Origin of the sequence: Leclercia sp. TB492, from assembly GCF_049974505.2 — a bacterium.
Classification (GTDB): Bacteria; Pseudomonadota; Gammaproteobacteria; order Enterobacterales; family Enterobacteriaceae; genus Enterobacter; species Enterobacter adecarboxylatus_C.
Map to the genome: position 1 here is coordinate 2163565 of NZ_CM127572.1, position 229424 is coordinate 2392988.

General features: G+C 57.5%; 208 protein-coding genes and 4 pseudogenes (2 of these 212 only partly in view). 115 read left to right on the top strand and 97 right to left on the bottom strand.

Translation table 11 applies throughout. The annotated features are described in order from the left end of the window. The 5 genes from ACP4QI_RS10280 to pgaD form a co-directional block, all read left to right on the top strand. Positions 1-18: the 3' end of a surface lipoprotein assembly modifier gene (locus ACP4QI_RS10280; protein ID WP_426494704.1), read on the top strand. The gene continues 1398 nt to the left of window position 1, outside the view; 18 of the gene's 1416 nt are visible here — the last part of the coding sequence; its start codon lies off the left edge, out of view; it ends in the stop codon at positions 16-18. Between the two features lie 324 nt (positions 19-342). Continuing rightward, complete coding sequence (gene pgaA / locus ACP4QI_RS10285) at positions 343-2808, top strand: poly-beta-1,6 N-acetyl-D-glucosamine export porin PgaA (protein ID WP_426494703.1); 2466 nt, start codon at positions 343-345, stop codon at positions 2806-2808. A 9-nt stretch (positions 2809-2817) separates the two neighbouring features. Continuing rightward, a complete protein-coding gene (gene pgaB / locus ACP4QI_RS10290) occupies positions 2818-4833 on the top strand; it encodes a poly-beta-1,6-N-acetyl-D-glucosamine N-deacetylase PgaB (RefSeq protein ID WP_142489370.1) in 2016 nt (671 codons plus the stop codon). Next, the gene (gene pgaC, locus ACP4QI_RS10295; protein ID WP_426494702.1) at positions 4830-6164 is read left to right on the top strand and encodes a poly-beta-1,6-N-acetyl-D-glucosamine synthase; all 1335 of its coding nucleotides are present in this window, start codon (positions 4830-4832) and stop codon (positions 6162-6164) included. Before pgaB ends, pgaC begins: the two co-directional genes overlap by 4 nt. Continuing rightward, complete coding sequence (pgaD, locus tag ACP4QI_RS10300) at positions 6161-6598, top strand: poly-beta-1,6-N-acetyl-D-glucosamine biosynthesis protein PgaD (RefSeq protein ID WP_156263705.1); 438 nt, start codon at positions 6161-6163, stop codon at positions 6596-6598. Before pgaC ends, pgaD begins: the two co-directional genes overlap by 4 nt. 1688 nt (positions 6599-8286) lie before the next feature. On the opposite strand, the gene ACP4QI_RS10305 is transcribed toward pgaD, so the two are convergent. Continuing rightward, positions 8287-8484, bottom strand: a complete 198-nt coding sequence (locus ACP4QI_RS10305) for a hypothetical protein (protein WP_156263707.1) — start codon at positions 8482-8484, stop codon at positions 8287-8289. 225 nt (positions 8485-8709) lie between these two features. On the opposite strand from ACP4QI_RS10305, the gene ACP4QI_RS10310 reads away from it, so the two are divergent. From ACP4QI_RS10310 to zinT, 8 genes are all read left to right on the top strand, one after another. Then, positions 8710-9036, top strand: coding sequence for a hypothetical protein (locus tag ACP4QI_RS10310; protein ID WP_231312333.1), 327 nt, complete (start codon positions 8710-8712; stop codon positions 9034-9036). Positions 9037-9334: 298 nt separating this feature from the next. Further along, positions 9335-10438, top strand: a complete 1104-nt coding sequence (locus ACP4QI_RS10315; RefSeq protein WP_142489377.1) for a cobalamin-independent methionine synthase II family protein — start codon at positions 9335-9337, stop codon at positions 10436-10438. Between the two features lie 204 nt (positions 10439-10642). Continuing rightward, the gene (urtA, locus tag ACP4QI_RS10320; protein ID WP_142489378.1) at positions 10643-11914 is read left to right on the top strand and encodes an urea ABC transporter substrate-binding protein; all 1272 of its coding nucleotides are present in this window, start codon (positions 10643-10645) and stop codon (positions 11912-11914) included. A 25-nt stretch (positions 11915-11939) separates the two neighbouring features. Further along, a complete protein-coding gene (urtB, locus tag ACP4QI_RS10325; RefSeq protein ID WP_426494701.1) occupies positions 11940-13514 on the top strand; it encodes an urea ABC transporter permease subunit UrtB in 1575 nt (524 codons plus the stop codon). Then, the gene (urtC, locus tag ACP4QI_RS10330) at positions 13514-14587 is read left to right on the top strand and encodes an urea ABC transporter permease subunit UrtC (protein WP_426494700.1); all 1074 of its coding nucleotides are present in this window, start codon (positions 13514-13516) and stop codon (positions 14585-14587) included. Before urtB ends, urtC begins: the two co-directional genes overlap by 1 nt. Next, positions 14587-15378 carry an urea ABC transporter ATP-binding protein UrtD gene (urtD, locus tag ACP4QI_RS10335; RefSeq protein WP_142489381.1) on the top strand — a complete coding sequence of 264 codons (792 nt, stop codon included), beginning with the start codon at positions 14587-14589 and terminating at the stop codon, positions 15376-15378. The genes urtC and urtD overlap by 1 nt, the downstream gene beginning before the upstream one ends. A gap of 9 nt (positions 15379-15387) precedes the next feature. Next, entirely contained in the window at positions 15388-16086 is a 699-nt protein-coding gene (urtE, locus tag ACP4QI_RS10340; protein WP_142489382.1) for an urea ABC transporter ATP-binding subunit UrtE, read from the top strand. Between the two features lie 68 nt (positions 16087-16154). Beyond that, positions 16155-16796 carry a metal-binding protein ZinT gene (gene zinT, locus ACP4QI_RS10345; RefSeq protein WP_285127676.1) on the top strand — a complete coding sequence of 214 codons (642 nt, stop codon included), beginning with the start codon at positions 16155-16157 and terminating at the stop codon, positions 16794-16796. A gap of 81 nt (positions 16797-16877) precedes the next feature. Here the strand turns inward: zinT and ydeE are convergent, their stop codons facing one another. After that, positions 16878-18077 (bottom strand): efflux MFS transporter YdeE, encoded by a 1200-nt coding sequence (ydeE, locus tag ACP4QI_RS10350; protein ID WP_426494699.1) that lies wholly within the window; start codon positions 18075-18077, stop codon positions 16878-16880. A 193-nt stretch (positions 18078-18270) separates the two neighbouring features. On the opposite strand from ydeE, the gene eamA reads away from it, so the two are divergent. Continuing rightward, positions 18271-19170: an O-acetylserine/cysteine exporter gene (gene eamA, locus ACP4QI_RS10355; RefSeq protein WP_426494698.1), complete on the top strand. Its 900-nt coding sequence runs from the start codon at positions 18271-18273 to the stop codon at positions 19168-19170. A gap of 31 nt (positions 19171-19201) precedes the next feature. Here eamA and marB read toward each other — a convergent pair whose 3' ends face one another. Genes marB through marR form a run of 3 tightly spaced genes read right to left on the bottom strand, consistent with a single transcriptional unit; the run spans position 19202 to position 20307 of the window. Next, positions 19202-19417, bottom strand: a complete 216-nt coding sequence (gene marB, locus ACP4QI_RS10360) for a multiple antibiotic resistance protein MarB (protein ID WP_426494697.1) — start codon at positions 19415-19417, stop codon at positions 19202-19204. Positions 19418-19470: 53 nt separating this feature from the next. Next, positions 19471-19854, bottom strand: coding sequence for an MDR efflux pump AcrAB transcriptional activator MarA (marA, locus tag ACP4QI_RS10365; protein WP_138369239.1), 384 nt, complete (start codon positions 19852-19854; stop codon positions 19471-19473). A gap of 18 nt (positions 19855-19872) precedes the next feature. Next, positions 19873-20307, bottom strand: a complete 435-nt coding sequence (marR, locus tag ACP4QI_RS10370; RefSeq protein WP_106993851.1) for a multiple antibiotic resistance transcriptional regulator MarR — start codon at positions 20305-20307, stop codon at positions 19873-19875. 257 nt (positions 20308-20564) lie between these two features. Between marR and ACP4QI_RS10375 the strand changes: the two genes are divergently transcribed. Continuing rightward, positions 20565-21230, top strand: coding sequence for a MarC family NAAT transporter (locus ACP4QI_RS10375; RefSeq protein WP_142489388.1), 666 nt, complete (start codon positions 20565-20567; stop codon positions 21228-21230). Positions 21231-21268: 38 nt separating this feature from the next. On the opposite strand, the gene ACP4QI_RS10380 is transcribed toward ACP4QI_RS10375, so the two are convergent. Then, positions 21269-22465, bottom strand: a complete 1197-nt coding sequence (locus tag ACP4QI_RS10380; RefSeq protein WP_285112250.1) for a sugar transporter — start codon at positions 22463-22465, stop codon at positions 21269-21271. A 175-nt stretch (positions 22466-22640) separates the two neighbouring features. On the opposite strand from ACP4QI_RS10380, the gene ACP4QI_RS10385 reads away from it, so the two are divergent. Both ACP4QI_RS10385 and ACP4QI_RS10390 read left to right on the top strand, forming a co-directional pair. Next, positions 22641-23429, top strand: coding sequence for a PhzF family phenazine biosynthesis protein (locus ACP4QI_RS10385; RefSeq protein ID WP_426494937.1), 789 nt, complete (start codon positions 22641-22643; stop codon positions 23427-23429). Positions 23430-23446: 17 nt separating this feature from the next. After that, complete coding sequence (locus ACP4QI_RS10390) at positions 23447-24244, top strand: PhzF family phenazine biosynthesis protein (protein WP_142489390.1); 798 nt, start codon at positions 23447-23449, stop codon at positions 24242-24244. Here ACP4QI_RS10390 and ACP4QI_RS10395 read toward each other — a convergent pair. From ACP4QI_RS10395 to ACP4QI_RS10430, 8 genes are all read right to left on the bottom strand, one after another. After that, positions 24241-25074: a DUF924 family protein gene (locus ACP4QI_RS10395; RefSeq protein WP_445730314.1), complete on the bottom strand. Its 834-nt coding sequence runs from the start codon at positions 25072-25074 to the stop codon at positions 24241-24243. The genes ACP4QI_RS10390 and ACP4QI_RS10395 overlap by 4 nt on opposite strands. A 149-nt stretch (positions 25075-25223) precedes the next feature. After that, positions 25224-25526 (bottom strand): hypothetical protein, encoded by a 303-nt coding sequence (locus ACP4QI_RS10400; protein WP_445730315.1) that lies wholly within the window; start codon positions 25524-25526, stop codon positions 25224-25226. Next, a complete protein-coding gene (locus ACP4QI_RS10405) occupies positions 25507-26184 on the bottom strand; it encodes an SDR family NAD(P)-dependent oxidoreductase (RefSeq protein ID WP_285128813.1) in 678 nt (225 codons plus the stop codon). Before ACP4QI_RS10405 ends, ACP4QI_RS10400 begins: the two co-directional genes overlap by 20 nt. Position 26185: 1 nt before the next feature. Further along, positions 26186-26656 carry a YhcH/YjgK/YiaL family protein gene (locus ACP4QI_RS10410; RefSeq protein ID WP_231312343.1) on the bottom strand — a complete coding sequence of 157 codons (471 nt, stop codon included), beginning with the start codon at positions 26654-26656 and terminating at the stop codon, positions 26186-26188. Beyond that, positions 26653-27822 (bottom strand): sialidase family protein, encoded by a 1170-nt coding sequence (locus ACP4QI_RS10415; protein ID WP_285112242.1) that lies wholly within the window; start codon positions 27820-27822, stop codon positions 26653-26655. Before ACP4QI_RS10415 ends, ACP4QI_RS10410 begins: the two co-directional genes overlap by 4 nt. Position 27823: 1 nt before the next feature. Then, positions 27824-29236, bottom strand: coding sequence for a sodium:solute symporter family protein (locus ACP4QI_RS10420; protein WP_142489395.1), 1413 nt, complete (start codon positions 29234-29236; stop codon positions 27824-27826). Between the two features lie 77 nt (positions 29237-29313). Further along, complete coding sequence (locus ACP4QI_RS10425) at positions 29314-30198, bottom strand: dihydrodipicolinate synthase family protein (RefSeq protein ID WP_285128809.1); 885 nt, start codon at positions 30196-30198, stop codon at positions 29314-29316. 17 nt (positions 30199-30215) lie between these two features. After that, positions 30216-31361, bottom strand: a complete 1146-nt coding sequence (locus ACP4QI_RS10430) for an iron-containing alcohol dehydrogenase (protein ID WP_285128808.1) — start codon at positions 31359-31361, stop codon at positions 30216-30218. A gap of 174 nt (positions 31362-31535) precedes the next feature. Between ACP4QI_RS10430 and dtnK the strand changes: the two genes are divergently transcribed. Genes dtnK through ACP4QI_RS10445 form a run of 3 tightly spaced genes read left to right on the top strand, consistent with a single transcriptional unit; the run spans position 31536 to position 34492 of the window. After that, the gene (gene dtnK / locus ACP4QI_RS10435) at positions 31536-32750 is read left to right on the top strand and encodes a D-threonate kinase (RefSeq protein ID WP_285128807.1); all 1215 of its coding nucleotides are present in this window, start codon (positions 31536-31538) and stop codon (positions 32748-32750) included. Next, a complete protein-coding gene (locus tag ACP4QI_RS10440) occupies positions 32743-33729 on the top strand; it encodes a D-threonate 4-phosphate dehydrogenase (protein WP_426494694.1) in 987 nt (328 codons plus the stop codon). Before dtnK ends, ACP4QI_RS10440 begins: the two co-directional genes overlap by 8 nt. A gap of 1 nt (position 33730) precedes the next feature. Beyond that, positions 33731-34492 carry a DeoR/GlpR family DNA-binding transcription regulator gene (locus tag ACP4QI_RS10445; protein ID WP_142489400.1) on the top strand — a complete coding sequence of 254 codons (762 nt, stop codon included), beginning with the start codon at positions 33731-33733 and terminating at the stop codon, positions 34490-34492. A gap of 4 nt (positions 34493-34496) precedes the next feature. Here the strand turns inward: ACP4QI_RS10445 and ACP4QI_RS10450 are convergent, their stop codons facing one another. Next, positions 34497-35441 carry an L-lactate dehydrogenase gene (locus tag ACP4QI_RS10450; RefSeq protein ID WP_285112238.1) on the bottom strand — a complete coding sequence of 315 codons (945 nt, stop codon included), beginning with the start codon at positions 35439-35441 and terminating at the stop codon, positions 34497-34499. A gap of 151 nt (positions 35442-35592) precedes the next feature. Here ACP4QI_RS10450 and ACP4QI_RS10455 point away from each other — a divergent pair, with 151 nt between their 5' ends. Beyond that, positions 35593-36075 (top strand): GNAT family N-acetyltransferase, encoded by a 483-nt coding sequence (locus ACP4QI_RS10455; protein ID WP_285112237.1) that lies wholly within the window; start codon positions 35593-35595, stop codon positions 36073-36075. Here the strand turns inward: ACP4QI_RS10455 and ptrR are convergent. Next, entirely contained in the window at positions 36029-36907 is an 879-nt protein-coding gene (gene ptrR, locus ACP4QI_RS10460) for a putrescine utilization regulator PtrR (protein WP_231312351.1), read from the bottom strand. The genes ACP4QI_RS10455 and ptrR overlap by 47 nt on opposite strands. Before the next feature lie 99 nt (positions 36908-37006). Between ptrR and sad the strand changes: the two genes are divergently transcribed. The 14 genes from sad (at position 37007) to ACP4QI_RS10530 (ending at position 54179) form a co-directional block, all read left to right on the top strand. Beyond that, the gene (gene sad / locus ACP4QI_RS10465) at positions 37007-38389 is read left to right on the top strand and encodes a succinate-semialdehyde dehydrogenase (RefSeq protein ID WP_426494693.1); all 1383 of its coding nucleotides are present in this window, start codon (positions 37007-37009) and stop codon (positions 38387-38389) included. 214 nt (positions 38390-38603) lie between these two features. Continuing rightward, complete coding sequence (gene fic, locus ACP4QI_RS10470) at positions 38604-39680, top strand: protein adenylyltransferase Fic (RefSeq protein ID WP_426494692.1); 1077 nt, start codon at positions 38604-38606, stop codon at positions 39678-39680. Between the two features lie 120 nt (positions 39681-39800). Beyond that, entirely contained in the window at positions 39801-41378 is a 1578-nt protein-coding gene (locus ACP4QI_RS10475) for a methyl-accepting chemotaxis protein (RefSeq protein ID WP_426494936.1), read from the top strand. A gap of 63 nt (positions 41379-41441) precedes the next feature. Further along, entirely contained in the window at positions 41442-42368 is a 927-nt protein-coding gene (glsB, locus tag ACP4QI_RS10480) for a glutaminase B (protein ID WP_426494691.1), read from the top strand. A gap of 162 nt (positions 42369-42530) precedes the next feature. Further along, complete coding sequence (locus ACP4QI_RS10485; RefSeq protein ID WP_426494690.1) at positions 42531-43982, top strand: GGDEF domain-containing protein; 1452 nt, start codon at positions 42531-42533, stop codon at positions 43980-43982. A 181-nt stretch (positions 43983-44163) separates the two neighbouring features. Continuing rightward, positions 44164-45156: a sensor domain-containing diguanylate cyclase gene (locus ACP4QI_RS10490; RefSeq protein WP_285112233.1), complete on the top strand. Its 993-nt coding sequence runs from the start codon at positions 44164-44166 to the stop codon at positions 45154-45156. Between the two features lie 52 nt (positions 45157-45208). Further along, positions 45209-46174 (top strand): sensor domain-containing diguanylate cyclase, encoded by a 966-nt coding sequence (locus ACP4QI_RS10495; protein WP_426494689.1) that lies wholly within the window; start codon positions 45209-45211, stop codon positions 46172-46174. A gap of 81 nt (positions 46175-46255) precedes the next feature. After that, positions 46256-46783: a GNAT family N-acetyltransferase gene (locus tag ACP4QI_RS10500; RefSeq protein WP_285128800.1), complete on the top strand. Its 528-nt coding sequence runs from the start codon at positions 46256-46258 to the stop codon at positions 46781-46783. Between the two features lie 118 nt (positions 46784-46901). Then, positions 46902-48353 (top strand): tagaturonate reductase, encoded by a 1452-nt coding sequence (locus ACP4QI_RS10505; RefSeq protein WP_426494688.1) that lies wholly within the window; start codon positions 46902-46904, stop codon positions 48351-48353. 230 nt (positions 48354-48583) lie between these two features. Beyond that, positions 48584-49498, top strand: coding sequence for a bestrophin family protein (locus ACP4QI_RS10510; protein ID WP_231312358.1), 915 nt, complete (start codon positions 48584-48586; stop codon positions 49496-49498). A 159-nt stretch (positions 49499-49657) separates the two neighbouring features. Further along, positions 49658-50653: an alpha/beta fold hydrolase gene (locus ACP4QI_RS10515; protein ID WP_426494687.1), complete on the top strand. Its 996-nt coding sequence runs from the start codon at positions 49658-49660 to the stop codon at positions 50651-50653. 47 nt (positions 50654-50700) lie between these two features. Then, positions 50701-51441, top strand: coding sequence for a response regulator (locus ACP4QI_RS10520; protein ID WP_231312360.1), 741 nt, complete (start codon positions 50701-50703; stop codon positions 51439-51441). Continuing rightward, on the top strand, positions 51438-52739 hold the full coding sequence (locus ACP4QI_RS10525) for an ATP-binding protein (protein ID WP_426494686.1): 1302 nt from the start codon (positions 51438-51440) through the stop codon (positions 52737-52739). The genes ACP4QI_RS10520 and ACP4QI_RS10525 overlap by 4 nt, the downstream gene beginning before the upstream one ends. 249 nt (positions 52740-52988) lie before the next feature. Further along, positions 52989-54179 carry a cytochrome c biogenesis protein/redoxin gene (locus ACP4QI_RS10530; RefSeq protein WP_426494685.1) on the top strand — a complete coding sequence of 397 codons (1191 nt, stop codon included), beginning with the start codon at positions 52989-52991 and terminating at the stop codon, positions 54177-54179. Here ACP4QI_RS10530 and tam read toward each other — a convergent pair whose 3' ends face one another. Beyond that, positions 54180-54938 (bottom strand): trans-aconitate 2-methyltransferase, encoded by a 759-nt coding sequence (gene tam, locus ACP4QI_RS10535; protein WP_156263738.1) that lies wholly within the window; start codon positions 54936-54938, stop codon positions 54180-54182. An 87-nt stretch (positions 54939-55025) separates the two neighbouring features. Further along, positions 55026-55610, bottom strand: coding sequence for an NUDIX domain-containing protein (locus ACP4QI_RS10540; protein ID WP_231312364.1), 585 nt, complete (start codon positions 55608-55610; stop codon positions 55026-55028). A gap of 87 nt (positions 55611-55697) precedes the next feature. Here ACP4QI_RS10540 and ACP4QI_RS10545 point away from each other — a divergent pair, with 87 nt between their 5' ends. The 12 genes and pseudogenes from ACP4QI_RS10545 to ACP4QI_RS10600 all read left to right on the top strand — a co-directional run bounded on the left by ACP4QI_RS10545 (position 55698) and on the right by ACP4QI_RS10600 (position 65870). After that, positions 55698-56453, top strand: a complete 756-nt coding sequence (locus tag ACP4QI_RS10545; protein WP_156263740.1) for a DeoR/GlpR family DNA-binding transcription regulator — start codon at positions 55698-55700, stop codon at positions 56451-56453. Positions 56454-56600: 147 nt separating this feature from the next. Continuing rightward, positions 56601-56915: a helix-turn-helix domain-containing protein gene (locus ACP4QI_RS10550; RefSeq protein ID WP_197090584.1), complete on the top strand. Its 315-nt coding sequence runs from the start codon at positions 56601-56603 to the stop codon at positions 56913-56915. Beyond that, positions 56908-57550: pseudogene (locus tag ACP4QI_RS10555) on the top strand (HipA domain-containing protein). Before ACP4QI_RS10550 ends, ACP4QI_RS10555 begins: the two are co-directional and overlap by 8 nt. A 67-nt stretch (positions 57551-57617) precedes the next feature. After that, on the top strand, positions 57618-57953 hold the full coding sequence (locus ACP4QI_RS10560; RefSeq protein ID WP_426494684.1) for a hypothetical protein: 336 nt from the start codon (positions 57618-57620) through the stop codon (positions 57951-57953). Positions 57954-58312: 359 nt separating this feature from the next. Continuing rightward, on the top strand, positions 58313-60874 hold the full coding sequence (locus tag ACP4QI_RS10565) for an autotransporter outer membrane beta-barrel domain-containing protein (RefSeq protein WP_285112220.1): 2562 nt from the start codon (positions 58313-58315) through the stop codon (positions 60872-60874). A 123-nt stretch (positions 60875-60997) separates the two neighbouring features. Continuing rightward, entirely contained in the window at positions 60998-61336 is a 339-nt protein-coding gene (locus ACP4QI_RS10570) for an ArsR/SmtB family transcription factor (RefSeq protein WP_142489423.1), read from the top strand. Continuing rightward, the gene (locus tag ACP4QI_RS10575) at positions 61326-61757 is read left to right on the top strand and encodes a YeeE/YedE family protein (RefSeq protein WP_426494683.1); all 432 of its coding nucleotides are present in this window, start codon (positions 61326-61328) and stop codon (positions 61755-61757) included. Before ACP4QI_RS10570 ends, ACP4QI_RS10575 begins: the two co-directional genes overlap by 11 nt. An 8-nt stretch (positions 61758-61765) precedes the next feature. Next, a complete protein-coding gene (locus tag ACP4QI_RS10580) occupies positions 61766-62176 on the top strand; it encodes a DUF6691 family protein (RefSeq protein WP_426494935.1) in 411 nt (136 codons plus the stop codon). A 128-nt stretch (positions 62177-62304) separates the two neighbouring features. Continuing rightward, positions 62305-62940, top strand: coding sequence for a glutaredoxin 2 (gene grxB, locus ACP4QI_RS10585; RefSeq protein ID WP_426494682.1), 636 nt, complete (start codon positions 62305-62307; stop codon positions 62938-62940). A gap of 139 nt (positions 62941-63079) precedes the next feature. Next, positions 63080-63940, top strand: coding sequence for a diaminopimelate epimerase (dapF, locus tag ACP4QI_RS10590; protein ID WP_426494681.1), 861 nt, complete (start codon positions 63080-63082; stop codon positions 63938-63940). Positions 63941-64188: 248 nt separating this feature from the next. Then, complete coding sequence (locus ACP4QI_RS10595; protein WP_426494680.1) at positions 64189-65442, top strand: MFS transporter; 1254 nt, start codon at positions 64189-64191, stop codon at positions 65440-65442. 110 nt (positions 65443-65552) lie between these two features. Then, complete coding sequence (locus ACP4QI_RS10600; protein ID WP_142489437.1) at positions 65553-65870, top strand: YebG family protein; 318 nt, start codon at positions 65553-65555, stop codon at positions 65868-65870. Positions 65871-65959: 89 nt separating this feature from the next. Here ACP4QI_RS10600 and ACP4QI_RS10605 read toward each other — a convergent pair whose 3' ends face one another. The 3 genes from ACP4QI_RS10605 to ACP4QI_RS10615 all read right to left on the bottom strand — a co-directional run bounded on the left by ACP4QI_RS10605 (position 65960) and on the right by ACP4QI_RS10615 (position 69148). Then, positions 65960-67183: an MFS transporter gene (locus ACP4QI_RS10605; RefSeq protein WP_426494679.1), complete on the bottom strand. Its 1224-nt coding sequence runs from the start codon at positions 67181-67183 to the stop codon at positions 65960-65962. A 426-nt stretch (positions 67184-67609) separates the two neighbouring features. Then, a complete protein-coding gene (locus ACP4QI_RS10610; protein WP_426494678.1) occupies positions 67610-68230 on the bottom strand; it encodes a histidine phosphatase family protein in 621 nt (206 codons plus the stop codon). 21 nt (positions 68231-68251) lie between these two features. Then, positions 68252-69148 (bottom strand): LysR family transcriptional regulator, encoded by an 897-nt coding sequence (locus ACP4QI_RS10615; protein ID WP_426494677.1) that lies wholly within the window; start codon positions 69146-69148, stop codon positions 68252-68254. Between the two features lie 150 nt (positions 69149-69298). Here ACP4QI_RS10615 and ACP4QI_RS10620 point away from each other — a divergent pair, with 150 nt between their 5' ends. After that, entirely contained in the window at positions 69299-70276 is a 978-nt protein-coding gene (locus ACP4QI_RS10620; RefSeq protein WP_285125663.1) for an NAD(P)H-dependent flavin oxidoreductase, read from the top strand. A gap of 44 nt (positions 70277-70320) precedes the next feature. On the opposite strand, the gene ACP4QI_RS10625 is transcribed toward ACP4QI_RS10620, so the two are convergent. Beyond that, positions 70321-71229: a LysR family transcriptional regulator gene (locus ACP4QI_RS10625; RefSeq protein WP_285128785.1), complete on the bottom strand. Its 909-nt coding sequence runs from the start codon at positions 71227-71229 to the stop codon at positions 70321-70323. A gap of 126 nt (positions 71230-71355) precedes the next feature. Here ACP4QI_RS10625 and ACP4QI_RS10630 point away from each other — a divergent pair, with 126 nt between their 5' ends. Both ACP4QI_RS10630 and ACP4QI_RS10635 read left to right on the top strand, forming a co-directional pair. Then, positions 71356-72771, top strand: coding sequence for an MFS transporter (locus ACP4QI_RS10630; protein ID WP_285128784.1), 1416 nt, complete (start codon positions 71356-71358; stop codon positions 72769-72771). 91 nt (positions 72772-72862) lie between these two features. Next, positions 72863-73699 carry an alpha/beta fold hydrolase gene (locus ACP4QI_RS10635; protein WP_285128783.1) on the top strand — a complete coding sequence of 279 codons (837 nt, stop codon included), beginning with the start codon at positions 72863-72865 and terminating at the stop codon, positions 73697-73699. Positions 73700-73739: 40 nt separating this feature from the next. Here ACP4QI_RS10635 and ACP4QI_RS10640 read toward each other — a convergent pair whose 3' ends face one another. The 5 genes from ACP4QI_RS10640 to ACP4QI_RS10660 form a co-directional block, all read right to left on the bottom strand. Further along, positions 73740-74921 (bottom strand): aminotransferase-like domain-containing protein, encoded by a 1182-nt coding sequence (locus ACP4QI_RS10640; RefSeq protein WP_156263756.1) that lies wholly within the window; start codon positions 74919-74921, stop codon positions 73740-73742. A gap of 98 nt (positions 74922-75019) precedes the next feature. Continuing rightward, complete coding sequence (locus ACP4QI_RS10645) at positions 75020-77014, bottom strand: TonB-dependent receptor domain-containing protein (protein ID WP_285129709.1); 1995 nt, start codon at positions 77012-77014, stop codon at positions 75020-75022. A gap of 10 nt (positions 77015-77024) precedes the next feature. Continuing rightward, entirely contained in the window at positions 77025-78086 is a 1062-nt protein-coding gene (gene yncE / locus ACP4QI_RS10650; RefSeq protein WP_142489446.1) for a 7-bladed beta-propeller protein YncE, read from the bottom strand. Positions 78087-78213: 127 nt separating this feature from the next. Continuing rightward, positions 78214-79533: a type II toxin-antitoxin system HipA family toxin gene (locus ACP4QI_RS10655; RefSeq protein WP_285112187.1), complete on the bottom strand. Its 1320-nt coding sequence runs from the start codon at positions 79531-79533 to the stop codon at positions 78214-78216. 3 nt (positions 79534-79536) lie between these two features. Beyond that, positions 79537-79788: a helix-turn-helix domain-containing protein gene (locus tag ACP4QI_RS10660; protein ID WP_142489448.1), complete on the bottom strand. Its 252-nt coding sequence runs from the start codon at positions 79786-79788 to the stop codon at positions 79537-79539. Between the two features lie 805 nt (positions 79789-80593). On the opposite strand from ACP4QI_RS10660, the gene ACP4QI_RS10665 reads away from it, so the two are divergent. The 3 genes from ACP4QI_RS10665 (at position 80594) to iaaH (ending at position 86844) form a co-directional block, all read left to right on the top strand. Further along, complete coding sequence (locus tag ACP4QI_RS10665; RefSeq protein WP_426494676.1) at positions 80594-84394, top strand: NAD(P)-binding protein; 3801 nt, start codon at positions 80594-80596, stop codon at positions 84392-84394. Between the two features lie 225 nt (positions 84395-84619). After that, on the top strand, positions 84620-85324 hold the full coding sequence (locus ACP4QI_RS10670; RefSeq protein WP_142489450.1) for a response regulator transcription factor: 705 nt from the start codon (positions 84620-84622) through the stop codon (positions 85322-85324). A gap of 80 nt (positions 85325-85404) precedes the next feature. Next, positions 85405-86844 (top strand): indoleacetamide hydrolase, encoded by a 1440-nt coding sequence (iaaH, locus tag ACP4QI_RS10675; protein WP_426494675.1) that lies wholly within the window; start codon positions 85405-85407, stop codon positions 86842-86844. 3 nt (positions 86845-86847) lie between these two features. Here the strand turns inward: iaaH and ACP4QI_RS10680 are convergent, their stop codons facing one another. Further along, entirely contained in the window at positions 86848-87831 is a 984-nt protein-coding gene (locus tag ACP4QI_RS10680; protein ID WP_426494674.1) for a cytochrome d ubiquinol oxidase subunit II, read from the bottom strand. Beyond that, a complete protein-coding gene (locus ACP4QI_RS10685; protein WP_426494673.1) occupies positions 87824-89209 on the bottom strand; it encodes a cytochrome ubiquinol oxidase subunit I in 1386 nt (461 codons plus the stop codon). Before ACP4QI_RS10685 ends, ACP4QI_RS10680 begins: the two co-directional genes overlap by 8 nt. A gap of 215 nt (positions 89210-89424) precedes the next feature. Here ACP4QI_RS10685 and ACP4QI_RS10690 point away from each other — a divergent pair, with 215 nt between their 5' ends. Then, complete coding sequence (locus tag ACP4QI_RS10690; protein ID WP_426494672.1) at positions 89425-90765, top strand: glycoside hydrolase family 10 protein; 1341 nt, start codon at positions 89425-89427, stop codon at positions 90763-90765. Between the two features lie 61 nt (positions 90766-90826). Here ACP4QI_RS10690 and ACP4QI_RS10695 read toward each other — a convergent pair whose 3' ends face one another. Both ACP4QI_RS10695 and ACP4QI_RS10700 read right to left on the bottom strand, forming a co-directional pair. Further along, a complete protein-coding gene (locus ACP4QI_RS10695; protein WP_445730316.1) occupies positions 90827-91537 on the bottom strand; it encodes an alpha/beta hydrolase in 711 nt (236 codons plus the stop codon). A gap of 67 nt (positions 91538-91604) precedes the next feature. Next, positions 91605-92861, bottom strand: a complete 1257-nt coding sequence (locus tag ACP4QI_RS10700; RefSeq protein ID WP_426494934.1) for an MFS transporter — start codon at positions 92859-92861, stop codon at positions 91605-91607. Positions 92862-93123: 262 nt separating this feature from the next. Here ACP4QI_RS10700 and ACP4QI_RS10705 point away from each other — a divergent pair, with 262 nt between their 5' ends. Further along, on the top strand, positions 93124-93408 hold the full coding sequence (locus ACP4QI_RS10705; protein WP_142489456.1) for a VF530 family protein: 285 nt from the start codon (positions 93124-93126) through the stop codon (positions 93406-93408). A 9-nt stretch (positions 93409-93417) separates the two neighbouring features. Here ACP4QI_RS10705 and glgX read toward each other — a convergent pair whose 3' ends face one another. From glgX to ACP4QI_RS10730, 5 genes are all read right to left on the bottom strand, one after another. Further along, positions 93418-95493 (bottom strand): glycogen debranching protein GlgX, encoded by a 2076-nt coding sequence (glgX, locus tag ACP4QI_RS10710; RefSeq protein WP_156263765.1) that lies wholly within the window; start codon positions 95491-95493, stop codon positions 93418-93420. 29 nt (positions 95494-95522) lie between these two features. Beyond that, positions 95523-98039, bottom strand: coding sequence for a malto-oligosyltrehalose synthase (gene treY / locus ACP4QI_RS10715; RefSeq protein WP_426494670.1), 2517 nt, complete (start codon positions 98037-98039; stop codon positions 95523-95525). Next, positions 98039-99811: a malto-oligosyltrehalose trehalohydrolase gene (gene treZ, locus ACP4QI_RS10720; protein WP_426494669.1), complete on the bottom strand. Its 1773-nt coding sequence runs from the start codon at positions 99809-99811 to the stop codon at positions 98039-98041. Before treZ ends, treY begins: the two co-directional genes overlap by 1 nt. 304 nt (positions 99812-100115) lie before the next feature. After that, on the bottom strand, positions 100116-101666 hold the full coding sequence (locus tag ACP4QI_RS10725; RefSeq protein ID WP_231312392.1) for a methyl-accepting chemotaxis protein: 1551 nt from the start codon (positions 101664-101666) through the stop codon (positions 100116-100118). A 202-nt stretch (positions 101667-101868) separates the two neighbouring features. Then, positions 101869-103101, bottom strand: coding sequence for a diguanylate phosphodiesterase (locus ACP4QI_RS10730; RefSeq protein ID WP_426494668.1), 1233 nt, complete (start codon positions 103099-103101; stop codon positions 101869-101871). Positions 103102-103254: 153 nt separating this feature from the next. Here ACP4QI_RS10730 and ACP4QI_RS10735 point away from each other — a divergent pair, with 153 nt between their 5' ends. Continuing rightward, positions 103255-104235 (top strand): mannuronate-specific alginate lyase, encoded by a 981-nt coding sequence (locus ACP4QI_RS10735; RefSeq protein ID WP_426494667.1) that lies wholly within the window; start codon positions 103255-103257, stop codon positions 104233-104235. Here the strand turns inward: ACP4QI_RS10735 and ACP4QI_RS10740 are convergent. Further along, the gene (locus ACP4QI_RS10740; RefSeq protein WP_142489462.1) at positions 104232-104981 is read right to left on the bottom strand and encodes a glucose 1-dehydrogenase; all 750 of its coding nucleotides are present in this window, start codon (positions 104979-104981) and stop codon (positions 104232-104234) included. The genes ACP4QI_RS10735 and ACP4QI_RS10740 overlap by 4 nt on opposite strands. 127 nt (positions 104982-105108) lie before the next feature. Here ACP4QI_RS10740 and ACP4QI_RS10745 point away from each other — a divergent pair, with 127 nt between their 5' ends. Beyond that, the gene (locus ACP4QI_RS10745; RefSeq protein WP_426494666.1) at positions 105109-106014 is read left to right on the top strand and encodes a LysR family transcriptional regulator; all 906 of its coding nucleotides are present in this window, start codon (positions 105109-105111) and stop codon (positions 106012-106014) included. A gap of 25 nt (positions 106015-106039) precedes the next feature. On the opposite strand, the gene ACP4QI_RS10750 is transcribed toward ACP4QI_RS10745, so the two are convergent. Beyond that, complete coding sequence (locus ACP4QI_RS10750) at positions 106040-106468, bottom strand: OsmC family protein (RefSeq protein ID WP_426494665.1); 429 nt, start codon at positions 106466-106468, stop codon at positions 106040-106042. Positions 106469-106613: 145 nt separating this feature from the next. On the opposite strand from ACP4QI_RS10750, the gene ACP4QI_RS10755 reads away from it, so the two are divergent. The 4 genes from ACP4QI_RS10755 to ACP4QI_RS10770 all read left to right on the top strand — a co-directional run bounded on the left by ACP4QI_RS10755 (position 106614) and on the right by ACP4QI_RS10770 (position 109584). Next, the gene (locus tag ACP4QI_RS10755; protein ID WP_426494664.1) at positions 106614-107135 is read left to right on the top strand and encodes a VOC family protein; all 522 of its coding nucleotides are present in this window, start codon (positions 106614-106616) and stop codon (positions 107133-107135) included. Between the two features lie 142 nt (positions 107136-107277). Further along, positions 107278-107493, top strand: coding sequence for a biofilm-dependent modulation protein (gene bdm, locus ACP4QI_RS10760; RefSeq protein ID WP_106992870.1), 216 nt, complete (start codon positions 107278-107280; stop codon positions 107491-107493). A gap of 80 nt (positions 107494-107573) precedes the next feature. Next, positions 107574-107711 carry a stationary-phase-induced ribosome-associated protein gene (sra, locus tag ACP4QI_RS10765; RefSeq protein WP_032618124.1) on the top strand — a complete coding sequence of 46 codons (138 nt, stop codon included), beginning with the start codon at positions 107574-107576 and terminating at the stop codon, positions 107709-107711. A gap of 175 nt (positions 107712-107886) precedes the next feature. Continuing rightward, positions 107887-109584: an NAD-dependent malic enzyme gene (locus tag ACP4QI_RS10770; RefSeq protein WP_156263773.1), complete on the top strand. Its 1698-nt coding sequence runs from the start codon at positions 107887-107889 to the stop codon at positions 109582-109584. A gap of 46 nt (positions 109585-109630) precedes the next feature. Here the strand turns inward: ACP4QI_RS10770 and yajD are convergent, their stop codons facing one another. Continuing rightward, positions 109631-109978: an HNH nuclease YajD gene (yajD, locus tag ACP4QI_RS10775; RefSeq protein WP_106992874.1), complete on the bottom strand. Its 348-nt coding sequence runs from the start codon at positions 109976-109978 to the stop codon at positions 109631-109633. Between the two features lie 53 nt (positions 109979-110031). Then, positions 110032-111222: an MFS transporter gene (locus ACP4QI_RS10780; protein ID WP_426494663.1), complete on the bottom strand. Its 1191-nt coding sequence runs from the start codon at positions 111220-111222 to the stop codon at positions 110032-110034. 641 nt (positions 111223-111863) lie between these two features. On the opposite strand from ACP4QI_RS10780, the gene ACP4QI_RS10785 reads away from it, so the two are divergent. The 6 genes from ACP4QI_RS10785 to ACP4QI_RS10810 all read left to right on the top strand — a co-directional run bounded on the left by ACP4QI_RS10785 (position 111864) and on the right by ACP4QI_RS10810 (position 117555). Then, a complete protein-coding gene (locus tag ACP4QI_RS10785) occupies positions 111864-112181 on the top strand; it encodes a hypothetical protein (protein ID WP_142489468.1) in 318 nt (105 codons plus the stop codon). Between the two features lie 46 nt (positions 112182-112227). Continuing rightward, a complete protein-coding gene (hxsD, locus tag ACP4QI_RS10790; protein WP_426494662.1) occupies positions 112228-112611 on the top strand; it encodes a His-Xaa-Ser system protein HxsD in 384 nt (127 codons plus the stop codon). Between the two features lie 4 nt (positions 112612-112615). Continuing rightward, entirely contained in the window at positions 112616-112840 is a 225-nt protein-coding gene (locus ACP4QI_RS10795) for a hypothetical protein (RefSeq protein ID WP_142489470.1), read from the top strand. After that, positions 112830-114287 carry a His-Xaa-Ser system radical SAM maturase HxsB gene (hxsB, locus tag ACP4QI_RS10800; protein WP_285125688.1) on the top strand — a complete coding sequence of 486 codons (1458 nt, stop codon included), beginning with the start codon at positions 112830-112832 and terminating at the stop codon, positions 114285-114287. The genes ACP4QI_RS10795 and hxsB overlap by 11 nt, the downstream gene beginning before the upstream one ends. Continuing rightward, the gene (gene hxsC, locus ACP4QI_RS10805) at positions 114284-115489 is read left to right on the top strand and encodes a His-Xaa-Ser system radical SAM maturase HxsC (protein ID WP_426494661.1); all 1206 of its coding nucleotides are present in this window, start codon (positions 114284-114286) and stop codon (positions 115487-115489) included. The genes hxsB and hxsC overlap by 4 nt, the downstream gene beginning before the upstream one ends. 359 nt (positions 115490-115848) lie before the next feature. Beyond that, complete coding sequence (locus tag ACP4QI_RS10810) at positions 115849-117555, top strand: ABC-F family ATP-binding cassette domain-containing protein (protein ID WP_426494660.1); 1707 nt, start codon at positions 115849-115851, stop codon at positions 117553-117555. A 39-nt stretch (positions 117556-117594) separates the two neighbouring features. Here the strand turns inward: ACP4QI_RS10810 and ACP4QI_RS10815 are convergent, their stop codons facing one another. The 4 genes from ACP4QI_RS10815 to tssD all read right to left on the bottom strand — a co-directional run bounded on the left by ACP4QI_RS10815 (position 117595) and on the right by tssD (position 119666). After that, complete coding sequence (locus ACP4QI_RS10815) at positions 117595-118194, bottom strand: inorganic diphosphatase (RefSeq protein WP_426494659.1); 600 nt, start codon at positions 118192-118194, stop codon at positions 117595-117597. Between the two features lie 158 nt (positions 118195-118352). After that, positions 118353-118802, bottom strand: coding sequence for a Shiga toxin A subunit (locus ACP4QI_RS10820; RefSeq protein ID WP_426494658.1), 450 nt, complete (start codon positions 118800-118802; stop codon positions 118353-118355). 7 nt (positions 118803-118809) lie between these two features. After that, a complete protein-coding gene (locus ACP4QI_RS10825) occupies positions 118810-119175 on the bottom strand; it encodes a tlde1 domain-containing protein (protein WP_307762838.1) in 366 nt (121 codons plus the stop codon). Then, positions 119175-119666, bottom strand: a complete 492-nt coding sequence (gene tssD, locus ACP4QI_RS10830; RefSeq protein WP_426494657.1) for a type VI secretion system tube protein TssD — start codon at positions 119664-119666, stop codon at positions 119175-119177. The genes ACP4QI_RS10825 and tssD overlap by 1 nt, the downstream gene beginning before the upstream one ends. Positions 119667-120071: 405 nt before the next feature. On the opposite strand from tssD, the gene adhP reads away from it, so the two are divergent. Continuing rightward, the gene (gene adhP / locus ACP4QI_RS10835) at positions 120072-121082 is read left to right on the top strand and encodes an alcohol dehydrogenase AdhP (protein WP_156263778.1); all 1011 of its coding nucleotides are present in this window, start codon (positions 120072-120074) and stop codon (positions 121080-121082) included. Positions 121083-121181: 99 nt separating this feature from the next. Here adhP and ACP4QI_RS10840 read toward each other — a convergent pair whose 3' ends face one another. Further along, positions 121182-121688, bottom strand: coding sequence for an RrF2 family transcriptional regulator (locus ACP4QI_RS10840; protein ID WP_156263779.1), 507 nt, complete (start codon positions 121686-121688; stop codon positions 121182-121184). A 199-nt stretch (positions 121689-121887) separates the two neighbouring features. Here ACP4QI_RS10840 and ACP4QI_RS10845 point away from each other — a divergent pair, with 199 nt between their 5' ends. From ACP4QI_RS10845 to ACP4QI_RS10875, 7 genes are all read left to right on the top strand, one after another. Beyond that, positions 121888-123090 carry an NAD(P)/FAD-dependent oxidoreductase gene (locus ACP4QI_RS10845; protein ID WP_426494656.1) on the top strand — a complete coding sequence of 401 codons (1203 nt, stop codon included), beginning with the start codon at positions 121888-121890 and terminating at the stop codon, positions 123088-123090. A gap of 142 nt (positions 123091-123232) precedes the next feature. Beyond that, positions 123233-124852 (top strand): TIGR04028 family ABC transporter substrate-binding protein, encoded by a 1620-nt coding sequence (locus tag ACP4QI_RS10850; protein ID WP_426494655.1) that lies wholly within the window; start codon positions 123233-123235, stop codon positions 124850-124852. A 10-nt stretch (positions 124853-124862) separates the two neighbouring features. Further along, complete coding sequence (locus ACP4QI_RS10855; RefSeq protein ID WP_156263782.1) at positions 124863-125807, top strand: ABC transporter permease; 945 nt, start codon at positions 124863-124865, stop codon at positions 125805-125807. After that, positions 125804-126655, top strand: a complete 852-nt coding sequence (locus tag ACP4QI_RS10860; protein WP_142489479.1) for an ABC transporter permease — start codon at positions 125804-125806, stop codon at positions 126653-126655. The genes ACP4QI_RS10855 and ACP4QI_RS10860 overlap by 4 nt, the downstream gene beginning before the upstream one ends. Beyond that, complete coding sequence (locus ACP4QI_RS10865) at positions 126652-128253, top strand: dipeptide ABC transporter ATP-binding protein (RefSeq protein ID WP_142489480.1); 1602 nt, start codon at positions 126652-126654, stop codon at positions 128251-128253. The genes ACP4QI_RS10860 and ACP4QI_RS10865 overlap by 4 nt, the downstream gene beginning before the upstream one ends. Further along, positions 128250-129239, top strand: coding sequence for a putative FMN-dependent luciferase-like monooxygenase (locus ACP4QI_RS10870; RefSeq protein WP_426494654.1), 990 nt, complete (start codon positions 128250-128252; stop codon positions 129237-129239). The genes ACP4QI_RS10865 and ACP4QI_RS10870 overlap by 4 nt, the downstream gene beginning before the upstream one ends. A 9-nt stretch (positions 129240-129248) precedes the next feature. Next, positions 129249-130340: an alkylhydroperoxidase domain protein gene (locus tag ACP4QI_RS10875; RefSeq protein WP_426494653.1), complete on the top strand. Its 1092-nt coding sequence runs from the start codon at positions 129249-129251 to the stop codon at positions 130338-130340. Positions 130341-130450: 110 nt separating this feature from the next. Here ACP4QI_RS10875 and araJ read toward each other — a convergent pair whose 3' ends face one another. After that, a complete protein-coding gene (gene araJ / locus ACP4QI_RS10880; protein ID WP_142489483.1) occupies positions 130451-131626 on the bottom strand; it encodes an MFS transporter AraJ in 1176 nt (391 codons plus the stop codon). A 201-nt stretch (positions 131627-131827) separates the two neighbouring features. Here araJ and ppk2 point away from each other — a divergent pair, with 201 nt between their 5' ends. The 3 genes from ppk2 to ACP4QI_RS10895 all read left to right on the top strand — a co-directional run bounded on the left by ppk2 (position 131828) and on the right by ACP4QI_RS10895 (position 133340). Next, positions 131828-132652: a polyphosphate kinase 2 gene (gene ppk2 / locus ACP4QI_RS10885; RefSeq protein WP_426494652.1), complete on the top strand. Its 825-nt coding sequence runs from the start codon at positions 131828-131830 to the stop codon at positions 132650-132652. Positions 132653-132828: 176 nt separating this feature from the next. After that, positions 132829-133017 (top strand): hypothetical protein, encoded by a 189-nt coding sequence (locus tag ACP4QI_RS10890; RefSeq protein ID WP_156263785.1) that lies wholly within the window; start codon positions 132829-132831, stop codon positions 133015-133017. Further along, entirely contained in the window at positions 133017-133340 is a 324-nt protein-coding gene (locus ACP4QI_RS10895) for a CcdB family protein (protein ID WP_156263786.1), read from the top strand. Before ACP4QI_RS10890 ends, ACP4QI_RS10895 begins: the two co-directional genes overlap by 1 nt. A 46-nt stretch (positions 133341-133386) precedes the next feature. On the opposite strand, the gene fdnI is transcribed toward ACP4QI_RS10895, so the two are convergent. The 3 genes from fdnI to fdnG are packed head-to-tail and all read right to left on the bottom strand — an operon-like array spanning position 133387 to position 137979. After that, positions 133387-134043, bottom strand: coding sequence for a formate dehydrogenase-N subunit gamma (gene fdnI / locus ACP4QI_RS10900; RefSeq protein WP_142489487.1), 657 nt, complete (start codon positions 134041-134043; stop codon positions 133387-133389). Next, positions 134036-134920 (bottom strand): formate dehydrogenase subunit beta, encoded by an 885-nt coding sequence (fdxH, locus tag ACP4QI_RS10905; RefSeq protein ID WP_142489488.1) that lies wholly within the window; start codon positions 134918-134920, stop codon positions 134036-134038. Before fdxH ends, fdnI begins: the two co-directional genes overlap by 8 nt. Positions 134921-134931: 11 nt before the next feature. Further along, entirely contained in the window at positions 134932-137979 is a 3048-nt protein-coding gene (gene fdnG, locus ACP4QI_RS10910; protein ID WP_426494651.1) for a formate dehydrogenase-N subunit alpha, read from the bottom strand. 222 nt (positions 137980-138201) lie between these two features. Here fdnG and yddG point away from each other — a divergent pair, with 222 nt between their 5' ends. Continuing rightward, entirely contained in the window at positions 138202-139089 is an 888-nt protein-coding gene (gene yddG, locus ACP4QI_RS10915; RefSeq protein WP_426494650.1) for an aromatic amino acid DMT transporter YddG, read from the top strand. Between the two features lie 83 nt (positions 139090-139172). Here the strand turns inward: yddG and ACP4QI_RS10920 are convergent, their stop codons facing one another. Further along, complete coding sequence (locus tag ACP4QI_RS10920) at positions 139173-140135, bottom strand: LysR substrate-binding domain-containing protein (RefSeq protein ID WP_285128751.1); 963 nt, start codon at positions 140133-140135, stop codon at positions 139173-139175. Positions 140136-140305: 170 nt separating this feature from the next. On the opposite strand from ACP4QI_RS10920, the gene ACP4QI_RS10925 reads away from it, so the two are divergent. From ACP4QI_RS10925 to ACP4QI_RS10965, 9 genes are all read left to right on the top strand, one after another. Next, positions 140306-141256, top strand: coding sequence for a branched-chain amino acid ABC transporter permease (locus tag ACP4QI_RS10925; protein WP_285128750.1), 951 nt, complete (start codon positions 140306-140308; stop codon positions 141254-141256). 9 nt (positions 141257-141265) lie between these two features. Continuing rightward, positions 141266-142372 carry a branched-chain amino acid ABC transporter permease gene (locus ACP4QI_RS10930; protein ID WP_142489493.1) on the top strand — a complete coding sequence of 369 codons (1107 nt, stop codon included), beginning with the start codon at positions 141266-141268 and terminating at the stop codon, positions 142370-142372. Next, positions 142369-143136, top strand: coding sequence for an ABC transporter ATP-binding protein (locus tag ACP4QI_RS10935; protein WP_426494649.1), 768 nt, complete (start codon positions 142369-142371; stop codon positions 143134-143136). The genes ACP4QI_RS10930 and ACP4QI_RS10935 overlap by 4 nt, the downstream gene beginning before the upstream one ends. Beyond that, positions 143129-143848 carry an ABC transporter ATP-binding protein gene (locus ACP4QI_RS10940; RefSeq protein ID WP_285128748.1) on the top strand — a complete coding sequence of 240 codons (720 nt, stop codon included), beginning with the start codon at positions 143129-143131 and terminating at the stop codon, positions 143846-143848. The genes ACP4QI_RS10935 and ACP4QI_RS10940 overlap by 8 nt, the downstream gene beginning before the upstream one ends. Positions 143849-143876: 28 nt before the next feature. Then, positions 143877-145034, top strand: coding sequence for a branched-chain amino acid ABC transporter substrate-binding protein (locus ACP4QI_RS10945; protein ID WP_285128747.1), 1158 nt, complete (start codon positions 143877-143879; stop codon positions 145032-145034). A 17-nt stretch (positions 145035-145051) separates the two neighbouring features. Then, positions 145052-145534: an L-2-amino-thiazoline-4-carboxylic acid hydrolase gene (locus ACP4QI_RS10950; protein ID WP_142489497.1), complete on the top strand. Its 483-nt coding sequence runs from the start codon at positions 145052-145054 to the stop codon at positions 145532-145534. Continuing rightward, positions 145531-146757 carry a Zn-dependent hydrolase gene (locus ACP4QI_RS10955; RefSeq protein ID WP_285128745.1) on the top strand — a complete coding sequence of 409 codons (1227 nt, stop codon included), beginning with the start codon at positions 145531-145533 and terminating at the stop codon, positions 146755-146757. The genes ACP4QI_RS10950 and ACP4QI_RS10955 overlap by 4 nt, the downstream gene beginning before the upstream one ends. 175 nt (positions 146758-146932) lie before the next feature. Then, the gene (locus ACP4QI_RS10960) at positions 146933-147322 is read left to right on the top strand and encodes a type II toxin-antitoxin system RelE/ParE family toxin (RefSeq protein WP_426494648.1); all 390 of its coding nucleotides are present in this window, start codon (positions 146933-146935) and stop codon (positions 147320-147322) included. After that, positions 147315-147632 carry a helix-turn-helix domain-containing protein gene (locus ACP4QI_RS10965; protein ID WP_404528373.1) on the top strand — a complete coding sequence of 106 codons (318 nt, stop codon included), beginning with the start codon at positions 147315-147317 and terminating at the stop codon, positions 147630-147632. Before ACP4QI_RS10960 ends, ACP4QI_RS10965 begins: the two co-directional genes overlap by 8 nt. 91 nt (positions 147633-147723) lie before the next feature. Here ACP4QI_RS10965 and ACP4QI_RS10970 read toward each other — a convergent pair whose 3' ends face one another. After that, positions 147724-149211 (bottom strand): MFS transporter, encoded by a 1488-nt coding sequence (locus tag ACP4QI_RS10970; protein WP_426494647.1) that lies wholly within the window; start codon positions 149209-149211, stop codon positions 147724-147726. A gap of 115 nt (positions 149212-149326) precedes the next feature. Here ACP4QI_RS10970 and ACP4QI_RS10975 point away from each other — a divergent pair, with 115 nt between their 5' ends. From ACP4QI_RS10975 to ACP4QI_RS11005, 7 genes are all read left to right on the top strand, one after another. After that, positions 149327-149902 carry a TetR family transcriptional regulator gene (locus ACP4QI_RS10975; RefSeq protein ID WP_142489506.1) on the top strand — a complete coding sequence of 192 codons (576 nt, stop codon included), beginning with the start codon at positions 149327-149329 and terminating at the stop codon, positions 149900-149902. 198 nt (positions 149903-150100) lie between these two features. After that, on the top strand, positions 150101-151492 hold the full coding sequence (locus ACP4QI_RS10980) for a NarK family nitrate/nitrite MFS transporter (RefSeq protein WP_426494646.1): 1392 nt from the start codon (positions 150101-150103) through the stop codon (positions 151490-151492). A 68-nt stretch (positions 151493-151560) separates the two neighbouring features. Further along, positions 151561-155301 (top strand): nitrate reductase subunit alpha, encoded by a 3741-nt coding sequence (locus ACP4QI_RS10985; protein ID WP_426494645.1) that lies wholly within the window; start codon positions 151561-151563, stop codon positions 155299-155301. Beyond that, complete coding sequence (narH, locus tag ACP4QI_RS10990; protein ID WP_426494644.1) at positions 155298-156842, top strand: nitrate reductase subunit beta; 1545 nt, start codon at positions 155298-155300, stop codon at positions 156840-156842. Before ACP4QI_RS10985 ends, narH begins: the two co-directional genes overlap by 4 nt. Next, positions 156842-157537, top strand: a complete 696-nt coding sequence (gene narW, locus ACP4QI_RS10995; RefSeq protein WP_426494643.1) for a nitrate reductase molybdenum cofactor assembly chaperone — start codon at positions 156842-156844, stop codon at positions 157535-157537. The genes narH and narW overlap by 1 nt, the downstream gene beginning before the upstream one ends. Further along, positions 157534-158214, top strand: coding sequence for a respiratory nitrate reductase subunit gamma (gene narI, locus ACP4QI_RS11000; RefSeq protein ID WP_426494642.1), 681 nt, complete (start codon positions 157534-157536; stop codon positions 158212-158214). Before narW ends, narI begins: the two co-directional genes overlap by 4 nt. 941 nt (positions 158215-159155) lie before the next feature. Beyond that, positions 159156-159362 carry a hypothetical protein gene (locus ACP4QI_RS11005; protein WP_426494641.1) on the top strand — a complete coding sequence of 69 codons (207 nt, stop codon included), beginning with the start codon at positions 159156-159158 and terminating at the stop codon, positions 159360-159362. A 56-nt stretch (positions 159363-159418) separates the two neighbouring features. Here the strand turns inward: ACP4QI_RS11005 and nhoA are convergent, their stop codons facing one another. From nhoA to ACP4QI_RS11025, 4 genes are all read right to left on the bottom strand, one after another. Then, the gene (nhoA, locus tag ACP4QI_RS11010; protein WP_285128738.1) at positions 159419-160264 is read right to left on the bottom strand and encodes an N-hydroxyarylamine O-acetyltransferase; all 846 of its coding nucleotides are present in this window, start codon (positions 160262-160264) and stop codon (positions 159419-159421) included. Between the two features lie 71 nt (positions 160265-160335). Next, on the bottom strand, positions 160336-161991 hold the full coding sequence (locus ACP4QI_RS11015) for an ABC transporter permease (protein ID WP_426494640.1): 1656 nt from the start codon (positions 161989-161991) through the stop codon (positions 160336-160338). 38 nt (positions 161992-162029) lie between these two features. Then, complete coding sequence (locus tag ACP4QI_RS11020; RefSeq protein WP_426494639.1) at positions 162030-162998, bottom strand: ABC transporter substrate-binding protein; 969 nt, start codon at positions 162996-162998, stop codon at positions 162030-162032. Continuing rightward, complete coding sequence (locus ACP4QI_RS11025; protein ID WP_426494638.1) at positions 162995-163687, bottom strand: ABC transporter ATP-binding protein; 693 nt, start codon at positions 163685-163687, stop codon at positions 162995-162997. The genes ACP4QI_RS11020 and ACP4QI_RS11025 overlap by 4 nt, the downstream gene beginning before the upstream one ends. Positions 163688-163823: 136 nt before the next feature. Here ACP4QI_RS11025 and ACP4QI_RS11030 point away from each other — a divergent pair, with 136 nt between their 5' ends. Beyond that, positions 163824-164399, top strand: coding sequence for a flavin reductase family protein (locus ACP4QI_RS11030; protein ID WP_142489517.1), 576 nt, complete (start codon positions 163824-163826; stop codon positions 164397-164399). Here the strand turns inward: ACP4QI_RS11030 and ACP4QI_RS11035 are convergent. The 4 genes and pseudogenes from ACP4QI_RS11035 to ACP4QI_RS11050 all read right to left on the bottom strand — a co-directional run. Beyond that, complete coding sequence (locus ACP4QI_RS11035; protein WP_426494637.1) at positions 164393-165010, bottom strand: hypothetical protein; 618 nt, start codon at positions 165008-165010, stop codon at positions 164393-164395. The two genes, ACP4QI_RS11030 and ACP4QI_RS11035, sit on opposite strands and share 7 nt — an antisense overlap. Positions 165011-165026: 16 nt before the next feature. Continuing rightward, positions 165027-167129: an elongation factor G gene (fusA, locus tag ACP4QI_RS11040; RefSeq protein ID WP_307762804.1), complete on the bottom strand. Its 2103-nt coding sequence runs from the start codon at positions 167127-167129 to the stop codon at positions 165027-165029. A gap of 158 nt (positions 167130-167287) precedes the next feature. Next, positions 167288-167710 carry a hypothetical protein gene (locus ACP4QI_RS11045; protein WP_426494636.1) on the bottom strand — a complete coding sequence of 141 codons (423 nt, stop codon included), beginning with the start codon at positions 167708-167710 and terminating at the stop codon, positions 167288-167290. Positions 167711-167712: 2 nt separating this feature from the next. Next, positions 167713-167790: pseudogene (locus ACP4QI_RS11050) on the bottom strand (arsenical resistance protein ArsH); the annotation flags it as partial. 98 nt (positions 167791-167888) lie between these two features. Here ACP4QI_RS11050 and ACP4QI_RS11055 point away from each other — a divergent pair. The 3 genes from ACP4QI_RS11055 to arsC are packed head-to-tail and all read left to right on the top strand — an operon-like array spanning position 167889 to position 169980. Further along, positions 167889-168209: a transcriptional regulator gene (locus tag ACP4QI_RS11055; protein ID WP_156263811.1), complete on the top strand. Its 321-nt coding sequence runs from the start codon at positions 167889-167891 to the stop codon at positions 168207-168209. Between the two features lie 43 nt (positions 168210-168252). After that, a complete protein-coding gene (locus tag ACP4QI_RS11060) occupies positions 168253-169542 on the top strand; it encodes an arsenic transporter (RefSeq protein WP_426494635.1) in 1290 nt (429 codons plus the stop codon). 12 nt (positions 169543-169554) lie between these two features. Further along, complete coding sequence (gene arsC, locus ACP4QI_RS11065; protein ID WP_426494634.1) at positions 169555-169980, top strand: glutaredoxin-dependent arsenate reductase; 426 nt, start codon at positions 169555-169557, stop codon at positions 169978-169980. Between the two features lie 97 nt (positions 169981-170077). Here arsC and ACP4QI_RS11070 read toward each other — a convergent pair whose 3' ends face one another. The 3 genes from ACP4QI_RS11070 to ACP4QI_RS11080 are packed head-to-tail and all read right to left on the bottom strand — an operon-like array spanning position 170078 to position 173733. Then, entirely contained in the window at positions 170078-171340 is a 1263-nt protein-coding gene (locus ACP4QI_RS11070) for a glycerate kinase type-2 family protein (RefSeq protein WP_426494633.1), read from the bottom strand. A 3-nt stretch (positions 171341-171343) separates the two neighbouring features. Next, positions 171344-172411, bottom strand: coding sequence for a tartrate dehydrogenase (locus ACP4QI_RS11075; protein ID WP_156263815.1), 1068 nt, complete (start codon positions 172409-172411; stop codon positions 171344-171346). Between the two features lie 14 nt (positions 172412-172425). Then, entirely contained in the window at positions 172426-173733 is a 1308-nt protein-coding gene (locus tag ACP4QI_RS11080; RefSeq protein WP_285128729.1) for an MFS transporter, read from the bottom strand. Positions 173734-173862: 129 nt separating this feature from the next. Between ACP4QI_RS11080 and ACP4QI_RS11085 the strand changes: the two genes are divergently transcribed. Then, a complete protein-coding gene (locus tag ACP4QI_RS11085) occupies positions 173863-174759 on the top strand; it encodes a LysR family transcriptional regulator (protein WP_426494632.1) in 897 nt (298 codons plus the stop codon). A gap of 257 nt (positions 174760-175016) precedes the next feature. Here the strand turns inward: ACP4QI_RS11085 and ACP4QI_RS11090 are convergent, their stop codons facing one another. Together ACP4QI_RS11090 and ACP4QI_RS11095 are read right to left on the bottom strand one after the other, a co-directional pair. After that, positions 175017-176201: a hypothetical protein gene (locus ACP4QI_RS11090; RefSeq protein ID WP_426494631.1), complete on the bottom strand. Its 1185-nt coding sequence runs from the start codon at positions 176199-176201 to the stop codon at positions 175017-175019. 374 nt (positions 176202-176575) lie between these two features. Then, the gene (locus ACP4QI_RS11095; RefSeq protein ID WP_426494630.1) at positions 176576-177157 is read right to left on the bottom strand and encodes a TetR/AcrR family transcriptional regulator; all 582 of its coding nucleotides are present in this window, start codon (positions 177155-177157) and stop codon (positions 176576-176578) included. 92 nt (positions 177158-177249) lie between these two features. Here ACP4QI_RS11095 and ACP4QI_RS11100 point away from each other — a divergent pair, with 92 nt between their 5' ends. Further along, the gene (locus ACP4QI_RS11100) at positions 177250-178143 is read left to right on the top strand and encodes an ABC transporter six-transmembrane domain-containing protein (RefSeq protein ID WP_426494629.1); all 894 of its coding nucleotides are present in this window, start codon (positions 177250-177252) and stop codon (positions 178141-178143) included. A 31-nt stretch (positions 178144-178174) separates the two neighbouring features. On the opposite strand, the gene ACP4QI_RS11105 is transcribed toward ACP4QI_RS11100, so the two are convergent. From ACP4QI_RS11105 to ACP4QI_RS11180, 16 genes and pseudogenes are all read right to left on the bottom strand, one after another. Continuing rightward, on the bottom strand, positions 178175-179557 hold the full coding sequence (locus ACP4QI_RS11105) for a hypothetical protein (RefSeq protein WP_307762796.1): 1383 nt from the start codon (positions 179555-179557) through the stop codon (positions 178175-178177). Beyond that, positions 179557-179841 carry a PAAR domain-containing protein gene (locus ACP4QI_RS11110; protein WP_445730317.1) on the bottom strand — a complete coding sequence of 95 codons (285 nt, stop codon included), beginning with the start codon at positions 179839-179841 and terminating at the stop codon, positions 179557-179559. Before ACP4QI_RS11110 ends, ACP4QI_RS11105 begins: the two co-directional genes overlap by 1 nt. Continuing rightward, positions 179828-180535: a T6SS immunity protein Tli3 family protein gene (locus ACP4QI_RS11115; protein WP_426494933.1), complete on the bottom strand. Its 708-nt coding sequence runs from the start codon at positions 180533-180535 to the stop codon at positions 179828-179830. The genes ACP4QI_RS11110 and ACP4QI_RS11115 overlap by 14 nt, the downstream gene beginning before the upstream one ends. A 3-nt stretch (positions 180536-180538) precedes the next feature. Beyond that, positions 180539-181234, bottom strand: a complete 696-nt coding sequence (locus tag ACP4QI_RS11120) for a T6SS immunity protein Tli3 family protein (protein WP_426494628.1) — start codon at positions 181232-181234, stop codon at positions 180539-180541. 9 nt (positions 181235-181243) lie between these two features. Beyond that, positions 181244-183379, bottom strand: a complete 2136-nt coding sequence (locus tag ACP4QI_RS11125) for a T6SS effector phospholipase Tle3 domain-containing protein (RefSeq protein WP_426494627.1) — start codon at positions 183377-183379, stop codon at positions 181244-181246. Beyond that, positions 183376-185889 carry a DUF2345 domain-containing protein gene (locus ACP4QI_RS11130; protein WP_426494626.1) on the bottom strand — a complete coding sequence of 838 codons (2514 nt, stop codon included), beginning with the start codon at positions 185887-185889 and terminating at the stop codon, positions 183376-183378. Before ACP4QI_RS11130 ends, ACP4QI_RS11125 begins: the two co-directional genes overlap by 4 nt. Before the next feature lie 295 nt (positions 185890-186184). Beyond that, entirely contained in the window at positions 186185-186415 is a 231-nt protein-coding gene (pptA, locus tag ACP4QI_RS11135; protein WP_142489529.1) for a tautomerase PptA, read from the bottom strand. A 32-nt stretch (positions 186416-186447) separates the two neighbouring features. After that, positions 186448-187068 carry a glutathione S-transferase family protein gene (locus ACP4QI_RS11140; protein ID WP_426494625.1) on the bottom strand — a complete coding sequence of 207 codons (621 nt, stop codon included), beginning with the start codon at positions 187066-187068 and terminating at the stop codon, positions 186448-186450. Positions 187069-187107: 39 nt separating this feature from the next. Then, entirely contained in the window at positions 187108-187995 is an 888-nt protein-coding gene (locus ACP4QI_RS11145) for a transporter substrate-binding domain-containing protein (protein WP_426494624.1), read from the bottom strand. 9 nt (positions 187996-188004) lie between these two features. Then, positions 188005-188778 (bottom strand): amino acid ABC transporter ATP-binding protein, encoded by a 774-nt coding sequence (locus tag ACP4QI_RS11150; RefSeq protein ID WP_142489532.1) that lies wholly within the window; start codon positions 188776-188778, stop codon positions 188005-188007. Continuing rightward, entirely contained in the window at positions 188762-189685 is a 924-nt protein-coding gene (locus ACP4QI_RS11155; protein WP_426494623.1) for an amino acid ABC transporter permease, read from the bottom strand. Before ACP4QI_RS11155 ends, ACP4QI_RS11150 begins: the two co-directional genes overlap by 17 nt. A gap of 9 nt (positions 189686-189694) precedes the next feature. Further along, on the bottom strand, positions 189695-190204 hold the full coding sequence (locus ACP4QI_RS11160) for a GNAT family N-acetyltransferase (RefSeq protein WP_142489534.1): 510 nt from the start codon (positions 190202-190204) through the stop codon (positions 189695-189697). A gap of 9 nt (positions 190205-190213) precedes the next feature. Beyond that, positions 190214-192489: pseudogene (locus ACP4QI_RS11165) on the bottom strand (NtaA/DmoA family FMN-dependent monooxygenase). A 15-nt stretch (positions 192490-192504) separates the two neighbouring features. Continuing rightward, positions 192505-193626: an amidohydrolase gene (locus ACP4QI_RS11170; RefSeq protein ID WP_426494622.1), complete on the bottom strand. Its 1122-nt coding sequence runs from the start codon at positions 193624-193626 to the stop codon at positions 192505-192507. Beyond that, the gene (locus tag ACP4QI_RS11175) at positions 193623-194618 is read right to left on the bottom strand and encodes an LLM class flavin-dependent oxidoreductase (RefSeq protein WP_426494621.1); all 996 of its coding nucleotides are present in this window, start codon (positions 194616-194618) and stop codon (positions 193623-193625) included. Before ACP4QI_RS11175 ends, ACP4QI_RS11170 begins: the two co-directional genes overlap by 4 nt. Before the next feature lie 110 nt (positions 194619-194728). After that, positions 194729-195268, bottom strand: coding sequence for a (d)CMP kinase (locus ACP4QI_RS11180; protein WP_285128722.1), 540 nt, complete (start codon positions 195266-195268; stop codon positions 194729-194731). 348 nt (positions 195269-195616) lie between these two features. On the opposite strand from ACP4QI_RS11180, the gene ACP4QI_RS11185 reads away from it, so the two are divergent. Continuing rightward, a complete protein-coding gene (locus ACP4QI_RS11185) occupies positions 195617-197152 on the top strand; it encodes a methyl-accepting chemotaxis protein (RefSeq protein ID WP_426494620.1) in 1536 nt (511 codons plus the stop codon). Positions 197153-197409: 257 nt separating this feature from the next. Here the strand turns inward: ACP4QI_RS11185 and ACP4QI_RS11190 are convergent. Continuing rightward, positions 197410-197815, bottom strand: a pseudogene (locus tag ACP4QI_RS11190) (Fic family protein). A gap of 165 nt (positions 197816-197980) precedes the next feature. Here ACP4QI_RS11190 and ACP4QI_RS11195 point away from each other — a divergent pair. Both ACP4QI_RS11195 and ACP4QI_RS11200 read left to right on the top strand, forming a co-directional pair. Then, complete coding sequence (locus tag ACP4QI_RS11195; protein WP_426494619.1) at positions 197981-199228, top strand: MASE1 domain-containing protein; 1248 nt, start codon at positions 197981-197983, stop codon at positions 199226-199228. Between the two features lie 2 nt (positions 199229-199230). Further along, a complete protein-coding gene (locus ACP4QI_RS11200) occupies positions 199231-200538 on the top strand; it encodes an HdeD family acid-resistance protein (protein ID WP_426494618.1) in 1308 nt (435 codons plus the stop codon). Here the strand turns inward: ACP4QI_RS11200 and ACP4QI_RS11205 are convergent. Further along, positions 200510-200908, bottom strand: a complete 399-nt coding sequence (locus tag ACP4QI_RS11205; protein WP_285128717.1) for a (R)-mandelonitrile lyase — start codon at positions 200906-200908, stop codon at positions 200510-200512. The two genes, ACP4QI_RS11200 and ACP4QI_RS11205, sit on opposite strands and share 29 nt — an antisense overlap. A gap of 111 nt (positions 200909-201019) precedes the next feature. Here ACP4QI_RS11205 and ACP4QI_RS11210 point away from each other — a divergent pair, with 111 nt between their 5' ends. Continuing rightward, on the top strand, positions 201020-201910 hold the full coding sequence (locus ACP4QI_RS11210; protein ID WP_285128716.1) for a LysR family transcriptional regulator: 891 nt from the start codon (positions 201020-201022) through the stop codon (positions 201908-201910). A 1-nt stretch (position 201911) separates the two neighbouring features. On the opposite strand, the gene ACP4QI_RS11215 is transcribed toward ACP4QI_RS11210, so the two are convergent. Then, positions 201912-202895: an aldo/keto reductase gene (locus tag ACP4QI_RS11215; protein ID WP_426494617.1), complete on the bottom strand. Its 984-nt coding sequence runs from the start codon at positions 202893-202895 to the stop codon at positions 201912-201914. 324 nt (positions 202896-203219) lie between these two features. On the opposite strand from ACP4QI_RS11215, the gene ansP reads away from it, so the two are divergent. Beyond that, a complete protein-coding gene (gene ansP, locus ACP4QI_RS11220) occupies positions 203220-204716 on the top strand; it encodes an L-asparagine permease (protein WP_426494616.1) in 1497 nt (498 codons plus the stop codon). A 184-nt stretch (positions 204717-204900) separates the two neighbouring features. Here the strand turns inward: ansP and ACP4QI_RS11225 are convergent, their stop codons facing one another. Next, on the bottom strand, positions 204901-205293 hold the full coding sequence (locus ACP4QI_RS11225; protein ID WP_142489546.1) for a RidA family protein: 393 nt from the start codon (positions 205291-205293) through the stop codon (positions 204901-204903). Between the two features lie 128 nt (positions 205294-205421). On the opposite strand from ACP4QI_RS11225, the gene ACP4QI_RS11230 reads away from it, so the two are divergent. Then, positions 205422-206018, top strand: a complete 597-nt coding sequence (locus tag ACP4QI_RS11230) for a TetR/AcrR family transcriptional regulator (RefSeq protein WP_156263832.1) — start codon at positions 205422-205424, stop codon at positions 206016-206018. A gap of 97 nt (positions 206019-206115) precedes the next feature. On the opposite strand, the gene yncE (ACP4QI_RS11235) is transcribed toward ACP4QI_RS11230, so the two are convergent. Beyond that, positions 206116-207177 (bottom strand): 7-bladed beta-propeller protein YncE, encoded by a 1062-nt coding sequence (gene yncE, locus ACP4QI_RS11235; protein ID WP_142489548.1) that lies wholly within the window; start codon positions 207175-207177, stop codon positions 206116-206118. A 264-nt stretch (positions 207178-207441) separates the two neighbouring features. Here yncE (ACP4QI_RS11235) and pqqU point away from each other — a divergent pair, with 264 nt between their 5' ends. After that, the gene (pqqU, locus tag ACP4QI_RS11240; RefSeq protein WP_426494615.1) at positions 207442-209556 is read left to right on the top strand and encodes a TonB-dependent receptor PqqU; all 2115 of its coding nucleotides are present in this window, start codon (positions 207442-207444) and stop codon (positions 209554-209556) included. A gap of 35 nt (positions 209557-209591) precedes the next feature. Here pqqU and ACP4QI_RS11245 read toward each other — a convergent pair whose 3' ends face one another. The 4 genes from ACP4QI_RS11245 to ACP4QI_RS11260 all read right to left on the bottom strand — a co-directional run bounded on the left by ACP4QI_RS11245 (position 209592) and on the right by ACP4QI_RS11260 (position 213913). Then, a complete protein-coding gene (locus tag ACP4QI_RS11245) occupies positions 209592-211130 on the bottom strand; it encodes a methyl-accepting chemotaxis protein (RefSeq protein ID WP_426494614.1) in 1539 nt (512 codons plus the stop codon). 180 nt (positions 211131-211310) lie between these two features. Further along, positions 211311-211979, bottom strand: a complete 669-nt coding sequence (locus tag ACP4QI_RS11250) for a GntR family transcriptional regulator (protein WP_142489551.1) — start codon at positions 211977-211979, stop codon at positions 211311-211313. 252 nt (positions 211980-212231) lie between these two features. After that, positions 212232-213272 (bottom strand): NADP-dependent oxidoreductase, encoded by a 1041-nt coding sequence (locus tag ACP4QI_RS11255; RefSeq protein ID WP_426494613.1) that lies wholly within the window; start codon positions 213270-213272, stop codon positions 212232-212234. Between the two features lie 65 nt (positions 213273-213337). After that, positions 213338-213913: a helix-turn-helix domain-containing protein gene (locus tag ACP4QI_RS11260; RefSeq protein WP_142489553.1), complete on the bottom strand. Its 576-nt coding sequence runs from the start codon at positions 213911-213913 to the stop codon at positions 213338-213340. Between the two features lie 149 nt (positions 213914-214062). On the opposite strand from ACP4QI_RS11260, the gene ACP4QI_RS11265 reads away from it, so the two are divergent. Together ACP4QI_RS11265 and ACP4QI_RS11270 are read left to right on the top strand one after the other, a co-directional pair. Beyond that, entirely contained in the window at positions 214063-214581 is a 519-nt protein-coding gene (locus ACP4QI_RS11265) for a GNAT family N-acetyltransferase (protein ID WP_426494612.1), read from the top strand. Continuing rightward, on the top strand, positions 214578-215027 hold the full coding sequence (locus ACP4QI_RS11270; RefSeq protein ID WP_142489555.1) for a DMT family transporter: 450 nt from the start codon (positions 214578-214580) through the stop codon (positions 215025-215027). Before ACP4QI_RS11265 ends, ACP4QI_RS11270 begins: the two co-directional genes overlap by 4 nt. Positions 215028-215029: 2 nt before the next feature. On the opposite strand, the gene ACP4QI_RS11275 is transcribed toward ACP4QI_RS11270, so the two are convergent. Next, on the bottom strand, positions 215030-215263 hold the full coding sequence (locus ACP4QI_RS11275) for a YdcY family protein (RefSeq protein ID WP_142489557.1): 234 nt from the start codon (positions 215261-215263) through the stop codon (positions 215030-215032). Positions 215264-215360: 97 nt separating this feature from the next. Beyond that, positions 215361-216959, bottom strand: a complete 1599-nt coding sequence (locus ACP4QI_RS11280) for an ABC transporter substrate-binding protein (RefSeq protein ID WP_285111830.1) — start codon at positions 216957-216959, stop codon at positions 215361-215363. Positions 216960-217240: 281 nt separating this feature from the next. Here ACP4QI_RS11280 and ACP4QI_RS11285 point away from each other — a divergent pair, with 281 nt between their 5' ends. From ACP4QI_RS11285 to ACP4QI_RS11295, 3 genes are read left to right on the top strand one after another with little or no spacing between them, the layout of a single operon-like run. Beyond that, a complete protein-coding gene (locus tag ACP4QI_RS11285) occupies positions 217241-218581 on the top strand; it encodes an SrfA family protein (RefSeq protein ID WP_285128709.1) in 1341 nt (446 codons plus the stop codon). A 4-nt stretch (positions 218582-218585) separates the two neighbouring features. Next, positions 218586-221567 carry a virulence factor SrfB gene (locus ACP4QI_RS11290; RefSeq protein ID WP_426494932.1) on the top strand — a complete coding sequence of 994 codons (2982 nt, stop codon included), beginning with the start codon at positions 218586-218588 and terminating at the stop codon, positions 221565-221567. Further along, complete coding sequence (locus tag ACP4QI_RS11295) at positions 221564-223726, top strand: virulence factor SrfC family protein (RefSeq protein ID WP_426494611.1); 2163 nt, start codon at positions 221564-221566, stop codon at positions 223724-223726. The genes ACP4QI_RS11290 and ACP4QI_RS11295 overlap by 4 nt, the downstream gene beginning before the upstream one ends. A gap of 103 nt (positions 223727-223829) precedes the next feature. Here the strand turns inward: ACP4QI_RS11295 and ACP4QI_RS11300 are convergent, their stop codons facing one another. Together ACP4QI_RS11300 and ACP4QI_RS11305 are read right to left on the bottom strand one after the other, a co-directional pair. Further along, positions 223830-224600, bottom strand: coding sequence for an alpha/beta fold hydrolase (locus tag ACP4QI_RS11300; protein WP_426494610.1), 771 nt, complete (start codon positions 224598-224600; stop codon positions 223830-223832). A gap of 212 nt (positions 224601-224812) precedes the next feature. After that, positions 224813-224986 (bottom strand): GhoT/OrtT family toxin, encoded by a 174-nt coding sequence (locus tag ACP4QI_RS11305; RefSeq protein ID WP_072036615.1) that lies wholly within the window; start codon positions 224984-224986, stop codon positions 224813-224815. Between the two features lie 423 nt (positions 224987-225409). On the opposite strand from ACP4QI_RS11305, the gene ACP4QI_RS11310 reads away from it, so the two are divergent. Together ACP4QI_RS11310 and ACP4QI_RS11315 are read left to right on the top strand one after the other, a co-directional pair. Beyond that, complete coding sequence (locus tag ACP4QI_RS11310; RefSeq protein WP_142489562.1) at positions 225410-225751, top strand: DUF1971 domain-containing protein; 342 nt, start codon at positions 225410-225412, stop codon at positions 225749-225751. A 4-nt stretch (positions 225752-225755) separates the two neighbouring features. Further along, the gene (locus tag ACP4QI_RS11315) at positions 225756-225938 is read left to right on the top strand and encodes a DUF1869 domain-containing protein (RefSeq protein ID WP_059307860.1); all 183 of its coding nucleotides are present in this window, start codon (positions 225756-225758) and stop codon (positions 225936-225938) included. 39 nt (positions 225939-225977) lie between these two features. On the opposite strand, the gene patD is transcribed toward ACP4QI_RS11315, so the two are convergent. The 4 genes in view from patD to ACP4QI_RS11335 are tightly spaced (at most 24 nt apart) and all read right to left on the bottom strand, a layout consistent with a single transcriptional unit that may run on beyond the window. Next, positions 225978-227402, bottom strand: coding sequence for an aminobutyraldehyde dehydrogenase (patD, locus tag ACP4QI_RS11320; protein ID WP_142489563.1), 1425 nt, complete (start codon positions 227400-227402; stop codon positions 225978-225980). 24 nt (positions 227403-227426) lie between these two features. Further along, on the bottom strand, positions 227427-228233 hold the full coding sequence (locus tag ACP4QI_RS11325) for an ABC transporter permease (RefSeq protein WP_426494609.1): 807 nt from the start codon (positions 228231-228233) through the stop codon (positions 227427-227429). Further along, positions 228223-229161 carry an ABC transporter permease gene (locus tag ACP4QI_RS11330; RefSeq protein ID WP_426494608.1) on the bottom strand — a complete coding sequence of 313 codons (939 nt, stop codon included), beginning with the start codon at positions 229159-229161 and terminating at the stop codon, positions 228223-228225. The genes ACP4QI_RS11325 and ACP4QI_RS11330 overlap by 11 nt, the downstream gene beginning before the upstream one ends. Positions 229162-229168: 7 nt before the next feature. After that, positions 229169-229424 carry the 3' end of an ABC transporter ATP-binding protein gene (locus tag ACP4QI_RS11335; protein ID WP_426494607.1) on the bottom strand. It continues 758 nt past the right edge of the window, so the window shows 256 of its 1014 coding nt (coding positions 759-1014); the start codon falls outside the window, past its right edge; its stop codon occupies positions 229169-229171.

The following is a 229424-nucleotide window of genomic DNA, read 5'->3' on the forward strand; positions in this document are numbered from 1 at the left end:
GTGGATAAGAATTTTTAACAGACGTTTGCCAGGCCATTTTAGTGAGTATGCAGAAAAAGACTAATACGAAAGAATGAATTTAACATGAAAAGCACGCTACGGCGTGTTTTTTTATTTCATGAGTTGGTAAAAGGCAAGCGTGGCTGCTAACTTTTCGAGTGCCGTCCAGGTGTTTTTTTTAAAACAAGTAGTCATTGACTGGATAATGGTAAATACGAAAAAAGTATGACATTTCAAATTCATCTGTACTTTTTTGTTTCTTGTTTAGCTATTAAATTTCCGTCATCTTTTAGTCATGAATAAATGAAAAGCTCACGTTAAAACAGAGATTAAGGGTTAGCCATGTTCAGAGTTTCCTGCTCCTCTTGCGTTATTAAACCCTTACGTTCAGGACGATATTTATTAATGGTGAGCATGTTATTCCCGACATGGGCATACGCCGAAATGTCTGCCTACGACGAACTTATTATTCAGGCACGGGATGGCGACCGCCAGCCTTTATTGCAATACCTTGCCGTTCGGGAAAAGCAGACACAGTTAACGGCGGGAGAGATTGCTGACTGGCTTCAGGTTTCCTCATGGGCCAATAATGACGTTGAGACGCTGGCGGTATGGGATCGTTATCGCCAAAGCATGGCCATCCCTGCCAGAGGGCAGGTCGCTGCCGCCCGCGCGCTGCGTAACCAAAAGCAGTGGAATGACTCGTTGGCCGTCTGGGAAACCGTTCTGCAAGATGAGCCCGGCAATAGCGACGCCCGCACCGGCTGGATAATGACGCTCGCAGATGCCCATCGCAACGAGCAGGCCATCACCGAAGCCCGGCGCTGGGCAGACGAGGAGCCGGGGCCAGAGAGGGAGGCACTGCTGGCTTATGTTTATCATGCTCAGGGGAAAAACTGGGATTCAGTACTGGCGGCCAGCCAAATCGATACCGATTCAGACCACAACAAAAACGTGGTGCCCACGCTGCTGGCTGCCATGTCGGCCAACCGCATTGCCGGCCCCGCGCTGACCCTTTCAGAGCGCTTCCCGCAGCCTGATGCCATTACACGTCAACTTGAACTGGATGCGGCGGCGCAAACCGTCCGCACTGCGTTTACGCCCACCCGCAATGAAGAGGAACGATTTCTGGTGGCAGATAAAGCACTGGCTCGCTATGACGCGCTGATTGCCGAGTGGAAATCCCATCCCGAGGCGCAAGGTGATGTGCGACGCGCCAGAATTGACCGGCTGGGGGCGCTGGTTATCCGTAAACGCATGGATGAAGCGATTGCCGAATTTGAATCGCTCGAGGCGAGCGGAACGCCGGTTCCTGACTACGCCAGACGATGGGTCGCTTCTGCATATCTTGCGCAGAAGCAGCCGGACAAAGCCGAGTCGCTGCTTGAAAGCATCTATTTTCCGCGAGGCTCGACCCTGGCATCACAGCCGTTGACCATGGACGATCAACAGGAACTGCTGTTTGCCCGTCTCGATAACAACCATTTCGACGAAGCGAAGCAGCAACTGGATACATACACTAAAGAGAACCCTTACCTGCGACAGGTCTACGGTTCTCCTACGCCGGAGCCCAATGACAGCTGGCTGCTGGCCAGAACCTTAAAAACCGAATATCTGGTCGCTACCAATAATTTGCCTGCAGCCGAGACGCATGCGGAGCGGTTGGCGCGAACAGGATCGGGTAACCAGGCACTGCGTATTGCCTATGCGTCAGTGCTGCTGGCGAGAGGATTACCCCGTGCCGCAGAGCGTGAACTTAAGCTTGCCGAAGTCATTGAACCCAGCAACCTGGAGCTGGAACGGCAACAAGCCTGGACGGCCATGGAGCTACAGGAGTGGCAGCAGGCCGACGAACTGACGAAGGATGTAGTTACCCGCAGCCCGGATGACGCCGCCACGTTGCAGCTTGAACGACTGATGGCGTTGCACAACAAAGCTGAACTGCGGATAGCCGGGTCTCAGGGCATCTCATCCGACAGCCCGGTCAGTGGCAAAAATGATTTTACCCTCAACGCTGCGCTTTATAGCCCACCTGTTAATCAAAACTGGCGACTGTTTACCGGCTACAACTTTGCCCGTGGCGAATTTGAGGAGGGGAAGGGAATAAGCCGGGACCTGCTGGCGGGTGCGGAATGGACGTCAAGGAATAGCTGGGCCGAAATGGAGGTCTCCGGGCGCAACGATGGCAGCGATCAGAAAATCGGCGGACGCCTCTCTGGCTGGTACGATTTCACCGACAGCTGGCGGGTCGGGGGCTCGGCGGAGCGGTTATCCCGTAACACGCCGCTGCGTGCCCTGCGCAATGGGGTAAACGCCAACGGTGGAGATCTGTGGTTACGCTGGTATCAGAACGAACGACGCGAATATCAAGTTTCGCTTTTCGGTGCCCATTTCACCGACGGCAACGATCGACTGGAATACGGTATCAGCGGTAAAGAACGCCTCTGGACGCTACCACGTTTTACTCTGGATTTTATCCCCGGCATCGGCGGCAGCCATAACAGCAAAGAAAATGTGCCTTATTACAACCCCAAGCGCGATCTTGCAGCGGTTGCAGGGCTGCGCGCCGAACAGGTGCTGTACCGCCATTACGACACGGTCTGGAAGCAGCAGTTTGAGGCGGGGGCGGGCGGCTACTGGCAAAAAGGGCACAGTGCCGGGGCCATCAATCAGTTAGGTTACGGGCAACGTATTCAATGGAATAACGTAGTGGATGCCGGGGTGAAACTGACCTGGGATAAGCGTCCATACGACGGGAAGCGGGAGCGCAATATTGCCCTCGCATTTGATCTGAATGTCAGGTTTTAAGGGCGCTTCATGATGAAACGATGGCTTCTCGCCGCGAGGGTAATCGTCGGGTGGATGATGATGAGCATGTGTGCATTGGCCGCGGCACCGCGTTACCTTCCTCCCGCCGAGCGTCCGGCGCTGTATGCGGACCAGCGCTGGCCCACAAACAGCTTTCTGGTACTGGGCTGGCATGACGTGGAGGACGGTGCCGCCGATCAGCGCTATCTGTCCGTGCGCACCAGCGCCCTGAACGACCAGTTTGCCTGGTTGCATGATAACGGCTACCACCCGATTAGCGTGCAGCAGGTGCTGGATGCCCATGCCGGAAAAATCACCTTGCCTGAAAAGGCGGTGATGCTGACCTTTGATGATGGATACAGTAGCTTCTCGACACGCGTTTTGCCGCTGCTTCGGTTGTTCAAATGGCCTGCTCTGTGGGCGCCTGTCGGTAGTTGGGTGGATGCACCGGAACATTCGCTGGTGGATTTTGGCGGACTAAAGACGCCGCGGGAAAAGTTTGCCACCTGGAAAATGGTACGCGAGGCCAGCGAGTCGGGGCTCGTGGAAGTGGGGGCGCACACCTGGGCCTCCCATTACGGCCATCAGGCCAATCCGCAAGGCAGTAAGGAGCCCGCAGTCGCTAACCGGTTTTACGATAAAACCAGCGGACAGTACGAAACGGATGCGCAGTTTGAACAGCGTATTCGTGCTGACCTGTCGCGCATTTCGGGCAAAATCGAAGAGGTCACCGGGAAAGCACCGCGAGCCTGGGTCTGGCCCTACGGTGCGGCGAGCGGGACAACACTGAAGCTCGCGCATCAGCAGGGCTACCAGATAGCTTTCACCCTGAACCAGGGGCTGGCAAATGCCGCAAATCTGGAAGATGTTCCCCGGGTGCTGATTTCCAATAACCCTTCGCTGCGTAGCTTCGCCAGCCAGATAGCTCAGGTCAGGGAACCTGAAACTATGCGGGTTATGCATGTCGATCTCGACTATGTGTACGACAAAAACCTGGCTCAACAGCGTAAAAATATCGATCTGCTCATTCAGCGGGTTTTCGATATGAAGATCACCCATGTCTTTTTACAGGCCTATGCCGATCCGAAAGGGGACGGCAACGTCAATGCGCTCTATTTCCCCAGTCGCTGGCTCCCTATGCGGGCGGATCTGTTTAACTTCGTTTCCTGGCAGTTGCAGACCCGTGCCGCAGTGAAGGTTTACGCCTGGATGCCGGTACTGGCGTTTGGGTTAGACCCCTCGGTGCCTCGCGTGGCGGCCTGGTCGTCAGACACCGGACGAATTGCGCCAGATAATCGCCAGTATTTGCGCTTATCACCCTGGAGTGCGGTTGCCCGGCAGAGAATCAACGACATCTACGAGGACCTGGCGCGCCATGCCAACTTCAGCGGCATTCTGTTCCATGATGACGCTTTTTTGACCGACTTTGAGGATGCCTCCCCGGATGCGCTCAAAGCCTATCGTTTAGCAGGTTTCCCGGACGATCTCGCGCAGATCCGCGCCAACCCGGAACTGCTGGCGCGCTGGACGCGCTTTAAAAGTCGCGCCCTGATTGATTTTACCCGGGAGCTCACGCAAACCGTGCGTGCGGTGCGCGGCCCACAGATCAAAACCGCCCGCAACATTTACGCCATGCCGGTACTGGATCCCCAGAGCGAAACCTGGTTTGCGCAGAATCTGAATGATTTTCTCGGCACCTACGACTGGACAGCCCCGATGGCGATGCCGCTGATGGAGAATGTCCCGGTCAACGATGCCAATGCCTGGCTGGACAGACTCGTCGGGCAGGTAGCCCGTTACCCCGGCGCGCTGGATAAAACGGTCTTTGAACTTCAGGCACGCGACTGGCGTAAGGGGGCAGGGCAGGACAACATTAGCGGTGAAATGCTTAACGGGTGGATGCGGCAGCTCAAGCTGAGCGGTGCCAGAAACTATGGCTACTACCCGGACGATTTCATTAACGATCAACCCCGGATGGCAGAGATCCGTTCTGCTTTTTCCTCCTACTGGTATCCGCAAAAATGACCGATCGCCTCATCGCCTTTCTGATCCTTTGCCTGATGTTCAGTTTTCCGCTCGGCGTGGCGGTGATTTTTACCGGTGAAGTGATCCTTGATTTCGTCTTTTTCTGGCCGCTTTTTATGTCGGCCCTCTGGATAAGCGGTGGGCTTTACTTCTGGTTTCACCGCGAGCGCCACTGGTCATGGGGGCCGGGCACACCGCCACCTGTACTCGAAGGCAATCCGCTGATTTCCATTCTTGTGCCGTGCTTTAACGAAGGGCTGAATGCCCGTGAGACTATCGAAGCGGCGCTGGCGCAACGTTATGAAAATATAGAAGTGATTGCTATCAATGACGGTTCTATCGACAGCACCGCGGCCGTGCTGGACAAGCTAGCGAGTGAATATACGCGGCTGCGGGTGATTCATCTGGCGGAAAATCAGGGTAAAGCGGTAGCCCTGCAGGCGGGTGCCGCGGCGGCGCGCAGTGATTTTCTGGTGTGTATTGATGGTGATGCGCTGCTGGATAAAGATGCGGCGGTGTATATGGTCGCACCACTGCTCAATCACCCTCGCGTGGGTGCCGTGACCGGTAATCCGCGTATCCGTACGCGTTCAACGCTGGTTGGGCGAGTCCAGGTGGGGGAATTTTCATCTATCATCGGCCTTATCAAGCGTACCCAGCGCGTCTATGGTCAGGTCTTTACCGTTTCCGGTGTCATTGCCGCTTATCGCCGTCGCGCCCTGGCAGAGGTGGGGTACTGGAGCCCGGATATGATCACGGAAGATATTGATATCAGTTGGAAGTTACAACTGCGCCACTGGTCAATTTTCTTCGAACCTCGTGCGCTGTGTTGGATTTTGATGCCCGAGACGCTGAAAGGGCTCTGGAAGCAGCGTCTGCGCTGGGCGCAGGGGGGCGCGGAGGTGTTTATCGTCAATATGCGTCGCTTGTGGAACTGGGAGTACCGGCGCATGTGGCCTCTGTTTATTGAGTTTTGTATGTCAACCGCATGGGCCTTTGCCTATGCCGTCAGCATTCTGTTGTTTATCTTCGGGCTGCTTATTCCGATGCCCGATTCTTTATATGTTCAGCACCTTTTCCCACCGGCTTTTACTGGCCTGATGCTGGGCGTGGTCTGTCTGTTGCAGTTCACGGTCAGTCTGATTATCGAAAGACGCTACGAGAAAGGTATTGCGGCCTCTCTGTTCTGGATTATCTGGTTTCCGGTGGTGTACTGGATGTTGAGCCTGTTCACTACGCTTGTGGCTTTCCCGAAAGTCATGCTGCGCCGCAAACGCAGCAGAGCTCGTTGGGTAAGTCCCGATCGCGGTATTGGGAGATTAAAACCATGATCCAACCTTTAATTTTTACTGAACAACGGCTGTTTCCACGCGCGCTGGATTCCCTGTTAACCATCGTTGCCTGGCTGGGGTTTGGCTGGCTGATTTACAGTGGTCTGATAACCGCGATTGAACACAATCCTTTTATGGGGACCAGACCGTTCTACACCACGCTCAGTACGTTGAGTATCTACCTGCTGGTGGCCTGTCTCATAAGTCTGGCGCTGATCGCCTGGGCAAAATATAACCAGCTGCGCTTTCGTATTGAGCGTCGTAAGCGCCGGCCTGAACTTGAGCGCCATGAGGTTGCGGCAAGTTTCAATATCACCCCCGAACTGGCGCTAATGATGAGTCAGGCCAAAGTCTTTACCCTCGCTCATTATGATACGGGGGCAATTGACCGCGTGTGGATGGCGAAAATTCTCGCTAACGTGCAGCGCGAGTAACGAAAAACCTGCCGGTAATTCTGGATGTTTGCTGGCAGGTTTTTTATGGAGTGCCTGCGGCTCGCTTAATACAGGAGGGCATGAATCGGCGTGCGTAGTGCGCCGCCTGTAGCTCCGGGGCGATGGTCCTGCCGATATGTGTAGTTGTAACGAAATTGAATTAACCGATATTGCGAACCCGCAATTTTTACTTTGAAATCATTATTTGGTAAGTAACAAACAGGCCAATACTGATAATTACAATCGCAGCAATGACATTGAAAATTATTTCACCAGTGGTGGCTGGCAGCTTCTTCCCACCATAGCCAGTCCCACCGCTATAGTTCCCTGAATTCGCGTTGTCAGATGAAGATACGTAGGAGTTGTTGTAGCTGGAAGTATGGTGCCGGGTCTTGCTGCGCTCATTTTCTCCACAGTCAGGGCAATAGTGATTAGTAATAGTTCTGTGACAGGTTGGGCAGGTAGCCATGGCGCACCTCTTCAAAAGTGGAGTGAAATAATAACGAAACCATCGACTTCATATTTCTATTGTTTTTATGGCTTGCCGTGTTGTGCTTAAACTAAAGCTTTTGCAGTGCTTTCCTTAGGCGTAGCTTTTACTTTTACAAAAGTTACTGTTTCTATCAATCCCCATTTTTAGTGGGCGCCAGGTTTGCCATACACGTCTGCCATCAGCCCCGTTTGACCTGTTTTTCTGTATGCCTGGATAACCGCGCACCGCAGATCGCTCAAGCTAGTGACAAATGCAAAATACGTTCTAATATTCTGTAGGACAAAAACTGAGAACATGGAGTTTCTTATGACGGTTGCTATGTTGACAGCCTTATCTGCGTTGCTGATTGTGTCGGGGCTTATCTACTTTTTGAGGCAGTTAGTAAATACATGGTGTGACCCCGAACGTCACTAGGCAGGCGGAGGTTGCCCTGATGGATTTCCTTCGCCGGCAACAGGCTATGCAGGGCGCAGGCTACCACCTGTGAACATTTACAATATAGGGATCGACAGCCGCGTCCTGGAAACAACCGCCTTCGGGCGGTTTTTTATTGCCAGATGAATTGTGTCGTTTGCGGATTAAAGGTTATGGTGGCTGCACTCCAGTTCTTTTCGGCACGCATTTTCTCTATGCAATGCGTGGCGTAAAGAGCATCTGGTGGAGTGAAAGAGGTATATTCGCGTTCGCGGGTTAACTTGAAATCATGTTTAGAGCCAAAAATTAAACCCTGAATGCGTATGCCTTCATTTTAGGTCCTTATACGGAAAAAACGACGCGTACACCATGCGATAATGTTTTCCCTTCATTAGATATAATCAAGGATATAAGCATGCATACGCGCACAACCCTTTTTGAACAATGGCTCCAGTACTCGATGACGACCTACTGTGATACATGGCCACCCACACTAACAGACGCCATAGGATTGCTGGCCGCGGTTATCACGCTTCTGGCTGTGAAAAGGAATTCGTATAAAACGCTTCGGATCTACATACCCGCTTTCTTGAATTTTTTTATACTTTCGCGAAAATAAAAAGTTACTTTTTGGAGAAACAGCCGTCATTCGCTGGCTTTTCTCATATCTTCAGGGCTGCCACCTCGTTCAGGACGCTATAACTCCCTGCCACCAGGCTGGGTTACGGCAATAAAAAAGCAGGATTAACATCCTGCTTTAGTGTGTTTAGCTTTCGCTAAACTATTTGCCAGATAGATTTCGCCAGATACTCTGGCTAATCCCAAAAGCCATTGCTAAACAAAACCCGCCGGCAGACCATCGTTCAATCCCCTCTGCCATAATGAATATGGCAATTCCTGTCACCGCCAGTGGCAGCGCAGCGATAAAGAAAAGAGCGACATTACAGAACACCTGGCCTGCAGTAAGTTTTTGAGACATGGTAATACCCTTATTGAACGAAACCGTCGACAACAGTTGTTGTTATTCTTGGGTGGTTTTTTACGTTCAAGGGGAAAGAGCACTATCTCATCGCTGGTCTTTACGGGCAATCCTGATTTTTTGTAGGGAGTCGCCAGTGAATCCCCGTCGGGTGATGGCAGATTATTTCATATTCAGGGTAAGCCCTATTATGATGCCATGTTGCACGTTTGGACTTACAGAAGGATGAGCATGGATTTTTCCCCTTTACTACACGCGTTGGCTGCCGTAACGATCCAGTGTCTTTTCGGCCTGAAACTGGGCAGATGGGGAATCGGTGGTGCGCTGGGTTCCCTGTGGTTTATCGCCCGTGAGCAAACCCAGGCTGAATACCGCTGGATTGCCCTGTTTGGGCATGGTAAGCGCGCCAACATGCCGTGGTGGGGCGGGTTTGACTGGCAGGTGTGGAATATGGCCAGCCTGCTCGACTGGCTGGTTCCGGTTATCGCCTGTACAGCCGTCTGGCTAGTCGCGCGTTACCGTTCATCCTCAACCCGCTCAGAGCTCGTTTAACCTTCATTTATCTTTCTCATGCTAACCTGGTCAGGATCCGCAGCCCGGTATGGAATGCCGGGTCCGTAGATATCAAAATACAAATCTATCCATGCAAGCATTTACCGCCAGTCTCTGGCGGTTTTTTTTTGCCCTTCAGACCAACATGAATTTTTTTCAATACCGATGAATTTTTCTCGTTTGCCGTGCGGCGCAGGCTATGACATCTTTTGGACATATAGCCATCCAGAAGTCTAAATGTTCAAATAATGAATTATCACTGTCGGCAATTACCTGGCGGCAGTTAAAGGAGATAAGCATGCAGCGACAACACGCCCCGAACCGTGCCGATGTGGTAGGCAGTTTCTTACGTCCCGATGCCATCAAACAGGCGCGGGTGAAGTTCGCCAGCGGTGAAATCGACGCGCAGCAGCTGCGTGCGGTAGAAGACGAGGCGATTCGCCATGTGGTAGAGCAGCAGTGCGCCTGCGGCTTAAACGTAGTGACCGACGGCGAGTTCCGTCGCGCCTGGTGGCACTTTGATTTCTTCGACGGCCTACAGGGCGTGGAGCGTTACGACTCAAACCAGGGGATCCAGTTTAACGGCGTGCAGACCAAAGCCCACGGCGTGCGCGTGACCGGCAAGCTGGGGTTCGGCAGCCATCCGATGCTGGATGATTTCCGCTACCTCCAGAGCGTCAGCGGCAACGCCCAGCCGAAGATGACCATCCCGAGCCCGAGCGTGCTGCACTTCCGCGGAGGACGTAAGGATATCGATGCCACCGTCTATCCGGATCTGGAGGTTTATTTCGACGACCTGGCGCAGACCTGGCGCGATGCCATTCACGCTTTCTACGCGGCGGGCTGTCGCAACCTGCAGCTGGACGACACCGTCTGGGCCTACCTCTGCTCCGACGATCAGCGCCGCCAGATCCGCGAGCGCGGCGATGACCCGGACCAGCTGGCGCATACCTATGCCCGCGTGCTGAATAAGGCCCTGGAAGGCAAGCCGGACGACCTGACCATCGGACTGCACGTCTGCCGCGGTAACTTCCGTTCGACCTGGATCTCCGAAGGAGGCTACGAGCCGGTGGCCGAAATTCTGTTTGGCACCGTCAACGTCGATGCCTTCTTCCTCGAATACGACAACGATCGTAGCGGCGACTTTGCCCCGTTACGCTTTGTCCGTCCGGGCAAGCAGCAGGTGGTGCTGGGGCTGATCACCACTAAAAGCGGCGAGCTGGAAAACCCGGAAGGGGTGAAAGCGCGTCTGGAAGAGGCAGCGAAGTACGTGGCGAAAAGCCAGATCTGCCTCAGCCCGCAGTGCGGCTTTGCCTCCACCGAAGAGGGCAACGCCCTGACCGAAGCCCAGCAGTGGGATAAGGTTCGCCTGGTCACCCAAATCGCCAGCGAAGTCTGGTAACGATTTCTCCACAGCGTTGCATTAATTAAGTGCAACGCTGTGCCATTCTGATCCGCCCCTGCGTTTAAAACCCTCTCCAGCCCCCTGATCCTGCTGATTTTTCGTTCTGGCATCCTTTTTGCTCTGTCTAATCCTGAATGCTTTTTCTGCGTCCACGCCGTAACGGACGATTTCGCACAGCGTTGTTTTTCAGGAGTGAAAATTATGCATCGTCGTACCTTGTTAAAAGCCTTTGCTTTATCGGCCTCCGTGGTGGCCATGGGGATGAGTTTCAGCGTGCAGGCAGCCGACACCATCAAGATTGGCATCATGCACTCGCTCTCCGGCACGATGGCGATTTCCGAAACGCCGCTGAAAGATGTGGCGCTGATGACCATCGACGAGATCAACGCCAAAGGCGGCGTGCTGGGCAAAAAGCTGGAGCCGGTGGTGGTGGATCCCGCCTCCAACTGGCCGCTGTTTGCCGAGAAAGCCCGTCAGCTGTTAAGCCAGGATAAGGTGGCGGCGGTCTTTGGCTGCTGGACCTCGGTCTCGCGCAAATCGGTGTTGCCGGTGTTTGAGGAGCTGAACGGTCTGCTGTTCTACCCGGTGCAGTACGAAGGGGAAGAGATGTCCCCGAACGTCTTCTACACCGGCGCAGCACCTAACCAGCAGGCCATCCCGGCGGTGGAGTACCTGATGAGCGAAGACGGCGGGGCGGCGAAGCGCTTCTTCCTGCTGGGTACCGACTATGTCTACCCGCGCACCACCAACAAAATTCTGCGCGCCTTCCTGCACTCAAAAGGGGTGCAGGATAAAGATATCGAAGAGGTCTACACCCCGTTCGGCCATAGCGATTACCAGACCATCGTCGCCAGCATTAAGAAATTCTCTGCCGCAGGCAAAACCGCGGTGGTCTCCACCATCAACGGCGACTCCAACGTGCCGTTCTACAAAGAGCTGGCTAACCAGGGCGTAAAAGCCACCGACGTGCCGGTCGTCGCCTTCTCGGTGGGGGAAGAGGAGCTGCGCGGCATCGATACCAAACCGCTGGTGGGCAACCTGGCGGCGTGGAACTACTTCGAGTCCGTGGATAACCCGGCCAACCAGACCTTCGTCGCAGCCTATAAAAACTGGGCCAAAGCGCAGAAGCTGCCGAACGCCGGCACGGTGGTGACCAACGACCCGATGGAAGCGACCTATGTGGGGATCCACATGTGGGCCCAGGCGGTGGAAAAAGCGGGCACTACCGACGTGGATAAAGTCCGCGCCGCAATGGCAGGCCAGTCCTTCAAAGCACCATCGGGCTTCACCCTGACCATGGATGCCACCAACCACCACCTGCATAAGCCGGTGATGATTGGCGAAATCGAGGGTAACGGCCAGTTCAACGTGGTGTGGCAGACCGAAGCCCCGGTCCGCGCTCAGCCCTGGAGCCCGTACATCGCCGGGAATGATAAAAAGCCCGACACCCCAATCAAAACTGCCAGCAACTGAATCCGGATCATAAAGAGGTAAAGCCATGAACGTCATGCGCACGATCTTCGCTCTCGTATGGCTTGCCGGACTGCTGCCAGGGATGGTGCAGGCAACGGACGCCGATAACTTTGTTGCCGCCAGCCGCAGCCAGCAGGCGGTGATGCTGGAGCAGTGGGCCGCCGCGCCCGATCCCGCCCGGCTGGCGTTGCTGCGAGCATTGCAGCAGGAAAGTGTCTATGTCGATACCCACAAACACGCCTTCGCCCGGGAAAACGGCGCCTTGACCGCTCTCGGTGAAGCCGCCCAGCCCGAGGGGGCTACCAAAGCCGTGCGGCTCACTAACCGCCTGCGGGTGCTGGCCGCTACGGCGCTCGCCACCCATCAGCTGACAGGTGACAGTGTCACCGAAAGGCTGGCGGCGGCGAAACAACTCCAGCGCGATCCCCAGCCGCAGATGCTGCCCTTTTTACAGCGTCAGCTGGCAAGCGAGAATGATGACGCGGTGCGTCAGGTGCTGAGCCTGGCCGTCGCCAGTCTCCAGTTGACCAGCACCCAGCCCGCGGTACGCCAGCAGGCCGTCACGCTGCTGGGCGAGTCGAGCGATCCGGAGGTGCAGGCCCGACTGCTGCCTTATACCCATCCGCAGACCGAGCCGGACGCCGGGGTGCGGGAAGCCGCCGCAGAAAGCCTGCGCCAAATCCAACACCGTCAGACCATCAGCGACCTGCTGGGCCAGGCGTTTATGGGCCTGTCGCTGGGCTCCATTCTGCTGCTGGCCGCGCTCGGACTGGCGATCACCTACGGCCTGCTGGGAGTGATCAATATGGCCCACGGCGAGATGCTGATGCTTGGCGCCTACGCCACCTGGATGGTGCAGCAGGCGATGGCGCAGTTTACCCCGCAGTGGCTCACCTTCTACCCGCTGGTGGCGCTGCCGGTGGCGTTCGGGCTCACCGCAGGCGTGGGCATGGCGCTGGAGCGCACGGTGATCCGCCACCTCTATGGCCGCCCGCTGGAAACCCTGCTCGCCACCTGGGGCATCAGCCTGATGTTGATCCAGCTGGTGCGCATGATCTTCGGCGCGCAAAACCTTGAGGTGGCTAACCCGGCGTGGCTCTCCGGCGGCGTGCAGGTCTACGCCAGCCTGATCCTGCCGTGGAACCGGCTGGTGGTGCTGGGCTTTGTGCTGCTGGTGCTCTTTTTCACCTGGCTGATCCTCAACAAAACCCGGCTGGGGCTCAACGTGCGGGCAGTGACGCAGAACCGCAGCATGGCGGCCTGCTGCGGGGTGCCTACCGGGCGCGTCGATATGCTGGCCTTCGGGCTGGGTTCCGGGATTGCCGGGCTCGGCGGGGTGGCGCTGTCTCAGCTGGGCAACGTCGGGCCGGAGCTGGGCCAGGGCTATATCATCGACTCCTTCCTGGTCGTGGTGCTCGGCGGCGTGGGGCAACTGGCCGGCAGCGTGGCGGCCGCCTTCGGGCTGGGGATTTTCAATAAGATCCTCGAACCGCAGATGGGTGCCGTACTGGGCAAAATCGTGATTCTGGTGGCGATCATTCTGTTTATCCAGAAGCGTCCTCAGGGGTTGTTTGCACTGAAAGGGAGGGTAATCGACTGATGAGCCAGCCACTGACCTTAACCCTGGCGCGGAAAGCGCCGCGCAGTTTACCGATCATACTCGGCCTGCTCCTTGCCGCCCTGCTGGTGCTGCCGTTTCTGGCGCTGCTGCCCGCCATGCATCCGCTGGCGGTTTCCACCTGGATGCTGACGCTGGTGGGCAAAATCCTCTGCTATGCGATTGTCGCCGTAGCGCTGGATCTGGTGTGGGGCTATGCCGGCATGCTGTCGCTGGGCCATGGCCTGTTCTTTGCCCTCGGCGGCTACGCGATGGGGATGTACCTGATGCGCCAGGCCGCGGGCGACGGCCTCCCGGCCTTTATGTCGTTTCTCTCATGGAGCGAGCTGCCCTGGTTCTGGTGGGGCACGCAGCATTTCGCCTGGGCGCTGGTGCTGATCGTCATGGTGCCCGGCCTGCTGGCGCTGCTGTTCGGCTGGTTTGCCTTCCGCTCAAAAATCAAAGGGGTCTATTTCTCCATCATGACCCAGGCGCTCACCTTCGCCGGGATGCTGCTGTTCTTCCGCAATGAAACCGGCTTTGGCGGCAACAACGGCTTTACCGGCTTCACCACGCTGCTGGGCTTCCCGGTGACCGCCACCTCAACGCGCATCGCGCTGTTTATTGCCACCGTGCTGCTGCTGGCGGCGTCGCTGGCGGTGGGGTACGCGCTGGCCAAAAGTAAGTTTGGCCGCATTCTGACCGCGGTACGCGACGCGGAAAACCGGCTGACCTTCTGCGGCTACGATCCCCGCGGTTTTAAGCTGCTGGTCTGGACGCTGTCGGCGGTGCTGTGCGGGCTGGCCGGGGCGCTGTACGTCCCGCAGGTCGGGATCATCAACCCCGGCGAGATGTCGCCCACCAACTCCATCGAAGCGGCAATCTGGGTGGCGCTCGGCGGGCGGGGTACGCTGATCGGCCCGGTGATGGGCGCCGCGCTGGTGAACGGCGCAAAAAGCGTCTTCACCGTGGCGATGCCGGAGTACTGGCAGCTGTTTCTCGGGCTGATTTTTATTGCGGTGACGCTGTTTTTACCGCGCGGCGTAACGGGCCTGTTCCGCAAGGGAGACCAGTAATGAGCGAGCAATTATTTACCCGCCAGCTGCCCGGAGATCGCTATCGCGACCAGACTGACCCGGTGTTACAGCTGGAGGGGATCAACGTCAGCTTTGACGGCTTTAAGGCGCTCACCGACCTGTCGCTGAATATTGGCGTGGGTGAGCTGCGCTGCGTGATTGGCCCCAACGGCGCGGGAAAAACCACGCTGATGGACGTTATCACCGGTAAAACGCGGCCCCAGAGCGGGCGCGCGCTGTACGACCAGTCGACGGACCTCACTACTCTGGATCCCATCGCCATAGCCCGTCAGGGCATCGGGCGCAAATTCCAGAAGCCGACGGTGTTTGAGGCCCTGACGGTATGGGAAAATCTCGAGCTGGCGATGAAGGGGGATAAATCGGTGTGGGCCAGCCTGCGCGCCCGACTGAGCAGCGAGCAGGGAGACAGGATCAACGAGATGCTGAGCCTGCTGCGCCTCGGCGGGGAGCGGCATCGTCGGGCGGGCCTGCTGTCGCACGGGCAGAAGCAGTTTCTCGAGATCGGCATGCTGCTGGTTCAGGAGCCGCATCTGTTGCTGCTCGACGAACCGGCCGCCGGGATGACCGACGCCGAAACCGAGTACACCGCCGAACTGTTTCGCACCCTGGCGGGCAAACACTCGCTGATGGTGGTGGAGCATGACATGGGCTTTGTGGAAACCATTGCCGATCACGTTACCGTCCTGCATCAGGGGCGGGTGCTGGCCGAAGGCTCGCTGCGCGAGGTGCAGGCCAACGAGCAGGTGATTGAAGTCTATCTCGGACGCTAAGGAGCGCGGATGCTACAGGTTAACGAACTGAATCAGTATTACGGCGGGAGCCACATTCTGCGCGGGGTCAGCTTTGAGGCCCTCCCCGGGGAAGTCACCTGCCTGCTGGGGCGCAACGGGGTGGGCAAAACCACGCTGCTGAAGTGCCTGATGGGGCTGATCCCGGCGCGCAACGGCGAAATCCTCTGGCAGGGCAAATCCATCACACACGCCCGACCGCACCAGCGGGTGCAGGCCGGGGTAGCCTATGTGCCGCAGGGGCGGGACATCTTTCCCCGCCTGACGGTGGAGGAGAACCTGCTGCTCGGGCTATCGCGCTTTCCGGCGCGTGAGGCGAAGCAGGTCCCGGAGGAGATCTGGCAGCTGTTTCCGGTCCTTAAGGAGATGAAGCAGCGCCGGGGCGGCGATCTCTCGGGCGGGCAACAGCAGCAGCTGGCGATTGGTCGGGCGCTGGCGAGTCGTCCTCAGCTGTTGATACTTGATGAACCGACGGAGGGGATCCAGCCTTCGGTGATTAAGGAGATTGGCCAGGTGATCCGTCAGCTCGCGAACCGGGGCGATATGGCGATCCTGCTGGTGGAGCAGTTTTACGACTTTGCCGCCGAGCTGGCCGACAGCTATCTGCTGATGTCCCGGGGCAGCATTATCCAGCGCGGGCGCGGGGAGGATATGGAACAGGAGGGCGTTCGCGGTCTGGTGGCGATTTAACGGGTTGTTTTGCGATATGTTATACTATAACATTCATCACTCTTTTAAAATGGAGTGAGGACGTTACCTTGGCAGGACATATTGGTAAATTTGCAATGACTCTGGGGGCGCTGCTGGTCAGCGGCCAGCTGTATGCCCATTCCCACGGCCACCAGATGACCGAAGCGGAACAAAAAGCGGCCAACGGCGTGTTTGACGATAAAGACGTAAAAGATCGCCCGCTCTCCAACTGGGACGGTGTCTGGCAGTCGGTCTATCCGTTTTTGCTGAGCGGCGATCTCGACCCGGTGTTCAAGAAGAAAGCCGAGAAAGACAAGAGTAAAACCTTTGACGAGGTTAAAGCCTATTACCGCACCGGCTACGCTACGGACGTGGAAACCATTGGCATTGAGAACAACATGATGGAGTTTCACACCGGGAAAAATGTGAGCCGCTGTGAATACGTCTCTAACGGCTACAAGATCCTGACCTATGCCTCCGGCAAGAAGGGCGTGCGTTACCTGTTTGAATGTAAGGACGCCAGCAGCAAGGCACCGAAGTTTGTCCAGTTCAGCGACCACACTATTGGTCCGCGCCAGTCGGCCCATTTCCATATCTTTATGGGCAACACCTCCCACGAGGCGTTATTAAAAGAGATGGATAACTGGCCGACCTATTATCCAAACGAAATGTATAAAAAGCAGGTGGTAGAGGAAATGCTGCACCATTAATTCCGGTGCGGCCTGGGGGCCGCTACGCTTGCCCGGCCTACATGTTTTGTAGGCCCGTGCAAGCGTAGCGCCGCCGGGCAATTACCGCGATACTAAATCAGGCACATCAACCCACGCCTTCACCCGCATTCCGCGCAGAATCATCATCCACGCCAGCACAATGGCGACCATCATAATTACAAACAGCGACCAGTGCGGGAGATGGGTCAGGATCAGCCCGGAGATCATCGGGTTGAAGGCCGCACCCAGCCAGCCAAGCGCCTGGGCGGAGAAATAGCTGGCTTTCATGCCCGGCGGGGCGATGTTGTCGATCAACATGTATTCCCCTGGCGCATAGATAATCTCACCCACGGTAAAGACCGCCGCAGCCAGCCCCCAGTAGATCAGATTCTCCCCGGAGAGCATAAACCCGGCCAGACCGAGGACAAAAAACAGTGTGCCCAGCGTCATCAGCGGGCGGATATTACGCGCCGACAGTTTACGGCCAATGATGTACTGCAGCGAAACCACCATCGCGGCATTCACCGGCAGCACTACGGCCACCACGTTCTGGGCGAAATCGCTGTCATAGTCTGCCGCCAGCACGTACTGGGAAATGCAGCTGGCGAAGGAGCCGCCCACGTAGGAGGCCAGCAGCCCGGAGAGGGTATACCAGAACAGCGCCCGGTCGCGCAGCAGTACCGACGGCTGCCACGGCACTGGCACATGCTCGCTGTCGGCCGCCACGCCTTTCTGCACATAGCGTTGGACCAGCACCAGCGGCAACGCGGCGCAGAAGGCCGCTACCCAGAACGGCAGTTGCAGGCTGTACATCACCAGCAGGGTGCTCAATGGCGGCCCGACGGTCCAGCCGATGTTGAGAAAACTGTAGTTAAGGGAGAAAACCCGCGCTTTTTCCGCCGGGTTGAGTACATCGGAAAACCAGGCTTTCAGCACCGTGGAGAAGATCGAATAGGCGCAGTTGATCAGCGCGAAGGCCAGCACCACCAGCACCACGTTATCCACCAGCGGGATCGCCAGGAAGCCCAGCGCCACCGCCGTAATGGCGATCAGCATGTAGCGGTTTTTATCGAACTTGTCGGCCAGGATGCCAAAGCCCAGGCTGAAAACCACCCCGATAGTCAGCGCCACCGTCAGGGCATAACCAATATTCTCCACGCTCATGTTATAAACGCGGGTGAGATAGATGGTCATAAACGGCAATGTCGCGCCGCGACCAATGGTGAGTAACAGCGACGACGCCAACAGCGCTGCGGTTGAGCGCCTGAGTGATGGTTTCATTTTCCTGCCCGACAATTGCGTGTGAAGTTTTTGTTATGTCTTATCAGGATTAACATGGCATAAGAGGCTTGTATACCACCAAATTTATCCCTAAGTGCTTCGCCTGACTGTCAGAATTAATGATCTGTTCCTCGGCGGTTTTTTTCGTTACTTTGATAAGCGTTTACAAAAATTTAATAAACAGGGGCAGGGTATGACGCGCAAAGACGGGCTGCTGGCATTGCTGGTGGTAGTGGTTTGGGGGCTGAATTTTGTGGTGATCAAAGTCGGATTGCACAACATGCCCCCGCTGATGCTGGCCGGTTTACGCTTTCTGCTGGTGGCCTTCCCGGCGCTGTTCTTCGTTGCCCGCCCAAAGATCCCGTTTCGTCTGCTGCTGGGCTACGGCCTGACCATCAGCTTCGGTCAGTTTGCCTTTCTGTTCTGCGCCATTAACTTCGGCATGCCAGCCGGTCTGGCCTCGCTGGTGCTACAGGCGCAAGCGTTCTTCACCATCATCCTTGGCGCGCTGGTGTTTGGCGAGCGCCTTCAGGGCAAACAGCTGGCGGGGATTGCCCTGGCCGTGGTCGGCGTGCTGGTGCTGGCGGAGGCCAGCCTGAACGGGCAGCACGTCGCGCTGCTGGGCTTTTTACTGACCCTGGCGGCGGCGTTCTGCTGGGCCAGCGGCAATATCTTCAACAAAAAGATCATGCAGCTTGAGACGCGTCCGGCGGTGATGTCGCTGGTAGTGTGGAGTGCGCTGATCCCGATCCTGCCCTTTATGGCGGCCTCATATCTGCTGGATGGCCCGACGGTGATGTTGCACAGTCTTGTCACCCTCGACCTGACCACGATTTTGTCGCTGATCTATCTGGCCTTTGTCGCCACCATTGTTGGCTACGGCATCTGGGGCGCGCTGCTCGGGCGCTACGAAACCTGGCGGGTGGCACCGCTGTCGCTGCTGGTCCCGGTGGTGGGCATCGCCAGTGCGGCGCTGCTGCTGGATGAAAAACTGGGGGCGTGGCAGCTGGTGGGGGCGCTGCTGGTGATGGCCGGACTTTATATCAACGTTTTCGGCTTGCGCCTGCGTCGGGCGACGCGGGTCAGAGGCTAAAAAAAGCCCCGCGCGGGCGGGGCAAAACGCATTAAGAGTGCTGATTGTAATAGGGCACGCCTAATTCGTCAGATTTGTCGCTGCCTGCGCCCATATGGTTAAAGTCATGGGGCGACTGGCCGTTAGCCGTTGGCAGGATCATCGTGTCGCGGCTGTTCTGCTGCGGGACACGTGGAGTTTGCTCCGCAAAACTCTGGCCAGAGACCAGCTCCAGGGCGGTGAGAACGGCGGAAGCGAATAGTTTCATAATTTCCTCGATACGTCTTAGAGCCTACGGGACCAGGCTCTTAATACAGGCGTTTAGCAGTTACAGTGGTTAATCGGAAGCAGATACCGGGATTCCCCATGCATATTGGTGATGCGATATTTATGCGGTGGAACGTCGAAGTAGTTCTTGAACGTGCGTGTCAGGGTCTGCTGCGATTCAAACCCATAACGCTCAGCCAGATACAGGATCGGCTCGTTACTTTCCTTCAGCTTCTGCGCGATTTCCGTTAATTTGCGGCTGCGGATGTACTGGCCTAATGAGTGGCCGGTCTCTTTTTTAAACATCCGTTGCAGGTGCCATTTTGAGTAACCTGAACGCTCAGACACTTTCTCAAGCGAGAGCGGCGACTCCAGGTTATCTTCGATCCAGCCCAAAATGCTATGAATAGTGATGGCGTCAGTATTGCGTCTGGACATCGTCATACCTCTTTCTGTTTACGGCAGGATTTTCTTAAGCAAGTGCTCAAGAGTTGCCACTTCGTCCGCCGTTAAGTTTTTTGTTAGTTCCTGGTGCAGTTTTTGTCCTACTAATTGATGACATTGTTCACACATTGCCGCGCCGTCGCTGGTCAATTGCACCAGCACGCCGCGTTTGTCATTCGGATTCGGGCGGCGTTCAATCCACCCCTTGCAGACCAGCCGATCCATCATGCGCGTCAGCGCGCCGAGGTCGACAGATAAGATTTTTTTCAGCTCAACCGGGGTGATACACACTTCGCAGCGCACAGAACAGAGCACTTTAAACTGGGTTGCGGTGATATCCAGCGGTGATAAATAATCATTGAGCAGGCGGTCTTTCTTCTGGTTAACCATGTAGATAAGCCGACCCAGCGGAATGATTTCGTTGAAGAGGTCACTGGTGCTTTTCACAATGGTTGCCCTGGCAAGTAGTTTAATCACGGCAGATATTATTGCTCAGGCAACTATAAGTCAACTGAATGCATTTGCTTATGACACGATTTGCTAAAGCGATTCAGATCACTTTTTTGCCCGCCAGGCGGATCGTCATATCACCGGGATAAATTGATTTCGGAGCGAAAATATTACTTACGATGTGTGCGTAGCTGTAACGGTTGTTTTGACCCTATACTTGCCTGGTTAATTTTTGATAAGGACGAATCCGTAAAATGGTTGATTTAATTAAAGCAATTGGTCTTGGGCTGGTGGTGCTGTTACCCCTGGCAAACCCGTTAACCACCGTTGCGCTTTTCCTTGGCCTGGCGGGCGACATGAACCGTGAACAACGTAATCATCAGTCGCTCATGGCCTCCGTTTACGTCTTCGCGATCATGATGGTGGCGTACTACGCCGGGCAGCTGGTAATGAACACCTTCGGGATCTCCATTCCCGGCCTCCGAATTGCGGGGGGGCTGATCGTGGCCTTTATCGGTTTCAGAATGCTGTTCCCCGCGCCGAAATCGCCGGATGATTCCGACGTGCAGGACGCGCTGGAAGATAAGCAAAATAAAGCGGCTCCGAACATTGCCTTCGTGCCGCTAGCGATGCCAAGCACCGCGGGACCGGGTACCATTGCGATGATCATCAGCTCCGCCTCGACGGTGCGCAGCGGTTCTGCTTTCCCGGACTGGGTGGTCATGATTGCGCCGCCGCTGATTTTTGCCATTATCGGCGTGATCCTGTGGGGCTGTCTGCGTAGCTCGGGCGCGATTATGCGCTGGGTGGGCAAAGACGGTATCGAAGCCATCTCCCGCCTGATGGGCTTCCTGCTGGTCTGTATGGGCGTGCAGTTTATTATTAACGGCGTGCTGGAAATTATTAAAACCTATCCGTAATAACCGAACCGGGTGGCGCTCGCCACCCGGTTACCTCTCTAGCCGTGATGCGGTTGCTCTTCCAGGGCGACGGGCCATTTGCGAAAGATCAGCACCGACCAGATCAGCGCCGCAAGGGCCGGGATCGCCCCCAGATAACCGATCGACGCCATCGACAGATGCAGGATCACCTGATTGCCCACCAGCGCACCCGCGCCAATCCCCAGGTTGAAAATACCCGAGAACAGCGCCATCGCCACGTCCGTGGCATCCGGCGCCAGGGCCAGCACTTTCACCTGCATCCCAAGACCGATAATCATGATTGCCACGCCCCAGACGATGCTCAGCAGGGCGAGATTTGTCTCACTGCCCGAGGCGGGCAGCAGCAGAAGCAGACACGCCAGCAGCAGGCCAATGGCGCTGCTCACCAGCAGCGAGGCGTGACGGTTGCCGAGCTTGCCAAACAGCAGGCTGCCGATAATGCCTGCGCCGCCCAGCAGCAACAGCAATACCGTGGCAAAGCTGGCGCTGAACCCGGCGATGGTCTGTACAAACGGCTCGATGTAGCTGTAGGCGGTGTAATGGGCTGTCACCACGACGACCGTCAGCAGATAGAGGCTCATCAGCGCCGGACGACGCATCAGCAGCGGCAGGCTTTTCAGCGAGCCGGAGTGCTCACTTGGCAGTTTGGGTAACAGCTTGATCAGACACAGCAGGGTGAACAGCGCCCCGAGCCCGATAACGAAAAAGGTGGTACGCCAGCCGAATATCTGTCCGACGATGCGGCCGATTGGCAGCCCGAGCACCATCGCCAGCGCGGTGCCGGTGGCCAGCAGGCTCAGGGCCTGAGCGCGCTTCCCGGCCGGGGCCAGGCGGATCGCCAGCGAGGCGGTAATCGACCAGAAAATGGCGTGCGCGAAGGCAATGCCGATCCGGCTTATCACCAGCACCGTGAAGTTCCACGCGAGGAACGACAGCACATGGCTGGCAATAAACAGCACAAACAGCCCGATCAGCAGTTTGCGCCGCTCCATCTGGCTGGTGAGCAGCATAAAGGGTAACGACATCATCGCCACCACCCAGGCATAGATGGTGAGCATGATCCCCACCTGCGCGGTCTCCATGCCGAAGCTGCTGGCGATATCCGAGAGCAGGCCGACGGGGACAAATTCAGTGGTATTGAAGATAAAGGCGGCAACGGCGAGCGTGACCACCCGTAGCCACGCGACCCTGCGGGAAACGGTGTTGGTTGTCATAGGGAAATCCGGGAGTCGTTACGTCAATGAGGTGCGGCGATCTTAAAACCTTCCCTGCTGAAAATACAATCATTTTGTGATGTAGATCTCACTATATCCAAAAAGTAATAGCTGGTGAAACAGGGTATTTTCCATGAATATAGGATGCAACATTACGTTAACAGTGGATAAAGCAATGCAGGAGATTGAGTTTTATCTGGTCGATGCGTTCAGTGAAGGCTCGTTTGGCGGCAACCCTGCGGCGGTGTGCCCTTTGCCGGCATGGCTGCCGGACGAGACGCTGCTCAATATGACGCGGGAGCACAACCAGTCTGAGACCGCTTTTTTCGTGCGCCACCGGGGCGGCATTGAGCTGCGCTGGTTCACCACGCGCGGCGAGGTGAACCTCTGCGGCCACGCCACTCTGGCGACCGCCTGGGTATTGTTCAACGAGCTGGACTATCCCGACGCCCGCATCCATTTTGATACCGCCTCCGGCAGGCTTACCGTCAGTCGTGACGGCGACTGGCTGACCCTCGATTTCCCGGCCTGTCCTGGCGAGCCGCAGACCCCGCCGGCAGAGATGCTTGCCGCGCTTGGGATCGAAAACTACGTCGAGGCCCGCAAGGGGCGCGCCTGGATGCTGGTGCTGGAAGATCGTCAGCAGGTTGAGGCGGTCACGCCGGATATTCACGCCATGACGCCCGGCGAGCATAAAGTGTCGATCACCGCGCGCGGCGAGGGCGAATACGATTTTGTCAGCCGCTTTTTTTCGCCGGGGGCGGCGCTGTGGGAAGATCCGGTCACCGGGTCGGCCCATACCATGCTGATCCCGTACTGGAGCGAAAAGCTGAATAAAACGTCGATCTTTGCCCGGCAGGTCTCTGCCCGTGGCGGCGACGTGCGTTGTGAACTGAAGGGCGACCGGGTGTTAATGAGCGGCAGGGCATCGTTGTATATGAAAGGTCATCTGTTTTTACGCTAACAATAAGGGTTAACCCAATGAAAGAAATTGCATTTTATCTGGTCGATGCGTTTAGCGATCGCGCGTTTGGTGGGAATCCTGCAGCCGTTTGCCCGCTCGAGGAGTGGCTACCGGATGACGTGCTGTTAAAGATGGCCCAGCAGCATAACCAGTCGGAAACCGCCTTTTTCGTGCGTACCGACGTGGGCTTTGAACTGCGCTGGTTTACCACTCAGTACGAGATTAACCTTTGCGGTCACGCCACGCTCGCCAGCGCCCACGTGATTTTTGAGTATCTGGACTACCCACACACCGAGATCGTTTTCTCCACCCGTTTTGTCGGCGACCTGAAGGTCACCCGCAGCGGCGACTGGTTAACGCTTAACTTCCCGGCGTGGAGCAGCGAGCCGGTAGACAACCCGCCAGCGCTGCTGTTCAGTACCCTCGGCATCACCGGGGCGAAGGAGGTGCGGGCAGGGCGCGACTACATGGTGGTGCTGGAGAACCAGCAGCAGGTTGAGGCGTTGACCCCGGATATCGACGGCATGATGCCGCTGGATAAGATGGTCTGCGTCACCGCCCCGGGGGATGAGTATGACTTTGTCAGCCGCTTCTTCTGCCCGGGTGAGTCGGTGGCGGAAGATCCGGTGACCGGCTCCGCCCACAGCATGCTGATCCCGTACTGGAGCGAAAAGCTGGGTAAAACGTCGCTACAGGCCCGTCAGGTCTCGCCCCGCGGCGGCGATCTGCGCTGCGAGCTGAAGGGCGACCGGGTATTGATTGGCGGCCAGGCGGCGCTCTATCTGAAGGGCACCGTTTATCTGCGCGGCCATTAAAAGCCTTTGCTGTGCTTCAGCCACTCCACCTCTTCGGGGGTGGAGTGGCGATTAAGCAGACTGTTGCGGTGCGGGTAGCGGCCAAAGCGCTCAATAATCGCCCGGTGCTTGATTTCCGCATTCAGAAAGCCCGGCACGTTCAGGGCGGTGAACAGCCGCTCTGCCTCCTGATGAATCACTCGTGATTCCGCATGCATCATCGGCAGCAGCGAGACGCCTTTTTCGTTGCTGTCCAGCTCGTGCCACATCGGCTGATAAACCAGCTCCTGGGAGAGGATCAGCGCCATGCCGTCCTGCTGCCAGGCGCGTGCGTCGTTGCGGTTCAGGTTGCGCGAGAGTTGATCGAGCAAAACGATCTCCGCCAGCCGTCCGTGCGGCGTGCCCCGCCAGTGAAACAGCACCCCCCGACAGGCGGCCTGCCACAAGGGGTAGAAGCGATGTTTGCACTGGGCGTCGAAATCATCATTGCGGGAAAACCAGAGCGGTTGATGCTGGTCGTGAAACCAGAATTCAAGCAGAGAAGCGTATTCCATGGCGGGTTCCGGCGTTGGGGTTAAGGCGCTCATACAAATGTAGGCCGGGTAAGGCGCAGCCGCCACCCGGCGTGGTTTGGCACCCTGCGGTCTGCAACGCCGGGCGGCGCTGGCGCTTGCCCGGCCTACGATGTGGTTCGGTTTTTGTAGGCCGGGTAAGGCGCAGCCGCCACCCGGCGTGGTTTGACATCCTGCGGTCTGCATCGCCGGGCGGCGCTGGCGCTTGCCCGGCCTACGGTGTGGTGCGGTTTTTGTAGGCCGGGCAAGGCGCAGCCGCCACCCGGCGAGGTTTGGCACCCTGAGGTCTGCAACGCCGGGCGGCGCTGGCGCTTGCCCGGCCTACGGTGTGGTGCGGTTTTCGTCGGCCGGGTAAGGCGCAGCCGCCACCCGGCGTGGTTTGGCACCCTGCGGTCTGCAACGCCGGGCGGCGCTGGCGCTTGCCCGGCCTACGATGTGGTTCGGTTTTTGTAGGCCGGGTAAGGCGCAGCCGCCACCCGGCGAGGTTTGGCACCCTGAGGTCTGCAACGCCGGGCGGCGCTGGCGCTTGCCCGGCCTACGGTGTGGTGCGGTTTTTGTAGGCCGGGTAAGGCGCAGCCGCCACCCGGCGTGGTTTGACATCCTGCGGTCTGCAACGCCGGGCGGCGCTGGCGCTTGCCCGGCCTACGGTGCGGTGCGGTTTTTGTAGGCCGGGCAAGGCGCAGCCGCCACCCGGCAAACAGGCCGCACAACTCACCCCAGCGACGCGCCACCGCACAGCACCAGCTCCTGCCCGGTGATGGGCGCGGCCTCGGCGCTCAGCAGATAGTTGACCATCGCCGCCACCTCTTCCGGGGCGATCAGCCTCCCCATCGGTGGCATTTTTGGCGGTGACGTTTGCCGTCCGGGCGCACTCAACATCGGGGTCTGCGTCGCACCCGGGGCCACCACATTGGCGGTGATCCCGCGCGGAGCCAGCTCCGCCGCCCAGCTGCGCACCATCCCAACCAGTGCCGCTTTGGTGGCGACGTACTGCGAGCGCCCGGCTGCTCCCCGTGAGGTGCGGCTGCCGATAGCGATCAGCCGTCCACCCGCGCTCATCCGCGGGGCAAAGTGGTTAAACAGGATCTCGGCGGCGTGGATATGCAGCCTCCACAGACGAGCGCTGACCGCCGGATCCAGTTCGCCGAGCGGGGCGGCGGCCATCATTCCGGCGGCATGGACGATCGCCTGCGGCACCGGCAGGGTATTAAGCGTGGCGCTGAACGTGACGCTGTCACTTAAATCCACGCTCAGGCTGGTAAAGTTCGGGTGTCCGCACTCCACTTCGCGTCGGCTTAAGCCCGTCACCTGCCAGCCTTCCGCCAGCAGGCGTTTGACGATAGCTTCGCCGATGCCCGAGCTGGCACCGGTGACAATCGCATGGCGCATATCACACCTCCAGCAGGGCGCGTGGCACCTTGAACACCGCCTTGCGCACGGTCATCGGCGCGTTCACCGCGCACAGCGCCTGATGCGGCTCGCCGGGCAGAAACACCGCGAAATCCCCGCTGCGTAAGGTAATGCTCACCGGATGCTGCGCCCCGGCGGCGATCCAGAGATCCGGTTTGCGCTCTTCGTCGCCGACCTGCGCGACAGACTGCATCCCGGCGCGGATCGTCTCTTCACCCGCCAGCACCACCTGAATATCGGCATATAAATAGTGATATTCGGTATGACGCTCGGCCTGCGGCTGAGTCTGCGCCGGGCCGATATGGCAGAACCACGGACAGCCTTGCGGCTGCCAGCGTCCGTCATCCCGGGCGGTGAGCGCCGTCAGGGAACAGTCCGGGCGCTCGAGGATCGCCCGCAGCACCGGCGGGAGCCCCGCCAGCGGCAGGGCGTTAAGATGACCAATAATCACTGTTGCGGCTCCTTTACCCACTCCGGCGACACGCGCACATACTTGATCGCCTGACGGAAATACGTGTAGGCGATATGCAGCGACCCGTCGGCACCCTGTTTGATGCTGGGATAGGAGAACTCGCGGTTCAGTTTCTCCAGCGAGTTGTTGGTCATGCAGTAGCCGTCACCCTCGTCGAGGTTGCGCTGCCAGGCCCAGCTTTTCCCGCCGTCGTTGGATATTGCCACCGTCATTGGCGCGCGCGGTGCACCCCAGAAGGCGGCGCGACCGTGGGTCACCTCCGGCTCTTTACGGCCATCGCCATCGTCGATCTCGTCATACAGCGAGGCGCGGCGCTCCAGCGCACCCGCCGCGCTCATGTGGTTGAACACCAGCGCCAGCTCGCCGCTGGCAAGGGTGGTGACCTGAATCGACGAGTTGTTGTTCGGCAGCGCTGTAGGTTCCGGCACCGACCAGCTTTCGCCGTTGTCCAGCGACTGGCTGATGTAGATATTGTCCGCCCAGCGGCTGCGATACAGCGCCACCAGATGGCCGTTATTCAGGGCGGTGATGTTCATGTGCACGCAGCCCAGGCTCTCCGGCACCTCGACGTCGCGCCAGCTTTTACCCTGGTCTTCGGAGATTTTCACCGCGCTGATGTCGTCATTACCCACCCATTTTTCGCCCGGCTGGGTGCGGCAGTAGAAGACCGGCAGCAGCCAGGTGCCGTTCTCCAGCACCACAATGGGCTGGCGAATAAAGGTGCCGGGTTTATCCAGCAGGGTGGCAATCTCGCCCCAGCTTTTACCCAAATCCTCAGACTTGCGGTAACGGACGATGGCAGTATCCTGGTTGCCGGAGAGCTGCGCGGTCCACAGCAGCCACAGCACGTTGTCCGGGGCGAGGAACAGCACCGGGTTCTGCTCCGAGCGGCTGGCGTCGTCCGACAGCTTCACCGCTTCGCTCCACTGGTTGCTGCCCGGGGCCAGGCGCGACCCCCACACTGAAATATCAGCGATCCCTTCCTGGGTGCCGCCAAACCAGACGCACATCAGGGTGCCATCCGGCAGCGGCAGCAGGTTCGCGGCGTGGTTCTGCGGGCAGGAAGAGGGCAGCATCGCCGTTTCCACGCGGGCATCCTGCGGCTGCGGGCGAACAATCCCGTCACGGGTTACGGTTACAGACATATCAGACTCCATTATGTTGAACAGGGGCAGGCGCTTTGCGATCCGCTTTATTCGGGATCAGACGGTCGAGGACCATAATCACCGCCGGGGTGATCAGCGCGATATACATATTGTTAATGCCAAACGGGTCGCCCAGCAGATACCAGAGGGAGGTCACCACGCAGGCACCAATCAGGCCGGCGTTGGCACCCCGGGTGCTCTTAAAGAACGGGGCATAGAAGGCAATGACCGCCACCACAGTAATCGACAGACGAATGGCGCGGGTGAAGAAGGACAGCTTCAGCACTTCCGGCACCAGCAGGACGAAAATCAGCGGCAGGAAGCCAATCAGCAGCGACATCCAGCGGGTGGCTTTAAACTCCTGCTCCGGGGTGGGGTTGCGGTACGGCACGTAGAAATCTTTCACCACCAGCGAGGCGATAGCCAGCGCCACGGTACTCACGCTCACGAAGATTGACGCTACAAGTGACGTTGTCACCAGACCGGCCAGCCACGGGTTCATGTCCTGCAGGAAGATCGGCATGGCATACAGGCTGTCGATCTCCGGGTGCAGATACTTCGCCGCCACGCCGATCACCGCAATCGCCAGGGCAATCGGCAGGCAGAAGAAGAACGCCACCCATGTGGAGCGTTTGGCCGACTTCACATCTTTGGTGGAGGAGATGGCCTGAATCACAAACTGGGTACAGAAGATGGAACCGATGGTGCCGATCAGCCAGGCGAAGATGGTGCTGGCGCCGATGTTGCCATCCCAGGTCCAGTAGTACGACGGCATCTGCTCAATCATTGGCGTAAAGCCGCCGGTTTTGGAAAGCGCGAAGCCCATGATCACCAGGATACCGAAATACTTGAGAGCGCTGTGCAGCAGCGTGACCCAGGCCACGCCCTTCATGCCGCCAAAGGCGAAGTAGAAGGTACTGACTACCGCAGTGATAAAGGCCGCGACCGGCAGGTTGACCTTCAGCACGGTGGAGATGGCCGCCGCGCCGGAGACATAGTTGCCGACGTTCACCAGCAGCAGGGCGTAAATCATGATGATCGAGATAATGTTTTTGGTGCTGGTGCCGTACTTCTCGGCAATCGCCCCGGAGATGGTGATTTTGCCGGTGCTATAGATGCGCTTCACCAGCAGCAGGCCAAACAGCGGGAAGCCAATCGCCGCGCCAATCACCGACCAGGAGGCGGCAAAACCATCCTCGAACGCCGCCTGGGCGGTGCCGATGGTAGATTTGGCGCCGATGTATTCGGACATCAGCAGGATCCCGACGATAAACGCCGGCATCGCCCGGGAGCCCTCCATAAAATCGCCGGAGTTTTTACTGCGCAACCGGAAGGTCAGCCAGGTGGTAAACAGGATGTAGACAATCACAATGCCTACGATGATCAGGGTATCTTCAGCGGTAAAATTGTTCATCTTTGCCTCTCTTCAGGGCGTAGGAAACCTGGGCGCCCGCGGCACCCGGTATTCTTATGGACGAAATCAAACGCCGGTTACTGCAGTGACTTCGTCACTATCTGGCGGATCTGTTCAGTCTGTTGCGCATCAAAAGCCACCGCGTAGCGGCTTTCACCCACCTCTTCGCCCATCACCTGCAGCGCCTTTTTCACGGCGGCCGGAGAGAAGGCAATTTTATATAAATTCGTTCGCAGCTCGGTGACGCTCTCCTGCGCCTGACGCGAGCCGTCAATATCGCCCGCCTGGTAACGCGCCCAGATGGCGTTGATCGCCGCCGGGGCGACGTTCGCCAGCCCGGAAATACAGGCGGAACAGCCCTCGACAAAGCCCTGGTGGATCAGCGAGTCCGGGCCGTTCAGCACGGCGAAATCCTCGATGCCCTGGGCGGCCTTCAGGAAACCGCTCAGGCTCTCATAGCTGCCCGCGCTGTCCTTAATGCCGATGATGTTCGGGTGCGAAGCCAGCACCCGCGCGGTGTGCGGTTCAATAGTGTTGCCGGTGCGCGCCGGGATGTTGTAGAGAAATACCGGCACCGTCAGGGCATCGGCGATGGCGGTATAATGGGCGATCAGCTCCGCCTGGGTCAGGGGCACAAACCACGGGGTGATCACCGAGACCGCATCGACGCCCAGGGCTTCGACCTGCTTGCCGAGACGGATAGTGGCGCGGGTGGAGATCTCCCCGATGTGCGCCACCACCGGCGCACGGCCTGCGACCTCTTCCACGCAGGTGCGGGCGACGGCCACCTTTTCCTCTTCGGTCAGCACAAAGAACTCACCGTTGGTACCGCCGCAGAAAATACCGTTTCCCGCCGCCAGCTGGCGCTGGATCTGGCGTTTCAGTCCCGGCAGATGCAGCGCGCCATCCTCCGTAAAGGGGGTGACGATTGCCGTCAGCACGCCTTCAATCTTGTTACGCATTTCTCACTCCTTCGATGTTAAATTTCGGGGAACAGGGTCTGATAAATGCCCTGCACCTCGGCATGGCTGACCTGACGCGGGGCGTTGTTCATCAGGCGTTTTACGTTCAGGGCGGCATCGCTCAGGGAGGCGATGTCATCCCGCGGTACGCCCAGCGTTTCGAGGTTGTCCGGTAAGTTCAGGCGGCGCACCAGGGCGGCAAACCACGCCACAAGCGCGTGGGATTTCTCTTCTGCCGACAGGGAGGTATCCGCACCCGGCACCAGATCCCACACCTGCGCAAATTTTTCGACGGCATCCGGGCGCACCAAGCGCATGCAGGGCGCTAAAAGAATGGCGTTAGCGACCCCGTGCGGCAGGTGATACTTGCCGCCCAGCGGATAGGAAAGGGCATGCACCAGATGGGTTCCGGCATGGGCAATGGCTACGCCGCCGTAGTACGAGGCCCACAGCATCTCCAGCTTCGCCGCCAGGTTATGCGGCTCGGCGCAGGCGGTTTCGATATTGTTCAGCAGCTTGCGCAGGCCAATCAGCGCCGCGTTGTCGCTCACCGGATTCGCCACGGTGGCGGTAAAGCATTCGATAAGGTGACACAGGGCATCGATCCCGGTGGAGGAGGCAATGTGCGGCGGCATGCTGGTGGTCAGTTCGGGTAACAGCGCCACGTAATCCGGCAGCAGCACCGGAGAGATAATGCCGATTTTGGTGCTCTGCTCAGGAATGGCGAGGATCGCGTTCGGCGTGGCTTCAGAGCCGGTGCCGGCGCTGGCCGGGATCAGTAATGAGGCGAGGCGCAGGGTCGGTTTTTCACCCGTCAGCAGGGCATCCAGCCCCGGTGAAGCAGGATGGCACAGCACGGAGAGCAGTTTCGCCACATCCAGTACGCTGCCGCCGCCCACGCCAACCACCAGATCAAAGTCGGTGTTGTTGATCTCCGCCAGCAGGGCGCGAACGTCATGGTTGGTGGGCTCCGGCGGCACGCTTTCGATCACGCTGACGCTACGGTTGTCGGCTTCCAGCAGGGTGCGGATGGCGCGAGCGGCGTCCAGACGAGCGATATTGCCGTCGGTGACCAGTAAAAGGCGCGTCTTGCCTGCCAGCAGTGGCGCGAGGGCCGGGATCGCACCCGCACCGCTGATAATTGTACTGTTAATGGTTAACACATTGCTCTCCTGTTGCTGTGTCTGTGATTGATTTCGCTCAAACCCGGCAATCACACTCATCGTGTGTCTAAACTTATAATTTATTCGCAAACTGAATACCTTGATCTTGCTCACACATAATCAAACGTGATTGAATATAATCATTATCAGGAATTGCGAACCTTTGGGGATGGAATGAACAACCTGAACAGAGAAGTGGTGGCGATCGCCGATGACTTTACCGGTGCGAACGACGCGGGGGTTAGCCTGGCGTTAAGCGGTAAAAAAGTCAGCGTGGCGTTTCAGACTCCCTTTACCGGCGACACCGATGCGCTGGTTATTAATAGCGAGAGTCGTGCGCTTCGGGCATCAGAGGCCGCTGAAAAGCTGACGCACTACGCTGCCGAGATTAACGCCGCGAAATGGCTGGTGAAGAAAATCGACTCCACCCTGCGCGGCAACCCGGGGGCAGAGGTGGAGGCGCTGCTGCGTCTCAGCGGTCAGCGTCAGGCCATTATCGCCCCGGCCTTCCCGGCGGCGGGGCGCACCACGCGAAACGGCGTCTGCCTGGTTAACGGCGTGCCGGTCACAGAGACCGAATTTGCCAGCGATCCGAAAACCCCGGTGCGTCATGCCCACATTGCGGCGGTGCTGGCGGAGCAAACCAGGCTTAACAGCGTGGTCGTCACCCTGCAGCAGCTGACGGCAGCACTACATAGTGATGCGCAGCTGGTGATTGTCGATGCGCAGAGCGACGACGAGCTGGATCAGATTATCAGTGCGGCCTTTACCTGCGATGAACGCCCGCTGCTGGTGGGCTCCGCCGGGCTGTGCGATGCCCTGGCGCGCCGTCTGGCGACGCCGCGTCAGCTGCTGGCGGTTATCGGTTCGATGAGTGAGATTGCTCAGCAGCAGATCCAGCGGGTGGGCTCTCAGCATAACGTCAGCAGGGTACTTATAGATATCAATGATGTGTTCAGTGATGCGCTGGCGGGCTATCAGCAGCAAATCGCTGCTGCGCTGGCGGCAGGTCAGCACTGCGTGGTGCATACCTGCGCCGATACACAGGCCCGGCATCAGATCGACACCCTGTGTCAGCAGCGCGGGTTAAGCCGTGCCGCGCTCGGAGAGACCATCAGCGCGTTTCTTGGCGAGCTTACGCGCAGGGTGCTGGAGAGCCATAGCCCGGCGGCGCTGTACGTCTCCGGGGGCGACGTGGCAATGGCGGTCGCCAGCGCGCTCAACGCGCAAGGATTTGCCATACGCGGACAAGTGGCGCAGTGCGTGCCGTTTGGTCGGTTTTTGGGTTGTCACTGGCAGGGGCCAGTCATGACCAAAGCGGGCGGTTTTGGTACTGAAACCACGCTGCTTGAGGTTTTGCATTTTATCGAGGAGAAGATGAGTGACTAATATCATTGCTGTAACCATGGGCGACCCGGCGGGCATTGGCCCGGAGATCATTATCAAATCCCTGACCGGAGGCGAACTGTCCGGCGCGCCGTTGGTGGTGGTCGGCTGCGCCCGTACCCTGCAACGGGTGCTGGAGAAGGGCATCACCGCCCCGGCGGAGTTACGCGTGATTACCCGCGTCAGCGAGGCGCAGTTCGGCCCGGCCATTATTAACGTACTGGACGAGCCGCTGGCGGATCCCGAGGCGTTGCAGCCCGGCGTGGTGCAGGCCCAGGCAGGCGATCTGGCCTACCGCTGCGTGCGTCGCGCCACCGAGCTGGCGATGGCAGGCGAGGTGAAAGCCATTGCCACCGCGCCGCTCAACAAAGAGGCGCTGCATCTGGCGGGCCATCACTATCCGGGCCATACCGAACTGCTGGCGCACCTCACCGACAGCAAGGATTACGCGATGGTGCTCTACACCGACCAGCTGAAGGTGATCCACATCACTACCCATATCGCGTTGCGCAAATTCCTTGATACCCTTAACCAGGATCGGGTAAAAACCGTGATTGGCATTGCGGATACCTTCCTCAAGCGCGTGGGGTATAAGAATCCGCGTATCGCCGTGGCCGGGGTCAACCCGCACGCCGGGGAGAATGGTCTGTTTGGCGACGAAGAGATCAAGATTGTCGGTCCGGCGGTGGAAGCGATGAAGGCCAAAGGGCTGAATGTCTCAGGGCCATGCCCGCCGGACACGGTGTTTATGCAGTGTCACGAAGGAATGTACGACATGGTAGTGGCGATGTATCACGATCAGGGGCATATTCCGTTAAAATTACTCGGCTTTTACGACGGGGTGAACATCACCGCCGGGCTGCCTTTTATCCGCACGTCTGCCGACCATGGCACCGCGTTCGACATTGCGTGGACAGGTAAAGCGAAGTCTGAGAGCATGACGGTCTCTATCCAGTTAGCGATGCAAATCACACGGGAATAATATGAAGGGATATAGCCGGTTAGAACAGATAATGGACTACCTGAAAGGGCACAATCTGGTGACGGTGGATCAGCTGGTGGCGGCTACGGACGCCTCGCCCGCGACCATTCGCCGGGATCTGATTAAGCTCGATCAGGAGGGGGTTATCAGCCGCACCCACGGCGGCGTGACCCTGAACCGGTTCATCCCTTCACAGCCCACCACCAGCGAAAAGATGCAGCGCAGCCTGGCGGAGAAACACGCCATCGCCTGCGCGGCAGCCAGCTTTGTTAAGGCCGGCGACGCGGTGGTGCTCGATGCGGGCACCACCATGATTGAACTTGCGCGCCAGCTGACCCATTTGCCGCTGCGCGTCATCACCAGCGATCTGCATATCGCCCTGTTTCTGTCCGAGTTTAAGCAGATTGAGGTGACGATCATTGGCGGGCGCATCGACGACTCGAGCCAGTCCTGCATCGGCGAGCACGGTCGCCGCCTGCTGCAAAACGTCTGGCCGGATATCGCCTTTGTCAGCTGTAACGGCTGGGATCTGCAGCGCGGCATCACCTCGCCGACGGAAGAGAAAGCGGCCCTGAAGCGGGATCTGATCGCCAACGCCCGCCGCCGGGTGCTGCTGGCCGACAGCTCGAAATATGGCGCCTGGTCGCTGTTTAACGTGGCTCACCTCAACACCCTGACCGATATTGTCACCGACAAACGGCTGGACGAAGGGGTGCAACAGACCCTAAGCCAGCTGGATGCCACCCTGACCTTAGCGCCTTAAGGGCTCAGGGCAGGCGGGCGATATTGGCTTTGATCACCTCCGCCGAATGGCGGAATTTTTGCAGTTCATCCTCTGCCAGCTTCAGCTCAATGATCTGCTGGACGCCGCTCTGGGCCAGCACCGCCGGCACGCCGATCGCCACGCCGTCCACCCCATACTCACCCTCCAGAATGCAGGAGATCGCCAGCGCCCGGTGGCTGCCGGTGAAGATATTGCGACAGATTTCAGCGATGGTGGCGGCGATGCCGTACTCCGTGCAGCCCTTACGGGCATAGATCTCAAAGCCCTGTTTGCGCACCCGCTCGGCCAGTTCATCAAAATCCAGGGTTTTGCCGGTGTGACGCTGATAAACGTCAGCAATTGGCGAGCCGTAGACCGCCGAATGCGACCAGACCGGGAACTGCGTATCCCCGTGCTCACCCAGAATAAAGGCGTCGATGCTCTGCGCGCCGATATCCAGCGCCTGCGCCAGGGTCCGTCGCAGGCGGGTAGTATCCAGCCAGACGCCGGTACCAATGACCTGCTGACGCGGCAGGCCGGAGAGCTGCCACACCTGCCAGGTGATGATGTCGCACGGGTTGGTCGCGATCAGAAAAATGCCGTTAAACCCGCCCGCCATCATCTGCGGCACAATGTTTTTCACAATGCGGGCGGTGGCGGTCAGCTCATCCAGCCGCGTCTGCCCCGGTTTGAGGGCGCCGCCGGAGACGGTGATCACCGCGATATCCACATCGGCACAGTCGCTCGCCTCACGGGTGGAGATGGTCATCATCCCGGGCATAAAGGCGGCGGCATCCGACAGATCCCAGGCGTGGCCTTCACTGCGCGGCTGGTTGATATCCACCAGCAGCAGCTCTTCACAGATATTCTGGTTCAGCAGGGCGTAGGCGGCGGAGGTACCGACGTTTCCGGCCCCGATAATCATCACTTTGCGGGCTTTGGTGTTCATTGTTTTTCCTGAGATTTTAACCGTGACTGTGCCCAAACTTACGCCGCAGGCGCAGGGGGCGCAATGGCTGGCGGCAGCTATAAGTTAAAAATATGCCTGCTCGCTCGTCAGGCGGCGTTATGGTGGAGAAAAACGACAAAAGGAGCCTGCCATGTATTCCATTACCTCAGAATCGCCCGCCCATCCGGATATCACTAACCTGATTGCCGATCTCGACAGCTACCAGAGCACGCTCTATCCGGCGGAAAGCAATCATCTGCTGGATCTGACCGGGTTGCCGGAACACAGCCTGATCATGATGGTGATCCGCGATCGCCAGCTCAACGCCGTCGGCTGTGGGGCCATCGTGCTGAACGGCGACGGCAGCGGAGAGATGAAGCGGGTCTGGATCGACCCGACCCATCGCGGGCAGCGGCTGGGTGAAAAACTGCTGGCGGCGCTGGAAGATGAAGCGTTGAGCCGCAGCTGTCATACCCTGCGCCTCGAGACCGGCATCAGGCAACTGCCGGCTATTCGTTTGTATGAGCGCTGTGGCTATCAGCTGTGCGAGGCATTCCCTCCGTACGCGCCCGATCCCCTGAGCCTGTTTATGGAGAAGGCGCTGGTGGCTGATCTTCGTTTAGCAGTGCTATAAACGCCTCGAGCTGGCGGGTCATCGCCCCCCGGCGCCACACCAGCCAGGTGGTGAGCCAGCGCCAGTTCTCTGCCAGCGGCCAGGCTTCCACCTGCTGATGACCGGGCATACTTTCCAGCATCGAGCGCGGCATCAGCGCAATCCCGGCGCCGGCGATCACGCAGGCCAGCATGCCGTGATAGGACTCCATCTCATGAATGCGCCCTGGCGTGGCACGATCCGCATGAAACCAGCTCTCAAAATGGCGGCGATAGGAGCAGTTGGCGCGAAAGGCGTAGATATCGCGTCCGCTAATAGCCAGAGCCCGCTCGACCTTCGGCTGACCGGCCGGTACCACCAGCATCATCTCCTCCCGGTAGACCGGCATCCCCTCCAGCTCCGGGTGGGTTAAGGGCCCGTCAACAAAGGCTGCGCTTAACGTCCCCTCCAGCACACCATCGATCATCGTCCCCGAAGGGCCGGTCGCCAGCGCAAACTGAATGCGCGGATAGCGCTGGTTAAACTGCGCCAGCGAGGCCGGGATGCGCACCGCCGCCGTGCTCTCCAGCGACCCGAGGGTAAACAGCCCCTGGGGTTCATCGCCCGCCACTACCATCCGGGCTTCATCTACCAGGGCGAGGATCTGCCGGCTGTAGCGCAAAAAATTGTGACCCGCCGGGGAGAGGCGCAGCCGCTGGTTCTCGCGGATAAACAGCTCCACGCCAAGGTCGGCCTCCAGCTGTTTGATGCGGGTGGTGAGGTTAGAGGGGACGCGATGCACCTTCTGCGCGGCCTGGGTGATGCTGCCGGTCTGGGCGACGGCGTTAAACATTTCCAGCTGGGTCAGATCCATATCATTCTCGTATCGTGAATAAGGTGGTCACTATTATTCATTTTTAAGAAATAGCAGAACGGGCCACACTGTAGCAACTGTTATTACACGGAGCCGATCATGACTACACCTTCTGCTACCCATGCCTTGTCCATCAACCCGGCAAATGGCGAAACCTTGAGTACGTGGCCCTGGGCGACCGCCACCGAGGTTGAACATGCCCTCGCACAGACCGATGCCGCCTTTCGTCAGTGGCGCTGCGTGCCGGTGGCGGCGCGTGCGCAAAAATTACGTGACCTGGGCACCGCGCTGCGCAACCGTGGCGAAGAGATGGCCCGGATGATCACTCGCGAAATGGGCAAGCCCATCGCCCAGGCGCGTGGGGAGGTGGCGAAATCCGCCGGTCTCTGCGACTGGTATGCCGATCACGGCCCGGCCATGCTGAATACCGAGGCGACGCAGGTAGCGGACGCAGTGATCGAATACCGTCCGCTGGGACCGGTGCTGGCGGTGATGCCGTGGAACTTCCCGCTGTGGCAGGTGCTGCGCGGCGCGGTGCCGATTATCCTGGCGGGCAACAGTTATCTGCTGAAACACGCCCCGAACGTGCTGGGTGCCGCGAACCTGATCGAACAGATTTTTAACGATGCCGGTTTCCCCCTGGGGGTGTTTAGTCAGGTGAATGCCACCAACGACGGGGTAAGCCAGATGATTGCCGATCCGCGCATTGCGGCGGTGACCGTCACCGGTAGCCTGCGCGCCGGGGCGGCGATTGGGGCTCAGGCCGGGGCGGCGCTGAAAAAATGCGTGCTTGAACTGGGCGGCTCCGATCCCTTTATCGTCCTGAATGATGCCGATCTGGATCTGGCGGTGAAAGCGGCGGTGACCGGACGCTATCAAAACACCGGACAGGTCTGCGCGGCGGCCAAGCGCTTTATCGTTGAGGCGGGGATTGCGGATGCGTTCAGCCGTCGCTTTGTGGAGGCGACCGCGGCGCTGAAAATGGGCGCGCCTGACGCAGAAGAGAACTATCTCGGCCCGATGGCGCGTTTCGATCTGCGCGACGAGCTGGATCAGCAGGTGCAGGCCACGTTGGCCGAAGGGGCAACGCTGCTGCTGGGCGGTGAGAAGGTGGCGGGGGCAGGGAACTACTATGCACCGACCGTACTGGGTAACGTCACCCCGAATATGACCGCGTTTCGGCAGGAGCTGTTTGGCCCGGTGGCGGCCATCACCGTGGCAACCGATGCCGATCACGCCCTTCAGCTTGCCAACGACAGCGATTTCGGCCTCTCTGCGACGGTGTTTACCGTCGATGCTGCAATGGCGGATCGCTTTGCCCGCCAGCTCGAGTGCGGCGGGGTGTTTATCAACGGCTACAGCGCCAGCGATGCCCGCGTGGCGTTCGGCGGCGTGAAGAAGAGCGGCTTTGGCCGGGAGCTGTCGCACTTTGGCCTGCATGAGTTCTGCAATGCGCAGACGGTGTGGAAAGACCGGGTGTGATCTAGCGCCGGTGTTTTGCCGGGTGGCGCTGCGCTTACCCGGCCTACATGAACCCCTTAGCCCGTAGGCCCGTGCAAGCGCAGCGCCGCCGGGCAATTTGGCATATTTGCGACATGTGTCGATAAAATGCGTTTTTTTAAACATATTGATGTGACATGTTTATACCATCGACATAAAATGGTCATATGTCGATAAAAACGGTTTTTTTAAACATATGAGCTGGGATCCCGTCGTACCTTATAATGAACTTCCGGTGTTACCTCCGGATCTGGACAGCATTGAAACCCGTAGTGTACTCAAAGCCTGTATCAGTGCGCGCGCAGCGATTGCTGAGTTAAAAACTGCGGGTGAGTTAATACCCGATCAAAGTTTATTGATTAATATCCTACCGATGCTGGAAGCAAAAGACTCTTCCCGTATAGAGAACATTGTGACCACCAGCGATCGGCTTTTTCAATACGTTGATCGTGCCGAAAATGCCGATCCCGCTACAAAGGAAGCGCTACGCTACCGCACTGCGTTATACGATGGATATCTCCATCTCAACAGCTATCCCTTGTGCACCAATACCGCGATAAAAATTTGTACTGCACTACGAGCCGTACAAACCGATATTCGTAAGACGCCGGGTACCGTCTTGCGCGACCAGTACGAGGAGGTGGTTTATACGCCGCCAGTTGGCGAAACAACTATCCGCGATCTCCTGGCTAACTGGGAGCGCTTCCTCCATGCCGAGGATGATGTCGACCCGTTGATCAAAATGGCTATTTCACACTATCAGTTTGAATGCATTCATCCTTTCCCCGACGGTAATGGACGAACGGGACGGATCCTGAATATCCTCTATTTAATTCAGGCAGGATTGTTGTCATTACCCATTCTGTATTTGTCTCGCTTCATCCTCGAAAGACGTAACGATTACTACACCTTATTGCGTAGTGTGACTGCGAATGGGGACTGGCAGGCATGGATCCTTTTTATGCTCGAAGCGATAGAGAATACGGCGAGATGGACAACGAAGAAGATCGCAGTGGTCCGAGCGTTGATGGCGGAGACTACTGACTATGTACGTAAGGAATTACCCAAGATTTATACACACGAACTGGTGAGGGCCCTCTTTGCACAGCCCTATTGTCGGATTGAAAACCTTGTAGAGGCTGGCGTTGCAAAACGGCAGACGGCTTCATCCTACCTCAAGCAATTAGTTGAGATTGGTGTGCTGGAGGAAATGAACGTTGGGCGTGAGAAGTTGTATATCAATACCCGATTATTACTCGAATTAAATCATTAGTATTTTAAAAGGGGTTAGCGAGTTTTTAACCTACAGTCCCTTGTCATCTCCCTGAAATAGTTCTGTCATTTTCACTGCGTAGACTCGCCCACGTCTAAGGCATTGTTAATGAATACAATTATGAACTTAAGCAAAATTTTCCGCCGCTTTACTCCCCGGCAGTTTGGTTTGCTGGCGGGGATCTTCTGCATTATCGGGCTCTTTTCCGCACTGCAACTCTCTTCTTCGGTTCTACTCTCCGTCTCGCTGCGCGATGCCCAGCGCAATGAACAGCGTAACCAGATGGCGTACCTGCAACAGGCGAAGGTCGATCAGGCGCGGATCTCGCTGCTGGCGGCGAGCGATCTGCTTAACCGCGCGGGGGTTTACTTTATGCAGGATAAAGAGACCGGGTCGGACGGGAGCTGGCACAGCCTGATGGATGAGGCGCAGCAGGCGTTACGGGATTCTCAGCAGGCCTGGCAGGCGTGGCAGGCAATGCAGCCGCCGCGGGATGAGGCCCTGCTCACCAGTTATCAGCTGTTCTTCGATGCCATCCGGGAACAGGCCGACGGGCTGGTCAACAGCCAGTCGATCGATGCCTTCTTCGCCGTACCCGCCCAGGCTTTTCAGGCGGACTTTAATGACAACTACGCCCGCTATCAGCAGGCAAGCGCCCAGCGCGCCGCTGAGGGGCGTCAACTGCTGACCGCCAGTCTCTCCAGCCTGCAATTCCTGTTCTTACTGGCTCCGGTGGTCCTGCTGGCCATCGCCGTGGCGGTGTGGTTTGCGATGTCGCGCTGGGTGATCGTGCCGCTGCGTCGCCTTATCGCCCATATCAACATGCTGGCGGCGGGAGATCTGTCCGCGCAGCCGCCGGGCGTTAAGCGTTTCAACCGTGAGATCGCGCAGCTTGGCGACAGCGTCGACACCCTCCAGCAGGGCCTGCAGCAGCTGGTGACCCAGGTCAGCGAGGCGACCACCTCGATGGTGACCAATATCGGCTCGCTGGCGCAGGGAAATCAAAAGCTGTATCACCAGTCGGCGCGTCAGGCGCAGGAGCTGAAAGAGGTCACTGCACACATTGCCGACCTGGAGACTCACGTCGAGGGCAACAGCGGCTACGCCAGGCTTGCAAGCTCGCGGGCGGACGAGGCGCGGGCGATGGCGGCAGGCGGGGATCGAATGATGGAGACGGTGAATGCCTCGATGGCGGCGATCGTGGAGCGATCTGCCGAGATGCGCGGCATTGTGGCAATCATCGATAACGTGGCGTTTCAGACCAATATTCTGGCGCTGAATGCGGCCATCGAGGCGGCGCATGCCGGGAATCAGGGGCGCGGTTTTGCCGTGGTGGCGCGGGAAGTAGGGCTGCTGGCGCGCAAAAGCAGCCACTCGACGCAGACCATCCAGCAGCTGATTAACCACTCGTTGCAGGGCATCGAAGATGGCTCGAAAGCGGTCACCCGGCTTGAAGATAACCTGCAGCAGGTCATCGGCCTGGTCGGCAACCTCTGTAGTTTGCTGAATGAGATCTCGGTCGCCACCCTCAGCCAGGGGGAGAGCATTCACCGGATGACCGGCCAGCTACAGGCGCTGAATCAGGTGGCGCACCAGACCGATATCCTCGTGAACACCGCATCCGAAGCCTCGCAACGGCTGCATGATGAATCCGGCCTGCTGTTACAGGCGGTATCGCGGTTCCGACTTCCGGCCTGACGTCATCCATAAGCCTCTGTTATACTCGCAGGCCGTTTTTGGCCTGTGAGCAAGGAGCAACCGATGGCTGCGAACATCAATAATCAGATGCTGGAAGCCATTCTGGCGCAAATACGTCCCTTGCTGGGTCAGGGCAAGGTGGCCGATTACATCCCGGCGCTGGCCTCGGTCAACGGCAACAAGCTCGGGATTGCCATCCGTACCGTTGACGGCCAGCGCTTCCAGGCCGGGGATGCCACCGAGCGTTTTTCCATTCAGTCGATCTCGAAAGTGCTCAGCCTGGTGGCGGCCATGCGCCAGTATGACGAGGAGGAGATCTGGCAGCGGGTGGGGAAAGATCCCTCCGGTCAGCCGTTTAACTCTCTCCTGCAACTGGAGATCGAGCAGGGCAAACCGCGCAATCCGTTTATCAACGCCGGGGCGCTGGTGGTGTGCGATATGCTGCAAAGTCGTCTTAGCGCGCCCCGTCAGCGGATGCTGGAGATTGTGCGCCAGCTCTCAGGGGTCAGCGATATTGCCTACGATGCGGCGGTTGCCCGGTCTGAATTCGAACACTCGGCGCGCAATGCGGCCATTGCCTGGCTGATGAAATCGTTCGGCAATTTCCATAACGATGTGCCGACGGTCCTGCAAAACTACTTCCACTACTGCGCCCTGAAGATGAACTGTGTTGAACTGGCTGACACCTTTCTGTTTCTGGCCGCGCAGGGTCAAGCGCCGCATCTGTCTGAGCCCGTGGTCACCTCAATGCAGGCCCGGCAGGTGAATGCCCTGATGGCGACCAGCGGGATGTATCAGAACGCCGGGGAGTTCGCCTGGCGGGTGGGGCTGCCTGCCAAATCAGGGGTCGGCGGTGGCGTGGTGGCGATTGTGCCGCACGAAATGGCGATTGCGGTCTGGAGCCCGGAACTGGACGAGACGGGGAACTCGCTGGCGGGCGTCGCGGTGCTGGAGCGCCTGAGCCAGAAGCTGGGTCGTTCGGTCTATTAACGGGATCCTGTGTCGGTGTATTTATTGCCACATCGTTAAACCCCGTTAACGGAGTGGTGATCGTATTACCCCTAATGTGATATACATTAATCCCAAACTTTTAACATTCACCCGCGCGGGTGATAAATCATTGTTAAAAGCAACCCTATGGATTGATATTGCATGTCTTCTGCCTCCACCAGAACTTTCGCGCTTTTTCAGCCGCAAAGCGCCATGCGTAATGCGGCGGGAATATTTGCTCTGACCACGCTGTTCTATTTTATTGGCGCGCAGCTACGTCTGGTGGAGTCCCTGTCGATGTTCTGGCCGCTGAATGGGGTAATGGCGGGGGTGTTTGCCCGTTATGCTTACCTCAACCGGCTGCACTACTATGCGATATCGTACATTGCCATGCTACTGTACGACCTTATCACCACCAACTGGGGTATCACCTCGCTGGGCATTAACCTCTCGAATATGATGTTTATTGTCACCGTTGCGCTGCTGGTTCAGCGCGACAGGCGGCTGAAAAACAGTACCCCGGATCCGGTCAATGCCCTGCGACTGTTTAACTATTGCCTGCTGGCCGCGCTGCTGTGCGCCCTCGTCGGGGCGCTGTCGTCAGTCGGGTTGGACAATCGCACCTTCTGGCCGCTGGTCGCCGACTGGTTTAGTGAGCAGTTTTCAACCGGGGTGTTAATCGTTCCCTGTCTGCTGACCATCACCTGGCCCGCGTTCAACCGGGCCCTGCGCGCCACGCATTTAATGCCGGTGGTGTTACTGGTTATTTCTGTCGTGGCCTCTGTGGCGATCGGCGGGGCCGGTGCGCTGGCGTTTCCGATGCCGGCGCTGATCTGGTGTGCGGTGCGCTATTCACTGCCGGCAACCTGCCTGCTGACCTTTGTCACCGGGGCGGTGGAGATCACACTGGTCGCCAACTCCGTCATTACCATCGTGGCGACCACACCGCTCACCACCCCGATGATGTTCTCGGCGCGCCTGGGGATAGCCACCATGGCAATCTGCCCGATCATGGTGTCGGTCAGCATGGCGGCGATCAACTCCCTGATCCGCCAGGTCTCTCTGCGTGCCGATTATGATTTTTTAACCCAGGTTTACTCCCGTTCAGGGCTGTACGAGGCGCTGAAGAGCGACGAGGGGATGCGTAAAAGCCCGCTGCTGACCGTGATGCTGCTGGATATTGACTATTTCAAAAGCATTAATGACAACTTCGGTCATGAGTGCGGGGATACCGTGTTGGCGGCCTTTGCGCGCAAAGTGCAGGAGACGGTAGGGAGCGAGGGACGGGTGGCGCGAATGGGCGGCGAAGAGTTTGCCGTGGTGGTGAACACCGCGTCGGCGCAGCAGGGCTATGCCCTGGCGGAGCGTATTCGCTCCACCATTGAACAACATCCGTTCAACTGGCGCGGGCAGACGCTGTTTCTGACCGTCAGTATCGGTCTGGGCAGCGGAAAAGCGGAGTCGCGGCAGCTAACGGACGTTTTTAATCGCCTGATGAGCGAAGCGGATGATTATCTGTATCGCTCGAAAAAAGCAGGGCGAAATCGTACCAGCGCGCGAATGACAGAGCTAACCACTGCCGCTCAAAACCCTGCGCCATCGGAACAGCTGTAATCGTTTGCCTGCGCAGGGCAAGGGCACCTGGGATATATTCACAAAACTGATAAATGCCTTGATACGTATTTTATCCGTCAATAATATAATAGGGTGATTATATCGGAAAATTCGTGTGATGAACGGAACTGACAGACTCAGTAAACCCCCTCGCGTGCCTGGCAGTCGGTTTATCAAACGCATGTTTCTGATGCGAGTGCTTGGAACATTTCTCTGCTTTTTTCCCATTCTCTCAGCCCTGGTGGAGCAGCAACGTTCACCCTGGCTTATGGGTCTGCTGGGGATCAACGCCTTTATCTGGCCGACGCTTGCCTTCTGGCGTGCGCGTCGATCCGCGACGCCGCTCAGTACGGAACACCAGAACCTGGTGCTGGATGCCGGGGCGGGCGGTTTCTGGATCGCCATGATGGCGGCGAATCCGCTACCCTCGATCACCATTGCCACTATCTTAATGGCCGACCGGCTGGCAGCGGGCGGTTTCCCGCTGATGAAAAAAGCCGGTGCGGTGATGCTGGCGGTTTTTATGGCCAGCTGGCTGACGCAGGGGATGGCGCTGATCCCCTGGGTGTCGCAACGTACGATGTACGCGACGCTGCCGCTGATCGGTATCTATACCGTGGCGCTGAGCGTGCTCACCAACAGTATCGCCATGCGGCTGCGCTTTAAATCCCGCGAGCTGGAACGCATTGCGATGATGGATCCGCTGCTCGACATTGCCAACCGGCGTCTGCTCGAGAAGCGTATCGATCATGAGTTACATAAGCTGCGGCAGACCTGTCGCGAGTCGGCGCTCATGTTCATCGATATCGATAACTTCAAAGAGGTTAACGATCGCTTCGGACATAAGGTAGGGGATATGCTTTTGGTGACAGTGTCACAAATATTGCATATCGCTACCCGCCAGAGCGATACCCCCGCGCGGCTGGGCGGGGACGAGTTTGTGATTCTGCTTCCGGATACTACGCTTGACGAGGCGCATCTTGTCGCGACCCGGATTATGGATGCTGCCGCCGTGATCGATGACGTGGCGGAAGAGGCGGTCCATTGCACGATGAGTATTGGCATTGCCATTGCCACCCGGGAGATGGGAAATGTTACAGACTGGTTACAGGCAGCCGACACCGCCCTGTACCAGGCGAAACGTGAAGGGAAAAACCGCATCTTTGCTCACTAACCGGGGTCAGGATGCACTAAGCTTTTAAAAAGCCTGACGTCCGGAGCCCCGTATGAAATCACCCTCACGACCCAACAATGAAGTGGAGCGTCTCAGCGCCTTGCGCGAATCCGGGCTGCTGGAGATCGAAAATCACCCGTCCTATGACCGGCTGACCCGGCTGGCAAAACGCCTGTTTGCCGTGCCGGTGGCGATGATAAATCTGGTTGACGAGCATGTGGTGGTGGTCAAATCCGCAGATGGCGCGGACACGACGAATCTGCCACGAAATCTCTCCTTTTGCGGCCATACCGTGCTCAGTGACACGCCGCTGGTGGTACCCGACACCCTGGACGATGCGCGTTTTGCCGATAATCCACTGGCTACCGACGACGATCCTGTCCGCTTTTATGCCGGTTATCCGCTGCATCTGCCCAATGGTGCCACGGTGGGATCGCTGTGCATTATCGATCATCAGCCGCGGCAGTTCTCAGCTTCTGACGTCGAGGCGCTGGCCGATCTGGCTGCGCTGGTTGAGGTGGAGTTCGCCGCGATCTGCGCCAGCATCATCGACGACCTGACCGGGCTGTATAACCGCCGGGGGTTTCATCACCTCGCCACCTACGCCATTCGCGCCGCGCGCCGACGGGCAGAGCCGCTGACCCTCGCCTGGCTGGATCTCGACCGTTTTAAACAGATCAACGCTCGCTTTGGCCGCGCCGACGGCGATAACGCCCTGAAGGCAATGGCAAGTCTGCTGAGTTCCACCTTCCGCGAAGCCGACGTGCTGGCGCGTTACGGTGGAGATGAGTTCGCGATCCTCTTTGCCAACAGCGACGAAAAGGGCGCATGGGTCGCCATGCAGTTTCTCACCGAACAGGCTGCGGTGTGGAATGAGCACGCCGAATATCCGTGGTCGCTTTCATTCTCCTGGGGAGTGAGCGAGTTCAACCACGATCGCGACGATCTGGAGGGCTGGCTGAAGACCGCCGATGAGATGATGTACTCCATGAAACAGCAGCGCGGTACCGGCTGCTGAGATAAGAAAATCCTCTGACAGTCGCTCTTGTGTTACGAAAATGTAAAGCGCATGGTGATGCCGTTGATAAAAAGGAGAATAATGATGACATCACCCGCTATTCAGATCTTTTCCCGTGACGATATTCTCGCGCACCTTCCCCGGTTAGCGGAGATCCTGCACAGCTGTGTGACCGGCGGCGCGTCGGTAAGCTTTATGTTGCCTTACAGCCATGAGCAGGCTGGCGCGTTCTGGCGCGGCGTAGCCGACAGCGTCGGGCGGGGTGAACGTACCGTGCTGGTGTCGACTAACACAGAGGGCGAACTTACCGGCACCGTGCAGCTTATCACCGATCAGCCCGACAACCAGCCGCACCGGGCGGACGTTGCCAAACTGTTGGTTCACCAGAACGCACGCCGCAACGGCGATGCCGGACGATTGATGCAGGCCCTGGAAAACGTGGCCCGCGATAAAGGTAAAACGGTGCTGGTGCTGGACACGTCAACCGGCAGCGGGGCGGAGACCTTCTATCAGCGGGCGGGCTGGCAGAAAGTGGGGGAGATCCCGCGCTATGCCCTGATGCCGGACGGTGAGATGACGGCCACCTCGGTGTTCTACAAATTCTTATAAATCCTGTCACAATTCACACCGTATTTGATCAAAACAGGGGTTCGTGGTCGTTAAGTTTTGATAAGTTATCGTACCAATCTTATCAGGCTGTATGACTAATCATTACAAGGACCCCATTGTGAACACACTGAACCGTCGTGATTTCCCCGGTGCTCTCTATCCTGAACGTATCATCCAGTTTGGTGAGGGCAACTTCCTGCGCGCGTTTATTGACTGGCAGATTGACCTGCTCAATGAACATACCGACCTGAATGCCGGTATTGCGATTGTCCGCCCAATCAAAAGCGATTTCCCGCCTTCACTGAGCACTCAGGATGGCCTCTACACCACCATCATCCGTGGCCTGAACGAGCAGGGCGAAGCGGTGAGCGACGCGCGTCTGATCCGCTCGGTGAACCGCGAAATCAGCGTTTACGACCAGTACGATGAATTCCTGAAGCTGGCCCACAACCCGGAGATGCGCTTTGTCTTCTCCAACACCACGGAAGCGGGCATCAGCTATCACGCCGGGGATAAGTTCGAGGATGCGCCTGCGGTCAGCTATCCGGCGAAACTGACGCGTCTGCTGTTCGAGCGTTTCAGCCATTTCAACGGTGCTGCCGATAAAGGTTGGGTGATCGTCCCCTGCGAACTGATTGACTATAACGGTGACGCCCTGCGCGAGCTGGTGCTGCGTTATGCCCGGGAGTGGGCGCTGCCTGCGGCCTTTACCCAGTGGCTGAACGACGCGAACAGCTTCTGCTCAACCCTGGTTGACCGTATCGTCACCGGTTATCCGCGTGACGAAGTGGCCCAGCTTGAAGCTTCTCTCGGCTATCATGATGCCTTCCTCGATACCGCCGAACACTTCTACCTGTTTGTGATCCAGGGGCCAAAATCGCTGGCGCAGGAGCTGCGTCTCGACAAGCTGGCGCTGAACGTGCTGATTGTTGATGACATCAAACCGTACAAAGAGCGTAAAGTGGCGATCCTCAACGGCGCGCATACCGCCCTGGTGCCGGTGGCCTTCCAGGCCGGGCTGGATACCGTGGGTGAGGCGATGAACGATACCGGGATATGCGCCTTTGTCGAAAAAGCCATCCATGAAGAGATTATTCCGGTGCTCGATCTGCCGCGTGATGAGCTGGCCTCCTTCGCCAGTGCAGTCACGGGCCGCTTCCGCAACCCGTATATCAAACATCAGCTGCTGTCGATTGCGCTCAACGGCATGACCAAGTACCGCACGCGTATTCTGCCGCAGCTTCTGGCAGGGCAGCAGGCCAGCGGCAAACTCCCGGCGCGTCTGACGTTTGCCCTGGCGGCGCTGATTGCCTTCTACCGTGCGGAACGTAACGGTGAAAGCTACCCGGTGCAGGACGATGCCCACTGGATCACCCGCTTCCAGCAGCTGTGGACCCAGCATCACGATCGACAGATCACAACCCGCGAGCTGGTGAGCGCGGTACTGAGCGTCAGCGAACACTGGGAGCAAGATCTGACTCAGGTTACTGGCCTGGTAGATCAGGTTACGCAGGATCTGGATGCGATTCTGCAGAAAGGGATGCGTGAAGCGGTAAAACCGCTCTGCTAATCCGCTGAACTTCCCCTCATCCTCAGGGTGAGGGGAAAAGCACCGCACCGTTATTGACTCCTCACCCATATTAGTTACAACATACTTTAAGTTATTCCTGTTACCGCCTCCTCAACACCGTGCGGTCTGCCTTTCGCCTCGCAATAACGTCATCATTTTTTAACATACTTGCAACCGTGACGACGATCACGTTTAATAGTCACCGCTCTTTTTTCCCGATGAAGCTGACTATGATTGTTCGACCTCAACAGCACTGGTTGCGTCTGATTTTTGTCTGGCACGGTTCCGTGTTGACCAAAATCTTTTCCCGCCTGTTTCTAAACTTTTTGCTCTCTATCGTCGTGATCCTGATGTTGCCCTGGTACACCTCGCTGGGCATTCGTCTGACGGTAGCGCCGTTCAGTATTCTCGGGGTCGCCATCGCGATCTTCCTCGGGTTCCGCAATAACGCCTGCTACGCACGCTATGTCGAAGCGCGGCAGCTGTGGGGCCAGCTGATGATTGCGTCGCGCTCGCTGTTCCGCGAAGTCAAAAACACGCTGCCGGACGACCCCGCGCTTGGCGAGTTTGTCCGCCTGCAGATTGCGTTTGCCCATTGTCTGCGCATGACCCTGCGCAGACAGCCCCAGGCCGACCAGCTTTCGGCGTATCTTTCCGAGGAAAACCTGCGCGTGGCGATGGATTCCAGCTCGCCTGCTAACCGCATTCTGCTGATCATGGGCGAATGGCTGGCGGTAAGACGCCGGAAAGGGGAGCTGTCGGATATCCTGTTTCACAGCCTGAATATTCGTCTGAATGATATGTCGACCGTGCTGGCCGGCTGCGAGCGTATCGCCAACACCCCGGTGCCTTTTGCCTACACCCTGATCCTGCACCGCACCGTCTACCTGTTCTGCATCATGCTGCCGTTTGCGCTGGTCAGCGATCTGCACTACATGACGCCGTTCGTGTCGGTGCTGATCTCCTACACCTTTATCTCGCTGGATACCCTGGCGGAAGAGCTGGAGGAGCCCTTCGGCACCGAGAATAACGATTTACCGCTGGATGCCATCTGCAACGCGATGGAGATTGATCTGCTGCAGATGAACGATGAGCAGGAGATCCCGGCGCGCAAACTGCCGGACAAATATTACCAGCTGACGTAACAGTCCGGTTTATCGTTCGCCTTTTGTGAGTTTGTATCACAGTGTATCCGCGCCGGAACGCGATACAGTACCTTGCAAAACGGACGACTTTGTACATATTAGGCATACATCAGGGTGGTGAGATAAGCGGGTAAATTCTACTGACCCGGAGATACCACCATGATGAACAAACTGGCTTATTCAACCCTGGCGCTGACCCTCTCTTTCGCGACCGTTTCCGCCTGTCAGGCCGAAGCTGCGGGCACGGATTATGCCGCTGCTTTTAACCAGATCCGCCAGATTGACGCGGGCGATCTGAATATTGGCTATGTCGATATCGGGCCGAAAAACGGCGAACCGGTGATCCTGCTTCACGGCTGGCCGTACGACATTCAAAGCTATGCCCAGGTTGCCCCTCAGCTTGCGGCAAAAGGCTACCGGGTGATTGTGCCGTACAACCGCGGGTTCGGGACGACGCATTTTCTGTCGCCGGGCACGCCGCGCAACGGTCAGCCAGCGGCCATGGCGAAAGACGTCATTAACCTGATGGATGCGCTGAAAATCAAACGTGCGGTCTTCGCCGGTTACGACTGGGGGGCCAGAACGGCGGATATCGTGGCGGCACTGTGGCCGGAGCGCGTGAAATCGCTGGTTTCGGTGAGCGGGTATCTGATTGGCAATCAGAAGGCAGGGGAAAAACCGCTGCCGCCGCAGGCCGAGTTACAGTGGTGGTATCAGTTCTATTTCGCCACCGAGCGCGGTGAAAAGGGCTATGCCGCCAACACCCATGACTTCGCGAAACTGATCTGGACTCTGGCCTCGCCCGGCTGGAAATTCAGCGACGCCACTTTTAACGTCAGCGCCAAAGCGCTGGATAATCCGGATCACGTGGCGGTCACTATCAGCAACTACCGCTGGCGTCTGGGGCTCGAAAAAGGGGAACGCCGCTACGACAGCTATGAACAAAAGCTGGCGGCTGGCCCGACCATCAGCGTGCCGACCATTACCATCGAAGGCGACGATAACGGTGCGCCGCACCCGGCTCCTGAAGCCTATGCCGCGAAATTCACCGGCAAATATCAGCATCGCACCTTTACCGGCAACATCGGCCACAATCCGGCGCAGGAAGATCCGCAGGATTTCGTCAAGGCGGTGGTGGATGCGGATCGGTTGTAAGCCAACTATGCTATTTTTGGCGAATCGCTGATAAACAGGAGCTTAGGGTGGAGACAACCGATCACATACTTGTCGTCGATGACGACCGGGATATTCGCGAGCTGGTCGTCGATTATCTGCTGAAGTCGGGCTATCGCGCCACCGGCGCCGCCAACGGCAAAGAGATGCGTGCCGTACTCGATAAACAGGCGGTCGATCTGGTGGTGCTGGATATCATGATGCCCGGCGACGACGGACTCACCCTGTGCCGCCAGCTGCGCAGCGGGCAACATAAAGATCTGCCGATACTGATGTTGACCGCGCGCCACGACGACATGGATCGCATTCTGGGTCTGGAGATGGGGGCCGACGATTATGTGGTCAAACCCTTTGTGGCGCGCGAGCTGCTGGCGCGGATCAAAGCGATACTGCGCCGCTTTCGCACGTTGCCGCCCAACCTGCAGGTGACCGAAGCCGGACGGATCATCGCCTTCGGCGACTGGCAGCTCGACACCAGCGCCCGTCATCTGCTGGATGCCACCGGCACCATCGTGGCGCTGAGCGGGGCGGAGTACCGTTTGCTGCGGGTGTTTGTCGATCATCCCCAGCGCGTATTAACCCGCGATCAGCTGCTGAATTTTACCCAGGGCCGGGATGCGGAGCTGTTCGAACGCTCCATCGATCTGCTGGTCAGCCGCGTGCGTCAGCGTCTGAATGAGGATGTACGCTCACCACGGTATATCAAAACAGTGCGCAGTGAAGGCTATGTCTTTTCGATGCCGGTGAGCATTCTTGAGGTCAGAGAATGAGGTTTTGGCCGCGTTCGCTGCATTATCGTCTGCTGCTGATCGTCCTGCTGGGATTGTTGCTTGCCAACGGCCTGAGCCTGGCGCTGGTGATGGCCGAGCGCATGAGCAGCGTGCGTAACGTGATGCTGGGTAATCTGCAGGACGATGTCTCCACCAGCGTGGCGATTCTTGACCGGCTGCCCGCCAGTGAGCGGGCGCAGTGGCTTCCGCGTCTTGACCGGGATAACTATCACTATGTGCTGGGCCCGGGCGAGCCGGGCGCTCCACCCGCAGACGCCCGTTCCCGGGATGCGGTCCGCACGATAACAGAGAGCCTGGAGACCCGGTATCCGCTGCGCTTCACGGCGGTGCCGGGGCCGGTTTCGCATATTCAGGCGCACCTGACCCTGGGCGACGGCTCGGCGCTGACGCTGGATCTCACCCCCCGGATGCCGCCGGTGGCCCGCTGGTTGCCGGTGGTGTTTGTTATTCAGCTGCTGCTGGTGGCGATCTGCGCCTGGCTGGCGGTGCGCCAGGTGGTGCGTCCCTTTACCCGCTTTACCCGGGCAGTCGATACCCTTGAGCCCGCCAGCCCCAATCCACTGATGCTCACCGAGCAAGGCCCGCTGGAGGTGCAGCATGCAGCCCGCGCCTTTAACGCCATGCAGACCCGGATCCAGACCTCGCTGAAGGAGAGGGCGCAGATCCTCGCCGCTATCTCCCATGATTTACAGACGCCCATCACCCGGATGCGGCTGCGGGTGGAGATGGCCGACCAGCCCGAGCTGCGCGACAAACTAACCCAGGATCTGGACAGCATGACCCGGCTGGTGCGGGAGGGGATCGACTACGCCCGTTCATCCGGGGTTTCGCCCGAGCCGGTGCGCAACGTCGATCTCTATAACTTTATCGATACCCTGATCTGCGATTACACCGATACCGGTAAAAACGTGCAGTTTACTGCCGCCCGCACCGCCTTGCCTTTTGCTACCCGTCCGCAGGCGCTGCACCGTATCCTGACCAATTTGCTGGATAATGCCCTGAAGTTTGGCGATGCCGCAGAGGTGACGCTGACGGTGCGCGACAAAACGGTGTTGATCGCCGTAGAGGATAACGGCCCGGGTATTCCCGGAGACGAGCTGGCGGCGGTGTTGCAGCCGTTCTACCGCGTGGAATCCTCCCGCAACCGGGAAACCGGCGGTACGGGGCTGGGGCTGGCGATTGCCGCCCAGCTGACCGCCCAGCTTGACGGCCAGTTACAGCTGGCGAACCGCCCCGAGGGCGGGCTTTGCGCACGGATTATCTTGCCGGTGATGTGAATTGCCGGGTGGCGGCTGCGCCTTACCCGGCCTACAAAACCCTTGCTTTGCCCTTGTAGGCCCGGCAAGCGTAGCGCCGCCGGGCAGTCAGGCCGCACTCAACCCGCCATTTGTACCGCACTGTATCCCGGCGCTAAACGAATACACCACCTGACAAACCCCCCAATTGCCCACACATGCCAGATACCTCCCCACGCTGTAATAGCCTCACTGCAATAGTCGCAGCCAACCGCTTTAGTGAGGTGTGTTATGTTTCTTTTAATCGCATTTTTAGGTGGGATGGTCAGCCTGCTCAGCCCCTGTACGCTTCCCGTCATCCCGCTGCTGTTCGCCGGTTTTCGCGGCCAGAAGCGCCAGCTTATCGCCATGCTGTTTGGGATGGTGATCATGTTTACCCTGGTCGCCAGCCTGATCGCCGTCGCCAGCGACTGGGTGGTCAGCGCTACGATTGTCGGACGCTGGATTGCGCTGGCGTTGTTGAGCCTCGCCGCGCTGGCCCTGATCTTCCCGCCCTTTGCGCAGCGCATTGCCGGGCCCGCATTACGCCTGGGCAATGCGATCAATACCCGGAGCACCCGCACCCGGGGCATCGCCTCGGCAGTGCTCGCCGGGCTGGCGGTCGGGCTGCTGTGGTCGCCGTGCGCCGGGCCGGTGCTGGGGGCCATTCTCAGCCTGAGTCTCGCAGGCCATAACCCGATTGCTACCGGTAGCCTGCTGGCAGCGTACGGCAGCGGCTGCGCCGTCATGCTCGCGCTGCTCGGCTTTAGCGGGCAGGCGCTGATTGCGCGTCTGAAAACCAAGTCTGGGCTGATGGACGGGCTGCGCAAAGCTGCTGGGGTTGCGATGCTGATGTCGGTGGCGTTTACCGCTTTCGGTCTGAACAGCGTCTTTCAGGGGGCAAACGGCGTAGCCGACCGGCTGGAGAAAACGCTGTTGCAGCTGGTGCCGGAAAGCTCCCCTCAGCCCAGGCTTCAGCCGGTGGCGCAGCCCGTCACCACCAGCGCTATGCCGTCGCTGGAAGGCGGAACCGGATGGCTGAACGGTGAGCCGGTCAGCCCGGCGTCGTTAAAAGGTAAGGTAGTGCTGATCGACTTCTGGACCTGGGACTGCATCAACTGTCAGCATACGCTGCCGCACGTTCGCGAATGGGCCAATAAATATCAGGCCCAGGGACTGGTGGTGATTGGCGTCCATACCCCGGAATATCCGTGGGAAAAACCGCTGGCGTCGGTGCAGCAGGCCATCAACAAATGGCAACTGCCGTACCGGGTGGTGACTGACAACAACTACAAGATCTGGACGGCCTTCGGCAATCGTTACTGGCCGGCGCACTACTTCTTCGATGCCAAAGGCCAGCTGCGCTACGCCTCTTTCGGGGAGGGGAATAACGACAAGCAGGAGCAGGTGATCCAGCAGCTGCTGAAAGAGGCGAAGGCGTAATCAGGGTTCGCGTCTGGCAATGATAAACAGGCGCGGGAAGGCCAGCAGTATCTGCCCGTTTTCCTGCAGCGGATACTGCTCTTCCAGCAGCTGATGATAGCGATGCAGATAGCGCTGTTGCTCGCTCTCGTTCAGATCCCGCAGCCAGGGCCGCAGACCGGTAGCGCTCACCCAGTCAATAATCGCCTGGTGCGAACTCATCTGGTGAAAATAGGTGGTGCGCCAGATGTCCACCTCGCATCCCGCCTCGGTAAGAATATCGTAATACGCATGGACGCCCGCCAGGGCCGCGCGGCCGCGATCCGGATAATCCTGTTCAAAGGCCACCTCCCGCATCAGCACGTGCGTCGGCTCCAGATCGTTATCCGGCATCTGGATCGCCAGCACGCCGTGCAGCTTCAGCAGCGAAACCAGATGCGGCAGCAGGTCGTAATGGTTCTCAACCCACTGCAACGAAGCGTTGGCGTAGATCACGCTCAGAGCCTGTTCCGGGCGATAGTGGCGAATATCGGCCTCTATAAACCGGCAGCCCGGCAGCGCGGCTCTGGCCTCCACCAGCATCGCGGGCGAGGTATCGACTCCGGTGATACGCGCCGAGGGCCAGCGCTGCTGGAGCAGCGCCGTGCTGTTGCCCGGCCCGCAGCCCAGATCGACGACATCGGTGACCTCGTCAAGCGCAATGCGGGAAAGGAGTTCTAAGGCGGGGCGGGTGCGTTCAGCGCCGTATTGCAGATACAGGGCGGGGTTCCAGTCGGTCATGCAGGCATCTCCGGTTTGCTCTTTTCAGAAGTGTAGATGATGCGGTTTGCGGGATGACAGAAATCCGTTTCTGTCGGCGCGATTAGGCTAGAAGATCCCCTTCAGGGCAACGTGATACAGCAGCATAATGGTTTTGCCATCGACAATCAGGCCGTTATCAATGGCCTGCAAAGCCTGTTCTATGGGCCACTCCAGCACTTCAATATCTTCACCTTCGGCCTCAATGCCGCCACCCTCGCCGGTGCGATCGCCAGGGCGATACTCCGCGATGTAAAAGTAGAGTTTCTCGGTGACCGAACCGGGGCTCATAAAGGCCTCAAAGACTTTCTCCACATGGTCAATTTGATACCCGGTCTCTTCTTCCGCTTCGGCCTTGATGCGCTTTTCCGGCGCCATGTTATCGAGCAACCCGGCAGCGGCTTCAATCAGATAGCCGTCGTGACCGTTGATGTACACCGGAAAACGAAACTGACGGGTGAGGATCACCGTTCGTTTCTCACGGTTGTAGAGCAGGATCGTGGCGCCGTTCCCCCGATCATAGGCTTCACGGTTCTGGCGCTGCCACTCCCCGTTACGGCGGCGCACATCGAAGGTGTATTTTTTTAGTGTGTACCAGTCATCTGACAACGTCTGGCTATCGAGAATGCGTACTTCTGCACGATTTGATTGCACGGTGCCTCCTGTTTACGTAGAGTAGGCATCATAAACCGCACGTTCGTGCAATATCAAGATCAAACATGCAGCCTCAGGAACCGTCCCATGCTCACTCGTCAACGCAAACAGCTGATCCTCGAAAAACTGAGTTCCGAGGGGCAAGTGTTATCCAAAACCCTCAGCCTGGAATTTGACGTGTCGGAAGACACCATTCGTCGGGATTTGCGCGAGCTGGCCGCCGAGGGGCGTTTACAACGGGTACACGGCGGCGCGTTGCCGGCATCAAAGGCGGTCTCCAGCTTTGCCGAGCGGAGCCATCTGGGCATCGAGGCGAAAAAGCGGGTGGCGAAGAAGGGCGTCGAACTGATCTCGCCCGGCCAGGTGGTGATTATCGACGGCGGGACCACCACCGCCGAGCTGGTGCGCTGCCTGCCTGCGGATCTGCCTTTCACGGCGGTGACCCACAGCCCGGGCATTGCCCTGGCGCTGGTGGACTATCCCCGGGTAGAGGTGATCCTGATCGGCGGACGCCTGTTCCGCCACTCGGTTGTCACGGTCGGCGCCGCGGCTATTGAAGGCATTGCGCATATCCATGCCGATCTGTTTTTCATGGGAGTGACCGGGATCCACCCTGAGGCCGGGTTAACCACGGGAGATTATGAAGAAGCGTGCATCAAACGGGCATTTTCCGGCAGAGCCGCAGAAACGGTGGTGCTGGCCTCGCCGGAAAAAATTAATACCGCATCGTCCTTCACGATCGGCGAGCTTTCGCTGATCAACACCCTGGTGGTTGAACCGGATACCGACAGCCGCTGGGTGGATGCAGTGAGTCAGCAGGGGGTTTCGGTTGTGAAAGCCTGACTCGCTTAACTCCAGCATTATGTTATTTAATCCTGATTCTTCGTGTTAATTCTCTTATTTTGTGATTTATGGCTGATAGCGAAACGACGAGGGTAACTCTATAATATTGTGTGTTAACGCCAAAAATCGCGGTTAAGGTGCAAAATAATGGATTTAAACTTCAAAAAGCCTGATGAGATCGTTAAGTTGCTGTGCGAGCGATTACGCCAGGAGCGCATTCGCCGCCAGTTTACCCAGGCCGAACTGGCGCAACGGGCTGGCGTGGGGGTGAACACGGTTTCAAATCTGGAGGCGGGGCGCAACGTCGGCTTTGAAGTTGTGGTTCGTGTGGCGATGGTGTTGGGTCTTACCCCTGAGCTGGAGAACCTGTTTCAGCCGCAGCTCGAGAGCCTGGACGATCTTCAGCGCTTCGAAGCCAGCGCGTCCCGCCAGCGCATAAGGAAAAGGAGTCATGATGCCTGATCGCGTAGAGGTTTATTACGAGGGCTGGGGTGAACGCTGGTTGTGGGGAACGCTGGCGACCACCACCGCACTGACCGGGCGGCCGCTGATCTTCTTCGAATACAGCTCGCAGGCGCTGGAAAAAGGTTTTGAATTATCTGCGTTTAGTCTTCCTCTTAAGGGTGACAAGCTGCGACAAAATTTTCCCGCTCACCAGTTAGGTTTGCCTGCGCGCCACGCAGTTCTGTACCAACGATGTGCGAGAGAAAGCGCGCGCCTTTGCCCGGGTTGTCTTTAACGTCATATTCAATAACCGCGACGATCACCCAAAAAATTTCGCGTATTTAATGTCTGCCGAAGGGACATGGTCGCTGGCGCCTGCGTTTAATGTCACCTGGAACGAAGGCCCAGGCGGATACCACCAGATGGATATTATGGGCGAGGCGTTAAATATTAATAAACAGCATCTGCTGTGGTTGGGCACCCAGGAGGCGGATCTCAGTGAAACGCAGGTTAACCGGCTGATTGCGAGCATTGCCGATGTCGCCAGTGGATTTTCCGTTTATGCCGAAGCACTGCTTCCGGGCAAAATTACCCCGGCTACCCGGCATACCATGCAAAAGCAAATTGATGCCAACATCAAGCAGCTCCGTTAAAGCCAGGAAGAGCGCAGCTGCATAGGCTACGCTTCAGCTAATGCTTGTTTAACAAAAGGACTGCGTGATGCTGCAAAAAATCAGCCTGTTATCTCTCGCCTGTGTGCTGTTTACCGGGTGTATGTCCAATGAGGGCACGTCCCCCGAAGAGAAAAAGTTTCGCAAAGTAGAGGCCGCGGCAAGCGAATGCGCCGAAATTGTGAAAAACCAGACCATCGAACTCACCGCTGAAGGGAAGGATGCCAATACCCGCTGGACGACCATAGAGTACGTGGCGTCTGACCAGCGCACCCGCACGGTGGAATATCGAACCTCCTCGGTGCTGGATAATGACGAGCCGGGCAAGGCGTGGCAAACCTGCATGTCGGACAAAAAAGCCCTTGTTCCTGAACTGAAAATATAACCTTCGGGCGGGAGCTGCATCTTTCTCCCGCCAATGAAACAAAATGTTAGTATCCTAAACATTATTTTTAGCGCTCTGACGCTCCTCGTTCTTGCATGTTTATAATCACTAAGGGGGATATATAAAAATGGGGGGCTATGGCGGCGTCAGGTGTTGAATAAGCGATCGAAACCATTCATTACATGAATCTATTAATATAAAAAACACACTGATTACGCTGGGTTTTAGATTTTTATTAAAATGGCGCGCGTGAAATTAATATTACAAATAGCAGGCGGCAAGACTATTCTTAATTGGTTTTTATTGCGTAAGAATCTCTTCGATCGATTGTTTATCAGAATCATCTTAGGGATATAAAAATGCGCTATAAAACTCGCCGTACCTTGTTATCACAATGCATCCTGTTCTCTCTGACTGCTTTTTCCGGCTATGCCTTAGCAGCGGACTGCTCTCCAGCCGATGCGCCAACCAGCACCTGCGGATTCAAGAGTACAAATTATCATGGTCCTAATGGCACCGAGACCTGGGCTGTTAATGATAATGGCTCCGCTTATACCAATGATGCCAATACCAACAGCACCGGCAACGGCAATGACGCTATCTATCTGTGGGATAACAAACAGGAAGATACTCAGTCACTGACCGTAGACGGTACCGACATGAGCGGGACGTTTATTCAGGCTAATTATGGTGGTACCAAAAATATTACCCTGCAGAACGGCGCGACCACCGACATGATTGAGGGTGGCAACAACAAGCCGGGTGATAACGGCAGCTTTAACATTGATATCAATAATTCCACGCTGACCGGAGAGAATGACAACCTCATCTACGGTGCGGCATCGCATGCGAAAACCTATATGGGTGGGGCGGCTATTTTTGTTGACTCCGGTGCCAATGAGGGTACCAACACCGTTAATATCGAAAATGGCAGTACCCTTGGCGGCGCTATTTATACCGTGACCGGCGGGGATAACACCATTAATGTTGCCGGGAACAGCACCGTTAACGGCGCTATTTATGCTTTCACTAACAGCAACAACACCATTAGCGTTGATAACAGTACCGTGACGGCAAATGAAACTAACGCGACGTTGCAGGGCTATTTCGAAGGGGCCTATGCAGGCAACGCGGATGCAGCAACTATTACCTCGGCGCTTCAGGGGCAAACAATTGCGATGGGTATCTATGGTCAGCAGGCATCCACTATTGCGTTGACCAACGGCACTACGGTGAATGGCTCTGTTGCGGTTGTCGGGAATGGCTCCTCTACGGCGCAGATCTCCCTCGACAGCAGCACCCTGAACGGCAACATTATTACCGCCGATGAAAGTAACACCACGGTGAATCTGAATAACGCTACCGTCAACGGCAATATTACGACCGGAGCGGGAGATGACACGGTCGTGCTGGCCAATAACTCCTCTGTCACCGGTAACGTGGATGCAGGTACCGGCACCGATGAGCTGTCGATGGATGCCAGCAGCTCCATCACCGGCCAGATCAGCGGATTTGAAACGGTAAACACCACCTCGGATAACAATATCGACATCGATAAGTTAAACGACAATACCGGCTGGACTATCCAGAATGGCTCCCGTTTAGTGGCCGAAACCACCGGCAGCAATGTCCAGGTGGCAATGACCTCCGACAGCACCGTTGATTTTGGTAACGTCACCGGGACCAACAACAACCTGACGGTAACCCAGATTTCCCCGTCTACCCTGAACCAGAAAAACGTTCAGATCGCGACATTCTCTACCACCGGTAACCCGGCCGATGCCGTTGAAGCCCAGTTCAGCAACGGTTCACAGCAGGTTGAAAGCCGCAGCGGCGCTTACAACTACAATGATTCCCTGACCATTGAGCAGGCGGCACAGCTGAGTAAACGTGCCGGGCTGACTGCCACACCGAATGCTTACAACGTACTGCTCGACAGCTCGCGCGGTGAACTGGCCAGCGATGTCCAGGGGGCGATTGCCGGTCTGGATGCCGCCAAGCAGGCAGGCCGCATGATTACGGACGATCTGGCAAACCGTCTGGATCAGGTTCACCTGCAAAATCTGTATGGCCACACGGCGGATGGGGCGCAACTCTGGGGCGACTTCCTCTATCACCATGGGGATTACAGCGATGACGTTGATTACCAGGACATCACCCAGGGCGTGCAGGGCGGCGTTGACTGGACGACCCACCTGACAAACGGCGACAGCCTGACCGGCGGTGTGGCGCTGGGCTGGACCCGCAGCCGCGACCAGAGCAACAGCGGCGGCGCTAACAGCTTCAACGATACCGTCTATGGCAACTACTACAGCGTTTATGCCGGCTGGCAGCAGGCGCTGCACGACAACCTGTGGGGTATGTTCGTTGACGGCAGCTTCAGCTACGGCGATATGCGTTACTCAATGTCGGCGAAAAACAGCAAAGAAGACACCAGCGGCATGACCGAAGCATTAAGCGGCTCCGCGGATGGTAACCTGTACACCACCCAGCTGCGTACCGGTGTCAACGTGATGCTGCCGGGTGAGACCGTCCTCCAGCCATATGCGACTTTAGGCTGGGATAAAGCAGAGGAGAAAGGCTTCTCTGACAAAGAGCTGACCTTCAGCGATAACCAGGTTTCGCAGTGGAATACCAGCGTCGGTATGCACGTGACCACTAAGCTCGCGGATCTCAACAAGAACGTCGAGCTCTACCCATGGGCCGATGCCCGTTACCAGACCGAGTTTAGCGATAATACCGACATCAAAGCGGCGGATTATCACAACACCGACGGTCATAACACCTCAATGGGTATCTTCGGGGCGGGTATTAATACCACCATCGGTAACAACTTCTCCGTTAACACCGGAGTGTACTTCGGTACGGGTGATGTGGATAACGATGCCAGCGTACAGGCCGGTATCAGCTATCAGTTCTAACCCAGTCTGACCCAACCAAACGGCAGGGATCTGAGGATCCCTGCCGTTTTTTTTTGCAGCATGGCCCAACATACAATATACTAAAATACATTATATAAAATTGTATATTGATGGATGGAAACCATGACTACAGTGACCGATACTGATATTCAGGATGCCATGAAACAGGCGGCGCTGGGTGCCGCGGAGATTTTGCGCGGTTTGTCCAATGCCGACAGGCTGCTGCTGATGTGCCAGTTAAGCCAGGGGGAAGCGAGCGTTGCGCAGCTTGAAGAGGCGGTGGGGATACACCAGCCTACGTTGTCCCAGCAGCTGGGGGTACTGCGGCGCTTAAAGCTGGTGGAGACCCGGCGCACAGGCAAACAGATTTTTTACCGGATTGAGGATCCGCGGATCTTCACGCTGCTCAACACCTTATATGACCTCTATTGCCCACAGGCAGGAGTCGACCATGACGATTGATTTCTCTCACTTTACGCCCCTGAGCAGCCTCGGCGGCGGGGTATTAATCGGGCTCGCTGCCATACTGCTGATTCACTTTTGCGGGCGCATTGCCGGGATCAGCGGCATTGTGGCGGGAATGCTGACGAAACAGACCCGAACAGAAGGGTGGCGGATGGCTTTTTTGGCTGGTCTGATTGGCTCGCCGCTGCTGTTCTCCCTGTTTTTCCCCTTACCGGACATTAACGTTCCAACCTCATGGCCGATGATTACTGTTGCCGGTTTGCTGGTCGGCATCGGCTCGCGTCTGGGCTCCGGGTGTACCAGTGGGCATGGCGTCTGCGGCCTGTCGCGTTTTTCTAAGCGCTCTCTGGTCGCCACGCTGACCTTTATGGCTGTCGGCATTGCTACCGCAACGCTGACCGGATTCTGGCTGGGTTAGGAGGACTGATAATGATAATTAGCGCATTTCTGTGTGGCCTGATTTTTGGCGTGGGTTTGCTGATAAGCGGCATGGCAAACCCGGAAAAGGTGCTGGGGTTTCTTGACCTTTCTCAGGCCTGGGATCCCTCTCTTGCCTTCGTGATGATAGGGGCGATTGCGGTGGGGATAGTCGGTTTTGCACTGGTCAAAGGCAGAGAAAGGGCGTTTTGCGGAGTGCCCATCCTGCTGCCGAAGAATAACGCCGTAGACCGCGCGCTGCTGGTGGGGGCGATCCTGTTTGGCCTGGGCTGGGGGCTGGCGGGCATTTGTCCCGGGCCGTCCCTGATATTGTTGGGGGCGGGCGTCGGGAAGGGGCTGCTGTTTGTTTTGGCTATGCTCGTCGGGATGGTGGTCGTTAATCAGTTTCGGCGAATCTGATCTCAGGGGGGGAAGGGGAATAGTCTGCTGGTGGATAACACCAACCCTACCAAATTTAGTCTGGAAACCTTGACCCGATTTACCAGATGCTGTGTGGAGTCATCCCGTTATGTTGAAAAGAGAACGCTATGAAACTATATGTGTATGAGCATTGCCCATTCTGTATCCGTGCGCGAATGATCTTTGGTCTTAAAAAGGTGCCTGTCGAGCTGGGTGTAATTATGGAAGGCGATGTCGAAACGCCAACCCGCATGGTGGGTAGAAAGGTCGTGCCGATCCTGCAGAAAGAAGAGGGCGTCTACATGCCGGAAAGCATGGATATCGTTCACTACGTTGACCAGCTTGACGGCGCTCCGGTTATTGAAGGGGAATGCGACCCGGCGATTGAAGCCTGGTGCAAAGAGAATACCCGCGCCGTATTTAACCTTGCGATCCCGCGTTTCACCCGCGCCGATTTTAAAGAGCTCTCCACGCCAGCCGCGCGAGAAGCCTATACCCAGCGCGAGATTAAGGCGTTTGGCGATCTGGATGCGTTAATGGCCAATAGCCAGACGTACATCGATACGCTGTCGGGGTCGCTCAGTAAAATCGAGGCGTATATGAGCGCCCGAAATCCTGTCAGCATCACGGATTTTTATCTCTTCCCGGTTCTCAATTCGCTGACGATTGTGAAAGGTTTCCCGTATACAGAGGCGCTGCGCGGCTATTTGGATCACATTTCTACATCCTGCAACGTACCGCTGTTTACCAATAAGGCATTGTAACGGTCAGGGGGCCTGGCCCCCTTAATCGTGCTGAATAGTTTCATTGAACATGAACGAAAACAGCGTTCACTTTTTTTGTCCTGCGGAATGAAAAATACGGTAATGTATTTGTTAAATAATCAAATTCAGAACGCAATCCATGACTTCTTTGTTATTCCATAAATATCACGGACTCGGTAATGATTACCTGGTGTGCCATCGTTCTGTCGCAGAGCAGTTGAGCATCGAGCAGATTCGTCTCATATGCCATCGGCACTATGGGTTAGGCTCTGACGGTCTGCTGGTTGACAGTGGCGATCGGCATGATCCCACATTGCGAATTATCAATCCGGATGGTTCAGAAGCCGAAAAAAGCGGTAACGGTCTGCGCATCTATGCCCGTTATCTTTTTGATATCAGCCGCGTCGGACACGCGCCCTTTTTAGTGCATACCGCGGGTGGGGACGTCCATTGCCGGGTCCATGAAGATCCGCATCAGATTACGGTGGAGATGGGACGGGCTAACTTCAGTCCGGCGGCATTGCCGGCCCTGGTTGAACAACCCGAAGCGCTGAATTATCCCCTGAAGCTGGCGGACGAAACTCTTCTGGTGTCGCTGGTCTCCATGGGCAATCCTCACTGTGTTGTGCTGGTGGATAAGCTCGATCTGGCGCTGGTTCACCGTTTAGGGCCGCAGATTGAAAATCATCCCTTGTTTCCCAAACGCACCAATGTTCAGCTGGTGGAGGTTGTTGATCGCAATACGCTGCGTATTGGCATCTGGGAGCGGGGCGCCGGTTTTACTATGGCATCCGGTAGCAGCAGCTGCGCGGCGGCCAGCGTCATGCGCAAATTAGGTCGGGTTGATAACGCTGTCAGCGTGAATATGCCGGGTGGGCAACTGCAAATCACCTTCGGTGATGAGTTTCAGGTCAGCATGTGTGGCCCGGTGCATAAAATAGGTAGCCTGACGCTGGACGAAGACTGTTTTGCTGGTGGGGACGACGCCAACAGATTTTAAAGTTTCTCAGACCGGCAGCCTGCAACGAGCTGCCGGTGATTTTAGTATTAACTTTCGCATTATGTCTCTTCAATCCTTCTTTCCCTTATATTTCTCTGCGACAAATAGCCCTCACGTCATAAGTTGGTAAATTAAACATTTATTTAACATTTGCATTGCGGTTGTCGTTAAAAAATCTTATTAATATTTAGTTGCTTATAGTGCATAGCGATTTTATATGTTAATAAATATAATCATTAGGATGACTTATGACGATTAAACCCGCCGCTGAAGTTAGTGCGGCACCGGGTCTCTTTCAGACGCTTAAAACCTTCCCGGCGACTGTTCATACGCTACTCTTTTTTACCTTCGTTATCCGCTTCAGCTATTTTATGGCATGGCCCTTTATCGCCGTAATCATGACGCAGAATTATCATATGTCGCCGATTGCTATTGGCGTGGCGATGACCAGCAGCGCGCTGTTGTCGGTGGTACTCGGTATGTATGGCGGGCAGATTTCGGACCGGCTGGGACGCCGGATAATTCTTTTGCTGGGCTGTGGTTTTTCCGCCGTGGGTTATATCACGCTGGCGCAGGCTACCGGGATGGGGCTGTTTATTACCGGCCTGATGATCATCGGCGTTTGCTTTGCATGGGTTGATCCTCCTGTGCGTGCACTCATGAGTGATTTGCTGGGCGATCGCCGCCGCCGCGCGCTTGCGCTCCAGATGCGCTACTACCTGATCAACGTCGCGGCAGTGTTTGGCCCGCTGGTGGGGTTAGTCTTTGGTCTGACATCTCAGAAGGGGACGTTTCTGATCACCGGACTGACCTATCTGCCGTTTTTTGTCTACGTGCTGCTGTTTATCCCGGCGGGAAAACTGCTGGGCGAACAGCAGGGCGGTGACGCGCCGGCGGTTAAACTGCACCAGGTAATGGGAATTATCGCCAGGGACAGAATCTACATTGCGGCACTGCTGTGCAGCATATTGTGCAGCATTGTTTTCATCCATTACGAAGCCGTATTACCCCAGTACCTGATGTTACTGGATAGCAATGCGGCGGTTAAGCTGATTACCCTGATACTGGTTACCAATGCCTGTACCGTGCTGGTGTTCCAGAGCTTTATTATGCGGTTTCTGGCGCAGATCGGCCTGCCGGGACGCATTCTTATAGGGGGATTAATTTTCGCTTTGTCGCAGCTCTGCATGTTTGCCACCCGTTCGACGGAAGTTTGGGCCTGGCTGACGGTGACCGCCGTGTTCAGCATGGGGGAGGCGATTCTGATGCCGAACCTGAACATTCTGCTCGATCAGTTGGCACCGGCAGAGCATCGCGGTGCCTATCTGGGGGCCTCGACCTTGACGACGCTAGGGATCGCTGCCGGGCCGTTGATCGGTGGCGTGATGTTGGCCATGACCGGAGCGGGGGTATTTATCTGCACCGCATTACTGAGTCTGCTGTTGTGCGCGATTATTTATGCCTGCCGGGTCAGAATGTTGGCACGCTTGCAGGATTCATAATAACCGTGCGGCCGGGAGTCGCACCATGCCGTCATACGTGAGCACATTTTGGCTGCAACACTCATCCGAAACTGCTATACTGTATATAATTACAGTATAGGGGGCATATGATGGCTGTTGAAACAAAATTTGTTGTCGTAAGAAAAGGTGAAGAGAAAATGACATTTGCCAGTAAGAAAGAGGCTGACGCTCACGACAAACTGCTGGACATGGCAGAAGCGTTCACCGACTGGCTGTTGCAAAGCGAAATGCAGATGGATGAAACGCAGGCTGAGAATCTTGGGCTGTTTCTTGCCGAGCAGAAAGAGGCCGTGCAGCATATTCTGCGTACCAGCAAGGTTCCTGATCTTAATGCCGCAACTGCAACAGATAAAGCAGAGTCAGATGCAGATGGCAGTAAAAAAATCAGAGCAGTTAAGGCTGCCTGATCGCCATAACAGGTCATCACCGATCCTGTCGCCGTAAGCGGGAAGCTGCTTACGGCTTTTTATTGTTCAGTGTCGCTGGCAATTCCTGTCTAACGTGAGGCGTGTCCACGTCGGCTGTATAGCCATACGAAGATCAACGTCAGTAATGGGATGCCATGAAAAATAATAATGACCAACGAGGGGGCTAGCCAGATATAAAAGGGGGCGACTATCAGCATTCCAACACCGAAACCTGTCATCTGTAACAGAGTCATCAAACTAAAAACAGGTAGCCGTAAAGATTCAACTTCACTTTGAATTCGTAAAATCAGACTCACATCCGCAAGTCCATCTCCAATACCCGCAAAGAAAATAAAAAATAATGCCAGAGAAACGGTATTTTGCTGGAAAGTTAAAATAAATCCCAGGGACATTAAGGCCACACCATAAAAAAATAGACGCTCAGCTGGTATCCCTCGCTTAAGCAGAAAATAATTCGACGATCTTGCACCTGCAAATTTCCCACCGGCCCAGACCGCCAGCAGAAGACCCATGGTTTTGCCTGGCGATGCCGACGTCAGAAGCTCTGAAATGACTGGAAAGCCGACGTTATGGGCAGCACTACCGAGAGTATCAGCCATTGTTATCAGCAACATTCCAGCCATCAGCGGTGCCGCCCGTAGCCCCTTAACAAGATCACGCCACTCTTTACGCTGATTTTTTATCTCGGCTCCCGCCGGGATAATCAGAAAGCGTAAAGGCAGAATACATAAACCGGCCAGGAGATAAGTGACAATATTGGTGACGAATACCAGCTCATAACCGTTTGTAGCCAGCAATATACCTGACACCATACTGCCCGTCACAGCACCTGTCGCAGAGGCCGACGTCAACCAGGCATTCGTTGCAACCCGGCGGGAATCATCCACCCAAGAGGGCAATTGGCTGTTTAACCCAATTGCGAACATGGAATTACCTATACCAATTCCCAGAGCGATAAAAGGTAAAAGATAAAGTTGTACGGAAGAAGGGAAAATTAACAATAATGCCAGCAGCGCAGCGCGAAGAATATCCAGTATTACCAGGGGCAAGCGCCCGGTAAAGCGTCTGAAGTAAGGGACGCCAAACAGGCTTGCTAAGATTCCCCCGGTGACGCGACAGGCCAGAAAAATACTTACTTGCGTCACGCTTTGGCTTAGCAAGTAAACATAGGTGGATAACGCCACCATGTTTAGAAATGCGCCGAAGTCAGAGATAAAACGGGCGGAAATGATCAACCAGCTATTTCTGGCAGACCGGTTAATCATTGCGCCATCCTGATGTGCATCAGTCATTTGGAGGTTTTCCGTATTTATAAGAGAAGGCCACATCCAGAAATCAAAGTATTCAACGTAGCTTCACGCTGCCTGCAAAAGCAATCTTTTTCCTTTGGTGATGAAAGAGTGGCGCCAGAACGCGATGTCTTTCACGATAGTCTTGTGGCTTAGATGAGTTCAGGCCGATGACCGTCATTCACCGTTAAAAATCCGCGGCATGTGTCGTTATCAGAATCCCACAAGGATGAGGTCTAGCCCGAACTAAACCTGATAATTGTGCTGTTACTACATTAATGCGCATAATGTATATTATGTTAAATGCAATATATAGACCTACACCATCCTGTTCCTTATCCTTATGCAGATAACCCAATACGCGTGCACCACAACCTTCTCTTTCCTATCCAGCCATTTATCACAGAGGAGTTTTCATTCTCGTGTTGTTCACCAACGAAGTTGAAGCAAGTGTGTGGCAATTCCCCATCTGACATCAGTACATTTCCCGTTTATCAGATCGAACACGGAGTAACTCGCGTTGGGTTGTGCATATTGTGGGAAATAATCGATTACCCCATCTTTAAGAATCGCCAGAACGCCCTGACTGACATGCCCGTGTGTCACAATACAAATTGTTTGATGCTGTGACGTTGATTCCAGGTGATGTAAAAAATGCATAACCCGCTGAGAAGCCTGCGCGAGAGATTCACCACCTGGTGTGCAATACGCTGCATCAAGTTCGAATAATGCACGGGCATCGTTTGGATAGTTTTGGATGAGCAGCTCTGATGACACTCCTTCAAACTGACCAAAGGCTTGTTCTTTAAGAGCTGGTTCTGCTGTCAATGGGCAGCGAAAGTCCTTAGCCAGGCTCTGGCCCATTTGCCATGCACGGCCAAGCGGAGATGCGTAAACACCTTCGATACGGTAATCACTTGCTGCAAGCGCGGCCAGTAAGGCCGATGTTTCATGCAATCCCCGACGGGTCAACGCACTATCACTGTGCCCCTGAATAATTCCCCGCACATTCCACTCTGTTTCCGCGTGCCGCACCAGTATCACTTTCATTCAGTCCACCCTGCCCCAATTTTAGGTATACGCCTTCAAAACCGTCTCCAGCCACTGCGTAAAGACCCGCACTTTCGGGGAAATATGCCGGTGCGGATAAAGCACGGACAACTGTCGCGCCGGAACCGGATGACCAGGCAACACTTCTACCAGACGTCCGTCATTGATGTACGGGCGTAAAAAGAAATCCATGCCCTGCAATAACCCAAGCCCGGCCAGACCCGCCGCAATATAGACTTCTGAATTATCCAGCACCAATTTGCCTGCCAGATTAAGTTCCTCAATGCCAGACGGCGACTGAAACACCCACGGCATAATTTGTCGGCTGTTAATGTTAAACCAGTTCACGCCCTGGTGATTCTGCAGATCGTCCAGCGTTTCAGGCACGCCATACTCCGCAAGGTATGCCGGGCTGGCACAGGTGACCAGTTTAATCTTACCCAGCGAGCGAGCCACATAGTCACCGTCTTCCAGCGGACCGACACGGACGATGCAGTCCAGGCCGTCACGCAGCATATCTTTACGCCTGTCGGAGCTGCTGAGCACCACTTCAATTCCGGGATAATGGCGATAGAAATCCGGCAACCTGGGTACAACCAGCATTGCGGCAATCGATACGGGCATATCCACACGCAGCTGCCCGCATAATGAACGGCCCGCGACAAAAGAGCCTAATAAAGCATCGGTTTGTTCCAGCAAGGGCTTACTGCTGCGGTAAAACTCTTCCCCTTCGGGTGTCAGCGTGATTCGCCGGGTTGTACGGTGCAGCAAACGCACCCCCGTGTGCTGCTCCAGCTGTTTGATCGCTCTGGTCACTGCGGGCCGGTGAATTTGCAGGTTTTCTGACGTCTGGGAAAAACTGCCCGACTCGACGATCTCAATAAAGATCCGCATCAGTTCGTACACGTTGATTTGCATAGCACGCCTTCATCCCGAAATAGATAACGCGTCCATTGTTACTGATTTTGTAAAAGTGATGAAGGATATTCGCTATTTTTCAGAACAAAAGCGGCGAGTAGACTCAGGCTATACCGGTCTAAGAACCGTCTTAGTTAAAGGAAATGTCTCATGCAAAATCAGAGTGTTAGTTATATTCTGGGTATCGAAAAAAATGTCATTCAGGGGCCTCTGTCATGGCTCACCGATGCCCGTCTGGTGGCGGCGGTCAGTAACGCCGGAGGTCTCGGAGTACTCGGACCCAATGCCGGATTAACGGCCGAAACAGCGGTCTCAACGCCGGAAGCGACAGCCGAGAAAATGCGCGAAGAGATCCGCAAAACCAAAATGCTCACCGAGAAACCTTTTGGCGTCAATCTGATCCCGACGGCAGAAAATGACATCTGGACACCGTCCATCCTCAACGTCATCAAAGAGGAAGCTGTGCATGCAGTGGTTTACACCGGCTACGGCGAAGGTTCCATTATCCCTGCCCTGTTTGATGAGCTGAAAACCGCAGGGATCAAAATCATCTTCCGGGATATCAACCCTTCTCCGGAAAACACCCGACTCGCGGAAGCCGCCGGGGCCGATATTATTGTGGCGACGGGGTTTGATGAAGGCGGCACCTTGCCCGGCGTCACATTGGGCACTTTCTCCATTGTGCCGCTGATCGCCGACGCGGTGAAAAATGTCCCGGTTATGGCTGCGGGCGGGATAACCGACAACCGAACCGCCAGAGCCGCACATGCCCTGGGCGCACAGGGTGTGTTTGCCGGCTCGGTATTTATCAGCACGCTTGAAAGCCGCGTACCGCAATCAGTAAAAGACAAAATTATCGCTGCGAACGGGCTGGATATGCGCCTGTTCCGCACCCTTCCCGATTACTACCGTTCGTTGCCGGGTAAGCTCGCCGATAAACTGGTTGCGTTGGATAAAGCGGGTGCCAGTAAGGAAGAGCTGGCGAAGGTGATGGGCGGATTACGCGGTCTGCGCCTGGGAATGCTTGAAGGCAATACTGACGAGGGCTATATCTCTCTCGGCACAGGCATCGGCAGCATTCGCCGCGTGAAAAGCGTTGCCGAGGTCGTCGCAGAACTGCACGTATAAAGGATAGCGCTCCGGATTGCCTGGTTGCCATTCGGAGCGCAGTTTCACCCACCCGCCGTCTGACACACCGCTTTAATCTTCTCTCTCAGCCAGCGATGGCCGGGATCCTTTTCCATTCTGGGATGCCACATCTGCGAAACCGTTATGGTCCGGGTTTTAAATGGCAGTTCAAAAACGTGCAACTGTTCTGTCATCTGCTGATTAATTAAATAGAGCGCCGGCACCATGGCGATAAGATCGGATGCCAGCGCCACGGATAACGCCGTCGGAAAGCCAGGCACCACGCTTGCCACCTTACGTTTCATGCCTGACTCAGCCAGCGCATCATCAACAAACCCGTGTAACGATCCGTCTGGCGCGGCCACCACATGGCCCCAGGCGACATATTCATTGATGCCGATTTCCGGTAAGGACGCCAGCGGATGCGCCTTACGGACCGCACCCACAAATCTGTCCTGGAAAAGCCGCTGAAGGCGAATTTCAGGGCCCATGTTGCTCTGTACGCCAATCTCCAGGTCGACCAGGCCCTCACGCAGATAGCGCGACGTTTTTTCAGGCTTCGGCGCAAAGCGGATACATACGTCAGGAGCGGCCTCAGCTACGGCGGCAATTAGCGCCGGGCCGAACGCGACAACAAATCCATCGTTGGCTCTGATGGTGAAAAGCCGCGCCAGATTTTCCACCTTGAGCGTCTCCAGTGAGGGTTGCAGCACCGCCCTCGCCTCATGCACCGCGTTCCGGGCGCGGTCCCGGGATGCTTCAGCCCAGGGCGTCAGCACCATGTTGCGTCCGGCCCGCACCAGGATCGGATCGCCCGTTACCTCCCGTAGCCTGCTGAGCGTTCGGCTCATGGCTGATGTACTCAGGTTTAAGCGTCGCGCTGCCCCTGCAACGCTGGCCTCTGCCAGCAGGATGTCCAGCGCGACAAGCAAGTTAAAATCAGGGTCAGACATGATTAACCTCAAGGCGAAATCAGATAAGGCGTTCGGTGCAATGATTCAGTGTGGACGATGCGCCTTCCGCACTCTATGCCACATGATTATAGTTTCTTCATCAAAACACCATCCCCAGGAGTCAGGATGAATACATTATTTTCAAACCAACCCGGTGACGAAGGGCTACCAGGCCAGGAACGCGCCAGGGTTATGATCGCAGTGATGATCACCACGCTTATGGGGGTATTCGATGGCACCATGATCAACATTGCCCTGCCCTCCATGGCGCAAGCGATGCGGGTGCCCGCCAATATTGCTGTCTGGTTCGCCAACGGCTATCTGCTTTCGGCTGCCATGACGTTACTGATCTTCGCCTCACTCGCGGCCCGATACGGAACGCGCCCCATTTTTCTGGGAGGACTGGCTACGTTTACGCTGACATCCCTGGGCTGCGCGCTGGCAAAAACGCCGGAGATGCTGATCGGAATGCGTATTTTGCAGGGGATCGGCGGCGCGGCCACATTGAGTATTGCCCCGGCGATCCTGCGATCCGTTTTCCCGGGACGACTGCTCGGGCGCGTTCTGGGACTGCATGCCCTGTTGATTGCTTCCAGTACGGCTATTGCTCCCGTACTGGGCGGCACAATTCTGGACACTTTCAGCTGGCAATGGCTGTTTGCCATTAACCTGATTCCGGGAACGCTCGCACTGGTGCTGGCTGGCAAGGCATTACCCGGAAAACCAACCTCAGGCAACGCTGCGTTCGACACACTCGGGGCGGTGCTGTCGGCGACGCTGTTAGGTTCAACCATCATGGCGGCGAATAGCCTTTCCAGCCATCACGAGACCGTCAGCTGGGGGCTCCTCGCCATCATCAGCATTATGATGTTTATCTGGCATATCCGCCGTGTTAAGGCCCCCTTACTGCCGCCTGCCATTTTTAAAAATGGGCGTTTTACCCTGGCAGCCTTAACCTCGCTGGCCTCTTTTATCAGCCAGGGCATTACTTTTATTGCGTTGCCTTTCCTTTTTCAGAGCGTGTATGGCTATAGCCCTGTCGTGTCCGCCCTGCTGTTTATTCCCTGGCCGATTGGCATTGTACTGATTGCGCCCCATGCGGGCCGTTGGGCCGATACCCTTTCTGCGCCGCTGATCTCTACCATTGGACTGGCTATTTTTGTTGTGGGATTGATCCTGCTGGCGATGCTGCCCGCCACGCCTGCGGTATGGGATATCTGCCTGCGCAGCCTGGTGTGCGGCATCGGATTTGGCTGCTTCCAGAGTCCCAACAACCGGGAGATGCTGTCTAATGTTTCTCGTGAGTACGCCAGCTATGGCTCCGGGATCTTGTCTATCGCGCGGACGTTTGGGCAATGCCTGGGCGCCGCCGTGGTGGGTATCCTGCTTTCCGTCATGTCGACTGAATCCGGCCAGACGTTCAATGAACAGGCCGTTCATATTGCCCTGTGGGTCGCCGTCGCAGCCTCTGTCGCGTCGGTGCTGTTTAGCCTGAGCCGGCTGCGCAAAACGGTTACGTTCTCTTTTGGAGGCAGCCGTTAATTATCTCAACTAGACTTCTAAGCGGCTGTACATCGTCACCTATTGACTCACTCATCTCACTCAGGTTCTTTCACTCCCCGAGAGGTTCACCATGTCATTTGTCACCACAAAAGATAATGTCAGTATCTTCTATAAAGACTGGGGTCCCAAAGATGCACAACCTATATTCTTCCATCACGGCTGGCCATTAAGCGCGGATGACTGGGATAACCAGTTACTGTTCTTTTTAGCGGAAGGTTTCCGTGTCATTGCCTCGGACCGTCGTGGTCACGGCCGCTCCGATCAGGTCAGCGACGGCCATGATATGGACCACTACGCCGCCGATGTCTCCGCCATCGTTGAACATCTGGATCTGCACAATGTGGTGCATGTCGGTCACTCTACCGGCGGCGGACAGGTAGCGCGATACGTGGCGCAATACGGACAACCGCAGGATCGCGTGGCGAAAGCCGTGTTGATCAGCGCCGTACCGCCATTGATGGTGAAAACGCCGGACAATCCGGGCGGGACGCCGATTGAAGTGTTCGATGGGTTCCGCCAGGCGCTGGCAGCAAACCGGGCGCAGTTCTATCTCGACGTGGCAACGGGACCGTTCTACGGCTTTAACCGTGACGGGGCTGAAATTTCGCAGGGCACCATCCAGAACTGGTGGCGACAAGGGATGATTGGCAGCGCGAAGGCGCACTATGAAGGCATTAAGGCGTTTTCAGAAACGGACCAGACCGCCGATCTGAAAGCGATCACCCTGCCGGTGCTTATTTTGCAGGGCGATGACGATCAGGTTGTGCCTTACAAAAACGCCAGCCTGCTCCAGGATGAACTTCTCAGCAACAGCACCCTGAAAGTCTATCCGGGGTATCCTCACGGGATGCACACCACGCACCCTGATACCATCAACAAAGACTTACTGGAATTTATTCGCAGCTGATAACTAAAAACGGGTGGCTTTTGCCACCCGTTCCGGGAACTTACAGCGAGGCTTTTAACCGCGCCACCGCTTCTTTCAGGTTCTCATCCGTGACGCTGACGTACGACATGCGCAGCGTGGCATGATCCGGCTCGTTGCAGTAGAAGAACTCCCCAGGCACATAGACTACGCCGTTGCTGAGCGTCTTTTGCAACCACGCCGTGGTATTCATCTCGTATTTAAATTTGGCCCACAGGAACATGCCGCCCATCGGTTTATGGAAGGTCAGATGTTCGCTCAGTTCGTTTTCCACGTGCTGGCACAGGATCTGGCACTTGTGTTTATAGGCTTCGCGGATCAGGTCGATTTGCCCGGCCAGGCGGCCGCTCTCCAGGTAGTGATACGTCAGCGACTGCGATAACGAGCTGGTGTGCAGATCGGTCGCCTGCTTGAGGATCACCACCTGACGCTTTATCCAGTCCGGCAGTACTAACCAGCCAACCCTTGCGCCCGGCGCGAGGATTTTGGAAAAGGTGGAGGTATAAATCACGTTATCGCCACAGCCCATTTCTGCCGCCCAGGCCTTGAGTGGCGTGAAGGTTTGGTCGGTGAAGTTGATTTCGCCATAGGGATCGTCCTCGATGATGACGAAATCGTAGCGCTGGGATAAGGCCACTAACTGCTTGCGGCGCTGCTCTGCCAGGGTAACGCCGCCCGGGTTGCCGAACGTCGGTACGATATAGACGGCTTTCACCGGCGTGGTCTTAACCAGGGCTTCCAGCTCATCGATGATCATCCCGTCGCCGTCGGTACCCACCGACATCAGGTTAGCCTCCGCTAACTGCAGAACCTGCAGCGCAGCGAGATAGGTCGGACGTTCGACGACCACGATGTCGCCCGGGTTAATCAGCGCTCGCGCCAGAATATCCAGCGACTGCTGGGAGCCGGAGGTCACCACCACGTCATCCACGCCGCAGGTAATCCCCCTGCCGCTCAGCAGCTGACAGATGGCCCCGCGCAGCTCCGGGCTGCCCTCGCTCAGACCGTACTGAAACGCCTCTTTCCAGGTGCTGGAAAGCACCTTCTCCATAGCCAGCTCCAGCCCTTCGCGATCGAAAAGATCCGGGTTGGGAATGCCCCCGCCGAGTGAAATCACCCCTTCCATCTTGCTGTGTTTTAATAATTCTCTGATCGCGGATGACTGGAGGTTTTGTACTTTGTGGGCAATTTTGTTCTGCGACATCTTTATTATCCTGGTTTGTTGTATCCCAGTTTAAGTATCACAAGTAGAACGTTTTAACCAGCCGAAGAGACCGGAGCCCGCAGGCCCCGGCAGAGATATCAGAACTCGATACGGGCGCCAAAGTTATAGCGGCGACCTTCCAGCATTGAAGACTGGTTGTAAGAGGTGCGGTAGATCGGGTTGGCATCGAACAGGTTATAGATGCCGGTCATCAGCGTCACGTTCTTGTTCAGATGATAACGCGCGCCCAGGTCGACCAGGGCATAGGCTTCCGTTTCGCTGGATTTGCCAATGTCCGGCGACGTGCTGCGCCAGCTGGCTTTGGTCCACAGCTCCAGGTCATTTACCGCGTTCCAGGTCAGGGAGACGTTGGCCATGCTTTCCGGGAAATCGCTCAGCGCATACCCTTTATACTCCCCGCTCTGCTGTTCGCTGTGGGTGTACGTATAGTTGGCGTTGGCTCTCAGGGAGGACGTGACCTGCCAGTCGCCGTTCAGCTCCAGACCGTAGATCTCCGCATCGCTGACGTTGGCGTACTGGAAGACGGTATCCGCGACATACCCGTTGTAGGTACACTTCTGCGTGTCCGACGCGGTACAAATGAGATGGTCGCTGATTTTGTCCTTAAATTTGGTGTAGAAGAGGGTTGCATCCAGCGCCAGCGCGTCCTGCTGCCAGTAGATGCCCAGCTCGGTGTTGACGCTCTCTTCCGGCTTCAGATCGTCATTACCGATGCCGATTTCCGAATACGGATAAGCGCCGTACACGCTGGTGAAGCCCTGGTTATTCTGGCGCAGATCCGGCTTCTTATAGCCAGCAGAGACACCGCCCTTCAGCGCCCAGTTTTCATCGATGGTCCAGTTGCCGTAGAGCTTAGGCGTGACGTGGTAACCAAAATAGCTGTCATGATCCAGACGCGCCGAGGTGGTCAGGGTGAAGTCCGGCACGATCATCCAGGCGTCTTCGGCAAACACTGCCCAGCCGTCGCGCGTAATTTCGCTGACCGGCGTGACGCCCGGCGCTTCCTTGTCCTTAATGCCGAACTCATCATCCAGCTCGTTGCGCGTAAAGTTCACCCCCAGGGTCAGCTTGTGATCGCCCAGGGTAAAGGTGTTGGCGCTGTTGGCTTCGTAGTTCTTCTGGGTAATAAACTGCGATGACATTCCCGGAACGCGGTACTCGGTTTTGGCTTTTTCGTAGCTGACGAAGTTCTTTACTTCCAGGATGTCGCCATACCAGGCATGTTGCGACAGCGATGCCGCATCGCGGTCGAAGCCCCAGTACCACTGCTTGTCGTTATGGGTTTTCTCCTGGTTGCCTTTAGTGGCATTCAGATCCCAGAGCTGGGTATCGGTCGGCGACATGGAGATCGTCGCATCCAGATTCCCGGACTGATGCTTCACAAAACGCTCATCGTTGATGCTGTCATCGTCGCGGCGATCGAGATAGTCCGCGGCCAGGCTCACCCCAAGCTTGCCCGGGATCACCGGTCCCATCACAAAGGCATTCGTCTGGTTGGTATTGCCGTACTCGCTCTTCTCCTGCAGGAAGTAGTTATCCTCCAGAACCCCGGTCCACTTCTCCAGGTTATAGGCCTTCTTAGTGATCACGTTGACCACGCCGCCGATGGAGTCAGAGCCATACAGGGAGGACATTGGCCCGCGGATCACCTCGATCCGCTCGATGGCGGCAAGCGGCGGCATAAAGGCCGCTTCGGTGCCGATATGGTGTCCATAAGGGCGGGATTCGCGGGTCGCCTGCTTGATGCCGTTTACCATGTACGAGGTATAGGTGGAGTCCATCCCGCGCATCTGCACATCGCCTGTTGCCAGGCTGCCGTGGCCGTTACCGACCAGCACGCCCGGCATCTCGCGCAGGGCTTCGGTAACGTTCTGATTCGAGCGGGTGTTCAGCTCTTTTTCATTCACCACGGAAATCGTCGCCGGTGCTTCACGGCGTTCCTGGCTAAAACCGGTCGCGGTCACTACCAGTTCATCTTCGTTTACGGCGGTGTTTTCTGCGGCGAAAACGGCTACCGGCAGGTTAACCAGGGCGAGCGAAACCGCCACGGCCATGCGTGTTTGCTTAATCACAACGGGATCCTTAGAACTGGTTTAAATCAATCTTGAGCACGTAGTCAGCTGCACTGGCTTTCTCATCCTGCTTGACGCTGGCATAGAGCGTGCTGGCATCGGCAGAAAGCGCCAGGCTGTTTGGCATCGCCGCGGTTTTAATGGTGTGTTTCAGGCGATTGTTGGTCGCGTCGATCACGCTAATCTGGCGATCGTTGCGATGGGTGACATAAACTTCTTCACGCGCGGGGTTGTAGAGCACGCCGACGGAATTAGGCGTCGGGACACGGTGCAGGAGTTTGCCGGAATCCAGCTGCACAACCAGCACATCTTTGGTGTTGGTATCCGCGATATAGCCCACCCCTTTCGCGGTGTTGAGCGCGATGTTCAGGAAGTAATGTTCCGGGTCGGCAGGATCGACCTTCACGCGGGTGAGCAGCTGCGAGGTTTTACCCTCCAGGGTGATCAGCTCCCCGGAGCCGGAGACGACGTAAACCTTGTCGCCAGCCTCATCCACGGCAAAACCGACGGGCTCCAGTTTTTCGAGGGTCTGGGCAAGAGCCTGCTTCTGCGTATCCACTACCCACAGCAGGCCTTTACCCTTACGACCAATTCCGGAGACATACAGGCGCTGATGTTTTTTATCCAGCACCACTTCACGGACGTGGGCTTTCTTATTCGGATCTGAATCGTCGCTCAGCTGGATCGTTTTGATGATTTTATTGTTACGCGTGTCGAGCAGTGTGACCGACCCTTCCAGGGCATTACCCAGATAGAGAATGTGCTGCTCCTGATCCAGCGCGACGGCAAAGGTGCGGCGTTCGGTAGGGATCTGGTGCTCAATTTTCAGTGTGGGCGCGGCCAGCTGGAAGACCAGCCCGGCGGTTTTGTCTTTATCAAAAGAGGGCGCAGAGGCTGCATAGAGCGCGTTCTGGTCTTTATCATAGGCCAGCTCATACACGCCATGTCCCAGCGGTTGAACGAGGAAATCCTTCTCGGTAAATTCTTTAGCGAAGAGCGAGCCAGAGTGCATAGCCAGTGAAATAGCGAGGGCACACAGCGTTTTGTTCTTTACAGCAGAGGCGTTGTTCATGTCATTTTTCTTTACAGTTGCTTACGTAAAGAAAAATGATAATGAAAATAAATATCATTTACAAATGCAAATATATCTCAATTACCTACCATTTTTAGTACCTAAAGCAGGTGCCCGGCATGCTGTATTACGCGGTTAACTCATTGAATCGCCCTATCCGCGCCGCCTGGCGGGCTAAACCGCGAAAAATAGCCTCGCTCACCGGCAGCGGAAAATCCGTCGGCAATTCTGCCCTGACGGTGGCGATAACGTCGTCGGTAACCGCGGCCATCTCCGTCATCAAACGGCGGGCAGTCTCCTGCGAAAATCCCGCAAAGGCGGCGGTGCTGATAAAGTGTCGCGGTTGGATCATCGCGAAATGGTACTGCCGGTTTTTTCCCTGTAGCGCCATCGCCATCTTCGCCTTTTTGATGGGGATCCCCCCGGCGTCGAACAGCGGAAACGCGGAAATCACGTCATACAGCGGGGCCATGCGAAACGAGGAGTCGGCCTCAATAAACAGGCTAAAATTTTTACCGTGGCCATCGATGGCGGCCAGCATCCAGAAAAGGATCTGCGCCTTAAAGAACATCTCGCGATCCTGCCCCGCCAGGCGAGAACCAAGCAGCAGCTTCATGGCGTCTGCAATCCCGGGGCCACCGTGAGACTCATATTTCAGCGCTGGCGACACGCCCAGCGCCTGGCAAAAGTCCTCCTGCGGCAAGCGCATCAGCCAGCCGCTGCGGGCCCATCGACGATCGAAACGCTCGATAATCAGCACCTTTTTCCGGCCAAACTGCGCCATGTCGGCATGCGCGACCGGGAAACCAAAGGCTTTGGCGATACGCAAACAGAGCCATTCGTTTTCGCAGCTTTCGCTCAGGTCGATATTGTTCTGCTCTATTCTACCTATCGGCAGCTTGAAGATATGGCTGGTTGGGGTGCTGCCCTGGGGCCGTTGCCAGCGATCCTGATACCACAGCAGCGCCGTTTTCTCCTGCGCCCCGGCCAGCGAAATGCGAAAATCGGCGCCCTCCTCTGTCATCCCCAGCGGCGCCATCTGGTAGCCCTCGAGCAGCGCGGCAATCTGATCGTCATCCAGCGGTTCGGCCACGATATCCGTTACCGGGGGGATCTCCTGCCCCGGCGGATAGAGCTGAATGGCGCCGACGCAGTCACGCCCAACGCTGGCGAGCAGATCGAAGGGATGCGTGGTTTCCACCTGAAAACGGGCCTGCATGCGGGCAATAATCGCCTCGGAGTCAGGCAGCAGATTGCTGAAGAAATTGAAGACCGGCGCGCCGCTAATCCTGCCGTGTTGCAGCGGCAGAGAGAGCGAGATCGCTCGCGAACCCGGCTCTGCCAGCCACGCTGGGGCATACTGAAAGGACATCGCCCCGCTGCCATCACGATGCAGCGTGCCTATCACATCGCCATTCATCGCGACAGTCAGACGTTTTGCGCGCATCGCTTACCACTCCTTCGTCCAGGCGTTATTGTCCGGCAGCGTGGCGCCGCGTTTTACCACGTGCAGTTCCAGGTCCAGCGCCGCAAGGATTTTGAACAAGGTGTCCAGCTTGGTGGAGCCCGGTTTGTTCTCGAAATCCGATACGGTGGTTTGTTTAATACCTACCTGTTCAGCCGTCGCCGTTTGGGTTAACTTATTGACCTTACGCTGATCCCGGACGGCCTGCGCCAGTGCGTCTGCCGATGTCACCTTCATGATTATCCCCCATAGCGGATATTTTGATAAAATCCCCTGTAGGGGATAAAATGAGAATAACCCCTCCAGGGGATAAGTGCAAATTATCCCCTGAAAAGGATAAAAACGTTCAAACCACCCCTTTCGAGCTGCAAAGCCTTGTTACCGAGCACGATGCTGAGGTATAAGGTTAAAGAAGGCTATTGTATGTTGTAACTACATATAATATGTATTATCCGGAGTTATTTATTAATTATTAAATGTGCCGTAATTTATATTTACTCCGCGTGAGATCGTTAAAAAAGAAATGTATTAAATATAGGGCGCGTACCGGTTCGTTAATTACAGCCAGCAAACCCTGCATATGCGGGAAACTAACGTAGCGGCCCCGGGGACTTTATGCAGCCTATAAAAAATAATTTCGCTTAACCGAAGCGTTAACTGTAAAAAAAGCACTCCTGTCTCACGATGATTTTAATCATCTTTTCTAATAACGAAGCAGAGCGTCGATGAAAAGACCCTGCTCCTCATCAGTGTTCCCGTCTATCATTTAAAGATAAGACAGCGGTAAAGCTGGTTCGCGCTTATTTCTGCAAGGGATGTTGAAACAAACCTGGTACTTCCGGGTGGTTTATTTTTGACTCTGTTCCGCCTTTAATAAAATACGTGGAGGGGATAAGCATGCATGATTTTGACGTAAATATGAGTGAGGACCTGATTATTCTGCCGTATTGTGATCCGTAAAAAGGGATTATTTATTTCCCCATTTTAATACCATGCCGGTTTGTTTTTTTATTGATAAACACTATCCATCGGGAGCAGTGAGATGCCTATTTTTAGTTCATTCTGGCAGGCGGGGTTTGAAGGTGCTGATTTTGTTACGCGGCAAGGGCATGCCCTTTCAATGGATCACGAAACGGGTCATGACAGCAGACATTACGATGATTACAGGGCACTCCGCCCTTTTCACATCGCCACGGTGAGGGAGAGCGTCGGCTGGCGACTTACCGATACATCAGAGGGTTACGACTTTACCGCCGTCGCGGACAAAATGGCATCGGCAAAGGAGAACGGTATCCAGATCTGCTGGACGATTTGCCATTACGGCTGGCCAGACGATGTCGATTTTTTCTCTGAGGCATTTGTGACGCGTTTCGCCCGGCTGTGCGGCGCGCTGGCCGCCTTTTTGCGCCCCTGGTATCAGGAGCCGCCGGTCTACTCCCCGGTCAACGAGATCTCCTTTACCGCCTGGGGGATTACCGTGGGCCTGTTTCCCGCCGCCCTTGCGGAAGAGATGGAAAGCATGCAGATCAAGCGGCAGCTGGTTCGCGCCACGATAGCCGCCTGCGACGCCATCTGGGCGGCCGATCCCCGGGCCAGAATTCTGCATTGTGACCCTCTGATTCATCTGATTTCTCCCGACGACGACCCCACGACCGAACAGGAAACCGAGGCGTTGCGCACGGCGCAGTACCAGGCGTGGGACATGCTAGCGGGACGGCATGAGCCCGAGCTCGGCGGTAACCCACGCTACCTGGATCTGATCGGGGCCAATTACTACCACGACAACCAGTGGATGATGGGAAACAACCAGCGCCTCGCCTGGCATCTTGGCGACCGGCGACGACGACGATTACACGAAATGTTGCAGGAACTCTATGAACGCTATCACCGCCCTATTCTGCTTGCCGAAACAAGCCATGTCGGCAGTGGGCGTGGAGCCTGGATTAACGATGTCGCCTCTGAGGTTGCTCAGGCACAGCTGGCGGGCGTTGAGCTCTCAGGGATCTGCCTTTACCCCATTATTGACCGCCCCGACTGGGAAAACTGTGCTGTCTGGCATCACTGCGGTTTGTGGGACATTACGCCCGATAAAGAGCGACATCTTAATACCCTTTACGCACGCGCGCTTGAGCAAACCCAGCTCCGGCTGAAACGTTTTCAACAGCCATCAGGCGCCTTTACCTGCACCGGCACAGAGGTATCAGATATGAAAAAAATATATGTTTTTAGTCACCTGCGCTGGGACTTTGTCTTTCAGCGTCCACAGCATCTGATGACACGTCTTGCCCAGCACTATCACATTGTCTTTATTGAGGAGCCGCTCTATTCAGCGGAGAAACCGGAGCTGAAGCTCTCCCGGCCCGCCCCAAACGTCACCGTGGTTCAGCCGCATACCCCGTCAACGGCGGCCGGGTTCCACGACGAGCAAATTGCCTTTCTGGAAACGCTCCTGACGGAGCTACGGGAGCCGGACGAAACCCCGGTGGTCTGGTTCTATACGCCGATGGCGCTTCCGCTGTTGAAGATCTTTACTCCGGCGGTCGTGGTCTATGACTGCATGGATGAACTTGCCGCCTTTGAGAAAGCCCCTCGCCAGCTGTTGCAACGTGAGTCAGCTCTGCTGAGCCGGGCGGATATTGTCTTTACCGGTGGCCCCAGCCTGTATGAAGCGAGGAAAGGCCGCCACCCGAATATTCACTGTTTTGCCAGCAGCGTCGATGCGGTGCATTTCGAACAGGCGCTGGATCGGGCGAATCATCACCCGCTGCAGGACGAGATCCCCCATCCACGGCTCGGGTATTACGGCGTTATTGATGAACGTATGGATTTATCTTTGATTGCGGCTCTCGCGGATTCACATCCGGAGTGGCAGATCGTGATGGTCGGCCCGGTGGTGAAGATCGATCCCGCTACCCTGCCCAGACGCAGCAACATTCATTATCCCGGCATGCAGCCTTATCAGGCCCTGCCACAGTTCCTTGCCGGCTGGGATGTGTGCCTGATGCCGTTCGCGCTGAATGAATCCACGCGGTTCATTAGCCCGACAAAAGTGCTCGAGTACATGGCCGCGCAGCTGCCGGTGGTCAGTACCGCCATTGCCGATGTTGAAAAACCCTATAGCCACGTTGTGGCTGTTGCCCACGACCAGGCAGCCTTTATTGCCGCCTGCGAACAGGCGCTGGCGCTGCCGGAAGAGACCCGAAAAGCGCAGCAGCAGACGATGCAGCGTATTGTCGCCAGCACCTCCTGGGATAAAACCGTGCAGAGCATGCACGCGTTGATTGAGAACGCATTTTTACGCTATCTGGATGCCTCGGCTGCGACGGTCAGCGCAGCGGATAGCAGCTCCGACGAATCCGCTTCCGAGCCGGTTTTACGGCTGATCCCACAGAAGGCGGCCCGCACAGAAGCACAGAAATGTTTAATCCTCGGGGCCGGGCCAACCGGGCTGAGCGCGGCCTATCACTATGGCGAAGGGGCAACGTTGCTTGAGCGCAATGCCACGGTCGGCGGGCTCTGTCGCTCCATTCAGGACAAAGGTTTTACCTTCGATTATGCGGGCCACATTATGTTTTCCGCTGACGAAGAGGTGCTGGCGCTGTACAAAACGTTACTGGGGGACAATATCCACTGGCAGATCCGTGAAGCCTGGGTCTATACCGACGGCGTTTATACCCGCTACCCCTTCCAGGGCTCCCTTTACGGGTTGCCCGCCACGGTGGTTAAAGAGTGCATTCTGGGTGCCATCGAGGCGCGATACGGAACGGGTTCGGGTGTGCAAAGCATGACGACCTGCGCCGAGAAAACCGGCCAGGGGAAACAGCACCACGACTGCTGCGCCGATGGCGCGGTGCCGGACTACATCAGCGCCGACCCAGCGGAGAAAACGCCACGAAAAGGCAGCTTTGAAGCCTTTATCTATGAGACATGGGGCAAGGGGATCGCCCGGCATTTTGCTATCCCCTATAATAAAAAGCTATGGACGGTGCCGCTGTCGGAAATGGAGACATCCTGGCTGGGTGGCCGCGTTCCCCTGCCCGACCTGGAACAAATTATCGACGGCGCCCTGAACGAGACCTCAAAGCCGATGGGGCCCAATGCGCGCTTTGGTTATCCGCTGCAGGGCGGTTTCCAGGCGCTGATGAACGGTTTTCTGCCGCACATTAAAGGCCGGATAGAGACCGGGGCCGAGGTCAGTAAAATCTATGCCAATCAGCACATCGTTGCGCTGTCAGACGGACGGCAGTATCGCTATGAACATATGATCAGCACTCTGGTACTGCCGGAGCTGATTCGCCTGATGGGCGACGAAGTGCCGCCTGACGTACGCAAAGCAGCGAAAGGCCTGCGCCACGTCTCCGTTCGCTGCGTCAACCTGGGGGTTGGCCGTGACAATCTGACCGACAAACACTGGATTTACTTTGCCGGTAAGACAATATTTCACCGCATTTTTGTTCAGGGGAACGCTAGCCCCTTCTGCAGCCCGGCGGGCAGCTGCGGCCTGACCTGTGAAATCAGTTACTCACCGGATAAACCGCTGCCGGTTGACGGCCAGGCGCTGATCGACCGCTGCATTAAGGAGTGCATCGAAGCCGGAATTATTTCAGCAGAGGATGAGATTATCACCGCCAACCAAATCGATATCCCCTACGCCTACGTGATCTACGATCAGAGCCGCAAGGAGAACGTGGAGACGATCCGCAAATGGCTGTTGCTGCACGGCATCACCCTGGCCGGACGCTACAGCGAATGGGAATACTACAATTCGGACCATGCGTTTATCGCCGGGAAAGTGGCCGTTGAGAAAGTCCGGGGATCGGCTTACCGGCATTCTGTTTCCTGAGATATAAATCATTAATCTGTTCAGCCGACGCCGTTTGCGCTAACGTATTGTTCGCAAACGGCGCAGAGCGGACTCCCGCATGCTGTAAAGCGAAGATAAACGGGCACGATGTTGACGTGTCTTAGTGTAATAAGTTTATTGTATGTTGTAACTACATATAATTATGGCGCTGTGCCCGACCTGTTCTACACTCACTGACACAAACCCACAGGGAGAACATCAGGAATGGAGATCCCGTTAACCTCCAGTGAGCTTCGTCTGTTCTCGCACATCCTGTGGCAACTCGGTTCGGGCCAGGGCAGCCGCGCCCTGCGTCAGGAGACGCTGGAAAATGTCTGCGCCCTGTTGCAGGCCGATTTTGCGGCATCCTGCATCTGGTCCTCTGCCTCCAGGACCTCGCGCCACGGCGTCAGCTGGAACATTGCTGAAAAAGCAATGCGTGAGCATGCCAGTACCTGGCAATACATCGATCCCATCACCCCGCTTCTGCGCGCAAAACAGCATCCAACCCTGGTGGATGAGGTGATGCCTGCCCGAGAGTTGTTCAAAACGGCCTTTTACCATGAGTTCCTGAAACCCTGCGGCATGCACCACGGCGTTAATGTCTATTTTTTACGTGATGGTGACGACGTGGGCGATCTGCGCATCTGGCGGGCCAAAGACGCCCCGCCGTTCGGGCAGCGCGAAATCGCACTGTTGCAGTTGCTGGAACCCTGGTTTGCCAGAGCCTTACCGAAAAATGAAGAGTCCCCGTCGTTAACCGCCCGGGAGCAGGAGGTGGTCAGCCTGGTCTGCAAAGGTCTGGGCGATAAAGAGGTCGCCCGCCTGCTGAACATCAGCTTCACCACCGTCCGCACCCATCTGAATCACGCCCTGAAAAAGCTCGACTGCGCCAACCGCACGGAGCTGGCCTCGCGGCTCAGGCATTAACGCCTCCTCAATCCTGAGGATGGCGCGCGTAGGGCTGATTTGCCTAAATGTTGCGGATACCCACTGTCCGGAAACAGCCCATGAAAACAATAACACCCGCAAACCCTGCACAACTGGATACCCTCACCGCCGCCGACGCGGCACAGCTCATCAGTGAACGAAAAGTGTCGAGCGAAGCGCTGGTTCGTGCCTGCTTAGCCCGCATCGACGCCCAGGATCACCTCAACGCCTTTATTACGGTGAATGCCGAACAGGCGCTGGCGCAGGCAAAGGCCTGGGATAAACACCTCGCCGACGGCGGTGCCCCCTTGCCGCTGGGCGGTGTTCCCGTCGCGGTGAAAGACAATATTCACGTCGCCGGTTTGCCTAATACGGCTGGGACGCCAGCCCTGAAAAATTTTGTACCCAAAACGACCGCCCCGGTGATCCAACGTCTTATCGATGCGGGCGCCATTATTATTGGCAAATGCAACATGCATGAGCTGGCCTTTGGCGTCACCGGCTATAACGCGGCGTATAACACGCCTGCGATAAAGGGTGTGCGCAACGCCCACGACGTCAGCCGTATTGCGGGCGGGTCTTCGTCGGGCAGCGCGGTGGCCGTTGCCGCAGGGATGGTACCGGTAGCCATCGGCACCGATACCGGGGCGTCGGTGCGCCAGCCCTGCGCCCTGAATGGCTGCGTCGGTTTTCGTCCCACCACCGGGCGCTATTCCCAGGCGGGGATCACCCCCCTCTCCCACACCCGGGATACCGCGGGCCCGATGGCCCGCAACGTGGCGGATATTGCCCTGATCGACAGCCTGATGGCCGGTGGCGAGGTGTTACTCCCTAAACCCGCCCGGACCATTCGTCTCGGAATTGCGCCCTGGTTCTGGCAGGCGTTGGATGAAGAGGTCAGCCAGCAGGCCCACGCCGCACTCGCCAGGCTACACGATGCGGGAGTCACGCTGGTTGCCGTCGAGATGCCCGGGCTTGAAGAGGCCAATGCCGCCGTCTCCTTCCCGGTGGTGATGCATGAAGGTAAGCACGATCTGATTGATTATCTCCAGGCGCATGACACCCGGCTGACCCTGCAGGATATCGTGCAGCACATCGCCAGCCCGGATGTGCGCGCCATCTTTGAGCACGTCATTGTCCCGGGGGTGATCCCGGATAATGACGGCAATCTGGTTCCGCTGACGCCACTATACCAACAGGCAGTTTCGCAGGGGATCGGGCGTCTGATCGCCCTCTATGAACGGACCTTCCACGACCACCAGCTCGACGGGCTGATCTTCCCCACTTCGCCGGTCGTCGCCCCGCTGGCGAATGATGAGGTGAGTTCCGCGGAAAACTTTGCCCGCTTGATCCGCAATGTGGATCCGGGAAGCAATGCCCGCCTGCCGGGGCTGACCCTGCCGGTCGGGTTTGGTGCCACCAGCCGGTTGCCGGTAGGGCTGGAGATAGACGGTATGCCGGGGAGTGATGCGCAAATTCTGGCGATAGGTGCCACGCTGGAGCAGATCCTGGCGCAGTAACGATTAGCGAATTTTCCCGCTAAACAGCCTGAACCCCCAGGTGTTGTACAGCAGCGTCACCGGAGCCAGCAGCGCAAAGCTTATCAGCAGAAAACGCTGGGTCTCCGGTGGCGCGGCCGCCTGATGAAGGGTTATCGACGCCGGGACTATCCACGGATACAGCGTAAACACCAGCGCGCCGAAGCCGCTACTCACCAGCACCAGTATCCCGGCCAACGGCAGAAAATGATACCCGCGCTTAAGGCCGAACCACACCAGTCCCCCGCCCGCCAGCACCGCCCCGGCAAACGGCAGCCAGATCGTGAAATTCTGCAGATGCAGACGCCAGGTCTCCTGTAATTGCATGGTCCAGAACAGTAGCCCGGCCATCAGCAACAGCGCGATCGTCGCCAGCCAGGGGAGCGCCCGCCTCGCCCGATGCAACAGTACTCCGGTTCCCCGCCAGATCAGCCATCCCTCGCCCATCAGGCAATAAAACACTACCAGCGACAGTGCGCAAAAGAGCTGAAATGGGCTAAACCACTCCCAGCCGGTACCGGTAAACTGCTGACCGTCGTTGGGGATCGTCTGGATCAGACTCCCGACAATCACCCCCTGGGCCAGGGTAGCCAGCAGCGACCCCGCCACCAGCAGCGTATCAAACAGACGTGGGGCATAATGCCGAAACTCAATCGCCATTCCACGCACCACCAGTGCCAGCACCAGGATAAAGACCGGCACATACAGGGCGCTCAGAATAATGGCGTACGCAAGGGGAAACAGCCCGAAGAGGCTTCCCGCCGCCAGCACCAGCCAGGTCTCGTTCCCATCCCAGATGGGGAGTAATGAAATAGTGATCTTATACCGGGAGGCCTCGTCGCGCTGAAAGGCGCAGAGTATCCCGGCGCCGAGGTCCGTTCCGTCCAGCAGAACGTAGATCCACAGGCTTACCACCAGCGATGCCGCTGACAGGATTTGTAACAGCGGTAATCCCATCAACTCATGCATCGGTTTCTCCTTTCCCGGTCCGCCGGGCAACATCGGGCTCAGCCCCTTCTTCGTCCTCCGTGGGCGGCCTGGCAAGCAGACGCAGCAAAAACCACAACCCCAGCCCGAACAGCGCCAGGTAAATCGTGACGATCAGAATTAATGAGCCGAGAACGAAATGCGGAGCCACGGGCGAAATACTCTCTGAGGTACGAACCAGACCGTAGACCGTCCAGGGTTGCCGCCCGGCTTCGGTCACCATCCACCCCGCCAGCATGGCAAAAAAACCGGCGGGTGCCATGACCACCATCAGACGCTGGAGCCGCCGCGCCTGCCATAATCGCCCGCGCAGACGCGCAACGAGTCCGGCGATAGCGGTAAACACCATTAGCAGACCCAGTCCCACCATGATGCGAAAGGCCCAGAACACCAGCGGCACCCAGGGCAGTTCATCAGGAGGATACTGATTAAGACTGTGGATCGTCCCTTGCAGGTTATGCCGCAGGTAAAGGGAGCCGATATCAGGAATGGCCAGCTCATAATGATTGCGACGCTCTGCCATATCCGGCAGCGCAAAGAGCCGCATCGGCTCGCCATGTCCGGGCGGAGGGGGATCCCAGCTACCTTCCATGGCGGCCAGCTTCACCGGCTGACGATCCCGGGTATTCTCTCCATGCAGGTCCCCCAACACCACCTGCAGCGGCGCCATTATCAGCAGGGTCCACATCGCGATAGAAAACATATGCCGGGCCGCCGGATGCCGGGCATCGCGCAGCAGATGCCATGCGCCACAGGCCCCGATCAGACAGGCGGTACCGAGAATGGCGGCCACAACCATATGCGCCATCCGCCACGGGAAGGAGGGATTGATAATCACCGCCCACCAGTCAACGGGCCGGAAGCGACCATCGGCACCAATCAGATACCCGTCCGGGGTTTGCATCCAGGAGTTAGCGGCGAGGATCCAGAAAGCGCTAAACACCGAACCGAGCGCCACAATGCAGGTCGCCATAAAGTGGATCCACGGCCGCACCTTATTCATCCCGAACAGCATCACCCCCATGAAGCCCGCTTCCAGAAAGAAGGCCACCAGCACTTCCATATAGAGCATCGGCCCCAGCACCGCGCCGGTACGACTCGCCAGCCCGCTCCAGTTGGTACCGAACGAGAACTCCATCACGACCCCGGTCACGATCCCTACCGCCACGTTCAGGGCGAACACCTTACTCCAGTAGCGCCAGAGACCGAACCAGACGGGCTGCTTACGCCACAGCCAGAGCCCCTCCAGCACCATCAAGAGCTGCGCCAGCCCGAGGGTAAACGCCGCCAGCACAATATGAAAGCTGATGGTAAAGGCGAACTGACTGCGCGCCAGCAGAAGTGTGGTCTCCGGACTCAATGTCGCCCCACAAGGATGCTCAGTAAGCCGGTCAACAGGATCCAGAGATGAGATGCTGTCTGTCGCATAGCCCCTCTTGTGTAGATTTATCTCGATAAAGTGTAAGCAATCGATGGGAAGGCGTACTAAGAAAGTGGAGAATTACAATCATTGTTAAGAATTGACTTAACCATGAATAGAACGACAATAAATGTTCCCGGCGAAACACTGTAGAAATGGAGTCTATCATCGCCTGCTCACGTCCTTCTCAGCTTGCCACCCACCTTAAACGCTCTGGTGCCCTTATCGCCTGGGCGCTGTTACTGGTCAGTTGCAGCTCTACACCACCTAAATCGCTGGTCACTCCGCTACCGCCGGTGGCTAAACATCCGCTGCCGGATAAAGGTGCACGCCATGAGCCGGTGCGCGGCGTCTGGCTGGCGACCGTCTCTCGTCTCGACTGGCCGCCGCAGGCGTCGGTGAACGGTCGCCCTGCTGCATTGCGGATCGCCATGCAGCAAAAGGCCCTGACCGATAAGCTGGATAATCTGAAAAGTCTCGGGATCAACACCGTGTTTTTCCAGGTCAAGCCGGACGGCACCGCCCTGTGGCCATCAAAGATATTGCCGTGGTCGGATATGCTGACCGGCAAAATCGGGGAAGATCCCGGCTACGACCCGCTGCAGTTTATGCTCGATGAAGCACACAAGCGCGGGATGAAGGTTCACGCCTGGTTTAACCCTTACCGCGTCTCAACCAACACCCGGCCCGGCACGGTCGCGGAGCTGAACCGTACCCTGTCGCTCCATCCGCCGAGCGTGTTTGTTCTGCATCGGGAGTGGATCCGCACCGCGGGAGATCGCTATGTCCTCGACCCCGGCATTCCGGAAGCCCGGGACTGGATCACCAGCATCGTGGCCGAAGTGGTGTCGCGCTATCCGGTGGACGGCGTGCAGTTCGATGACTACTTCTATGCCGAGTCCGCAGGCTCGGCGCTGAATGACAGCCAGACGTACCGCCAGTACGGTCAGGGATTTGACTCGAAAGCCGACTGGCGGCGCGACAATACCCAGCAGCTGATTACGCAGGTGTCACGCACCATCAAGCAGATCAACCCCAACGTCGAGTTTGGCGTGAGTCCGGCTGGCGTCTGGCGTAACCGCTCCCACGATCCGGCCGGGTCCGACACCCGGGGGGCGGCGGCCTATGACGAATCCTTTGCCGATACCCGTCGCTGGGTGCAACAGGGGCTGCTGGACTACATCGCCCCGCAGATCTACTGGCCGTTTTCCCGGGATGCGGCGCGCTATGACGTGCTGGCGAAATGGTGGGCTCAGGTGGTGAAACCTACCCATACCCGGCTCTATATTGGCGTCGCCTTGTATAAGGTGGGCGAGCCCTCAAGCAAAGAGCCCGACTGGACGGTACAAGGCGGCGTGCCGGAGCTGAAAAAACAGCTGGATCTGAACGAATCCGAGCCGCAGATTGACGGTACGATCCTGTTCCGGGAGAACAACCTCAATCAGCCCCAGGCGCAGGAGGCGGTGCGTTATCTGCGAACGCGTTGGGGGTCGTAGCCTTTGCCCCCAGCTGAAAACCATTAAGAGGGTCAGCTGTGACCAGGGCGAAACAGTAAGTTCAGTGGGATAAACACCGCGCAAAAGCTGAACGCACCTCTTCATAGAGCGTGTCTGACAGCATTAAATTTTGCCAGATAGTATTATGCCCGGCGCCAGGAATGGTGAGCAGCTGCTTCTGGCGGCAGCCAGCTGCTGAGGACAACAGTCTTTCCGGTATTTCTGCGGGAATGATTGCGTCATTTTCGGCGGCAATAATCAGCAGATTGCCGGTAAATTCAGCTGCGATATCCCATGCATCGGTTTGCGCCCAGCTTCTCTCTTTGCGAATGATGGCAGAAAATTCTGGACCAAAGTTAATCTTATAGGCTGGCGTTGAGTAGACGCCGGGAACCATGAGAATGAGGGATTGAAACCGGATCGTTTTACTCAGCTGGAGTGCGTTATAGGCCCCCATACTTACGCCTATACACCCCGTGAGAGGCAGCCCCTGAAACGCAATCACCGCCTCTGCCTGTGCCGTGCGGCTGAAAAGAGAGGACGCGTGCATATCTCCCCCCGTCTCACCATGACCTACAAAGTCAAAGAGCGTCGTTCCAATGCCTGACCTATCCAGAAGCGCACGGTATTTATAGAACACCGTGCGATCCTTACCGCCCCCATGAAGCATCAGCACATGGCCATTGCGCCCGAATGTGCTTTCGGCATAGATGAATTTGCCCTGAAACGGCACCTGGAAAGCGTGACTGGAAATCATCTGCGTATTCATCATCGAATGAATCATTTTCCTCGTTTTATCAAACCAGAAGGAACCGACGGGGGCGCTGCGCTTGCCCGGCCTACGAGCTGCGTTCCCCGGACATTGTGTGCGATGTCATCTGAGAACCACTCTCGAGCCGCCTGATAGCCGGCACCAGGCTCGCCCCCGCCGTGGCAATCACCACCGCAACGGCGGATACCAGCAGCACGTTGCTGGTGCCGTACTCAATCGCCAACGGGCCTGCGATAAGCTCGCCGAAGGGAATGGCGACGAAAGACCCCACCGCATCATAGGCATAGACCCGGGCCAGCTTGTCCTGCGGGATATGGGTTTGCAGCGACTGGGCCCAGGCGACACCGAACAGGCCAAAGGTCACGCCAGCAATAAAAAACGCGGCCATCAGCCAGGGGGTGGCCGCAATCTGGCTCAGCATGAACGGGGGCAAGGCGCAAAACGACACCAGCAGCACACCGATAAAGAGGTCGCGGCGCGGGCGCCAGCGCAGCGCGAGGGAAGATCCCACAATCAGCCCCACGCTCTGGGCTGCTATAATCATCCCCCAATGTGCACGTCCAAAGGAGGCATCGGCAATCACCGGCCCGAGCACCATCATCACGCCGCTGAAGGCCGCATTAATAATGGTGAACTGCACGACGATAGCCCACACCCAGGCCCGGCTGGCGAACTCTTTCCATCCCTCTTTCAGGTCCTGCAGGATATTGCTTTGGGTTGAACCGGCTTCACGTGGCGAGACGCGGATTAAATAATAGAGCGGCGCAGCCGCGGCGAACCCCAGCGCATCAATGGCCAGCCCCCAGCCGGGCCCGACGGCGCTTATCAGAATGCCCCCCAGTGAAGCGCCGATCACCGTTCCACCATAAATACCGGCCTGCAAAAAGGCATTGGCTTCACGCAGATTGCGGGCGGGAACCGTCTGAGGAATGAGCGCGGAAGAGGCCGGTAAGGCGATCCCGGCGGCGGCCCCATTCAGGGCACCGAGCAAGGCCAGTCCGATCGCCGTGGCGGAACCGTCCAGCACCGACCAGGCCACAACCGCCTGCGAAATGGCCGCGACCAGGGAAGATGAAACTAACACCCGACTGCGGGAATAGCGGTCCGCTAACACTCCTCCCAGCAGCAGGAACAGCACGTTGAAAATCGACCGGGAGGCGACAACGATACCCAAATCAGAGACCGATCCGCCGATATCCAGGACCGCAAAAGCCAGTGCGATGGGGGCAATACCATTGCCCAGCACGGTGAGAAAACGGGCGGCAAACAGATAGCGAAAAGCGGAAAAGTGAAAGGCACGAACGTTTTTATCAGGCGTTGTCATGGATTCAATGGCGTCGGGATCGGGAGCGACAGTATAACGGAACGGCGTTTCAAAAACACCCATTCCCGGAATCGTAGGCTCGTGCAAGCGCAGCGCCGCCGGGCATAAACCCGGGTGCGATCTGTCGTGCCGGGTGGCGGCTATGCCTTACCCGGCCTACAAAATTTACAAAACCGGTGACCGCCTGAGCGCTTGCTGGCCCCCTGCTTTTCTTGTACCCTTCCCCGCTTTGAACCCCTTGCCAGATAATAAAAGGATGCCTGTGACTGCTCACCCTTCGAAAGATCCTTTGCACGGCGTCACGCTCGAGATGCAGGTCAATGCCCTGGTGGCGCGTTACGGCTGGGCGCAGCTGGGAAAGCTGATTAAAATTAACTGCTTTAACAGCGATCCCAGCGTCAAATCCAGCCTCAAGTTTTTACGGCGTACCCCGTGGGCCCGCGCCGAAGTCGAAGCCCTCTATCTGGACTCGCTGGAGGATCCCGCGCCAGCTAAAGCTGACGACGAGACCACCAGCCCGTGGGACAGAGCGCGGGCTAACAAGTAACGCCCCGCGTTATGGCCGCCGTAACAGCACGATACTGCGGCCTGGCAGCGGAAAATCGGTATCCGGGATCACCGCCTGCCCCAGATGCTCATCCCCTGCCGTACTCAGCTCCAGGACCCAACCCTCTTTACCGCATTCCGGGATACGGAACGGCACCGCTCCTTCATACGGATTGATCAGCAGCAGCACCTCCTGCCAGATCCCCTTTTGCCCGTGCAGATCGGCCCGGGTGAGGTACAGCCCCAGCGTGGTGCCCTCGTCCCAGTGCTCCGGCAGCTGCGGTCCGCCGCCGGCATTGAACCAGGTGATCTCCATCCCGTCACGCCAGCTCTCGCGGTGTAACAGCGGCTGGCTGGCGCGCAGCTTGATCAAATGCCGGGTAAAGTTGCGCAGCGTCTCGGCGCTTTCCGGGAGATTCTCCCAGTGTACCCAGCTGATTTCGCTGTCCTGACAGTAGCCGTTGTTATTACCCAGCTGGCTGCGGCCAAACTCATCCCCGGCCAGCAGCATCGGCGTGCCGTGGGAGAAGAGCAGCGTGGTGAGGAAGTTGCGCTTCTGCTGTTCACGCAGGGCATTAATCTGCTCGTCGTCGGTCGGGCCTTCAGCGCCATAATTCGATGACCGGTTATCATTGTGGCCGTCGTTGTTGTCTTCCCCGTTGGCCTCGTTGTGCTTCTCGTTAAAGGAGACGAGGTCGTTGAGGGTGAAACCGTCGTGGGCGGTGATAAAGTTAATGCTGGCCCACGGGCGACGCCCACGCTGGTCATACAGATCCCCGGAACCGAGCAGCCGCGCGGCGAAATCGGACGAGACGTTATCCCCGCGCCAGTACTCACGCACGGTATCGCGATACTTGTCATTCCACTCGCCCCAGCCTGGAGGGAAGCCCCCTACCTGATAACCGCCGGGGCCGATATCCCACGGCTCGCCTATCAGTTTCAGCCGCGAGAGGAGCGGATCCTGCATCATGGCATCGAAAAAGCCGCCACGCTGATCGAACCCTTCCGGCTCGCGCCCGAGAATAGTGCCGAGATCAAAGCGGAAGCCGTCGATATGCATTGACTCCGCCCAGTAGCGCAGGGAATCCATCACCATCTGCAGCACACGCGGGTGCGAGGTATTCACCGTGTTGCCGGTGCCGGTATCGTTCACATAGTAGCGGTGCTGACCGGCAATGGTGCGGTAGTAAGAGAAATTGTCGATCCCCTTAAACGACAGCGTCGGGCCCAGCTCGTTACCCTCGGCGGTGTGGTTATAGACCACGTCGAGGATCACCTCGATACCGGCATCGTGGAAGGCACGCACCATGTCGCGGAACCCCTGAATGCCGTTCGGGCCGCCGTAGCGCGATGCCGGAGAGAAGAAGTTAAGAGTGTTATAGCCCCAGAAGTTTTTCAGCCCCCGCTCAAGCAGATGCTGATCGTCCGGGAACGCGTGTACCGGCAGCAGCTCAACGGAGGTCACGCCGAGGCTTTTGATGTAATCCACCGTGGCTTTATGCCCCATCCCCTCGAAGGTGCCGCGCAGTTCGGGCGGGATCGCCGGGTTGAGCTGGGTAAAGCCCTTCACGTGGGTTTCATACAGAATCGTACTGGACCACGGCACCGCCGGGCGATGCGGATCCTGCCCGTCGAACACCCGTGGGTCGATGACCCGGCATTTTGGCGTATAGGGTGCGCTGTCGCGGGTATCAAAGCTCAGATCGAGTTCGTCATGCCCCAGTTCATAGCCAAAGTGCGAGGGGTTCCAGATAAGTTCCCCGGTTAAGGCTCTCGCATAGGGGTCAATCAGCAGTTTATGCGGGTTAAAACGGTGCCCGTTTTCCGGATCGTAAGGGCCATACACGCGGTAGCCGTACAGCGCGCCCGGCTTCAGATCCGGCACATAACCATGCCAGACTTCGTCTGTGTACTCCGGTAACTCCAGACGGGCAATTTCAGATTTACCACTCGGGTCAAACAGACACAGCTCAACGCGTTCGGCGCAGGCCGAAAAGAGGGCAAAATTCACCCCTTTGTCATCGTAATTCGCCCCCAGCGGGTAACTCTGCCCCGGCTGGATTTCATAAATTTTGTCATATGCCATAACGTCTTTCCTTCGAACAGTAATAATCATTAGCCGCAGGCCAGTAACACCCGCCAGCAATCCTGTGCATCACTCAATTGCAGACTTTCACCCAACACCAGGGTTTCGCCGCTGAAACAGTCCTTATAGCTGCGTCCGGCGAGATCGGGAGGAAGAACCACCTCGGTCGCTCCCCACAGAGCCGCCCCGGTGACGGGAAACGCCCGGGTGGCATTCGCCAGCGCCAGCCGCGGTGCCACCACAATCAGCACGTCGTCGTCATCCACGCGGGCAAAGGCAATCGCCTTATCCGCCCGCTCGCCGCGGGTGAGCAGCGCAACATAGCTGCCCAGACGGAACAGCGCCGGTTTGCGCTGGCGCAAGTGCAGCAGCGTGCGGGTGACAGACAGCTTCAGCTGCCCGTCCTGCCAGCTCGCCTCGCGGGTGGCAATCTGCCGATCCGCCGACGCCAGCTGCTGGCGGAGCTGGTCGAAATCAGGCTCGCGACGGTTATCGGGATCGACGAGGCTAAAGTTGAGCCCTTCGCTGCCCTGATAAACATCCGGCACGCCCGGGGCGGTGAGTTTGATCACCGTCTGGCTCAGGCTGTTTACCAGCCCGGCGCGGATAAACGGACGCAGCGAGGTGCTGAAGTCTTGCAGGAAATCCTGATTCTCCGGCGACAGCAGATGGCGGGCATACTCCAGCACCACCGTTTCATAGGCTTCGTTACTGTCCACCCAGTCGGTGCGCAGCTTGGCCTCCCGCAGCGCCTTTTCAACAAAGGCCAGGAAGCGCTCTTCCAGCGCCTTCAGCCCCTCTGCATCCTGCGGATCCAGCTGTGGTGGCCAGACCCCCGCCAGCGCCTGATAGAGCATCCAGGTGTCGGCGGCTCTGGGGGCCGTACCATCATTGAGAAAACGCACGTGGGTCTGGTTCAGCTGCTGCCAGCGGGCTACGCACTCTGCCCAGACCTCCGGGGCTTCGGTCAGGGTGTAAAGCCGGGCGCGGGCATCTTCCCCGCGCTTGGTGTCGTGGGTTGAGGTGCCGGAGAGCGCATCCGGCTGACGCTCACGCCGCGCGGTCATCTCGGTGTGAAAACGCGTCAGTGAAAAGGCGCGCGGCACCGGCTCGGCCCCCACTTCGTTGAGGGCCAGATCCATGTGCTGACGGAAGAACAGCGTGTCCTCCACCGACTTCGCCATCAGCGGCCCGGTCAGCTGCTGGAAACGGGTGCGGAAATTCGTGGCGGTATCGCGGGCCTCCTCAGAGACCTCGCCGGTCAGAATACGCATCAGCAGCGCAATGGCGTCGGGATCGGCGCTGATGGTCGACACCACATGGTTCAGCAGCCGCACATCCGCGGCGGACATTCCCTGCGCCGTGCCGTAGGTGCGGTATACCGGGAAGGCCACCAGCAGCTCGCGCAGCGCCAGCCGCAGTGGCTCCACTTCTATGTTGACGCCTTCGGTCTGCGCCAGGGTTTTCGCCAGCGTCAGCAAGGTAGAAAACTCGCCGGCGAAGTTTCTGTCCACCATCAGCAGACGCGCGTCGCGCAGTTCGTCGTGCATATCCACCGGGCGGCCCATGACTCTGTCATAGGCCTGGCGCAGGCCATCGATTTTGTCGTCATCTATCAGCACTTCCGATAGCGAGGCGATAAATTCATAGCCGGTGGTACCGGAGATCGGCCAGTCATTGGGCAGGTTCTCGCCTTTGCTGAGGATCTTCTCCACCGTGATATAGCAGTCGGGGCCCGCCTCCTGACGCAGACGCTGGAGATAGGCGCGCGGGTCGGCGAGCCCGTCCACGTGATCGATGCGCAGCCCGTCCACTGCACCCGAGCGCACCAGGGCCAGGATCAGGGCATGGCTGTCATCAAACACCGCGTCGTCCTCAACCCGCACGCCCACCAGGCCGGTGATCTCGAAGAAGCGACGCCAGGAGAGGTCGCGCGGGGCATCACGCCAGCTGGTAAGCCGCCACGGCTGCTGGTCATGCAGCCGGGTGATGGCCGCCGGATCGCTAAGGCGAAGAACCTCGTCTTCACGCCCTTGCCAGCTGTCAGGCGTCAGCGGGTAAAAGTTGTCGAAATACGCCAGCGCCGGTTTGCCGGTGTCAGGGTCGCGCTGAACGCTGATTTCGCCGTTCGCCAGCACCACATCAAAGTCATCACCCAGAAACGGCAGGGTCAGCCGACGCGACCAGTCGATATCAAAATGGCGGGCGTAGCGGCTCTTCTCTCCGTGTTCAATCACATCGCGCCACCAGGCGTTTTCCAGCGAGGTGGACATGTGGTTCGGCACAATATCCAGGATCAACCCCAGCCCGGCCGCCTTCAGGGCGCTGACCAGCCGCTCAAATCCGGCGCGGCCTCCAATAGAGGGGTCAATCTCGTTGGCATCGGTGACGTCATAACCGTGCGTCGAATCCCGGGCGGCGGTAAATATTGGCGAAGCATACAGATGGCTGATGCCGAGCTGTTGCAGGTACGGCACCAGACTGGCGGCACGGTCGAAAGTCATGCCGTTGCGAAACTGAATACGCCAGGTCGCTGTGGGGATCATCAGGTCGGTTCTCCTTGTGCAAAACGTACAATAACGGTGTTCGCGAGCAGTTCCGTGCGGCCTTCAGGCCAGGCAAACAGCGTTTCACCCGCAATATCGGGCATCATTTGATCCTGTTCGCCAATATTGAGCGCCAGCGTCAACGTGCCCTGTGTAAATGTCCAGCTCACGACCACGCAACCCGGGGCCGTTTTCAGCACCCTGCCGTTACCGCCCTGTGCCCCGGCCAGCAGCGGCACAATCGCCCGCTGGCGCAGCTGCAACAGCTGTTGGGTAAAGCGCAGCCAGGTCTGTCCGCCGGGTTGGTTGAGTTTGTTCCAGTCGAGTTTCGAACGGGCAAAGGTCTCAGGTGCATTGGGATCCGGCACCGTCTCGTCGTGATCGCTGAACTCTTTCGCGCGCCCTTCCCGCACCGCGCGCGCCAGATCCCCGTGGAAATCGGTAAAGAACAGGAACGGCTGGGTTTCACCAAACTCCTCGCCCATAAACATCAGCGGGATATGCGGGGACAGCAGCAGCGCGGCCATCAGCACCCGGGTACGTTCCTCCCCAATCAGGCTTAACAGGCGATCCCCCTGAGCACGATTGCCTACCTGATCGTGATTCTGGATGAAATCGACGAAGGCCACTGGCGGTTGAGCGATACTTTTCACTCCCCGGGGCTCACCGGTTTGCGGGGAACGTTCCCCCTGATAAGAGAAGCCTTCCGCCAGCGCTCTCGCCACCCATTGCTCCGGTTTTTCAGCAAAATCCTGGTACCAGGCATGGGTTTCCCCGCTGGCCATCACGTGGACGGCATTGTGCAGATCGTCGTTCCACTCCCCGGTAAACAGCGGCACGCTGCCGTCGTCTTCACGCGGATGGAGAAACACCACGTTGCGGCTGTCTTCGGTGGTCAGATGCACCGGCCGGTCGGTGATGGCGGCGCGGATGCGGGTGGCGATCTCGATTAGCACGTGGGGGTCGGAGGTATCTTCGATCTGGTCGATGGCGTCAAAGCGCAGACCATCGAAGTGGAACTCCGTCAGCCAGTACAGCGGCGCATCGACAATAAACTGACGCACCGGCGCAAGGTCATACGCGATACCGTTCCCCCACGGGGTCATGCGTTCCGGGTGGAAAAAGTCCGGTGCCAGTTTCGGCAGGTAATTGCCTTCCGGCCCGAAATGGTTAAGCACGATATCCAGCACCACCGACAGGCCGAGGCCGTGGGCGGTATCGACAAAGGCCTTCAGCTCATCCGGCGTGCCGTAGGCGCTGTGCGGGGCATACAGCAGTACGCCATCGTAGCCCCAGCCACGACTGCCTCCCGCCTGGGAGACCGGCATCAGCTCAATCATGGTGACGCCGAGCGAGGCCAGATACGACAGTTTGTCGGTGGCCGCGCGGAAAGTGCCCTCCGGGGTAAAGGTCCCGATATGGAGCTCGTAGACCACGCTCTCTTCCCAGGGCCGGCCCTGCCAGTGGGTATTGCGCCAGACATAGCTGTGAGGATCGCACACCAGCGACGGGCCGTTGACATCACCTTGCTGGGCGCGGGAGGCCGGATCGGGCACCGTGGTGCCGTCAGGCAGGATAAAGCTGTAGGCTGAACCGGGGGCAACATCGTTGACCGTCAGTTCAAATCCGCCGTCGCCGGTCGGGTGCATCGGCAGTGTTTCGTCGTTCAGGCGCAGGGCGATATGCTGCTGACCGCTGGCCCACAGATGAAAGCGAACGCTGTTCGCATCGCTATATTCACAACCCCAATACCTAATAGATTTAGCTGTCATTCCACCACCTCGTTTGACCCATGATCCTCGGGTTGCCTGGCGTTAATCGCTAAGCAGAGGGAAAAAGAGAAAATGCGCTGGCGTGATACCGCGCATGAACATCAAGCATAGACCAGGAAAATTAATGTGAGACGGGTCACTGCGAAGGGTGCGAACTGTATTGCCGGGTAGCGGCTACGCCTTACCCGGCCTACGAAAGGCTGCGATGTGTCTTGCCGGGTAGCGGCTGCGCTTTACACGGCCTACAGAAACGTAGGCCCGTGCAAGCGCAGCGCCGCCGGGCATTAAGGGCTACAGGGAGGAATTATGCCGGTTCCGGCAGTCTGAAGCTGGCGATGCTCTGGGTCAGGTGTTTCGCCTGCTCTTCCAGCGAGGCGGCCGCGGCCGCGGACTCCTGCACCAGGGCGGCGTTTTGCTGGGTGACGCCGTCCATCTCGGTCACCGCCTGGCCGACCTGGCCGATACCACGGCTCTGCTCTTCCGACGCCACCGAGATCTGCTCCATCAGCGCGTTCACCTTATTGACCGAATTGATAATGGCATGGATCACCTCCCCCGAGCGATTCACCAGCTGAGAACCGTTTTTCACGCTGGAGACCGACTGGGCGATCAGGTTTTCGATATCCTTCGCCGCCACGGCGCTCTTCTGCGCCAGGGTACGGACTTCCGTTGCCACCACCGCAAATCCCCGTCCCTGGGTGCCGGCGCGGGCGGCTTCAACCGCGGCATTCAACGCCAGAATATTGGTCTGGAAGGCGATGCTGTTAATCACACTGGTAATATCTTCGATACGCTGGGAGTTAGCGGCGATGGTGTTCATGGTCTCGATCACCTCGCGGGTCACGGCCTCCCCCGTGCGGGCGTTATTCACCGCATCCTGCACCAGCTTCCCGGCCTGATGCACATTGTCGGTATTATTGGCGACGGTAGCGCTCAGCTGCTCCATGCTGGCGGCGGTTTCCGTCAGGGCTGACGCCTGCTGCTCGGTACGCGAGGCCAGATCGATGTTGCCGGAGGCAATTTCCTGCGAAGCGTAATTGACGGTACGGCAGGCTTCACGCACCTGAGAGATAGTCTCCAGCAGGGCCAGACGCATCTGCTCCATCGAGCCCATCAGCAGATCGATTTCGTTGTTCGAGCCCGCTTTTTGCGGCACCGCTTCCGTCAGCTGACCGGCAGCGATCTGGCTGCAGTGCGCCCGCGCCAGGTTAATCGGGGCAAAGACAAACCGCTTCATCAGGACGCTCACGCCGATAATCACCACCACAAACAGCGCAGCAAAGGCGGCAATAATGGTTAAGCCGGAGGCAAAGTGGGATCGCGCATCGTCATTCAGCTGTTTCGCGTATTTCTGGTGCACGGAGAGCACCTGGTCGAGGACGATTTCGTACTGGCGGTCGAGACGGGAGATCTGCGGGATCAGGGCATCAAATTTTGCCGCGTCATGCGCCGAGGCCGCATCAATCAGCGGTGCCAGCCCCTGATTACGGTAGGCGAGCCAGGCGTCGTCGTAGTCTTTCACTAACGGAGCTTCATCCGCCAGACGCGGCGCGGCATTGAAGGCGGCAAACGCGCCATCGGCCTTGGTCAGCGCCAGCTTTACCGAGTCCAGCTTCTCCGCAAGACCGGCGGTATCTCCGCTCTCCGCCTGCTTCATGTACTCCATGACCCGCACGCGCAGGGTACGGCTGTGGTTAATGGGATCGATAATGGATAACACCACCTGGATCTCTTTATTCACGTTATCCAGTGAATCATTGCTTTTAATGGCCAGCCAGACATTGGTTGCGGCACTGGCAACAAAGAAAAACAGCAAGGCGAGCAGAATGGCAAGGGACGACTTTTTCAACGACATAACTACCTCAGATATAAAACGGTCTGAGGTGTTATCGGCATCCGCCCCTTAATATTGAATTAAAGTTATTTATTTATAAGAATATCAACAGGGTCGCTAATCGTTATTTAAATCAGCGGATTGCACGACAGGGCCTTATATTCAGGCCCTGCGATAGATGGAAAATTTTTATCTGTTTAGCAGATAATTATTGGTGGCGTATTTAATCGTTTAAATATTCAGCGCTGGTAAATTGCGGCCAGTGAATTTCCCCTACGCCGTTTAATTCAGGCCGGGCGAATAAAAATCCCTGAAAACGCTTGATGCCTGCCGATTCAAGCCAGCACCACTCTTCAATTTTCTCGATGCCCTCAGCCACCAGCGCAATCTCCATGTCGGTACAGCAGCTGATAATCGACTTCACAATCGCCTGTTTCGGGCCGCTTAAGTGGATATTGCTGACAATCTCGCGATCGATTTTCAGTTTATCCGGCTGGAAACGGGTCAACAGCGACAGCCCGGCATAGCCAGAGCCAAAATCGTCAATCGCCAGACCAATCCCCGCCGCCCTCAACTGCTTGATGGCGCTGTTAAACTGGTTAAAGCCGGAGATCATCTCGTTTTCAGTGACCTCAATCACCACCTGCTCCGGCTGTAAACCGTGGATACGGATCTGATCCATCAGATAATCGACGGCGCCGGGCACGTTGACCAGCGACATCGGCAGCAGGTTGATGGCAATTTTATGGTCACCGATGCCAATTTTCTCGGCCAGCGCAAAGGCGTAGGCCTTGGTCAGCAGATCCACCTCATACACTTTGTCCTGATCGATGGCGTTAAAGAACCGCTCCGGGCTCCCGCCGTCGTTGCTGCGGATCAGCGCTTCCAGCGAGGAGATTTTACCCTCGGTGGGTTGGACGATCGGCTGCAGGGCAAACTGACAGACCTGATTATCAATCAGCCCGTTGATGGATTTGCCAAAAGGGGTATGCTCCGGGGCCAGCGTCCACTTCTCCGGCCGGAAATTTGACCCGCCCAACGCTTTTTTCTGCTGGTTGATAAAAGTCTGAATAAATTTAAATACCCGATCTTCCGCCGCCAGATAATTATCCAGCTTGCTGTAGCGCAAAACGGAGGAACGCACCGATTTGGACGTCTCTGTGCGCAGATCGAAGAGCAGCATACCGACGTTCTCGAAGCGCCGACGCGGACCGTAGTCACGCATCAGCTCCACCACGCTGTCGTGGCGTTTGTCTTCGCGGATCTTCAGGAACAGCGTCTCAATAACCTCTTCAGACCCTTCGAGGATCTGCAGAAACTCGACACCGTCAAACAGCAAAATGCCCGTGACGTCCAGCGCGGTATTACTGTGTTTGGCCTTTTCAACAAGTGAGAGGAGGGATAAAGATTTACAGGACGGATTTAACTGGCTTTTGTAAATGAGTGTAGTCAGCACAGCCATTGTTCCCGATAGATTGTTAGGCCTTTTAAGCTATTGTGTAACATAAATAACGATCGCCGACTAATAGTATTGAAAGGATATATCAGGAAACAGGCGATTCGGCTCAAAAATAATCAACGTGAATGTTTAATTCTGGCGGAGGCGAATGTGAAATGTACCTTGCGACTGTTGCTCTGCTTACCGGTATACGCTCTGGCCGCTCCGCTGGTGCCTCCTGCCGGTTTTACCCGGCCGCTGCCCCATACCGCGTCGGGCGGCTGCGTAGCCCTGTCCGCGCCCTTTACCGCCCCGCTGACGTTGCGCAGTAAATATGAGGGATCGGACAGCGCCCGCGCCACCCTTAATCCGCAGGCCGAGCAGGCGTTTCGCGCCGCGTCTAAACCCATCGTCGGCTTTGAACGCGGGATCTCGGAGATGGTGTGGCGCTATAAGCAGAGCGGAGATCCGCATACCCTGCGCTGTATTCTGAATGGTTACGCGACATGGGCCGACGCGGAGGCCTTGCTCTCAGAAGAGACCAGCCACACCGGGCGCGCCATGCGCAAATGGGCCCTGGCAACGCTTGCCAGCAGCTGGCTGGAGCTGAAGTTTACCCCCGGGACGTCGCTTGCCGGACAGCAGGCCACCGAGCGCTGGCTGGGCCAGCTGGCGGATCGTGTGGTACGGGAGTGGGACGGCCTGCCGCTGGAGAGCACCAATAATCACAGCTACTGGGCAGCATGGGCGGTCATGGCCAGCGCCGTGGCGCTCGACCGGCGGGATTTATTCACCTGGTCATTAAAAGAGTACCGCATCGCCGCCGGACAGATTGCAGCTGACGGCACGCTGGCAAACGAACTGCGTCGCCGCGAGCGGGCGCAGGCCTATCACAATTACGCTCTGCAGCCGCTGGTGATGATCGCCAGTTTTGCCAGAGCCAATCAGGTAGATGTCATTCAGGAGAACAAGGGCGCGCTGGCGCGGCTGGCGGGGTATGTTTTGCGGCAGGACGAGTCTCATCCCGAATGGCTGGAGCCCTGGTGCGCCATGCAGCACTGCACATCAGTGACACTGTCACGCCTGGACGCCAGCCGTCCGTTGCAGGATCGCCGCCTCGGCGGCAATCTCACACTACTCTATCAGCGTTAAATCTGCGCCATCCCGCCATCCACGAACAGCTCGGTGGCGTTGATAAAGCTGGCGGCATCGGAAGCGAGAAACGCCACCGCTTTAGCCACCTCTTCCGGTTCGCCAATGCGTCCCAACGGTACCGTCGACGCTAACGCATCGAACAGCCCCTGGCGCCGATCTTCCGGTACCAGCTCGCCCAGCCCCGGGGTTTTAATCGGGCCCGGGCTGACCACGTTGACGCGGATCCCGCGCCCCTGTAAATCCAGCGCCCAGGAGCGGGCAAAGTTTCTCACTGCCGCCTTGCTGGCGCTGTAAACGCTGAAGTTGGCGGTACCTTTAACGGAGACGGTCGAGCCGGTGAGGATCACCGAGGAACCGGAAACCAGCAGCGGCAGCGCCTTCTGCACGGTGAAGAGCACGCCGCGCACGTTGGTGGCGAAAATGCGGTCGAAGTGTTCTTCGGTGATGGCCCCCAGCGGCAGCATATCCCCGCCGCCAGCGTTGGCAAACAGCACGTCCAGCCGCCCTGCCTGTTCAGCGATTTGCGCATACACCGTATCGAGATCGTCAAGGCGCGAGGCATCGGCGCGAATACCGATCGCCTGCCCGCCCAGGCTGGCGACGGCATTGTCCAGTTCTGCCTGACGACGACCGGTGATGTACACCTTCGCCCCCTGAGCGGCCAGCTCTTTTGCCGTTGCCAGACCGATACCGCTGGTACCACCGGTGACGAGTGCGACTTTACCTGTTAATGCTGAGTTCATGTGATTTACCTTCTGTGTTGTTGGTGTGGATGCACTCTACCGCTTGCGGGATTAGGGAAAAATCCGCAAAAATGGAAATCACTTTTTCCCTACGGGAATAATCCCCCGTTTTGATGAGCGCCGCTTTATGGATCAGTTAATGGCAATGCGCGCCTTTACGCGCGTGGTAGAAACCGGCAGCTTTACCCGGGCGGCAGACTCGCTGAACATGCCCATCGCCACCCTCAGCAAACTGGTAAAAGCGCTGGAGGCGCACCTTGGCGTGCGTTTGTTGCAACGTACCACCCGACGGGTAACGCCGACGCCGGAGGGGCAGGACTATTATGAAAAGGCCCGACGGGTGCTGATTGATATCGAAGATATCGACACCTCGTTCAACGCGGTGAAACAGCAGCCGCAGGGGCATTTACGTATTGATGTGGGGGGCTCGACGGCGCGGGACGTGCTGATCCCGGTGCTGCCGGATTTTATGCGCCGTTATCCCGACATCCGCATCGACCTGGGCGTGGCGGACCGGCCGGTGGATTTAATCAGCGGCAATGTGGACTGCGTGATCCGCGGCGGCGCGCTGGGGGACTCTTCCCTGATTGCCCGGCATATCGGCAATGCAGAGATGGTCACCTGCGCCACGCCGGGCTATCTGAAAGAACACGGGATCCCCGCCTACCCGGAGGAGCTGCGAAACGGTCATAAGCTGGTGAGCTATCTCTCGCCGGCTAACGGTCGCGCGGTGCCGTTTCGCTTTACGCACGACGATGAGGTTCGCGAAATCAACCTGCGGCACCATATAGGCGTCAACGAGAGCAACGCGCACCTGGCGGCGGCGGTTGCCGGAATGGGGATCATCCAGACCTTTCGGTATTCGGTAGGGGCGATGCTGGAGGCAGGCACGCTGGTGGAAATTCTGGTGAAATGGCGGACGCCGGACTACCCGTTTTACGTGGTATATCCGCAAAACCGGCATGTGACGCAGCGGTTAAGGGTGTTTATCGCCTGGCTGGCAGAGGTCTTTCCTGAGGCGGTGAAGGGATAGCCGGGCGCAAGGCCCGGCGGAAGGATCAGTTCAGGGTGTAGTCGAGGGTGATTTCAGCTTTCAGCACCTGTGACACCGGACACCCGGCTTTGGCCTTCTGAATGATGCCGTCAAACTGCTGCGGGTCAATGCCCGGCACGGTCACTTTGCTCTGCAACGCAATTTTGCTGATGGCAAAGCCGCTGTCGGTTTTATCCAGCGACACATCCGCAATAGTGTCGATGGAATCGGCGGTATAGCCCGCCTCGCCCAGCATCAATGACAGCGCCATTGAGAAGCAGGCCGCATGCGCTGCGCCAATCAGCTCTTCCGGGTTGGTGCCCTTTTCCCCTTCGAAGCGGGTATTAAAGCCGTAAGGTTGCTGATTAAGGACGCCGCTTTCGGTGGAAACTGTCCCTTTACCGCGTTTAATATCGCCAGACCAGTGCGCCGAACCGTGCTTGTGAATCGTCATAAATTGTTCTCCTTTTGGCATACAAGGAGTTAAGTATAGAAGAGAGATCGGGCTTTGCGGCAAAGACGGAACAGTCTCACCCGATTGTGCAAATATTCACCCGCTGTCAGCCTGCTATATTTTAATATTTGCTAAGGAGAGAAGAATGAATTTACCCGTCAGAGGCATCGATCACATCGGTATTACCGTACCGGACATTAATCAGGCCACGCTATTTTTTGAACAGGCCTTTAACGCGAAAGAAATATATCGTTCCGTGGAACCCGGAGACGGTAATATTGATCCCGACGCCCAGCAAAAGACGTTGCGCTTATTCCCGGGCACGGAAGTGCGCGCTATTCGAATGCTGGCCATGCCCCACGGGCCCGGGATTGAGCTGTTCGAAATGCACGGCCCGGAGCAGCAGTCCCCGGCCAGAGCAAGCGACTTCGGTCTTCAGCACTTTGCCGTCTATGTCGATGATTTTTCACAAGCAATAAAACGCTTTATCGCGGCGGGTGGCGAGATGTTTACCGAGCCAAAGGCGCTCTCGTTCCCGGCCGAAAAGGGAGAAGGCAACGCCTTTTGCTACGGCAAAACGCCCTGGGGCAGCGTCATTGAATTGATATCCTGGCCCTCCTCCATGCCTTATGAAAAATACACGCCTCTGCGTCGCTGGAAGCCGTGATATATCCATGAAAGTGCTGTGATTATGATATTTTTATTTCCAGGACGAGTCTTAGACACAGCGCTAAAAAAGTTTGCCATTCTGAATGTGCATTACGTTATTGCGAACCGGAACATTAGACAGAAAACGACACGGAGGCACTATGTTTACTTATACTTCAGCAACCACACCATCCGCACAGCCGGAGCTGGTAAATGCAATTGCACAGGGTTTACGCGCAGAACTGGGCGCTGTCACCGAAGATGACATTTTGATGGAACTCACCAAGTGGGTTGAAGCCTCAGACAATGACATCCTCAGTGACATCTACCAGCAGACCATTAACTACGTCGTCAGCGGTCAGCACGCCAGCTTCTGAAAACCTGCTATGCTGGATCTGCAACCTTAGGGGTTACATTTCGTTCGCCTTATCACTATCAACAGGAATGAGGAGTTAATATGAAATCGAACCGTCAGGCACGCCATATCCTGGGACTGAACTACAAACTCTCGAACCAGCGTAAAGTGGTGATTGAGGGCGACAGCGAAACGCAGGTCACCCACGCTACCGGCAGAAAACGCCACGAACCTAAGTAAGTTCACTAAAGCATACCTGACACCACCGGCTACTCCGGTGGTGTTTTTGTTTGTATGTTGCGGTTTTTAACATTGACCTCCTTTATACTACCCGCCTGACATCCCCTGCGGGCACGACAGCGACAATGATCAACACCAGTGCCAGGGACGGATTTCCAAAAATTAAGTGAGTGACATGGACAACAAAGCAACCCGACATCGTTCCCTTTACATCCCTTACGCCGGGCCGGTTCTGCTGGAGTTCCCCCTGCTGAACAAGGGCAGCGCCTTCAGCATGGAAGAGCGTAGCAACTTCAACCTGCTGGGCCTGCTGCCGGAAGTGGTGGAAACCATCGAAGAACAGGCCGAGCGTGCGTGGATCCAGTACCAGGGCTTCAAAACCGAAATCGATAAGCACATCTATCTGCGCAATATCCAGGACACCAACGAAACCCTCTTCTATCGCCTGGTGCAAAACCATCTCGATGAGATGATGCCGGTGATCTACACCCCGACCGTTGGGGCCGCCTGCGAACGCTTCTCCGAAATTTACCGTCGCTCGCGCGGCGTGTTTATCTCCTATCAGAATCGCCACCAAATGGATGACATTCTGCAGAACGTGTCAAACCACAACATCAAGGTGATTGTGGTGACCGACGGGGAGCGTATTCTCGGTCTGGGCGACCAGGGGATCGGCGGAATGGGTATTCCGATCGGCAAGCTGTCACTGTACACCGCCTGCGGCGGCATCAGCCCGGCCTACACCCTGCCGGTGGTGCTGGATGTCGGCACTAACAACCAGCAGCTGCTCAACGACCCGCTGTATATGGGCTGGCGCCACCCACGCATCACCGACGACGAGTATTACCAGTTCGTGGATGACTTTATTCAGGCGGTAAAACACCGCTGGCCGGACGTGCTGCTGCAGTTTGAAGACTTCGCCCAGAAAAACGCGATGCCGCTGCTGAACCGCTATCGCGACGAAATCTGCTCCTTTAACGACGACATTCAGGGCACCGCGGCGGTCACCGTCGGCACCCTGATTGCCGCCAGCCGCGCGGCGGGCAACCAGTTAAGCTATCAGAAGATCGTCTTCCTCGGCGCCGGTTCCGCCGGGTGCGGTATTGCCGAGCAGATCATCGCCCAGACACAGCGGGAAGGGTTAAGCGAAGAGCTGGCTCGCTCACGCGTCTTTATGGTGGACCGCTTCGGCCTGCTGACCGACGCCATGCCGAACCTGCTGCCGTTCCAGACCAAACTGGTGCAAAAGCGCGAGAACCTGAAAAACTGGGATACCGACAACGAAGTGCTCTCCCTGCTGGACGTAGTACGCAACGTCAAGCCGGATATTCTGATCGGCGTCTCCGGGCAGACCGGGCTGTTCACCGAAGAGATCATCCGCGAAATGCATAAATACTGCGCTCGCCCCATCGTGATGCCGTTGTCGAACCCGACTTCACGTGTGGAAGCCACCCCGCAGGACATCATCGCCTGGACCGAAGGCAATGCGCTGGTTGCCACCGGTAGCCCGTTCTCTCCGGTGGTGTGGAAGGATAAAACCTACCCGATTGCCCAGTGTAACAACTCCTATATCTTCCCGGGGATTGGCCTCGGGGTGATCGCCTCGGGAGCCTCGCGCATTACCGATGAGATGCTGATGTCCGCCAGCGAAACCCTGGCCAAGCATTCACCGCTGGTGAACAACGGCGAAGGGCTGGTGCTGCCGGAGCTGAAGGATATTCACGTGGTGTCGAAGGCGATTGCCTTTGCCGTAGGCAAGATGGCGCAGCAGCAAGGGGTGGCGGTGAAAACGTCTGCCGATGCGTTGCAGCAGGCGATTGATGAGAACTTCTGGCAGCCGGAATACCGCAGCTACCGCAGAACCTCAATTTAAAAAGCAAAAAGGCAACGTAAGTTGCCTTTTTTTATGTTGGTACGATCTACTTCTTCTTATTCAGCATCGCCTGTAAATCGGCAAACGGATTATAGGTTGCCGCGCCTACGTCTTTTTGCGCGTCCTCACCCGCTACCACGGTAGTGCCGTACAGATCCGCTTCCGTATATTTAGAATGCTCGTGATCGTGACAAAACAGACACAACAACTCCCAGTTACTGCCATCTTCCGGGTTATTGGTGTGGTCGTGATCGATATGGTGGACCGTTAATTCACGCAGGTTTGAATAAACAAATTCCCGCGAGCAGCGCCCACATACCCAGGGATAGATTTTGAGTGCTTTTTCGCGATAGCCGCTTTCCAGCCGCGCGTAGTTTTTGGGGATCAGAGCCATTGCTGAGATTACCTGTGACAAAAAACTAATTTTACGCCAGTACGGCCGGGAATTCACCTGCGTTCACTGCCGCAGTCCATCGTTTCTGTAAGCTGGCGCTGCGTCAGCCACCAGAACGCCAGTGCCAGCAAACTGACCATCGCCCCCAGAAAACATACTCCCTGCCAGCCGAAATGGGCATACGTAAGGGTGGTACCGATCGCGCCCAGCCCGCTACCGACGGCATAAAAAAGCATATAAAGCCCCACCAGCCGGCTATGGGCATCCGGGCGGGTGCGAAATATCAGGCTCTGATTAGTGACGTGTAGCGCCTGGCCGCCCAGATCCAGCAGCACGATACCGATCGCCAGCGCCCAGAGTGACATATTCATCAGCGACAGCGGCCACCAGGCCAGCAGCAGCGTCAGAAGCGCCATTCCGCTGGTGCGCCCGGCATACCCCCGATCCGCCCACTGACCGGCACGCGATGCAGCCAGCGCGCCGACCACGCCCGCGAGCCCGAACGCGCCAATCATTGTGTGCGAGAAGCTATAAGGCGGCGCGCTCAGGGGCAGCACCAACGCGCTCCAGAAGATGTTAAAGACGGCGAACATCAGCAGCGCCAGCATGCCCCTCACCTGTAACGCCTTCTCCTGACGCAGCAGCGTCAGCATCGAGGCTAACAGACGGGGATAAGTCAGCGCGTGAGAAGCCGGAGGCAGGACGGGCAGCCGTCGCCACAGCGGGATCGCAATCGCCAGCATCAGGAGCGCGGCACAGAAATAGACCCCGCGCCAGCCCGTCAGATCGCTGACGCCCCCGGCAAAGACCCGCGCCAGCAGCAGCCCGATAAACACCCCGCCCTGCGCCGTTCCCACCACCCGCCCCTGCTCATGAGAGGCCGCGGCGCTGGCGGCATAGGCGATCAGCCCCTGGGTCATCGCCGTCCCGAGCAGCCCGACGGCGAGCATGCCAGCCAGCAATACCGGCGCGGACTGCGCCATCCCTACCGCCGCCAGGGCGATAGTCAGAGCCAGCATTTGGATCGCCATCAGGCAGCGGCGATCCACCCTGTCACCCAGCGGCACCAGAAACAGCAGCGCCAGCGCGCAGCCTATTTGCGTGGCAGTAATAACACCGCCGACCGCGGCCTGGCTGATGGCAAAATCCCGCGCCAGGGCGTCCAACAGCGGTTGCGCGTAATAGACATTCGCTACGCACAGGCCGCTGGCGATGGCGAAGAGCCATACCAGACTGCGTGACATATTTCCCTGCTCGGGCGACGTTGTGCGTTGCGCATGCATACCTTTGAGCTCCAGTAATCTGGTTTCAAAACAAAACCAAATGGAGTTTAGGCTAATTGGTTTTAAAATGCAACCATATGACTTATCCCTTTCATCCGTCAGATGGCAGGATGCTACTTCACAACGGCCCACCTTGCCCCGTCGCGCACTTCGTCGATCCGATGAGCGATCGCCGACGCACAGGCCTGTCGGAGTGGCGCCGATGGTGTTACAGGCGGAAGAGGGTTCGACGCAGGCCTGTGACTCATTAATTTAATCAATATAAAAGCAGGCTAATTATGCTGTATTTTGAAATTTTGATATTTTAATTCATCCTGGCGACCGCTTCTGCTTTTAAGCAGTCCCTTTCCCATAAATTTATCTAAAGCATTTTCATTACGGTAACAGCTCTCAATCGCGTCAGCACTGCATGCTTAATAAAAGCTTGTTTAAAATATGTTTTCAGTTGTTAAGAAAAGCACTTAACGCAAACTTCACTTATTGCGATCTGCATGATTCAAATCAAACGCCACGCACAAATATGACATTAACCAAATATAGCCGTGATTTATTATATTCAGGATAACAATTTTGTTGTCTTCTCAGTTTGGTAAGGATTAAAAATGAAAGCATTGCCAAAAGTCACAAAAGGTTCTGTCAACGAACTTACTCATAAAAACATCACTCCTATTGTTGCCAGTATCGTTGCAGGGGTTATCGCAGGTGTGAGTATGCCGGCGATGGCGTCCACCAGCAGCGGAACGCCAGCTTCTGCGACTCAACCACAAGTCGCTGTGAATCAAACCGCACAGCAGACCAATACGGCTATCATTATGGCGAAACCGTCTCTTGATGGGCAGGCATTTGCCGCACATTACAGCCACTCCAGTCATGCCAGCCATTCCAGCCACTACTCCTGCACACCGGGTTCGACGTGCTAATACTCGAGGCCAGCTGCAAAGCTGGCCAATCCAGAAGGTAATAACAATGAATAATGTTGTGCAAGGTGCTAATGCATTGGGTGAATTTTTTTTGCTATCGCTTGATAAAGACACTTACAGCCGCGAAGCAATTATGAAAACATGTTATGCATTTACGGATGATTATTACATCCATGTTGTAAAAGTTGCGGATAACACCACGGGAATCTGTTTTTATAGCAAGAAAGATGACAATAGTGAGCAAAATATCAATTCCGGCGTCAGACTTTTTTTACAAGCGCTAAATGAAAATCAGATGCGCCAGATAATTCATCAGGAAACAGCGCCCCTGCATGAAGAAATTATCAAAAAAGCTTTCGCACCCGCTGTATCACTGATTGAGAACGAATCGCAGAACGATTCTCTCACTATCCTCACGTCAGCCGTGTGATTTTATGAAAATAACGTTAGATGCCGGGTTTTATACCCGTACCGCCCTCTCTGCGATGACAGAGCAATTTGTGGAATTTATGCGTGTAGAGTGTTCGACTGGCGAAGACATGTCCCTGACCCTGAGCGTCAAAGAAGAATATCTGACAGAAAGCTCAGCTATCATCCATACATTTCTCAATAATATCCTTGAGTTAAGCATACAGGAGGTCATGAATAATGAACGTTAAATTTCATGCCCCTGCGAAATTTACCCGTGATACGTATCAACTCCTTCCGTTCCGGTTTAGCCGGCTTGAAAGTGGACGCTATTTCCTTTCGACAGACTATGGCGAGTGGATGTGTCTTGACGAGCCAGACCTTATTGCGCTGACCAAAAAAGAGAAAATTGAAAACGAAGCGCTCTGGTATGAGTTAAAAGCCAAACATGTCGTCAGTGAGCAGACGGATGCTAACCGGATTGCTTTACTGGCTTCGCGATACAGAACGAAAAAAGCATTTCTCGAGAGTTTCTCTCAGCTGCATATCTTCGTACTCACCGTGCGCTGTAATAACTCCTGTGTTTACTGCCAGGCCTCACGCAAAAGCTGTCAATCCGATCAGGCTCGCTTTGATATGAGCCCGGCAGTAATGGAAAAGAGCGTAGAGCTGTTTCTGTCAATGCCCTCAGACAAGCTCACGCTGGAGTTTCAGGGAGGCGAGTCCACCCTTAATATGCCGCTTATCAGGCAGGCTGTTGCGCTCGTGAAGGCGAAAAAGAGTCGCAAGGATATCCAGTTTGTCGTTTGCACGAATCTGTGTGACCTGAATGATGAGGATCTGGCTTTCCTACTGGAACATCAATTTTCAATCAGCACCTCTCTGGATGGCCCCCAGCACCTGCACGATGCTAACCGGAGATATGGCAATACGGGTGCCTGGAACGCATTAATTTCAACGCTTGATAAAATCAAAGCACGTAACGCCTTTGATAAGGTGAGCGCGTTGATGACCACTACGCGACAAAGCCTCGAAATTCCGCATGAAATTATTGACGAGTATGTAAAGCAGGGATTTCGCAGCATCTTCATCCGTGAGCTCAATCCCTATGGTTTTGCGCATAAGTATTTTCATAAGATTGGCTACAGCACAGAGCAATTTTTAGCTTTTTACGAGACCTGTCTCGATTACATTCTTCTCCTCAACCGCCAGGGAATCGCGTTTCGTGAATCCTATGCCAGCCTGATCATGAAAAAGCTCATGACCCCCTGGGCAACAGGATTTGTCGACCTCCAGTCACCTTGCGGCTCAGGTTTTGGCGTCACCCTTTATAACTACGATGGAAATATCTACCCAAGTGATGAAAGCCGAATGATGGCGGAGACGGGCGACCAGCACTTTAAAATGGGCAATATTTTTGAGAACAGCCGCGAGGAGCTTTTCTTTGGTCCCGTGATGCAAGAGCTGGCAGCGGCAGGCGTGAATGATTGCCTGCCAGTATGTTCAGATTGTGCCTTTGCTCCTTACTGCGGAGCCGACCCTGTTCGCAGATATCAGGTCACAGGTTCGGTATACGGGCAGCCGGGAAAAGATGACTTCTGTGTAAAAAACAGAGGCATTATTTCAATGGTGATTAAAAGATTCACTGAAGGTGACGACGAAACCCGTCGCCTGTTGATGCAGTGGGGTTTGAAATGAACACGCCGTATGAAGACACGCTTTTTCTTTCTGTGCAGGCAGAGCGCGTTTTGCATCTGGCCTCGCCGCTATTTGGCAAGGTTGTGACCGATACGCAGGCAAATCTGGCAGATACTATTCTTTTTCTGCCAGCGCATACTCAAGAACCACTCCCGTCATTGCATCATGTACGCGCGATAATTTGCTCAAGTACCGATCCTCGTTTTGAAAAGCTTAAATTGCATAGCATGGTTCCGCTGATCGTTATTGCACCCGATGTCATTTTCAGCCAGGGCGATATTATCAGCGTGAGCGAGCGTGGCCGCATTCACCGCTATTTCCGGGCCAAATCGCAAAACAACGCCTTTCTGGTGACAGAAACCTGCAATAACCTTTGCATCATGTGTCCGCAACCGCCGAAACCGCCATCCTTGGTTAATCATGAAGGCATTGAGCAACGCATATTACACACGCTCAATCTCATTGATGATGAAAATTTGCCAGCGTCACTGTGTATAACAGGCGGAGAACCCACCATGCTTAAAGAGGGTTTGCTTCGCATTATCGAGGGCATTTCTGACAGAACGCCGCAGACGTTAATTCATCTCCTTACAAATGGTCGCTATTTATCCAATGAGCACTATACCGCCCGTCTGGCTCACGTCGGTGGACCTCAGCTACTCGCAGGAATCCCACTTTTTGGTCATGTTTCAGAGTTACATGATTATGTCGTTCAGGCTGAAGGCGCGTTTAATCAGACCATGGCTGGCCTGTTAAATTGCTATAAACACGGGATCAATATCGAACTGCGTGTCGTGCTGACCAAAGTCACGGTGCCGTATCTTAAAGCGCTGGCCGAATTTATCTCACGGAATCTTTTCTTTGTGAAACATGTTGCGCTGATGGGAATGGAGAATATGGGCTTTGCGAAGCTTAACCGTGAAGCGTTATTCGTCGACCCATGGGACTATAAAGATGAACTCTCTGCGGCAATCGAGATTTTTCAGCTGTACGGTATTGATGTGCGGATTTTTAACCTTCCACTGTGTGTGGTTAATCCGGATACTCACGCCTGCTGCAAACAAAGTATCAGCGACTTTAAAAATAGCTGGGACCCTGTCTGTACGTCCTGTATTAAACGTGAGAGTTGCTGTGGTTTCTTCAGTTCGTCAACGGAGAAATTTTGGCTTTCCAGACATATTCGTCCCTTTGTTGCGGAGTAAATCATAGCGGCGCCTTGCTTTCGCTGGACTGCCCGGCTTTCAACAGCATCACCGAACACAGGCCGGGCAAGCGCAGCGAAAACTGCGCAGCCTTGCCGGACGTAACTTTCCCCGCTACACTCCCTTCATCCATCAACCTACTGAATATAAAAGGAGGCTAATTATGCTGTGCTGTGAAATCTTTGATATTTCACTTCACCTTGGTGATCGCACCTGCTCAAGCGTTATCGGTTTCGTGCTGCGATAACTTCGGCTTGAGCGAAGACACCTAAGACTGAATCCCTTCTCTCGGGCTTACCGGGTTATCGTCAGCGATGTATGACGAGGCATTTTTATGCCTGTAACTCTTGAGTAAGCAAATGAGCACATTACTGACTGCACTTTCTCTCCGTGTTGATACTGCCTTTGACACGCTGTTCAACGACCTCACCTTTAGCCTGAAAAAAGGCGACCGCATTGGTCTGCTGGGCGATAACGGTTGCGGCAAAAGTACCCTGCTGAAGATCCTCGACGGCACAGACGCACCCCTTTCCGGGACGGTGGCGCTGGCCGGGCACTGCCTGATGGCACGGGTCGAGCAGCATCTGCCTGAATCTGTTTATCCGCTGACCATGATTGATGCGGTGCTGGCGCAGCTGCCGGTGGCCGAACGTGAAAGCCTGCGCTGGCGGGCGGAAACCCTGCTGGCAGGTATGGGCTTTACCCCGCAGGACACCGCCCTGCAATCGGCCACCCTCAGCGGCGGACAGCACACCCGACTGCTGCTGGCGCGGGCGCTGATTAATGAGCCGGATCTGTTGCTGCTGGATGAACCCAGCAACCACCTCGACCTGCCGACGCTGTTGTGGCTGGAGCAGTTCCTGCAAAACTGGTCCGGCAGCTTTGTGCTGGTGTCGCACGACAGACAGCTATTAGATGCCGTCACCAACGGCAGCTGGATCCTGCGCGACAAAACGCTGCACTTCTTCGCCCTTCCCTGCACCCGCGCACGTCAGGCGCTGGTGGAGAAAGACGAAAGCGATGCCCTGCGCCATAAAGCCGAGCAAAAGGAGATCGACCGGGTCACCGCCAGCGCAAAACGGCTGGCGACCTGGGGCAAGGTCTACGATAACGAGGATCTGGCCCGCAAGGCCAAACAGATGGAACGTCAGGTCGAGCGCCTGAAGGAGAGCCAGACGACGCTGACAACCGGCAGCCCATGGACTCTAACCCTGCGCGGCGATGCGCTGCGTGCCGATCGGCTGCTGGAGATCGACGCCCTCGGCGTTGCGCCTGCGCCTGGCCTGCCGGCGTTATTCTCAGTAGAAAACGTCCGTCTCAAAAGCGGCGATCGGGTGGCGATTGTCGGGCGCAACGGCTGCGGAAAATCCTCCCTGATGCGGCTTATCTGGCAGCAGTTTATTGCCAGCGAAATGCATACCGGGCTGAAGATTCATCCGCGCGTCGCCACGGGGTATTACGACCAGACCCTGCATCAGCTGGCGGATGACGCCACGCTGATCGACGCTCTGGAACCGTTCGCCCCCAATCCTCAGGATCGCAAGATGGCGCTGATCTCCGCCGGATTCGCCTGGGCGCGGCACGGGCAAAAGGTCAGCACGCTTAGCGGCGGGGAGCGTTCGCGGCTGCTGTTTATTGGCCTGACCCTGGCCCGCTTCAGCCTTCTGATGCTCGATGAGCCGACCAACCATCTGGATATGGAAGGTAAAGAGGCCCTGGCAGAAACGCTGCAACAGTTCGAGGGTGGCGTGCTGCTGGTCAGCCATGACCGGCAGTTAATCAGCCAGAGCTGTAACCGCTTCTGGCTGATTGAAAATGGTCAACTCAGCGAATGGCATGATGCCGACGCGGTGTTTGCCCGACTGCGTGACGGCAACGGGGTCAGTGCCGTGCCGGTTCGGACCGCACAGCAAGATGAACCAGAGGCACATGACGATCTGCTGGAACGGTTGATTATGCTGGAGACGTTGCTGGAAGAAGATCGGCTGCGTAAGCCTAAACATCAGAAGCCGCAGCTTCAGGCACAGTGGCAGGAGGAGATTGCCGCGCTGACGGCGCAGCTGTAGGAAATCGCCCGGCGGGTAGCCGCCGTCGGGCAACTTTTTTTACTTCGGCTGATTGGTTTTCCAGGCATCCCATGCCTGTTTAATTTCCTGCTTCGCGGTGGCGGCATCGTTAAAGCCGTTCAGCTCCACCGCTTTTCGCCCTTCCGGCAACTGTTTGTAGACGCGGAAGAACGACTCCAGACGCTGCTGCTCAATCTTCGGCAGATCGCTCAACTCTTTGATATCGTCATAGGTCGGGTCAATTTTGCTGGCCGGTACGGCGACAATTTTGTCATCTTTCTCGCCACCGTCGATCATCTTCAGCACGCCAATGGCGCGCAGTTTAATCAGGGTACCCGGGGCCATCGGCGCGCGGGTATAGAAGATCACGTCCAGCGGATCGCCATCACCGGCCAGGGATTGGGTCAGCGAGCCGTAGTTTGCCGGGTAGGCCACCGGCATCGACTGGAAGCGGTCGGCCACGATAAAGCCCGTTTTGGCATCCGTTTCATACTTAATAATCCCGCCGGCCGGAATTTCGGTGACGGCGTAAAACTCTTCCGGATTATTATCAGGCTGTGGGAATTCGAGAATATTTTGTGCCTGCACAGAAGCTGACAGGAGGACGCTCACTGCGAGAAGTTTTTTTACCAGATGCATTGTCTTGTTAACTCTTCGGTTTTTAAGAAGACCACACCTTACGGTTTCGAAATGTCAGAAACATGACAGATTTACTGCAGAAATATTGATTGGAGAGAGTTAAAGGAGACCTCCTCAGGGTTGTCTCCTTTGTTTCTACCTGTGTTGCTGCTTCTGGCTCAGAACTCTCGGGCCAGTGTCAGGTAACCACCATAATCAACTGAGCATTCATTATCATTCAGATAGCCAAGAGCGATCACTACAATTCTCTTGTCCTCTTTATTAATGAACGTATATTTAGCCGCTATGCTTTTTACATTGTTGTCATGAAATATTAAGTAATATTGTCTTTTTGAAAGAACACTCCCCCCCTTGATGGTATTTGCTTTCTGCCAGGCTTGATCAGCAAGTTGCTTAGCCAACACTTCAGATACAGGGTTAACACCTAATACTTCCACTACAGTTTTATGCTCAAGGATCGTATCCCTTTCAATCTTTGTATCCTGGATATAGGAACTTAGGGTGGCTGATTCTAGATAACGGCCGACATCAGCACATTGTTCATCCTTTGTCGCGGCCAGGGACACTATAGGAAAGAGAACAAATAAACAGATTAAGGATTTAAACATAATCAGACTACTCCACTATTAGATTTTTGTCTTTACTCGCGTGGATTGCAATTCTGTTAGTAAGGCTTGTTATGATGCAGCCGTTAGAAGCCGTTCCCGGATCTTTTTTGCTGTCACCGTGAATCAAGAAACCCTCTCTGCCACACATATTGTTAGATGAGGCTGCGGTAAGTCTTAATACATATTTCCCTGCGGTTTTATGCTGGAATGGATTACCTATCGTATATTTTCCCGCTGGCAACGGTCCTTTGTTTTTTACGCACTGTTGAGCGGGATCATTGTAGTAGCCAACCGCACCTGCATACAGCGCATCAAACTTATACGTACCATCGAGGTAGAACTTAGCTTCCTTAACCTTATAAACCCACGTCATTATGCAGTCCTCCTTTCATTCCATCCATGAGAATGAATGATATTTCCATCTAAATATCGCCATTCGATTTTTTTATAATTAACAGAAACATATTCCTGATGTGAGTGTTTATCAAAAAGAGGATTTTTAATATCAAGCATAAAGCTATCAATATCGGTAATCCTGCAATCTGTAAGTGTCACCCGAAAGTATTCTTCCTCTTGTCCATTAAAATTAACGCGATAATACCTGAATACAGCCTCCTTAAATTTGCTACCACTGCTCACTCCTTTGCTTAGATAAGGGCTGGAACTATCTAAATCTTTCCTGAACGACATGTCACCGTGACAGCATGGGCCTGTGACTTTTCCTGTTAAATCATCTACTGGAAGTTCTACGGTATGCATAATCTCACTTATTTCTATGCTTCCCTCTCTTCCCTGAACATCTACAGAGCCTTTTACAAGATTGCCTGCGTCATCTGTAAGCCATAAATAAACGGGAATTGCCATTATTAGAAACTCCATTTCGACAAGTGGATAAGAAGCATCCTACATATAGATATGAAATGAATAGCTGTTTTTTACAGTTTATTGATACCTGTCAATAATAGAATTTACTGTAAGGTAACGGAAATATATTGGTTTAATGAATATATGTTTATATTCTCTCTTAAAGCTCCTAAATTCGATCTCAAAAACCAGGCATTACATAACCAAAGCAGACAATTAACCACACAGAACGCATGGCAATAGGTGATGAGACTGACAATACCGCCTAAGATCTGCGTTAAATGATGACATTATGTTTCACAGCCCTTGCCTCAATCATTAAAAAAATTAATCCTTAAGGAGTATGTCGCGCTGTTGGACGCCATACTTGCCCCGCAGATCCTCATTATGAAAATGGAGAAACATATGAAAGCTGCTGTCGTGACTAAAGACCATCAGGTAGAAGTGACCGAGAAAACCCTGCGCCCGCTGAAGCACGGCGAAGCGCTGTTGAAGATGGAGTGCTGTGGCGTCTGCCACACCGATCTTCACGTTAAAAACGGCGATTTTGGCGATAAAACCGGGGTGATCCTCGGCCATGAAGGCATTGGCGTGGTTAAGGAAGTCGGTCCGGGCGTCACCTCGCTGAAACCGGGCGATCGCGCAAGCGTGGCGTGGTTCTTCGAAGGCTGCGGCCATTGCGAATACTGTAACTCCGGCAATGAAACCCTGTGCCGTACCGTAAAAAACGCCGGGTACTCCGTGGACGGCGGAATGGCAGAAGAGTGCATCGTTACCGCCGATTATGCGGTAAAAGTGCCGGACGGGCTGGAGTCCGCCGCCGCCAGCAGCATTACCTGCGCCGGGGTGACCACCTATAAAGCGGTGAAAGTGTCAGAGATCAAACCCGGCCAGTGGATTGCAATTTATGGCCTGGGCGGGCTGGGTAACCTGGCATTGCAATATGCCAAAAACGTTTTCAACGCCAAAGTGATCGCCGTTGACGTAAACGATGAGCAGCTGAAGCTGGCGACCAGCATGGGCGCCGATCTGGTCGTCAACTCCCGCAGCGACGATGCCGCGAAATTCATTCAGGAAAAAACCGGCGGCGCCCACGCTGCGGTAGTGACGGCAGTGGCGAAAGTGGCCTTTAACTCGGCGGTGGATGCGGTTCGTGCCGGTGGCCGGGTGGTGGCGGTCGGTCTGCCGCCTGAGGCGATGAGTCTCGATATTCCGCGTCTGGTGCTGGACGGCATTCAGGTCGTGGGCTCGCTGGTCGGCACCCGCCAGGATCTGACCGAAGCCTTCCAGTTTGCCGCCGAAGGCAAGGTTGTGCCGAAAGTGGCGCTGCGTCCGCTGGGCGATATCAACGCCATCTTCAAAGAGATGGAGCAAGGCCAGATCCGCGGCCGTATGGTGATTGATTTCCGTTCGTAACCTTGTTCCCTCTCTCTGGAGGGAGAGGGTCAGGATGAGGGGGAACGGGCCGCACTCCCCTGTAACACTGCATGCCCGGCGGCGCTACGCTTGCCGGGCCTACGAATTCCGCCGATCCGCAATCCACTCCTGCACCTCAATCTGAAAAGTATCCGGTGCCTTACGGTACATTTTGCGCGCCAGGTCGAGAATGGTATGCCGCGCCAGCTCCTCTTCCATCCGCTGCTGGGCGCTGTCCATCACCGAGCGCACGCCGCACGGTCCGTCGCAGACCCAGGCCGGAGGCGTTTCGTCGAACACCGCCAGCCGCTGACGCACTTCACGACACTCAAACGTATTTTTCTCGCCATCAATGGCGTGGGCCACATCCAGCACGGTGATCAGTTCCGCAGGCCGCGCCAGCCGAAAACCGCCGCCCTTTCCTTCAGTGCTGCTCACCAGCCCGGCGCGCGACAGACGCGTGAAAATCTTGCCCAGATAGTCGTAAGGCACGCCCTGTAGCGCTGCCATCTCCCTGACGCTCATCTCGCGGTCGTTCCCTTTCGCATCCACCATGGTCATCAGGCTATGAATGCCGTACTCCACGCCGGAACTGTAAAAAGCCATGCTTAACTCCGAAGTTATTATTCCGGGTCATTATAGCCGCGTTTCGTAAAAGAAAGACAGTCACAATCCTCTCTTCATCTAACCCTCTGTTTTTACGGTGCCCGGTTATTTAACTCAGAAAGATATTGTCGCAGTTAACTACGACAAGTATAGTTGTAGTCACGTCGGCCACGGGGCCTGATAAGAAAAAGGATCGAAGATGAAGAAGCAAATTTTAATTGTGGGCAGCGGTTTTGCGGGAATGTGGGCTGCGGTAAGCGCCGCGCGCCTGGCCGATGTTACGGGCCGTGACGACCTGCAGATCAGCGTCCTGGCGCCCCGTCCGGAGCTGCGGATCCGTCCGCGCTTTTATGAAGAGCAGGTCGCGGGCTTTGCTGCCCCGTTAAGCGAGCTTTTTGCTGAGTTGAACATTCACTTTATTGCTGGATCCGCTGAACGTATTGATGCGAAGCAGAAAAGTGTCTGGTATCGCGACAGCCAGGGCAACGTGACGCTGGCCGCTTACGACCGTCTGATCGTGGCGACCGGCAGCCAGACCCGACGCCCTGCCATTGCCGGTCTGGCCGAATTTGCCTTTGATATCGACCAGCTGGAATCCGCACAGATTTTTGAAAATCACCTCGATTCACTGGCCCTACGCCCTTCTACGCCGGAACGCAACACCCTGGTAGTGTGCGGAGGCGGTTTTACCGGCATTGAACTGGCGACCGAACTCCCTGCCCGTCTGCGGGCCCGTTTCGGCGAAAATACGCAGACTAAAATTATCGTAGTTGAGCGCGGCGCAGTAATTGGCGGGCGTTACAGTGAAGAGCTGCGCAATACAATTGAAGAAGCGAGCAATGAACTGGGCGTGGAGTGGCGGCTAAACAGTGAGATCAAAGCTATTGATGATACAGGCGTAACGCTGAAAAACGGCGAGCGCATCGCTGCCGCCACCGTCGTCTGGACGGCAGGCGTGGAAGCGCATCCCCTCAGCCAGCAGATTGCGGGCGAACGCGACGGCCAGGGACGCTTAATCGTCAACGAGAGCCTGCAGGTACCTGCCCATCCAGTGGTCTATGCCACCGGAGATATGGCCCATGCCCGCACCGACGATCTCGGCAACACGGCGCTAATGACCTGCCAACACGCCATCCAGTTGGGCAAGTTTGCCGGGCACAACGCCGCCGCCAGCCTGCTGGACGTGGCCCCCTATCCCTATCGTCAGGTGAACTATGTCACCTGTCTCGATCTGGGCGGCTGGGGCGCGGTCTACAGCGAGGGGTGGGACCAGAAAGTGAAATGCGTGCGCGACGAGGCGAAGAAAATCAAAATCGCCATCACCAACGAACTGATCTACCCGCCCGCAGCAGACCGCGCCATGGCCTTTGCCGCCGCCGATCCGCTGGCGAAATTTGTCTAGAGACGACTCACCGCGCCCCCGCCGGCGCGGTTTTTTATTGCCATTTTCCGCAAATCCTTAGCTCAATTCCTTGGTTCCTTTCTTTTCTGCCCCGCCCGAAGATGCATTCGACGCTAACAAGAAAAAACATAAGGAATTCACCATGCAAACCCCATTTTGCCTGCCGCTGTTGACGGCGCTCATTCTTGCGACGACGGCGGCGTATGCTGCCGATACCCCGGTTAAAGGCGGCACGCTGGTCTATCTGGAGCAACAGGCTCACACTAATCTCTATCCCCCGGCGGGCGGGTTTTACCCCAACGGCGGGATCCTGAACCAGATCACCGACAAACTCACCTGGCAGAACCCTAAGACCCTGGAAGTGGAGCCGTGGATCGCCGAGAGCTGGAGCACCAATGCCAATAAAACCGAATACACCTTTAAGCTCCGCCCCGGCGTGACCTTCTCCGACGGCACACCGCTGGACGCGAACGCAGTGGCGAAGAACTTTGATACCTACGGCAAAGGCAACAAGGCCCAGCGCCTGCCGGTATCGGAAGTGATCAACAACTACGACCGCAGCGAAGTGATCGACCCGCAGACCGTGAAGTTCTACTTCAAAAAGCCGTCCCCGGGCTTCCTGCAGGGCACTGCTACTATCGGCTCGGGTCTGGTCTCCCTGAGCACGTTACAACGTAACTTTGAAGAGCTGGGTGATGCCCGACATATCATCGGCTCCGGTCCGTTCGTGGTGAAAGACGAAAAGCTGGGCCGGGAGGTGCACCTTCTGGCGCGGAAAGACTACGCCTGGGGCCCGAAAAACCTCGCCCAACAGGGCCCGGCGAACCTGGACGGCATCACTTATCTGGTGACCCCGGAGGACAGCGTTCGCGTCGGCGCACTGCTGGCCGGACAGGCCGACTTTATCCGCCAGGTGCAGGCCTATGACGAAAAACAGGCCACCGATCAGGGATACCACATCTACGCCGCCCCCACCCGCGGGGTAAACGACAGCATCAGCTTCCGCCCGGATAATCCGCTGGTAGCCGACATCCGGGTGCGCCAGGCGCTGCTGCACGCCACCAACGCGAAGCAGGTGGTCGAGACCCTGTTCTCGCCTAACTATCCGCAGGCCAAATCGGTCATAGCCGACTCCGCCGCGGGCTATGTCGATCTCAGCGACAAGCTGACCTTCGACCCGGCCAAAGCCAGCAGCCTGCTGGATGAGGCGGGCTGGAAAGCGGGCAGCGACGGCATCCGCGCCAAAGACGGCCAGCGTCTGGCCCTGACTATCTATGAATCCCTGCCGCAGCCGCAGAATAAAGAGGTATTGCAGCTGGTGGCCCAGCAGTGGCGTCAGGTGGGCGTCGCCCTCAACGTGAAGGCCGGTGATGCCGGAAGCCACGTTCTCGACAACCTCGACCCGCTGAAGACCCCACTCACCGTCTCGGAAGTGGGCCGCGCCGACCCGGACGTGGTGAAGAGCATGTTCTACCCGAATAACCGCGACGCCCTGCTGCAAAAAGGCGGCTCCAGCGACAAGGTGAACAGCTTCCGCGACGACAAGCTCAACGAGCTGCTGGTGAATATCTCCGCCGAAGTGGACCCGCAGAAACGCCTCCAGCTTACCGGCGATGCCCAGCGCTATCTGCTGGATAACGCCTACGTGATCCCAATCTTCGAAGAGCCGCAGGTGTTTGCCGGTGCGCCCTGGTTGAAAGGGGTAAGTTTTGAAGCGGTCGGTCGCCCGTCGTTCTACGGCGCCTGGATCGAGAAACATTAAGGAGTCGACGATGAGTCACTATCTGCTGCGACGGGCCGGGCTGGGGCTGCTGGTGTTATGGGCGGCGTTCACCCTGTCGTTTGTGCTGCTTCAGGTACTGCCGGGGGATGCGGTGCTGATCAAGTTCCAGAACCCGGATCTCGGTCTGAGCCCGGCGCAAATCGAAGAGATGCGCATCGCCTACGGGGCCGACAGCCCGCTGTGGCAACAGTATCTGCACACCCTCGGGGCGATGCTGCGCGGCGATTTTGGCTTCTCGGTGCAGGCGGGCGTGGCGGTGAGCGAGCTGATTGCCACTAATCTGCCGGACACCTTAAGCCTGGCGTTGCCCGCCTTTGCGCTGGCGGTGGTGCTGGCCTTCTCCCTGGCGCTGGCCTCGCGCCTGCCGGGGCTGCGCTGGTTAAGCAACGCAATTCAGTCCCTGCCGGTGCTGTTTATCTCCCTGCCGACCTTCTGGCTGGGGATTGCCCTGATTCAGCTGTTCTCGTTCCAGCTGCGGCTGATCCCGGTGATTAACCCGACCCCGCTGCAGGGGCTGATCCTGCCGATTGTCACCGTCGCCATTCCCATCTCCGCCCCGCTGGCGCAGATCCTGATGCGCAGTCTGGATCAGGTGGCCGCCCAGCCGTTCGTCGCCGTGGCGCGGGCCAAAGGGCTGAGCGAAACCGCGGTCCTCTGGCGGCACGTCACGGGCAATGCCCTGCTGCCGGTGCTGAACATCGCCGGGCTGCTGCTGGGCGAACTGATTGCCGGGGCGCTGATCACCGAAACCGTGTTCGGCCGCAGCGGGCTGGGGCTGCTGACCCAGCAGGCGGTGAACAACCAGGATATCGCCGTGCTACAGGCGGTGGTGATGATTTCCGCCCTCGGCTTTGTGCTGATTAACCTGCTGGTGGATCTGCTGATGCCGCTGTTCGATCCCCGCCTGCAAACCGTTACCGGAGGTGCTGCATGAGCCTTGTTGATTATGCTGCTGCGGCGCGCAAGCGCATCCCGGCCTGGCGCGGATGGCGCTGGCAGCCTGGACTGTGGCTGGCGTACGCCATTATTGCCGCTGCCGCCCTGGCGGCCATCGCGCCGGGGCTGTTTACCCACTACAGCCCGATTGAAGGCATTGCCGGGGCGCAGCGGCTGGCACCCCAGGCTGACTACTGGCTCGGTACCGACCAGCTGGGTCGTGATGTCTATACCCGCATCATCTATGGCGCCTCGCACTCCCTGAGCGCCGCGCTGGTGGCGGTGGCGATGGGGCTGTTTATTGGCACCGCCATCGGCGTGATTGCCGGGGCCTTTGCCGGACGGGTGGAGTCAGTGCTGATGCGGCTGGTGGACGTTCTGCTCGCCATCCCCTCGCTGCTGCTGTCGCTGACGGTAATTATTCTTCTGGGCTTTGGCACGGTGAATGCCGCCATTGCCGTTGGGGTGGCGTCGATCGCCAGCTTTGCCCGCCTGGCGCGCGGTGAAGTGGTGCGCATTCGCCATAGCGATTATGTCGAAGCGGCGTTTGGCAGCGGCGGCACCTTCTGGACGGTGCTGTGGCGCCACATTCTGCCCAATTCGCTAACCGCGGTGCTGGCCTTTGCCACGTTGCAGTTTGGTCAGGCGATCCTGGCCCTCTCGACCCTTAGCTTCCTGGGCTACGGCACCCCGCCGCCGATCCCGGAATGGGGCTTGCTGATTGCCGAAGGACGTAACTATCTCTCAACCGCCTGGTGGTTAACCACCTTCCCCGGCCTGGTGGTCATTGCCGTGGTGCTGGCGACCAACCGTATCAGCCGTCAGTTAAGCGGAGGCCGTTCATGACCGTATTATCTGTTGAAAACCTGACCCTCAGCTACCGCACGGGGCGGGAGTGGCGCGAGGTAGTACATAACGTCAGCTTTACCCTCGGGCGCGGCGAGTTGCTGGCCTTTGTCGGCGAGTCCGGCTCCGGGAAAACCACCACTGCCCAGGCGATCATTGGCCTGCTGGCGGACAACGCCCGCCGCGACGCTGGCAGCATCCGTCTGAACGGGGAAGATCTCAGCCAGTGGTCGGCGAAGCGGCTCGACAGCCTGCGCGGCGCGCGCATCAGCCTGGTGCCGCAGGATCCGGGTAACTCCCTCAATCCGGTAAAAACCGTTGGCGCACAGGTGGGTGAAATCCTGCGTCTGCATCAGAAGATCGGTAAGGCCGAGTGCGATAATCAGGTGCTGGCCCTGCTGACTAAAGTGGGCCTCAGCCACCCGGAGCAGCGGATGAAGCAGTTTCCGCATCAGCTTTCCGGCGGCATGAAGCAGCGGGTATTGATTGCTATCGCTATCGCCCTGCGCCCGGACGTCATCATCGCCGATGAGCCCACCAGCGCGCTGGACGTGACGGTGCAGAAACGCATTCTCGATCTGCTGGACGTGCTGCGCCGCGAATCCGGCACCGCGGTGCTGTTCGTCACCCACGACCTGGCCCTGGCGGCCCAGCGGGCCGACCGGCTGCTGGTGTTCCGTAACGGCGAGGTGCAGGAGCATGGTGCCACCGCCGACGTGGTACGGGCCCCGCAGCATGCCTACACCCGCCAGCTGCTGAGCGATCTGAACGGACAGCGGTTAACTATCGCCCCGGTATCGGGTCGTCCGCTGGCCTCTCCGGCTATTCGCGCCGAGGGGATCAGCAAACGCTTTGCGCTGGGCAAAGGCCATCAGTTGCAGGCTCTGGATGGGGTTAGCTTTGCCGTTCTGCGCGGCAGCACCCACGCGCTGGTTGGCGAGTCGGGCTCGGGTAAAACCACCCTCGCCCGTATTCTGCTGGGCTTTGAGCAGGCCGACAGCGGCCAGGTGATTATCGATGATATCGACGCCACCACCCTGAGCCATGAAGCGCGTCGCCAGCTGCGGCAGAAGATCCAGTTCGTTTACCAGAACCCCTTTGCCTCGCTGGATCCGCGCCAGACGCTGTTTGAGATCATCGAAGAGCCGCTGAAGAATTTCGCTCCGGTCAGCAAGGCCGAACGCGCCGCCCGGGTGGAGAGCGTCACCCGGCGGGTGGCGTTGCCGCCGGAGCTGTTAACCCGCACCGCGCGGGAACTCTCGGGCGGACAGCGGCAGCGCGTGGCCATTGCCCGGGCCCTGATCCTCGAGCCGACCATTCTGGTGCTGGACGAGGCCACTTCGGCGCTGGACGTCACCGTGCAGGCGCAGATCCTCGCCCTGCTCCAGCAGCTGCAACAGCAGCTGGGCCTGACCTATCTGTTTATCACTCACGATCTGGCGACGGTGCGGCGCATTGCCCACAGCGTTACCGTGCTGCGCAGCGGTCAGGTCGTTGAGCATGGCGCAGTCGAGTCGCTGTTCGCCTCGCCGCAAAACGACTACACCCGCGAGCTGATCGACGCCATTCCCCACTTTTCACAGAAGGAGTACGCATGACGCGTAAACGCCTGGGTTTCTTCACCCGCCTGCTGGACGATGCGCCAGCCCTGGAACGCTATCGCCTGGCAACAGAGCAGATCCGCCATGCCGAACGCTACGGTTTTGACACGGCATGGATCGCGCAGCACCACTTCCACGAGCATGAGGGCGGCCTGCCGTCGCCGCTGGTGTTCCTCGCCCATGTGGCGGCGTTCACCACCCGCATTCGCCTCGGCACGGCCATTATCACCCTGCCGCTGGAGAACCCGCTGCGGGTAGCGGAGGACACGGCGGTGCTGGACCTCTTATCCGACGGACGGCTGGAGGTGGGGTTTGGTTCCGGCGGCACGCCGACCTCGTTTTTGCCGTTCGGGCTGACCATTAACGAACGGGCGGCGACCTTCGCCGATCACCTGCACCTGATCCACAGCGCCTGGCGCGGGGATTCGCTGACCCATCCCGATAACCATCTCTATCCACCCGCCCCAGGACTGACGGAGCGGGTGTGGATCGCGACTTTTTCAGTCGAGGGGGCGGTGCGTGCCGCGCAGCAGGGCCACGGGCTGATGCTCTCCCGCACCCAGCCGCGCCCGGCGGACAATCTTCTGTTGCCGCTGGATGCGATCCAGAACCCGATTATCGACGCCTATCTTGACGCCCTGCCGTCCGGCGTGGCCCCGCGCATTCTGGCTTCGCGTACCGCATTTGTCGCCGACAGCGATGCATATGCGCTGAAGGTGGCCGAACCGGGTCTGACCCGTCAGGCGCAGCAGCATCAGGCTACCGGGCACGCCCTGATCGGTGACACCGTCACGGATCACGTTCGCCAGTTCGATGCCCATATCGGCGCGCCGCAGACGGTCCTCGCCTCGCTGGCGCAGGATTCGGTCCTGGCGCGCGCTACCGACATTTCATTCCAGGTGCATTCGGTTGAGCCGTCGCATCAGGACACTTTACGTTCAATTGAGTTAATCGCAGAGCAGATCGCCCCTCATCTTTTATAAGGAGTCACCATGGCTTTAAGTCAGGATATTCTCGCTGGGCTGGCGGAGATTGCCCCGGGTTCCCCGCTGGAACAGGCACGACTCACCCGCGAGGCGGCAACGCGTCACGCTCAGGGGAGTTACGAAACGTTATTCAGTCAGCAGGATGCCGACTTTGCGCTGGACGAACGCTTTGCCGTGGCGGCAAAAGTGGCGAAATGGCACAACGTCGACGCACTGGCGGCCCACTATGCCGGGTTTGGTCTGGCCGACCCGACCTCAGTGCGCCTGACCCCCGCCCTGGCCTTTGCCCGGTTGCTGACCTTCTCGCCGGTCCAGGCCACCCCGGGGGCGATCAATGCGCTCACCCTGGCGGGCTGGAGCAAAGAAGGTATTGTGACCCTGGCGCAGCTGATTGCCTTTGTCAGTTTCCAGAGTCGCCTGCTCGTTGGGCTGCGTCTTCTTAATGACAAAACGGTGGCGGCAAGCGATGTCCCCGTTGTGGCGGGCCACTGGCACACCGTGCCTTTGACCAAAAATGGTAAAGCCGCGCCGGTCGAATTTACCCAGCTGGAGCTGGGCTGGGAGCCGTGGCTGACACCCAAACCGCTGGCGGAATTTACCGACGATGAACAGGCGATCCTCGCCAAATTCGGCCATACCGACTCGGACTATTTCCGCCTGCTGGGGCGCAATCTGCCGGTGCTGGAGCAGCGAACGCTCACCGATAAAGGGATTTTCTATACCCCTGGTGGACTGTCTCGTGCGGAGCGAGAGTTGGCCGCCGCGGTGACCAGCAAAGTGAATGGGTGCATTTACTGCGCCTCTGTCCATGCGCGTAAGGCCAGCCAGCTGTCGAAAGATGATGATGCCGTGGAAAGGCTGCTGGCGGTAGAGCCGGGACAGTCCCTGAGCAGCGGGCAGTCGCCACGCTGGCAGGCGGGGATTGATTTTGCCGCCGCGCTGTCGGTGACGCCGCCGGCGGTAACGCCGGGGCATCTGGCCGAGCTGGAACGTCAGGGGCTGGATACTCTGGCCCAGCTGGATCTGGTGCAGTCAGCGGCGTTCTTCGCCTGGGCTAACCGGCTGATGTTGACTCTGGGTGAACCGTCTTTGCCGTGAGCGCTTTATGCCGGGTGGCGCTGCGCTTACCCGGCCTACAAAACCGCGGATTTATGGAACCGTAGGCCCGTGCAAGCGCAGCGCCGCCGGGCAACTAGCACGCTCGTTGCTCAGGCTAACGCCTGTGCGTCAGCCTGCCCCCGACGGGATTTCAGATACCCGTATATCAACAGCGACGACATCGCGCAGAACGACAGCACCGCCGCAGGCAGAGTCACGTAGCTCCAGCTAAAGCCCAGGGTGATCATCATCCCGCCAAAGTACGCGCCAATGGCGCTGCCGAGGTTAAACGCCACCTGGCCCCCCGCCGCTCCAAGCATCTCCCCGCCCTGCGCATTTTGCAGGAGCAGGATCTGCAGCGGAGCCGACAGCGCAAACAGACCGGCGCAACAGATAAAGCCCATCACCAGCGAGGCCGCAGGCAGCCCGCCAAAGGCAAACAACAGCAGCAGCGACAGGACAATCACCAGATCGGTGATCGCCGCAATCCGCAACGGGCTGTAGCGCCCGGAGAGCTTGCCGCTGAACAGGTTCCCCAGCACCATGCCGAGCCCCATCAGCATCATGATCGCGGTCATCACCCCTTCGGAAAAGCCCGACACGTTGATCATGAACGGCTTCACAAAGCTGAACCAGGCGAAGACGCCGGCGTTGCCAAACATGGTGGCGGCGAAGATAAACCACGGTTCCGGCTTTTTCAGAAAGTGAAACTGCTCACTCAGGCGAAGCTGCGTTTTATCAAAGGTCTGCGGTACCCAGAGGACAACTGACAGCATTACCAACAGGTTAAACGCGGCGATCAGGAAGAAGGTGTAGCGCCAGCTAAACTGATGCCCCAGCCAGGTGCCGAGCGGCACGCCCGCAAGGTTAGCCACCGTCATCCCGGCGATCATCCCCGCTACCGCCACCGTCACTTTGCCCGGCGGCGCTATGCGCGAGAGGATGATGGTGCCGACGCCGAAGAACGCGCCGTGCGGAAAGCCGGAGACCAGCCGCCCAATAGCCAGCATGGTGTAGGAGGTGGAGAAGGTAAAAATCGCATTGCCAACGAGGCACAGCGTCACCAGGAACAGCAGGATCGACTTTAAGGAGAACTTACTGGAAAAGAGCGCGACGATCGGCGCCCCTATCACCACCCCGAAGGCGTAAAACGAAATCATATTTCCGGCGGAGGGAATCGTAATGCCTACATCACGCGCCAGCTCGGTTAACACACCCATAATGCCGAATTCAGCCATGCCCAGGCCAAAGGTACCAAGTGCTAACGAAAACACCGTCTTTTTCATACCACAACCACTTGTTAAAAAATTGCAACAGCCATTATCGACCAATCTTGTATGGTGAGCCAGTTCAAATCGCGCCGCTGGCCGATTCCTCCATCAATTCGGCCAGGCGGTGAATATTTTCCGCCAGGGTGCTCAGCCCTGATTACACTTCAAAGTGTTATGTCTCACCGTACCGTCAGACCTCCCGTAAAGGAACGCATCATGGCCGATAAAGAAAAGAAGAAAAGCAAACCCGTTGCGAAGAGCGCCCCTCCCGTCCCGCTTAAGCGTAAGGAGTACGAACAAGAGCTGCATCGCCTGCATGTAGAGCTGGTTAAGTTGCAGCGCTGGGTGGTGAGCAAGGGCCTGAAAGTGTGCGTCGTCTTTGAAGGACGCGACGGCGCAGGTAAAGGGGGCACTATCAAGGCCCTGACCGAACGCGTCAGTCCGCGCGTATTCCGGGTGGTCGCGCTGCCGGCCCCCACCGAGAAAGAGAAAAGTCAGCTCTACTTCCAGCGCTATGTGCCGCATCTGCCGTCAGCAGGTGAAATCGTGATTTTCGACCGCAGCTGGTACAACCGTGCGGGCGTGGAGCGCGTGATGGGCTTCTGTACCGAGGAACAGGTCGAGAAGTTTCTCGACGGTGCGCCTATCATCGAAAAGGCGATGGTCGATGCGGGCATTATTCTGATCAAATACTGGCTGGAAGTGACGCCCAAAGAGCAGGAGCGCCGTCTGCGCGACCGCATCAACGACGGGCGCAAAACCTGGAAGCTTTCGCCAATGGACGTTAAATCCTTTAACCGCTGGGATGAGTACACCGAGGCGCGCGATGCAATGTTCGCGGCCACCGATACCGCCTGGGCCCCGTGGTATGTCGCCCGCTCCGAGGATAAAAAGCGCGTACGGCTGAATATTATTTCTCACCTGCTGACGCAGATTCCTTATAAAGATCTGCCGGAAGAAGAGGTTAAATTACCGAAACGTAAAATCGGCAAGATTAAACCAACCGCTTATCCGTTCCGTTATATTGACGAGAAGTTCTGATTTTTACCACCCTCCTGATTATTTATCGGGAGGGTGATTCACAATAACCCTGTTTGTTTTCAGCCTGTTACTTTGGTCTGGAAGCGTGCTCGCAATTCCTGAATTACCAGGCGGAACGGTATTGTTTTTTATTGTTGGCGATTGATAATGACTGCACCAGAACAGGAGAACGAATAATGAAAATGGCCATCAAAGAAAAGAGCGCAGGTAAGGATCATTTAACTGGCGTCCCCCCACGCCCCGTATTAACAGCAGAGGAGCGCATCGAGCAACACAAGCGTGATAAGGAATTCATGCGCATAATGAATGAAATTGTAGCAGAACATGGAATGTTAACAGATGATGAATTTTTCAGGGTGCTCTGATGACCAAACAATTTAATGTTTATCGGAATACATCGACTAATACGAGGAACTTGTTGCCATATTACGTCGTTGTGCAAAACGACCATTATGACGATCTTAGTACGCGCATTATTATGCCATTAATGAGACACCATAAAATACCTCGATGGTACAGTCACATCGCCCCACAAGTGAATATTGAGTTTGATACTTTAAATATTTATGCTCCGATGATAAGTCATATTGATAAATCCCAGATCAAACCCAAGGATTTTATTTGTCATCTCAATACAGCCAGGAGAGATATCGTCGCCACCATCGACGCATTGTTCACCAACACCTGACCTCCCAAAATACCCGCTCCGAAACACCGTCCGGAGCGGGGGGCACTCATTTTATCCCTTCACGATTCTCTTTTTGCGCTTCCAGTCGCTCCACGTCCCGGTACCAGCGCGGATGGTGCTTCTGCGCCCAGCGGCGGCTCACCTTCCCTTCAATCATCCCTTTAATCGAGCCTTTGACCCAGAACGCCATATACATATGGATCAGGATGGCGTGGATCAAAATAATGGCCGAGGTCGCGTGGATCAGCAGGCTATAGCGCACCACCTGCATCGGGAAATACTGGGCAAAGTACGGACGCCAGATAATGACCCCGGTCACCAGCAGCACAAAAATCATGCTCATGATGGTCCAGAACATCATCTTCTGTCCGGCGTTGTACTTGCCCACTTTCGCGACTTTGTGCTCGTTGCCTTTCAGCACCTCAACAATGCCCTTCAGCCACGGAATATCCTGCTTGTCCGGGATGTTGTGATGCACGAAACGCACGAACATAAACATCAGCGCCACGAAAATCAGCACCCCGAAGAACGGATGGAGAATACGCCCCATCTGCGGCGTACCGAAGGTCTCGGTCAGCCACTGCAGCGTCGGGAAGAAGAATGAAATCCCCGACAGTGACACCAGGAAGAAGCAGATCACCACCGTCCAGTGACAGGCGCGGTCGACAAACTTCGTGCGCACGATCATCTTTGACTTACTCATGGTGCTCCTCCTCATCGTCATCCACCTCTTTGTTCGGTCCGATGCCCACGTAGTGATAAATCAACCCGGCAAAGGTGGCGATAAAGCCCGCCGCGGAGAGCGGTTTAAGCGCCCCTTTCCACAGGTTGATAGAGGTATCGATCGCCGGATCCTTCGGCAGATTGTGATACAGCTCCGGCTGGTCGAGATGGTGCAGGACATACATCACGTGCGTCCCACCTACCCCCTGCGGGTTGTAGACGCCCGCGTTGGCATAGCCGCGCGCCTTCAGCTTATCGACCCGCTGCTGGGCAACGTCCAGCATCTCCTTCTTGGTGCCAAAGTGAATCGCCCCGGTTGGACAGGTTTTCACGCATGCTGGCTCCTGACCAACGCTGACGCGATCCACGCACAGGGTGCATTTATAGACCCGGTTATCCTCTTTATTGAGGCGCGGCACGTTGAACGGACACCCGGCGATGCAGTACCCGCAGCCGATGCAGTTATCCTGCTGGAAATCGACAATGCCGTTGGCGTACTGAATAATCGCCCCGGCGGACGGACAGGCCTTAAGACATCCCGGGTCCTCACAGTGCATGCAGCCGTCTTTGCGGATCAGCCACTCCAGCTTGCCGTTCTGCTCGGTTTCGCTAAAACGCATCACCGTCCAGGATTTGGCGCTCAGATCGGCCGGGTTATCGTACACGCCAACGCAATGGCCCACCTCGTCGCGGATATCATTCCACTCGGAGCAGGCCACCTGGCAGGCTTTGCAGCCCACGCAGGAGGAGACATCAATAAGCTTTGCCACTTCCGCTTTGTAATCCCGCGCACGAGGCGCGGGGGTAAAGCCGTTGGTGGCGGAGCGTTTGATGACGTCTTGTGTTTCCATCGACATTTATTCGCTCCTTATGCTTTCTCGATGTTGACCAGAAACGCCTTGTACTCCGGCGTTTGCGAGTTGGAATCCCCTACCGATGGCGTCAGGGTGTTGGCGATATAGCCCTTCTGCGCCACCCCTTCAAAGCCCCAGTGCAGCGGAATACCGACCGTTTCCACCTGCTGGCCGTGAACGTTAAGGGCCTGCAGACGACGGGTAACCACCGCTACGGCGCGAATAAACCCGCGCTGGCTGCTGACTTTCACGCGATCGCCATTGGCTATGCCTTTGGCCTGCGCCAGGGTCTCGCTGATCTCGACAAACTGTTCCGGCTGGGCGATAGCATTGAGTCGCGCATGCTTGGTCCAGGTGTGGAAATGCTCGGTCAGGCGATAGGTGGTGCCGACATACGGGAACTTGTCTTTCTTGCCCATCCGCACGGCATCTTCCTCGTAGACACGCACCACCGGACTCGAAACCACGTTCGGGTGCAGCGGGTTGGTGCCCAGCGGCGTTTCCATCGGTTCGTAGTGTTCCGGGAACGGCCCTTCCGCCAGCTTGTCGATGGCAAACAGACGCCCCAGCCCTTCCGGCTGCATGATAAACGGCCCGGTGTTGCTGCCCGGCGCGGCGGTGTTGTAGTCCGGAATATCGTTCCCGGTCCACTTCGCACCGTTCCACTGGATCAGCATCCGTTTCGGATCCCACGGCTTGCCGTTGATGTCCGCCGAGGCGCGGTTGTAAAGCACGCGACGGTTCAGCGGCCACGCCCAGGCCCAGCCCAGCGTATTGCCCAGTCCTGACGGGTCGGCGTTATCGCGGTTAGCCATCTGGTTACCCTGCTCGGTCCAGCTCCCGGTGTAGATCCAGCACGACGACGCGGTGGTGCCGTCATCACGCAGCTGGGCGAAGCTGCTTAACAGCTGGCCTTTCTTCGCGATCGGTACGCCGTTGGCATCATAGAGATCCGCCAGCGCATAGCCGTTGTTCTCTTTCGCCACCTCTTCCGATTCCGGGTGATCCGGCTGTTTGTAATCCCACCGCATCCGCAGCAGCGGCTCGACGCCTTTGCCGCCTTCGGTGCGATACATCTCGCGCAGGCGATGGTAAATCCCGGCCAGGATCTCACCGTCGTTGCGCGCTTCGCCCGGCGCATCCTGCCCCTTCCAGTGCCACTGCAGCCAGCGACCGGAGTTGGCGATGGAGCCGTCCTCTTCCGCGAAGCAGGTCGACGGCAGACGGAAGACCTCGGTCTGAATCGAGGCGGTATCCACATCATTCATCTCGCCGTGGTTCTGCCAGAAGGTCGAGGTTTCGGTCACCAGCGGATCGATCACCACCATGTACTTCAGCTTGCTGAGGCTGGCGACAATCTTGTTCTTATCCGGGAAAGACGCCACCGGGTTAAAGCCCTGACAGATGTAGCCCGTGACCTTCCCCTTCGACATCATGTTGAAATACTTAATGACGTCGTATGACTGATCCCATTTCGGCAGCCAGTTAAAGCCCCAGTCGTTCTCCTTCTGTGCCGCATCGCCGTAGAAAGATTTCATCAGGCTGACGAAGAACTTCGGATAGTTGCTCCAGTAGTTCACCTGGTCGGGCAGCGTCGCTTTCGGCGTGTTCGCCGTCATATAGCTTTGCAGGTCCGTCTGTTTCTCGGACGGCAGCGTCAGATAGCCGGTCAGGCTGGTCGACAGCAGGCCGAGATCGGTCAGGCCCTGGATGTTGGAGTGACCGCGCAGGGCGTTCACCCCGCCACCGGCCATGCCCATGTTGCCGAGCAACAGCTGGATCATCGCCATGGTTCGGATGTTCTGCGCCCCGACGGTATGCTGCGTCCAGCCCAGCGCGTACAGGAAGGTGGTGGTTCTGTCCGCGGCACTGGTGGAGGCCAGCACTTCGCACACCTTCAGGAAATCGGCTTTTGGCGTGCCGCAGATGTTCTCCACTACCTCCGGCGTATAGCGGGAGACGTGCTGTTTCAGCAGGTTCCACACGCAGCGCGGATCGGTCAGGGTTTCATCGCGTTTTGCATAGCCGTTTTCGTCGAACTGATAGTTCCAGGAGGACTTGTCGTACTGGCGTTTTTCGGCGTCGTAGCCGCTGAACAGCCCGTCTTCAAAGGCAAAGTCTTCCCGCACCAGCAGGTTCGCGTTGGTGTAGTGCTTAACGTACTCGGCGTTAATCTTGTTATTTTCGATCAGGTACAGCAGCACGCCGGAGAGGAACGTAATGTCCGTGCCGGAGCGGATCGGCGCATAGATATCGGCCACCGATGCCGTACGCGTAAAGCGCGGATCGACGACGATCAGCGTCGCATCATTGATGTTTTTCGCTTCCATCGCCCAGCGGAATCCCACCGGATGCGCTTCAGCGGCGTTACCGCCCATCACCATCACGACGTTGGCGTTTTTGATATCAACCCAGTGGTTGGTCATCGCACCGCGACCAAATGTTGGAGCAAGACTTGCTACCGTTGGTCCGTGTCAGACGCGCGCCTGGTTGTCTACCGCCAGCATGCCGAGGGAACGCACAAATTTTTGCGTCAGCATGCCGGTTTCATTACTTGCCGCGGATGCACACAGCATCCCGGTGGAGAGCCAGCGGTTTACCGTCACGCCCTGCTCATTGGTTTCGACGAAGTTAGCGTCGCGGTCGGCCTTCATCAGCTTCGCGATACGCGTGAAGGCTTCATCCCAGGAGAGTCGCTGCCATTTGTCGGAGCCCGGGGCGCGGTATTCCGGGTAACGCAGACGGTTATCGCTGTGGACATAGTCCAGCAGGCCCGCCCCTTTCGGGCATAACGCCCCGCGGCTGACCGGATGATCCGCATCGCCTTCAATATGATAAATCGACTCTTTGGCGTTCTTCGCGCCATCACCCAGGCTATACATCAATAGCCCGCATCCCACGGAGCAGTATGTGCAGGTGTTACGGATCTCTTTGGCGCGCAGCAACTTATAGTTGCGCGCCTGAGCCAGCGCCATTTTAGGGGCGAACCCTAAAGCAGCCACTGTCGTACCGGCCATACCGCCCGCGCAGATTTTAAAAAACTGTCTGCGGCTGACGTCCATTGCTGTCCTCGTTAGATCATTGAGAATTCCGGCGGAAAACTAACAGCAAAGCCCCTGTTTTTTTTGCGGCAAATCAATATCACCGATCTTCGCCCTCTTAATAGTCAGCGGGGAGCGGTTTTATTACTGCTTAATGAGTAGCTGAAGGGAGATTAATTCGCGGAAGGTACTGAAACAGTGCTATAAATTTGCCCCTAAAAATGCAAAGACTGTGGAAATAAGATGAACAGAAAAAAAGCCACCCTGATCGGGCTGGCCGCAATTGTGCTCTGGAGCACGATGGTGGGCCTGATCCGGGGCGTCAGCGAGGGGCTCGGCCCGGTAGGGGGAGCGGCGATGATCTACACGCTCAGCGGTTTACTCTGCCTGATCACGGTCGGGTTTCCTGATCTCCGACGTTTCTCGCTCCGTTACCTGATTGCCGGCAGCGTGCTGTTCGTCAGCTATGAAATTTGCCTGGCGTTGTCGTTAGGCTACGCCACTACCCGCCATCAGGCGATTGAGGTGGGGATGGTTAACTATCTCTGGCCGAGCCTGACCATTGTGTTTGCCATTCTGTTTAACCGCCAGCGTTCGACCCTGTGGGTGATCCCGGGGCTGATTATCTCCCTGCTGGGCGTCAGCTGGGTGTTGGGCGGCGAGAACGGGCTCAATCCGGCGGAGATTGCCCGTAACATCGTCTCCAATCCGCTGAGCTACGGTCTCGCCTTTGTCGGAGCCTTTATCTGGGCGGCCTACTGCACCGTGACCAGCAAATATGCCAGGGGGCAGAACGGGATTACGCTGTTTGTGCTGCTGACGGCGCTAACCCTGTGGCTGAAATATGCCTTCAGCGATCAGCCCGAGATGGTGTTCAGCGTGCCGGTGACGATCAAGCTCCTGATGTGCGGCGTGGCGCTGGGGTTTGGCTATGCCTCGTGGAACGTCGGGATTCTGCACGGCAACGTGACGCTGCTGGCGGCGGCCTCCTATTTTACCCCGGTGCTGTCAGCAGCGCTGGCTGCGGTGCTGCTGAGTGCGCCCCTGTCGTTTAGCTTCTGGCAGGGCGCGATGATGGTGTGCGCGGGGTCGCTATTGTGCTGGTACGCCACGCGGGCCCGTAAGGGTTAGGATTCTGCGGCCTGCCACGCCGGGCGGCGCATGCGCTTGCCCGGCCTACGGCGTGGTGCCGTTTGTAGATTTTGTAGGCCGGGTCAGGCGGAGCCGCCACCCGGCATCTCCTCCAGGGTGAGGGAACTGTTCCTGCGCAGCCAGCTTTGCAGCAGCTTCCCGTCCTGGCTCATCTCGCCGTCCTGACGCACGCACAGGTAATAATCCCGGCCATCATCAATGGGCAGATCGAAGATTTTCACCAGCTCTCCACTCTCCAGATAGGGGGCAATCAGCGGCTCGCGCATCAGGGCACAGCCCAGCCCCGCCTGCACTCCCGCCAGGGTTAACAGCCCGTCCTCAAACATCGGTCCGCTGCGCCGCACCGGGCGCTTCACTCCCTGCTGGATAAACCACTGCTGCCAGGTGGTGCGCTCCTCGTCGTGCAGGAGCGGCATTTGCAGCAGCTGCTCGGGGGTGTCGATATGCCCGTGCAGGCGCAAAAACGCCCGGCTACAGACCGGCACCATCTGCCCGGAAATCAGCTTTTCGCTCTGGTAACCCGCCCACTGGCCATTACCAAAGCGAATCGACATATCCGAGGCATCGCTCAGGTAGTTGCGGTGGTTGGCGTAAACCACGTTAATCTCGGTTTGCGGATTGGCGCGCATAAACCCCGGCAGGCGCGGAATAAACCACCCCATGCCAAACAGTGGGATTAGGCTGATGGTCACCTGGCGGGTCTGCACCTGCTCCAGCAAATGCTCCGTGGCCTGGCGCAGCACGTTAAAGGCCGCGCGGATGGAGCGGTAGTAGTCCCGCCCCTGCTGGCTGAGGATCAACCTGCGCCCCTGGCGCTCGGTGAGCGGCATTTGCAGATACCCTTCCAGCACCTTCAGTTGATGGCTGACCGCCGACGGAGAGATGTCCAGCTCCCGGGCTGCCTGCGTCACGCTGCCCAGACGGGCTATCGCTTCGAAGGCCCGAACCGCCCGCAGGGGCGGATCGTTCGCCAGCCGGCTCTCGGCAAAGGCCGCCAACGCCATGGATTGTTCTGTTTTATTCATATATTGATCTGTTATGGATAATCAGGTTAATCAGTTATTTATCATAATCTTTAAAATCAATCAGATAACGCAAGCTCCAAAAATCATAAGAAAGAATATATGCGTATTTCACAATTTAATTCAATTATTAGATGTTACCCGCTGAAAGAGCAATTTGTCGGGTAACAACGTTGGACACACTCATACAACAACTGATCAACGGCGTGATGCTGGGCAGCATCTACGCGCTGATCGCGCTGGGCTATACCATGGTGTATGGCATTTTGCGCATTATTAACTTCGCCCACGGCGATATTCTGATGGTCGGCGCGCTGACCACCCTGTCGGCGCTGAATCTTCTCAGCAACCATTTCCCGGCCATGCCGCAGCTATTGCAGCTCGGCTTTGCGCTGGTAATTGCCATGGCGGTCTGCGCCCTGCTGGCGATGGCGGTGGAGCGCTTTGCCTACCGTCGCCTGCGCAACGCCCCGCGGCTGGCACCGCTGATCTCCGGGATTGGCGTGTCGGTGCTGCTGCAAACCCTGGCGATGGTTATCTGGTCGCGCAACCCGCTGATGTTTCCGCAGATCCTGCCGATGGACCCCATTGCCGTCACCGCAGGCAGCGAGGCACATCCCCCGGCGATTATCACCGTGACCGGCATCGTGACCGTGGCGCTGGCCCTGATCGTGATGACCGGCCTGTGGCTGCTGGTGGAGTACACCCGTCTTGGCCGCGGTATGCGCGCGGTGGCGGAAAATCCGCGCGTCGCCACCCTGATGGGCGTCAATCCAAATGCGATCATCACCCTGACCTTCGCCATTGGCGGCATCTTTGCCGCGCTGGCGGGGGTGATGATGGCCAGCAACTACGGCAACGCCAGCTTCTCAATGGGCTTCCTGCCCGGCATTAAGGCCTTTACCGCGGCGGTGCTCGGCGGCATCGGCAATATTCGCGGGGCGATGATTGGCGGGATCCTGCTCGGCATTATCGAAGCGCTGGGCGCCGGTTATCTGGGCGAGCTGACTCATGGCGTGTTCGGCAGCAACTATCAGGACGTGTTCGCCTTTATCGTGCTGATTCTGGTGCTGGTCTTCCGTCCGGCAGGTCTGCTGGGCGAGCGCGTGGCGCACAGGGCGTAAGGGAAAATCATGACTGCCATTGAACTCAAAACACCGGCGACCAGCGGTAAATTCTGGTCCGGCATGACGCTCTTCGTCCTTGCCCTGCTGCTTGCACCGGTGGTGGCTACCCAGCTGGGCGGCAACTACTGGGTGCGGGTGATCGACTTCGCCCTGCTCTACATCATGCTGGCGCTGGGGCTGAATATCGTGGTCGGCTACACCGGCCTGCTGGATATGGGCTTTATCGCCTTCTACGCCGTCGGTGCCTATCTGGCGGCGCTGCTGGCGTCTCCGCATCTGGCGGAGGTGTTCCCGATCCTCAACGTCTGGTTCCCGGACGGGCTGCACACCTCTTACCTGCTGATTATCCCGCTTGCGGCGCTGGTCGCGGCGGTGTGCGGCATTCTGCTCGGTGCCCCTACGCTAAAGCTGCGCGGGGATTACCTGGCGATCGTGACCCTCGGCTTCGGGGAGATCATCCGCATTCTGATGCGTAACCTCGACCGCCCGGTGAACATCACCAACGGCGCGAAAGGCATTACCGGCGTCGATACCCTCAACCTGTTCGGCCTCAAGTTCAGCGGAGTTTACCACTGGTTTGGCGTCAAAGTGCCCGCCCTGTGGCTGTGGTACTACCTGCTGATGCTGGTGATTGTCGGGATCATTTTTGTCTGCCTGCGCCTGCAACACTCGCGCATTGGCCGGGCGTGGCACGCCATCCGCGAGGATGAAGACGTCGCCCGGGCGATGGGCATCAACGTGCGCAACTTTAAGCTGCTGGCCTTCGCCATGGGCGCCTCCTTCGGCGGCGTGGCCGGGGCGCTGTTCGGTGCCTTCCAGGGCTTTGTCTCCCCGGAATCCTTTACCCTGCAGGAGTCCATTGCCGTGCTGGCGATGGTGGTACTGGGCGGGATGGGCCATATCCCGGGAGTGATCCTCGGGGCGGTGCTGCTTACCGCCCTGCCGGAGCTGCTGCGCAGCCAGGCGGCCCCGGCGCAGCAGGCGCTGTTTGGTTCAGTACTCATTGACCCGGAGATCCTGCGCCAGCTGTTCTACGGCCTGGCCCTGGTCGGCGTGATGCTGGTTCGCCCGTCGGGCATCTGGCCGAAGCGCCACAAGGAGGTGAAAGCATGAGCCTGTTAACCGTGTGCAACATGTCCAAACGCTTTGGCGGCCTGACGGCGGTGGATAACGTCTCGCTGTCGATTAACAAGGGCGAAATCTACGGTCTGATCGGCCCCAACGGCGCGGGCAAAACCACCTGCTTTAACCTGATCACCGGCCTGTATCCGGCCGACAGCGGCGAGTTCGCCATTGCCGATAAACCTTATTTTCCAACCCAGATCGAAAAAGTGACCGCCGCGGGTATTGCCCGCACCTTCCAGAACGTGCGGCTGTTTAACGAAATGTCGGTGCTGGAGAACGTGATGGTCGGTCGCCACGTGCGCACCCGCAACGGGCTGTGGGCGGCGCTGAGCCGTCACAAGCGCGCCCGGGAGGAAGAAGCCCGGACCCTGGAGCAGGCCTGGCACTGGCTGGAGTACACCGGCATCGCGAAGTTCGCCCACTATCGCGCCTGCGACCTGGCCTACGGCCATCAGCGTCGGCTGGAGATTGCCCGTGCGCTGGCCACCGATCCGCTGTTGCTGGCGCTGGATGAACCCGCCGCCGGGATGAACGCGGCGGAGAAAATGGCCCTCGGTGAACTGTTGACCCGCATTCGTGACGACGGAAAAACCCTGCTGATGATTGAACACGACGTGAAGCTGGTGATGGGGATCTGCGATCGCCTCACGGTGCTGGATTACGGCAAAACGTTAGCCAGCGGCACCCCGGACAGCGTGCGCCGCGACCCGGCGGTGATCGCCGCCTGGCTTGGAGGCAATGCCCATGTCTGAATTACTGAAAGTGGAACGTCTGGACGTGCATTACGGCGGGATCCAGGCGGTCCGGGATGTCTCCTTTAGCCTGCGCGAAGGCGAACAGGCCACCCTGATCGGTGCTAACGGCGCGGGCAAAAGCTCTACCGTGCGGGCCATCACCGGGCTGGAGCGTTTTGGCGGCAACATTGAATTTAACGGCAAGCCGGTGCGTAAACAGAAAGCCGAAGGGCTGCTGCGCAACGGGCTGGTGATGGTCCCCGAAGGTCGGGGCATCTTCGCCCGCATGACGGTGCTGGAGAACTTACAGATGGGGGCCTGGCTTAGACGTGACACTGTCACCGTGAAGCAGGAGATGGACGCGATTTTCGAACGTTTCCCGCGCCTCGGTGAACGCCAGAACCAGCTGGCCGGGCTGCTCTCCGGCGGGGAACAGCAGCTTTTAGCGCTGAACCGCGCCCTGCTCAGCCAACCGCGTCTGCTGATCCTCGACGAGCCGTCGATGGGCCTTGCGCCGAAGATGGTGGAGAACATTTTTGCCGTCATCGCCGGGCTGCGCGAGCGCGGCGTCGCCCTGCTGCTGATCGAACAGAACGCCCGCCTGGCGCTGGAAGTCACCGACCAGGCCTGGGTAATGGACAGCGGCAGCATCGTTCATCACGGGGCATCGAAAGCGATGCTCGACGACGACCAGATTGCACAGATTTATTTGGGCGAAATGCCCGTTTAACGACACCAACCAACATCAGGGAAAAATAATGAAAACCATAAAAATCAGCGCCCTCAGCGCCGCTATTCTGCTCAGCGGGTTTGCCTCTACCGGAGCCTGGGCCGCCGACAGCGAAACCGTGGTGATTGGCCTGGCGGGCCCGCTCACCGGCCCGTCTGCCCGTATCGGTAAAGACCTGGAGAACGGCGCCCAACTGGCGATTGACGACATCAACAAGCAGCATCCGACCATCGGCGGCAAAGCGGTGACCTTCAAGCTACAGTCCGAAGATGACCAGTCGGATCCGCGTACCGCTGTGGCCGTGGCCCAGCGTCTGGTAGACAACGGCGTAGCGGGCGTAGTCGGTCACTGGAACACCGGCACCAGCATCCCGGCAGCGCGGGTGTATCACGATGCCGGTATCGCTCAGGTGGCCCCGGTCGCCACCGGTCACGCCTATACCAAACAGGGTTTTGACACCAGCTTCCGCGTGATGGGCCATGACGATGACGGCGGTCAGTTTGCCGGGCAGTACGCCATCGACACCCTGAAAGCCAAACGCATCGCGGTGATCGACGACCGTACCGCCTTTGGTCAGGGGCTGGCGGACGAGTTTATTAAATCCCTCGAAGCTCAGGGCGTGAAGATTGTCGACCGTCAGTACGTTGACGACAAAACCGTCGACTTCAGCGCCGTGTTGACCGCGATCCGCAGCAAAAACGCGGATCTGATCTTCTTCGGCGGCGTGGACAGCCAGGCAGCACCGCTGGCGCGCCGTATCAAACAGCTGGGGATGAACGCCACCCTGATGGGCGCGGGCGGCTTTGTCAGCCAGACCTTCCTGCAGCTGGCGCAGAAAGAGGGGGAAGGCGTGGTGGCGCTGGAACCGGGCCTGCCGGTGGATCAGATGCCGGGCGGCAAGACCTTCGAGCAGGCGTATCAGTCCCGCTACCACACCCATATCGAACTGCACGCCCCGTTCGCCTATGACGCCACCCGCGTGCTGGTAGCGGCGATGGAGAAAGCCGGCTCGGTGGATCCGGCAGAGTACCTGCCTGCCCTGCGCGCCATCAGCTACTCCGGCGTCACCGGGCAGATCGCCTTTGATGACCAGGGCAACCTGAAAGCCCCGTCGTTCACCGTCTATAAAGTGGTCGACGGCAAATGGCAGCCGCAAACCGTACTGGGCGGCGCAAAAGCTAAGTAACGCTGTGAGGCAATGTGATGAGTGATAATAACGAGCTGGGCATTCTCGCCCGCCGCAAAATTGAAGCAGAAATTATTAAGCCCATTTACGAAATTCTGGTGCGCGAGATCGGCAAGACCCGCGCCCAGGCGGTAATTGGCGAGGCCATTGAGCAGGCCGCCATTGACGCGGGCAAAGCGTTTGCCAGCAAGGAGCCGAACGGCGCGGACGTGAAGAGTTTTATCGCCCTGCAGTATCTGTGGGAGAAGGATAACGCCCTGGACGTGAAGGTGATCGACGCCGACGACCAGCAGTACAACTATAACGTCACCCGCTGTCGCTATGCCGAGATGTATCACGAGATGGGGCTGGGTGAGATCGGCCACCTGCTGTCGTGCGCCCGCGATGAGAAATTTATCGTCGGCTATGCGCCAGACGTGGAGCTGACCCGTACCACCACCATCATGCAGGGCGGCAAGTGCTGCGACTTCCGCTATCGCAGCAGCAAGGACAAAGCATGATCCGCGTGAATGCAGACCGGCTATGGTCGACGCTGGAGAGGATGGCGCAGATCGGCGGTACGCCCAGGGGCGGCGTGACCCGCCTGGCGTTAAGCGACGAAGACCGGATTGCCCGCAACCTGCTGCGCGACTGGGCGCTGGAGGCGGGTTTTTCCTGCGATGTTGACAGCATGGGCAATATGTTTATCCGCCGCGCGGGCAGGAACGCTGCCCTCGCCCCGGTGATGACCGGCTCGCACGTGGACTCTCAGCCGCTGGGCGGCAACTACGACGGGATCTACGGCGTGCTAGCCGGGCTGGAGCTGCTGCGCACCCTGAACGACCATCAGATTGAAACCGAGCGCGATATCGTGCTGGTGAACTGGACCAACGAAGAAGGGGCGCGTTTTGCTCCGGCGATGCTCTCTTCCGGCGTCTGGACCGGGCAGTTCAGCGAAGCGTACGCCCACGCCCGGGCCGACCGGGATGGCATTACCGTAAGTGAAGCGCTGGACACCATTGGCTTTCGCGGCGAACGCCCTGCCCGCGCCTTCCCGATCCACGCCTGCTACGAGCTGCATATCGAACAGGGGCCGATTCTGGAAGATGAAGCCGTTGATATCGGACTGGTACGTGCGGCGATGGGCCAGCGCTGGTTTACCCTCACGCTGGACGGTTTCGCCGCCCATGCAGGCACCACGCCGATGCACAGCCGACGCGACGCCTTAACCGCCTTTGCAGAGCTGGCGCTGAAGGTGGAAGCCATTGGCTATCAGCATGCGCCCGACGGCCGCGCGACAATTGGGATGGCGGAAATCACGCCGAACTCGCGCAACGTGGTCCCTTCCCGGGTGGTGTGCAGCGTCGAATTCCGTCACCCGGAAAGCGCGGCGCTGATTGCGATGGAAACCGCCCTGCATCAGGCGGCGGAAAGCCTTACTGCGCGCGGCATCACCGCAGAGATAGAGCGCATTTTCGATTATGCGCCTATCGCCTTTGACGCAGGCTGTCTGGCGCGCAGCGAGAAAGCGGTAGCGGAGCTGGGCTACAGCGCGAAGCCGATGGTGTCCGGTGCCGGGCACGATACCTGCTATATCAGCAAAATCGCGCCGGCCAGCATGATCTTTATTCCTTGCGTAAAAGGCATCAGCCATAACGAAGCGGAAAAGATCCTGCCGGAATGGTCAGAGAAAGGCGCCAATGTGTTGCTGCGTAGCGTGCTGAGTGCGGCGCAGGAGCCGTAATAAAGCGCCGGATGCGCTGCGCTTATCCGGCCTACGGTCCGAGCCGTTTCTGCCTTTGTAGGCCCGGCAAGCGCAGCGCCGCCGGGCAAAAACCGTGTCACTGGATGTGACGATTGAATAAACCCGTAAAGATGACTATAGTAATGATTACGGGTTGCAAGGTTAAGGGATAACCATGGGGATTTATCTTACGCCTGAATTTGAGGCGGAGCGCAAGGATGCACGCATCAGTAAAACCATTTTGTGTAAGGCCGCAAACGCGATCATTTCTGGCCTGCATGGCGATCATTTAGGTAAATACACTTATAAAAAGCGGCTTGCCCTGCCAGCCGTGAGTCCACGAGATGGCGCGAGGGCCATCGTGTTTTTTCATGATGGTGCCAATGTATATTTTTTTGATATGTATCTGAAAAGTCATCTTTCAAAAAAGAAAGGTAAGGAATTTGAAGATGATGAAATTGATGCTTATTGCAGAATCGCAGAAGATTTTATCGCGCTGACCCCAGTCCAGATAAAGCGTCTGGTGGATGACAAAGAACTGATAGAGGTAACTTGTGATGACTGAACGACTGAAACGCATTCAGGGCATGGCTCAGCGTTACAACAAATTAGGTGTTGTGAAAGATGAGACTGTGGCATCCATCGATGCCGCAGTGGCTGCCCGTAACATCCCGGCGGTACGCGAAATGACCGGCGGAGAGATTAAAGAAGTGCGAACGCGCTACAACATGTCTCAGGCGGCCCTGGCAATAACAACCGGTATGTCTGTTGAAAGCGTCTCCAAATGGGAGCGGAATGAAAGTAAGCCCAACAAAGCCGCACTACGCATCATCAATATCATTGATATTAAAGGACCTGAAGTATTTATGGTCTGAAGCACCCCATTAAATAAACGCCGGATGCGCTGCGCTTATCCGGCCTACGTTGCCTTTGTAGGCCCGGCAAGCGAAGCGCCGCCGGGCGTTTTTACTGTTGCGGAGCCTTCGCCAGGCTAAACCAAATCCCTGTTGCCAGCAGCAGCAACATTGCCCCCGCACTGCCCAGCGCTACGCTGTGCGAAGTGATAAACGCGGTTTTCGCCGCCTCAATCACTGATTCGGCAAGCGCTGGCGTCAGATGCTGGGCGATCTTCACCGCCTCACCGATGGACGAGGAGGCATGATCCACAATCGAAGCATCCAGCCCCGGCGGCAGTTCAATCGACGCCGAGAAGCTACGGGTCAGGAGCAGACCAAAGATCGCAATCCCCAGCCCGGCCCCCAGCTCATAGGACATGGTTTCAATCGCTCCGGCCGCAGCGGCCTTCTCTTTTGGCGCGGCGGCCATGATGGCGGAGGTGGAGGCCAGCAGCGCGCTCGCCGCGCTAAAGCCCAGCAGCACCATCAGGCACCAGGCCTGCCACTGCTGAGTGCTGAAATCGAGCATCGACAGACCGATAAAGCTGAGCGCGCTCAGGCCCATGCCGCCGGTCGCCACGATCCGCAGCCCCAGACGCCCCACCAGCACCCCGGCAATCGGGCCGCTAAAGCCGCTGGCGACCATCACCGGCAGCATAAACATCCCCGCCTCCAACGGGGTAAAGCCGTGGACGAACTGTAACTCCTGGGCCATCAGCAGCTCAAAGCCCACCAGGGCAATCATCGCCGTCATCGCCATCACCACGCCGCTGAGAATAATGCGGTGGCCGAACAGGCGAATATCAATCATCGGCGTGCGGGCGCGCAGCTGGATGCGGATAAAGATCCACAGCATTACCGCCCCGGTCAGCAGCGTGCCCGCCACCAGCCACGGAGAAATCCCCCCTTTCAGCGCCGTTTTAGCGCTGTAGACCAGCAGCAAAATCGCCACGATCAGCATCAGGGCATGGGTGATGTTCAGCGGCTGCTCAGGCCGCCCCTCCTGAGCCGGAACATAACGCGCCGCCAGGGAGACCACCAGCAGCACAATCGGGACGTTGATCAAAAATACCGCTCCCCAGTAGAAGTGCGCCAACAGCATCCCGCCCACCAGCGGGCCAAAGGCCGCCCCGCCGGACCCCACCGCTGCCCAGACCCCGAGGGCAATATTACGCCGACGCGCATCCGGGAACAGGGTGCGGATCCCGGCCAGGGTAGCGGGAATGATCATTGCCGCCCCAATTGCCAGCGAGGCCCGCGCCGCAATCAGCCACCCCGCCGAAGGGGCAAACGCCGCCGCCAGCGACGAGAGGCCAAACAGGGTGCTGCCCATCATCAGAAGCCGCTTAAAGCCGATGCGATCCCCTAGCGCCCCCATCGGCAGCACCATCCCGGCCATCACCAGGGAGTAGATATCAATGATCCACAGCAATTCATTGCCGCTGGCGTCCAGGGTCATACTCAGCGTCGGCGCGGCGACATGGAGCACCGTGGCGTCGATCGCCACCGGGATATAGACCAGCACAATAATCACTAACGCTAACCACTGACGAAACATAACTTTCCTTATCTGACTAAACCTGGACACATGTCCAGATTGCGATCCTACGTAAAGTTGAACGCGTGTCCAGCTTTTTGTTACACTCGTTGTCCCCCAGTTGAGAGTGAAAATAATGAGCTATCTGAGCAAGGACGAGCGGCGGGAAGAGATCCTGCAGGCGGCGATGCGCGTGGCGCTGAGCGAAGGCTTTACCGCGATGACCGTAAGACGTATTGCCAGTGAGGCGAAAGTGGCGACCGGTCAGGTGCATCATCATTTTGCCTCCGCAGGCGAGCTCAAATCGCAGGCCTTTATCCGCCTGATCCGCGCCCTGCTGGATGCCGATGTGGTAGCAGAAAACGCCACCTGGCGGGAACGGCTCCACGCCATGCTCGGCAGCGATGACCGCAGTTTTGAACCCTATATTCGCCTGTGGCGGGAAGCCCAGCTGTTAGCCACCCGCGATGACGAAATAAAAGGGGCTTATGTGTTAACCATGGAGATGTGGCATCAGGAGACGGTCGCCATAATACGGGCGGGTGAACAAGAGCAGGCCTTCAGGCTGAAAGACAGGGCTGAAAACGTCGCCTGGCGGCTGATTGGCCTGGTCTGCGGGCTGGACGGGCTGTATGTATTATCCATGCCGCAGATGGACGACGCAGCATTTAATCAACATCTTAATACGTTAATTACCCTCGAGCTGGACTAATCATCAGCCATTCTTAACTGTTACGATTTGTAACACATTAAGCGGGCCCACATCTCCCTTCTAAACTCAGGGGTTCGCTTTTTTATCTATCCTTTCAGAAGACTCCCAAAATACATCTAATAATTTCTCATCAAAAACGCAGGCATCTGCCTGAATGTATTTCTCTTTCTGCCATTTACGGATATGCAAGAGGGTAATATGTCACAACAAGCTGAGAAGAATAATCATTATCTGTTGAGTAACTGGAAACCGGAAAACGCAGCATTTTGGGAAAATAAAGGTAAAAAGATTGCGCGACGAAATTTAGTTATTTCGGTTGCCTGTCTGCTGCTGGCGTTCTGCGTCTGGATGTTATTTAGCGCGGTGGCGGTGAATCTGAATAAGGTGGGTTTTAATTTCACCACCGATCAGCTGTTTATGTTAACCGCCCTGCCTTCGCTCTCCGGGGCGATATTACGCGTTCCCTACTCCTTTATGGTGCCCATATTTGGCGGCCGCTACTGGACGGTATTAAGCACCGTTATTCTTATTATTCCCTGCGTATGGCTCGGTATTGCGGTGCAAAACCCGGCTACCCCCTATGCGGTATTTATCACTATTGCCCTGCTGTGCGGTTTTGCCGGCGCCAACTTCGCCTCCAGCATGGGCAACATCAGCTTTTTCTTTCCCAAAGCCAAACAGGGCAGCGCGCTGGGGATTAACGGCGGGCTGGGCAATCTCGGCGTCAGCGTGATGCAGATGCTGGCTCCGGTGGTGATCTTCCTGCCGATGTTTACTTTCCTTGGGGTGCACGGCGTGCCGCAGGAGGATGGCTCGACGCTGTTCCTCGCCAACGCCGCCTGGATTTGGGCCCCGTTGCTGCTGCTTGCCACCATCGCCGCCTTCTTCGGCATGAACGATATCGCCAGCTCGAAGGCGACCATCGCCAGCCAGCTGCCGGTGCTGAAGCGCCTGCACTTGTGGCTCCTGAGCCTGCTCTATTTGGCCACCTTCGGGTCGTTTATCGGCTTTTCCGCCGGGTTCGCGATGCTGTCGAAAACCCAGTTTCCGGACGTCAATATCCTGCATCTGGCCTTCTTTGGCCCGCTGATTGGGGCCCTGGCGCGTTCTGCCGGTGGGGTGATCTCCGATAAGCTTGGCGGGGTGCGCGTCACGCTGGTGAACTTCATCTTTATGGCCCTGTTCAGCGCCCTGCTGTTCCTCACCCTGCCGGGCTCCGGCTCCGGCAACTTTACCGCCTTCTATCTGGTGTTTATGGGGCTGTTTCTCACCGCCGGGCTCGGCAGCGGCTCCACCTTCCAGATGATCGCTGTCATCTTCCGGCAAATCACCGTCTATAGAGTCAAACTGCACGGCGGTACGGACGAACAGGCCCAGAAAGAGGCTGTTACCGACACCGCGGCCGCGCTGGGCTTTATCTCGGCCATCGGCGCCGTCGGCGGGTTCTTCATTCCCAAAGCCTTCGGCACCTCCCTGGCGATGACCGGCTCGCCGGTAGGGGCGATGAAGGTCTTCCTGGTGTTCTACATCGTCTGCGTGTTCGTCACCTGGCTGGTGTATGGCCGTCGACAGAAGCACGTCAAATCATAACGAGTCAGTTCAATTTTTTGTGAGCAGTGTAACCACGGGGCGGGAGTCGCCCCGTCAGGAGAAACGTCATGAGTAAATTGTTGGATCGCTTCCGTTATTTCAAACTAAAAGGCGAGACCTTCGCTGATGGACACGGTCAGGTGATGCACACCAACCGCGACTGGGAGGACAGCTATCGCCAGCGATGGCAGTTCGACAAAATTGTGCGATCCACCCACGGCGTGAACTGTACCGGCTCCTGTAGCTGGAAAATCTACGTCAAGAATGGCCTGGTCACCTGGGAAACCCAGCAGACCGACTACCCCCGCACCCGCCCCGACCTGCCGAATCACGAGCCGCGCGGCTGCCCGCGCGGGGCCAGCTACTCCTGGTATCTCTACAGCGCCAACCGCCTGAAGTACCCGCTGGTGCGCCGCAAGCTGATCGAGCTATGGCGCGAGGCGCTGGCACAGCACAGCGATCCGGTGCTGGCCTGGAACGCCATCCAGAATGATCCGCAGAAGAGCCAGAGCTACAAGCAGGCGCGCGGTCACGGCGGGTTTATCCGCTCCAACTGGAAAGAATTAAACCAGCTTATCGCCGCCGCCAACGTCTGGACCATCAAACACTACGGCCCGGACCGGGTGGCAGGCTTCTCGCCGATCCCGGCGATGTCGATGGTCTCCTACGCCGCGGGCACCCGCTATCTCTCCCTGCTGGGCGGCACCTGTCTGAGCTTCTACGACTGGTATTGCGATCTACCGCCCGCCTCGCCGATGACCTGGGGCGAGCAGACCGACGTGCCGGAGTCCGCCGACTGGTACAACTCCAGCTATATCATCGCCTGGGGCTCCAACGTGCCGCAGACCCGTACCCCGGACGCCCACTTCTTTACCGAAGTCCGCTACAAAGGCACCAAAACCATCGCCATCACCCCCGATTTTTCGGAAGTGGCGAAACTCAGCGACCAGTGGCTGGCGCCGAAACAGGGTACCGACAGCGCCCTGGCGATGGCGATGGGCCACGTGATCCTGAAAGAGTTCCATCTCGATAACCCGAGCGACTACTTCCTCAACTACTGCCGTCGCTATACCGACATGCCGATGCTGGTGATGCTCGACCCGCGCGAGGACGGCAGCTACGTGCCGGGCCGGATGCTGCGGGCCTCCGACCTCGCCGACGGGCTGGGCGAAGCCAATAATCCGGAGTGGAAAACCGTCGCCTTTACCGCCACCGGCGATCTGGTGGTGCCCAACGGCTCTATCGGCTTCCGCTGGGGCGAAAAAGGCAAATGGAATCTCGAGCCTTTGGCGGCCGGTCAGGAAACGGAGCTGGCGCTCTCCCTGCTGGGCACCCGCGACACCGTCGCCGGGGTGGCCTTCCCCTACTTTGGCGGCAATGAAAACCCGCATTTTCGCAGCGTGAAGCAGAAGCCGGTGCTGGTGCGCCAGCTGCCGGTAAAAACCCTGACCCTCGCCGATGGCCGCCAGCTGCACGTCGCCAGCGTCTACGATCTGGTGCTGGCTAATTACGGTCTCGATCGCGGGCTGGAAGATGTTCACGCCGCAAAAGATTACGCCGAAATCAAAGCCTACACTCCGGCCTGGGGGGAGCAGATCACCGGCGTGCCGCGTCGCCATATTGAGCAGATCGCCCGGGAGTTCGCCGACACGGCGCATAAAACCCATGGACGCTCGATGATTATCCTCGGTGCCGGGGTGAACCACTGGTACCACATGGACATGAACTACCGCGGGATGATCAACATGCTGGTGTTCTGCGGCTGCGTGGGCAAAAGCGGCGGGGGCTGGTCGCACTATGTCGGCCAGGAGAAGCTGCGCCCGCAAACCGGCTGGCTGCCGCTGGCCTTCGCCCTCGACTGGAACCGCCCGCCGCGCCAGATGAACAGCACTTCGTTCTTCTACAATCACGCCAGCCAGTGGCGCTATGAAAAACTCACCGCCCAGGAGCTGCTCTCCCCCCTGGCGGACGCTTCGAAGTTCACCGGGCATCTGATCGACTTTAACGTGCGCGCCGAGCGCATGGGCTGGCTGCCGTCTTCGCCGCAGCTGAACCTTAATCCGCTTCACATTAAGGCTCAGGCCGAGGCGGTCGGCATGTCGCCCCAGGAGTACACCGCCCAGGCGCTGAGATCGGGCGATATCCGTATGGCCTGCGAGCAGCCGGACAGCGGCAGTAACCATCCACGCAACCTGTTCGTCTGGCGCTCGAACCTGCTGGGCTCGTCCGGGAAAGGCCACGAGTACATGCTCAAGTACCTGCTGGGTACTGAAAACGGTATTCAGGGCGACGATCTCGGCAATACCGACGACGTGAAACCCGAAGAGGTGGAGTGGCAGACCGCCGCCATCGAGGGCAAGCTGGATCTGCTGGTGACCCTCGATTTTCGCATGTCCAGCACCTGCCTGTTCTCGGATATCGTCCTGCCGACCGCCACCTGGTATGAGAAAGACGATATGAATACCTCGGATATGCATCCGTTTATTCATCCCCTTTCCGCCGCGGTGGACCCCGCCTGGGAGTCGCGCAGCGACTGGGAGATCTACAAGGGCATCGCCAAAGTTTTCTCTGAGGTCTGCGTCGGCCATCTGGGTACCGAAACCGACGTGGTGCTGCAACCGTTGCAGCACGACTCCCCGGCGGAGCTGTCCCAGCCGTTCGACATCGCCGACTGGCGCAAAGGCGAATGTGAGCTGATCCCCGGCAAAACCGCGCCAAACATCGCCGTGGTGGAGCGTAACTACCCGGACACCTACGAGCGCTTTACCGCCCTCGGGCCGCTGCTGGACAAGCTCGGCAACGGCGGGAAAGGCATCTCGTGGAACACCCAGGACGAGGTCGATTTCCTTGGCAAGCTCAACTACGTCAAGCTCGACGGCCCGGCGAAAGGCCGCCCGCGCATCGAGACGGCCATTGACGCCTCTGAGGTGATCCTCGCCCTGGCCCCGGAAACCAACGGACAGGTAGCGGTCAAGGCCTGGGAGGCGCTGGCCGAGTTCACCGGCCGCGAACACAGCCACCTGGCCCTGAACAAAGAAGACGAGAAGATCCGCTTCCGCGATATTCAGGCCCAGCCGCGTAAAATCATCTCCAGCCCGACCTGGTCCGGCATCGAGAGCGAACATGTCTCTTATAACGCCGGCTACACCAACGTCCACGAGCTGATCCCCTGGCGCACCCTCTCCGGGCGTCAACAGCTGTATCAGGATCACCAGTGGATGCGCGCCTTCGGCGAGAGCCTGGTAGCCTATCGTCCGCCGATTGATACCCGCAGCGTGACCCATATGCGCGAGATCCCACCCAACGGCTTCCCGGAGAAGGCGCTGAACTTCCTGACGCCGCACCAGAAATGGGGTATTCACTCCACCTACAGCGAGAACCTGCTGATGCAGACCCTGTCGCGCGGCGGGCCGATTGTATGGATCAGCGAAACCGACGCCCGCGAGCTGGGCATTGAGGATAACAACTGGATCGAGTGCTTCAACGCTAACGGCGCCCTCACCGCCCGCGCGGTGGTCAGCCAGCGCGTGCCGCCGGGAATGACCATGATGTACCACGCCCAGGAGCGCATTTTGAACATTCCAGGCTCTGAAGTGACCGGACGACGCGGGGGGATCCACAACTCGGTCACCCGCATCTGCCCGAAACCGACCCACATGATTGGCGGCTACGCCCAGCTGGCGTACGGCTTCAACTACTACGGTACCGTCGGATCGAACCGCGACGAGTTCATCATGATCCGCAAAATGAAAAACATTAACTGGCTGGATGGCGAAGGTCGGGATCAGGTACAGGAGGCGAAAAAATGAAAATACGCTCACAGGTTGGCATGGTACTTAATCTCGACAAATGCATTGGCTGTCACACCTGCTCGGTGACCTGCAAAAACGTCTGGACCGGGCGCGAAGGCATGGAGTACGCCTGGTTTAACAACGTCGAAACCAAACCGGGCATCGGCTACCCGAAAAACTGGGAGGACCAGGAGGTGTGGCAAGGCGGCTGGATCCGCGGCATCTCCGGCAAGCTGACCCCGCGTCTGGGCGGCAAGCTGGGGGTACTGTCGAAAATCTTCGCTAACCCGCAGATGCCGCAGATCGACGACTATTACGAACCCTTCACCTTCGACTATCAGGATCTGCACCGCGCCCCGGAGGGCAACCACCTGCCCACCGCCCGCCCGCGCTCGCTGATTGACGGCAAGCGCATGGACAAAATCAAATGGGGGCCAAACTGGGAGGAGCTGCTCGGCGGCGAGTTCGAGAAACGCGCCCGCGACCGCAACTTCGACAGGATGCAGAAGGAGATGTACGGCCAGTTCGAAAACACCTTCATGATGTATCTCCCGCGCCTGTGCGAGCACTGCCTGAACCCGAGCTGCGCGGCCACCTGCCCGAGCGGGGCGATCTACAAGCGCGAAGAGGACGGCATCGTGCTGATCGATCAGGACAAATGCCGCGGCTGGCGTCTGTGCATCAGCGGTTGCCCGTACAAAAAAATCTACTTCAACTGGAAGAGCGGCAAGTCGGAAAAATGCATCTTCTGCTATCCACGCATCGAATCCGGCCAGCCGACGGTCTGCTCGGAAACCTGCGTCGGGCGCATCCGCTACCTCGGGGTTCTGCTGTATGACGCAGACCGTATTGAAGAGGCAGCCAGCACCGAGCACGAAACCGATCTTTATGAGCGTCAGTGCGACGTGTTCCTGGACCCGCACGACCCGGCCATCATTGAAGAGGCCGTTAAGCAAGGCATTCCGCAGAACGTCATTGACGCGGCACAGCGTTCCCCGGTCTACAAAATGGCGATGGACTGGAAGCTGGCCCTGCCGCTGCACCCGGAGTACCGGACCCTGCCGATGGTCTGGTATGTACCGCCGCTGTCGCCGATCCAGTCCTATGCCGATGCCGGTGGTCTGCCGCAGACCGACAGCATCCTCCCGGCCGTCGAAAGCCTGCGCATTCCGGTGCAGTACCTGGCGAACATGCTCAGCGCGGGCGACACCGGCCCGGTGCTGCGCGCCCTGAAACGGATGATGGCGATGCGCCACTACAAACGCTCCCAGACCGTGGAAGGCGTGACCGATACCCGCGCCATTGAGGAAGTGGGCCTCAGCGTCGAGCAGGTGGAAGAGATGTACCGCTATCTCGCCATCGCCAACTACGAAGACCGCTTCGTGATCCCGACCAGCCACCGGGAGATGGCCCGTGACGCCTTCCCGGAGAAAAACGGCTGCGGCTTTACCTTCGGCGACGGCTGCCACGGTTCCGACACCAAATTTAACCTGTTCAACAGTAGCCGCATCGATGCCATCAACATCACCGAGGTGCGCGAACATGGGGAGGGAGAGTAATGCAGATCCTCAAAATTATCGCCCTGCTGATTGAGTATCCGGACGAGGCGCTGTGGGAGAGCCGCGACGAGGCGATCTCACTGGTGGCGCAGGACGCGCCGGGGCTGCTGCCGTTTGCGCAGCAGTACCTTAACGCCCCGCTGCTCGACCGCCAGGCGGAGTGGTGCGAGGTGTTCGAACGTGGGCGCGCCACCTCGCTGCTGCTGTTTGAACATGTGCATGCCGAATCCCGGGATCGCGGTCAGGCGATGGTCGACCTGATGAGTCAGTACGAGCAGGCCGGGCTTCAACTCGACTGCCGCGAGCTGCCGGACTATCTGCCGCTCTATCTGGAGTATTTAAGCATTCTGCCCGAGGCGCAGGCCCGGGAGGGGTTGCAGAACGTGGCGCCAATCCTGGCGCTGATTGGCGGACGGCTGAAACAGCGCGAGGTGGCGCACTATCAGCTGTTTGATGCCCTGCTGAGGTTCGCGGGCAGCAAGCTTTCCAGTGACAGTGTCACGCAGCAGGTGGCGGGTGAAAAACGGGACGACACTCGCCAGGCGCTGGATGCGGTCTGGGAAGAGGAGCAGGTGAAGTTTATTGAGGATAACGCCACGGCGTGCGACAGCTCGCCCATGCAGCAATATCAACGACGCTTTAGCCAGGACGTCGCGCCGCAGTACGTGGACGTCAGCGCCGGAGGCCCAAAATGACACACCATCTGAACGTCTTTTTCTTTGATATTTATCCGTACATTTGCGCCGCGGTCTTCTTCCTCGGCAGCTGGCTGCGGTATGACTACGGCCAGTACACCTGGCGCGCCTCCTCCAGCCAGCTGCTGAGCAAGCGCGGCATGAACTGGGGCTCTAACCTGTTCCACATCGGCATTATTGGGATTTTCTTCGGCCATCTGTTCGGGATGTTAACCCCGCACTGGATGTACGCCTGGTTCCTGCCGATGGCGGTCAAGCAGCAGCTGGCGATGATTGCCGGGGGGATCTGCGGCGTGTTGACCCTGATTGGCGGCTCGATGCTGTTGTATCGTCGTCTGTTTAATCAGCGGGTGCGCGCCACCTCCACCACCCCGGATATCATCATCATGAGCATTCTGCTGACCCAGTGCGTGCTCGGCCTGACGACGATTCCGTTCTCGGCCCAGTACCCGGACGGCAGCGAGATGCTGAAACTGGTCGGCTGGGCGCAGGGGATCTTCACTTTCCGCGGCGGATCGTCTGAGATGCTGACCGGCGTGGCGTTCATATTCCGCGTCCACCTGGTGCTGGGGATGACCATCTTCCTGATCTTCCCGTTCACCCGTCTGGTTCACGTCTGGAGTGCTCCGTTCGAGTACATCACCCGACGCTATCAGCTGGTGCGCTCCCGGAGGTAAGCCCGAGCCACGCCGGGCGGCGGCTCCGCCTTACCCGGCCTACGAAAGCCGCACCATACCGTAGGCCGGGCAAGTGCATGCGCCGCCCGGCGTTGCAGACCGCAGGGTGCCAAACCATGTCGGGGAGCGGCTGTGCCTTACCCGACCTACGAAAACCGCACCATACCGTAGGCCGGGCAAGTGCATGCGCCGCCCGGCGTTGCAGACCGCAGGGTGTCAAACCATGCCGGGTAGCTGCTCCGCCTTACCCGGCCTACGAAAACCGCACCATACCGTAGGCCGGGCAAGCGCATGCGCCGCCCGGCGTTGCAGACCGCAGGGTGCCAAACCATGCCGGGTGGCGGCTCCGCCTTACCCGGCCGACGAAAACTGCACCATACCGTAGGCCGGGCAAGCGACAGCGCCGCCCGGCGTTGCAGACCGCAGGGTACCAAATCATGCCGGGTGGCGGCTTCGCCTTATCCGGCCGACGAAAACCGCACCATACCGTAGGCCGGGCAAGCGTATGCGCCACCCGGCGTTGCAGACCGCAGGGTGCCAAACCATGTCGGGGAGCGGCTGTGCCTTACCCGACCTACGAAAACCGCACCATACCGTAGGCCGGGCAAGTGCATGCGCCGCCCGGCGTTGCAGACCGCAGGGTGCCAAACCATGCCGGGTGGCGGCTCCGCCTTACCCGGCCTACGAAAACCGCACCACACCGTAGGCCGGGCAAGCGCATGCGCCGCCCGGCGTTGCAGACCGCAGGGTGCCAAACCATGCCGGGTGGCGGCTCCGCCTTACCCGGCCTACGAAAACCGCATCATACCGTAGGCCGGGCAAGCGCATGCGCCGCCCGGCGTTGCAGACCGCAGGGTGCCAAACCATGCCGGGTGGCGGCTCCGCCTTACCCGGCCTACGAAAACCGCACCATACCGTAGGCCGGGCATCGCCCCGCGCTGGTGATTTCACCCGCCACTTACAATGGACGTACCGGCTTAATGCTCTGTTGTCCGCTCACGTCGCAAATCAAAACTATCCCTTCGAAGTGGTTATTAGCGGTTCACGCCGCAACGTCGCCCTCGCCGACCAGATCAAAAATTTGGACTGGCGGGCGCTTAACGCGGCGAAAAAGGGAACGGCAACCGCCGAAGAACTGGATGCCGTGAGAATACGCGCTAAAGTTTTAATCAGGTAAAAGAAAGGGGCTGTCGCCCCTTCCCGCCTATTTCCCCGCCTGCGGATGGGTTTCAAACCCGGCCATCACCGCCGTCAGTTCTGCCAGCGAAAAACCGTACTTCGGATCGTCCACGCCCAGCCCGAACCGCTCCTGCATCAGCTGATATAGCGCCGCTGCGTCCGGCAGGTTGATCTGCTCCACCACATGCCCCTCCTGCCAATGGGTAAAGTGCAGATTGGTGAGCGTCAATTTGCCGCCGTCCGGCAGATGCCGACACATCAGCAGATGATGACGAAAATGGGACTGCGGCCAGTGTGCGGACCAGAAGTTGCCCATCACGTAATCGGTCTGATACTGGGCGGCGAGATCGAAGTGATACATCGACTGCCAGTGATCGTGATGACGGAACTGGAGCACCCAGTCCTGGCCGTCGTTGATCAGGCGGTAGACCCCGTGCGGGGTCGCCTGCTCCTCCTCGGCGATCAGCCGAATCGGCGCGGTCAGCGTCTGCCCACCAAAGCCCACATCGGCTATCCAGCGCTCGCCATTCAGCTTGACCAGCAGCAGACGATGGGTGCGCGGCGGCATCTGTGCCGGGTTTGCCAGTACCACCCGACCCAGCAGGCTGCGGACGTTAAACCCTACTTCACGCAGCGCCCGCTCAAACAGGCCGTTTTGCTCAAAGCAGTAACCGCCGCGTCGGGCGGTGACCAGCTTATCGGCCAGGGAACGATCGTCGAGCTGGATCTCCCGCGGCAGCACTACATCGATATTTTCAAACGGGATGGCGCTGTTGTGCTGCAGGTGCAACGCCCGCAGGGTGTCGATATCCACAGAAACCGGCTGCTGCCAGCCGGTACGGGCGAAATACTCGGTCAAAAACGGGGTCATGGTGGGCTCCTTTAACAATGCTTCCTTGTTTATAAACTATTTTTCCTCAACCACTGTCGCAAATGTGCTTTTTACCCGCGCGTTGTGCGTTGCATGATGCCCAGCGCCGTCAGCATTAATACCAGCCCGGTAAGCAGCGTCAGCGTAGCCATCGCCATCCCCTGTCCGACGGATCCCTGCTCGAACTGCCGCCAGATAAACACCGACACGGTTTGCGTTCCCGCCGGGGCCAGCAGCAGCGAGGTGACCAGCTCCCGCGAGGCAATGGCAAACACCATCAGCATTGCCGCCAGCATCGCCGGGGAGACCAGAGGCAGAACGATAAAGCGTAACGCCTGCAGCGCCGATGCGCCATGCACCCGCGCGGCGGGCTCCAGATTGCCACCCAGCTGGCGCAGCGCGCTGCCGACGTAGCGCACCGGCCAGGGCAACAGCAGGCAGCAGTAGGAGAGCAGCAGGATCGCCCAGCTGTTATAGGGCGTCACCGGCCAGAACGGCTGGTTCCACAGCAGGATCAGCCCCACCCCAACCACCACGCCGGGCAGCGCGGCGGGCATCAGCGACAGGGCGTCCAGCAGCCCGTGCCCTTTGATCTTCTGCACCACCACCAGCCAGGCGGCCAGCAGGCCGAGCAACCCGGTGATACAGGCCGCGCCCAGAGCCAGCGACAGGCTGGTGCCCAGCGCCGACAGGGCATCCCCCTGCTGACTGAACAGCGCCGCATAGTGGGAGGCGGTCAGATTGGCGAGCGTCACCCCGCCCGACAGGGTCCCCAGCACCCCGGACAGGGCCATCGAGGCCCCCGGCAGGATCACCGCGATAAACCCGGTCAGCGCCAGCAGCGCCACCACCGGCAGAGTAAAGCCTCCGGCATCCGCCCCCATGTTCTCCGTCGGTTTGCCGGTGATGCTGGTCACATCCTGACCGCCGGTCAGTTTTTTCTGTAGCCACCAGGCGCTCAGGGCGATAGCCACCAGCACCACCGAGAGCATCGACGCCCCCGGGAGATCGATCGGCCATTCAGCGAGCTTTTTCTCGATATCGGTGGTGAGCATCACCACCCCGGCGCGGGTGCCGAGCGCGGCCGGCACACCATACTCCTCAATCGCCAGGGTGAAGGCCAGCAGCATTCCCGCCGCCAGCGACGGCGAGAGCATCGGCAGCGTAATATGCCAAAACGCCCGTCCGGGGCTGGCCCCGTGTACCCGGCCCACCAGCGCCAGCCGTTGCCCGCTGGCCAGCAAGCTGCGCGACACCGCAAAATAGACCACCGGGAAGATGTTCAGGGCCATCACCAGCACGATCCCGGTCCGGCTGAACAGCAGACCGTTCAGGTTAAAGCCGGTAAGCTGTTGCAGATAGCCATTGGTTTGCAGCACCAGCATCCACGACAGCGCGGCGATATAGGGCGGGGTTAAAAACGGGATCAGAAACAGCAGATCCCACAGCCGGGGCAGCGGCAGATTGAGCAGCCCGCGCGCTACCCCGAGGGGAAAGCCGATCAGGGCGCTGACCAGCGCCACGCCGACGGCAACCTGCAGCGTACCGCCCAGCATGGTGGGCAATTGCGGTTCGGCCAGCAGCGTCGCAACGCCGCTAAAGGCCCCGGAGAAGACCCCGGCGCTGAACTGCGGAAACACCGCCTGCAGCAGAATAAAGACCAGCGGAAACGCCACCAGGATCACCAGTAGCGCCAGCGTCGTCACCGACAAGTATTTAGGATTCACAAAGCAGTCCTGAAGACGGGGTTGCCCCCGTCACATGATTATAAGGTGAAGAGCGTGTTGAAACGCTTGAGGATATCGCTGCGTTCGCTTGTACCGTCGCTTTTGGTCGGCAGGATTTTCAGATCGTTGAGCAGCGGACGCTTAGCCTGCACGTCGCCGCGGGCGGGCATCAGCCAGGCATCGGCCACCATCGCCTGGCCTTCCGGGGAGAGGACGTAATCGACGAAGGCTTTGGCATCCTCCGCGTGTTGGGTGGATTTGAGGATCATCATCGGGCGTGGGGCAATCACCGTCCCGCTGGCCGGGAAGATCACCTTCAGGGATTCGCCCTGGCTGATGTTGCCATACGACACGTAATCCACCGCGCCGAACACCGCCGCTTTCGCCCCCTGCATCACCGGCGTTACCGCCTGGGCATTCGGGCCGCTGACCACCATGCCGTTCTTTTTCAGCTCATCAAACAGGGTCCAGGCCTTATCGCCCATGCCATTTTGCAGCCCGATCAGCAGATCCAGCGAGGCGCCGGAGAGTGCCGGGTCCGGGGTGGTCACTTTGTCTTTGAAGGCGTCGGTGGTCAGATCGCGCCACTCTTTCGGCTCCGGGGTGCCGCTTTTGGTGTTCCAGACAATGCCTAACGCTGACACGCCCTGCGCGACGTAGTCGTCTGATTTCAGATCTGCGGGCACCTTCGCCGCATTGGCGCTCTGGTACGGCAGCAGCCAGCCGCGGTTGTGCAGATCTTCCGCGGTATCCCAGGAGGCGGAGATCAGAATATCGGCCTGCGGATTGGCCTGTTCCGCCTCGAGGCGGGCCATCACCTTGCCGGTGGTGGCCTGGAAGATATCCACCTTCACGCCGGTTTTCTTTTCAAAGCCGCTGGCGAGGCTTTTGGCGAGCGACCCCGGGCCGGCGGTGTAGACGGTCAGCGCGTGGGCGCTGGACATCATTACGGACGATAACGCCATGGCTAACAGAACTCCTTTTTTGACGGACATTGCAGCTTTCATGCGAACTCCCCTGAGGATGTAATCAAACGAACGGCAGCGACGCTGCCAGCAGACAAATGCACGATGCGATCGGCCAGGATTTCAGCCTCCCGGCGGTCGTGGGTAACATAGACGGCGGTGGTGCCGAGCTGGCGCAGCAGCGTGGCCATCTCGTGACACAAGGTTCCACGCAGTTCGCTGTCGAGGTTGGAGAGCGGCTCGTCGAACAGCAGCACCCGCGGCTCGGCGACAATCGCCCGGGCCAGCGCCACGCGCTGTTGCTGCCCGCCGGAAAGCCCGGCGGGTTTGCGGTCGGCGAAATCGCTTAAGCCGACGCGGGCCAATGCCTGAGCCACGCGGCTGTCGCGTTCCTGACGCGGGATTTGGCGCATCTTCAGCGGGAACATCACATTCTGTGCCACGGTCATATGCGGCCAGAGGGCGTAATCCTGGAACACCATGCCGATGTCCCGGGCTTCCGGCGGCAAGGCCCAGCCGGTTTTCGCCACCAGCCGTTCGCCAAAATGGATTGCCCCCTGGGCGGGCTGGGTTAACCCTGCCAGCAGACGCAACAGCGTGCTTTTGCCGCAGCCCGAGGGCCCCAGCAGCGCAACCACGCTACCCGGCTCGATATGCAGATCGATTTGATTCAAAACGGTATTCGCGCCAAAAGCGTAGGAGACGCCTTTGAGCGTTATGGAAGTGAGCATATTGTTATCCTCTTTGGGATTTGATGCTCGCCACTGTAGGCAGCTTATGTGACGTATACATGACGTAAATGTTGCGTATTGATTTCCGATGGCTTTCAGACGTTTAATGCTCTGATGCTATTTATGAGGAATTTCTATGAGCCACTTCCGCCCCGTTGAGTTAATGCACGCCAGCCGCCTGTTGAATCACGGCCCGACCGTTTTAATTACCAGCCGCGACGACACCCTTGATCGGCGCAACGTGATGGCCGCCGCCTGGTCAATGCCGGTGGAGTTCGAGCCGCCGCGGATCGCCATCGTGGTGGATAAAAGCGCCTGGTCACGGGAGCTGATTGAGCGCAGCGGCATGTTCGGGATCGTCATTCCCGGCGTGGCGGCGACCAACTGGACCTACGCGGTGGGTAGCGTCAGCGGCCGCGATGAGGATAAGTTCAACTGCTACGGTATTCCGGCCATCAACGGTCCGGTGCTGGGGTTGCCGGTGATCGAGGAGAAGTGTCTGGCGTGGATGGAGTGCCGTCTGCTGCCCGCCACCTCGGCGGCGGAAAAGTATGACACCCTGTTTGGTGAGGTGGTCTCTGCCGCGGCGGATGAGCAGGCGTTTGTCGCCGGACGCTGGCAGTTTGATGACGATAAGCGCAATACCCTGCATCACCTTGGCGCGGGGACCTTCGTCACCAGCGGCAGGCAGGTGAAAGCGCCGGGTCAGTAGGTCTTATAGGGGATGCGCATCCGGTCCAGCAGGTTGGTAAAATCCTGGACCGCGACGAATGCCACCGCCCCTTTGCCGGGGATGACGTTGGTGATGATGCCCACCGTCTCCCCGGTCAGGCTGTCCACCACCGGCCCGCCGGACATGCCGGATACCGCCCCCGCCCCGGTGATGATGCCGTAGTAGCAGCCGTCACGCTTCACGAAGCCGTCGATTTTTCCCATGCTGGATTTAGGCAGACTATTAATAGCGCTGTAGCCGAACAGGGTAACGTTGCGCCCGACTCTGGCCCAGGCCAGCTGATGCACGATCTTGCCCCGGTTGTTATCGGCAATCACCGCCACGTCGCAGGCCGGATGTTGCGCCCTGACGGGCTTCAGCAACGGCACCGCGACGTGGGCGGCGGTAAGAGAAAGCGTGCTTGAGACTGCAAAGGTGGTGCCCTGCATCCCGGCCGCAAGCCAGTTTAGCGGCGCAGGCAGGCCGATAAAGACGAGATCCGCCTGTTTCGTGGCGGAAAAGTCGGTGCGGCTGGTGCCGGACATCACCACGCACCCCAGTAGTGTAAGGGGTGCCATGAGTGCGGCGAGAGCAAAATGCAGACGCTTCATGGTTCACCCCTCGGCCCTACCTTTTCGACCGCCCGGCGATAATCTCATCGGCCACGATACGCGGAGCCTCGGCGTAATGGTGGAACTCCATGCTGTAGGTTGCCCGCCCCTGGGACATGGAGCGCAGCGTGGTGGCATACCCGAACATCTCCGCCAGCGGCACGTCGGCGCGGATAATCTGGCTGCCGAACTGCTCCTCCATCCCCTGCACCAGCCCGCGCCGGGACGAGAGATCGCCCATAATATTCCCGGCATACTCTTCCGGTGTTTCAACCTCCACGTGCATCATCGGCTCGAGAATGACCGGATCGGCTTTGCGCGCCGCGTCCTTAAAGCCGAATATCGCCGCCATGCGGAAGGCCATCTCCGAGGAGTCGACGTCGTGATAGGAGCCAAAGGTCAGGGTCGCTTTGACATCGACCACCGGATATCCCGCCAGCACGCCGCTGTTCATCGCTTCGCGCAGCCCTTTCTCCACCGACGGGATATACTCCCGCGGCACCACCCCGCCTTTGGTGGCATCGACAAAGGCAAAGCCGCTGCCCGGCTCCTGCGGCTCGAGGCTCAGCACCACGTGACCGTACTGCCCTTTCCCGCCGGACTGGCGGACAAACTTGCCTTCGATGTCGTTTACCGCCCTACGGATGGTTTCCCGGTAGGTGACCTGTGGACGGCCGATATTGGCCTCGACGCCGAACTCGCGCCGCATGCGGTCAACGATGATCTCCAGATGCAGTTCCCCCATCCCGGAGATAATGGTCTGGCCGGACTCTTCGTCGGTATGCAGGTGGAAGGAGGGATCTTCCGCCGCCAGCCGGTGCAGCGCGATGCCCATTTTCTCCTGGTCAGCTTTGGTTTTCGGTTCGATGGAGAGGGAGATCACCGGGTCCGGGAACTCCATCCGCTCGAGGGTGATCACCGCGTTGGGGTCGGTCAGGGTATCGCCGGTAGTGACGTCCTTCAGCCCGACGCAGGCGGCGATATCCCCGGTCCGCAGCTCCTCGACGTCATGCCGGTCGTTGGCATGCATCAGCACGATGCGCCCGATGCGCTCTTTTTTGCCCTTCACCGGGTTAAAGACCGCGTCGCCTTTTTTCAGCACCCCGGAGTAGACGCGGATAAAGGTCAGCTGCCCGACGTAGGGGTCGGACATCAGCTTGAACGCCAGCGCCGAGAAGGGTTCATCGTCGTTGGGGTGACGCTCGGCGTGCTGCCCTTTCTCATCCACCCCGTCAATGGCGGGAACGTCGAGGGGCGACGGCATCAGCTCAATCACCGCATCCAGCATCCGCTGCACCCCTTTATTTTTGAAGGCGCTGCCGCACAGCATCGGCTGGATCTCCCCGGCCACCGTGCGTTTGCGCAGGCCGCGAATAATCTCCGCCTCGTCGAGATCGTTGGTTTCGAGGTATTTATCCATCAGGTCGTCGCTGGCTTCCGCCGCCGCCGAAACCATTTTATCCCGCCAGGTTTGGGCGGTCGCCTGGAGATCGCCCGGTACCGGGGCATAATTGAAGGTCATCCCCTGGGTGGCGTCATCCCAGATAATGGCCCGCATATGGATCAGATCCACCACCCCGGTGAAATGATCCTCGGCACCGATGGGGATCACAATCGGTACCGGGTGGGCTTTCAGCCGGTCGATCATCATCTGCACCACGTGGAAGAAATCGGCCCCAGGACGGTCCATCTTGTTGACGAAAGCGATGCGCGGCACCCGGTACTTATTGGCCTGCCGCCAGACTGTTTCCGACTGCGGCTGCACCCCGCCCACCGAGTCGTAGACCATCACCGCCCCGTCCAGCACGCGCATGGAGCGCTCCACCTCAATGGTGAAATCGACGTGCCCGGGGGTATCGATAATGTTGATCCGGTGCGGCTCAAAGCCGCGGTCCATGCCGGACCAGAAGCAGCTCACCGCCGCCGAGGTGATGGTAATGCCCCGCTCCTGCTCCTGCGCCATCCAGTCGGTGATCGCCGCGCCATCATGGACTTCCCCCATCTTGTGGCTCACCCCGGTATAAAACAGGATGCGCTCGGTGGTGGTGGTTTTTCCGGCATCGATGTGCGCCGAGATACCGATGTTGCGATAACGCTCGAGAGGAATGGGCCGGATCATGATGCATCCTTCTTTAATGGACATGACAATCACGCGCCGGGTGAGCGCGTGCAGGTATGTAGATCAGTGTAGTGCCCTGTCAAAGTGGGGACGGGTGATTTACGGTGAGGGAAGCAGACCGCGCTGCAACGCCGGGTGGCGGCTGCGCCTTACCCGGCCTACGGGACCGGTGTCGTTGTAGGCCGGGCAAAGCGAAGCTGCCGCCCGGCATCCGCGCCAGGACTTAATCCATATGGCCAATTATTTAACCGGGAGCCCCTTAAGTAAGGCCTCCGCTGTAGAGACATTGCCGTCTGCCTTGTTAGCCTGCCAGTAACAGCGGTTACGTCTTCTTTGTCTACCAGAATTGATTTCATATCGCCCTGCTCTGTCCGCAGCCAGCGAGGGGCTTTTAGCCTGTCGCTAAAATCACTCACCAGTTCAAACAGCAAATCTTCAATCACACGCTGCTGCTCGCTTGTCAGCATGCCACTCATTGTCAGTTGAGTAAGTTCCTGACAGTACCGGCACAGAGTATCGGTTTCCGGCTCGAACACGGGGAGATGAGTGGGCGACGTATCAATGGTCACCATATCCACCATTGAGGCATTCCGGAGGGGTTAAACATTTTGACCTCCGCACCCATCGCAGTCAGCAGACGGCCCGCCTCTTCGCGGCAAAACGGCTGTTCCATTGTTTCTCCTCCAGAGAGAACAGGTGATTTCAAACTTTATACATATGGTTTAGCATATGTGTATTCTAAGCGTATCGGAGTGGGAAATGCTACAACCTGTCCAGCTGTACAAAATACTGTCGGATGAAACCCGGCTGGCGATCGTTATGCTACTCAGGGAATCCGGGGAAATGTGCGTCTGTGATATCTGTGGGGCGACCACTGAATCGCAGCCAAAAATATCGCGACACATGGCGATTTTACGCGAGGCTGAGCTGGTTCTCGATCGCCGGGAAGGGAAATGGATCCACTATCGTTTGTCACCCCACATGCCGGCATGGGCAGCAGAGACCATTACCACTGCATGGCATTGCATGCGGGATGAGGTTCGCGGATGGCTGGTACAGTCAGCCTGCTCATCCTGTTAAAACGCAAATCACATACACTTAACCATATGTAATGGAGTTAGGGATGTTACTGGCAGGGATAATCTTTCTACTGACGCTGATACTGGTCATCTGGCAGCCCAAAGGGCTTAGCATTGGCTGGAGTGCGAGCATTGGCGCGGTGATGGCGCTGGCGTTCGGCGTTATTCATGTTGACGATATTCCGGTGGTCTGGAATATCGTCTGGAACGCAACGGCGACCTTTATCGCAGTGATCATCATCAGCCTGTTGCTCGATGAATCCGGGTTCTTTGAATGGGCTGCGCTGCATGTTGCTCGCTGGGGTAACGGGCGCGGGCGTTTGCTGTTCACCTGGATTGTGCTGCTGGGCGCAGTAGTGGCCGCGTTGTTTGCTAACGACGGTGCGGCGCTAATCCTGACCCCTATCGTCATTGCCATGCTCCTCGCGCTGGGGTTCAGTCCCGGCACAACCCTGGCCTTTGTGATGGCCGCAGGCTTTATCGCCGACACCGCCAGTCTGCCGCTTATTGTTTCCAACCTGGTGAATATTGTCTCTGCTGACTTCTTCGGTCTGAGCTTTACTGACTATGCGTCGGTCATGATCCCAGTCGATATCGCGGCTATTGCCGCCACGCTGACGATGCTGCATCTCTTCTTCCGTAAAGATATCCCGGCGACCTATGACGTTTCGCTGCTGAAAACCCCTGTCAGTGCGATTAAAGATCCGGCCACGTTCCGCGCCGGCTGGATTGTCCTGCTGTTGTTGCTTGCCGGTTTCTTTGTCCTTGAGCCGCTGGGGATCCCGGTCAGTGCAATTGCGGCGGCTGGCGCGGTGATTCTGTTTATCGTGGCGAAAAGGGGCCATGCCATTAATACCGGGAAAGTATTGCGTGGCGCCCCGTGGCAGATCGTTATTTTCTCGCTGGGGATGTATCTGGTGGTCTATGGCCTGCGCAATGCCGGGCTGACAGATTATCTCTCCGGCGTGCTGAACATGCTGGCAGAGCAAGGCTTATGGGCGGCAACGCTGGGCACCGGCTTCCTGACGGCATTTCTCTCATCAGTAATGAATAACATGCCGACGGTGCTGATTGGCGCATTGTCGATTGACGGGAGTACGGCTTCCGGCGTAATCAAAGAGGCGATGATCTATGCCAACGTCATCGGCTGCGATTTAGGGCCGAAGATTACCCCTATCGGTAGCCTGGCGACGCTGCTGTGGCTGCACGTTCTTTCTCAAAAAAATATGACCATCACCTGGGGATATTACTTCCGTACCGGCATTATCATGACCTTGCCTGTGCTGTTTATCACTCTGGCCGCGCTGGCGTTGCGGCTCTCTGTCACTTTGTAATGAGATCATGATATGAGCAACATTATCATCTATCACAACCCGGCCTGCGGTACGTCACGTAACACGCTGGAGATGATCCGCAATAGCGGCAACGAACCGACCATTATTTATTATCTTGAAACCCCGCCGTCACGGGATGAGCTGGTGAAACTCATTACCGATATGGGGATCGCCGTCCGGGCCTTGTTGCGTAAAAATGTTGAACCTTATGAGCAGCTGGGTTTGTCTGACGATCGGTTCACAGATGAACAGCTGATTGAATTTATGCTGCGACACCCGATTCTGATTAACCGACCTGTCGTTGTAACCCCGCGGGGTACCCGGTTGTGTCGCCCTTCGGAACTGGTGCTGGATATTCTTCCTGATCCGCAGCAAGGTGAATTCACAAAAGAAGACGGTGAAAAAGTCGTTGATAGTGCCGGGAAGCGGCTGGACTAAGGTTGAAAATACGCCGGGTGGCGCTACCGCTTACCCGGCCTACGGGATCGGTGTTGTAGGCCGGGCAAAGCGAAGCTGCCGCCCGGCAAAACCCACATCAGGTAATCAACATCACCCGAATATCATTCACGTTGGTTAATGTCGGGCCGGTCACCACCAGATCCCCCGCCGCGGCAAAGTAGCTGTAGCTGTCATGCCCCCGCAGCATCGCCTTCGCGTCCAGTGAGGTGCGGCTCAGCGTATCCGGGGTGACAATTGCGCCCGCCGCATCCTCGGTGCCGTCAATCCCGTCGCTGTCTCCGGCGATGGCGTAAATCCCCTCCTCACCCTTCAGCGCACAGGCCAGCGCCAGCAAAAACTCGGTGTTGCGCCCGCCGCGCCCGCAGCCCGTCTCGCCGATGGTGACCGTGGCTTCCCCACCGCTGAGTAATACTGCCGGGCCTTTCACCGGCAGGCCGTGCTGCTTCACCGATTTGGCGATCCCGGCCATCATAATCCCCAGCTGGGCGCTTTCCCCCTCCAGGGCATCCCCCAGAATCAAGGGTGTGAAACCCATCCGCTGCGCCACGTCGGCGGCAGCGGCCAGCGCGCCGGAGGGGGTGGCGATCAGGCGGATATCGTCGTCTATTTCCTTTGCTGTCACCGGGGCTCGCGGCATGCGCAGCACCCGCATCACCGGTTCCGGCAGATCCAGGCCATAGCGGGCGATAATCTCCAGCGCCTCTTCCGCCGTGGAGCTGTCCGCCACCGTCGGGCCGGAGGCAATGCTCTGGGGATCGTCCCCGGGCACATCGCTGATGATCAGGGTGATCACCCGGGCGGGTCTGGCGGCCAGCGCCAGCCTTCCGCCCTTGATATCCGACAGCTGCTTGCGCACGGTGTTCATCTCATGGATGGTCGCCCCGCTCTTCAACAGCGCTTTGTTCACCGCCTGCTTATCGGCCAGGGTGATGCCCTTGCGCGGCAGGGCCAGCAGCGACGAGCCGCCGCCGGAGATCAGCGCAATCACGCAGTCGTCGGCGGTGAGGTGTTTGACCTGCTCCATCATCAGCATCGAAGCCACTTCGCTCATCGCATCCGAGACCGGGTGCGCCGCCTCGACGATGCGGATTTTTTGCGTCGGCACCGCGTGACCGTAGCGTGTCACCACCACGCCCTGCAGATCGACGTCCGGCCAGGCGGCCTCCAGCGCGGCGGCCATGGCGGCGCTGGCTTTCCCCGCCCCAACCACCATGCAGCGCCCTCGTGGTTTCTCCGGCAGCGCGTTAATCAACGCCTCATGGGGGTCGGCACTCTTCACCGCTGCCATGAAGATCTCAGTAAGCGCCCCTCGCAGGGCGCTGTCGTCGTGTTGAGCCATAGGTCAGCCTTCTGCGATGGCGCGGATCACCGCCTGGGTGACCTCGCGGGTATTGGCCGTACCGCCCACGTCCGGAGTCATGATGCCCTTCGCGCAGACGGCCTCGACGGCGGCCATCAGACGTGCAGCAGCCTCGCCTTCGCCCAGATGCTCAAGCATCTGCGCCGCGGTCCAGAAGCTGGCGACCGGGTTGGCGATGCCCTTGCCGGTGATATCAAACGCCGAGCCGTGGATCGGTTCGAACATCGACGGGAAACGACGCTCCGGATCGATATTGGCGGTCGGGGCCACCCCCAGACTGCCCGCCAGGGCACCCGCCAGATCGGAGAGAATATCGGCGTGCAGGTTGGTCGCCACGATGGTGTCCAGCGACTCCGGGTGCAGGGTCATGCGCACGGTCATGGCATCCACCAGCATTTTGTCCCAGGTGACGTCCGGGAACTCGCGGGCCACTTCGGCGGCGATCTCGTCCCACATCACCATCCCGTGACGCTGGGCGTTGGATTTAGTGACCACGGTTAACAGCTTGCGCGGACGGGTCTGCGCCAGGCGGAAGGCGTAGCGCATGATGCGCGTGACTCCGGTGCGGGTGAAAATCGCCACCTCGGTACCCACCTCTTCCGGCAGGCCGCGGTGGGCGCGACCGCCGTGGCCGGAATATTCCCCTTCCGAGTTCTCGCGCACGATCACCCAGTCGAGGGTGCCCGGAACCGCCTTGCGCAGCGGGGACTGAATACCCGGCAGGATTTTGGTCGGACGGACGTTGGCATACTGGTCGAAACCCTGGCAGATCGGCAGGCGCAGCCCCCAGAGGGTGATGTGATCCGGCACGTCCGGGGCACCCACCGCGCCAAAGTAGATGGCGTCGAAGGCTTTCAGCTGCTCCAGCCCGTCTTCCGGCATCATCACCCCGTGGGTTTTGTAGTAATCCGAGCCCCACTCGAAGGTGTGCACCGAGAAACGCATATCGCCCTGACGCTGGGCCAGCGCGTGTAACACTTCCACACCCGCGGTGATCACTTCCGGGCCGATACCGTCTGCGGGGATAGCTGCAATGGCGTAATCTTTCATGGTTTTTCCTTAAATTAATGTTTTGACTGAATTAATGTTTCGCTGGCCTGCGCCTTGCGGCTGGACGCCGAGAGCCACAGCACCACGATTGAGGAGAGGATCAGCAGCCCGGCGACAAACCACAGTCCCCAGGTGTAACTCCCGGTTTGTTGCTTGATCAGGCCAATCATGAACGGACCGACAAAGCCCCCCAGATTGCCGAGTGAGTTGATGGTGGCGATACCCGCCGCCGCCGCCGAACCGGAAAGGAACAGGGTTGGCATGCTCCACAGCGGGGGTTTAGAGGCGCTGATGCCGCAGTTAACGATGGTCAGCGCTAGGATCACCCCGAAGATGCTCGTCGTACTGCCCGCCATAAACAGCCCGGCAGCCGCGACGATACAGGCGGCAATCACGTGCCACGAGCGTTCGCCGGTTTTGTCGGAATGACGCGCCCAGAGCACCATTGCCGCCACTGCCAGCACCGCCGGAATCGCATTCAGCAGGCCGACGGTCATGGAGGAGACGCCGAGGGTTTTGATGATCTGCGGCGACCAGATGCCCAGGGTATAGAGCCCGGCGGAAGTGCCGAAGTAGACCAGCGACAGGGCCAGAACGCGTTTATCCAGCAGCCCTTTCCAGACGCTGTGCTGCGCCGTAGCCTGTTTAGCCGCCTGCTCGCGTTGCAGAGTGGCAATCAGCCAGCCGCGCTCCTCTTCGCTGAGCCATTTCGCCTTTTCCGGGCGGTCGGTCAGCCAGAACAGCACCACCACGCCGAGGATCACTGCCGGCACCGCTTCGAGGACAAACATCCACTGCCAGCCGGCAAAGCCCATCATGCCGTGCATCTCCAGCAGTGCGGCGGAAATCGGCGAGCCGAGCGCGGTGGAGATAGGCGCCGCGGCCATAAAGATTGCCGTCACCTGGGCGCGCTTTTGCGCCGGGAACCAGTAGCTTAAATAGAGGATGATCCCCGGGAAGAAGCCTGCTTCCGCCACGCCGAGCAGGAAACGCAGGGTATAGAAGCTGGTAGTGCCCTGGACAAAAGCCATGCCGCCGGAGACCAGCCCCCAGGTGATCATCACCCGGGCAATCCAGATGCGCGCCCCAACCTTGTGCAGGATCAGGTTGGACGGCACCTCAAACAGGAAGTAGCCGAGGAAGAAAATCCCGGCTCCGAAGCCAAACACCGCCGGGGAGAAGCCGAGATCGGTGTTCATGGTGAGCGCCGCGAAACCGATATTGACGCGGTCGAGAAATGCGATGAAATACAACAGCATGATGAAGGGTACGATGCGCAAGGTGATCTTGCGCATGACCCGTTGTTCGATTGTGCAGGTCATGTGAGGTGTTCCTCATAATTATTTTGTAGGGTACGCAGTCGGGCTGCCTTGATGAGTATGCTGATATTTCTTGCATGATCATGCGCATCGGTTTATACAAAAAAATGCAATAATCACGAGCGAGCCAAAATGGAACTACAACACCTGCGCTGTTTCCTGGCAGTGGCAGAAACCCTGCATTTCGGTCAGGCGGCACAGCGGCTGGATATGCTGCCCTCTGCCCTGGGAAGGAATATTCGCCTTTTAGAAGAAGCACTTGGCACGCGGTTATTCACGCGTTCAACCCGCCGGGTGGCGCTCACGGAGAATGGCGTTTTGCTGCGGGAAGAGGCGCGAAAGCTGCTCGCCCACACCGATGCGATTATGTTGCAATTTCGTCAAAATCCGCGCCGGGCGCAGCCGCTTTTACGCGTCGGGACTATCGACAGCGCGGCCATCGGATTGCTGCCGGGATTGCTGCAGCTGTTTCGCCAGCACTACCCGACGGTGGAGATCCAGCTCTTCGAAGACAAGACCGTCCATCTGCTGCCGAAGCTGAAAAGCGGCAGGCTGGATCTGGTGTTTATTCGCCCGCCCGCGCAGCTGGATCCTCAGTTTGGCCGGGCGTTTTTATGCAATGAGCCCGGCATCCTTGCCCTGCCGGCCAGCCATTCGTTTGCCGACCGGGAAAGGGTCGATATCGCCGAGCTGGAAGGAATGCCGATGATCCTGCCGGAGAGGCGTTCGCGCCCGCACAGCCACGATCTGACCATGAACCTGTTCCATAATGCGGGCATTGAAGTGACGGTGTCACAGATGGCGGACGAAAAGCAGACCATCATCAACCTGGTGGCGGCGGGCATTGGCCTGGCGATTGTCCCGGCGTGGAGCAGCCGCTATCTGATGCCGGGGGTGAAGTTTGTGCAGCTGAACGGCGCGGAGCAGATGGGGATGCCGCTGGAGGCGGTATGGATGGCCGGTGCGCAGGATGAGATACGGGATAATATGCTGGCGATGTTGCGGGAGCATCCGGAGCTGTATGGATAGAATTTTGACCCGTAGATACTCTATGGAACTTATAAGAACATGCAGCATGGGACGTGCTAACTCTATAAAAGAGGTAACAACGTTCAGAGGTGAAATATTCCCGCTTTAATGTTGGGATGAGAGTTTAAGCCTGTTTATATCGCTGAAAGTCAAGATCACGCGATCGGCTCATGGACTTTTAATATAGATAAAGGTTATACGGCCTGTAAAAAAGGGGCTGAATAATAAGCCATTCAACCCCTGTATTGACTACAACATTAATTCTTTAACTGCGTCGTTAATTTCAGCGGCTGCTCGCCATTATAATTAACATCCGCGCGGATCAGGACAGACTTGAGATGACCAGAATCATCGAGCTCATCGTTCAGTGCGAAATAAACCACACCATAGTTATTATGTCCATACTGGCTTTTTTCAGTCTGGAAGATGTCATTCCAGGCACGCGCTTCCGCTTCATCTTTAGGTTTGATCTGGCATGTTGTGAGTGAGGCTTCCGTATCCCAGGCCATCATGACATTCTGAGTATTAACCATGAGATTTTTAATGCTGGGTACATCAGGGCATCCGTCCAAAGTCAGAGTGTAAACCTGTTTTTCAAAGTTATACTTCTCAGGGAAAATACCGGGTAAAAATTTCACCATCACAGGCCCACCCGAAACTGTAGGGAATTGCCCCTTAGGGTCACGCTCTGCTGATATAAATTTTATATACTTGATTTTTTTATATTCTTCAAGTTTATCAAGCATGGCCGGAATGGCGGTTTTTTCGATATCGCGCTTCTTAAACTCATCTTGCTCATTATAATATTTGGCATCAACAAGGTTAAGCATCTCTTTATTATCAATGTTTTTAGCTCGCGCCAGATACAGCCAGGTAAAATCCTCATCGCTGATGAATTTGTAATCTTCTGCTGGTACGGCAAGAACCTGTTTTTTGAAATCAGCCGCTTTCTTTTCTTGTTCTTCCTTTCGTTTCTTATAGGCATCAAGGGCTTCTTGTTGCTCTTTGGACGGTTTACCCCGTTCAGCAATGTCAGGATCTTCCATCAACGAATGCCCTAAATTAGACGCTGCGGAGATAACTTCCTTACCGTTATTATCAATTAAGACGCTGGCCTGATGGTTTCTGGATTCAAAACGGGTGGTTAAGGGGCCTACTGGCTGGATGCTAATGTCAAAAGAGCATACCTTCGACTGCGCTTTCTCATCTGCAGAAACCTCTTTTACGTTTCTTAATTCAATATGGTTACGGGCGATTAAGTCGTCCTTATCCTTAAATTTAACGTCGGTATCATTGTAGTTGCGGAATAAGTTATCACCAATACGATCGACAATAGCTTTAGAAAAGGCCTCGGAAGTACATTCCGGTTGCTTATCGCCACACCCTACCAGAACAGCGGAAATCAACGTGAGTAACGTGGTAGCTAAAATTTTCTGTTTCATATGATCTGTATCATCCATTGGCAATTTTATAATAACTTTAATTTACTATTTTTTGATAATTTTTAGCGTGGACATTTTAATGCTTAGGAACCACATGTTGAAGTCTTTTTTCTTAGTCGCAGACTTATAAATCCACCATAAATGGTAGTTGCTCGACTTTTTATACTACTATTAAAAACCTAAAGGGGTCGGAGAGTACTAATAAGCAAGAGGCATGGCTTTATCTCGCCCTAACTAAAATCAGAAGGGTATTTTTTTGATAATTGCAAAATTGGGATCTCGAGGTTAAATCAACGCTTTTTTTAGCATCCGAAACAGGATAAGTCACTTCGTGCGGCCTGTTTGCCAGGTGGCGGCTGCGCCTTACCCGGCCCCTACGCCTTATAAATAAATCGTTGTATAAAATCGGCAATATCGGCTTCGACCATCGCGCATTTTTCCGCCGAAGGCCTGACGCCCAGAAATTCGTCATAACCGCTCAGGAGAGAAATCAGCTGTCGCGTGGTGCGGCTGGGGTCGCACTCGCGGAAGGTTCCATTCCCCACACCTTCCTCAATAATGTCGCAAACCCGTTCGCTCCACGCTTGCATAATGGCCTCAACGAATTCGGCGTAAGCGTCATTATGCAGCGCTAACTGCCACGTGGCGCCATACAGCTGCCAGGCGGCATCCTGCTCAAAGGGCAGAAAATCGGCGACCAGGCGCTCCATTTTTTGCGCGGAGGATAACCCCGCGACTTCACGCGTAAATGTCTCCAGCTCGTCGCGCATAAAACGATCCAGCGCCGCAATACACAAGGCCTGCCAGTTGCTGAAGTAATGATAAATATGGCTGCGTGAGATCCCTAACGACTCGGTCAACTCACGCGTGGTAACGTTGGCGATCCCCTTCTCCAGAAATAGTGCGATAGCCCCGTCCAGAATCCTGGCTTTTAACGTCTCTTTTGCTTCTTTCATCTACACGTCCACATTGACTTTGAGCAAGTGCTCAAATAGACTCGCCCTATAAATTTGAGCAACCGCTCAAATTTATCTTAACAGAAAATTGTATGCTTACCTTAAAAAATGCGGCTCCTGCCGCAGTATCAAACAGCGCGGTCAAAACGCTCAAACTGCTGGGCCAACGACATAGCCGAAAACTCATTCTGACCTTCTTACTGGTGGCGGCTGAAAACGTCACCATGCTGCTCTATCCCCTGCTGGCGGGGTTTGCGATCAATGCCATCATCTCCGGCCAGGCGTTACATGCCGTGCTCTATGCGGTGATGGTTTTTGTGATGTGGGCGATTGGCGCGGCAAGACGCAGCATTGATACCCGAACATTTGCGCGCATTTATGCCGAACTGGCCGTTCCGGTCATCCTTACCCAACGTGAAGAACAGCACAGCGCTTCAACGATTGCGGCCCGCGTGGCGCTGTCGCGGGAATTTGTCGATTTCTTCGAGAAACATCTGCCGGTACTGGTGACCTCTGTCGCTTCAATCATCGGTGCCGCCGTGATGCTGCTCTTGCTACAGTTCTGGACCGGCATCGCCTGTATGTTCATTCTGATCTTTTTTGCCCTGTTTTTACCGGGCTTCACCCGCAGGAACGAAGCATTATTCCTGAGACTGAACGATCGGCTGGAAAAAGAGGTGGCGTTCGTGAATAACGCGTCCAGAATGTCACTGTCCAGGCACTATGATGTGCTGGCGCGGCTCAGAATTAAACTGTCGGATCGGGAAGCATTTGGCTATTTAGCCATCGGTTCCGTGACGGCGATTTTATTCGCCAGCACCATAATGACCATGTCGTTCGAAGGCGGGCTGGATGCCGGGCATATCTATTCGGTCATGACCTATATGTGGATGTTTGCCATGAGTCTGGATGACGGGCCGCAATTACTGGAAAAGTATTCTCAGCTAAAAGATATTGGCAAGCGGGTTAATACCAGTACCCTTTGAAAGTAAGCGGCACGCCTGGACCGTATGCCTGTTAGTACCCCATATCCTTATAGGCTTCATTGGTTTTTAATATCAAAAGATAAAAACCTGTTCCAATAAAAACAACGAGGGGGATGATGATGCTTGTAACAAGCCCCCAGATAGAGAGCGGATCATTCTCAGCCGAGAAACTGATACGGTAAGCAAAGAGTGAAACTATACAGAATAACGCCGCCAACGCCGCTGGCATAAGAGGATTACTCCCGGTCCCCCATACAAGGTTTGCTGGAATGGCGGTTTTTTGAGAAGAGAGCGCAGTAATACTAAATTTGTTTTTTTCTGAAGTAGCCACCAGTTGCTCCCCTTGGGAATATTTCACCGCATCTGCCGCCATAGCCAGCGCCAGCCACCGATATCCGGCGCTCTTTTCGCCAAGGGAGGCATCGAGGTCCAGCCGTTCCGTTGCCTGCCCTTTTCCGTTCAGGGTCTGCATTAGCGGATATTTCTCGGTACGGGACAGCCCGGTATACCAGAGCGTCTTCGGGGTAAGTACAGAACCGGCCTGCAGATAGACCGGCATTTTTGCCTCAACATCTGTTACGCCGGACATGGGCTGATACAGATAAACCGGTTTTTCACCTTCCGTCCGGACATAATGGTTGGTTACCAGCAATGCACAGGCATTTTCCATGCACTTTGACTCACTGTCTTCTTCATGCAAATCCATGATTACAACTAAGCGGTTTTCAACCCTGTAATCTGACAAGTTGGCCCATTTGCTGATAAGTGCATAATCCGGGCATTCCGCACTGAACTCAATTTTGCAGGTACTGGCATAGTCCACGCCCAACCGCTCCAGCGAGCGCCTAAGTTCGTCAATACACGTCTCATTCCCTCCACGAACCCAGACAACCGTTTCAAAAACGCGGTAGTTATATCCCTTCAGCTTTTCGGCCATCGGGGCCAGCAGGCGGTTAAATATCTGCTCATTGCGGGTCTGGTCGTAAAGTATTTCCAGGTGAATTTTAACCGGCGTTTTCGGCGCCAGGGGAAACTCCCCTTCCAGCTTCAACATATTCAGTGCTGGTTGCTCCAACGGAGTGATCGCAGACCATGCTGCAATAGCCACATTTTTTCGAGCATAAGCTTTTACATTAATGTCCCGTTGTTTTGCAATGAATTTACGGGTTTCGAAATAATGAATACTGGCGTCATGAAGCATGAACGCTATATAAACAATCATGGAGACAAGGCAGAAGGGTAAAATAACTGAAGGCACAAAGAAAATGGCAGTAACATGTTCCTTTTCAGGCCAGGTTAATGCTCTGATCAGCAGACTCGCGCCTATGGCGACAACATATAAGATAATAATAACCGCGACGGGCACATCGGTATCTGCGTCTGGCTGTTCCTTGTATAACCACCACGCTTTCATCACGCAACCCCCGCTACAGGCAAGGTACTTTTGATTTCGCAACCACATGCCGCGTGACAACCATCCACCACAACCCCCCTACCGTGCATGGTCCAGGTGGGATGGCATTCATTGAGAGGAAAAGTGCCCTTGTGCAACGGACACTGCACCAAATCCTCTTTCAGGGCCACGGGCTTACCCATAAAGTCCGCACCGGAAGCTTTTATTACTTTTCCACCGCTTACCAGCGGATCGTTTAGTCGTATTACGCCTTTCATTATTTGTATCTCCTTATCGTCCTGCATCCATATCACAGCGCATCCGATCCCAGCCGGTATAGCCCTTCACTTCAGGTACTTTGTCGGGTAAATCCTGCCAGTTCGCCTTAAGTTGTTGCGTGCTGCCCTCAAGTCCTTGCTTAGTCATATACACCATACCCCATGCCCAGCCGGGGGAACGGGGCTCCAGCTTCCCGTTTACTGTACCTCCCATACCATCGTCTACGGTATATTCAATACCTGGGCCGTCAGGCAGAATGCGCGGATCTTCAAACGGCTTTGACGACATATATAGCCGGTGTTTGGTCAGCATAAATCCCTGGTCGTTAACAACGGTGAAGGAAATAATATCGTCATAAGATGGTTGGTTAGTTCCGTCAGGTTCGTTAGGACCAACTGAAAAAAACTGAGGGAACCAGGTCTTGCCATAATCTTTAGAAATCATTGTTCCTGGCTCGCCCCAAATAGGGATCGCAATGTACCGCTCTGAAGGATGAATAAATTTACGGGTGAATATTTGGTAAAACTGAAAATATGGCTGTGAATGAATGCCTCGTTTTGTATCCGTATACCAGAGTTCTCCCTGGCAATCCCAGCCTTTTAACTCAAGGTAGCGATGATCATCGAACCGGTAAACTACTTGTGTCGGCGGCTCTTTCGCCACGCAATCAGAAGCCAGTGCTACAGCGGCCACTGCGAGAACAGTACATAATTCTTTCATCACTTATCGCCCCGCATCCATGTCACAGCGCATCCGATCCCAGCCGGTGTAATTCTTCACTTCGGGGACTTCGTCGGGCAGGTCCTGATAGTTTTGTTCATGGCTTACGACTTTTCCTTCAAGCCATCCCTTAGTGAAATACACCATTCCCCATTTCCAACCGGGAGAGTCCGGCCTAATTGACTGGACGGTCCCATCGTCAAGTGTGTACGTAATACCTGGACCACCAGCTACAACGCGTGGATCATCAAACGGCTTTGACGACATATACAGCCGGTGTTTGGTTTGTAAAAAACCCTGATCGTTGACGACGGTGAAAGAGAGAACATCTTCATAAGGTGCGTAATCATCGCCATTCGGTTCATTATGACCTGGCGCAAAACGTACACCGGCCCAGGTTTTTCCATAATCTTTCGACACGCGAAATCCATCTGCGCCCCAGCCAGTGATTGCAATATAACGTTCAGAAGGGTGAATAAATTTTCGGGTAAATAGGCGATAAAACTGCGAAAAAATTTGTGAACGAATCTTTTTTTGGGTATCCGTGTACCAAAGCTCCCCCTGGCAATCCCAGCCTTTCAACTCAAGGTAGCGATGATCATCGAACCGATAAATCACTTGTGTCGGTGGCTCCTGGGCCTGGCAGGTTGTGGTCAGTAAAGTTGTTATAATCGCCAGACCTGTACATAATTCTTTCATCTCTTATCCTTAGACCAGCTGGCCGTCGCTTTTAGGTTTTGGCATTTCCCATTGCAATAACTTCACTTCCTGGAAGTCTTCCGACCTGACAATCCCCAAATCAATATTCCTCGGATTACGTGCACGCGGTCGAATGCCGACATAATCATTTTCCACGCCGTAATTACCCTGAGGCAGCACTTCATCAGGTTTATTCATATAGTTTTTTGTAGGGAATTCTGGCAGTCGTCCGGAACGATAATATTCTTTAGCAGCAGGAAAACCATTTAATGGGTCCCGCCAATCCGCACGATGTAACAGTTCTTCCCAGAATTTCCCCGCCTTGTAGTCAAACGATTTACACTGACCAATTGCCAGATCAAACGCCATTGCATGTGACGGTGCGAACTCACTCATGACAATGGAAGAGTGCTGGCTGTAGCCTACCGGATCGGTTTTCTTCCACTCATTTTCCAGTTCTTCACGGGTTTTCAGCCAGGTAATAGACAGCACCGGGTAGTCTTTTGAACCAGAGACTTCCCCACGAATGACTGTGTGTCCCCTGACAATACTTTCAACATCAAGCTCTTCGGACGTTAAGACATGCCCCGGCTTCCAGCTAATACGCTGATAGCTGTTGAGCATATACATGGCAGAATCTGTACGTTTAATAGCGCTGGCTTTGGCTGAATAGGAAATGTAAGCGTCCGGACTTTCCGGATCGATATAATACGTATAGGGTTTGTCACTGGTCTTCGGATCGTTATCAGGATGGTTATCCTGTCCTTGGAGTTTGAAAATAAAAGGTTCCGGTAATTCCTCGCCGTTCACCACCACATCACGTGCGGCGTAGCGGCTATTGGTCAAGAACGCATAATGTGCATCCCCCTCCTTTCGCGGCGGTAATTCAAAGGGTTTAACGTCCGGGGCTTTCCCCACCTCGCCGTGCTGATAAAACACACGTTGATACAGATTAGGAATATCACGGGCTATTTTCTGAGGAATGCCACTCCAGCCGATCCCCTGCACATTTTCCAGCGACACAACACCGTCGTTCGGGCAAAAATAGTTGTACACTTTGCCGTCGTTGCTCCGGCAATATCTACTATCGGTCCGCAGCGGATTATCGGAGAGTTTACGCAAAGTACAGGAGGCCTCCAGAGCCAGTAATTCTGCCTCTGTTAAATTTCCGCCCCCTTTCCATTGCGTATACATCAGGCTACAGAAGTTTTTAAAGGTCTTCTGCCTTGCGGTGTTGGTCTGTTGATAGCCGGGCTGAATATTTTCAGCCACGCGTGATTCCAGCGAATACGGGGAGTGATTAAGAATGGCACAGTTAACCGGAGCATACCCGGCCTGTTTCACCAACATGTTGGCCAACATGGTAATGATCGTCCCTTGGCTATGAGCGACCACATTAATCACATCATTCTTAGTTATATCTTCGACCCTGATCTGAATAATCAAATCCGCCAGCCGTTGAGCGGCAAAAAATTGATAAATACGGTGCGGGTTTTCATAAATGGGATGCGTAAAGTCCCCGTCATTAAAATGCAAGGAGGCAAATCCTGCCGCGGCCACACCGAAACCTCCGGCCCCCGGCCCTAACATATCGGGAATAGTGGTCGTGGCATTCGCAAATGTCCCGCCATTTTTAGCAAAATGCGTATCAAGCGCGTTTTTGAAATTATCGTTGTGGTACTTGAAGGGGCCTTTTCCGTCATTTCCCAGCACCGCTTTATTCGTCTCGTTATCTTCCTGGTAAGCATCATAAGGCAGGTGAGTATTGTCACTCAGCTTGCCGACCTCTTCCCGGTAGCGCTTCTGGTCTGCCCGGTAGTCGTCATGGGTGACCGGCTTATATCCCCAGTAAAACGGTATGATGGGCGAGCGGCCGGGCGCTGTGATTTTGTAGTCTTTCCATTGGTGGGGATAAAAATCCTGCCGGTTTAGCCGTTTACTCAGTCCGGCAAGGATCCCCTTCTCCTGATTCTGATAAGCTTCACCCACGTCGTTCACGCCGTGGACCAGAATAACGATTCCCGGCATCGGGCGCGGTACCCCCACGCTGCGCGTCTGAGCAGCTTCTCCCAGGTTTTTGTGTACCGGAATATCGCCTTCAGAGATCATCCGCGGGGCGTACGGTTTTGTCTTCGACTCCGTCATTCCATCAGCTCCATTTTGTAACTGTCGAGGTCGTCAGCATCAAGCAGCGGCGAATGACCCTTGCTGTCCGTCACGCCTTCCACCACCTGGCCGGACGAATTAGTCAGCCTGAATTTTTTGTTTGCCAGGATTTGCTCCGGGTCATCGCCAGCGTGCAGCCTGTAGCGCAGTTTGAACGCGCCTTTCTCAAAGGAGGGCGATTGTACTGACGCGCTTTCCGGACCGTCGTATTTCAGGCTGGGCGCTTTCAGCTCAATGCCGACAGGCGAAAAAAGGGTGACCAGACCGTTCGGACTGATACGGATCCCGCCCCCGCCGCAGACAAACTGCATCCCCTCTCTGGCACTGCCGTTCATCTTCCCGGCGGTACTGGTCAACGTGAAATCCTGCTGTGACAGCATGTGCATTTCGCCGCGCTGCGCCTGGGTCGTTATATCCCCCGCACCGGCAATAATCTGAATGCCGAGCTTGCGGGCAAACAGCGAAATTTTTTCTCCCACGGCCAGCGAGAATTTTTTCCCCACATTTACGCTGGTATCATTGCCCGCCGTGGCGATCAGATCTTTCCCGGCTGACAGTTGCAGGCTGTCCGGGGTCACCTGAGCAATGCCGTCTTTGCCATACGCCAGAATGCCAGGACCCGTAAGGTGACTTAGCGTCTGGCTGAGCGCAGTCTGCCCATCGGTTTCCACGTGACCAGCACCCGCCGTCAGCGCACTTTGTTGCAGGGTCATCGCCAGCGACAAGGCTTTTTCCAGTTGGGTAATGGCCTCCGCCATATCCAGCTGTTTCCCCGCGGCACGCGGCTGGGCCTCCGTAGTGATCATTACCCCTTTGGCGGCACGCAGCGCCATCCAGTCGTCGGTTCGTGCCTCTACGCCCTCCCCGCGTTTCTTCCCTTCAGCATCGACAAGGTGGCCCACGCTGAGTTGCCCTTTGCCGTACTCCGTGGAAATCTTGATATGCTCCTGGCCGCGACGGTCCTCAAGACGAATCTTGTTGGACGCGGCCGTGCGGATCACGTTGCGGGTATCGTTGCGGTTGGTGATCAGGTCCGGGCGGCTGCCATCATGCATAACATGGGCAATAAAAGGTCGGTCCGGATCGCCGCCTTCAAAACCAATGGCCACCTCGGTCCCGTCCAGCAGCGGAAAGTGAATACCAAAGGTATCGCCAGCATAGGCTCTGCCGAGACGAACCAGGGCGCTTTCAAAGCCATCACGCTTCTCATCCAGGTCAAAATCGAACTTCACCCGGTAGCGCCCATGCGCATCAAGCCCGGCATAGGTTTTATCTCCGCCGATAGACGCAACTCTTGCAGGCACCGTTCCGGCTATTACTGGCCGGGGTATGTATTCAGGGCGGAAGCTGTAGCCGTGGATATGAGGGATCCCCGTTAGCACAGCGCGGTAGTGTTCTGCGCGGCTGCTGCGGATGGTCATCGTCGTTATCAGAAATCCGGGCTTAAACCCGTCAGGAATGGGGCCCGTGGGGTGAAACATAATGCCCGGCTGAAGTTCGGGATCGCTGGTCGTCGCCCCAAGAACACTCTGGCCGTTCAGCAGACGCTCATAGCGAAGGCGTGCATAAAACGTGGCAATTTCCGCCTCTTCGCCATAATAATCTCCGTCAGTCAGGTAAGGATCGGCATAGTGATAATGCTGTCCTGCGGTGACACCCTGAGGAATATCACTCATGTCGATAGTTTTATCCGCCTGCGGCGAGTGTGGGTCGCGGTAGTTGTAGGTGCGAACCAGCACGTTTGTGGGGATCAGGTCGTGCTTTTCCTCCAGATCGGTAATGTATTCATCATGGCTAGTCATGCCAGAACGTCGGACATAGGGCACCTGTTTGTCGCTGAAGAGGTAGCGGCGGTCAGAATCCCCAAAAATAACGACAGTTTCTGCCTTCACTTTGTCGTGATTTTCTAAGCGGAACCAGATCCCCACTTCCGCCAGCAACCGACGGATAAACTGTAGATCGGTTTCTTTCCACTGAATAATCATCTCCCGGCGCGGGTAACTGTGACTCAGCTGGTCAAAATCGATGTTGTAGCCGTCAAAATGGACACTGTCTTTCATTAGCTTCGTGACGAGTTCCGGCACAGTCACGTTCATGTACACGGCGGAACGGTAGTTTCTGTCCAGCAATGCCAACTCATGCTCCAGCACGCACTCATACAGAGCTTCATCACCGGATGACTTAAGGCGGGAAAATTGAGTGATCGTGCCGTTAATCTGTCGTACCGGTAGCCAGGGCGTTTGCCCTTGCCAGGAGGCATTTGGATTCGGGGCACGCAGAATAAATTCGGCCATCTGGTTAAGAACGGCATCAATAGCTATGTTCTGATCCGGACTGGTAAAGCGTATGGTATAGCGCCAGGGCTCACTTAATCCCTCTGTACCTGTAAATGAGTGAACATCAGGAATAACACTTTTGCTACGGGGGAAATACAATAAATAACGATTTAAGGTAGCCTGCTGTTGGACCGTCGAAGATCTCCCTGCCATAGTTAAACATCCTTTTAATAAACGGTGGGTTTATTTTTGAATAATACACCCAACCCCATTATTAAAATATGATTTAACTATGTAAAACCAGCCATTATAAATATAAAGGCATTCACCAAATAAATTTATAACCGTTAGAAAATCACCGCACAAATATAAAATAAATGCCTTTCAACCAAGTTTAAACAACAAAATGACGAATACGTTATTTTATCCGGCAGCCTCATTTGCCGGGTGGCGGCTGCGCCTTACCCGGCCTACAGGGGTACAGAACCCGTAGGCCGGGCAAAAGGTTTTACATCGAATATCCCGGCTTTTTAATCAACTCATCCAGCTTCGGACCAATCTCCGTATCCCAGACCTGCGCTTTCCAGTCGGCTTCCTGAACTTCGTTCAGCGCCACCGAAATGGAGCGATCTTTACTGTTCAGATGGCGAGTAATCACCTCGGCGATATCTGCCGCCAGCGCGGTTTTTTGCTCGTCGTTCAGGTCGCGGGGAAAACATTTGATATTGACGTGTGGCATGTGCAGGGCTCCTTTTGAGTAAGCGTTCCAGACTAGCAGAGTATCTCGTTGTCTTTTAGCACCTTGTGCAGTTTCGGGAGCCTGCACACGCTATCGGCAATGGCGGTAATGTTCGGCGTGTTGGCGGCAAACCAGTCCGGGCGAGGCCCCCAGATACGCATCACGCACAGATAGCAGTCGATAAGGGTGATCTGCTCGCCAAAGGCGTATGGCGTTGCTTTGAGGTGGTTATCCAGCCAAAGATAGAGCGATTTACGGTATTCGCGGCAGTTTTGTTGCAGCTGTTCGGGGGCGTCCGGTGCCCAGCGCTCCGGGTAATCGGCGTAGGTAAAGGTGGGATAAACGTTAGCCACCAGCCAGATCAGCAGGCGCTGAAACTGCTGGCGATCCGGGTGCCCGACGGGAGGTGCCAGATCGGGACAGCGATCCAGCACCAGCAGCGCAATGGCTGCCGTTTCCGTCATGATCTCGCCGTTCTCCAGCTCGAGGGTCGGCACCTGACACAGGGGATTCAGTTTTTCGAGCAGTTCGCGCGTCGCGCCCGGCTTATCGAACCCGTCGACGCTAATAAACTGATACGGAATATCGGCGAGGGTCAGCATCACTTCACTGATGGCTGAGCCCCAGCCGGGAACGCCATAGACTTTGATCATCGGCTATACCTCGGTCAAAGCCTTAAGTGTAGAGCAGCCTCAGTAGGTTATCCCGGGCGGGTTAACCTCCGACTGCGCCACCGCCTCGCCCTGCTCGCCCCAGCGCGCCAGCACCTTCTGGTATTCGCCGCGCTGGATGGCCCCGTCGAGCGCCGCCTGGAGGGCATACACCAGCTCGTTACCCTTTTTGGTGGTGGTGGCGACATACGCTTTTTTCGGCCCTAAGCCCACTACCCGGGTTTTACCGGTCAGGGCCTCTTTATAAGCCGATACCGACTGCGGGCCAAAGAACACGTCCGCCCTGCCGGACTGGATATAAAGATTGCCTGAGGCGTCGTCGGTAAGGTAGACCGGCAGCGCAGGCTCGCGCCCGGCGGTTTTGTTCTCTTCGTTCCATCCCAACAGAATGCGCTCCTGGTTGGTGCCGGAGCCAACAATCACCTTTTTGCCTGACAGATCGGCGGCGTTCTTGATCGACTGCACCTCGCTGGTGGATTTCACCGAGAAGGCCAGGTTATCGACGCGATAGGTGGCGAAGTCAAACTTCTGTTTACGCTGCTCGGTCACCGCAATGTTGACCAGCGCCACGTCGTAGCGCCCGGAGGTGATGCCCAGCGGCCAGTCTTCCCACGCCGTCGGCACCAGCTTGAGTTTTAAACCGAGGCTGCCCGCCAGCAGCCGGGCGATATCCGGGTCACTGCCGATGCGGGTGCGGTTATCGCTGGCCAGCAGCGCCAGCGGCGGCGAGTTCAGCGCCGAAATGGCGACGGTTAAGGTGCCCGGTTCGACAAATTTATAGTTTGCGGGGATCTTCGCCACCGCCTGCTTATCCACCGTCACCGGCATCGGCTGCTCGTTCGCCTGTAAATCAATGGCGGCGTGGCTTGTAGACGCCACCATTAACAACGCCAATAATCCCTTTTTCATCTTCTCTCCTTACAGCACTTTGGACAGGAACTGCCGCGTTCGGGCGTGGGACGGACGGTTCAACACCTCGTCGCTGCTCCCCTGCTCGACGATTTTGCCGTCGACCATAAACACCACCTGGTCTGCCACTTCCCGGGCGAAGCCAATCTCATGGGTCACCACCACCAGGGTAGTGCCGGAGCGGGCCAGCTTTTTGATCACGTCCAGCACCTCACCCACCAGCTCGGGGTCCAGCGCCGACGTGGGCTCGTCGAAAAGCATCACCCGCGGACGCAGGGCCAGGGCACGGGCAATGGCGATACGCTGCTGCTGCCCGCCGGAAAGGTGCCGCGACCAGGCGTCGGCCTTATCGCGCAGCCCCACCACGTCCAGCAGATCGTAGGCCCGATCGACCGCTTCTTTTCGGCTCAGCTGTTTGTGGGCAATCGGCGCCTCAATCAGGTTCTCCAGCACCGTCAGGTGCGGGAACAGGTTGAAGTTCTGGAACACGTAGCCCACGTTGATGCGCTGTTTGAGGATCGCTTTCTCCTTCAGCTCGTACAGCGTGTTGCCCTCCCGGCGATAGCCGATGTAGTCCCCGTCTATCTGGATAAAACCTTCATCAACGCGCTCGAGGTGGTTAATGGTGCGCAGCAGTGTGGATTTACCGGATCCGGACGGGCCGAGGATCACCGTCACCGAGCCCGGCGGGATCTCCAGCGAGACGTTATCCAACGCCTTGTGCCGACCAAAAAACTTGCTGACGCCGGTAATGGAAATATGTCCTTCAGGAGAGGCTCGCATGGACAGGCTCCTGTGTGGTTTGGGTGGTAACGGAACGGGTGCGGGTGGCGCGGGAGGTGTTCACCGCCGAACGGCGCTCGCTGCGGGCCAGAGCACGTTCAACCAGATGCTGAATGGCGGAGAGTACGGCGGTGATCACCAGATACCAGACGGCACCGACCATCAGCAGCGGGATCACCTCCTGGGTGCGGTTGTAGATCATCTGGATGGTGTAGAACAGCTCCGGCATCGCCAGGACGTAAACCATCGCCGTGCCCTTGGCGAGGCTGATGATTTCGTTGAACCCGGACGGCAGAATGGTGCGCAGCGCCTGCGGCAGGATGATGCGCAGGGTGCGGCGCGAGGCCGGCAAACCCAGCGCGGCCGCCGCTTCATACTGGCCGTGATCGACCCCCAGGAAGCCGCCGCGAATGATCTCCGCGGTATAGGCGCTCTGCACCAGCGTCAGGCCGACAACGGCGGTGGAGAACTGCCCCAGCACGTTGATGGTCTCAAAGCTGCCCCAGGTGATGCTGGTGAACGGCACGCCGAGCGACAGCGTGTCGTACAGATAGGAGAAGTTGTAGAGGATAATCAGCACCACAATCAGCGGCAGGGAGCGGAACAGCCAAATATAGCCCCAGGCGAGGCTGCTCAGCAGCCACGAGGATGACAGTCGGGCCAGGGCTAACATGCCGCCGATCGCCACGCTGAGCGCGGTGCCGATCAGGGTCAGGAGCAGCGTCTGCCCCACCCCTTCAAGGATCACCGGATCGAAGAACCAGCGCGCGAACACGCTCCACTCCCAGCGCGGGTTAAAGGCCACCGACTGGATCACCACCGCCAGCACAAACAGCGCCACAATAGCCCCCACCGTGCGCAGCGGGTAGCGCGCCGGGACCACTTTGATGGTTTCAACGTTGTTCATCGTCGTTCCTCATGCCGATTTACTGAACGCTTCGCGTACCAGCGTTTTGGTGAAGCGCAGCCGTCCGTCGAACGGCGGCTGGCTGTACTCTTCCGGGTCGCGGGTCAGGTCGAACTGCGCCGCGTAGCCCTGGCTCAGGTAGAGCCGCACCGCTTCCGGCTGACGAAAGCCGGTGGTGAGGTAGATCTGGCTGTAACCGGCCAGTACCGCCCGGCGCTCCAGCTCCTGCACCACCCGGGCGGCAAGTCCCTGCTGGCGCAGGGATTTGTCGGTCCAGATCCGTTTGATCTCGGCGGTCTGCCCATCGAAGGGTTTATAGGCCCCGGTGGCGATGATTTTTCCGTCGCGCTCCAGGACAATAAACAGCCCCTGCGGCGCCAGATACCACTCGGTCAACTCGATCTCGGCATCTTTAGAGAAATAGTCGCCGTAGCGCGCCGCGTACTCGCCGAACAGCCCCTCGATGATGGGCTGAAGATCGGCGTCCTCCGGCGAAACGTCACGAAAAAGGTCGCTCATAGGTTCTCCTTAGTCGCCAAGGCCGGCCGGATTCACTTCGGAATTCGGGATGCGCTCCACGCCTTCACCCCAGCGGTTCAGCACCTTGTCATAGTCGCCGTTCTTGATCACGCCGTTCAGGGCGGTCTGCACCGGCTCGGCCAGGCCACTGCCTTTTTTCAGGGTCACGGCGATATGCGCCGCCTTCGGCCAGCCGCCGTCGACGCTGCCCACCAGTTTAGTTTTACCGTTGAGGGCCGCTTTCCACGCGCCAATCACGTTCGGGCCAAAGTAGGCGTCCGCGCGACCGGACTGCAGGGCCAGGGTCTGGGCGGCATCATCTTTGGTGTAGATAGGGGTGAACGGCTTCAGCCCCTTCTTCTGGTTTTCCGCATCCCACGCCAGCAGAATCGCCTCCTGATTGGTACCGGAGCCAACGATAATCCGCAGCCCGGCGATGTCTTCCGCCTTCTCGAGCTTCTTGATTGGGCTGGTGGATTTCACGTAGAAGCCCAGGGAATCCTTACGGTAGGTGGCGAAATCGAACTTCTCTTTACGCTCTTTGGTGACGGTGATGTTGCTGATCGCCGCGTCGTATTTGCCGGAGGTCACCCCCAGCGGCCAGTCTTCCCAGGAGGTGGGCACCACGTTCAGCTCCAGCCCGAGGCTGTCGGCCACCAGACGGGCGATATCGGCCTCGCTGCCAATCAGGGTTTTGTTGTCATCGGCAAACACCGTCAGCGGCGGCTGGCTCAGCCCGGCAATCGCCACGGTGAATTTACCCGGCACCACCGGCTTAAAGCTGGCCGGCAGCTGGGCGATGGCCTGCGGATTTTTTGCGGTGTTGATCGGCGTTTTGTTGGCCTCGAGGCTGACTCCGGTGCCGTTAATGTTGACGTTCTCTGCCCAGACGGCAGGGGTAAAGGCCAGCGCGAGCGCCAGAATAAGCGATGATTTTTTCATGGCAGGTTCTCTTATTGTTGTGTGCGTTATTGTTGTGTGAACTGATTAACGGGCTGGTCTAATCCCAGGCTCTCACGCAGGGTGGTGCCGGGGTATTCGGTGCGGAACAGGCCGCGCGCCTGCAACAGCGGCACCACCTGATCCACAAAGCGCGGGAAGGTATCCGGGGTGCCGCCCTGGATGATGAACCCGTCCGCGGCATAGCCCTCAAACCACTGCTGTAAGCCATCAGCAACCTGTTCCGGGGTGCCGGAAAAACGCGGACGCGGCGAGGCGGCTTCCAGCGCCACCTGACGCAGGGTTAAGTTGCGCTCCCGGGCGTTGCGTTTGATCTCATCGGTGGTGCTGCGGAAGCTGTTTTTCCCCAGATCCCCAATGTCCGGGAAGGCTTCATCCAGCGGATACTGGCTGAAGTCGTGATGCTCAAAATAGCGGCCCAGATAGTTCAGGGCATCGTTGATGGAGACCAGCGCGGCGGTGGTCTGGTACTGCTCCTCCACGTCGGCGGCGTCTTTCCCGACGATGACGCTCACCCCCTGGAAGATATGCAATTCGTCCTCACGGCGGCTATGCTGCTTCAGCTGACTTTTCACGTCGTGCCAGAACGCCTGGGCTTCTTCGTAGGTGTCATGGTGGGTAAAGATGGCATCGGCATGTTTCGCCGCCAGCTTTTTGCCGTCGTCCGAGGCGCCGGCCTGGAAGACGATCGGCCTGCCCTGCGGCGTGCGGCCAATGTTCAGCGGCCCGGCTACCTTAAAGAAATCCCCGTGGTGATCGAGGGTGTGCAGCTTTTTAGGGTCGAAGAACTCCCCGGTCTCTTTGTTACGCACAAAGGCGTCGCCCTCCCAGGAGTCCCACAGCCCTTTCACCACGTCGAGATACTCATCGGCGATGCGGTAACGCAGGGCGTGCTCCGGGTGCTTGTCGCGGGAGAAATTCTTCGCTGAACCTTCCAGCGGCGAGGTGACCACGTTCCAGCCCGCCCGGCCGTTGCTGAGATGGTCGAGGCTGGCAAACTGGCGTGCCACGGTGAAGGGCTCGCTGTAGGAGGTGGATAAGGTGCCCACCAGCCCCAACCGTGATGTGACGGTCGCCAGCGCTGACAGCACGGTCAGGGGCTCAAAGCGGTTGAGAAAGTGCGGGATCGACTTCTCATTGATGTAGAGGCCATCGGCGACAAAGATAAAGTCGAGCTTGCCCGCCTCGGCCTTGAGGGCCGTCTCTTTGACAAAGTTAAAATTGATGCTGGCATCGGCAGGCGCTGCCGGATGACGCCAGGCCGACATATTCCCCGAGGCGCCATGCAGTATCGTGCCCAGGCGCAGTTGTCGTGTTGCGGACATATTCACTCCTTACCCTTAAAGTTGATTCAGTGCTTTTTCCGCAAGCTGGGCGAAATATCGCGCGGCGGGTTCAATTAAGGCCTCGTCCGGGTTAAAGGCCGGATGATGTAAGCCATACTGGCTGGCGCTGCCGATGCTGACGAAAGCCCCGGGGATCTGCTGCAGGTAGACGGCAAAATCCTCCCCGCCCATGTGCAGCTCGGCCTGCCGGGTCTCATACCCGGTTTCCCGCGCCACCGAGGTGGCAAACTCGGCCCAGTTGGCGTCGTTAACCAGCGCGGTAGGCCCGGCATACCAGGTGATGTCGATCTGCGCGTTAAAGGCGGCGGCAAATCCGGCAGCGATTTCGGCCACCCGGGCCTTCACGTTCTGTTGCACTTCCGTGCGATGGGTACGCAGGGTCCCCTCCAGCTCGACGCTTTCCGGCAGCACGTTCCAGGTGTTGCCTCCAGTAATGCGCGTCACGCTCAGCACCACTGAATCCAGGGTATTCACGTTGCGGCTGGCGACGCTTTGCAGGGCCGTCACCAGCTGGCTGGCGAGTACAATCGCATCGTTGCCTTCATGCGGACGGGCGGCGTGCGCCCCCTTGCCGGTAATGCGAAATACGAAGCGGTCAACGTTGGCGTAGAACGGGCCGCCGCGGGTGGCGAAGCTGCCCACCGGCAGACCGGGTTCGTTATGCATGCCGAAGATGGCGCTGACGTCGCGCAGGGCCCCGGCGCGCACCAGGCTTTTGGCGCCGCCGAAGTTCTCCTCCGCGGGCTGGAACAGGATCCGCACCCGGCCATTAAGCGCGTCTTCGCGGGCTTTCAGTTTCAGGGCAGCGCCGAGGATCACGCTGGTGTGGATGTCGTGGCCGCAGGCGTGCATGACGCCCGGGCGTTGGGAGGTAAAGGCTACGCCGCTGCGCTCCTCAATCGGCAGGGCGTCGATATCGGCCCGCAGGGCAATCTGTTTATCACCCTTCCCCACTTCGGCAACCACGCCGGTGTGCAGGTCATAGGGCAGGACGGTGATCCCGGCGTCACCCAGCCACTGGCGCAGGCGGGCGGTGGTTTGTACTTCCTCGCCGGAAAGCTCCGGGTTCTGGTGCAGCTCGCGGCGCCAGGCGATCAGCTGTTGTTCGAGGCTCATGCAGCCACCTCCCTCTGCTGTCGGGCCTGGGCCAGCAGGCGCAGGGACTGCACCCGGGCGGTGCCGTCGGCAACCGGGGTATCAATGATGAATTCGTCGATGCCCCACTGCTGATGCAGTGCCTCCAGCTGTTCGAGTACCGACTCCGCGGTACCTGCCAGCAGGGACTGGGCGCGTCGGGCGATGCGCAGCGGCTCGCTGCCCGCCTGGCGAGCAAAGGCATAAGCCTGCTCCTCGCTGGCAACGGTGACCCGCTGGCCGTTGGTAAGCTCAACGCCCCACACTTCGACGGATTTGGCCAGCTCCTCGGCCTGCGCCTGGGTTGGCGCAACGATGGCCTGCACCGCGACAATCACCTCCCGGGCGCTATGGACGCGCCAGGTGCTAATCACCTCGCGCAGCAGATCGGGATCGCCATTCAGATGGGCAGCAAAAACGAAGTCCCAGTCGAGGCTGGCGGCCAGGCGTGCGCTCTCCGCACTGGCGCCCAGCAGGAAGCCCGCCGCCGGAACCTGAGGTAACGGAGTGGCACGAACCGCCTCCTCCTGTGAAATCGGGTTGATCCAGCCATCCAGCTGCGCCAGCTGGTCGGCGAAATCGCCCTTCTCCTGCTGGCTGAGGCCGAGCTGTAACGCCCGGGTCGAGAGCGGCAGGCCGCCCGGCGCTTTGCCGACGCCCAGATCCACACGCCCGGGGGCGATAGCCGCCAGCAGGTTGAAGTTCTCTGCCACTTTGTACGGGCTGTAGTGTTGCAGCATTACCCCACCGGAGCCGACGCGAATGCGTCGGGTCTGCCCGAGGATCCAGGCAATCAGCAGCTCAGGCGACGGACTTGCCAGCTGCGGGGTGTTGTGGTGTTCGGCAATCCAGAAGCGGTGATAACCCAGGGTTTCGGCCTGTTGCGCCAGGCTTAAGGTGCGCGACAGCGCATCGGCGGCCGTTTCGTTTTCTGCGACAGGACTTTTATCCAGAATGCTGATTCGCCAGGACATGTTGCAATCTCGTTTGACTAAACATGTCGCCATTATTAAAGGGCGATTTCACCTCTGAGAAACAATTAATTTACATTTGGTTTGCCGGATTTCAGAAATACCGCGTCGGACTATCGCGATGAACGGAGCCCGGCGATCAGGGCGTTGGCCTGCTGGCGGGAGGTGATGCGCACGAAGCGGATATGGGCAAAAGCCGGGTTTTGCATATCGGCCTCGTAGCGCACCCGGTTGCTGCGCCAGGTTTTGATTGTCCACAGCAGGATCGATTCCCGGCTAAAGAAGGTGCGACGAAAACTCTCCCGGTTGCCGGTGCCGGGCCACAGCTCCTGCTGCGTCCAGGCGCGTTTAACCGCCCGGGTGACGGCCTGACGCAGGGTGCGGGCCAGGCCGTAATCGACCCATACCACCAGATCGACGTTGCGCCATTTTATCGGGCGGGTGCGGTTGTAGTTGCCGTCCAGCACCCAGCCTGGCGTGGCGCTGAGCGCCGTCTCCAGCTTTGCGAACATGACCTCGTCCGGGGTGCCCTGCCAGTCAGGACGCCAGTACAGAGTGTCCATTTCGATACAGGGCAGTGCCAGTTCACTAGCGATCCTGCGGGCCAGCGTGCTCTTACCACTGCCGCTGGTGCCAATAATATTGATTTTCATCACATTTCCTGATGCGTCGGGAAAAACGGGCTAACAATGATAATGTTTTATGAATGTTAATGAAACACGATTTCGGAAGTGTCGTTTTCGCCATGGAGCCATTATTTCCGTTATATTTGCCTTAAGTCGGTTTATTTCCCGCCTGCATTGATATTCACCCCCTGCTGATTGCATTTTTATTACATAAGCACCGGTTAATACAAAAAAATAGTTAATTCAGGCGCTTTCTAATTCATTAATTTTTGTGGAGAATACGCCAGCCGTAATATTACAGAATAAACAGTTAACCTTGCCTGAAACTTTTTTCGGGCGGCTTCTCTTTACACAGACATCACCATGGAGTTATTCATGAGGCGTAACAATCAAGTTACACAAAACGAGTATTTGCTTAACGAAGGGTCGACCCTAATGTCGACCACCGATATCCAGAGTCATATTACGTACGCGAACTCGGCCTTTATTGATGCCAGTGGTTATAAAGAAGAACATCTTATTGGTGAACCGCATAATGTGATCCGCCATCCTGATATGCCCCCGGAGGCATTTGGCGATATGTGGTTTACCCTGCAGCAGGGCGAGAGCTGGACCGGGCTGGTGAAGAACCGCCGTCACAACGGGGATCACTACTGGGTGCGGGCCAACGTCACGCCGGTCTACCAGAATGACAGCCTCACCGGCTATATCTCGGTGCGCAATATTCCCGAACGTCGTGAGATCGATGCCAGCGAGGCGCTCTATCAGCGGGTGCGAAATAACGAAATAAAAGGCCATCGTTTTTATAAAGGGGTGCTGGTGCGTCGGGGAATATTCTCCTTCCTCTCTATTTTCAAACGGCTCAGTACCGCGAAGCGGGTTAATTACTCCCTTGGTATTACCGCCCTGCTCGCTTTGGCCCTGCCTTTATTATTCTCTACCGGAATAATGCAGTCCGTCGTCCTGGCGCTGCTGTTTATTTTGCTGGCGTTATTTCTCAATACCCAGATCTGTCGCCCGGTAAAAACCATCGTTAAACAGATGCAGCGCGTGGTGTCGGGTCGCAAGACAGATTACACCCATTTCGATCGCGTCGATGAGATTGGCTTAATGATGCGACTGGTTAACCAGTCCGGATTAAACCTGAACTCGCTGGTGGATGATGTCGGGACGCAAATCAACGGTATCCGCGATATCAGCCAGCAGGTCGCCAAAGAAGGCGATGCCCTGCAGGCCCGCTCGGAAGAGACCTCCGGTGATCTGCAGCAGACCGCTGCGGCGGTGGAAGAGATTGCCAGCGCGGTAAAACAGACCGCACAAACGGCGGAAGAGGCAATCCGGATGGCCGACCAGACCAGCGCCAGCGCGTATAGCGGCGAAGCGGTGATGAAGCAGACCATCGGCGTGATGCAGTCGGTGTCGCGGGATAACGGCCAGATTGTCGATATCATCGCGGTGATCGACCGGATTGCCTTCCAGACCAATATCCTGGCGCTGAATGCCGCGGTTGAGGCCGCCCGCGCCGGGGAGGCGGGACGCGGCTTCGCGGTGGTCGCCGCCGAAGTGCGTTACCTGGCCCAGCACTCTGCTTCAGCAGCGAAGGAGATCGCATCGCTTATCGAGAAGAACGTCGCCAGCGTCAACGCCGGGGTGGATATGGTGGAACAGACCGAAACCCAGCTGACCACCATGATTGGTAACGTGCTGAACATGTCGGCCCTGATCAAGGAGATCGGTCACGCCACCCAGGAACAGACCCAGGCGCTGACCCTGATTAATGAATCCATTTCCCGTATCGGGGTGATGACCCATAACAACACCGGGATGGTGGAGCACGTCACCCAGGCGGCCAACCACCTCACCCAGCGCACCACCCGCCTGCAGCAGGCGATTGCGGTGTTCGGCGGCTGAACAACATCGGGGCGAAAATTTGTTTTCGCCCCGATGAATGGGTGACGGTACGAACCACCTTGCTAATGGCACGGTTCCTCCCTAAAGTTCCAGAGCCATTCAGGAGGTACATAGCATGAGAAAAAAACCATCACCAAAGCTCAGATCTATCGTTCCGTTGCCAGCTCAACCGCGATCGAAACAGGCGTTTCTGTACAAAAAATTGAGCAGCAACTCAAACAAAATCAGGCCCAGGCGAAAGCCGTTGGTCTCGCCCGCTAATCAGGCAGAATATCGTCAACCAGTTGCATCATGGGGCTGTAGTTGCCTGACACACCAGCCTGAATCGCCTTGAAGTAAAAAGTCTTGTGCTCGTCCCACAAGCTATAATCTAGCACCCCTTTTCCCGCCAGAACCGACAACATGTCGAAGAGTAGCCGCGACAGACGTCAATTACCTTCCCTGAAGGGATGAATCAAAATGAACTCAACATGACATTCAGCCAGATAACGAACCAGTTAAGGGCGGGTCATTGATTTCAACTCGCCGGAACAGCAGAGATATTGCTTCCCGAAGCCAGCTATCAGCATGGGGATCCTGTTGGCGGCTGCAAACTGAAAACCGTCCTTTATTCGCCATAACTGTGTCACCGGATCCAGGCTGGTAACGCTGTTCCGCTGAAATTAGTTCATATTTTGACAAGCTTCTACCGCCATTCAGCAAACCGTCGCTGTGTTGGCTGATCTCCTTTCACCCTGCGCCTGGCGACTCATCGCCACGGCAAAAATGGCTAACCCGGCGAAAAGGTCATATCTTTTTTAAAGCGACGGTCGCTGCCGGGAGCCCTGGATGAAAGCAGATAAACTGACGTTAGCGGTCTCGTTACTCGCCTGGGGCGCACTCTATTATCTGCTGGGCTGGATCTCGTTATTTCTCGACGGTCCTGAGAGCCGGGCGGCCTTTATCTGGCTGCCGTCGGGCGTGGCCGTCACCGCCTTTCTCATCACGACGCGAAAGCGGTGGCTCGCGCTCTGGCTTACCCTGTTCCTTGCCCGCCTGTTACTGGGGGTGACCTTTCAGCATACGCTTCACGTCTCGCTGGTGCTGGCCCTGTTTTCGCTGACCAGCCATCTGGGCATTGCATGGAGCGTGCGCTACTTTTCCCGGGGCTACGACCGCCTGCACAAAATCGTCAACTGGGTGATTTCCACTATCGTCTTCAGCGCGCTGGCGGCGCTGGCGGGGGTCGGCTGGCTCTCCCTGATGGCCGGGAGCGTGCAGATGCCGTGGCTGTGGATCGTCTGGAGCGCCAACGTCACCGGCACGCTGTTTGTCACCCCGCCGCTGATGGGCCTGCTGGCCCCGGCCGATAAAGGGGCGCGGCAGGAGTCATTAGCAGGCGTGTTTTTAGTGTTCGCCGTGTTGTTGACGACCCTCTATATCTTCAACGGCGTGCCCGACCGCAGCGACAATATCGCCCTGATTTACGCCCTTGCCTGCCTGCCGCTGGTCCTGCTGACCGCCACCACCGTTATCTGCGGTAATCGCCTGGCATCTCTGGCGTTTATCCTCTTTAGCGCCGTGGTGATCTACGCCTCCTGGCGCGAAACCGGCCCCTTTTATTTCGCCCGCCTGACCCCGGAGGAGTCGATTTTGCTGGCGCAATGTTACCTCTCCGCCGCTGCCCTGCTGCTGGTGTTTATTCGCGCCCAGAAAACGCATACCCCCGCCGACCGTCATCCCCGGTCTACGGCCTACTCCCTCGATCCCGAAACGGGTCGCCTGGTCTGGGATCCTCATGCGCACCCGGCCCTCGCCGCCGCGTTAGCCCAGGTCACCACCCGGGAAGCGCTGCTGATCCGGGTACCCGATGCGCGACAGCAGGCGCAGATGGCCGCCCGCTGGCAGGCGGTAGCGGACAGCCAGCCCGTTGCGGAGGCATTTCGTTTTACGCTGGCGCTCCCGAACCATCCGCCCATCAGAATAACTGAACGAAATATGCTGCTGATGACCGATAAGGATCGCCCGGTGATTGTCGCGTTCTGGTCTGAAAACAAGGAAAGCCTGTTTCAGCCCGCGCCGCAGGAGGAGAGTTAACCATGCTGCAAATCGCTTTTTTGCTGGCCGGGGCGGCGTTTGTCCGCAGAGCAGCGCCGTTCTTCATGGTGGCCGGAATGCTCTGGGGCGGGCTGGGGCTGGCCATTTTTATCGATGGCCTGCAGGGTGGGCTGCACTTCCCCCTGCATATCTTTGGGCTGTTTCTGCTGCTCGACAGCCTGGTCTCTCTGGCGCTGGGCTCGGCGGCTAAAGGGACCCAGCGCGGGATTTTTTACTTTAAGGGCGGCGTGTTCCTGTTAATCGCCATTCTGATTTTATCGGGTCGCCATGACGGCACCCTGGCGCTGGCGATCGTCTTCGGGATTGCGTACTTCATTACCGGCCTGTTCACCATCGCCTCTGCGGTGGTGGTGCGCTTTAGCCACTGGCGTCGCGCCCTGCTCTCCGGGGTGTCGCAAATCCTGTTTGCTATTTTCCTGTTCCTGCCCTTTCCGACAGAACACGACGGCACCGTCTCGCAGTTTATCGGCATGGTGATGCTCACCGGCGGGGTGCACTCGGTGATCCTCTCCCTGCGGATGCGCCAGGTCCGCCACGGCCGCTCGGTATTCGATATTCTCGTCCCGCAGACGCTGAGGATTGGCGAGCGCGAGGCGCTCCCGCAGGAGGTTGAGAACACGACGGGTAATCAGCTGATCGTTCACGTCTGGACGCCGGAGGGCTCGGCTAAACAACAGACGCTCCCGCGTCCGGTGATCAACCGCTACATTGCCGCCGTGGATGCCGACGGCGTGATCTCGACCGGCCATGCGGCGCTGGAACTGCCGCCGACGCTCTATATCAGCCTCTACCCGGCGGCGGAGATTGACCGGTCACCGTCGGAGTTTTTTAACCTGCTGAAGGCGGTGGAGGCGAACACCGTGGCGGGCAAATATCAACCGGATTATCCCTTTGAAGCCAATATGTGGTGCGAGTCCGACCGCAAAATCCACTTCTCCACCTTTAATGCGACATCACTCACCCGTTTCTGGAACCATTACCGGCAAACCAAAACCTACAACCTGACCTGGCGAAACTGTTCCAGTAGCGTGGCGTATGCCCTCGAATCTGCCCTGGACGGCGCGTTAAAAGCGCGCTGTGCCCGGGGCGGTTTTATCCGGCTGCTGTTTATTCCTGAACTGTGGATTGCCGCGCAGTTGCGCAAGCGTGCCACCAACATGGCCTGGACGCCCGGGCTGGTGCTGGATTACACCCGGGCGCTGCATGCGGTGGTTCATCCCACCGACGTGTCGCTGCTCTACCTGATTAAAAAGAGATGGTTTACGGCTGCGGATACTGGTCGTCAGTGACTTTCTCCAGCCAGTCCACCGGGCTGCCGTTCACCGCTTCCGCAATGGCAATGTGCGTCATCGCCGTTTGCGCGCAGGCCCCGTGCCAGTGTTTGACTCCCGGCGGGATCCACGCGATATCCCCCTGATTGAGCTCTTCGGGCGCTTTGCCCCACTCCTGTAGCCAGCCGCGCCCCTGGGTGACGATCAGCGTTTGTCCCAGCGGATGGGTGTGCCATGCGGTGCGCGCGCCCGGCTCAAAGGTCACGGTTGCCCCGCCCACTTTTGCCGGCTCGGTAGCCTGAAAGGGTGCGTCAATGCGCACGGTGCCGGTAAACCAGGCCTCGGGGCCACGGACGGACGGTAATGAACCACTGCGGATAATTTTCATGCTGACTCCTCGTTTGCTGTTGCGTTAACAGTAGCGCAGGGCGGCGTCGAAGATTAGACTGCATAATCAGAAAGGAACCATGAGCACAATTCATATATCGGGAACGCCACGATGCTGAAAGACAATTTTAACGATCTGCTGTCGTTTATGGTGGTCGCCCGGGAGCGCAGTTTTACCCGCGCCGCAGCCCAGCTGGGCGTGTCGCAGTCTGCCCTGAGCCACGCAATGCGTAACCTCGAAGCGCGTCTCGATATGCGCCTCCTGACCCGCACCACCCGCAGCGTGGCGCCGACGGAAGCGGGCGAACAGCTGTTTATGCGCCTCAGCCCGCACCTGCTGGAAATCGAGCAGGAGCTGAGCGCCCTGCGCGACATGCGTGATACCCCAGCGGGCAATATCCGCATCACTGCCGGGGAACATGCCATGAGCGCGGTGCTGTGGCCGGTGCTGAAACCCTTTATGGCGCAATACCCGGATATCCATGTGGAAGTAACGGTAGATAACGGCCTGACGGACATCGTCGACGGACGTTTTGATGCCGGGGTGCGCTTAGGTGAGCAGGTGGCGAAAGATATGATTGCCGTGCGCATCGCCCCCGATATGCGGATGGCAGTGGTCGGTTCTCCGGACTATTTTGCCCGGCAGAGGGAGCCGCAAACGCCTGAACAGCTGGCGGAGCACCGCTGCATCAACATGCGTCTGCCGACGCGCGGCGGCCTGTATGCCTGGGAGTTCACTCAGGATGGGCGGGAGATCCGCGTCCGGGTGGACGGGCAACTGACCCTGAATAACTTGCCCCAGCGGCTGGATGCCGCCGAGGCCGGTCTTGGACTCGCCTATGTTCCCGAAGATACGGTGCAGGAGGCCATCCGCCAGGGGCGGCTGGTGCGGGTGCTGGAGGCCTACTGTCCGGCGTTTGACGGCTACCATCTCTACTACCCCAGCCGCCGTCAGCACACCACCGCCTTTGCCTTGCTGGTAGAAGCCTTACGTCGAACCTGAATTACTTCCCGACGCGCGCCTGCAGGTGCTGCGGATAACGGTCGCCTACCACGTCAATGTTCGCCAGCGTCTGGTTGATATTGCTCAGCGCCTCCGGTGACAACGTCACGCCTGCCGCGCCGAGGTTCTCTTCCAGCCGGTGCAATTTGGTGGTGCCGGGGATCGGCACAATCCACGGCGCTTTCGCCAGCAACCATGCGAGAGCGATTTGCGCAGGCGTCACGCCCTGCTCCGCCGCCAGCCGCTGCACCACATCCACCAGTTGCTGATTGGCCTGACGCGCGGCTTCGCTAAAGCGCGGCACCTGATTACGAAAATCGCTGCTGTCGAAGGTGGTTCCGGCGTTAATCGCCCCGGTCAGAAACCCTTTCCCCAGTGGGCTGAACGGCACAAAGCCGATATTCAGCTCTTCCAGTAAAGGCAAAATCGCCTGTTCCGGCTCGCGCCACCACAGAGAGTATTCGCTTTGCAGAGCGCTCACCGGGTAGACCGCATGCGCGCGGCGGATGGTCTCACCCCCGGCCTCCGACAGGCCAAAATGCTTCACTTTGCCTTCGGCAATCAGATCCGCAATGGTCCCCGCCACCTCTTCAATGGGCACATCGGGATCGACACGGTGCTGGTAGTAGAGATCGATAACCTCGGTTTTCAGTCGTTTTAGCGACCCTTCCACTGCGGTGCGAATATGTTCCGGGCGGCTGTTGAGCACTTGTCCGGGCTGTTCGCAGTCGAAGCCGAACTTGGTGGCAATCACCACCTGATCGCGCACCGGGGCCAGCGCTTCGCCCACCATCTCTTCGTTGAGCCAGGGGCCATAGATCTCGGCGGTATCAAAGAAGGTGACCCCCTTATCCACCGCGGCGCGGATCAGGCTAATAGCCTGCTGTTTGTCGGTAGCCGGGCCGTAGCCGAAACTCAGCCCCATACAGCCGAGGCCTAGCGCCGAAACCGTTAAGCCGTTTTTACCCAGTTGTCGTTGTTGCATTTTTCACCTCAAGCGTCTGTGTCTGAACGCCTTTACTGTAGGCACATTTATTTATGCATACTACAGCCGACAAATGCTTGTGGTTATGAGCCTGATTCATAAATGTACGGTGCGAAAAATTTAGTTCGATACGCATCACTTTCACTCCGTTATTTTTTGCGTCGAATATTAATTGCAGGTAGGATGCTTCGCCATGTTTTGCCTTATCCATACGCAGAATGACTGGAAAGGCAGCACATTTCCGCGCAAAAGCAATCGTTTGTATTGTGAACTGCCGGAGAGGACATCATGAAACATGATTCAGACAGGTAAACAGGTAACTCAATGAAAACAAGCAATAAAAGCGCAGCCGATCATCATGCTGCGAAACGTCGCTGGCTGAACGCCCACGAAGAGGGCTATCACAAGGCGATGGGCAACCGTCAGGTGCAGATGATCGCCATCGGCGGCGCTATCGGTACGGGGCTGTTTTTAGGTGCAGGCGCTCGTCTGCAGATGGCTGGCCCGGCCCTCGCACTGGTCTATCTGGTGTGCGGTATCTTCTCCTTCTTTATTCTGCGTGCCCTTGGCGAACTGGTGTTACACCGTCCGTCCAGCGGCAGCTTCGTCTCCTACGCCCGTGAGTTTCTCGGTGAAAAAGCCGCCTATGTCGCGGGCTGGATGTACTTCGTCAACTGGGCGATGACCGGGATCGTGGATATCACGGCGGTGGCGCTCTACATGCACTACTGGGGCGCGTTTGGCGATGTGCCTCAGTGGGTATTTGCCCTTGGCGCGCTGGCGATTGTCGGCACCATGAACATGATCGGCGTGAAGTGGTTCGCTGAGATGGAGTTCTGGTTTGCGCTGGTTAAGGTGCTGGCGATTGTGATCTTCCTGGTCGTCGGTACGGTGTTCCTCGGCAGCGGTAAACCGCTGGACGGCAACATGACCGGCTTCCATCTGATCACCGATAACGGCGGTTTCTTCCCGCACGGCCTTCTGCCGGCCTTGGTGCTGGTTCAGGGCGTGGTGTTCGCCTTTGCCTCCATTGAGCTGGTGGGTACTGCGGCGGGCGAATGTAAAGATCCAGAGAACATGGTGCCAAAGGCTATCAACAGCGTGATCTGGCGTATCGGCCTGTTCTATGTTGGCTCCGTGGTGCTGCTGGTTCTGCTCCTGCCGTGGAACGCCTACCAGGCGGGTCAAAGTCCGTTCGTGACCTTCTTCTCGAAGCTCGGCGTGCCGTACGTGGGCAGCATCATGAACATCGTGGTTCTCACCGCGGCGCTGTCGAGCCTGAACTCCGGCCTGTACTCCACCGGCCGTATCCTGCGCTCCATGTCGATGGGCGGTTCTGCACCGAAGTTTATGTCGAAGATGAGCAAGCAGCAGGTGCCGTACGCGGGCATTCTGGCGACCCTGGTGGTCTACGTCTTCGGCGTGTTCCTGAACTATCTGGTGCCGTCGCAGGTATTTGAGATCGTGCTGAACGTGGCGGCGCTGGGCATTATCGCCTCCTGGGCCTTTATCGTGGTGTGCCAGATGCGTCTGCGCAAAGCGATTAAGGCAGGCACCGCTGCCGACGTGAGCTTCAAAATGCCGGGCGCACCGGTCACCTCCTGGCTGACCCTGCTGTTCCTGTTCAGCGTGCTGGTGCTGATGGCGTTCGACTACCCGAACGGCACCTACACCATTGCGACTATCCCTCTGCTGGCGGTTCTGCTGGTAGCGGGCTGGTTTGGCGTACGTAAGCGCGTGCATGAGATCCACAGCACCGCGCCAAAACACCCGGACGATGAAAAGCAGGATGGTCTGCTGGTGGAAGAGACCTCAAGGTAAAAGCATGAATAAAAAAGGGAAGGCTGATGCCTTCCCTTTTTTTGCCCGGCGGCGCTGCGCTTGCACGGGCCTACAAAATCCGCACGCACATCCTTTCGTAGGCCGGGTAAGGCGAAGCCGCCACCCGGCAAACAGACCGCACTCACCCTTTTGCCCGGCAGCACTGCGCTTGCACGGGCCTGGATTACTGCGGAATGCGCGCAATCACCTTAATTTCGAAATCAAATCCTGCCAGCCAGGTCACGCCGACGGCGGTCCAGTTCGGATAAGGAGGCTGCGGGAAAATAGCCTGTTTGACCTGCATAATCACCGGAAACTGATTCTGCGGATCGGTATGGAAAGTCGTGACATCAATCAGATCGTCAAATGTACATCCCGCCGCGGCAAGCGTCGCTTTCAGGTTCTCAAACGCAAGCTGTACCTGAGCGGCAAAATCCGGCTCCGGCGTGCCATCGGCGCGGCTCCCCACTTGACCAGAAACAAAGAGTAAATCGCCGGAACGGATGGCGGCAGAGTAACCGTGCGCTTCATAGAGCGCATGTCGGTTTGCAGGGAAAATCGGTTCGCGCTGGATCATAGCGTGTCCTGTACTGTAGAGAAGGTTAAAAAACGTCAAGCGCAGCACGTAAGGATGATTTAATATACGTGGCGTATGTCACATTAATCACACATACGCCGCGTATGTCAAATGAAGATGGAGGACCTATGGTGGCCAAACGCCGCAGCGAAACGATGGAAGAGAACCGGGCAAAACTGATCCTGGCGGCAAGAAAAGCCTTTGCTGAAAAGGGCTTTGCCGCAGCATCAATGGATGAACTCACCGCCAGCGTCGGCCTTACTCGCGGGGCGCTGTACCACAATTTTGGCGATAAAAAAGGTCTCCTCGCCGCCGTTGTCGACCAGATAGATGGTGAAATGGCGCAACGCGCTAAGGCTGAGGCCGCTGATGTGGATGATGACTGGGAAAGACTGTTAGCCGAAGGGGTGGCCTATATTAAAATGGCGCTCGACCCGGAGGTGCAACGCATCGTTCTGTTGGATGGCCCTGCTTTTCTGGGCGACCCCGCCCAGTGGCCGGGTCAGCTGAGCTGCCTTGCATCCACCCGCCAGAGCATCATAAACATGCTCGAACGCGGCGAGATAAACCCCGTGAACGCGGATGCCGCGGCCTATATGTTAAACAGCGCCGCGATGAGCGCCGCGCTATGGATAGCGTCCAGCCAAGATCCCATGAAGGCGCTGCCGGACATTATTGCGGTGTTTACGCAGCTGGCATGCGGCCTGTGCCAGCGCCCGGAATAACATATTTGCCCGGCGGCGCTGCGCTTGCACGGGCCTACGGTTTACGTGGTGTTGTAGGCCGGGTAAGCCGCAGCCGCCACCCGGCACGGGACTTCACTTACAGCGCGATACGGATCACATCATCCGGCTGGGTTGCTTCCTGCTGGCGGGAAGACTTCTGCTTCACCGTCACGAACAGGGTTTTACCGTCGGCAGAGAGCGCCAGGCTGTTCGGGAAGGTCGGAGTGTCGAGGGTTTTCGTCACTTTATAGGTTTTCGCATCAATCACGCTCACCTTACCCGCTTCACGGTGGGTCACGTAGGCTTCATTACGTGCCGGGTTGAAGAGCACGGCCAGTGACTCAGGCGCCGCCACTTTGCTGATGACGCTGCCGTCTTTCAGGGAGATGACCAGCACTTCCGGCTGCTTAGAGTCGGTGATAAACGCGCGCTGGCCCTTCACGTCGAGGCTCAGGTTCAGATAGAAGTGCTCCTTGCCGTCGTCCTGCAGTTTTTTGCGCTCGATGATTTTATGGGTCGCGGTATCGATGGTCAGCAGCTCGCCGTCGCCGTTGGTGGTGTACAGGCGCTTAGCCTGCGCATCCAGCGCCAGACCGGTGCTGAACTTGCCGGTGCCGGTGATGGTCTCTTTCAGCTTCAGCGTTTCGCCGTCCACCACCCAAATCACGCTCTCTTTACCGATACCGGTGATATAGACGGTGTTAGTGGTGTCATCTGCCACCAGCTCACGCGGCTGCAGCGGTTTGACGGTTTCGCTGCGCTTACGATCGTCAAGCACCAGACGGCCCTTCACGTCACCGGTTTTGGCGTCAATCGCCGTCACCGCACTGTTGGTGGTGTTACCAAACCACAGCGTCTGGGTGGCGTTGTTGATAGTGGCACCAAAAGGTTTCAGGTCGCTATGAATAGCCTGTGTCACTTCCAGGGTCAGCGGATCGAGACGGTAAACCACCCCACCTTTATCGGTTTTGCGGCTCTGGGTGGTAGCGACCCACAATGCGTTCTCCTGCTGGCTGACGGCCATCTCATACGCGCCCTTACCCACCGCTTTACGCAGCATCTCTTCGGCGGCATGAACATTAAAGGTCCCGGCGACCAGCAGAGAACCTAACAGCAGTGAGCCACGCAGACGCGGCGAGCACAGGTGACGTAAATTCATAACAACTCCCTTTTAACGTAGATGGTATCGGTGACATCGCTTCCGGCTGGCAAAGTCATCGCTTCGCCTGATTATTGATGAGAATAGTAATCATTATTTATCGCAATGTGGAGTAATTCTTGATCGCATCAAGACGATCCGCCGATTTATCCTACACTTTGATTAACGCTATGTGCTTTTATGGTTTTCAAAACATTTACAAAAGATTTACCATATAAGTACATGTTCCATTTGGTTCGTCATTCCCTTAACCGGCTTTTATTCATGAAAATCATTTCTGCCCGTAAGGCAACGCTTCCCCTGCTGTTGGTTCCTGTTATTTTTTCGCCTGTCGCCACGATGGCGGCCGAAGAGCAAACCATGATCGTCAGCGCGTCGCCGCAAACGCTCTCTGAGCTGGATACGCCTGCGGCGGTCAGCGTGGTCAACGGCGATGATATGCGCCAGGCCACCCCGCGCATTAACCTCTCTGAAACCCTCGGCAGCGTTCCTGGACTACAAATCCAGAACCGTCAGAACTACGCCCAGGATCTCCAGCTGTCGACCCGCGGTTTCGGTGCCCGCTCCACCTTCGGGGTGCGCGGTATTCGTCTGTACGTCGACGGGATACCGGCCACCATGCCGGACGGCCAGGGGCAAACCTCCAACATTGATATCAACAGCATCGAGAGCGTAGAGGTGCTGCGCGGGCCGTTTTCCGCTCTGTACGGCAACGCCTCGGGCGGCGTGATAAATATGACCACCGAAACCGGACGTCAACCCACCACCGTGGAAGCCAGCAGCTATTACGGCAGCTACGGCAGCTGGCGCTACGGCATGAAAGCCACCGGGGCGATGGGTGACGGCACCCAGCCTGGGGATGTGGATTACACCGTCTCCACCACCCGCTTCACCACTCACGGCTATCGCGATCACAGCGGCGCGCGTAAAAACCTCGCCAACGCCAAACTGGGCGTGCGTATCGACGACGCCAGCAAGCTGACCCTGATTTTTAACAGCGTCGATATGAAAGCCAACGATCCCGGCGGGCTGGATTATCAAGAGTGGCGGGACAACCCGCGTCAGTCACCGCGAGGCGATCAGTACAATACCCGTAAAACCATCAAGCAGACCCAGGCGGGCCTGCGCTATGAGCGCCAGCTGAGCGCGCAGGACGATCTCAGCGTGATGGCCTACGCTGGCGAACGTGAGATGACCCAGTACCAGTCGATCCCTTACCAGCCACAGCTGCGCCCGACCCACGCGGGCGGCGTGATCGACATGCAGCGCCACTACCAGGGGATCGACACCCGCTGGACCCACCGTGGGGAACTGCTGGTACCGATGACCTTCACCACCGGGTTGAACTACGAAAACCTGAGCGAAGATCGTCGCGGGTATGAAAACTACGTCATGAACAACGGCGTGCCGGATTATGGCGTCAAAGGGGCGAAACGCCGCGATGAGCGCAACCTGATGTGGAACGTCGACCCTTACCTGCAAACCAACTGGCAGCTGACGGATAAGCTTTCCCTCGACGCGGGCGTGCGCTACAGCTCGGTGTGGTTTGATTCGAACGATCACTATGTGAAGGGCGCAAACGGCGATGACAGCGGCGATGCCAGCTACCACAAATGGCTCCCGGCAGGCGCGCTGAAGTACCGCGTGACCGATGCCTGGAACGTCTATGCCGCTGCGGGCCGTGGTTTTGAGACCCCGACCATCAACGAACTCTCCTACCGTTCCGATAACCAGAGCGGCCTCAACTTCGGCCTCAAGCCGTCGACCAACAATACTTACGAGGTGGGGAGCAAAACGCGGGTCGGCAATGGCCTCTTTACCGCGGCGCTGTTCCGCACCGATACCGACGATGAGATCGTGGTCGACGCCAGCTCAGGCGGACGCACCAGCTATAAAAACGCGGGTAAAACCCGTCGTCAGGGCGTGGAGCTTTCACTCGATCAGCAGTTTGCCGAGAACTGGAAGCTGAAGATGGCGTGGACGTACCTGGATGCCACCTACCGCACCAACGTTTGTGGTGACGCAGACTGCGAAGGCAACCGGATGCCGGGCATTGCGCGCAACATGGGCTATGCCTCCTTTGGCTGGCAGCCTGAAGAGGGCTGGTATGCGGGATCGGATGTGCGCTACATGAGCGACATCGAGGCCGATGACGAAAACACCGCCAAAGCTCCCTCTTATACCGTCGTGGGCCTGAATACCGGCTATAAGCTGAACGTCGGCAACTGGGGCATGGACGTCTTTGGCCGCGTGGATAACCTGTTCGACAAAGAGTATGTCGGCTCGGTTATCGTCAACGAATCAAACGGGCGTTACTACGAACCGGCTCCGGGGCGTAACTACGGGGTGGGCCTTTCCGTCTCGTATCGCTTCGAGTAATAAAAAACCCGGCAGCCCAGGCTGCCGGTTTTGTTTTATGCCATCTGCGCGCGCTGCTCCAGACGGAACGCGGCTACCAGCGACTCCAGCAGACGGGCCTGGTCTTCCAGCGCCCCTGCCGCCGTCGAGGATGCACCCACCAGCGAGGCGTTTTGCTGGGTGGTGGTGTCCAGCTCCATCACCGCACGGGAGATCTGCTCAATGCCGCGGCTCTGCTCTTCGGAAGCCGAGGAGATCTCACCCATGATATCGTTGACGCGGGTCACCGAGTCCACCACCTGCTCCATGGTCTGCCCGGCTTTCGCCACCAGATCGCTACCGGTGTTGATACGCGTGACCGATTCGCTGATCAGCAGTTCGATATCTTTCGCCGCCTGAGAGCTGCGCTGCGACAGGCTGCGCACTTCGCTGGCCACGACCGCAAAGCCGCGCCCCTGCTCCCCCGCGCGCGCCGCTTCTACCGCGGCATTCAGCGCCAGAATATTGGTCTGGAAGGCGATGCTGTTGATCACCGCCGTGATATCGGCAATTTTTTGCGAGCTGGTATTAATGTCGCTCATGGTGCTCACCACATCGCGCATCACCCGTCCGCCCTGGGTGGCGGTTTGCGAGGCTTCTGCCGCCAGCTGGCTGGCGTGACGGGCGTTATCGGCGTTGTTTTTCACCGTGGCGGTCAGCTCTTCCATGCTGGCTGCGGTTTGCACCACGGCCGCGGCCTGCTGCTCGGTGCGCGATGACAGGTCGGTATTGCCTTCGGCAATTTCGCTTGCCGCCAGCGACACCTGCGCCACGCTGCTGCGGACTTCGCCAATCATCAGCCGCAGTTTATCGTTCATCCTTCCCATCGCCCCGGTCAGTTTGCCCAGTTCGTCTTCACCCTGCGGGAGAATATCCGAGCTGAGATCGCCGCTGGCAATGCGCTCGGCCAGCTGAAGGTTGTGTTTAACAGGATGGGTGATCTGACGGGTAACCCACCAGGAGACGAGGATCCCGAAGAGAACGGCCACCACGCCAATAATGGCGGTGATGGTGCTGGAGCTGTAGGCCAGCGAGTCGTTATGGACTTTGACCAGCGCGATGATGTCGCGGATCGCAGCGCTGCTGTCGTCCCCTGCGGTTTTGACTTTGTCTTCCGCCGCCTTCAGGGCTGCTGTTGCAGCATGATCGTTTTTGTCCGCGCGCCAGGCCGCCATCGCGGTCTGCATTTCGCTCACGCTGCTGCCAAAACGGGCCAGATGCCCGGCAATGGTGTCAATGATCGCTTTCTCTTTGGGTGTCCACTCCAGCTGCTGGGCTTCAGCGGTCAGGTCGGCAGCATGCCTGACGTAGTTCGCCATCAGCTGACCGGATTTTTCGTCACCGTTATAGAGGAATTTAAGGCGGTTTATCTTGGCCTGGAAGACCTCGATATTGATGTTATAGATCAGGTTAGTTTGCTGATAGACGTCGCGAATCTCTTTGAAGCGCTGCACGCTCAACAGCGTCGATACCGCCACCAGCAGCAGCACCAGACCAAAACCTGTCGCGAGCTTTCTGCTCATTTTTATATTACGTAATCGTTGACTGACACTCATTCCTGGCTCCTTAGAAGGCAACTGTGCCTTTTAGGGTTATCGGCAGGTGTTGTGGTTAATTCATAGCCAGGCTGGTCTTATCAGTTTGAAAGGAAATAGCATTTCCGGCAGCACAATGACCGCCGGAAAATAATGCAAGGAAATAGTCCGTGATATTACCGCTTCGCTTGTTTAAGTAAATTACGGTAAAAACTGCTTAATCAATATGGCATTTGCCTCGTCGATGACTTTGTCAATCGCCGCGCGGCTGGCTTCTGTATCGCCCTGTTCCAGGGCAGTGAGTAATTCATCGTAGCGATAGGAGCGGCACGGCAGCACAATTTCGGGATCGTACAGACAGTTGAAACAGGGTCCAATACGCACCCATAACTGCTCAATCAGCGCCATCAGCGTTGGCATATCCGCATAGTGATAGAGCGTGAAGCGAAAAGCCCGGTTGGCATGAAGCGCACGCTCCACCTCTCCATTGCTCATCGCATCATGAAAATTGTCGGAGAGAGTACGCAGAGTGGCGATCCGCTCATCAGACATCTGCTCGCACGCCGCCGCAACGGCCATGCACTCCAGCTCCTTACGGATGGCATTGACTTCGTTGTAGCGCTCAAGCGAGACTTCCGGCACCAGAAACGCTTGCGCCGGGGTGGCGTGCAGCGCGCCAGCGGAGACCAACCGCAGCAGTGCTTCACGAACAGGAGTAATACTGGTACCTAACTTATCCGCAATCTCTTTGGTGACGAGCCGTGCGCCTGGTTTCAGGGCCCCTGCAATCAGGGCACCTTTCAGACTCACCTCAACTTGCATCGTCAGGCTCATTCGTTGAGCCTTTTCTAAATTGTCCAAATCCAGCATGTTCAATTCCTGTTACCAACACTTAACTTATATTCCACAGTGATAAACTGACCGCTGCGGGAAAGATATATCCTGTATCTTCATGCCTGATTAACTTTAAAAAAAGTCATCCATCAAAACCAAAATTAATTGATTAATTAATGTCCCTCATTACGTATATGGCGACCGGACTAATCTATGTTGGTATAATTAAAGACGTTATTTCGAATTTTGCCCAGGTAATTATGGCGGAATAATCCGCCATAACAGGTACTATAAGTTATTGTTCGCGACACGTATCACGACTTTACCGAAGTTTTTTCCCTCCAGCAGTCCGATCAGTGCCTGAGGGGCATTTTCCAGCTCGTCCGTGACCTGTTCACGGTAGTGGATTTTGCCCTCCTGGACCCAGCGGCCCATCTCCTGCTGAAATTCTGCGATGCGATAACCATAGTCCTGGTTAATGATAAAGCCCTGCATGCGGATGCGTTTCTTCAGGATGGTGCCCATCAGCAGCCCAAGACGATCCGGCCCAGGCGGCAGGTCGGTGGCGTTGTATCCGCTGACCAGCCCGCACACCGGCACGCGCGCCGCGGTATTCAGCAGCGGCAGCACGGCATCAAACACCTTGCCGCCAACATTTTCATAATAAATATCAATACCCTGCGGGCACGCCTGTTTAAGCTGCTCGGCAAAATCCGCGGCGTGGTGATCCACACAGTGGTCAAAGCCCAGCACCTCGACTGCATGACGGCACTTTTCCGCACCGCCGGCAACGCCCACCACCCGACAGCCTTTCAGCTTGCCAATCTGGCCGACGGTTGCGCCCACCGGGCCGGTAGCCGCAGCGACCACCAGCGTCTCACCTGATTTCGGCTGACCAATATCAAGCAGCCCCATATAGGCGGTGAAGCCGGGCATCCCCAGCACGCCTAACGACCAGGAGGGGTGTTCGGGGTCTGTACCCAGTTTGACCAGCCCGCTGCCGTCAGAGACTTCATAGTCCTGCCAGCCACTGTAGCCCAGCACCCATTCGCCGGGTTGATAGTCAGGATGATTCGATTTTTCCACGCGGCTGACGGTGCCGCCTACCATCACCGTACCGATCTCCACCGGCGGCGAGTAGGACGGCGCATCGCTCATGCGGCCGCGCATATAGGGATCGAGCGACAGCCAGATAGTGCGCAGCAGAAGCTGGCCGTCGGCAGGTTCCGGAATAGATGTGGTTTCAAAGCGAAAGTTATCAGTGGTGGGTGCGCCATGGGGGCGGGAAGCCAGAAGCCATTGACGATTCTGCGTTGAAGATTGACTCATACCTCACTCCTGTTTAGACAAACGTCCTTAGAGACTAGCCGCATCTTCCTCTGTCTGCTTTGACATTACGAGCCAGACTGGTTCAGCCTGACGACCAGATACACGCAGGGCTCGCGGCTTTCGTTGATAAACCGACAATCGTTAGGTGGGCCTAATTCCAGGCAGTCCCCGGCGCGCATTTCGTGGCGGGTATCCCCTTCCAGGAACACCAGTTCGCCAGACTGGAGCCAGATTAACTGGCGTGCAAGGGCATAAGAAGAGGCTGGCATCGGCACGTCGCTGCCGCCGGGCAGTTCAACCTGCACCATATCGATAGGCAGATCGGAGCGCGGCGAGACGTGACGACGCAGATAGTGCGTCTGCGGATCGCGCCATACCGGCTGGTTGGCAAAGCGCAACAGCTTGCCTTCCTGCAGTTCAGCGCGCGCAATAAGCGTGGACATGCTGATGCCAAACGCCCCGGAAAGCCGTGCCAGCAGCGTGGCCGTTGGGCTACTCTCAGCACGTTCAATTTTGTGGATCATCGCCCGTGAGACACCGGCGCGTTCCGCCAGCTCGCTCAGAGACCAGCCTCGGGATTCACGCTCCAGCCGGATGCGTGCGCTGATCCGTTGATTAATATTGTCTGGCATAGTATTCATCACGTAATACTATAGTGAAAGTAATGGATTACAACGTGCTTTTTCCATAATAAAAAGATATGGCTTATACCGTAGCGTTTAGCCTGTCACCCTGTGTAATATTGTGACGAAACGTACCACTATAGTGAACACACAGCCTGAGGATCGCCATGATTATTCGTCACGCCTTAAAAGAGGATTGCGCCGCCATCGGTGAGATTTATAACCACGCGGTTCTGCACACCGCCGCGATCTGGAACGATGCCACGGTCGATACCGATAACCGTATCGCATGGTACGAGGCGCGCCAACTGGCCGGATACCCGGTGCTGGTGAGCGTGGAAAACGAAGTGGTGACGGGCTATGCCTCGTTCGGTGACTGGCGTGCCTTCGACGGCTTTCGCCATACCGTTGAGCATTCGGTGTACGTTCATTCCGACCATCAGGGCAAAGGCATTGGTCGCGAGCTGATGAAGGCCCTGATCGCGGAAGCGCGTCGCATCGGTAAACACGTGATGGTGGCAGGGATTGAAGCGCAGAACGGCGCCTCACTACATCTGCATGAGACCCTGGGTTTTGTCACTACCGGACAGATGCCGCAGGTGGGCACCAAGTTTGGCCGCTGGCTGGATCTGACCTTTATGCAGCTGCAGCTCGACGAGCGCACCGACCCGGATGCTATCGGATGAATCAGTCCCTGACCCTGGTGTTTCTGGTGGCGGCAGGCATTGGCCTGGTGGTGCAGAACACGCTGATGGTGCGCATCACCCAGACCTCGAGCACCATTCTTATCGCCATGCTGCTCAACTCGCTGGTGGGCATTGTGCTGTTTGTGTCGATCCTGCTGATTAAAAACGGTGTCGCCGGGTTCAGCGAGCTGGTGCACCAGGTGCGCTGGTGGACCCTAATTCCCGGCCTGCTGGGGTCTTTCTTTGTTTTTGCCAGCATCAGCGGGTATCAGTATGTCGGGGCCGCAACGACCATTGCGGTGCTGGTCGCCAGCCAGTTGATTGGCGGTCTGGTGATGGACGTGGTGCGCAGCCAGGGGGTACCGTTAAAGGCGCTGATCGGTCCGGTATGCGGCGCGGTACTGTTGGTGATTGGCGCCTGGCTGGTGGCAAGGCGCTCGTTCTGAATTCAGAGGATCACGCCGCCTTTGGTCAGGCTCTCTTCGCGGGCTTCCTGCTCCTCTTTATAATGTTTGCCGTGATGGGCAATGGTCGTGCGCAGACGCTGCTGCTGGGTATAGCGATCTTCCCGGCTTAATTCGCTGTCTTCGCTTAGTTCAATCAGCAGTTCATTCATATGAACGATCACGCTTTCCGCCACCGCGGCATCAACGCGGGCGATAACTTCCTCTAAATGTGACATTGTCACTCCTTATTAGTCTGCCCGGCGGCGCTGCGCTTGCCGGGCCTACGGGTGCATGGGTAGGCCGGGTAAGGCAAAGCCGCCACCCGGCAATCCGTCAGTTCAGCTTCGCCTTCGAGAAATCGCTTCCCATCAGGCTCACGCTGTACCCGCTTACGTTGCTGCGGGTGGCATAGAAGGTTTTGCCGTTCGCCAGCGCAATCCACGGGGCCTGCTGGTAGAAGATCTCCTGCGCCTGGCTGTAAAGCTTCGCGCGGGCAGCCGGATCGCTGGTCAGCTTCGCCTTCTGGACCAGGTCATCATAGCCCTTGTCGCACCAGCGTGCAGCATTGGAGCCGGTTTTAATGCTGTTACAGCCCAGCAGCACGTCAGCAAAGTTATCCGGGTCGCCGTTATCCGACATCCAGCCAAACAGCGCGCTGTCGTGTTCGCCTTTACGCATCCCGGAGAGATATTCGCCCCACTCGTAAGAGACGATTTTCGCCTTGATCCCCACCTTCGCCCAGTCGCTCTGGATCATCTCGGCAATGCGGCGTGAGTTCGGGTTATACGGACGCTGCACCGGCATCGACCACAGCGTCACTTCCGCCCCTTGCTCCAGCCCGGCCTGTTTCAGCAGCGCTTTCGCTTTTTCCGGATCGTAACCGTAGTCCTGCAGATCTTTGTTAAAGCCCATCATGTTCGGCGGGATCGGCGATTTTGCAACCGTACCGGAGCCCATAAACACCGCGTTGATAATGGCGTTCTTATCGGTGGCATAGTTCAGCGCCTGGCGCACCAGCACGTTATCAAACGGCTTTTTCTCGGTATTAAACGCCAGATAGCCGACGTTCAGCGCATCCACCGAGTGGAGGGTCAGATCTTTGTTTTTCTTGATCACGTCAAACTGCACCGGAGATGGCGCAGGAATGATCTGGCACTCGTTGGTCTGCAACTTCGCCAGGCGGGTTTCGACGTTCGGCGTAATGGAGAAGATCAGGTGTTTGGTCGGCACCGCGCCATCCCAGTAGTCAGGGTTAGCCAGATAGCGGATCTGCGAGTCGGTTTTATACTGCTGAAGCACGTACGGCCCGGTGCCAATCGGCCAGGTATCTACGTTTTCCGGGGTGCCTTTTTTCAGCATCGCGTCGGCATATTCCGCGGAGAGGATCGAGGCGAAGTCCATTCCCCAGTCGGCGAGGAACGCGGCATTCGGTTCGCTCAGCACAAACTGGACGTGGGTATCATCCACCTTCTTCACCTCCTGGATCAGTTTATCCAGGCCGACGTCATTGAAGTATTCATAGTTGCCCTGCGACACTTTGTGATACGGATGATTAGGGTCTTTCTGACGCAGCACCGAGAAAATAACGTCGTCGGCATTAAAGTCGCGGGTCGGTTTAAAGAATTTATTACTGTTGAACTTCACTCCTTTGCGCAGGGTAAAGGTATAGGTTTTACCGTCCGGGGAGATGGTCCAGGATTCAGCCAGCGACGGAACCGGGGTGTTTTTCACCGGATCGAAGTTAATCAGGCGGTTGTACAGCACCTGCGAACTGGCGACAAAGGTCGGGCCGGAGCTGGCGATTTGCGGGTTAAACGACTCAGGCGAGGCCTCTGAGCAGTAGATAATGGTGTCGTTATTCGCCGCCGAGGCGGCACCTGCCGGTAACAGCGCGCTTAATGCCAGCGCGAGGAGAGTTTTCCCTGTAGACATGTTTATTACCTGTTTGGTTTTATTATATAGAATGGTAATAACAGCACAGCCCCTCTCCCCTGGCAAATAACGAAACACTATCAGGTTATTCTAAAGCAGTTATTTCCGCTGATTTTCCCACCACCTGCGGGAGAGTGATTTGTCTTAAGGTACATTCAACGTCAAGCACTTTCCGCTGCCTCAATGCTGTAAGAAATCACCCCTTTTGCCGTCTCTTCTGCCGTTTGCTTGCCCGCAGATTTCGTAAAGTAGACGCGTGAAAAAGTCTATGGGATCAAATCGTGGCAAAAACCCTTTTACGCAGCGGCAATCTGGATGATTTTCAGGCCGTTGGCGGCGGCGGACAGGCCGTTTTTGAATCAGCATTGCAAATCCGTGAGGCCCTGCGCCTGCGCAAACAGCAGTCGATCGTTGATTGCCTTGCGATCCCCCAGGTCAACGACGAAGGCGACCGGGTAGACTGGTACTCGCCTACGGAAGGCGTCGTGACCAGCTGGAAAGCCGCCGACGAAGATGCGCGCTTCCGGGCGCTGCGCCTGCTGGAAAGCACCCTGTCCAGCGTGGAATCCCTGAGCAAGAAATCGCTCCAGTCGCCAAAAACCGCCCAGCAGCTGTTTGGTTCCCTGCTGTCTAAAGCGTTCCAGTTCCCGGGGGAAAACTTCCTGTTCCTGGTGGACGGCAAGCCGGTGATCACCTTCTGGGGCTTTGTGAATCTTAATGAAAACGCGCGTGAGGATATTCTCGACTGCCTGCGCGCCTCTCTGCTGCCGGTCCCAATGCCTGCCCCGGTTATTGAGCCGGAACCCGAGCCGGAACCGGCCCCGGCCATCGTCTTTGAGAAAGCCGATGAACCGCTGGTTGCCGCCCCGGCGACGGTGCATATCACCGCCGACGATCTCTACGAGGCGCATCCTGCCCCGGTCATGACCGCCAGCGAGCCTGAGCCAGAACCCGCCCCGGCAATCGTCACGGCGAAAAAACGCCGCGTTGCGCTTTGGGCGCTGCCTGTCGCCGCAGTGGTTGTTGCCGCCGTGGCCGCCCCATTGCTGTGGCCGAAGCAGGCCCCCACCGCTGAGCCGGTGAAAGCCGTAGCCGTCGCCCCGGTGGCGATCGCGCCAAAACCCGTTGCCGCCGTAGAGCCTCTGCCGCAGAATTTACCGCTGCACCAGGCCGAAGTGGCCGCCGTGAAAGCTGCTGAGCCGGTCGAGGCTGAACCGGTGGTGATTACCGCGATCCCGAAAGATGCGATGGTGATGGAAGCCGGTCAGGTGAAATCAGGCTCGACCCGTTTTCTTAACGGCAGCTGGCGGGCGATGCTGGAGGTGACCGATCCCATCACCGGTAAGCCGCCGTACGTGCGCTATCAGATCCAGAACAATAAAGGTACGGCCCGCGTCGTTCACGGTAAGAACGTGGTCTGCCGCGCAACGGTCTTCTCCGGGCTGCACAGCAACGGTGAGCTGATGATTAAAACCCGCGGCAACGCCCGCTGCGCCGACGGCTCGCGCTACCCGATGCCGGAAATTACCTGTAAAGCCGGTACCAACGACGTGGCAGAATGCAGCGCGCGCTACGACGCGAAAACCGTGGTTCCATTGACATTCAGGAAGGCAGGTGCGTGATCCTATGCTGGTAAACCTTTGCGACTACAAACAGAGCGTCACGCTGATTGCGAACAGCGGCGTTCAGTTTCTTGATTTTGGCCTGACGCCGCAGGACTCCGCCCAGAGCGGACGTTTCGTGCGTAAAACCGCGAATGGCCCCCTGCTGCGCCTGGATTTCGATCTGGTTAATGGCCGCTATACCCTGCCTGCCACGGGCGGTGGACAGCCGGAAGTGGTCAAACCCGAAAGCACCATTCTGCTCCAGCAGTCGCTGGCGGTGCTGGACGGCGTCTGGCTGCCGGTGCCGTTTTTACGCTTTAACCCGCCGCGTACCTTTGTTGAAGGCCCGGATAACTGGGCGCGGGTGCAGGTGCGCAAGCTGGAGACGCCCGATAATGCCGGGAACAGCCATCGCGTAACCCTGGCGCTGGACAGCCAGATTGCCGCCCATGCCACCAGCCCCCTGTCGCCGGTGGAGAACGATATTCTTAACGGCACCCGCTTCGCGCTGGCCTGGCGCGATGACGAAGTGGCGAACTTCCTCGACCAGACCTGGATTGACGGCTGGCTGCGCGAGGCCTTCACCCAGTACGCCACGGGCGTGGAGAATCGCGCCGAACGCGATCTCCAGCTGGCGATGCGCAACTTTGAGTACCAGGCGCACTGGCTGAACATTATGGCGATGCTGGGCGAGCAGCTGACGGTGCCGGAGGTAAAATTCGTCACCCATACCCTCAGCACTCCGGCGATCCCGGTGGACCTGATCCTGGATGTGGGCAATACCCATACCTGCGGCGTGATCATTGAAGACCACGGCGACGCCAACGACGGTCTGCGTCAGACCGCCGAGTTGCAGGTGCGATCCCTGAGCGAACCGCAGTATCTCAACGAGCCGCTGTTTACCAGCCGTCTGGAGTTTTCCGAAGCCCGCTTCGGCAAGCAGCACTTCTCGGTGGAGAGCGGCCGCGAAGATGCTTTCGTCTGGCCATCCATCGTGCGCGTCGGCGACGAAGCGCGGAAGCTGGCAACCCAGCGACTGGGCACCGAAGGCAACAGCGGTATCTCCAGCCCGCGCCGCTACCTGTGGGATGAAACCCCGGTGGTGCAGGACTGGCGTTTCAGCCAGATGAACAGCAAAACCCAGCGCGAGCCGCTGGCGACCGCCTTCCCGCTGATGAACCTGATGAACGATGACGGTCAGCCGCTCTTCACCCTGCCGCAGGACGAGCGTCTGCCGGTCTTCTCGCCGCAGTACAGCCGCAGCACCCTGATGACCCATATGCTGTGCGAGCTGCTGGCGCAGGCGCTGGGGCAGATTAACAGCGTTGCCACCCGTCTGCGTCTGGGCTTCCCGGCCTCGCCGCGTCAGCTGCGCACCCTGATCCTGACCCTGCCCTCGGCGATGCCGAAGCAGGAGCGCGAGATCTTCCGCCGCCGCATGTTCGAAGCCATCGCCATCGTCTGGAAAGCGATGGGCTGGCACCCGCAGGATGACGACTTCTCCAGCCGCAAACAGCAGGAGAAAAGCGTGGTGCCGGTGCCGGAGATCCAGATGGAGTGGGACGAAGCCAGCTGCGGCCAGCTGGTGTGGCTCTATAACGAAGCCATCTCCCATTATAACGGCCAGACCGAAGCCTTCTTTGCGGCCGTGGCCCGCCCGGATCGCGAGCCGGAGCCGGGCTGTCAGCCGGGTCGCGCCCTGCGTGTGGCCTCGATTGATATCGGCGGCGGCACCACCGACATGGCGATCACCCATTACCAGCTCGACGATGGCTCCGGCAGCAACGTCAAAATCACGCCGCAGCTGCTGTTCCGCGAAGGCTTTAAGGTGGCGGGCGATGACACCATGCTGGATGTGATTCAGCGTTACGTCCTGCCTGCCCTGCAGACGCAATTGCAGAAGTCCGGCATTGCCGATGCCTCGCTGCTGATGGCCTCGCTGTTTGGCGACTCCGGGCGCATCGACACCCAGGCGGTGCTGCGCCAGCAGACGGCGTTACAGCTGTTTATGCCGATTGGTCATGCGATCCTCGCCGCCTGGGAAGCCAGCGATATCGACGATCCGCTCGACGGGCTGCACGCCACCTTTGGCGATCTGCTGACCCGCAAACCAACGCGCAACGTAATGAACTATCTGCAGCAGGCCATCGAACACGCCCTGCCAGCGGGATCGGAGCCGTTCGACCTGTTTGCCGTGCCGCTGCACGTCAACTTCCGCGAGATGCAGGATGCGATGCTGGCCGGGCACTTTACCCTGGCCGCGCCGCTGCACGCCGTGGCGGAGGCGATCTCCCACTACGCCTGCGATATTCTGCTGATCACCGGACGTCCAGGCTGCCTGCCGGGCGTCCAGGCGCTGATCCGCCATCTGCAACCGGTCCCGGTCAGCCGGATGGTGTGGCTGGATAAGTACCGGGTGCATGAGTGGTACCCGTTCAGCCAGCAGGGGCGCATCGGCAACCCGAAATCCACCGCGGCGGTCGGGGCGATGCTCTGTAGCCTGGCGCTGGATCTGCGCCTGCCGCGCTTCAACTTTAAGGCGGCGGATATCGGGGCGTACTCCACCGTGCGCTACCTGGGCGTGCTGGATAACACCGTCAACACCCTGCGTGAAGAGAACGTCTGGTATCAGGATATCGACCTCGACAAGCCGGGGGCGAAGCTGGATACCCGTCTGCACTTCCCGCTGCGCGGCAACGTGACTCTCGGCTTCCGTCAGCTGGCGAACGCCCGCTGGCCTGCCACCCCGCTCTACACGCTGAGCATTAACTCGGCGGAACTGGCGAAATCTATCGCCGGGGACGGGGTGCTGAACGTGCGCCTGAAGCTTTGCGGCGGCAATAAGCATGATGGCCCGGAAGCCTTTGAACTGAGCGATGCCTGGCTGCAGGACGGTACGCCGGTGCCACCCGATGCCCTGACCTTTAAACTGAATACCCTGGCGGATCGCAGACACAGCGGCAGCCACTACTGGATCGACAGCGGGAGCGTATACCTGAAATGACAGCCACGACGACCACAACTCAGGCGTTAATCGGGTGGATCAACACAACGCGCCAGCACGCCCCGATCCTCGATAACGACGCCGACGCCCTGCTGGCAAGACTGGCGGTGGCCGACGCGCGGGAACACGCCATTGCGCGGGCGCTGACCTCGGGGAGCACCATTGGTTTATATGGTCACTCACAGGCGGCGAAAGCCCACCTGCTCGCTACCCTGTGCGGCAGTGACAATCAGCGAATGAACGTGATTGTCGGCCAGCGGACCTTTGACTACTTTTCGCATATCAACCCGGGGCATGCCCTGACCAACATGGCGCTGCGCTTCAGTCCGAACGCGGCAGAGGTCGCTGATGACGCCTTTCCACTGCGCCTGAGCCTGCTCACCGAGGCGGAGCTGGTGCAGGTGTTCCTTGCCCGCGCCACGCTGCCTGCGGTGGACAAAACCGTGATTGAAGCGCGACTGGAGAAGTGGCGCGCCCTGCGTCAGCCCCAGAGCGTACCGGGGATCACCCCCGCCGACGTGGGTACCATCGCCCACTACTGGCGCGATACGGTACCCGCCGCAGCCCAGCAGATGGACGATGCCCTGTGGCACCAGTTTGCCCTGCTGCTGCCGTCGCTGGATCTGAGCACCCGCGCCAGCGTCTGGTCGCTGCTGTGGGGCGAGCAGCAGGAACTGACGCAGCAGTGGCTGAAGCTGGCGCATATCCTGCACCAGACCAGCCATGCCCGGGAGCTGGCCGCACCGCTGAGCCTGCTGGTTGATAATTTTGGCCTGCCGACCGAAGGTTTTCTCACCCGGGGCGATATTGCCCTGCCGGACGTGCAGCAGGCGGTTCTGCATCCGCTGCATAACGGCGAGCTGCTCAATGCCATCAGCATTCCGCTGGACGTGCTGGCCCTGCTGACCCGCGAACTGATCCTGCCGGTCGAAAACAGCGCCCTGGCCGGGGTGGATATCATTGATATTCCGGCCCCGTCGGCCCAGCCCGATCTCCCGCTGGCCCAGGCCAAACAGCAGTGGCTGCTGGAGCATTATCGCCAGCATCTGCAGCCGGACGTGCTGGTGATCTGCAACGCCACCGCCCATCACGGCCAGACGGCGAAGACCGCTAAAACGCTGCTCAACTGGGTAAAAGAGACCCAGCCGGGCGACGACGCCGCCCTGCCGGGGCTGGTGTGGGCGATCACCCCGCAGGATGCACGCTTTACCCGCCGCACCAATCTCGACGAAGCGGTGCAACAGCTGCTTGGCAAACCCGGCCAGTACTGGGGCACCCTGCAGGCGCTCGACAGCAGCAGCATGCAGCGAGTGCTCGAGTGGCTTTCGCAGGCAACTCTGCCATCCCAGCGCCATACGCGTCTGCTGGCCTTACGCCAGCGGCATCAGCGTGACCTGCACCAGCTGATGCAGGGGTATCTGGCGCCATTGACTCAGGATCCGACTGCCCAGCGCCGCGCCGCGGAAGCGGTGGTGCGCGCCCTGCAGGGAAGCGCCGCCCGTCACGGGGAGCTGCTGGAAGGGTTACTCCCGCCGCTGCGCGCGTTCGAAACGCTGCTCGCGGTGCAGCAGCCGCGCGAGGAGCAGGTTAACGGTCTCTTTACCGACGCCATCGACCTGTTTGCCGACAGCGCCCAGGATACCGATGAGATATGGCAGCCGACGGACAAAGCCCGCCTCGCCCATCAGGTCTGGGTGAATCACCTGCGCCAGTGGAGCCGCGACGACGCCGTCGCCAGCCGCCTGGGACTCGACACCGCGGTGCTGCAGCAGATTAGCGATGTGCTGGTGATCGCCAGCTACCGCCTGAATCTGCTCGCCCAGCTGAAAAAGATTGTCGATACCGATAAAAGCAGCGCCGCGCAGCTGCACGCCGCGCTGGGGAACTTTGTGGGCTGGGTCGGCTATGCGCAGACGCCAGCTTCTGAGCGCCCTGCCAGCCGTGTCCGCAAGGGCCAGCCGGTATTTGTCACGCCAACGGTCAACAGCAGCGCCCCCCGCTTAACCCGCCTCGGCGAGCAGCCAGTGCATGCCGCGACGGCCTATGTCTATGACTGGCTTGTGGCCTTGTATACCCAGGCGATTGATAATATCGGGTATCAGCATCCACACGATATGACGATGGATGATCGGAAGGCGTTGCAGGGCTTACTGGCCTGAAACAGATGCCTGATGGCGCTACGCTTATCAGGCCTACGTTCAGTGCAGCAGGTGAAATGGGTTTTGTAGGCCGGATAAGGTGCTTGCACCGCATCCGGCAACCTCACCGGCCCGCCTGACTCTGCTGGATACAATCAGCCAACGCCTTCGCCAGCGCCGACGGGTTTTCCCACGACATCGAATGCCCGGCATCGGGGATAATTTTTACCTCAATACCCTGCTGGCGCATCTCGTCCACGTCGGCATCGGGCAGTGAAAGCTCACCAAATATCAGCCAGACCGGGCAAGGTAATTGTTGAAAACGCACGTTCCAGCTGGGCTGTACGCCTTTAACCAGACTCGCGGCACCGCGCCACACCGCCCAGGGAGCATTACTTTGCAGGCATCCTTTCCAGGGCGAGGTTTCAGCTTCAAGCAGGGCCTGATAACCGGTACGGATAAAATCGTTCTCCGTCCGGGCGGCGATATCCCGGCTAAAGGCGCCACCTCCGGCATGAAAATTGGGTTCAGAAACGATCAGACCCAGCAGACGGCTATCGGCCAGTTCTGCCGTTTCGATTGCAATGCTGCCTCCCATGCTGTGCCCGTACAGCCAGAATGACGTTATGGCTAAATGGTTAAGCAGTTCAATGACCACCCGAGCCTGCGCTGAGGTTTGATAGCTGTAGGCTTCAGGTTTATCGCTGTAACCGCTGCCAGGCAGATCGATAAGGATGGCCCGACGGGAACCGAACTCAGGGTCGCAGACTATACGGGGATATTCATAAGAAGAGGCGCAGCCGAGACCGTGGATAAAAACCAGTGGCTCGCCGTGGCCGGGAAGTTCTTGCCAGCGCACCGTGCAATGCGCCTGCTGCGAATAAAAGCTGTTCATAAGCACTCCTTTTCAGATGACTGTGTTTTTATACAGGCAACCGAAGAGGAATGCTATTGCTGGAATTTAAATCTGGAAGGCGTCTTCAGAAACAGATGCCTGATGGCGCTACGCTTATCAGGCCTACGGTCAGTGCAACAGATGAAATGGGTTTTGTAGGCCGGATAAGGTGCTTGCACCGCATCCGGCAATACGCCGCGCAGGGATCGCTGTCAGAAGAGAGAAATCAGCAGCGCGACCGGAAAACTCATCGGCCAGGTGGAGCCCACCAGAAAGGCGCTCAGAAAGCGGATGCGTTTGCGATCTTTAGAGAGAAACCAGGTGATAAGCGCACTGATCGTCGCCATGACGGCGTAAAACATTAACATTTTCTGGTACAACGTCATCTCATTCACCCAATCTGCTGTTCAATAACCGCGCGCAATATGCGGCAAATGTTGAGGCAGATCAAGTTTTTTGTTACATATTAACCACATAGATATTATGGTTAATAACAACCGAGTAGTTTTCGCTACATCCTCCGGGCATGCCTGCCTGGCACCCAAACACAATGAGGGCCGCATGATGCGGCCCTGGTTTCCGGGACTACTTCTTCACCGGCTGAGGCTTTTTATTACCCGAGTCGGGCACCTTACGGGATTTGTCTTTATCGACTTGTAGCATAAGACGCTCCTTTGCGGCCTTCGGAATGAGTAAGTATAGCCCACCTGAGGAGTACCACTTTAAAGTAGCATTTTAAATGCACTTTTTGGCAAATTCACGTTAGCGTTTCGTGCTGTAATATCCTCAGTTTTTATAGGGAGGACGTTATGCTGCGTATTCCGCAAAGTTGTATTCACACCCGTTCCACTCCGTTCTGGAACAAAGACACTGCCCCGCCGGGGATTTTCAAGCGCCATCTTGATACCGGCACCCAGCCCGGCGTTTATCCACGCCTCAGCGTCATGCAGGGGGCGGTACGTTATCTCGGCTATGCCGACGAAACCTCCCCCGAGCCCGACAGTACTCTGATTATTGAGGCCGGGCATTTTGGCGTATTTCCACCTGAACGCTGGCACCACATCGAAGTGATGACCGACGATACTTATTTCAATATCGACTTTTTCGTTGAGCCTGATGTGTTGAGAAAGCCGAAAATAGAGAAGGAGTAACATCATGGGCAAAGCAACCTATACCGTCACCGTCACCAACAACAGCAACGGCGTGTCGGTAGATTACGAGACGGACGCCCCGATGGAGCTGATGATCCCGGACGTCGCCGCTCAGGTGGTGAAAGACCTCGTGAATACCGTGCGCGCCTACGACACGGAGAATGAGCACGAGGTGTGCGGCTGGTAACCGAAGGCAGCGACGCTTCGTCGCTGCCTGCTTTCCGCATTAATGCTTAATCATCACATGCCTGACCACGGTGTAATCTTCCAGGCCATAGACCGACATATCCTTGCCGTAGCCTGACATTTTCATCCCGCCGTGCGGCATTTCACTCACCAGCATAAAGTGGGTGTTCACCCAGGTGCAGCCATACTGAAGATGGGCGCTGAGGCGATGCGCGCGGCCCACGTCCTGGGTCCAGACCGACGAGGCCAGCCCGTACTGGGATTCGTTAGCCCAGCCCAGCACCTGATCTTCGTCGTCAAATTCGGTGACGCTGACTACCGGGCCAAACACCTCCCGCTGGACGATGGCGTCCTCCTGCTTCGCGCCTGCCAGCAGGGTCGGCTGGAACCAGTAGCCTTTGCCGTCGTGCTTGCTGCCGCCGGTAATGACCTGCACATGCTCCAGGGCTTTGGCCTGATCCACAGCCTGACACACCCGGTCGAGGTGCGCCTGCGAGCTTAGCGGACCCAGTTCGGTGCTCTCGTCATTCGGATCGCCGATCTTCAGGCTGGCGACCGCGGCACCCAGTTTTTCCACCAGCGCCGGATAGATGCCCTTTTGCGCGTAGATACGGCAGGCGGCGGTGCAGTCCTGCCCGGCATTGTAGAAACCGAAGGTGCGTACCCCTTCTACTACCGCATCGAGATCGGCGTCATCAAAGACGATTACTGGCGCCTTGCCGCCGAGCTCCATATGGGTGCGCTTAATGGTCGATGCGGTATGGCCGATGATGTGTTCCCCGGTGGCGATAGAGCCGGTGAGCGACACCATCCGCACCTTTTCATGCCCGGTCAGCGGATCGCCGACGGTTTTGCCCCGCCCGAACAGCACGTTGAGCACCCCTGCCGGGAAAATCGTCTGTGCCAGCTCCGCCAGCTTGAGGGCGGTGAGCGGCGTGATCTCCGAAGGTTTAAGCACCACGCAGTTCCCGGCGGCCAGGGCCGGGGCCAGCTTCCACGCCGCCATCATCAGCGGATAGTTCCAGGGCGCAATTGAGGCGACGACCCCCACCGGGTCGCGGCGGATCATAGAGGTGTGTCCCTCGAGATATTCTCCCGCCGCCGAGCCGTGCAAGGTGCGCGCAGCCCCGGCAAAGAAGCGAAACACGTCGGCTATCGCCGGAATTTCATCCCCCAATACGCAGTGCAGCGGTTTGCCGCAGTTTTGCGACTCAAGTCGGGCCAGGGCCTCAGCATTGGCTTCGATGGCGTCGGCCAGCCTGAGCAGGCACTCGGCGCGGCTTTTCGGCGTGGTGCGCCCCCAGCTGGCGAAGGCGCGGTCGGCGGCCTGTACGGCAGCATCGACCTGAGCGGCAGAGGCCTCCGCAATGTCCAGCAGCACCTCGCCGGTCGCAGGGTTATAGACCGGCTGCGTTTCCCCTTCGCCGTTGACCAGTTCACCATTAATCAGCAGTTGAGTTTGCATAGTATTGTCCTGTTGAAATCAACGTTATTTCCCGCTGCCGGCAACGCTCTCGCCGTCGCGGGTTAGCCACCAGGCTCCCAGAATGGGTATCGCGGTCACCAGCATCACCAGCAGGGCCACCACGTTGGTAATAGGAACATCGCGCGGGCGACCGAGCTGGTTTAACAGCCACAGCGGCAAGGTGCGCTCATGTCCGGCAGTAAAGGTCGTGACGATGATCTCATCGAACGACAGGGCGAACGCCAGCATCCCCCCTGCCAGCAGCGCCGACCCCAGATTGGGCAGCACCACGTAGCGGAAGGTTTGCCAGCCGTTGGCGCCGAGATCCATCGAAGCCTCAATCAGGCTCCAGGAGGTACGCCGGAAACGGGCAATCACATTATTGAACACCACCACCACGCAGAATGTGGCGTGACCGAGAATGATGGTAAAGAAGCCGGGCTCCAGATTGATGGTCTTAAACGCCGTCAGCAGCGCCAGACCGGTGATGATCCCCGGCAGGGCAATCGGCAGGATCAGCATTAGCGACACCGCGTTCTTACCAAAGAACTCCCGCCGCCATAGCGCCGCGGCCGCCAGGGTACCGAGCACCAGAGCGATTAGCGTTGAGAGAGCGGCAATCTTAAGTGACAACGTCACCGATTCAATAATGTCGCTGCGCCCCGCCGCCGCGCTAAACCACTTCAGCGTCAGCCCCTGCGGTGGGAAGCTGAACGCCGCATCCTCGGTATTAAAAGCATAGATGGCAATAATCATCAGCGGGAAGTGCAGGAAGATCACCCCGCCCCAGGTGGCAATTTTCAGAAACAGCGGCGCGCGTTCACAGTGCATCAAACGCTCCCAGGCGCTTCACGAACGCCAGATAAACGGTAATGAGAACAATGGGCACCAGCGTAAAGGCTGCCGCCATCGGCATATTGCCAATCGCCCCCTGCTGGGAGTAAACCATCTGCCCGATAAAGTACCCCGGCGGGCCCACCAGCTGCGGCACGATAAAGTCGCCCAGCGTCAGGGAGAAGGTAAAGATCGACCCGGCGGCGATACCCGGAATGGCCAGCGGCAGTACTACGTAGCGGAAGGTCTGACGCGGGCGGGCCCCCAGGTCAGCAGAGGCCTGCAACAGTGACGGCGGCAGACGCTCAAGCGCCGCCTGCACCGGCAGGATCATAAACGGCAGCCAGATATAGACGAACACCAGAAAACGCCCCAGCCCGGAGGTGGAGAGCGTACTGCCCCCAATACCCGGCACCGTTAACAGCGAGGTCAGAACCGGCTCCAGCCCCATATGGCTGAGAAACCACTGCGCCACGCCGTCTTTCGCCAGCAGCAGCGTCCAGGCGTAGGCCTTGACGATATAGCTGGCCCACATCGGCAGCATCACCGCGATGTAGAAAAAGGCCTTCCACTTCCCGCGGGTGTAGCGCGCCATATACCAGGCCATCGGGAAGGCGAGGATCGCGCTGCCGACAGTGACGGCAATTGCCATCGTCAGGGTGCGCAGGATGATGTCGTAGTTGGCAGGATTGAACAGCGCGCGGATGTTGGCAAAGGTCAGGTCCGGCGTCACCGACATGGTGAAGTCATCGAAGGTGTAGAACCCCTGCCACAGCAGGGTAAACAGCGACCCCAGATAAACAATGCCAAACCACATTAGCGGGCCGAGAAGGAGTAAGAACAGCCCCAGCGATGGTCTGCGCCAGAACAGCGCCGACAGACGGCTGGCCAGGCCGTGCGGCGCCGGGGTGGGTGCCACGCTCATGTCCATTTCACCTCTCCTCATGCAGCGGCACCATGGCGTCGCGCGCCCAGGAGGCGGTCACCGTCTGCCCGGGTTCCACCCCTGCGGCCAGCGCGGCACCGGTCAGGTTCGCCTGGCTCACCAGCAGCTTTTCCCCCCCGGCAAGACGGAGCTCAAAGCGGGTGGACGCCCCCTGGAACTGCACGGCCTGCACCCGGCCCTGAACCTGAATTTCTCCCTCCCCGTCGAGGCGAATATGTTCCGGACGCAGGGAGTAACTCCCC

Bases quoted from the DNA above. Each gene is read 5' to 3' on its own strand.
- pgaA (WP_426494703.1), top strand. From the start codon at position 343: ATGTTCAGAGTTTCCTGCTCCTCTTGCGTTATTAAACCCTTACGTTCA.
- pgaB (WP_142489370.1), top strand. From the start codon at position 2,818: ATGATGAAACGATGGCTTCTCGCCGCGAGGGTAATCGTCGGGTGGATG.
- pgaC (WP_426494702.1), top strand. From the start codon at position 4,830: ATGACCGATCGCCTCATCGCCTTTCTGATCCTTTGCCTGATGTTCAGT.
- pgaD (WP_156263705.1), top strand. From the start codon at position 6,161: ATGATCCAACCTTTAATTTTTACTGAACAACGGCTGTTTCCACGCGCG.
- ACP4QI_RS10305 (WP_156263707.1), bottom strand. From the start codon at position 8,484: ATGTCTCAAAAACTTACTGCAGGCCAGGTGTTCTGTAATGTCGCTCTT.
- ACP4QI_RS10310 (WP_231312333.1), top strand. From the start codon at position 8,710: ATGAGCATGGATTTTTCCCCTTTACTACACGCGTTGGCTGCCGTAACG.
- ACP4QI_RS10315 (WP_142489377.1), top strand. From the start codon at position 9,335: ATGCAGCGACAACACGCCCCGAACCGTGCCGATGTGGTAGGCAGTTTC.
- urtA (WP_142489378.1), top strand. From the start codon at position 10,643: ATGCATCGTCGTACCTTGTTAAAAGCCTTTGCTTTATCGGCCTCCGTG.
- urtB (WP_426494701.1), top strand. From the start codon at position 11,940: ATGAACGTCATGCGCACGATCTTCGCTCTCGTATGGCTTGCCGGACTG.
- urtC (WP_426494700.1), top strand. From the start codon at position 13,514: ATGAGCCAGCCACTGACCTTAACCCTGGCGCGGAAAGCGCCGCGCAGT.
- urtD (WP_142489381.1), top strand. From the start codon at position 14,587: ATGAGCGAGCAATTATTTACCCGCCAGCTGCCCGGAGATCGCTATCGC.
- urtE (WP_142489382.1), top strand. From the start codon at position 15,388: ATGCTACAGGTTAACGAACTGAATCAGTATTACGGCGGGAGCCACATT.
- ydeE (WP_426494699.1), bottom strand. From the start codon at position 18,077: ATGAAACCATCACTCAGGCGCTCAACCGCAGCGCTGTTGGCGTCGTCG.
- eamA (WP_426494698.1), top strand. From the start codon at position 18,271: ATGACGCGCAAAGACGGGCTGCTGGCATTGCTGGTGGTAGTGGTTTGG.
- marB (WP_426494697.1), bottom strand. From the start codon at position 19,417: ATGAAACTATTCGCTTCCGCCGTTCTCACCGCCCTGGAGCTGGTCTCT.
- marA (WP_138369239.1), bottom strand. From the start codon at position 19,854: ATGTCCAGACGCAATACTGACGCCATCACTATTCATAGCATTTTGGGC.
- ACP4QI_RS10375 (WP_142489388.1), top strand. From the start codon at position 20,565: ATGGTTGATTTAATTAAAGCAATTGGTCTTGGGCTGGTGGTGCTGTTA.
- ACP4QI_RS10380 (WP_285112250.1), bottom strand. From the start codon at position 22,465: ATGACAACCAACACCGTTTCCCGCAGGGTCGCGTGGCTACGGGTGGTC.
- ACP4QI_RS10385 (WP_426494937.1), top strand. From the start codon at position 22,641: ATGCAGGAGATTGAGTTTTATCTGGTCGATGCGTTCAGTGAAGGCTCG.
- ACP4QI_RS10390 (WP_142489390.1), top strand. From the start codon at position 23,447: ATGAAAGAAATTGCATTTTATCTGGTCGATGCGTTTAGCGATCGCGCG.
- ACP4QI_RS10405 (WP_285128813.1), bottom strand. From the start codon at position 26,184: ATGCGCCATGCGATTGTCACCGGTGCCAGCTCGGGCATCGGCGAAGCT.
- ACP4QI_RS10415 (WP_285112242.1), bottom strand. From the start codon at position 27,822: ATGTCTGTAACCGTAACCCGTGACGGGATTGTTCGCCCGCAGCCGCAG.
- ACP4QI_RS10420 (WP_142489395.1), bottom strand. From the start codon at position 29,236: ATGAACAATTTTACCGCTGAAGATACCCTGATCATCGTAGGCATTGTG.
- ACP4QI_RS10425 (WP_285128809.1), bottom strand. From the start codon at position 30,198: ATGCGTAACAAGATTGAAGGCGTGCTGACGGCAATCGTCACCCCCTTT.
- dtnK (WP_285128807.1), top strand. From the start codon at position 31,536: ATGAACAACCTGAACAGAGAAGTGGTGGCGATCGCCGATGACTTTACC.
- ACP4QI_RS10445 (WP_142489400.1), top strand. From the start codon at position 33,731: ATGAAGGGATATAGCCGGTTAGAACAGATAATGGACTACCTGAAAGGG.
- ACP4QI_RS10450 (WP_285112238.1), bottom strand. From the start codon at position 35,441: ATGAACACCAAAGCCCGCAAAGTGATGATTATCGGGGCCGGAAACGTC.
- ACP4QI_RS10455 (WP_285112237.1), top strand. From the start codon at position 35,593: ATGTATTCCATTACCTCAGAATCGCCCGCCCATCCGGATATCACTAAC.
- ptrR (WP_231312351.1), bottom strand. From the start codon at position 36,907: ATGGATCTGACCCAGCTGGAAATGTTTAACGCCGTCGCCCAGACCGGC.
- sad (WP_426494693.1), top strand. From the start codon at position 37,007: ATGACTACACCTTCTGCTACCCATGCCTTGTCCATCAACCCGGCAAAT.
- fic (WP_426494692.1), top strand. From the start codon at position 38,604: ATGAGCTGGGATCCCGTCGTACCTTATAATGAACTTCCGGTGTTACCT.
- ACP4QI_RS10475 (WP_426494936.1), top strand. From the start codon at position 39,801: ATGAACTTAAGCAAAATTTTCCGCCGCTTTACTCCCCGGCAGTTTGGT.
- glsB (WP_426494691.1), top strand. From the start codon at position 41,442: ATGGCTGCGAACATCAATAATCAGATGCTGGAAGCCATTCTGGCGCAA.
- ACP4QI_RS10485 (WP_426494690.1), top strand. From the start codon at position 42,531: ATGTCTTCTGCCTCCACCAGAACTTTCGCGCTTTTTCAGCCGCAAAGC.
- ACP4QI_RS10490 (WP_285112233.1), top strand. From the start codon at position 44,164: ATGTTTCTGATGCGAGTGCTTGGAACATTTCTCTGCTTTTTTCCCATT.
- ACP4QI_RS10495 (WP_426494689.1), top strand. From the start codon at position 45,209: ATGAAATCACCCTCACGACCCAACAATGAAGTGGAGCGTCTCAGCGCC.
- ACP4QI_RS10500 (WP_285128800.1), top strand. From the start codon at position 46,256: ATGATGACATCACCCGCTATTCAGATCTTTTCCCGTGACGATATTCTC.
- ACP4QI_RS10510 (WP_231312358.1), top strand. From the start codon at position 48,584: ATGATTGTTCGACCTCAACAGCACTGGTTGCGTCTGATTTTTGTCTGG.
- ACP4QI_RS10515 (WP_426494687.1), top strand. From the start codon at position 49,658: ATGATGAACAAACTGGCTTATTCAACCCTGGCGCTGACCCTCTCTTTC.
- ACP4QI_RS10525 (WP_426494686.1), top strand. From the start codon at position 51,438: ATGAGGTTTTGGCCGCGTTCGCTGCATTATCGTCTGCTGCTGATCGTC.
- ACP4QI_RS10530 (WP_426494685.1), top strand. From the start codon at position 52,989: ATGTTTCTTTTAATCGCATTTTTAGGTGGGATGGTCAGCCTGCTCAGC.
- tam (WP_156263738.1), bottom strand. From the start codon at position 54,938: ATGACCGACTGGAACCCCGCCCTGTATCTGCAATACGGCGCTGAACGC.
- ACP4QI_RS10545 (WP_156263740.1), top strand. From the start codon at position 55,698: ATGCTCACTCGTCAACGCAAACAGCTGATCCTCGAAAAACTGAGTTCC.
- ACP4QI_RS10550 (WP_197090584.1), top strand. From the start codon at position 56,601: ATGGATTTAAACTTCAAAAAGCCTGATGAGATCGTTAAGTTGCTGTGC.
- ACP4QI_RS10560 (WP_426494684.1), top strand. From the start codon at position 57,618: ATGCTGCAAAAAATCAGCCTGTTATCTCTCGCCTGTGTGCTGTTTACC.
- ACP4QI_RS10565 (WP_285112220.1), top strand. From the start codon at position 58,313: ATGCGCTATAAAACTCGCCGTACCTTGTTATCACAATGCATCCTGTTC.
- ACP4QI_RS10570 (WP_142489423.1), top strand. From the start codon at position 60,998: ATGACTACAGTGACCGATACTGATATTCAGGATGCCATGAAACAGGCG.
- ACP4QI_RS10575 (WP_426494683.1), top strand. From the start codon at position 61,326: ATGACGATTGATTTCTCTCACTTTACGCCCCTGAGCAGCCTCGGCGGC.
- grxB (WP_426494682.1), top strand. From the start codon at position 62,305: ATGAAACTATATGTGTATGAGCATTGCCCATTCTGTATCCGTGCGCGA.
- dapF (WP_426494681.1), top strand. From the start codon at position 63,080: ATGACTTCTTTGTTATTCCATAAATATCACGGACTCGGTAATGATTAC.
- ACP4QI_RS10595 (WP_426494680.1), top strand. From the start codon at position 64,189: ATGACGATTAAACCCGCCGCTGAAGTTAGTGCGGCACCGGGTCTCTTT.
- ACP4QI_RS10600 (WP_142489437.1), top strand. From the start codon at position 65,553: ATGGCTGTTGAAACAAAATTTGTTGTCGTAAGAAAAGGTGAAGAGAAA.
- ACP4QI_RS10605 (WP_426494679.1), bottom strand. From the start codon at position 67,183: ATGACTGATGCACATCAGGATGGCGCAATGATTAACCGGTCTGCCAGA.
- ACP4QI_RS10610 (WP_426494678.1), bottom strand. From the start codon at position 68,230: ATGAAAGTGATACTGGTGCGGCACGCGGAAACAGAGTGGAATGTGCGG.
- ACP4QI_RS10615 (WP_426494677.1), bottom strand. From the start codon at position 69,148: ATGCAAATCAACGTGTACGAACTGATGCGGATCTTTATTGAGATCGTC.
- ACP4QI_RS10620 (WP_285125663.1), top strand. From the start codon at position 69,299: ATGCAAAATCAGAGTGTTAGTTATATTCTGGGTATCGAAAAAAATGTC.
- ACP4QI_RS10625 (WP_285128785.1), bottom strand. From the start codon at position 71,229: ATGTCTGACCCTGATTTTAACTTGCTTGTCGCGCTGGACATCCTGCTG.
- ACP4QI_RS10630 (WP_285128784.1), top strand. From the start codon at position 71,356: ATGAATACATTATTTTCAAACCAACCCGGTGACGAAGGGCTACCAGGC.
- ACP4QI_RS10635 (WP_285128783.1), top strand. From the start codon at position 72,863: ATGTCATTTGTCACCACAAAAGATAATGTCAGTATCTTCTATAAAGAC.
- ACP4QI_RS10640 (WP_156263756.1), bottom strand. From the start codon at position 74,921: ATGTCGCAGAACAAAATTGCCCACAAAGTACAAAACCTCCAGTCATCC.
- yncE (WP_142489446.1), bottom strand. From the start codon at position 78,086: ATGAACAACGCCTCTGCTGTAAAGAACAAAACGCTGTGTGCCCTCGCT.
- ACP4QI_RS10655 (WP_285112187.1), bottom strand. From the start codon at position 79,533: ATGCGCGCAAAACGTCTGACTGTCGCGATGAATGGCGATGTGATAGGC.
- ACP4QI_RS10660 (WP_142489448.1), bottom strand. From the start codon at position 79,788: ATGAAGGTGACATCGGCAGACGCACTGGCGCAGGCCGTCCGGGATCAG.
- ACP4QI_RS10665 (WP_426494676.1), top strand. From the start codon at position 80,594: ATGCCTATTTTTAGTTCATTCTGGCAGGCGGGGTTTGAAGGTGCTGAT.
- ACP4QI_RS10670 (WP_142489450.1), top strand. From the start codon at position 84,620: ATGGAGATCCCGTTAACCTCCAGTGAGCTTCGTCTGTTCTCGCACATC.
- iaaH (WP_426494675.1), top strand. From the start codon at position 85,405: ATGAAAACAATAACACCCGCAAACCCTGCACAACTGGATACCCTCACC.
- ACP4QI_RS10680 (WP_426494674.1), bottom strand. From the start codon at position 87,831: ATGCATGAGTTGATGGGATTACCGCTGTTACAAATCCTGTCAGCGGCA.
- ACP4QI_RS10690 (WP_426494672.1), top strand. From the start codon at position 89,425: ATGGAGTCTATCATCGCCTGCTCACGTCCTTCTCAGCTTGCCACCCAC.
- ACP4QI_RS10695 (WP_445730316.1), bottom strand. From the start codon at position 91,537: ATGATGAATACGCAGATGATTTCCAGTCACGCTTTCCAGGTGCCGTTT.
- ACP4QI_RS10700 (WP_426494934.1), bottom strand. From the start codon at position 92,861: ATGACAACGCCTGATAAAAACGTTCGTGCCTTTCACTTTTCCGCTTTT.
- glgX (WP_156263765.1), bottom strand. From the start codon at position 95,493: ATGGCATATGACAAAATTTATGAAATCCAGCCGGGGCAGAGTTACCCG.
- treY (WP_426494670.1), bottom strand. From the start codon at position 98,039: ATGATCCCCACAGCGACCTGGCGTATTCAGTTTCGCAACGGCATGACT.
- treZ (WP_426494669.1), bottom strand. From the start codon at position 99,811: ATGACAGCTAAATCTATTAGGTATTGGGGTTGTGAATATAGCGATGCG.
- ACP4QI_RS10725 (WP_231312392.1), bottom strand. From the start codon at position 101,666: ATGTCGTTGAAAAAGTCGTCCCTTGCCATTCTGCTCGCCTTGCTGTTT.
- ACP4QI_RS10740 (WP_142489462.1), bottom strand. From the start codon at position 104,981: ATGAACTCAGCATTAACAGGTAAAGTCGCACTCGTCACCGGTGGTACC.
- ACP4QI_RS10745 (WP_426494666.1), top strand. From the start codon at position 105,109: ATGGATCAGTTAATGGCAATGCGCGCCTTTACGCGCGTGGTAGAAACC.
- ACP4QI_RS10750 (WP_426494665.1), bottom strand. From the start codon at position 106,468: ATGACGATTCACAAGCACGGTTCGGCGCACTGGTCTGGCGATATTAAA.
- ACP4QI_RS10755 (WP_426494664.1), top strand. From the start codon at position 106,614: ATGAATTTACCCGTCAGAGGCATCGATCACATCGGTATTACCGTACCG.
- bdm (WP_106992870.1), top strand. From the start codon at position 107,278: ATGTTTACTTATACTTCAGCAACCACACCATCCGCACAGCCGGAGCTG.
- sra (WP_032618124.1), top strand. From the start codon at position 107,574: ATGAAATCGAACCGTCAGGCACGCCATATCCTGGGACTGAACTACAAA.
- ACP4QI_RS10770 (WP_156263773.1), top strand. From the start codon at position 107,887: ATGGACAACAAAGCAACCCGACATCGTTCCCTTTACATCCCTTACGCC.
- yajD (WP_106992874.1), bottom strand. From the start codon at position 109,978: ATGGCTCTGATCCCCAAAAACTACGCGCGGCTGGAAAGCGGCTATCGC.
- ACP4QI_RS10780 (WP_426494663.1), bottom strand. From the start codon at position 111,222: ATGTCACGCAGTCTGGTATGGCTCTTCGCCATCGCCAGCGGCCTGTGC.
- ACP4QI_RS10785 (WP_142489468.1), top strand. From the start codon at position 111,864: ATGAAAGCATTGCCAAAAGTCACAAAAGGTTCTGTCAACGAACTTACT.
- hxsD (WP_426494662.1), top strand. From the start codon at position 112,228: ATGAATAATGTTGTGCAAGGTGCTAATGCATTGGGTGAATTTTTTTTG.
- ACP4QI_RS10795 (WP_142489470.1), top strand. From the start codon at position 112,616: ATGAAAATAACGTTAGATGCCGGGTTTTATACCCGTACCGCCCTCTCT.
- hxsB (WP_285125688.1), top strand. From the start codon at position 112,830: ATGAACGTTAAATTTCATGCCCCTGCGAAATTTACCCGTGATACGTAT.
- hxsC (WP_426494661.1), top strand. From the start codon at position 114,284: ATGAACACGCCGTATGAAGACACGCTTTTTCTTTCTGTGCAGGCAGAG.
- ACP4QI_RS10810 (WP_426494660.1), top strand. From the start codon at position 115,849: ATGAGCACATTACTGACTGCACTTTCTCTCCGTGTTGATACTGCCTTT.
- ACP4QI_RS10815 (WP_426494659.1), bottom strand. From the start codon at position 118,194: ATGCATCTGGTAAAAAAACTTCTCGCAGTGAGCGTCCTCCTGTCAGCT.
- ACP4QI_RS10820 (WP_426494658.1), bottom strand. From the start codon at position 118,802: ATGTTTAAATCCTTAATCTGTTTATTTGTTCTCTTTCCTATAGTGTCC.
- ACP4QI_RS10825 (WP_307762838.1), bottom strand. From the start codon at position 119,175: ATGACGTGGGTTTATAAGGTTAAGGAAGCTAAGTTCTACCTCGATGGT.
- tssD (WP_426494657.1), bottom strand. From the start codon at position 119,666: ATGGCAATTCCCGTTTATTTATGGCTTACAGATGACGCAGGCAATCTT.
- adhP (WP_156263778.1), top strand. From the start codon at position 120,072: ATGAAAGCTGCTGTCGTGACTAAAGACCATCAGGTAGAAGTGACCGAG.
- ACP4QI_RS10840 (WP_156263779.1), bottom strand. From the start codon at position 121,688: ATGGCTTTTTACAGTTCCGGCGTGGAGTACGGCATTCATAGCCTGATG.
- ACP4QI_RS10845 (WP_426494656.1), top strand. From the start codon at position 121,888: ATGAAGAAGCAAATTTTAATTGTGGGCAGCGGTTTTGCGGGAATGTGG.
- ACP4QI_RS10850 (WP_426494655.1), top strand. From the start codon at position 123,233: ATGCAAACCCCATTTTGCCTGCCGCTGTTGACGGCGCTCATTCTTGCG.
- ACP4QI_RS10855 (WP_156263782.1), top strand. From the start codon at position 124,863: ATGAGTCACTATCTGCTGCGACGGGCCGGGCTGGGGCTGCTGGTGTTA.
- ACP4QI_RS10860 (WP_142489479.1), top strand. From the start codon at position 125,804: ATGAGCCTTGTTGATTATGCTGCTGCGGCGCGCAAGCGCATCCCGGCC.
- ACP4QI_RS10865 (WP_142489480.1), top strand. From the start codon at position 126,652: ATGACCGTATTATCTGTTGAAAACCTGACCCTCAGCTACCGCACGGGG.
- ACP4QI_RS10870 (WP_426494654.1), top strand. From the start codon at position 128,250: ATGACGCGTAAACGCCTGGGTTTCTTCACCCGCCTGCTGGACGATGCG.
- ACP4QI_RS10875 (WP_426494653.1), top strand. From the start codon at position 129,249: ATGGCTTTAAGTCAGGATATTCTCGCTGGGCTGGCGGAGATTGCCCCG.
- araJ (WP_142489483.1), bottom strand. From the start codon at position 131,626: ATGAAAAAGACGGTGTTTTCGTTAGCACTTGGTACCTTTGGCCTGGGC.
- ppk2 (WP_426494652.1), top strand. From the start codon at position 131,828: ATGGCCGATAAAGAAAAGAAGAAAAGCAAACCCGTTGCGAAGAGCGCC.
- ACP4QI_RS10890 (WP_156263785.1), top strand. From the start codon at position 132,829: ATGAAAATGGCCATCAAAGAAAAGAGCGCAGGTAAGGATCATTTAACT.
- ACP4QI_RS10895 (WP_156263786.1), top strand. From the start codon at position 133,017: ATGACCAAACAATTTAATGTTTATCGGAATACATCGACTAATACGAGG.
- fdnI (WP_142489487.1), bottom strand. From the start codon at position 134,043: ATGAGTAAGTCAAAGATGATCGTGCGCACGAAGTTTGTCGACCGCGCC.
- fdxH (WP_142489488.1), bottom strand. From the start codon at position 134,920: ATGTCGATGGAAACACAAGACGTCATCAAACGCTCCGCCACCAACGGC.
- yddG (WP_426494650.1), top strand. From the start codon at position 138,202: ATGAACAGAAAAAAAGCCACCCTGATCGGGCTGGCCGCAATTGTGCTC.
- ACP4QI_RS10920 (WP_285128751.1), bottom strand. From the start codon at position 140,135: ATGAATAAAACAGAACAATCCATGGCGTTGGCGGCCTTTGCCGAGAGC.
- ACP4QI_RS10930 (WP_142489493.1), top strand. From the start codon at position 141,266: ATGACTGCCATTGAACTCAAAACACCGGCGACCAGCGGTAAATTCTGG.
- ACP4QI_RS10935 (WP_426494649.1), top strand. From the start codon at position 142,369: ATGAGCCTGTTAACCGTGTGCAACATGTCCAAACGCTTTGGCGGCCTG.
- ACP4QI_RS10940 (WP_285128748.1), top strand. From the start codon at position 143,129: ATGTCTGAATTACTGAAAGTGGAACGTCTGGACGTGCATTACGGCGGG.
- ACP4QI_RS10945 (WP_285128747.1), top strand. From the start codon at position 143,877: ATGAAAACCATAAAAATCAGCGCCCTCAGCGCCGCTATTCTGCTCAGC.
- ACP4QI_RS10950 (WP_142489497.1), top strand. From the start codon at position 145,052: ATGAGTGATAATAACGAGCTGGGCATTCTCGCCCGCCGCAAAATTGAA.
- ACP4QI_RS10955 (WP_285128745.1), top strand. From the start codon at position 145,531: ATGATCCGCGTGAATGCAGACCGGCTATGGTCGACGCTGGAGAGGATG.
- ACP4QI_RS10960 (WP_426494648.1), top strand. From the start codon at position 146,933: ATGGGGATTTATCTTACGCCTGAATTTGAGGCGGAGCGCAAGGATGCA.
- ACP4QI_RS10965 (WP_404528373.1), top strand. From the start codon at position 147,315: ATGACTGAACGACTGAAACGCATTCAGGGCATGGCTCAGCGTTACAAC.
- ACP4QI_RS10970 (WP_426494647.1), bottom strand. From the start codon at position 149,211: ATGTTTCGTCAGTGGTTAGCGTTAGTGATTATTGTGCTGGTCTATATC.
- ACP4QI_RS10975 (WP_142489506.1), top strand. From the start codon at position 149,327: ATGAGCTATCTGAGCAAGGACGAGCGGCGGGAAGAGATCCTGCAGGCG.
- ACP4QI_RS10980 (WP_426494646.1), top strand. From the start codon at position 150,101: ATGTCACAACAAGCTGAGAAGAATAATCATTATCTGTTGAGTAACTGG.
- ACP4QI_RS10985 (WP_426494645.1), top strand. From the start codon at position 151,561: ATGAGTAAATTGTTGGATCGCTTCCGTTATTTCAAACTAAAAGGCGAG.
- narH (WP_426494644.1), top strand. From the start codon at position 155,298: ATGAAAATACGCTCACAGGTTGGCATGGTACTTAATCTCGACAAATGC.
- narW (WP_426494643.1), top strand. From the start codon at position 156,842: ATGCAGATCCTCAAAATTATCGCCCTGCTGATTGAGTATCCGGACGAG.
- narI (WP_426494642.1), top strand. From the start codon at position 157,534: ATGACACACCATCTGAACGTCTTTTTCTTTGATATTTATCCGTACATT.
- nhoA (WP_285128738.1), bottom strand. From the start codon at position 160,264: ATGACCCCGTTTTTGACCGAGTATTTCGCCCGTACCGGCTGGCAGCAG.
- ACP4QI_RS11020 (WP_426494639.1), bottom strand. From the start codon at position 162,998: ATGAAAGCTGCAATGTCCGTCAAAAAAGGAGTTCTGTTAGCCATGGCG.
- ACP4QI_RS11025 (WP_426494638.1), bottom strand. From the start codon at position 163,687: ATGCTCACTTCCATAACGCTCAAAGGCGTCTCCTACGCTTTTGGCGCG.
- ACP4QI_RS11030 (WP_142489517.1), top strand. From the start codon at position 163,824: ATGAGCCACTTCCGCCCCGTTGAGTTAATGCACGCCAGCCGCCTGTTG.
- ACP4QI_RS11035 (WP_426494637.1), bottom strand. From the start codon at position 165,010: ATGAAGCGTCTGCATTTTGCTCTCGCCGCACTCATGGCACCCCTTACA.
- fusA (WP_307762804.1), bottom strand. From the start codon at position 167,129: ATGATCCGGCCCATTCCTCTCGAGCGTTATCGCAACATCGGTATCTCG.
- ACP4QI_RS11045 (WP_426494636.1), bottom strand. From the start codon at position 167,710: ATGGTGGATATGGTGACCATTGATACGTCGCCCACTCATCTCCCCGTG.
- ACP4QI_RS11055 (WP_156263811.1), top strand. From the start codon at position 167,889: ATGCTACAACCTGTCCAGCTGTACAAAATACTGTCGGATGAAACCCGG.
- ACP4QI_RS11060 (WP_426494635.1), top strand. From the start codon at position 168,253: ATGTTACTGGCAGGGATAATCTTTCTACTGACGCTGATACTGGTCATC.
- arsC (WP_426494634.1), top strand. From the start codon at position 169,555: ATGAGCAACATTATCATCTATCACAACCCGGCCTGCGGTACGTCACGT.
- ACP4QI_RS11070 (WP_426494633.1), bottom strand. From the start codon at position 171,340: ATGGCTCAACACGACGACAGCGCCCTGCGAGGGGCGCTTACTGAGATC.
- ACP4QI_RS11075 (WP_156263815.1), bottom strand. From the start codon at position 172,411: ATGAAAGATTACGCCATTGCAGCTATCCCCGCAGACGGTATCGGCCCG.
- ACP4QI_RS11080 (WP_285128729.1), bottom strand. From the start codon at position 173,733: ATGACCTGCACAATCGAACAACGGGTCATGCGCAAGATCACCTTGCGC.
- ACP4QI_RS11085 (WP_426494632.1), top strand. From the start codon at position 173,863: ATGGAACTACAACACCTGCGCTGTTTCCTGGCAGTGGCAGAAACCCTG.
- ACP4QI_RS11090 (WP_426494631.1), bottom strand. From the start codon at position 176,201: ATGAAACAGAAAATTTTAGCTACCACGTTACTCACGTTGATTTCCGCT.
- ACP4QI_RS11095 (WP_426494630.1), bottom strand. From the start codon at position 177,157: ATGAAAGAAGCAAAAGAGACGTTAAAAGCCAGGATTCTGGACGGGGCT.
- ACP4QI_RS11100 (WP_426494629.1), top strand. From the start codon at position 177,250: ATGCTTACCTTAAAAAATGCGGCTCCTGCCGCAGTATCAAACAGCGCG.
- ACP4QI_RS11105 (WP_307762796.1), bottom strand. From the start codon at position 179,557: ATGAAAGCGTGGTGGTTATACAAGGAACAGCCAGACGCAGATACCGAT.
- ACP4QI_RS11110 (WP_445730317.1), bottom strand. From the start codon at position 179,841: ATGCAGGACGATAAGGAGATACAAATAATGAAAGGCGTAATACGACTA.
- ACP4QI_RS11115 (WP_426494933.1), bottom strand. From the start codon at position 180,535: ATGAAAGAATTATGTACTGTTCTCGCAGTGGCCGCTGTAGCACTGGCT.
- ACP4QI_RS11120 (WP_426494628.1), bottom strand. From the start codon at position 181,234: ATGAAAGAATTATGTACAGGTCTGGCGATTATAACAACTTTACTGACC.
- ACP4QI_RS11125 (WP_426494627.1), bottom strand. From the start codon at position 183,379: ATGACGGAGTCGAAGACAAAACCGTACGCCCCGCGGATGATCTCTGAA.
- ACP4QI_RS11130 (WP_426494626.1), bottom strand. From the start codon at position 185,889: ATGGCAGGGAGATCTTCGACGGTCCAACAGCAGGCTACCTTAAATCGT.
- pptA (WP_142489529.1), bottom strand. From the start codon at position 186,415: ATGCCACACGTCAATATCAAATGTTTTCCCCGCGACCTGAACGACGAG.
- ACP4QI_RS11140 (WP_426494625.1), bottom strand. From the start codon at position 187,068: ATGATCAAAGTCTATGGCGTTCCCGGCTGGGGCTCAGCCATCAGTGAA.
- ACP4QI_RS11145 (WP_426494624.1), bottom strand. From the start codon at position 187,995: ATGAAAAAGGGATTATTGGCGTTGTTAATGGTGGCGTCTACAAGCCAC.
- ACP4QI_RS11150 (WP_142489532.1), bottom strand. From the start codon at position 188,778: ATGCGAGCCTCTCCTGAAGGACATATTTCCATTACCGGCGTCAGCAAG.
- ACP4QI_RS11155 (WP_426494623.1), bottom strand. From the start codon at position 189,685: ATGAACAACGTTGAAACCATCAAAGTGGTCCCGGCGCGCTACCCGCTG.
- ACP4QI_RS11160 (WP_142489534.1), bottom strand. From the start codon at position 190,204: ATGAGCGACCTTTTTCGTGACGTTTCGCCGGAGGACGCCGATCTTCAG.
- ACP4QI_RS11170 (WP_426494622.1), bottom strand. From the start codon at position 193,626: ATGAGCCTCGAACAACAGCTGATCGCCTGGCGCCGCGAGCTGCACCAG.
- ACP4QI_RS11175 (WP_426494621.1), bottom strand. From the start codon at position 194,618: ATGTCCTGGCGAATCAGCATTCTGGATAAAAGTCCTGTCGCAGAAAAC.
- ACP4QI_RS11180 (WP_285128722.1), bottom strand. From the start codon at position 195,268: ATGAAAATCAATATTATTGGCACCAGCGGCAGTGGTAAGAGCACGCTG.
- ACP4QI_RS11185 (WP_426494620.1), top strand. From the start codon at position 195,617: ATGAGGCGTAACAATCAAGTTACACAAAACGAGTATTTGCTTAACGAA.
- ACP4QI_RS11195 (WP_426494619.1), top strand. From the start codon at position 197,981: ATGAAAGCAGATAAACTGACGTTAGCGGTCTCGTTACTCGCCTGGGGC.
- ACP4QI_RS11200 (WP_426494618.1), top strand. From the start codon at position 199,231: ATGCTGCAAATCGCTTTTTTGCTGGCCGGGGCGGCGTTTGTCCGCAGA.
- ACP4QI_RS11205 (WP_285128717.1), bottom strand. From the start codon at position 200,908: ATGAAAATTATCCGCAGTGGTTCATTACCGTCCGTCCGTGGCCCCGAG.
- ACP4QI_RS11210 (WP_285128716.1), top strand. From the start codon at position 201,020: ATGCTGAAAGACAATTTTAACGATCTGCTGTCGTTTATGGTGGTCGCC.
- ACP4QI_RS11215 (WP_426494617.1), bottom strand. From the start codon at position 202,895: ATGCAACAACGACAACTGGGTAAAAACGGCTTAACGGTTTCGGCGCTA.
- ansP (WP_426494616.1), top strand. From the start codon at position 203,220: ATGAAAACAAGCAATAAAAGCGCAGCCGATCATCATGCTGCGAAACGT.
- ACP4QI_RS11225 (WP_142489546.1), bottom strand. From the start codon at position 205,293: ATGATCCAGCGCGAACCGATTTTCCCTGCAAACCGACATGCGCTCTAT.
- ACP4QI_RS11230 (WP_156263832.1), top strand. From the start codon at position 205,422: ATGGTGGCCAAACGCCGCAGCGAAACGATGGAAGAGAACCGGGCAAAA.
- yncE (WP_142489548.1), bottom strand. From the start codon at position 207,177: ATGAATTTACGTCACCTGTGCTCGCCGCGTCTGCGTGGCTCACTGCTG.
- pqqU (WP_426494615.1), top strand. From the start codon at position 207,442: ATGAAAATCATTTCTGCCCGTAAGGCAACGCTTCCCCTGCTGTTGGTT.
- ACP4QI_RS11245 (WP_426494614.1), bottom strand. From the start codon at position 211,130: ATGAGTGTCAGTCAACGATTACGTAATATAAAAATGAGCAGAAAGCTC.
- ACP4QI_RS11250 (WP_142489551.1), bottom strand. From the start codon at position 211,979: ATGCTGGATTTGGACAATTTAGAAAAGGCTCAACGAATGAGCCTGACG.
- ACP4QI_RS11255 (WP_426494613.1), bottom strand. From the start codon at position 213,272: ATGAGTCAATCTTCAACGCAGAATCGTCAATGGCTTCTGGCTTCCCGC.
- ACP4QI_RS11260 (WP_142489553.1), bottom strand. From the start codon at position 213,913: ATGAATACTATGCCAGACAATATTAATCAACGGATCAGCGCACGCATC.
- ACP4QI_RS11265 (WP_426494612.1), top strand. From the start codon at position 214,063: ATGATTATTCGTCACGCCTTAAAAGAGGATTGCGCCGCCATCGGTGAG.
- ACP4QI_RS11270 (WP_142489555.1), top strand. From the start codon at position 214,578: ATGAATCAGTCCCTGACCCTGGTGTTTCTGGTGGCGGCAGGCATTGGC.
- ACP4QI_RS11275 (WP_142489557.1), bottom strand. From the start codon at position 215,263: ATGTCACATTTAGAGGAAGTTATCGCCCGCGTTGATGCCGCGGTGGCG.
- ACP4QI_RS11280 (WP_285111830.1), bottom strand. From the start codon at position 216,959: ATGTCTACAGGGAAAACTCTCCTCGCGCTGGCATTAAGCGCGCTGTTA.
- ACP4QI_RS11290 (WP_426494932.1), top strand. From the start codon at position 218,586: ATGCTGGTAAACCTTTGCGACTACAAACAGAGCGTCACGCTGATTGCG.
- ACP4QI_RS11295 (WP_426494611.1), top strand. From the start codon at position 221,564: ATGACAGCCACGACGACCACAACTCAGGCGTTAATCGGGTGGATCAAC.
- ACP4QI_RS11300 (WP_426494610.1), bottom strand. From the start codon at position 224,600: ATGAACAGCTTTTATTCGCAGCAGGCGCATTGCACGGTGCGCTGGCAA.
- ACP4QI_RS11305 (WP_072036615.1), bottom strand. From the start codon at position 224,986: ATGACGTTGTACCAGAAAATGTTAATGTTTTACGCCGTCATGGCGACG.
- ACP4QI_RS11310 (WP_142489562.1), top strand. From the start codon at position 225,410: ATGCTGCGTATTCCGCAAAGTTGTATTCACACCCGTTCCACTCCGTTC.
- ACP4QI_RS11315 (WP_059307860.1), top strand. From the start codon at position 225,756: ATGGGCAAAGCAACCTATACCGTCACCGTCACCAACAACAGCAACGGC.
- patD (WP_142489563.1), bottom strand. From the start codon at position 227,402: ATGCAAACTCAACTGCTGATTAATGGTGAACTGGTCAACGGCGAAGGG.
- ACP4QI_RS11325 (WP_426494609.1), bottom strand. From the start codon at position 228,233: ATGCACTGTGAACGCGCGCCGCTGTTTCTGAAAATTGCCACCTGGGGC.
- ACP4QI_RS11330 (WP_426494608.1), bottom strand. From the start codon at position 229,161: ATGAGCGTGGCACCCACCCCGGCGCCGCACGGCCTGGCCAGCCGTCTG.